Source organism: Paraburkholderia sp. RL17-381-BIF-C (assembly GCF_046026435.1).
Taxonomy (GTDB): domain Bacteria; phylum Pseudomonadota; class Gammaproteobacteria; order Burkholderiales; family Burkholderiaceae; genus Paraburkholderia.
Genome location: NZ_JARESX010000003.1, coordinates 1 through 230,686, shown reverse-complemented (window position 1 = coordinate 230,686; position 230,686 = coordinate 1). Strand labels below are relative to the sequence as shown.

Annotated in this window: 204 protein-coding genes and 6 pseudogenes (1 of these 210 cut by a window edge); 102 read left to right on the top strand and 108 right to left on the bottom strand. The window is 61.2% G+C overall.

The features are described from left to right. A protein-coding gene (locus P0D70_RS03985; protein WP_091807318.1) for a DoxX family protein crosses the window boundary here: on the top strand, positions 1-194 show its final stretch. It extends 265 nt beyond the left edge of the window; 194 of the gene's 459 nt are visible here — the last part of the coding sequence; the start codon falls outside the window, past its left edge; it ends in the stop codon at positions 192-194. Between the two features lie 63 nt (positions 195-257). Beyond that, positions 258-530: a hypothetical protein gene (locus P0D70_RS03980; RefSeq protein WP_408182811.1), complete on the top strand. Its 273-nt coding sequence runs from the start codon at positions 258-260 to the stop codon at positions 528-530. Positions 531-679: 149 nt separating this feature from the next. Here P0D70_RS03980 and P0D70_RS03975 read toward each other — a convergent pair whose 3' ends face one another. Together P0D70_RS03975 and P0D70_RS03970 are read right to left on the bottom strand one after the other, a co-directional pair. After that, a complete protein-coding gene (locus P0D70_RS03975; protein ID WP_408182809.1) occupies positions 680-2,167 on the bottom strand; it encodes an MFS transporter in 1,488 nt (495 codons plus the stop codon). Between the two features lie 170 nt (positions 2,168-2,337). Then, positions 2,338-3,639, bottom strand: coding sequence for an MFS transporter (locus P0D70_RS03970; protein ID WP_408182806.1), 1,302 nt, complete (start codon positions 3,637-3,639; stop codon positions 2,338-2,340). Between the two features lie 396 nt (positions 3,640-4,035). Here P0D70_RS03970 and P0D70_RS03965 point away from each other — a divergent pair, with 396 nt between their 5' ends. Then, positions 4,036-4,788: a response regulator transcription factor gene (locus P0D70_RS03965; RefSeq protein ID WP_408182804.1), complete on the top strand. Its 753-nt coding sequence runs from the start codon at positions 4,036-4,038 to the stop codon at positions 4,786-4,788. A 21-nt stretch (positions 4,789-4,809) separates the two neighbouring features. On the opposite strand, the gene P0D70_RS03960 is transcribed toward P0D70_RS03965, so the two are convergent. Continuing rightward, positions 4,810-5,715 (bottom strand): dihydrodipicolinate synthase family protein, encoded by a 906-nt coding sequence (locus P0D70_RS03960; RefSeq protein WP_408182801.1) that lies wholly within the window; start codon positions 5,713-5,715, stop codon positions 4,810-4,812. 347 nt (positions 5,716-6,062) lie between these two features. Here P0D70_RS03960 and P0D70_RS03955 point away from each other — a divergent pair, with 347 nt between their 5' ends. From P0D70_RS03955 to P0D70_RS03930, 6 genes and pseudogenes are all read left to right on the top strand, one after another. Then, positions 6,063-7,019 (top strand): 4-hydroxyproline epimerase, encoded by a 957-nt coding sequence (locus P0D70_RS03955; RefSeq protein ID WP_408182797.1) that lies wholly within the window; start codon positions 6,063-6,065, stop codon positions 7,017-7,019. Then, positions 7,016-8,146, top strand: coding sequence for an NAD(P)/FAD-dependent oxidoreductase (locus P0D70_RS03950; protein ID WP_408182792.1), 1,131 nt, complete (start codon positions 7,016-7,018; stop codon positions 8,144-8,146). The genes P0D70_RS03955 and P0D70_RS03950 overlap by 4 nt, the downstream gene beginning before the upstream one ends. Next, positions 8,136-8,414 (top strand): (2Fe-2S)-binding protein, encoded by a 279-nt coding sequence (locus P0D70_RS03945; protein WP_091807336.1) that lies wholly within the window; start codon positions 8,136-8,138, stop codon positions 8,412-8,414. Before P0D70_RS03950 ends, P0D70_RS03945 begins: the two co-directional genes overlap by 11 nt. An 82-nt stretch (positions 8,415-8,496) precedes the next feature. Continuing rightward, on the top strand, positions 8,497-9,783 hold the full coding sequence (locus tag P0D70_RS03940; protein ID WP_408182789.1) for an FAD-dependent oxidoreductase: 1,287 nt from the start codon (positions 8,497-8,499) through the stop codon (positions 9,781-9,783). Between the two features lie 154 nt (positions 9,784-9,937). Continuing rightward, positions 9,938-10,705 (top strand): AraC family transcriptional regulator, encoded by a 768-nt coding sequence (locus tag P0D70_RS03935; protein WP_091809195.1) that lies wholly within the window; start codon positions 9,938-9,940, stop codon positions 10,703-10,705. A gap of 10 nt (positions 10,706-10,715) precedes the next feature. Beyond that, a pseudogene (locus P0D70_RS03930) lies at positions 10,716-11,046 on the top strand (hypothetical protein). 108 nt (positions 11,047-11,154) lie between these two features. Here the strand turns inward: P0D70_RS03930 and P0D70_RS03925 are convergent. From P0D70_RS03925 to P0D70_RS03915, 3 genes are all read right to left on the bottom strand, one after another. Further along, complete coding sequence (locus P0D70_RS03925) at positions 11,155-11,415, bottom strand: hypothetical protein (RefSeq protein WP_091807340.1); 261 nt, start codon at positions 11,413-11,415, stop codon at positions 11,155-11,157. 156 nt (positions 11,416-11,571) lie between these two features. Then, on the bottom strand, positions 11,572-11,904 hold the full coding sequence (locus P0D70_RS03920; RefSeq protein WP_408182783.1) for a YdgH/BhsA/McbA family protein: 333 nt from the start codon (positions 11,902-11,904) through the stop codon (positions 11,572-11,574). Between the two features lie 191 nt (positions 11,905-12,095). After that, positions 12,096-13,979: a bifunctional sugar phosphate isomerase/epimerase/4-hydroxyphenylpyruvate dioxygenase family protein gene (locus tag P0D70_RS03915; protein ID WP_408182779.1), complete on the bottom strand. Its 1,884-nt coding sequence runs from the start codon at positions 13,977-13,979 to the stop codon at positions 12,096-12,098. A 320-nt stretch (positions 13,980-14,299) separates the two neighbouring features. Between P0D70_RS03915 and aroQ the strand changes: the two genes are divergently transcribed. From aroQ to P0D70_RS03900, 3 genes are read left to right on the top strand one after another with little or no spacing between them, the layout of a single operon-like run. Next, positions 14,300-14,755 carry a type II 3-dehydroquinate dehydratase gene (gene aroQ / locus P0D70_RS03910; RefSeq protein WP_408182777.1) on the top strand — a complete coding sequence of 152 codons (456 nt, stop codon included), beginning with the start codon at positions 14,300-14,302 and terminating at the stop codon, positions 14,753-14,755. Continuing rightward, positions 14,752-15,630, top strand: a complete 879-nt coding sequence (locus P0D70_RS03905; RefSeq protein ID WP_408182773.1) for a shikimate dehydrogenase — start codon at positions 14,752-14,754, stop codon at positions 15,628-15,630. Before aroQ ends, P0D70_RS03905 begins: the two co-directional genes overlap by 4 nt. A 45-nt stretch (positions 15,631-15,675) precedes the next feature. Further along, positions 15,676-17,052, top strand: coding sequence for an MFS transporter (locus P0D70_RS03900; protein ID WP_091807351.1), 1,377 nt, complete (start codon positions 15,676-15,678; stop codon positions 17,050-17,052). Between the two features lie 72 nt (positions 17,053-17,124). Here P0D70_RS03900 and P0D70_RS03895 read toward each other — a convergent pair whose 3' ends face one another. The 5 genes from P0D70_RS03895 to P0D70_RS03875 form a co-directional block, all read right to left on the bottom strand. Beyond that, positions 17,125-17,820: a TetR/AcrR family transcriptional regulator gene (locus P0D70_RS03895; protein WP_091807353.1), complete on the bottom strand. Its 696-nt coding sequence runs from the start codon at positions 17,818-17,820 to the stop codon at positions 17,125-17,127. 94 nt (positions 17,821-17,914) lie between these two features. Further along, a complete protein-coding gene (locus P0D70_RS03890; protein WP_408182769.1) occupies positions 17,915-19,195 on the bottom strand; it encodes an NAD(P)/FAD-dependent oxidoreductase in 1,281 nt (426 codons plus the stop codon). A gap of 142 nt (positions 19,196-19,337) precedes the next feature. Further along, on the bottom strand, positions 19,338-20,120 hold the full coding sequence (locus P0D70_RS03885; RefSeq protein WP_408182766.1) for an anti-sigma factor: 783 nt from the start codon (positions 20,118-20,120) through the stop codon (positions 19,338-19,340). Further along, positions 20,120-20,689, bottom strand: coding sequence for an RNA polymerase sigma factor (locus tag P0D70_RS03880; RefSeq protein WP_091807359.1), 570 nt, complete (start codon positions 20,687-20,689; stop codon positions 20,120-20,122). The genes P0D70_RS03885 and P0D70_RS03880 overlap by 1 nt, the downstream gene beginning before the upstream one ends. 436 nt (positions 20,690-21,125) lie before the next feature. Continuing rightward, the gene (locus tag P0D70_RS03875) at positions 21,126-22,058 is read right to left on the bottom strand and encodes a dihydrodipicolinate synthase family protein (RefSeq protein WP_408182763.1); all 933 of its coding nucleotides are present in this window, start codon (positions 22,056-22,058) and stop codon (positions 21,126-21,128) included. Between the two features lie 159 nt (positions 22,059-22,217). Here P0D70_RS03875 and P0D70_RS03870 point away from each other — a divergent pair, with 159 nt between their 5' ends. After that, positions 22,218-23,201, top strand: coding sequence for a LysR family transcriptional regulator (locus P0D70_RS03870; RefSeq protein ID WP_408182760.1), 984 nt, complete (start codon positions 22,218-22,220; stop codon positions 23,199-23,201). Between the two features lie 195 nt (positions 23,202-23,396). Beyond that, on the top strand, positions 23,397-26,477 hold the full coding sequence (locus tag P0D70_RS03865) for a transglycosylase domain-containing protein (RefSeq protein WP_408182758.1): 3,081 nt from the start codon (positions 23,397-23,399) through the stop codon (positions 26,475-26,477). Between the two features lie 30 nt (positions 26,478-26,507). Here P0D70_RS03865 and P0D70_RS03860 read toward each other — a convergent pair whose 3' ends face one another. The 6 genes from P0D70_RS03860 to P0D70_RS03835 all read right to left on the bottom strand — a co-directional run bounded on the left by P0D70_RS03860 (position 26,508) and on the right by P0D70_RS03835 (position 33,276). Continuing rightward, positions 26,508-27,746 (bottom strand): ROK family transcriptional regulator, encoded by a 1,239-nt coding sequence (locus P0D70_RS03860; RefSeq protein ID WP_408182756.1) that lies wholly within the window; start codon positions 27,744-27,746, stop codon positions 26,508-26,510. A gap of 30 nt (positions 27,747-27,776) precedes the next feature. Continuing rightward, on the bottom strand, positions 27,777-28,574 hold the full coding sequence (locus tag P0D70_RS03855) for an ATP-binding cassette domain-containing protein (RefSeq protein ID WP_091807369.1): 798 nt from the start codon (positions 28,572-28,574) through the stop codon (positions 27,777-27,779). Between the two features lie 84 nt (positions 28,575-28,658). Further along, positions 28,659-29,645: an ABC transporter permease gene (locus tag P0D70_RS03850; protein WP_091807372.1), complete on the bottom strand. Its 987-nt coding sequence runs from the start codon at positions 29,643-29,645 to the stop codon at positions 28,659-28,661. A gap of 97 nt (positions 29,646-29,742) precedes the next feature. Further along, a complete protein-coding gene (locus P0D70_RS03845; protein WP_408182753.1) occupies positions 29,743-30,747 on the bottom strand; it encodes a sugar ABC transporter substrate-binding protein in 1,005 nt (334 codons plus the stop codon). A gap of 468 nt (positions 30,748-31,215) precedes the next feature. Further along, complete coding sequence (locus tag P0D70_RS03840) at positions 31,216-31,980, bottom strand: flagellar brake protein (RefSeq protein WP_408182751.1); 765 nt, start codon at positions 31,978-31,980, stop codon at positions 31,216-31,218. Positions 31,981-32,244: 264 nt separating this feature from the next. Next, the gene (locus P0D70_RS03835; RefSeq protein WP_408182749.1) at positions 32,245-33,276 is read right to left on the bottom strand and encodes a LacI family DNA-binding transcriptional regulator; all 1,032 of its coding nucleotides are present in this window, start codon (positions 33,274-33,276) and stop codon (positions 32,245-32,247) included. Positions 33,277-33,468: 192 nt separating this feature from the next. Between P0D70_RS03835 and P0D70_RS03830 the strand changes: the two genes are divergently transcribed. From P0D70_RS03830 to P0D70_RS03810, 5 genes are all read left to right on the top strand, one after another. Beyond that, positions 33,469-34,623, top strand: coding sequence for an ABC transporter ATP-binding protein (locus tag P0D70_RS03830; RefSeq protein WP_091807380.1), 1,155 nt, complete (start codon positions 33,469-33,471; stop codon positions 34,621-34,623). An 11-nt stretch (positions 34,624-34,634) separates the two neighbouring features. Beyond that, positions 34,635-36,620, top strand: a complete 1,986-nt coding sequence (locus P0D70_RS03825; protein WP_091807383.1) for a beta-galactosidase — start codon at positions 34,635-34,637, stop codon at positions 36,618-36,620. Positions 36,621-36,708: 88 nt separating this feature from the next. Further along, on the top strand, positions 36,709-37,962 hold the full coding sequence (locus P0D70_RS03820; RefSeq protein WP_408182746.1) for an ABC transporter substrate-binding protein: 1,254 nt from the start codon (positions 36,709-36,711) through the stop codon (positions 37,960-37,962). A gap of 103 nt (positions 37,963-38,065) precedes the next feature. Next, positions 38,066-39,046 carry a carbohydrate ABC transporter permease gene (locus tag P0D70_RS03815; RefSeq protein ID WP_091807389.1) on the top strand — a complete coding sequence of 327 codons (981 nt, stop codon included), beginning with the start codon at positions 38,066-38,068 and terminating at the stop codon, positions 39,044-39,046. A 10-nt stretch (positions 39,047-39,056) separates the two neighbouring features. Further along, positions 39,057-39,908 (top strand): carbohydrate ABC transporter permease, encoded by an 852-nt coding sequence (locus tag P0D70_RS03810; RefSeq protein ID WP_091807391.1) that lies wholly within the window; start codon positions 39,057-39,059, stop codon positions 39,906-39,908. Between the two features lie 182 nt (positions 39,909-40,090). Here the strand turns inward: P0D70_RS03810 and P0D70_RS03805 are convergent, their stop codons facing one another. Then, positions 40,091-40,441, bottom strand: coding sequence for a DUF4148 domain-containing protein (locus tag P0D70_RS03805; protein WP_408182743.1), 351 nt, complete (start codon positions 40,439-40,441; stop codon positions 40,091-40,093). Positions 40,442-40,504: 63 nt separating this feature from the next. Continuing rightward, on the bottom strand, positions 40,505-40,654 hold the full coding sequence (locus tag P0D70_RS03800) for a hypothetical protein (RefSeq protein ID WP_408182741.1): 150 nt from the start codon (positions 40,652-40,654) through the stop codon (positions 40,505-40,507). A 506-nt stretch (positions 40,655-41,160) separates the two neighbouring features. Here P0D70_RS03800 and P0D70_RS03795 point away from each other — a divergent pair. The 3 genes from P0D70_RS03795 (at position 41,161) to P0D70_RS03785 (ending at position 44,035) form a co-directional block, all read left to right on the top strand. Beyond that, positions 41,161-42,405, top strand: coding sequence for a Crp/Fnr family transcriptional regulator (locus tag P0D70_RS03795; RefSeq protein ID WP_408182739.1), 1,245 nt, complete (start codon positions 41,161-41,163; stop codon positions 42,403-42,405). Between the two features lie 72 nt (positions 42,406-42,477). After that, positions 42,478-43,242, top strand: coding sequence for a flagellar motor protein (locus P0D70_RS03790; RefSeq protein ID WP_091807398.1), 765 nt, complete (start codon positions 42,478-42,480; stop codon positions 43,240-43,242). Between the two features lie 91 nt (positions 43,243-43,333). Beyond that, the gene (locus P0D70_RS03785; RefSeq protein ID WP_408182737.1) at positions 43,334-44,035 is read left to right on the top strand and encodes an OmpA family protein; all 702 of its coding nucleotides are present in this window, start codon (positions 43,334-43,336) and stop codon (positions 44,033-44,035) included. A 22-nt stretch (positions 44,036-44,057) separates the two neighbouring features. Here P0D70_RS03785 and P0D70_RS03780 read toward each other — a convergent pair whose 3' ends face one another. From P0D70_RS03780 to P0D70_RS03770, 3 genes are all read right to left on the bottom strand, one after another. After that, the gene (locus P0D70_RS03780) at positions 44,058-45,161 is read right to left on the bottom strand and encodes a linear amide C-N hydrolase (RefSeq protein WP_408182735.1); all 1,104 of its coding nucleotides are present in this window, start codon (positions 45,159-45,161) and stop codon (positions 44,058-44,060) included. Between the two features lie 194 nt (positions 45,162-45,355). Continuing rightward, positions 45,356-45,604: a DUF4148 domain-containing protein gene (locus tag P0D70_RS03775; RefSeq protein ID WP_408182733.1), complete on the bottom strand. Its 249-nt coding sequence runs from the start codon at positions 45,602-45,604 to the stop codon at positions 45,356-45,358. A 207-nt stretch (positions 45,605-45,811) separates the two neighbouring features. Beyond that, entirely contained in the window at positions 45,812-46,351 is a 540-nt protein-coding gene (locus P0D70_RS03770) for a thioredoxin family protein (RefSeq protein ID WP_091807406.1), read from the bottom strand. Positions 46,352-46,560: 209 nt separating this feature from the next. On the opposite strand from P0D70_RS03770, the gene P0D70_RS03765 reads away from it, so the two are divergent. From P0D70_RS03765 to P0D70_RS03750, 4 genes are read left to right on the top strand one after another with little or no spacing between them, the layout of a single operon-like run. After that, positions 46,561-46,932, top strand: coding sequence for a GFA family protein (locus tag P0D70_RS03765; RefSeq protein WP_091807408.1), 372 nt, complete (start codon positions 46,561-46,563; stop codon positions 46,930-46,932). After that, entirely contained in the window at positions 46,929-47,051 is a 123-nt protein-coding gene (locus P0D70_RS03760; protein ID WP_286162180.1) for a hypothetical protein, read from the top strand. The genes P0D70_RS03765 and P0D70_RS03760 overlap by 4 nt, the downstream gene beginning before the upstream one ends. A 7-nt stretch (positions 47,052-47,058) precedes the next feature. Further along, positions 47,059-47,799, top strand: coding sequence for a response regulator (locus P0D70_RS03755; RefSeq protein WP_091807411.1), 741 nt, complete (start codon positions 47,059-47,061; stop codon positions 47,797-47,799). After that, the gene (locus tag P0D70_RS03750) at positions 47,796-49,115 is read left to right on the top strand and encodes a sensor histidine kinase (RefSeq protein ID WP_408182729.1); all 1,320 of its coding nucleotides are present in this window, start codon (positions 47,796-47,798) and stop codon (positions 49,113-49,115) included. Before P0D70_RS03755 ends, P0D70_RS03750 begins: the two co-directional genes overlap by 4 nt. Before the next feature lie 41 nt (positions 49,116-49,156). On the opposite strand, the gene P0D70_RS03745 is transcribed toward P0D70_RS03750, so the two are convergent. Next, positions 49,157-50,830, bottom strand: coding sequence for an FAD-dependent oxidoreductase (locus tag P0D70_RS03745; protein WP_408182727.1), 1,674 nt, complete (start codon positions 50,828-50,830; stop codon positions 49,157-49,159). Positions 50,831-51,233: 403 nt separating this feature from the next. On the opposite strand from P0D70_RS03745, the gene P0D70_RS03740 reads away from it, so the two are divergent. From P0D70_RS03740 to P0D70_RS03730, 3 genes are all read left to right on the top strand, one after another. After that, positions 51,234-53,150, top strand: a complete 1,917-nt coding sequence (locus P0D70_RS03740; protein WP_408182725.1) for an SMP-30/gluconolactonase/LRE family protein — start codon at positions 51,234-51,236, stop codon at positions 53,148-53,150. A gap of 94 nt (positions 53,151-53,244) precedes the next feature. Then, positions 53,245-53,577 (top strand): DUF2322 family protein, encoded by a 333-nt coding sequence (locus P0D70_RS03735; RefSeq protein WP_408182723.1) that lies wholly within the window; start codon positions 53,245-53,247, stop codon positions 53,575-53,577. Positions 53,578-53,619: 42 nt separating this feature from the next. After that, positions 53,620-54,375, top strand: coding sequence for an IclR family transcriptional regulator (locus P0D70_RS03730; protein ID WP_408182721.1), 756 nt, complete (start codon positions 53,620-53,622; stop codon positions 54,373-54,375). A 147-nt stretch (positions 54,376-54,522) separates the two neighbouring features. On the opposite strand, the gene P0D70_RS03725 is transcribed toward P0D70_RS03730, so the two are convergent. Then, the gene (locus P0D70_RS03725; protein ID WP_091807425.1) at positions 54,523-55,089 is read right to left on the bottom strand and encodes a VOC family protein; all 567 of its coding nucleotides are present in this window, start codon (positions 55,087-55,089) and stop codon (positions 54,523-54,525) included. A gap of 145 nt (positions 55,090-55,234) precedes the next feature. Between P0D70_RS03725 and P0D70_RS03720 the strand changes: the two genes are divergently transcribed. The 3 genes from P0D70_RS03720 to P0D70_RS03710 all read left to right on the top strand — a co-directional run bounded on the left by P0D70_RS03720 (position 55,235) and on the right by P0D70_RS03710 (position 59,090). After that, the gene (locus tag P0D70_RS03720) at positions 55,235-56,086 is read left to right on the top strand and encodes a fumarylacetoacetate hydrolase family protein (RefSeq protein WP_408182718.1); all 852 of its coding nucleotides are present in this window, start codon (positions 55,235-55,237) and stop codon (positions 56,084-56,086) included. Between the two features lie 62 nt (positions 56,087-56,148). Continuing rightward, on the top strand, positions 56,149-57,678 hold the full coding sequence (gene mhpA, locus P0D70_RS03715; protein ID WP_408182716.1) for a bifunctional 3-(3-hydroxy-phenyl)propionate/3-hydroxycinnamic acid hydroxylase MhpA: 1,530 nt from the start codon (positions 56,149-56,151) through the stop codon (positions 57,676-57,678). Between the two features lie 65 nt (positions 57,679-57,743). Further along, on the top strand, positions 57,744-59,090 hold the full coding sequence (locus P0D70_RS03710; protein ID WP_408182714.1) for an MFS transporter: 1,347 nt from the start codon (positions 57,744-57,746) through the stop codon (positions 59,088-59,090). A gap of 79 nt (positions 59,091-59,169) precedes the next feature. On the opposite strand, the gene P0D70_RS03705 is transcribed toward P0D70_RS03710, so the two are convergent. The 3 genes from P0D70_RS03705 to P0D70_RS03695 form a co-directional block, all read right to left on the bottom strand. Then, a complete protein-coding gene (locus P0D70_RS03705; protein ID WP_408182712.1) occupies positions 59,170-60,726 on the bottom strand; it encodes a PepSY-associated TM helix domain-containing protein in 1,557 nt (518 codons plus the stop codon). Positions 60,727-60,800: 74 nt separating this feature from the next. Continuing rightward, entirely contained in the window at positions 60,801-63,215 is a 2,415-nt protein-coding gene (locus P0D70_RS03700; RefSeq protein WP_408182710.1) for a TonB-dependent receptor, read from the bottom strand. 82 nt (positions 63,216-63,297) lie between these two features. Next, positions 63,298-63,699, bottom strand: a complete 402-nt coding sequence (locus P0D70_RS03695) for a DUF2946 domain-containing protein (RefSeq protein ID WP_408182706.1) — start codon at positions 63,697-63,699, stop codon at positions 63,298-63,300. 207 nt (positions 63,700-63,906) lie between these two features. On the opposite strand from P0D70_RS03695, the gene P0D70_RS03690 reads away from it, so the two are divergent. Next, positions 63,907-66,051: a tetratricopeptide repeat protein gene (locus P0D70_RS03690; RefSeq protein ID WP_408182704.1), complete on the top strand. Its 2,145-nt coding sequence runs from the start codon at positions 63,907-63,909 to the stop codon at positions 66,049-66,051. Here P0D70_RS03690 and P0D70_RS03685 read toward each other — a convergent pair. Next, on the bottom strand, positions 66,044-67,000 hold the full coding sequence (locus P0D70_RS03685) for a LysR family transcriptional regulator (protein WP_408182702.1): 957 nt from the start codon (positions 66,998-67,000) through the stop codon (positions 66,044-66,046). The genes P0D70_RS03690 and P0D70_RS03685 overlap by 8 nt on opposite strands. 104 nt (positions 67,001-67,104) lie before the next feature. Between P0D70_RS03685 and P0D70_RS03680 the strand changes: the two genes are divergently transcribed. Genes P0D70_RS03680 through P0D70_RS03670 form a run of 3 tightly spaced genes read left to right on the top strand, consistent with a single transcriptional unit; the run spans position 67,105 to position 70,747 of the window. Further along, entirely contained in the window at positions 67,105-68,220 is a 1,116-nt protein-coding gene (locus tag P0D70_RS03680) for an aryl-sulfate sulfotransferase (protein WP_408182700.1), read from the top strand. A gap of 38 nt (positions 68,221-68,258) precedes the next feature. Continuing rightward, positions 68,259-69,587: a uracil-xanthine permease family protein gene (locus P0D70_RS03675; protein ID WP_408182698.1), complete on the top strand. Its 1,329-nt coding sequence runs from the start codon at positions 68,259-68,261 to the stop codon at positions 69,585-69,587. A gap of 53 nt (positions 69,588-69,640) precedes the next feature. Then, positions 69,641-70,747 carry a porin gene (locus P0D70_RS03670; RefSeq protein ID WP_408182696.1) on the top strand — a complete coding sequence of 369 codons (1,107 nt, stop codon included), beginning with the start codon at positions 69,641-69,643 and terminating at the stop codon, positions 70,745-70,747. Between the two features lie 11 nt (positions 70,748-70,758). Here the strand turns inward: P0D70_RS03670 and P0D70_RS03665 are convergent, their stop codons facing one another. From P0D70_RS03665 to benA, 4 genes are read right to left on the bottom strand one after another with little or no spacing between them, the layout of a single operon-like run. Continuing rightward, the gene (locus tag P0D70_RS03665; RefSeq protein WP_408182694.1) at positions 70,759-71,547 is read right to left on the bottom strand and encodes a 1,6-dihydroxycyclohexa-2,4-diene-1-carboxylate dehydrogenase; all 789 of its coding nucleotides are present in this window, start codon (positions 71,545-71,547) and stop codon (positions 70,759-70,761) included. 5 nt (positions 71,548-71,552) lie between these two features. Next, positions 71,553-72,572: a benzoate 1,2-dioxygenase electron transfer component BenC gene (benC, locus tag P0D70_RS03660; RefSeq protein WP_408182692.1), complete on the bottom strand. Its 1,020-nt coding sequence runs from the start codon at positions 72,570-72,572 to the stop codon at positions 71,553-71,555. 22 nt (positions 72,573-72,594) lie between these two features. Continuing rightward, positions 72,595-73,086, bottom strand: a complete 492-nt coding sequence (gene benB / locus P0D70_RS03655) for a benzoate 1,2-dioxygenase small subunit (RefSeq protein ID WP_408182689.1) — start codon at positions 73,084-73,086, stop codon at positions 72,595-72,597. Then, a complete protein-coding gene (benA, locus tag P0D70_RS03650; protein WP_408182687.1) occupies positions 73,083-74,474 on the bottom strand; it encodes a benzoate 1,2-dioxygenase large subunit in 1,392 nt (463 codons plus the stop codon). The genes benB and benA overlap by 4 nt, the downstream gene beginning before the upstream one ends. 185 nt (positions 74,475-74,659) lie before the next feature. On the opposite strand from benA, the gene P0D70_RS03645 reads away from it, so the two are divergent. Then, positions 74,660-75,577 carry a LysR family transcriptional regulator gene (locus tag P0D70_RS03645; protein ID WP_091809210.1) on the top strand — a complete coding sequence of 306 codons (918 nt, stop codon included), beginning with the start codon at positions 74,660-74,662 and terminating at the stop codon, positions 75,575-75,577. A gap of 21 nt (positions 75,578-75,598) precedes the next feature. Here the strand turns inward: P0D70_RS03645 and P0D70_RS03640 are convergent, their stop codons facing one another. From P0D70_RS03640 to P0D70_RS03620, 5 genes are all read right to left on the bottom strand, one after another. Then, positions 75,599-76,195 carry a putative pterin-binding protein gene (locus tag P0D70_RS03640; RefSeq protein ID WP_408182683.1) on the bottom strand — a complete coding sequence of 199 codons (597 nt, stop codon included), beginning with the start codon at positions 76,193-76,195 and terminating at the stop codon, positions 75,599-75,601. Between the two features lie 177 nt (positions 76,196-76,372). Then, positions 76,373-77,305, bottom strand: coding sequence for a PLP-dependent cysteine synthase family protein (locus P0D70_RS03635; RefSeq protein WP_408182680.1), 933 nt, complete (start codon positions 77,303-77,305; stop codon positions 76,373-76,375). After that, positions 77,302-78,528 (bottom strand): MFS transporter, encoded by a 1,227-nt coding sequence (locus P0D70_RS03630; protein WP_408182677.1) that lies wholly within the window; start codon positions 78,526-78,528, stop codon positions 77,302-77,304. The genes P0D70_RS03635 and P0D70_RS03630 overlap by 4 nt, the downstream gene beginning before the upstream one ends. Then, positions 78,525-79,331, bottom strand: coding sequence for an alanyl-tRNA editing protein (locus P0D70_RS03625; protein WP_408182675.1), 807 nt, complete (start codon positions 79,329-79,331; stop codon positions 78,525-78,527). The genes P0D70_RS03630 and P0D70_RS03625 overlap by 4 nt, the downstream gene beginning before the upstream one ends. Further along, complete coding sequence (locus tag P0D70_RS03620; RefSeq protein WP_408182673.1) at positions 79,328-80,140, bottom strand: serine O-acetyltransferase; 813 nt, start codon at positions 80,138-80,140, stop codon at positions 79,328-79,330. The genes P0D70_RS03625 and P0D70_RS03620 overlap by 4 nt, the downstream gene beginning before the upstream one ends. A gap of 234 nt (positions 80,141-80,374) precedes the next feature. Between P0D70_RS03620 and P0D70_RS03615 the strand changes: the two genes are divergently transcribed. Both P0D70_RS03615 and P0D70_RS03610 read left to right on the top strand, forming a co-directional pair. Further along, on the top strand, positions 80,375-80,923 hold the full coding sequence (locus P0D70_RS03615) for a carboxymuconolactone decarboxylase family protein (protein ID WP_408182670.1): 549 nt from the start codon (positions 80,375-80,377) through the stop codon (positions 80,921-80,923). Between the two features lie 136 nt (positions 80,924-81,059). Then, the gene (locus tag P0D70_RS03610; RefSeq protein ID WP_408182668.1) at positions 81,060-81,920 is read left to right on the top strand and encodes a helix-turn-helix domain-containing protein; all 861 of its coding nucleotides are present in this window, start codon (positions 81,060-81,062) and stop codon (positions 81,918-81,920) included. Between the two features lie 70 nt (positions 81,921-81,990). Here P0D70_RS03610 and P0D70_RS03605 read toward each other — a convergent pair whose 3' ends face one another. The 4 genes from P0D70_RS03605 to P0D70_RS03590 all read right to left on the bottom strand — a co-directional run bounded on the left by P0D70_RS03605 (position 81,991) and on the right by P0D70_RS03590 (position 87,269). Continuing rightward, positions 81,991-83,184, bottom strand: a complete 1,194-nt coding sequence (locus P0D70_RS03605) for a porin (protein ID WP_408182665.1) — start codon at positions 83,182-83,184, stop codon at positions 81,991-81,993. A 205-nt stretch (positions 83,185-83,389) separates the two neighbouring features. Next, complete coding sequence (locus tag P0D70_RS03600) at positions 83,390-84,760, bottom strand: c-type cytochrome (protein ID WP_408182662.1); 1,371 nt, start codon at positions 84,758-84,760, stop codon at positions 83,390-83,392. Next, entirely contained in the window at positions 84,757-86,535 is a 1,779-nt protein-coding gene (locus P0D70_RS03595; protein ID WP_408182660.1) for a GMC family oxidoreductase, read from the bottom strand. Before P0D70_RS03595 ends, P0D70_RS03600 begins: the two co-directional genes overlap by 4 nt. After that, positions 86,535-87,269, bottom strand: coding sequence for a gluconate 2-dehydrogenase subunit 3 family protein (locus tag P0D70_RS03590; RefSeq protein WP_408182658.1), 735 nt, complete (start codon positions 87,267-87,269; stop codon positions 86,535-86,537). The genes P0D70_RS03595 and P0D70_RS03590 overlap by 1 nt, the downstream gene beginning before the upstream one ends. A 432-nt stretch (positions 87,270-87,701) precedes the next feature. Here P0D70_RS03590 and P0D70_RS03585 point away from each other — a divergent pair, with 432 nt between their 5' ends. The 3 genes from P0D70_RS03585 to P0D70_RS03575 all read left to right on the top strand — a co-directional run bounded on the left by P0D70_RS03585 (position 87,702) and on the right by P0D70_RS03575 (position 92,347). Continuing rightward, on the top strand, positions 87,702-88,604 hold the full coding sequence (locus P0D70_RS03585) for a LysR family transcriptional regulator (RefSeq protein WP_408182655.1): 903 nt from the start codon (positions 87,702-87,704) through the stop codon (positions 88,602-88,604). 198 nt (positions 88,605-88,802) lie between these two features. Continuing rightward, positions 88,803-90,752 carry an aconitase family protein gene (locus P0D70_RS03580; RefSeq protein WP_408182653.1) on the top strand — a complete coding sequence of 650 codons (1,950 nt, stop codon included), beginning with the start codon at positions 88,803-88,805 and terminating at the stop codon, positions 90,750-90,752. A 125-nt stretch (positions 90,753-90,877) separates the two neighbouring features. Then, positions 90,878-92,347: an MFS transporter gene (locus P0D70_RS03575; protein ID WP_091807503.1), complete on the top strand. Its 1,470-nt coding sequence runs from the start codon at positions 90,878-90,880 to the stop codon at positions 92,345-92,347. A 49-nt stretch (positions 92,348-92,396) separates the two neighbouring features. Here the strand turns inward: P0D70_RS03575 and P0D70_RS03570 are convergent, their stop codons facing one another. After that, positions 92,397-93,977, bottom strand: coding sequence for an aldehyde dehydrogenase (NADP(+)) (locus tag P0D70_RS03570; protein ID WP_408182944.1), 1,581 nt, complete (start codon positions 93,975-93,977; stop codon positions 92,397-92,399). Between the two features lie 612 nt (positions 93,978-94,589). Between P0D70_RS03570 and P0D70_RS03565 the strand changes: the two genes are divergently transcribed. Continuing rightward, positions 94,590-94,949 (top strand): BON domain-containing protein, encoded by a 360-nt coding sequence (locus P0D70_RS03565; protein WP_408182650.1) that lies wholly within the window; start codon positions 94,590-94,592, stop codon positions 94,947-94,949. 157 nt (positions 94,950-95,106) lie between these two features. On the opposite strand, the gene P0D70_RS03560 is transcribed toward P0D70_RS03565, so the two are convergent. Both P0D70_RS03560 and P0D70_RS03555 read right to left on the bottom strand, forming a co-directional pair. Further along, positions 95,107-95,928 (bottom strand): alpha/beta fold hydrolase, encoded by an 822-nt coding sequence (locus P0D70_RS03560; protein WP_091807507.1) that lies wholly within the window; start codon positions 95,926-95,928, stop codon positions 95,107-95,109. A gap of 376 nt (positions 95,929-96,304) precedes the next feature. Continuing rightward, positions 96,305-97,441: an FAD binding domain-containing protein gene (locus P0D70_RS03555; RefSeq protein WP_408182646.1), complete on the bottom strand. Its 1,137-nt coding sequence runs from the start codon at positions 97,439-97,441 to the stop codon at positions 96,305-96,307. Between the two features lie 221 nt (positions 97,442-97,662). Here P0D70_RS03555 and P0D70_RS03550 point away from each other — a divergent pair, with 221 nt between their 5' ends. From P0D70_RS03550 to P0D70_RS03530, 5 genes are all read left to right on the top strand, one after another. Next, on the top strand, positions 97,663-97,929 hold the full coding sequence (locus P0D70_RS03550) for a hypothetical protein (RefSeq protein WP_091807509.1): 267 nt from the start codon (positions 97,663-97,665) through the stop codon (positions 97,927-97,929). Positions 97,930-98,081: 152 nt separating this feature from the next. After that, positions 98,082-98,771 (top strand): hydrolase, encoded by a 690-nt coding sequence (locus tag P0D70_RS03545; protein WP_408182643.1) that lies wholly within the window; start codon positions 98,082-98,084, stop codon positions 98,769-98,771. A gap of 131 nt (positions 98,772-98,902) precedes the next feature. After that, positions 98,903-99,493, top strand: a complete 591-nt coding sequence (locus tag P0D70_RS03540; RefSeq protein ID WP_408182641.1) for a YoaK family protein — start codon at positions 98,903-98,905, stop codon at positions 99,491-99,493. Positions 99,494-99,592: 99 nt separating this feature from the next. Continuing rightward, on the top strand, positions 99,593-99,817 hold the full coding sequence (locus P0D70_RS03535; RefSeq protein ID WP_091807512.1) for a hypothetical protein: 225 nt from the start codon (positions 99,593-99,595) through the stop codon (positions 99,815-99,817). Continuing rightward, positions 99,807-100,685: an alpha/beta fold hydrolase gene (locus tag P0D70_RS03530; protein WP_408182638.1), complete on the top strand. Its 879-nt coding sequence runs from the start codon at positions 99,807-99,809 to the stop codon at positions 100,683-100,685. The genes P0D70_RS03535 and P0D70_RS03530 overlap by 11 nt, the downstream gene beginning before the upstream one ends. Before the next feature lie 142 nt (positions 100,686-100,827). On the opposite strand, the gene P0D70_RS03525 is transcribed toward P0D70_RS03530, so the two are convergent. Continuing rightward, complete coding sequence (locus P0D70_RS03525) at positions 100,828-101,769, bottom strand: AEC family transporter (RefSeq protein ID WP_408182636.1); 942 nt, start codon at positions 101,767-101,769, stop codon at positions 100,828-100,830. 642 nt (positions 101,770-102,411) lie between these two features. Here P0D70_RS03525 and P0D70_RS03520 point away from each other — a divergent pair. The 3 genes from P0D70_RS03520 to P0D70_RS03510 all read left to right on the top strand — a co-directional run bounded on the left by P0D70_RS03520 (position 102,412) and on the right by P0D70_RS03510 (position 106,289). After that, entirely contained in the window at positions 102,412-103,107 is a 696-nt protein-coding gene (locus P0D70_RS03520) for a gluconate 2-dehydrogenase subunit 3 family protein (RefSeq protein ID WP_408182634.1), read from the top strand. 81 nt (positions 103,108-103,188) lie between these two features. After that, entirely contained in the window at positions 103,189-104,967 is a 1,779-nt protein-coding gene (locus P0D70_RS03515) for a GMC family oxidoreductase (RefSeq protein ID WP_408182632.1), read from the top strand. Beyond that, the gene (locus P0D70_RS03510; RefSeq protein ID WP_408182629.1) at positions 104,967-106,289 is read left to right on the top strand and encodes a c-type cytochrome; all 1,323 of its coding nucleotides are present in this window, start codon (positions 104,967-104,969) and stop codon (positions 106,287-106,289) included. Before P0D70_RS03515 ends, P0D70_RS03510 begins: the two co-directional genes overlap by 1 nt. A 161-nt stretch (positions 106,290-106,450) precedes the next feature. Here the strand turns inward: P0D70_RS03510 and P0D70_RS03505 are convergent. Both P0D70_RS03505 and dkgB read right to left on the bottom strand, forming a co-directional pair. Beyond that, positions 106,451-106,880: pseudogene (locus P0D70_RS03505) on the bottom strand (oxidoreductase); the annotation flags it as partial. Positions 106,881-106,940: 60 nt separating this feature from the next. Beyond that, positions 106,941-107,060: pseudogene (dkgB, locus tag P0D70_RS37090) on the bottom strand (2,5-didehydrogluconate reductase DkgB); the annotation flags it as partial. Positions 107,061-107,086: 26 nt separating this feature from the next. Between dkgB and P0D70_RS03500 the strand changes: the two are divergent. Next, positions 107,087-107,383 (top strand): annotated as a pseudogene (locus P0D70_RS03500) (LysR substrate-binding domain-containing protein); the annotation flags it as partial. Positions 107,384-107,433: 50 nt separating this feature from the next. Here P0D70_RS03500 and P0D70_RS03495 read toward each other — a convergent pair. Further along, the gene (locus tag P0D70_RS03495) at positions 107,434-109,809 is read right to left on the bottom strand and encodes a DNA polymerase II (RefSeq protein ID WP_408182627.1); all 2,376 of its coding nucleotides are present in this window, start codon (positions 109,807-109,809) and stop codon (positions 107,434-107,436) included. 239 nt (positions 109,810-110,048) lie between these two features. Here P0D70_RS03495 and P0D70_RS03490 point away from each other — a divergent pair, with 239 nt between their 5' ends. After that, the gene (locus tag P0D70_RS03490; protein ID WP_091807525.1) at positions 110,049-110,474 is read left to right on the top strand and encodes a PRC-barrel domain-containing protein; all 426 of its coding nucleotides are present in this window, start codon (positions 110,049-110,051) and stop codon (positions 110,472-110,474) included. A gap of 194 nt (positions 110,475-110,668) precedes the next feature. On the opposite strand, the gene P0D70_RS03485 is transcribed toward P0D70_RS03490, so the two are convergent. The 14 genes from P0D70_RS03485 to P0D70_RS03420 form a co-directional block, all read right to left on the bottom strand. Further along, complete coding sequence (locus P0D70_RS03485) at positions 110,669-111,679, bottom strand: DUF2891 domain-containing protein (protein WP_408182624.1); 1,011 nt, start codon at positions 111,677-111,679, stop codon at positions 110,669-110,671. A gap of 10 nt (positions 111,680-111,689) precedes the next feature. Next, positions 111,690-112,640, bottom strand: a complete 951-nt coding sequence (locus P0D70_RS03480; protein ID WP_408182942.1) for a DUF979 domain-containing protein — start codon at positions 112,638-112,640, stop codon at positions 111,690-111,692. Next, entirely contained in the window at positions 112,640-113,329 is a 690-nt protein-coding gene (locus P0D70_RS03475) for a DUF969 domain-containing protein (RefSeq protein ID WP_408182620.1), read from the bottom strand. The genes P0D70_RS03480 and P0D70_RS03475 overlap by 1 nt, the downstream gene beginning before the upstream one ends. Positions 113,330-113,682: 353 nt before the next feature. Further along, entirely contained in the window at positions 113,683-115,005 is a 1,323-nt protein-coding gene (locus P0D70_RS03470) for an NAD(P)/FAD-dependent oxidoreductase (protein WP_408182616.1), read from the bottom strand. Further along, a complete protein-coding gene (locus tag P0D70_RS03465; RefSeq protein WP_408182612.1) occupies positions 115,005-116,297 on the bottom strand; it encodes an NAD(P)/FAD-dependent oxidoreductase in 1,293 nt (430 codons plus the stop codon). The genes P0D70_RS03470 and P0D70_RS03465 overlap by 1 nt, the downstream gene beginning before the upstream one ends. Positions 116,298-116,368: 71 nt before the next feature. Beyond that, on the bottom strand, positions 116,369-117,937 hold the full coding sequence (locus tag P0D70_RS03460) for a DUF3138 family protein (RefSeq protein ID WP_091807537.1): 1,569 nt from the start codon (positions 117,935-117,937) through the stop codon (positions 116,369-116,371). Between the two features lie 38 nt (positions 117,938-117,975). Further along, positions 117,976-118,887 carry an ABC transporter permease subunit gene (locus P0D70_RS03455; RefSeq protein ID WP_408182608.1) on the bottom strand — a complete coding sequence of 304 codons (912 nt, stop codon included), beginning with the start codon at positions 118,885-118,887 and terminating at the stop codon, positions 117,976-117,978. Then, the gene (locus P0D70_RS03450) at positions 118,884-119,855 is read right to left on the bottom strand and encodes an ABC transporter permease subunit (RefSeq protein WP_408182607.1); all 972 of its coding nucleotides are present in this window, start codon (positions 119,853-119,855) and stop codon (positions 118,884-118,886) included. The genes P0D70_RS03455 and P0D70_RS03450 overlap by 4 nt, the downstream gene beginning before the upstream one ends. Beyond that, positions 119,852-121,015, bottom strand: coding sequence for an ABC transporter ATP-binding protein (locus tag P0D70_RS03445; protein WP_091807543.1), 1,164 nt, complete (start codon positions 121,013-121,015; stop codon positions 119,852-119,854). The genes P0D70_RS03450 and P0D70_RS03445 overlap by 4 nt, the downstream gene beginning before the upstream one ends. 210 nt (positions 121,016-121,225) lie before the next feature. After that, entirely contained in the window at positions 121,226-122,347 is a 1,122-nt protein-coding gene (locus P0D70_RS03440) for a polyamine ABC transporter substrate-binding protein (protein ID WP_091807545.1), read from the bottom strand. Between the two features lie 73 nt (positions 122,348-122,420). Next, positions 122,421-123,860, bottom strand: a complete 1,440-nt coding sequence (locus P0D70_RS03435; protein WP_408182604.1) for an aspartate aminotransferase family protein — start codon at positions 123,858-123,860, stop codon at positions 122,421-122,423. Positions 123,861-123,886: 26 nt separating this feature from the next. Next, positions 123,887-125,221, bottom strand: a complete 1,335-nt coding sequence (locus P0D70_RS03430) for a glutamine synthetase family protein (RefSeq protein ID WP_091807551.1) — start codon at positions 125,219-125,221, stop codon at positions 123,887-123,889. A 32-nt stretch (positions 125,222-125,253) separates the two neighbouring features. Beyond that, the gene (locus tag P0D70_RS03425) at positions 125,254-126,048 is read right to left on the bottom strand and encodes a gamma-glutamyl-gamma-aminobutyrate hydrolase family protein (RefSeq protein ID WP_091807553.1); all 795 of its coding nucleotides are present in this window, start codon (positions 126,046-126,048) and stop codon (positions 125,254-125,256) included. A gap of 304 nt (positions 126,049-126,352) precedes the next feature. Further along, positions 126,353-126,574: a hypothetical protein gene (locus tag P0D70_RS03420; RefSeq protein ID WP_171983793.1), complete on the bottom strand. Its 222-nt coding sequence runs from the start codon at positions 126,572-126,574 to the stop codon at positions 126,353-126,355. A 433-nt stretch (positions 126,575-127,007) separates the two neighbouring features. Here P0D70_RS03420 and P0D70_RS03415 point away from each other — a divergent pair, with 433 nt between their 5' ends. Further along, entirely contained in the window at positions 127,008-127,559 is a 552-nt protein-coding gene (locus tag P0D70_RS03415; RefSeq protein ID WP_091807554.1) for a cupin domain-containing protein, read from the top strand. A 102-nt stretch (positions 127,560-127,661) separates the two neighbouring features. After that, entirely contained in the window at positions 127,662-129,155 is a 1,494-nt protein-coding gene (locus P0D70_RS03410) for an aldehyde dehydrogenase (protein ID WP_408182598.1), read from the top strand. On the opposite strand, the gene P0D70_RS03405 is transcribed toward P0D70_RS03410, so the two are convergent. Then, positions 129,152-129,292: a hypothetical protein gene (locus P0D70_RS03405; protein WP_408182596.1), complete on the bottom strand. Its 141-nt coding sequence runs from the start codon at positions 129,290-129,292 to the stop codon at positions 129,152-129,154. The genes P0D70_RS03410 and P0D70_RS03405 overlap by 4 nt on opposite strands. Between P0D70_RS03405 and speB the strand changes: the two genes are divergently transcribed. Next, positions 129,291-130,259, top strand: a complete 969-nt coding sequence (gene speB, locus P0D70_RS03400; RefSeq protein WP_408182594.1) for an agmatinase — start codon at positions 129,291-129,293, stop codon at positions 130,257-130,259. The genes P0D70_RS03405 and speB overlap by 2 nt on opposite strands. A 37-nt stretch (positions 130,260-130,296) precedes the next feature. Here speB and P0D70_RS03395 read toward each other — a convergent pair whose 3' ends face one another. The 4 genes from P0D70_RS03395 to P0D70_RS03380 form a co-directional block, all read right to left on the bottom strand. Next, positions 130,297-131,493: an MFS transporter gene (locus P0D70_RS03395; RefSeq protein WP_408182592.1), complete on the bottom strand. Its 1,197-nt coding sequence runs from the start codon at positions 131,491-131,493 to the stop codon at positions 130,297-130,299. Further along, a complete protein-coding gene (locus tag P0D70_RS03390; protein WP_091807562.1) occupies positions 131,490-132,023 on the bottom strand; it encodes a MarR family winged helix-turn-helix transcriptional regulator in 534 nt (177 codons plus the stop codon). Before P0D70_RS03390 ends, P0D70_RS03395 begins: the two co-directional genes overlap by 4 nt. 110 nt (positions 132,024-132,133) lie before the next feature. Next, complete coding sequence (locus tag P0D70_RS03385; protein ID WP_091807564.1) at positions 132,134-133,153, bottom strand: VTT domain-containing protein; 1,020 nt, start codon at positions 133,151-133,153, stop codon at positions 132,134-132,136. A gap of 312 nt (positions 133,154-133,465) precedes the next feature. Further along, complete coding sequence (locus P0D70_RS03380; protein WP_408182588.1) at positions 133,466-133,882, bottom strand: cupin domain-containing protein; 417 nt, start codon at positions 133,880-133,882, stop codon at positions 133,466-133,468. A 180-nt stretch (positions 133,883-134,062) separates the two neighbouring features. Between P0D70_RS03380 and P0D70_RS03375 the strand changes: the two genes are divergently transcribed. Next, a complete protein-coding gene (locus P0D70_RS03375) occupies positions 134,063-134,668 on the top strand; it encodes a peroxidase-related enzyme (RefSeq protein ID WP_408182586.1) in 606 nt (201 codons plus the stop codon). A 126-nt stretch (positions 134,669-134,794) separates the two neighbouring features. Here P0D70_RS03375 and P0D70_RS03370 read toward each other — a convergent pair whose 3' ends face one another. Next, positions 134,795-136,048 (bottom strand): MFS transporter, encoded by a 1,254-nt coding sequence (locus P0D70_RS03370; protein WP_408182584.1) that lies wholly within the window; start codon positions 136,046-136,048, stop codon positions 134,795-134,797. A gap of 109 nt (positions 136,049-136,157) precedes the next feature. Beyond that, entirely contained in the window at positions 136,158-137,096 is a 939-nt protein-coding gene (locus P0D70_RS03365; protein WP_408182581.1) for a LysR substrate-binding domain-containing protein, read from the bottom strand. Positions 137,097-137,324: 228 nt separating this feature from the next. On the opposite strand from P0D70_RS03365, the gene P0D70_RS03360 reads away from it, so the two are divergent. After that, a complete protein-coding gene (locus tag P0D70_RS03360) occupies positions 137,325-138,053 on the top strand; it encodes a DUF899 family protein (protein ID WP_408182579.1) in 729 nt (242 codons plus the stop codon). 4 nt (positions 138,054-138,057) lie between these two features. Here P0D70_RS03360 and P0D70_RS03355 read toward each other — a convergent pair whose 3' ends face one another. Further along, entirely contained in the window at positions 138,058-139,008 is a 951-nt protein-coding gene (locus P0D70_RS03355; protein WP_091807580.1) for a LysR family transcriptional regulator, read from the bottom strand. A gap of 66 nt (positions 139,009-139,074) precedes the next feature. On the opposite strand from P0D70_RS03355, the gene P0D70_RS03350 reads away from it, so the two are divergent. The 5 genes from P0D70_RS03350 to P0D70_RS03330 all read left to right on the top strand — a co-directional run bounded on the left by P0D70_RS03350 (position 139,075) and on the right by P0D70_RS03330 (position 144,810). Continuing rightward, entirely contained in the window at positions 139,075-140,385 is a 1,311-nt protein-coding gene (locus tag P0D70_RS03350; protein WP_408182576.1) for a CaiB/BaiF CoA transferase family protein, read from the top strand. Then, entirely contained in the window at positions 140,378-141,517 is a 1,140-nt protein-coding gene (locus P0D70_RS03345; protein ID WP_177205162.1) for an acyl-CoA dehydrogenase family protein, read from the top strand. Before P0D70_RS03350 ends, P0D70_RS03345 begins: the two co-directional genes overlap by 8 nt. Positions 141,518-141,547: 30 nt before the next feature. Continuing rightward, positions 141,548-142,297 carry an electron transfer flavoprotein subunit beta/FixA family protein gene (locus P0D70_RS03340; RefSeq protein WP_408182573.1) on the top strand — a complete coding sequence of 250 codons (750 nt, stop codon included), beginning with the start codon at positions 141,548-141,550 and terminating at the stop codon, positions 142,295-142,297. 14 nt (positions 142,298-142,311) lie between these two features. After that, positions 142,312-143,244, top strand: coding sequence for an electron transfer flavoprotein subunit alpha/FixB family protein (locus tag P0D70_RS03335; protein WP_408182571.1), 933 nt, complete (start codon positions 142,312-142,314; stop codon positions 143,242-143,244). Between the two features lie 123 nt (positions 143,245-143,367). Next, complete coding sequence (locus P0D70_RS03330) at positions 143,368-144,810, top strand: purine-cytosine permease family protein (RefSeq protein ID WP_408182569.1); 1,443 nt, start codon at positions 143,368-143,370, stop codon at positions 144,808-144,810. 25 nt (positions 144,811-144,835) lie between these two features. Here the strand turns inward: P0D70_RS03330 and P0D70_RS03325 are convergent, their stop codons facing one another. Next, a complete protein-coding gene (locus tag P0D70_RS03325; protein WP_408182567.1) occupies positions 144,836-146,812 on the bottom strand; it encodes a putative bifunctional diguanylate cyclase/phosphodiesterase in 1,977 nt (658 codons plus the stop codon). Positions 146,813-146,999: 187 nt separating this feature from the next. Next, positions 147,000-147,383, bottom strand: coding sequence for a hypothetical protein (locus tag P0D70_RS03320; RefSeq protein WP_408182565.1), 384 nt, complete (start codon positions 147,381-147,383; stop codon positions 147,000-147,002). Between the two features lie 350 nt (positions 147,384-147,733). Between P0D70_RS03320 and P0D70_RS03315 the strand changes: the two genes are divergently transcribed. Next, positions 147,734-148,012, top strand: a complete 279-nt coding sequence (locus P0D70_RS03315) for an HU family DNA-binding protein (RefSeq protein ID WP_006049832.1) — start codon at positions 147,734-147,736, stop codon at positions 148,010-148,012. Between the two features lie 217 nt (positions 148,013-148,229). Here the strand turns inward: P0D70_RS03315 and P0D70_RS03310 are convergent, their stop codons facing one another. The 3 genes from P0D70_RS03310 to P0D70_RS03300 all read right to left on the bottom strand — a co-directional run bounded on the left by P0D70_RS03310 (position 148,230) and on the right by P0D70_RS03300 (position 151,156). After that, complete coding sequence (locus tag P0D70_RS03310; RefSeq protein WP_408182563.1) at positions 148,230-149,348, bottom strand: 3-deoxy-7-phosphoheptulonate synthase; 1,119 nt, start codon at positions 149,346-149,348, stop codon at positions 148,230-148,232. Positions 149,349-149,476: 128 nt separating this feature from the next. After that, a complete protein-coding gene (locus P0D70_RS03305) occupies positions 149,477-150,316 on the bottom strand; it encodes a DUF72 domain-containing protein (RefSeq protein ID WP_408182561.1) in 840 nt (279 codons plus the stop codon). 93 nt (positions 150,317-150,409) lie between these two features. After that, the gene (locus P0D70_RS03300; protein ID WP_408182559.1) at positions 150,410-151,156 is read right to left on the bottom strand and encodes a TetR/AcrR family transcriptional regulator; all 747 of its coding nucleotides are present in this window, start codon (positions 151,154-151,156) and stop codon (positions 150,410-150,412) included. A 294-nt stretch (positions 151,157-151,450) separates the two neighbouring features. Between P0D70_RS03300 and P0D70_RS03295 the strand changes: the two genes are divergently transcribed. The 4 genes from P0D70_RS03295 to P0D70_RS03280 all read left to right on the top strand — a co-directional run bounded on the left by P0D70_RS03295 (position 151,451) and on the right by P0D70_RS03280 (position 157,188). Then, entirely contained in the window at positions 151,451-152,632 is a 1,182-nt protein-coding gene (locus tag P0D70_RS03295; protein WP_091807598.1) for an isovaleryl-CoA dehydrogenase, read from the top strand. A 14-nt stretch (positions 152,633-152,646) separates the two neighbouring features. Then, positions 152,647-154,254 carry a carboxyl transferase domain-containing protein gene (locus P0D70_RS03290; protein WP_091807600.1) on the top strand — a complete coding sequence of 536 codons (1,608 nt, stop codon included), beginning with the start codon at positions 152,647-152,649 and terminating at the stop codon, positions 154,252-154,254. Between the two features lie 31 nt (positions 154,255-154,285). Next, positions 154,286-155,071, top strand: a complete 786-nt coding sequence (locus P0D70_RS03285) for an enoyl-CoA hydratase/isomerase family protein (RefSeq protein WP_408182556.1) — start codon at positions 154,286-154,288, stop codon at positions 155,069-155,071. An 80-nt stretch (positions 155,072-155,151) separates the two neighbouring features. Next, positions 155,152-157,188, top strand: a complete 2,037-nt coding sequence (locus P0D70_RS03280) for an acetyl/propionyl/methylcrotonyl-CoA carboxylase subunit alpha (RefSeq protein ID WP_408182554.1) — start codon at positions 155,152-155,154, stop codon at positions 157,186-157,188. Between the two features lie 18 nt (positions 157,189-157,206). Here the strand turns inward: P0D70_RS03280 and P0D70_RS03275 are convergent, their stop codons facing one another. From P0D70_RS03275 to adh, 4 genes and pseudogenes are all read right to left on the bottom strand, one after another. Next, complete coding sequence (locus P0D70_RS03275) at positions 157,207-157,998, bottom strand: phosphate/phosphite/phosphonate ABC transporter substrate-binding protein (protein ID WP_408182551.1); 792 nt, start codon at positions 157,996-157,998, stop codon at positions 157,207-157,209. A 25-nt stretch (positions 157,999-158,023) separates the two neighbouring features. Next, positions 158,024-158,302, bottom strand: a complete 279-nt coding sequence (locus P0D70_RS03270; RefSeq protein WP_091809223.1) for a DUF1488 family protein — start codon at positions 158,300-158,302, stop codon at positions 158,024-158,026. Positions 158,303-158,491: 189 nt separating this feature from the next. Next, complete coding sequence (locus P0D70_RS03265; protein WP_408182545.1) at positions 158,492-161,671, bottom strand: EAL domain-containing protein; 3,180 nt, start codon at positions 161,669-161,671, stop codon at positions 158,492-158,494. 332 nt (positions 161,672-162,003) lie between these two features. Further along, positions 162,004-163,523 (bottom strand): annotated as a pseudogene (gene adh / locus P0D70_RS03260) (aldehyde dehydrogenase). A gap of 426 nt (positions 163,524-163,949) precedes the next feature. On the opposite strand from adh, the gene P0D70_RS03255 reads away from it, so the two are divergent. Both P0D70_RS03255 and P0D70_RS03250 read left to right on the top strand, forming a co-directional pair. Then, positions 163,950-165,677, top strand: coding sequence for a methanol/ethanol family PQQ-dependent dehydrogenase (locus P0D70_RS03255; RefSeq protein ID WP_408182543.1), 1,728 nt, complete (start codon positions 163,950-163,952; stop codon positions 165,675-165,677). 90 nt (positions 165,678-165,767) lie between these two features. Continuing rightward, a complete protein-coding gene (locus tag P0D70_RS03250; protein WP_091807650.1) occupies positions 165,768-167,000 on the top strand; it encodes a c-type cytochrome in 1,233 nt (410 codons plus the stop codon). A 193-nt stretch (positions 167,001-167,193) separates the two neighbouring features. Here the strand turns inward: P0D70_RS03250 and pqqD are convergent, their stop codons facing one another. From pqqD to P0D70_RS03205, 9 genes are all read right to left on the bottom strand, one after another. Further along, complete coding sequence (pqqD, locus tag P0D70_RS03245) at positions 167,194-167,475, bottom strand: pyrroloquinoline quinone biosynthesis peptide chaperone PqqD (RefSeq protein ID WP_091807652.1); 282 nt, start codon at positions 167,473-167,475, stop codon at positions 167,194-167,196. A gap of 130 nt (positions 167,476-167,605) precedes the next feature. Further along, on the bottom strand, positions 167,606-167,680 hold the full coding sequence (gene pqqA / locus P0D70_RS03240) for a pyrroloquinoline quinone precursor peptide PqqA (RefSeq protein WP_007178434.1): 75 nt from the start codon (positions 167,678-167,680) through the stop codon (positions 167,606-167,608). Between the two features lie 263 nt (positions 167,681-167,943). Beyond that, entirely contained in the window at positions 167,944-169,917 is a 1,974-nt protein-coding gene (locus tag P0D70_RS03235) for a sigma-54-dependent Fis family transcriptional regulator (RefSeq protein WP_408182540.1), read from the bottom strand. A gap of 281 nt (positions 169,918-170,198) precedes the next feature. Then, positions 170,199-171,287 (bottom strand): fatty acid desaturase, encoded by a 1,089-nt coding sequence (locus tag P0D70_RS03230; protein WP_408182538.1) that lies wholly within the window; start codon positions 171,285-171,287, stop codon positions 170,199-170,201. Between the two features lie 150 nt (positions 171,288-171,437). After that, positions 171,438-172,226: a CDP-diacylglycerol diphosphatase gene (locus tag P0D70_RS03225; RefSeq protein ID WP_408182536.1), complete on the bottom strand. Its 789-nt coding sequence runs from the start codon at positions 172,224-172,226 to the stop codon at positions 171,438-171,440. Positions 172,227-172,275: 49 nt separating this feature from the next. Next, on the bottom strand, positions 172,276-173,730 hold the full coding sequence (gene iaaH / locus P0D70_RS03220; protein WP_408182533.1) for an indoleacetamide hydrolase: 1,455 nt from the start codon (positions 173,728-173,730) through the stop codon (positions 172,276-172,278). Positions 173,731-173,749: 19 nt separating this feature from the next. After that, a complete protein-coding gene (locus P0D70_RS03215) occupies positions 173,750-174,664 on the bottom strand; it encodes a ferritin-like domain-containing protein (protein ID WP_408182531.1) in 915 nt (304 codons plus the stop codon). 128 nt (positions 174,665-174,792) lie between these two features. Next, positions 174,793-175,008 (bottom strand): DUF6566 family protein, encoded by a 216-nt coding sequence (locus tag P0D70_RS03210; RefSeq protein WP_091807664.1) that lies wholly within the window; start codon positions 175,006-175,008, stop codon positions 174,793-174,795. Positions 175,009-175,363: 355 nt separating this feature from the next. Continuing rightward, complete coding sequence (locus P0D70_RS03205; RefSeq protein WP_091807666.1) at positions 175,364-176,023, bottom strand: NADPH-dependent FMN reductase; 660 nt, start codon at positions 176,021-176,023, stop codon at positions 175,364-175,366. 459 nt (positions 176,024-176,482) lie between these two features. Here P0D70_RS03205 and P0D70_RS03200 point away from each other — a divergent pair, with 459 nt between their 5' ends. The 3 genes from P0D70_RS03200 to P0D70_RS03190 all read left to right on the top strand — a co-directional run bounded on the left by P0D70_RS03200 (position 176,483) and on the right by P0D70_RS03190 (position 178,402). After that, positions 176,483-177,184, top strand: a complete 702-nt coding sequence (locus tag P0D70_RS03200) for a J domain-containing protein (RefSeq protein WP_408182527.1) — start codon at positions 176,483-176,485, stop codon at positions 177,182-177,184. A 270-nt stretch (positions 177,185-177,454) separates the two neighbouring features. Then, positions 177,455-177,655 carry a hypothetical protein gene (locus P0D70_RS03195; RefSeq protein ID WP_408182525.1) on the top strand — a complete coding sequence of 67 codons (201 nt, stop codon included), beginning with the start codon at positions 177,455-177,457 and terminating at the stop codon, positions 177,653-177,655. A 222-nt stretch (positions 177,656-177,877) separates the two neighbouring features. Further along, positions 177,878-178,402 (top strand): arsenate reductase ArsC, encoded by a 525-nt coding sequence (locus tag P0D70_RS03190; RefSeq protein WP_408182522.1) that lies wholly within the window; start codon positions 177,878-177,880, stop codon positions 178,400-178,402. Between the two features lie 193 nt (positions 178,403-178,595). Here the strand turns inward: P0D70_RS03190 and P0D70_RS03185 are convergent, their stop codons facing one another. Further along, positions 178,596-178,928, bottom strand: coding sequence for an H-NS histone family protein (locus tag P0D70_RS03185; protein WP_091807673.1), 333 nt, complete (start codon positions 178,926-178,928; stop codon positions 178,596-178,598). A gap of 174 nt (positions 178,929-179,102) precedes the next feature. Here P0D70_RS03185 and P0D70_RS03180 point away from each other — a divergent pair, with 174 nt between their 5' ends. Beyond that, entirely contained in the window at positions 179,103-179,381 is a 279-nt protein-coding gene (locus P0D70_RS03180) for a hypothetical protein (protein ID WP_408182519.1), read from the top strand. Between the two features lie 309 nt (positions 179,382-179,690). Next, complete coding sequence (locus P0D70_RS03175; protein ID WP_408182517.1) at positions 179,691-180,011, top strand: hypothetical protein; 321 nt, start codon at positions 179,691-179,693, stop codon at positions 180,009-180,011. A 114-nt stretch (positions 180,012-180,125) separates the two neighbouring features. Here the strand turns inward: P0D70_RS03175 and P0D70_RS03170 are convergent, their stop codons facing one another. Beyond that, complete coding sequence (locus P0D70_RS03170; RefSeq protein WP_408182515.1) at positions 180,126-180,398, bottom strand: hypothetical protein; 273 nt, start codon at positions 180,396-180,398, stop codon at positions 180,126-180,128. Between the two features lie 384 nt (positions 180,399-180,782). Between P0D70_RS03170 and P0D70_RS03165 the strand changes: the two genes are divergently transcribed. Both P0D70_RS03165 and P0D70_RS03160 read left to right on the top strand, forming a co-directional pair. Beyond that, on the top strand, positions 180,783-182,030 hold the full coding sequence (locus P0D70_RS03165) for an MFS transporter (protein ID WP_408182513.1): 1,248 nt from the start codon (positions 180,783-180,785) through the stop codon (positions 182,028-182,030). A gap of 76 nt (positions 182,031-182,106) precedes the next feature. Then, a complete protein-coding gene (locus P0D70_RS03160) occupies positions 182,107-182,817 on the top strand; it encodes a lysophospholipid acyltransferase family protein (RefSeq protein WP_408182939.1) in 711 nt (236 codons plus the stop codon). A gap of 210 nt (positions 182,818-183,027) precedes the next feature. On the opposite strand, the gene P0D70_RS03155 is transcribed toward P0D70_RS03160, so the two are convergent. Next, positions 183,028-183,312, bottom strand: coding sequence for a hypothetical protein (locus tag P0D70_RS03155; RefSeq protein WP_091807682.1), 285 nt, complete (start codon positions 183,310-183,312; stop codon positions 183,028-183,030). 356 nt (positions 183,313-183,668) lie between these two features. Between P0D70_RS03155 and P0D70_RS03150 the strand changes: the two genes are divergently transcribed. After that, positions 183,669-184,790 carry a branched-chain amino acid ABC transporter substrate-binding protein gene (locus P0D70_RS03150; protein ID WP_408182510.1) on the top strand — a complete coding sequence of 374 codons (1,122 nt, stop codon included), beginning with the start codon at positions 183,669-183,671 and terminating at the stop codon, positions 184,788-184,790. Between the two features lie 33 nt (positions 184,791-184,823). Then, a complete protein-coding gene (gene lhpH / locus P0D70_RS03145; RefSeq protein WP_091807687.1) occupies positions 184,824-185,831 on the top strand; it encodes a trans-3-hydroxy-L-proline dehydratase in 1,008 nt (335 codons plus the stop codon). Between the two features lie 32 nt (positions 185,832-185,863). On the opposite strand, the gene P0D70_RS03140 is transcribed toward lhpH, so the two are convergent. Both P0D70_RS03140 and P0D70_RS03135 read right to left on the bottom strand, forming a co-directional pair. After that, positions 185,864-186,073: a hypothetical protein gene (locus P0D70_RS03140; protein ID WP_091807690.1), complete on the bottom strand. Its 210-nt coding sequence runs from the start codon at positions 186,071-186,073 to the stop codon at positions 185,864-185,866. A gap of 516 nt (positions 186,074-186,589) precedes the next feature. After that, on the bottom strand, positions 186,590-187,675 hold the full coding sequence (locus P0D70_RS03135) for a hypothetical protein (protein ID WP_408182507.1): 1,086 nt from the start codon (positions 187,673-187,675) through the stop codon (positions 186,590-186,592). Positions 187,676-187,765: 90 nt separating this feature from the next. On the opposite strand from P0D70_RS03135, the gene P0D70_RS03130 reads away from it, so the two are divergent. Then, positions 187,766-188,041, top strand: a complete 276-nt coding sequence (locus P0D70_RS03130) for a hypothetical protein (RefSeq protein WP_408182504.1) — start codon at positions 187,766-187,768, stop codon at positions 188,039-188,041. A 256-nt stretch (positions 188,042-188,297) separates the two neighbouring features. Continuing rightward, positions 188,298-190,397, top strand: coding sequence for an SIR2 family protein (locus P0D70_RS03125; RefSeq protein ID WP_408182502.1), 2,100 nt, complete (start codon positions 188,298-188,300; stop codon positions 190,395-190,397). Positions 190,398-190,489: 92 nt separating this feature from the next. Here the strand turns inward: P0D70_RS03125 and P0D70_RS03120 are convergent, their stop codons facing one another. The 5 genes from P0D70_RS03120 to P0D70_RS03100 are packed head-to-tail and all read right to left on the bottom strand — an operon-like array spanning position 190,490 to position 196,276. Then, positions 190,490-191,380, bottom strand: a complete 891-nt coding sequence (locus P0D70_RS03120) for a TniQ family protein (RefSeq protein ID WP_408182500.1) — start codon at positions 191,378-191,380, stop codon at positions 190,490-190,492. A gap of 5 nt (positions 191,381-191,385) precedes the next feature. Then, positions 191,386-193,020, bottom strand: a complete 1,635-nt coding sequence (locus P0D70_RS03115; protein ID WP_408182497.1) for an AAA family ATPase — start codon at positions 193,018-193,020, stop codon at positions 191,386-191,388. Further along, positions 193,001-195,211, bottom strand: a complete 2,211-nt coding sequence (locus P0D70_RS03110; RefSeq protein WP_408182495.1) for a TnsB C-terminal domain-containing protein — start codon at positions 195,209-195,211, stop codon at positions 193,001-193,003. Before P0D70_RS03110 ends, P0D70_RS03115 begins: the two co-directional genes overlap by 20 nt. Then, positions 195,204-195,407 carry a hypothetical protein gene (locus P0D70_RS03105; protein ID WP_408182493.1) on the bottom strand — a complete coding sequence of 68 codons (204 nt, stop codon included), beginning with the start codon at positions 195,405-195,407 and terminating at the stop codon, positions 195,204-195,206. Before P0D70_RS03105 ends, P0D70_RS03110 begins: the two co-directional genes overlap by 8 nt. A 23-nt stretch (positions 195,408-195,430) precedes the next feature. After that, positions 195,431-196,276 (bottom strand): TnsA endonuclease N-terminal domain-containing protein, encoded by an 846-nt coding sequence (locus P0D70_RS03100; protein WP_408182491.1) that lies wholly within the window; start codon positions 196,274-196,276, stop codon positions 195,431-195,433. A gap of 466 nt (positions 196,277-196,742) precedes the next feature. On the opposite strand from P0D70_RS03100, the gene P0D70_RS03095 reads away from it, so the two are divergent. From P0D70_RS03095 to P0D70_RS03070, 6 genes are all read left to right on the top strand, one after another. Then, entirely contained in the window at positions 196,743-196,979 is a 237-nt protein-coding gene (locus P0D70_RS03095) for a DUF6471 domain-containing protein (protein WP_408182489.1), read from the top strand. Positions 196,980-197,680: 701 nt separating this feature from the next. Next, positions 197,681-198,289, top strand: coding sequence for an HAD domain-containing protein (locus tag P0D70_RS03090; RefSeq protein ID WP_408182487.1), 609 nt, complete (start codon positions 197,681-197,683; stop codon positions 198,287-198,289). Between the two features lie 352 nt (positions 198,290-198,641). Beyond that, positions 198,642-199,598 carry an HAD domain-containing protein gene (locus P0D70_RS03085; protein WP_408182485.1) on the top strand — a complete coding sequence of 319 codons (957 nt, stop codon included), beginning with the start codon at positions 198,642-198,644 and terminating at the stop codon, positions 199,596-199,598. Between the two features lie 3 nt (positions 199,599-199,601). Continuing rightward, a complete protein-coding gene (locus P0D70_RS03080; protein ID WP_408182483.1) occupies positions 199,602-199,898 on the top strand; it encodes a hypothetical protein in 297 nt (98 codons plus the stop codon). Between the two features lie 64 nt (positions 199,899-199,962). After that, positions 199,963-200,394: a DUF6088 family protein gene (locus P0D70_RS03075; RefSeq protein ID WP_408182481.1), complete on the top strand. Its 432-nt coding sequence runs from the start codon at positions 199,963-199,965 to the stop codon at positions 200,392-200,394. 275 nt (positions 200,395-200,669) lie between these two features. Continuing rightward, complete coding sequence (locus tag P0D70_RS03070) at positions 200,670-201,671, top strand: hypothetical protein (RefSeq protein WP_408182479.1); 1,002 nt, start codon at positions 200,670-200,672, stop codon at positions 201,669-201,671. Positions 201,672-202,068: 397 nt separating this feature from the next. Here the strand turns inward: P0D70_RS03070 and dcm are convergent, their stop codons facing one another. Continuing rightward, the gene (gene dcm, locus P0D70_RS03065) at positions 202,069-203,409 is read right to left on the bottom strand and encodes a DNA (cytosine-5-)-methyltransferase (protein ID WP_408182477.1); all 1,341 of its coding nucleotides are present in this window, start codon (positions 203,407-203,409) and stop codon (positions 202,069-202,071) included. A gap of 640 nt (positions 203,410-204,049) precedes the next feature. Between dcm and P0D70_RS03060 the strand changes: the two genes are divergently transcribed. After that, entirely contained in the window at positions 204,050-204,340 is a 291-nt protein-coding gene (locus P0D70_RS03060) for a helix-turn-helix domain-containing protein (protein WP_408182475.1), read from the top strand. An 847-nt stretch (positions 204,341-205,187) separates the two neighbouring features. On the opposite strand, the gene P0D70_RS03055 is transcribed toward P0D70_RS03060, so the two are convergent. Together P0D70_RS03055 and P0D70_RS03050 are read right to left on the bottom strand one after the other, a co-directional pair. Beyond that, the gene (locus P0D70_RS03055; protein WP_408182937.1) at positions 205,188-206,357 is read right to left on the bottom strand and encodes an IS91 family transposase; all 1,170 of its coding nucleotides are present in this window, start codon (positions 206,355-206,357) and stop codon (positions 205,188-205,190) included. Next, the gene (locus tag P0D70_RS03050) at positions 206,239-206,586 is read right to left on the bottom strand and encodes an H-NS family nucleoid-associated regulatory protein (protein WP_408182473.1); all 348 of its coding nucleotides are present in this window, start codon (positions 206,584-206,586) and stop codon (positions 206,239-206,241) included. The genes P0D70_RS03055 and P0D70_RS03050 overlap by 119 nt, the downstream gene beginning before the upstream one ends. A 171-nt stretch (positions 206,587-206,757) precedes the next feature. Between P0D70_RS03050 and P0D70_RS03045 the strand changes: the two genes are divergently transcribed. Continuing rightward, positions 206,758-207,516 (top strand): H-NS family nucleoid-associated regulatory protein, encoded by a 759-nt coding sequence (locus P0D70_RS03045; RefSeq protein WP_408182471.1) that lies wholly within the window; start codon positions 206,758-206,760, stop codon positions 207,514-207,516. A gap of 93 nt (positions 207,517-207,609) precedes the next feature. Here the strand turns inward: P0D70_RS03045 and P0D70_RS03040 are convergent, their stop codons facing one another. Next, positions 207,610-208,272, bottom strand: coding sequence for a hypothetical protein (locus tag P0D70_RS03040; RefSeq protein WP_408182467.1), 663 nt, complete (start codon positions 208,270-208,272; stop codon positions 207,610-207,612). A 1,785-nt stretch (positions 208,273-210,057) separates the two neighbouring features. Here P0D70_RS03040 and P0D70_RS03035 point away from each other — a divergent pair. Together P0D70_RS03035 and P0D70_RS03030 are read left to right on the top strand one after the other, a co-directional pair. Continuing rightward, positions 210,058-210,180 (top strand): annotated as a pseudogene (locus tag P0D70_RS03035) (MerR family DNA-binding transcriptional regulator); the annotation flags it as partial. Positions 210,181-210,183: 3 nt separating this feature from the next. Further along, positions 210,184-210,384 (top strand): recombinase family protein, encoded by a 201-nt coding sequence (locus P0D70_RS03030; protein ID WP_408182952.1) that lies wholly within the window; start codon positions 210,184-210,186, stop codon positions 210,382-210,384. A gap of 652 nt (positions 210,385-211,036) precedes the next feature. Here the strand turns inward: P0D70_RS03030 and P0D70_RS03025 are convergent. Continuing rightward, positions 211,037-212,005 carry a GlxA family transcriptional regulator gene (locus tag P0D70_RS03025; RefSeq protein WP_408182934.1) on the bottom strand — a complete coding sequence of 323 codons (969 nt, stop codon included), beginning with the start codon at positions 212,003-212,005 and terminating at the stop codon, positions 211,037-211,039. A gap of 431 nt (positions 212,006-212,436) precedes the next feature. On the opposite strand from P0D70_RS03025, the gene P0D70_RS03020 reads away from it, so the two are divergent. From P0D70_RS03020 to P0D70_RS03000, 5 genes are all read left to right on the top strand, one after another. Further along, positions 212,437-213,618 (top strand): efflux RND transporter periplasmic adaptor subunit, encoded by a 1,182-nt coding sequence (locus P0D70_RS03020; RefSeq protein ID WP_408182462.1) that lies wholly within the window; start codon positions 212,437-212,439, stop codon positions 213,616-213,618. 173 nt (positions 213,619-213,791) lie between these two features. Further along, positions 213,792-216,971: an efflux RND transporter permease subunit gene (locus P0D70_RS03015; RefSeq protein WP_408182457.1), complete on the top strand. Its 3,180-nt coding sequence runs from the start codon at positions 213,792-213,794 to the stop codon at positions 216,969-216,971. Positions 216,972-216,994: 23 nt separating this feature from the next. Then, on the top strand, positions 216,995-218,539 hold the full coding sequence (locus P0D70_RS03010; protein ID WP_408182452.1) for an efflux transporter outer membrane subunit: 1,545 nt from the start codon (positions 216,995-216,997) through the stop codon (positions 218,537-218,539). A 125-nt stretch (positions 218,540-218,664) separates the two neighbouring features. Next, complete coding sequence (locus P0D70_RS03005; RefSeq protein WP_408182449.1) at positions 218,665-219,675, top strand: LysR family transcriptional regulator; 1,011 nt, start codon at positions 218,665-218,667, stop codon at positions 219,673-219,675. 311 nt (positions 219,676-219,986) lie between these two features. Beyond that, positions 219,987-220,502, top strand: coding sequence for a GNAT family N-acetyltransferase (locus P0D70_RS03000; RefSeq protein ID WP_408182445.1), 516 nt, complete (start codon positions 219,987-219,989; stop codon positions 220,500-220,502). A 986-nt stretch (positions 220,503-221,488) separates the two neighbouring features. Here P0D70_RS03000 and cyoE read toward each other — a convergent pair. From cyoE to P0D70_RS02985, 3 genes are all read right to left on the bottom strand, one after another. Then, a complete protein-coding gene (gene cyoE, locus P0D70_RS02995; protein ID WP_408182441.1) occupies positions 221,489-222,367 on the bottom strand; it encodes a heme o synthase in 879 nt (292 codons plus the stop codon). A 66-nt stretch (positions 222,368-222,433) separates the two neighbouring features. Next, the gene (locus tag P0D70_RS02990; RefSeq protein WP_408182436.1) at positions 222,434-222,853 is read right to left on the bottom strand and encodes a CopD family protein; all 420 of its coding nucleotides are present in this window, start codon (positions 222,851-222,853) and stop codon (positions 222,434-222,436) included. A 2-nt stretch (positions 222,854-222,855) separates the two neighbouring features. Then, entirely contained in the window at positions 222,856-223,191 is a 336-nt protein-coding gene (locus P0D70_RS02985; protein ID WP_079491753.1) for a DUF3817 domain-containing protein, read from the bottom strand. Positions 223,192-223,390: 199 nt separating this feature from the next. Between P0D70_RS02985 and P0D70_RS02980 the strand changes: the two genes are divergently transcribed. From P0D70_RS02980 to P0D70_RS02955, 6 genes are all read left to right on the top strand, one after another. Continuing rightward, positions 223,391-224,350 carry a GlxA family transcriptional regulator gene (locus P0D70_RS02980; protein WP_408182931.1) on the top strand — a complete coding sequence of 320 codons (960 nt, stop codon included), beginning with the start codon at positions 223,391-223,393 and terminating at the stop codon, positions 224,348-224,350. A 456-nt stretch (positions 224,351-224,806) separates the two neighbouring features. After that, entirely contained in the window at positions 224,807-224,971 is a 165-nt protein-coding gene (locus P0D70_RS02975) for a hypothetical protein (protein ID WP_408182430.1), read from the top strand. A 44-nt stretch (positions 224,972-225,015) separates the two neighbouring features. Then, entirely contained in the window at positions 225,016-225,684 is a 669-nt protein-coding gene (locus P0D70_RS02970; protein WP_408182426.1) for an SCO family protein, read from the top strand. Between the two features lie 129 nt (positions 225,685-225,813). After that, positions 225,814-226,554 carry an SDR family NAD(P)-dependent oxidoreductase gene (locus P0D70_RS02965; RefSeq protein ID WP_408182420.1) on the top strand — a complete coding sequence of 247 codons (741 nt, stop codon included), beginning with the start codon at positions 225,814-225,816 and terminating at the stop codon, positions 226,552-226,554. A 681-nt stretch (positions 226,555-227,235) separates the two neighbouring features. Next, on the top strand, positions 227,236-227,811 hold the full coding sequence (locus P0D70_RS02960; protein ID WP_408182416.1) for a TetR/AcrR family transcriptional regulator: 576 nt from the start codon (positions 227,236-227,238) through the stop codon (positions 227,809-227,811). A gap of 6 nt (positions 227,812-227,817) precedes the next feature. After that, the gene (locus P0D70_RS02955; protein WP_408182411.1) at positions 227,818-228,828 is read left to right on the top strand and encodes an NAD-dependent epimerase/dehydratase family protein; all 1,011 of its coding nucleotides are present in this window, start codon (positions 227,818-227,820) and stop codon (positions 228,826-228,828) included. Between the two features lie 322 nt (positions 228,829-229,150). On the opposite strand, the gene P0D70_RS02950 is transcribed toward P0D70_RS02955, so the two are convergent. Together P0D70_RS02950 and P0D70_RS02945 are read right to left on the bottom strand one after the other, a co-directional pair. Further along, positions 229,151-229,249 carry an AraC family transcriptional regulator gene (locus tag P0D70_RS02950; protein ID WP_408182407.1) on the bottom strand — a complete coding sequence of 33 codons (99 nt, stop codon included), beginning with the start codon at positions 229,247-229,249 and terminating at the stop codon, positions 229,151-229,153. Positions 229,250-229,471: 222 nt separating this feature from the next. Beyond that, positions 229,472-230,686 (bottom strand): TonB-dependent siderophore receptor (locus P0D70_RS02945; protein WP_408182405.1); only part of this gene is annotated, 1,215 nt, incomplete at its 5' end.

The following is a 230,686-nucleotide window of genomic DNA, read 5'->3' as shown; positions in this document are numbered from 1 at the left end:
GCCACGATTTCTGGAATGTCACCGACGCCGCCTTGCAACGCGACATGGTGATCCATTTCTGGAAGAACATCGGTATTGCCGGTGGTTTCCTGCTGCTGTTCGTGACTGGCGCGGGCCGCATCAGCATCGACGGCGCGCGTCCCGGAGGCAATTCTCTCGGCGCTCGCTCGCCGCGCGGCGGGCTTGGTCTTTGAAGCAGCAGTAAGGTAGTCTGTGCGAGTCGCTTTCGATTCCAGCTGTAACCAAGGGAGCAAATAATGATTCAAAGTTTTGAGCAAACCATTGGCGGCAAGGCCACGCAATTGTGCGCGAGTCTCGGTGAAGGGCCCACGCCGCATCGAGTGATTATCAGTCTGGCCGATTCGGCGACAACCCTGGTGATTCTGGACGCATCCGGAATCATCAGCACGATCAAGGCCGAGATCGAGGAGCCGGAGAAACTGATCGCCGACGCCATTGCCAAAGCGCAAAACGAAGGCCTGATCGAGCGCGCAATCGACACCGGCACGATCCAGGAAGCGTCGCTTTAAGTCGGGCGGCGCGGCGTCGGCGGGCAGGGCGTCGCTGGCACTTGCCGCCGGCATCGCGCTAATCGCCAGTGTGAACCCAGACCAACCCCCGCCATGCACGCGCATGGCGGGGGTTATTTTTTGCGCGCCCAATACAGCGGGCGGAACGCTTAGTTCGATTCGCCGACCCGCTCGCGGCCGGCAACGCGAAGCGCGGAGTCCGACGACTGCGGCTGCGGACGCACGAAGCAGCTCAGCACGCCGCCGAGCACCAGCAGAGCGACTGAGACGGCGGTCGCCGCCTGCATACCCGAGACGATTTGCGTAGCAGCCGCGCCGCTCGCCAGTGCGCCGAAGGCCGCCACGCCGACCGCGCCGCCGGCTTGCCGCGCTGTGTTCAACACGGCGGAAGCCGTACCGGCGCGTTTCGCGTCGGTCGAGGCCAACACGGCGGTGGTCATTGCGGGAACCGCGAGGCCCATGCCCGACGGAATCAGCAGAAACGGCAGCAGCAAGCCAATGAGCGGCGTGCCGGCGTCGACGAAATGCAGCAGGCCGTAGCCGAGACCGGCGGTGATCGCGCCCGCGATCATCGGCGCCCGTATGCCGAAGCGGCCGACCACCCAGCCGCTTGCCACATTCGACAGCAGAAACCCGCCCGTCAATGGGAGAAAGGCCAGGCCGGCCTGCAACGGCGTATAGCCGCGCACGCGCTGCAAATACAGGCTCAGCACGAACACCATGCCGTAGTAGGTCAGGTTCACGCAGATGCCGAACAGCACCGCCACGCTGAAGGAGCGTTTGCGAAAGAGCGAGAGCGGCAGCATCGGCGCCGCGGCGCGCGACTCCACGGCGATGAAGGCGCCTGCGGCGACTAGCGCCAGCACGAAACCGCCGGCGACGAGCGGGTGACCGAGGCCGAGCGGCCGCCATTCGATCACAGCGGCGACGAAGGCGGTCAGCGCGACGACGGCCAGACACTGACCGCTCAGATCGACGCCGCGCGGCCTTGCGTGAGCCGTTGTGCCCGCCGCTAATTGCAGCCCCGGACGACGCACGGCGGTCTCGGGCCGCGGCACCCATAACAAGGTCGCGAGAAAACCGGCGGCGCAGATCGGCAGATTGACGAGAAAAATGCTGCGCCAGCCGAACGCCGCGATCAGCACGCCGCCGACCACCGGTCCCGCGGCGATCGAAATCGCCCCCGCGGCAGTCCACAGCCCGACCGCGCGAGCCCGGAGCTTGGGATCGTGTCCGTACGACTGATTGAGCAGCGCCAGCGAATTCGGCAGCATGGCGGCGGCGCCGACGCCTTGCAGCGCGCGCGCGGCGACCAGCAGGGCCGCGTCGAGCGCAAGGCCGCAGGCGAGCGACGCGAGTGCGAACAGCACGATCCCGGCGGCGTACAGGCGCCGCGCGCCGAAGCGGTCGCCGAGCGCGCCGGCGGACAGCATCAGCACGGCGAACGCGAGCGTATAGGCATCGACGACCCATTGGAGGCCTGCCACATTCGCATGCAGGTCCGCGCCGATTTTCGGCAGCGCGATGTTGACGATAGTGACGTCGAGTTGCGTGACGACGAAGCCGACGCTGACTGTCGCGAGGACACGGCCGAGGGCCGGCGAATGGGGGAGATGAGGGGAGTTCATGCGATACATCGTAGAGCCGATGCGGCGCATGATGTTTCGCGGCGGCGTGAACTGTGGATGTCGCCAGAAGCGCGTGACGCCGACCTCAATGCAAACAAAAACGGCGCGCCGTGTGGCGCGCCGTCATTGCGAAGCAGAAGCGGAGACCGGAAGCGGAAAACAGCAGCAAAAGCCGCCGATCAGCGCGTTTGCGGCGCGTCCTTGATGAACAGCGTGGTCAATGCTCCGAGAATGCAGATTGCGCCGACGTACATCGGTGCGGCCATCGGGTTCGACTTCATCATCAGCGACACGGCGATCGGCGTCAGGCCGCCGAAAATCGCGTAGGCCACGTTGTACGAGAACGAGATGCCCGAGAAGCGCACCACCGGCGGGAACGCCTTGACCATCACGAACGGGATCGCGCCGATCACGCCGACGAACAGGCCAGCCAGCGCGTACAGCGGCAGCAGCGCCGAGCTATCGAGCGCGAGCTGCTGGAACATCACGTAGTACGTCACGGCCAGCGCCAGGCCGCCGATGAAAATGGTGCGCCCCGCGCCAATGCGGCCGGCAATCGAGCCCGCCATCACGCAACCGATCGTCAGGCACAGCGTCGCCACGCAGTTCGCCAGCAACGCAGTGGCCGGCGCGATATGAAACTGCTTTTGCAGCAGCGTCGGCGTCATCAGAATCACCACGACGATCGCGGCCGACAGCATCCACGTGAGCAGCATCGAGACGATCACGGCGCGGCCGTGGTCGCGCAGCACGGCCTTGAGCGGAACTTCGGCGGCAATCGCCTTGCGTTGCTTGAGTTCGGCGAACACCGGCGTTTCATGCAGCCAGCGGCGCAGGTAGACCGAGAACATGCCGAACACGCCGCCCACCAGGAACGGAATACGCCACGCGTAAGCGGAGATTTCCGCCGGCGCGAAGTTGCGGTTCACCGCCGAGGCGATCAGCGAGCCGAGCAGAATGCCCGCCGTGAGGCCGGCCGTCAGCGTGCCGCACGCATAGCCGACGTGCCGCTGCGGCACGTGCTCCGACACGAATACCCATGCGCCCGGGACTTCGCCGCCGACCGCCGCGCCTTGCATTACGCGGAACAGAAGCAGCAGGACCGGCGCCAGCACGCCGATGCTGGTGTAAGTGGGCAGCAGACCCATCATCAGCGTCGGCACGGACATGAGCAGCACGCTCAGCGTGAACATGCGCTTGCGGCCGAACAGATCGCCGAAATGCGCCATGATGATGCCGCCGAGCGGCCGGGCCAGATAGCCCGCGGCGAAGATGCCGAAGGTTTGCACCTGGCGCAGCCAGTCCGGCATCGCCGCCGGGAAAAACAGCTGGCCGATCGCCGGCGCGAAGAATACGAAGATGATGAAGTCGTAGAACTCCAGAGCCCCGCCGAGGGCGGCGAGGCCGAGCGTCTTGTAATCGCTGCGCCCAAGAGGGCGTGGGGTGACAGCCTGCGCTCCACCCAGATTTGTCGCTTGCATTGCTTGTGTCTTTTCTTGAATTGGGAGCCACACGTAGCGCGTGGAAACACGGCGGTCGTCGGGCGAGAAGTGTGGCAGGCGCTGGGTAGAGCACGGGACACCGGCGCGCCGGCCCGGGTTGGGGCAAGCACGATGACGACTGGGGCCAGGCGGGGATTTTACAGGATGAAAGCGGATCGTTTCTGGAGGTGCTTAATTGGACTGAAAAAGTTCCGCAAAATGCGCTTTTTCGTAGCATTGACGATGGCGCCATCAGAATCGTCGCAACCGAGTATGGGAATACGCGCCAGTGGTGTCGGGGTCGGCGGATTCATATGCAAATTAGGACTGCTCCTATGGGATGGCGCGGGCGTGCCTCTGAGAATCGCGTCCGAGCTATCAGTTAAGAGTTATCCCATGCGCATTGCCATCCTTCAACGTGACCCGGTCATGCGTCAGTCGATCGAACGGGTCCTGACGTCCGCCGGTCACACCTGCACGGCTTTCGACGACGGCTTGAGCATGTCGAGAATGCTCGCGCGCTCCACCGTGGATCTGCTGGTGCTGGACTGGCAGGGACTGCGGCTCTCGGGCGGCGAGGTTCTACGGGCGGCGCGTGCGGTGGGCGGCGACCGTCTGCCGGTGATGTTCGCCTCGGCGGACATGGCGGAGGACCATGTCGTGCGCGCCTTCGTTGCCGGCGCGGACGACTATGTCGGGTTGCCGCTGCGCGCCGCCGAGTTTCGCGAGCGGGTTGCTGCGCTGCTGCGGCGAGCGTATCCGGACAGGTTCAGTGCCGCGAGTTTCGACGTGGGCCCGTACCATTTCGACACGCGCCGCCAGCTCGTCATGCTGCGCGGCCAGCCGGTCCAGCTATCCGGCACGCAGTACCGGCTGGCGTCGTTGTTCTTCTCCAATATCGGCCGCGTGCTGTCACGCGATCACATTTTCGCAATGGTATGGGGGCGCGAATTCCGCGAGTTCACCCGCACGATCGACAGTCACGTTTCGCGGCTGCGCCTGCTGCTCGAGATCGAGCCGCAAAACGAATTCCGGTTGCAACCGGTTTATAAAAGCGGCTACAGGCTGCTGCATCTGCGCCGCGGCGAATCAGTCGACGCAGACGCAGAGGCAGACGTCGACGCCGACACCGAGAAGCAGGCAGCCTGAGGCCGATCCGGTCAGATCAGATCAGATTTGCGGCAGCGTGGGCCGTGTTTCGATCGACTTGCGAATCAACGCTTCGACCGCTTTGCGTTCGTCGCCCACCAGCGGCAGGCGCGGCGGCCGCACCGGTTCGGTACCCAGTCCGACGATCGTTTCGGCGAGTTTGATGTTCTGCACCAGCTTTGCCGAGACGTCGAGTGCGAGCAGCGGTGCGAACCAGCGGTAGATCGCTCGCGCTTCCTCGAGGCGTCCCGCCTTCAACAACTTGTAGATCACCACCGTCTCACGCGGAAACGCACACACGAGACCGGCCACCCAGCCATGCGCGCCCATCAGGATGGCTTCCATGGCGAGATTGTCGACCCCGCACAGAATCGCGAAGCGGTCGCCGACCACGTTGATCAGGTCGGTCACGCGCCGCACGTCGCCGCATGACTCCTTGATCGCGACGATCTTCTTCTCGTCGGCGATTTCCGCGAACATGTCGGGCGTCATGTCGACGCCATAGGCGAGCGGATTGTTATAGATCATCAACGGCAGTTCGCTCGCGTCGGCGACGCTGCGGAAATGGTGCAGTGTCTCGCGGCGGTCCGACAGATAGCGCAGTCCCGGCAGCACCATGTAACCGGCCGCGCCATGGCGGCTGCCGGCTTCGGCCTGACGACAGGCGTCGAGCGTGCTGTTTTCGGCGATCGTCAACAGGACCGGCACACGGCCGCGCGAGGCCTCGACGGCGATGTCGAGCACTTGCAGCTTTTCATCCAGCGAGAGTGTCGACGCTTCACCCAGCGATCCGCACACAATGATGCCGTCCACTCCCGCGTCGATCTGCGCTTCGATATTCTTACCGGTCCATACGCGGTCTATGCTGAAATCCGCGTTGAATTTGGTGGTGACTGCGGGCAATACGCCTTCCCAGATATGCGCCACGACTGCTCTCCTGAGTGTGATGTGTTCCAGCGCAGTGTAAGCAGGGAAAATCCTGCCGTCTTGCGTGAATCGCGCGCGGCGAATGACGATTTCAGCATAACCGCTTTGCCTGAAGCGTCGCCGGGTCAAGGCGTATCCCTTATTTTGGGATAAGACGCGAAGTGAGTCGAAGTGCATGGCTGGCACGACGCCACCCGCGGCAGGCCGCTCTCCGTGCGCGTCCGGCAGACGCTGCCGGACCGCCATCTGTCGAGCGCGCGAGGTCGCCGCACGTTCAGTTGACTATGCCGAAATCGTCACAATCCGCGCTTAAGCACACCAAGACTCGGCTGTCCGCCGTTTCTACCATGACGATCATGAAAACCTTAAACATCATCGACTCGCACACCGGCGGTGAGCCGACCCGCCTCGTGGTGTCGGGCGGCCCGGATCTCGGCGGCGGTACGCTGGCGCAACGGCTCGAAGTATTCCGCACGCACTTCGACGACTGGCGCGCGGGCATCGTCACCGAGCCGCGCGGCTCGGATGTGGTGGTGGGCGCGCTGCTCTGCGAGCCCGACGATCCCACGTGCGCGGCCGGCGTGATCTTTTTCAACAACGTCGGCTACCTCGGCATGTGCGGGCACGGCACGATCGGGCTCGTCGTCTCGCTCGCGCACCTGGGACGGATCGGGCCGGGGCGCCATCGGATCGAGACGCCGGTCGGCGTTGTCGAAGCGACGCTCAACGAGGATGGCAGCGTCGCCGTACGCAACGTGCCGGCCTATCGCTATCGCGAGTCCGTCCAGGTGGAGGTGCCGGGCCACGGCGTGCTGACGGGCGACATCGGCTGGGGCGGCAACTGGTTCTTTCTCGTCGCCGATCATGGGCGCGCGTTGGAGGCTTCGCGTATCGGCGAATTGACGACGTTCAGCGGAGCGATTCGCGACGCGCTGATCGCACAGCGCATCTCCGGCGCGGAGGGTGCCTTGATCGACCACATCGAACTCTTTGGCCCCGGTTCGCGCGACGGTATCGACAGCCGCAGCTTCGTGCTCTGTCCCGGCAATGCATACGACCGCTCGCCATGCGGCACGGGCACCAGCGCCAAAGTGGCCTGTCTCGCCGCCGACGGCAAGCTGGCCGAAGGGGCCGTGTGGCGGCAGGAAAGCATTATCGGCAGCGTGTTCGAGGCGAGCTATCGCCATGCCGGCGACGCCGTCCACGTGATTCCCACCATTACCGGCCACGCCTACATTACGGCGGAAGCGCGCCTGTGCTTCGACGAGCGTGATCCCTTTGCGTGGGGCATCCGCACGGCATGACGGCAGACGTGTTGATCGTCGGGGCCGGCATTGTCGGCGCGGCTTGCGCGGCGGAACTGGCGGCGCTCGGCATGCGGGTCGACGTGTTCGACGCGCGGGGCATCGGCGGCGGAGCGACGGCGGCGGGCATGGGCCACATCGTCGTGATGAACGACTCGCCGGCGGAATTCGCGCTGAGTCGGTATTCACGAGACTTGTGGCTCGAACTCGCGCCGCAACTGCGCGCGCGCGACGCGTTCGCGCGCTGCGGCACGCTCTGGGTCGCAGCGGACGAAGAAGAGCAACATGCCGCCCGCGCGATGCATGCCGCGTTCGAGGCTCAAGGCATGACAGCGCAACTGCTCGACGCGGCCGCGTTGCGGGCTTGCGAGCCGGCACTGGCGGCGTCGATGGCGGGCGGTTTGCGCATTGAACACGACAGCATCGTGTATGCGCCGACCGTCGCCGAATGGCTGCTGACGCAATCGCCGGCCGCCACGAATATCCGCGTGCGCCTGGGTGCGGAGGTGACCTCGATCGGCGCGAGCGGCATCACGCTTGCCGACGGCGAACGTGTCGGCGCGGCGCACGTCGTCGTTGCCAATGGTCTGGGCGCGCAGCACCTCGTGCCGTCGCTGCCGCTGCAGCCGAAAAAGGGCCACCTGCTGATCACGGACCGTTATCCTGGCCTGATCCGGCATCAGCTGCTGGAACTCGGCTACATCAAGAGCGCGCATCACGCGGCGGGCACGTCGGTGGCGTTCAATGCGCAACCGCGGCCCACGGGGCAATTGCTGATCGGCTCGTCGCGCCAGTTCGACAGCACCGATCCCGCCGTCGACATGCCTGTGCTCGCGCAGATGCTGCAGCGCGCCGCGCACTACCTGCCGGTGCTGCCGACGCTCAACGGCATTCGCGCGTGGACCGGATTTCGCGCGGCCACGCCGGACGGCCTGCCGATGATCGGCGCGGCCGGCGATTTCGCGCCCGGCGTATGGCTTGCCGTCGGGCACGAGGGCCTCGGCGTGACGACCTCGCTCGCGAGCGCGAAGCTGCTTGCCGCGCAGATCGTGGCGAGCGTCGCGCCGATTGCGGTCGAGCCTTATCTACCTGAGCGTTTTGCCCGAAAGGTGGCCCATGACTCGTAGCAGCGACGCGGCAAGCATCCACTTGACGATCGACGGCCGGAGTATCGCTGTCGCGCCCGGCACGACCGTGGCCGCTGCGCTCGTGCTGGCGGGTATTCGCAGCACGCGGATCTCGGTGAGCGGCGAGCCTCGCGCCGCGCTGTGCGGCATGGGCGTGTGCCAGGAATGCCGTGTGACGATCGACGGGCGGGCGCATGTGCTGGCTTGCCAGGCCGTGTGCCGGCAGGACCAGGTCGTTCGTACCAACGTTGCGGTGAACATGCCTTGAAACAGCCATTCGACATCGAAGGCGGAGGGCGTTCTCTGGCGCAATCCCGTCTCGGCCGACTCGACGACGCGCCAGCCACACTATGAAACAACACTTCGAGATCGTCATTGTCGGCGCGGGTCCGGCCGGCTTGAACGCCGCGCACGCTGCCGCGCGCGCGGGAGCCACGGTCGCTCTGCTGGACGACAATCCACGCGCCGGCGGCCAGATCTGGCGGCAAGGTCCGGGCGATTCGCCGCAAGCGCCGTTGCGTCACCTCCTCGACGCGCTGAGCGGGCAAGGCAACCTCACGCATTGGCCGTCGTCTCGCGTGGTTGCGCCGCTGGATTCACGCGGGTTGTTGCTCGAATCCGCGCAACACGGCGGCGCGTGCATCACGTATGAGCGCCTGATCCTTGCGACCGGCGCGCGAGAACGGCTTTTGCCGTTCCCAGGCTGGACATTGCCGGGCGTGACCGGCGCGGGCGCGCTGCAGGCGCTCATCAAGGGCGGCATGCCGGTGCGTAGCGAGCGGATCGTGATTGCCGGCAGCGGTCCGTTGCTGATCGCCGCGCTCGCCACGGCGCGCGCGGCGGGGGCGCAGGTGGTGGCGGTGGTGGAGCAGGCGTCGGCGTTCGACGTCGCGCGTTTCGGCGTCTCCCTGCTGGCCGAGCCCGCCAAGTTGCGGCAAGCCGTCGGCATGACGCGCGGGTTCGCGGGCCTGAATTACTGGACCAGCAGTATCGTCGAAGCGGCGCATGGGGACGGCCGCGTCGAGCGTGTCACCATCGTGCGCGGGCCGGGGAGGCGGCGCGTCACCCTCGATTGCGACCGCATCGCGTGCGGCTATGGGCTCGTGCCGAACGTCACGCTGGCGCAAGCGCTCGGCTGCGCGATCGGCGAGGCGGGCGAGATTGTCGTCGACGGCGAACAGCGCACATCGGTGGAGAACGTGTTCGCGGCGGGCGAGTGTACCGGGGTCGGCGGCGCCGAGCTGGCCGGTGTGGAGGGCGAGATCGCCGGCCTCGCTGCAAGCGGCGCGGCAGCGGTCCACGCGGCGCTCGACACGCAGCGGGCGCGATGGCGCGGGTTCGGCCGACGCGTCGACGCGGCCTTCGCCCTGCGCGCCGCCGCACGCACGCCGCCCGCTGACGCCACGCTGCTGTGCCGCTGCGAGGACGTGAGCATCGGCGAAGTCCGCGAGTTTGCGAACTCGCGCGACGCCAAGCTGCATACCCGCTGCGGCATGGGCGCCTGTCAGGGAAGGATTTGCGGCGCGGCGGCGAGCCTGTATTTCGGTTGGGAGGCCGCGGCGCCGCGCCCGCCTTTCAGCCCGGCGCAAATCGGCACCTTGATGGCGGCGAATGTGGAGCCGCCGCCAACCGAATAAGCCGTTCGCCCACCGGCCGTGTGGACGCTGGCCGGCGGATATTGTTCGGCCGCGGCGCGGACCTATAATCGACCGCACGCGTCGACCGCCAGCCTGCAACGGCGGTCGTGCCCCCCAATGCCCCATCAACGCACGGACCAACGAGACCCGCATGATGAACACGCTGGCTCATCCGCTCGATACGGACGACGCAACGCTGTCCGGCATGCTGTCGCACTTCAGGCTGCTGGAGCCGGTGTTCGACGCGATGCCGGATGTCGTGTTCTTCGTCAAGGACGCCGAGGCGCGCTATGCGCTGGTGAACCGCACGCTCGCGTCCCGCTGTGGCTTCAAGGAAAAGGCGGCGCTGCTCGGCAAGACCGCCGAGGACGTGTTTCCGCGCCGCTTTGGGCGCATCTATACGGCGCAGGACAAGGCGATCATCAACGTCGGCAATCAGCTGATCGACCAACTGGAACTGCATCTGTATCCCGGCAGGCAGCCGGGCTGGTGCCTGACCTGCAAGCAGCCGCTGCGGGATGCGGCGGGCAAGGTGGTCGGCCTCGCCGGCATTTCCCGCGACCTGAAAGCGGACGAAAGCAGTCATCCGGCCTACAGCCGACTCGCCGCGGTGGTGCAGTCCATCCAGGCCAACTACGTTCAGCCTTTGAATCTGAAGCAGCTTGCGGCGATGGCCGATATGTCGGTCGCGCAACTGGAGCGCTATTTTCACAAGGTGTTTCATCTGACGCCGCGCCAGGTCTTGCTGAAGGCCCGGCTTGACGCCGCGACGGCGCTGCTGGTCTCGCACGACAAGGTCACCGACGTCGCCGCGCTGTGCGGCTACACCGACCACAGCGCGTTCACGAGACAATTCAAGGCGACCGTCGGCGTGACGCCGACCGAATACCGCATGCTGCTGCACGGCACTTCGCGGAGCTGAATCGCCGGACATGGCTCGTCGCAAGCATCACTACTATGTCTACGTCGTCGCGCTGGACGACAAGGTGTGGAACGAGGCGCGCTTTCGGCGCGCGAATCCGGACTACCGGTTCGACAAGCCTTGCGTCTATGTGGGAATGACGGGACTGGACCCGGGATCTGCGCTTTGACCGGCATAAGGCCGGCATTCAGGCCAATCGCTATGTGCGCGATTACGGGTTGCGGCTCGTGCCTGAGTTATATGAGGTGTTCAATCCCATGCCTTACCGCGGCGCACAGGATATGGAAGTGGAACTGGCGATTGGACTGCGCGAAGCGGGCTACGGGGTGTGGCAGGCGTGAGTTGCGCGATCCGGCCGTGGCGTTTGTCCGCGGGGCTCGTCACCGCTTCACCGCCTAAGGGGCTCAAGCCTGGGCGCGCGCCTTTGAATGCGGTTATCGCGGCGCGCGTTACTTCACACCGAGGCCACGCAGCACGGCGTTGCCTTCAGGCGTCAAACGGATATGCGAATTGCCGGCGTCGCTGGAAACCGTTTCAATCAGTCCGGCTTCGTGAAGCTGCGGAATCTCGGGTTTGGCGGACGCGTCGATCGGCGCGTGCAGCAACAGCAGCAACGTCGCCAGTTCGTGGTGGCTCAGCAGGCGGCGCAGGATGGTAGGCCGCTTTGCCGGCGCCGCGGCGTCGTTAGTGTTCGAATCGGGCTGGTTCATGGTGCGCACCTTGTGCGGGTTAGTGTCGACTGGATGATGCGGACGAAGTCTTAAACGATTCTTAAGACACCATTATCCTGTAACACCGTGACACGAAGATTGCACCGACCCAAGTTACCGTTTGTCACACTTACACGCGCTTTCGGCCGCAAACCCTTACGGGGCGCAGGTTTTGCCCGCTGTCTCGATCCACAGGTTGTTCACGTGGCGTTTGCCCGCGTAGAAACGGTAAGTCGTGGCGCCATTGTCGCTGCGTACCTTGACGATATTCGAATCGCCGAAGTCGAGCATCTGGCCTTGCGGAATCGCCGTGGATTTGAACGCGGCGTTGTGGCTGGAGGCCACTTGCGTCAGACACGAGACCACGTCGTTGACGGAGCGCTGCGTGGTGGTGTCCGCGACGGGCTCGCCGGCATCCGGATTCTTCTGGAAGTACGCACACGCGCTGAGAAGCAGGGGAATTGACAGGACTACGGCAAACTTCTTCATATCTCTCCTGGCGTTACATTCGGCTGACAGTACGTGCGACGCCCGCACATGGCACAGCCGCGCGGCATGGACCGCGAAATCAGGCGCCATTATATCGGTGCGGCGCGGCTCCCCAGTCGATGCCGCACGCGCCGTGCCCGGCTGGCCCCGCTGGACGGACCTTCCTGTGCCTGTCCAACCCGCCGGAAAGCCTATTTGCGGCGCTGCGCTTGCGCGGCAAGCCGCACGGCGGCATTGGCCGCGCCATAGCCGTCGTAACCGCCGCGCCGCTCGACGATTTCCATGAAGAAACGCTGGTCGAGCTGTTCCGTGTAAGCGTGGAAAAATTCGCCACCCCGCTCGTCGCGGTCGTACAGGATGTTATTGGCGCGCAGCGCCTCCAGCGTCTCGTCCGGCAAGGCGTAGCGAGCGGCGAGATCCTCGTAGTAATTGCGTGGAATGCGCAACACCGGCAAGCCGTCGGCGACGAACTCGGGCATCGCGCTGAAAATGTCGCCAGTGCTGAAAGCGACGTGGTTCAGGCCGGACCCGTGATACGTGTGCAGCGCCTCGGCTACCGCCGTGTGATGGTCCACGGAGGCATTCAGCACGATGCGCACCGAGCCGTCGCGGCTGCGCAGCGCGCGGCTGCGTACGAGACCGTAGGGATCGGGCACCAGCACGCCTGGTTCGGCGTCGAACCCCAAGGCGGTTCGCAGGAACAGCACCCACGTATCCAGCGAATTCGCCGGCACCGACAGGCAAACATGGTCGATACGGCTGAGCGGCCCGACTTCGGTCGGACCGTTGATGTCGGTGAGAACGAAATCGGCCTCGAACAGGGTGGGCTGATCCGGCGTTTCGTCGACGAAATAATTCAGGCTGCTGTCCGGCGCCTGCACGGCGGGCAGCACGCGTTCGTTCGGCCCGATCTGCCCGGAGAACGGCGCGTAGCCGAAGCCGGCGGCGCGCTCGAACGCCTGATGGGCGTCGTCCACGCGAAACGCCGACGCGCACAGCGACAAACCATGCTGCTGGAAAAACGCATTGGCGAACGAATCCGGCTCGGCGTTCAGCACGATCGAAGCCGCGCCGTGCTGGTAAAGCGTGACCTCTTTCGAACGATGCCGGCCGGCCTCGCGAAAGCGCAGTTTGCCGAGCCAGTCGACGAGTTGCGCGCGCGTGCCGTGGTCGACCGCGAATTCGAGAAACTGATAGCCGACGTGCGCGGGCGCCGCAGGCGAGCGGTACAGGTCGCCGACCGGCTGCTGCGTGGATTCGAGCAGCGCGCGGGTCTGTTCCTCGAGGAACAGCAGCGAACGATGGCCGTCCGCGGCCGTGATGGTGGTGGGCGCGGCGCGGAAGCCGTCGTTGAAGATTTCCAGTGAAAGCGGCCCGCTGTAGCCCGTTTTCACGACCTGCGCGGTGAAATTGGCGAGATCGAAATCGCCCTGGCCCGGGAAGCAGCGATAGTGGCGGCTCCATTCGAGCACGTCCATGGCGAGCTTCGGCGCGTCGGCGATCTGCACGAAGGCGATGCGTTCGCCCGGAATATCGGCGATACCGTCCACCGTGTCGTTCAACGAAAGCGTGTGAAAGCTGTCGAGCACGAGCCCGAGATTGGGATGATTGACGGCATTCACGAGTTTCCACGCGTGCCGGTACGTCTTGACGTGTTTGCCCCACGCGAGCGCTTCGTAGCCCGCGATCACACCGGCAGCCTCGGCGGCGCGGGCCAGGGCGCCGAGCTGGTCGGTCATCAGCGAATCGTCGCCGATGGTGTCGGGCGACACGTTGCTGCACACCAGAATGCGGTCCGTACCCAGTTCATGCATCACGTCGAACTTGCGCTTTGCGCGGTCGAGATTGCGCTCGAGGCGCTCCGGGCTGACACCGTCGAAATCGCGAAACGGCTGAAACAGCATGATCTTCAGCCCGAGATCTTCGGCGATGCGCCGCACGTCGGCGGGCGAACCGTCGAAATACAGCAAGTCGTTCTCGAAGATCTCGACGCCTTCGAAGCCCGCCGCCTGGATCGCGGTCAGCTTCTCGACAAGGGTTCCGCTGATCGACACGGTGGCAATCGAACGTTGCATGGACGGCTCCTGCAAAAACAATCAAACGGCTGTTGGATAAGGCGCGCAACGGCGTCTCGCGCGGCACTGGCAGGCGCCGGCGGCAGGCATGCTGCATTGCGCAAAATGGGCCAGTTCGTTACTTATGTCAGCAAGACACAGGTCACAATGGTCCACGCTAACCGAAGTTTCCGACAGTTTATACAAACTAACTAGATGGTACAAATTCGTAGAAACCCCGAATGACGACGGCGGCCAATGCGCGCACACTTCGGTCACGTTGCCAGAGCACCGCGGTCGCCGTGGTTGGCTTCAGGCCTCACTTTGCAGGAGTGGATCTCATGAGTTTTGCCTCCGTACTGGTCCTCAATGGACCGAATCTCAATCTGCTCGGCACGCGCGAGCCGACCTTCTACGGCTCGGAAACACTCGACGACGTCGCGAAACTCTGCCGCGATGCCGGCGAGCGGCTGGATCTGTCGATCGACTTCTGCCAGTCGAACGCCGAGCATCAACTGATCGACTGGCTGCACGCGTCGCGGACCAAGGTCGATGGCATCGTGATCAATCCGGCGGCTTACACGCATACCTCGGTTGCCATCGCCGACGCGCTTTCCGCGATCGAAAAGCCGGTGATCGAAGTGCATATTTCAAACGTGCATCGCCGCGAGGCGTTCCGGCACCACTCGTACGTGTCGGCGGTGGCGGAGGCGGTCATCATCGGTTGCGGCACGCAAGGCTATGTACTGGCGTTGGAGCGGATGGCCAGCATTCTTAAGCATAGGGCGGCGAAATGAACTCACAAGCGAACTCACAAGCAACACCTCATTCCTATCTGGTCGGTCTGATCGGATCGGGCATTGGCGGATCGCTGACGCCCGCGATGCACGAGGAAGAGGGCAGCAAGCTCGGCCTGCACTACGTGTACCGGCGTATCGACCTGGAAGCGTTGAAGCTCGACATCGCCGCCCTGCCTGATCTGCTCACGGCCGCCGAACGCATGGGCTTCAACGGCCTGAACATCACGTATCCGTGCAAGCAGGCCGTGATTCCCCTGCTCGACGAACTGTCCGACGACGCGCGCGCGCTCGGCGCGGTCAACACGGTCCTGTTCAAGGACGGCAAACGTATCGGTCACAACACGGACTGGTCCGGTTTCGCCCGCGCGTTCCAGCGCGGCTTGCCGGACGTGTCGCTGGAGCGCGTCGTGCAACTGGGCGCGGGCGGCGCCGGCGCGGCGGTCGCGCACGCCGCGCTGAACATGGGCGCGAAATCGCTCACGCTGTTCGATGTGGATGCTACGCGCGCCGCCTCGCTCGCTGAAGAATTGCAGACGCGTTTTCCTGCCGCCGCGGTCAGCGCCGGCAGTTCGCTCGCCGAGTCGCTCGCGGCCGCCAATGGCCTGATTCACGCCACCCCCACCGGCATGGCGAAATTGCCCGGCTTGCCGCTGCCGGTCGAATTGCTGCACCGCGATTTGTGGGTGGCGGACATCGTCTATTTTCCGATCCGCACCGCGCTGCTGGAGGCGGCCGAGGCAATCGGCTGCCGCACGCTGAGCGGTGGCGGCATGGCGGTGTATCAGGCGGTCGACGCCATGCGCATCTTCACTGGTCTCGAACCCGACGCCGAGCGGGTGTACAGCCATTTTCAATCGTTGTTGCAACGCTAAGCGGCAGCGCACCAACCGCTAACAAGCAGAGGAGACGATCACCACATGCAGCAACCCATTTCATCCACCCAGGCCGACGCCGCGACGCCGAAAGGCGCCGCGGTAAGCACCGCGCGCCGCTCGAAAGCCCGCTATCAGATTCTGGCGCTGCTCGCGGTCGGAACGATGATCAATTATCTCGACCGGACGGTGCTCGGCATCGCCGCGCCGCAGTTGACCAAAGAGCTCGGCATCAACGCCGCGCTCATGGGGCTGCTTTTCTCGGTGTTTTCGTGGAGCTATGTGGCCTCGCAGATTCCGGGCGGTCTGTTTCTCGACCGCTTCGGCAGCAAACTCACTTATTTTCTGTCGATGACCTTCTGGTCGCTGTGCACGCTCGCGCAAGGGCTGGTGCACGGCATCGGCGGGCTGTTCGCGTTCCGGCTCGGCCTCGGCGTCTCGGAAGCGCCGTGTTTCCCGACCAATAGCCGGGTGGTCGCCACGTGGTTCCCGCAGAGCGAACGCGCCATGGCGACGGGCACGTACACGGTCGGCGAATACATCGGCCTGGCTTTTTTCAGCCCGTTCCTGTTCATGCTGATGGGCGTTTTCGGCTGGCGCTCGCTGTTCTACGTGGTGGGCGGCGTCGGCCTCGTGTTCGGCGTGATCTGGTGGATGTTCTATCGTGAGCCGCGCGATCACCCGTCGGCGAATCAGGCGGAACTCGACTATATCGAAGCGGGCGGCGGTCTCACGAGCGCGAAGAAGAGCGGCGATGCATCGGACGCCACAGGTGCGGCGGCGAAGGCGAAGAGCGGCTTCGAATGGCGCACCATTGGACGGCTGCTCAAGCATCGTCAACTGGCCGGCATCTGTCTCGGCCAGTTCGCCGGTAACTCGACGCTGGTGTTCTTCCTGACCTGGTTCCCGACGTATCTCGCCACCGAACGCCACATGGCATGGCTGAAGATCGGCTTCTTCGCGATCATGCCATTCATTGCCGCTTCGATCGGTGTGATGTTCGGCGGCATTTTCTCCGACTGGCTGCTGCGCCGCGGCAAGTCGGCGAACGTGGCGCGCAAGCTGCCGATCATTGCCGGCCTGCTGCTCGCGTCGACCATCGTTCTCGCCAACTATGTCGAGAGCAACGTGGCGGTGATCGCGATTCTGTCGGTGGCGTTTTTTGCGCAGGGCATGGCGGCGCTGGGTTGGACGCTGGTGTCGGACATCGCGCCGGAAGGCCTGCTCGGCGTGACCGGCGGCATCTTCAACTTCGCCGCCAACCTGGCCGGCATCGTGACGCCGCTGGTGGTGGGTTTCATCGTCGCGGCGACGGGCTCGTTTGTCGGCGCGCTGGTGTTCATCGGCGCGATTGCGCTGGTCGGCGCGCTGTCGTATATCTTTATCGTCGGCGATATCAAGCGGATCGTGCTGGTGGATTGAGCGGTCCGGGACCCGACGAAAAAAACGGGACGTGGCGCGAGCTACGTCCCGTTTTTTACTTTGAGGCTCCCCTCAGTCGTCCTTGCGCACGAAACGCAGCACGGCGTCGACGATCATGGCGCGATGTCGCGCGCGCAAGCGCGGATGCGACGGATCGCGCCCGAACGCCGCGCCGAAGGTGTGGCGATTGCCGACGCGGTGAAAGCACAGCGAGCTGATCAGCAAATGCAGATCGATCGGATCGAGGTCGCTGCGGAATTGTCCGGTCGCGATACCGCGCTTGAGCAGATCTTCGATCGTATGAATCACGGTGACGTTGCGGCCTTTGAAGCTCTTGACCTGCTCGACGTACTTGGCGCCGTGAATATTTTCGATGGTGACGAGCCGCACGAAATCGCGCTGACGGTCGTGATAGTCGAACGTGAACTCGACTAGCGCGCGCATTCCCTCGATCGGGTCGAGTTCGCTGACGTGCAGATCCTGTTCGAGCGCGCGAATGTCTCCGTACACCTTTTCCAGCACCGCCTGGTACAACCCTTCCTTGCTGCCGAAGTAGTAGTACAGCATGCGCTTGGTGGTGTTCGTACGCTCCGCGATTGCGTCGACGCGCGCGCCCGTCAATCCCATCGCGGAGAACTCCTGGGTCGCGACCTCGAGGATGTTGCGCTTCGTCTGTTCGGGATCGTACTTGCGCCGGGTGTCGGTACGCGGACTGTCGGACGGGATGCCGTTGGTATCAGGCTCGGCAGCCTTGCTTCCCTTTTTCATTGTGTATTCGAGCGGCAGTGACGGCGCATTCTAGCATGGCCAAACTGGCGTCCGAGGCGGGTCCCGGGCATAAGCGGCCGTGTATTGGCCAACGTCAAACAGTGGGCCTGCGGCGCGCGGCGAGCGCGTCGCGCGTCTGCATCGCGGTGTAGGTGAGTTGCGCCGCCGCGAGACCCAACGCGCCATACGTCGGAGTCAAACCGAAAGACGCGAATGCCTCGGGCACCGGACGCTCGCCCGCAATGGCCGCCGCCAGCAGTTCGCCCGACACGGTGGTCGGCGCCATGCCGTGCCCGCCGAAGCCGACCGCATACCAGACGCCGTCGGTGCTGCGGCCGATTTGCGGCATCTTGTGCCGCGCATAGCTCATCAGGCCGCCCCATGCGTGTTCGATACGCACGTCGTGCAGTTGCGGATAAACCTTGAGCAGATCGCGCCGCAAGAGGCGCGCAATCACCTCGGGCGCGCGGTCACGCACCGAAATGCGGCCGCCCCACAGAATGCGCGTGTCGGGCAGCGGCCGGTAATAGTCGAAGGCGAAGCGGGTGTCGTAGACGGCGGCGCGGGTGTCGATCGCATCTTTCAGGCGTGCGCCGAGCGGCTCGGTGGCCATCACGTAGGTGGCGATCGGCAGCACCGCGCGTTCGACGCGCGGGTAGACGTGCCGCGCGTAGCCGCCGCCCGCCATCACGACGTGGCGTGCTTCCAGCGCGCCGTGCTGTGTGTGCACCACGAACCCGTCGCCATCTCGCTGCAGACGCACGACCGGCGAGTGCTCATGAATCTGTACGCCGCCATGGGCCGCGGCGCCGGCCACGCCGAGCACGTATTTGAGTGGATGAAAGTGGAACGCGTTGCGCTCGAACAGCCCGCCGTGATAACGGCGCGTCTTGAGTTGCGAAGCCAACTGTTCCGCCGTCACCGGTTCCCACTCGACGCCGAACGAATCGCGCATGAGGCGACGCTGCGACTCGAGCCGCGCCGGTTCGTCGAACCAGTTGGCGAGGATCACGCCGGCGTCGGTCGCGTCGCAGTCGATGCGATAGCGCGCGATGCGCTTTCTCATCAGATCGACGGCGTCGGTGGTCAGCGTGTACAGCTCGCGGGCGCGAGCCGCGCCAAGGGTTTTCAGCAGGTCGGCGCAATCGAGGCTGTAGCCGCCGAACACGAACCCGCCGTTGCGCCCGGAGGCGCCGAAACCGACCTGACGGGCTTCGAGCACGGTGACGTCGGCGACGCCCCGCTCGGCGAGTCCCAATGCCGTGGACAATCCCGCGAGACCGCCGCCGATGATGCAGACATGGGCGCTACGGCGCCCGGCCAGCGGCGCATAGGCGGACGAACGCGTGACAGTGGCTTCGTAAAAGCTTTGCATAGGGCTAGGGTAGCGGCAATCGCGCGCGTGCGTCCAGCCGTTGCGCGATCCGCTTGTCAAACGGTGGATACGAAAGGCCGGCACCCGCGTCGAGCGAATGCCGGCCTGGGCGGACCAGGCGTCGAGGTGAACGTGAGCGGCCTCAGGACACCGGCAGCAGCTTGCCGGTGAACACCACCGGACCGCTCGGCGCGTTGTGATCGGGCGAGCCGCCCGGCGCTTCGATCGAGACGGCCAGCGCCGCGTAACTCTCCGGCTTCTGCTGGCCGGCGGTGACCTTGCCGTTCGCGCTGTCCGGCAGCATGCCGAGCGAAACCGGATGGCCGCTCGCCGGAATGCCCCACAGTTCCATGGCCCGGCCCGCGGGCAGATCGACCTTGCCGAGCGGATGCACGGTCATGGTCGAATGCGCTTCGTCCCACGCGACCAGCATGACCGGATGCGCGTCCTTATTGTTCAGCACGGCCACATGCGACACGGCCGTTTCGGGTTGCTGAGCCACGGTCGGCGCCGTGACAGGCGCGTTGGCGGACGGCAACAGTGAGCGCACGGCGACCACCAGGGCGACGGCCGCGACACCCGTGACGCCGAGTGCCCAGCCGCGCCAGAACGCCAGGTTCTCGAACAGGCTGCGTGACGGCCGCGCCGGTATTTCCACCACGCTGCGCGGGCGTGCCGCTTCCCGCGCCGCCGTGAGGCCGAGACGCCGTTCGATGGCTTCCCACACGGCGGCCGGCGGCATGCGCGGCTCCGCGAGCTCGGCCATTGGCGAGATGCGGCGCTGCCATTCGTCGACGGCCTTGCGGATCGTCGTGTCGTGGTCCGCGTAGCGTTGAAAGCGGCGGCGCGCGCCACCACGCAGCGTGCCGAGCACATATTCGGCGGCCAGCAGATCGACTAGCTGAGGATAGCGATGGAGATTCATCACTCGCCTCCCAGGCAGGTCTTGAGCTTGGCGAGGCCGCGTCTGATCCATGACTTGATGGTGCCGAGCGGCACCGTCAGCACTTCGGCGATCTCGCTATGGCTCTGGTCGCGCAGGTAGGCGAGGGCAACTGCCTGACGCTGCGCCGGCTCCAGTTGCTGCATGCAGCCGGCCAGCAAACGTGCCTGCAGGCTGACCGCCGTCAGCGCTTCGGGATCCGGATCGCCGGTTGCCACGAGATCGTCCAACGCATCGCTCCATTCTGTTTCCTGCGAGTTGACCCGCCGCAGGTGATCGAGAGCACGATTACGGACGATTGCCGACATCCACGTCATCGGGGCGGACAGCGCGCGGCGATAGTCGCCGGCAAAGCGCCAGATATTGACGAAGCTGTCCTGCAAGACTTCTTCGGCCCACTCGTGCTTGCTCAATATACGGAGAGCAAGGCCAAACAGTTTCGGGGCGGCGAGATCATATAGCTCGCGCAATGCCGCGCCGTCCTGTTTGGCGACACGTTCGAGCAGCTCGGCGAGGGTTTCCGGCGTCAGTTCTCGAGGATTGGCGGTCATGGAGAAAGTTAGGGTGAGCTTGCGGGCCTATGTTACTCAATTTCTCCGTCGTCTTATATGCGGTTTTTTTCGTTGGGCGCGCATCCGTTGAGGCGAGGTTCGCGTATGTGGCTGCAGAGCCCGGCGTTGCGTGGGTTGCGTGCGTTCGTTCGCGCGATGACAGGATGGCGGGCGAAGAGGACACGGGGTGCGTGTGAGTGAGGGTAGGGTCGTTGCGCCAGTCGATGAACGGCGGGTAACGGAGCCACGCGATGCGGGACGGATAGCGCATGGCGGGTGGTTTGACAAAGCACGGGGGGCACGGCTCATCCCTGATGAGGTCGAGGGCGGTTGTCGATGGATTGGCAACCGCCTTCGACCGGAATGGGTTGGCCGGCTCAGGTCATGCTTGCTGGCGTCTGCATGTACTTTCGGTCGCGCTTTGACGCGCTTCTGCTTATCGGCCCCAGCGCAGCACCAGCGGATCGAGCCGTCGCGCGACCTTCAACAGTCCTTCGCGTGTGGCCGGATGCATTGGCGGTAACGGATGGCGTACCGCGTCGGAACGGATCACGCCGCCTTCCTTCATCAGCGCCTTGCACGACGCGAGGCCGCCCTGGCGGTTTTCGTAGTTGATCAGCGGCAGCCACTGCTGATAGTGGGCGGCGGCCGCCTCGGTGTCGCCGGCCGCATAGGCGTCGACGATCAGACGGATGCCGTCGGCGTAGCCGCCGCCCGTCATCGATCCGGTTGCGCCCGCATCCAGATCGGCCATCAGCGTGATCGCCTCTTCGCCGTCCCATGGACCCACGATTGCGTCGCCACCGAGCTCGATGAGTTCGCGCAGTTTGTTGGCCGCTTGCGGCACTTCGATCTTGAAGTACGACACGTGGTCGATCTCGCGCGCCATACGGGCGAGAAACGGCGCGGACAATGGCGTGCCGCTCACCGGCGCGTCCTGAATCATGATCGGAATCGAGATTGCGTCGGACACGGTCCGGTAGAACTCGTAGATGCCGCGCTCGCCGACGCGGATCGTCGCGCCGTGATACGGCGGCATGATCATGACCATCGCGGCGCCCGCGGCCTGTGCGCTGCGGCTGCGCTCGGCGCACTGGTGGGAACTGAAATGCGTGGTCGTGACGATCACCGGCACGCGGCCCGCGACGTGTTCGAGCGCCACGTGCATGAGTGTCGTGCGTTCGTCGTCGGATAGGGCGAACTGCTCGGAGAAGTTCGCCAGAATGCACAGCCCGTTCGAACCCGCGTCGATCATGAAATCGATGCAGCGTTTCTGGCCTTCGAGGTCGAGCCGGCCGGCGTCGTCGAAGATGGTCGGCACGACGGGGAACACGCCGCGCAAGGCGCTAGAAGTGGATGCCTGAGTCATGGTGATAAGCGTTGTCGCAAAGTGTGGGTCGATTCCATGCAGGATGGCTGTCGCCGACTATACGGAGCTGGACCCGGCAGGTATATTGAATTGTTTCCATCTTGTGATCGCTTTTGCGACTCACCTTCGCGACTCACCTTCGCGTTCGCTCGGTAAGCCATGAAAGACACCCTGAACCTCCTGCTCTCGAAACTGCGCATGAAGCAACTCCAATTGCTGATTGCGCTCGACGACCAGAAGTCGCTGCACAAAGCCGCCGGTGCGATGTCGCTGACGCAGTCGGCGGCCAGCAAGGCCTTGCAGGAACTGGAGTCGATGCTCGACGCGCCGCTCTTCGAGCGGTCGAAAAGCGGCATGATCCCGAACCAGCTCGGCCATTGCGTGATCCGCTACGCGCGCCTCGTGACGACGGATCTCACCGCGCTCTGCCAGGACGTCGCCGAGATACGTTCCGGGCGCGGCGGGCGTCTCGCGATCGGCGCGATCATGGGCGCGATTCCGGAGTGCGTCGTGCCGGCGCTGAATCAACTGCATGCCGGGCAGCCGAACCTTTCCGTCGAAGTGGTGGAAGACACGAGCGCGCGCATGCTGCAGCAACTCGACGACGGCCGGCTCGATCTGGTAATCGGTCGCGCGGCGGTGGCGGCCGATCCATCGAAGTATCACTATCGTCCGCTAGGCGACGAGCCGCTCTCGGTGGTGGTGGGCTACGGTCATCCGTCGTTGCCGAGGAAAGAGGTGAAACTGCGCGATCTGGCCGGCCATCGCTGGGTGATGTATCCGTCGCATATGCCGCTGCACGCGCTGCTCGAACGTGAGATGGATCTGGCCGGTCTGGACATGCCGGACAACCCGGTGTCGACGGCTTCGACTTTCGTCACGGTCGCTCTGCTGCAAAGCAGTCACGATCTGGTTTCGCTCTTGCCTACCGCGATCGCAGATATGTTCGTGCGGAAAAGGATGCTGCGCCTCGTTCCGGTGAAACTCAAATCGCCGTCGCAGACTTTTGGCGTTGTCACGCGCAAGGGTGGGGAGCTGTCGCCGCCAGCGGAACAGTTCGTCGAATTGTTGAGTGCGCAGGCGGCGAAGCCGACGCCAAAACGGTTGCCGGAGCACACGGCACGAAAGCAAAAAAGCGCCTGAAGCGGCGCTTTTTCGACACGCGAAAGACTTTCAATATCTCACGGCGATGGCCACTGCGCCATGCGTCGCAAAAGGGTGTTGTAGCCGCGACACTCTCGGGTAAATCCGTACCGATCGCGGCTTCATGTTCCGCGCTACACTCCTTCGAAGGTGCGCCAGGTCAGAAGAGCATGGCGCCCGCTCGGGGAGAGCAGCATGAATCGGCCACTGGTTCGGTTACCGTTTCGCGCAACAGGCACGGCGTCTGTGCGGAAGTGGTTCAAATGGGCGCTGGCGGCGGCGTTACTGCTCCTGCTGGCACTGGCGGCGCGCTTTTGCCAGGTCGAGATCGAAACCTCGCGATTGCAGGCGCGCTATCTCTCCGAACTGACTCGCGACGTGGGTTTCTCCGTCGCCGACGGTCCCAGTCACTCCATCCGTTTTCCTCAAGCCGACAAAGGTCCCTACGACAGCCGTCTAGGCTATGCACTGCTGCCGTCGATCCAGCAGCGCCTGCTGCAACGTGGATTCGAAGTGAGTGCTCAGGCGCGCGATTCCGAGCGGATGCTGTCGCTGGCGGATAACGGCCTCTTTCTTCCATACGAAGAAAAGGATCGGGCAGGCTTGCAACTCTTCGATGGCACGGGCGCGCCGCTCTTCTCCGCGCAGTTCCCGGGCCGCGTGTATGACAACTTCGACGCGATTCCGCCGCTCGTCGTGAATTCGCTGCTTTTTATCGAAGACCGTTATCTGCTCGATCCGGATCAGCCGAACCGCAATCCGGCAATCGACTGGGGCCGCTTCAGCCGTGCCCTGGCCGATCAGGGCGTGCGCTTGTTCAACCACCATCAGTCGCAGCCCGGCGGCAGCACGCTCGCCACGCAGATCGAAAAATTCCGCCACTCGGCAGACGGGCGCACGGCGAGCCCGCCGGAGAAATTGCGGCAGATCGCGTCGGCCTCGGTGCGCGCCTATCTGAACGGCCCGCAAACCATGCCGGCGCGCCGGCAGATCGTGGTCCACTATCTCAACTCGGTGCCGCTCGCCGCGCAACCGGGCATAGGCGAAATCAACGGCATTGGCGACGGACTCGCCGCCTGGTACGGGCGCGATTTCAACGACATCAATCGCATTCTGAAAGCGCCTTCGACTGAACAGAATCTGCCGGAGCAAGGCGTGGCGTTTCGCCAGGTGCTCTCGCTGATGATCGCGCAACGCGCGCCGTCGTATTTCCTGCATCACGGCTACAAAGAACTCGAACGGCTGACCGACAGTTATCTGCGGCTGCTCGCGAACGGCGGCATCGTGTCGATCCCGTTGCGCGATGCCGCGCTGTCCGCCGTGGTGGATTTGCACCGCATGCCCGCGAGAACGGCGAGCACGGAGTCCTTCGTGTCGCGCAAGGCGGTCACGTCCATGCGCTCGCATCTGCTAGCCGCGCTCGGCATTCCGAGTTTTTACGAACTCGACCGCCTCGATCTGCAGGCGAAAGGCACGCTCAACAACGCAGTGCAGCAAGCCGTGAGCGAACGCCTCGCCGCTGCCGCTACGCGCGACGGTGCGAAGGCCGCGGGTCTCGTCGGCTTCGAAATGCTGCGCGCGTCGGATGATCCTTCGAAGATCGCTTATAGCTTCACGCTGTTCGAGCGGCGCGACGGCGCTAACCTCGTGCGCGTGCAAACCGATAGCGTCAACCAGCCGTTCGATATCAATTCCGGCGCTCGGCTCAATCTCGGTTCGACGGCGAAACTGCGTACCGTGGTGACGTATTTGCAGATCGTCTCCGACCTGCACAAGCGTTATGCACCGCTGAGCACAGCGGAGCTGAAAGCCGTCAAGTACGATCCGAACGATCAGCTCACGCGCTGGTCGCTCGATTATCTTGCGCACACATCGGACCGCTCGCTGCAAGCCATGCTCGACGCTGCCGTGGAGCGCAAGTACTCGGCCAGTCCTGGCGAAACCTTCTATACGGGCGGCGGCGCGCAGACCTTCAACAATTTCGAATCCGACGACAACAGCCGCATCCTGACCGTGCATCGCGCATTCCAGCATTCGGTGAATCTGGTTTTCGTGCGATTGATGCGCGACATCGTTCATTACGAAATGGTGCAGACCACCGGGCCGTCGTCGCAATGGCTGGGTGATCCGCAGATCCGCAAGATGTATCTGACGCGCTTCGCCGATCAGGAAAGCCGCGTGTACATGAATCGTTTCTATACGAAGTACCACGGCAAGACGCGCGACCAGGCGTTGGCGCTGCTGCTGCTCGGCGTGCGCAAATCGCCGCCCAAAGTGGCGACGGTGTTACGCAGCGTCGCGCCCGACGAGTCGAATGCATGGTTCAACGCGCAGATGCGCGCGGCGCTGAAAAACACGCCCGCCGCCTCCGTGCTCGACGACGAGGATCTGGGGAATCTGTATGCCAAATACGCGATTGACCGCTTCAATCTGAACGACCGCGGCTACATCTCCAGCGTGCATCCGCTCGAACTGTGGGCGCTCAACTATCTGCGCGAGCATCCCGACGCCACGCTCGACCAGATTCAGAGCGCGAGCCGCGACGTGCGTCTGTCGACGTATTCATGGCTCTTCAAGACGCGCTATCACGCCACGCAAGACCGCCGCATCAAGCGGATGGTCGAACTGCGCGCGTACGATGCCATCGGCAAATCGTGGCAGGCGCTCGGTTATCCGTTCGCGACGCTCACACCTTCGTATGCGGCTGCAATCGGCGCGTCGGGCGACCGGCCCGCCGCGCTCGCGCAACTGATCGGCGTGATTGCCAACAATGGCAACAAGGTGCCGACCGAAAGCCTCACGCAACTCGACTTCGCAAAAGACACGCCGTACGAAACGCATTTCCAGCGCGCGGCGGTGGCGCCGCAACAGCAGTTGTCGCCGGAAATCGCCGGCGTGGTGAAAGTGCTGTTGCGTGATGTGGTGACGGGCGGCACCGCGAAACGTCTTGCGCAAGGCATGACATTCCCCGATGGCCAGACCCTGGAGGTGTACGGCAAGACCGGCACCGGCGATCAGCGCTTCAATGTGTTCGCCAAAGGCGCTCGTCTGATCGAGTCGCGCAAGGTGAACCGCAGCGCGACCTTCGTGTTCGCGATGGGCGACCGCTTCTACGGCACCTTGACCGCGTGGGTGCATGAACCGTATGCCGCGCATTACGAGTTCACGAGTGCGCTGTCGGTGCAGTTGCTGAAGTCGATGGCGCCGGTGTTGCAGCCGTTGCTGGACAACCCGCCGGCAAAGACGGCGTCTGTGAGGAAGGTGGCGGCGCAATGAGCACGAGTGAAAAGCGCCGGTGCTGATGAATCACGCCGGCGTCTGATAAACCGTCTCCGCTGCCGGTTTGAGGAATAACTCATGCACCGGCGCGAAATGCGCATAGAGCGGCAGAATCGCGCCGCCCATTGCGCGCGCATCGGCTCCGATTGCGCCTTCCAGCAATTGCGGCCGCACCATGCCTTCCCATTCGAAGCGGTCGAGCACGCGCTCGGTGCGTCGAATTATTTCCCGCACCAGTTGCCGGTCGAGTTCGCCATCGATCACGATCGCTTCGAGGTCGAGCAACGCGGCGGCATTGGTCAGCGCGTTGGCGATTGCCGGGCACGCGCTGTCGAGCCATTGTTCGGTGTGCCGCCACATTTCCGGCGACAACGCGCGATGATCGTGCGCGGCCGCGGCCGGTGCGCCCGCATCGTTCAAGAGCTTTTCGAGCACGAAGCCCGAGGCCGCGTGCAGCAACTGGCGCGCGGGTTTGCGCGGGCCGCCTTCGCGCAACGGAATCGAGCCGACCGCGCCCGCGTTATCGTGCGGGCCGCCGTGCAAACGGCCGTCGATCACGAGGCCTCCGCCGATAAACGTGCCGACGAACAGATACAGAAAGTTGTGGATGCCGCGGCCCTGGCCCATCACGAGTTCGGCGGCGCAGGCAGCCGTGGTGTCTTTGGCGAACTCGACGGGCAGGCCCGTCATGGTGGCGATGCGCGAGCGCAGATCGATCTCGTGCCACGCCTCCAGCGCGTCCGGCGGCGCGCCTAAAAAATCGCGCCAGCCGCCGAGCCACAAGGGCGCCGCGACGCCTACGCCGACCACCTGGCTGGCCTTCGCGCCGAGCGTCTGGTTCACGCGCGCCAGCTTGCTTTCGAGCGCGGGAAACAGCGTGCGCGGATCGGGGTACGCGTATTCGAAGACATCGCGATGCACGACATGACCGGCGAAATCCATGGCCAGCACGTCGAGACTGCGGCGTCCCACCTTGATGCCGATGGTGTACGCGCCTTGCGCACGCAACGCGATCGGCACCGACGGCTGGCCGATCCTGCCGCGCACCCGCGCCTGTTTTTCGAGCAGGCCGTCGTCGATGAGGCGCTCGACGATCATCGACACCGTCTGCATGGAAAGACGCGTGAGGCGGCTCACGTCGGCTTTCGGCAGCGGCCCATGCAAGCGGATCGCCTGCAGGACGATGCGCTCGTTGAATTGCCGCATGCCGACCTGATTCGAGCCGACCGTGCGTTTGAGAGGCGAGCGGGTGCCGGTGGTGTCCATGGTGGGAGCCCGCTCAGCAGGGTGCGTAGATCATGCAATCGCCTTGACGTCGGCTTCCTTTGCGCCCGTCATGATTGCCACAGCCTCCGACATATGAATGTCCTTGCGGTTCACGAGCGCCGCGCGCCGGCCGAGTCGCTGGATATGGATACGGTCCGCGATCTCGAACACGTGTGGCATGTTGTGGCTGATGAGGATCACGGGCAAGCCGCGATCGCGCACGCGGCGGATCAGTTCCAGCACCATGTTGCCTTCCTTCACGCCGAGGGCGGCGGTGGGTTCGTCGAGAATCACCACGTGCCGCGCGAACGCCGCGCTGCGCGCCACGGCCACGCCCTGGCGCTGTCCACCCGAGAGCGTTTCGACCGCCTGACGCATCGAGCGGATGCCGATCTGCAGGTCTTTCATATGCGCGGTCGCTTCATCCAGCATGCGGCGCTTGTCGATCATCTTGAAGATGGAGCCGCGCCAGCCGGGTTTGAGCAGTTCGCGGGCGAGAAACAGGTTTTCGGCGATGCTCATGGCCGGCGCCACCGCGAGTTCCTGATATACCGTTTCGATGCCTTGCGCGCGGGCATCTAGCGGGCTGCGGAATTTGACCGGTTTGCCGTCGAGCAGAATCTCGCCTTCGTCCGGCACGGTTGCGCCGGAAAGAGCCTTGATCAACGACGATTTGCCGGCGCCGTTATCGCCGATCACGGCCATGATCTCGCCGGGCAGCACTTCGAAATCGCAACCGTCGAGCGCGGTCACGTTGCCATAGCGTTTGATGAGGCCGCGCGCCTGCAAAACGGGCATTGCGGTTGAAGCGGAAGTGTTTGTCGACATGACGGGCTCCATGTACGTAGTGCGGTCGGCCTGACTCAGCGCTTCAGCGCTTACTTCGGCCCCATGCACGTAGTGCGATTGCGTTCAACCGCGACGATGGGAAAGTTTGTCCGCGGCTACGGCGAGAATCACCAGCATGCCGGTGATCAACACCTGGTAGACCGAAGAAACACCGATCAACGTCAAACCATTGCGGAACACGCCGACAATCAGCGCGCCGAGCAGCGTGCCGACAATCGAGCCGCGTCCGCCGAACAGACTCGTGCCCCCAAGCACGACCGCGGTAATACTGTCCAGATTCTCGGTTTGTCCCGCCTGCGGATCGCCCACGCCGGTGCGCGACACGGACAGCAATGCGGCAATGCCGTAGATCGCGCCGGCCAGCGAATACACGGTCAGCAGGATCTTCTGCGACGACAGGCCCATCAGGCGCGCGGCCTCGGGGTTGTTGCCGAGCGCATAGAGGTGCCGCCCGGGCACCGTATCGCGCAACACGAACCAGGTGGCCAGATACATCAGCAGGGTGAGCACGGTGCCGTACGTGACATCCGCGGGGCCGAGCTTGAACGTATTGCCGAAGAACATGATCGCGTCCGGCAGGTTCGACACGCTCTCGGCGTTCGAATAGATCTGCGTGAGCGCAAAAGCGATATTCAGCGTGCCCAGCGTGACGATGAAAGCGGGCAGTTTGATGCGCGTGATCAGCACGCCGTTGAGCGCGCCGAACAGCGTGCTCGCACCGATCCCGCACAGAATAGCGAGGACCGGCGGCACGCCCAGCGTGACCGCGAATTTGGTCATGATGATCGAGCCGAACGCCATCACCATGCCGCACGAAAGATCGATGCCGCCGGTCAGCACGATCAGCGTCTGGCCGATGGCGATGACCGCGACCACCATGGTTTGCTGCAGGATCAGCGAGAGGTTCTGGAACGACAGGAAGCGGCTGCTCTGCGAGATGAAGAAGCCGCAAGCCAGTACCAGTGCGATGAGTGGCCCGACCTCGGCAAGCGATGGCATGCGCTCGGCGAACGAGCGGGAATGGCCGGCGGGCGCGGATGGAGTCGACATGATGGATAACCTCGATGCATGAGCGTGGCGCGTCGGCCACGCGGCAATTCCGATGGCGGCCCGCCGAAGCGGGCCGCTCTGTTCAATGCAATGCGCGTTACTTGTTGCCCCAACAGTTGTCGAGGCCGAACCTGGTGTCCTTGCTGTCGATGCCGGACATCGGTTTGTCGGTGATCAGCGTCACGCCGGTGTCCTGATAGCCGGAGACCTTCTTGCCGGTCTTCGCGTATTCGACGCCGGCCGTCACGCCGAGCGAAGCCATCTTGAGCGGATATTGCTGCGAGGTCGCGGCGATGGCGCCCGCCTTGACGTTGCGCACGCCTTCACAGCCTCCGTCGATCGAGACGATCATCACGTCTTTATCCTTGCCCGCCGCCTTGAGCGCGCGGTAGGCGCCCGCTGCGGCCGGTTCGTTGATCGTGTAGACCACGTTGATGTCGGGCGATTTCTGCAGGCAGTTTTCCATCGCCGTCTGGCCCTTGGCCTGATCGCCGCGCGTGTCCTGGCTGCAGACCACCGACGGATCGCCCGGCTTCACGCCGAAGCCTTCCAGGAAGCCGTTATGCCGCAGCACGCCGACCGAGACGCCGGGCGCGAGATCGAGCGTGGCGATCTTCGCGGGCTTGCCGTTCAGCGCCGCTTTCGCGTATTTGCCGATCAGCACGCCGGCCTTGAAGTTGTCGGTGGCGAAGAGGGCGTCCGTGGCGTCTTGCGGATCGGTCGGCGTGTCGAGCGCGACCACCATCACGCCGGCGGCGCGCGCTTTCTTGATGCTCGGCACGATCGCCTTGGTGTCGCTCGGCGTGATCAGAATCGCTTTCGCGCCGGCCGTCATCATGTTTTCGATGGCGGTGACCTGGCTCGCGTTGTCGCCGTCGAACTTGCCCGCGGCCGTGATGAGCTTCGCACCGTCTTTCGAGGCGGCCGCTTCGGCGCCCTGTTTCATCTTCACGAAGAACGGGTTGGTGTCGGTCTTGGTGATCAGGCCGACGACAGGCTGGTCGGCCGCCTGGCTCGCGCTCGCACACCATACCGCCGATGCCGCGACGCACATCGACACGATTTTCCTGGCGACAGGAAGCCTGCGGGAATTCAGATTCATGGGACGCTCCTCCGGTTCTTGGCAACGACGTTGTGGACTGCTGGCGGCTGCCCGCGCGAACGCTGCGCGCTGACAACCTGGGTTTGCGGCTCGATGCGAGCGAGGTGGGTTGAAAAAACCTGGGCCGGCTCGATTCGGACCACCTAAATCACTTTGGTTGATTTAGTACAGCAGGCGCGCCGACTCTCGTCAAGGAAACGATCAACACGGGTGGTGACGGGGGAAAACCTGCCGGAAGGCTGCGAGCCATGCTCAGCGGGGCTTGCATCGTTTGATGCGATGCAAGATCGAGCCGCCGGGCTTGGGGAAAGTCCTGGCTCGCGTGAAAGCTAATTGAAGGCTGAATGAGATTTTAGCGATCGCAAATCACGTTGCGTCGCGAGGAAAATTCAGCGGTTTCCGAGATGCGCGGCTCGCGTGGCGGCGATTGAATGATCGCCTCCAACGCGAGGTCCGCGGCGCATGCGCTTATCGACGCGGCGCGAGCGTTTGCCGCCTGGTTTCCAGTTGCGTGACGACGCGTTGCAAGGTCCGCTCGGCCGGCCCCGGCGTCGCGACGAACTTGCAGCCGATCACAAAGCGCCGGTCGCCCTTCGCCGTGCTCACCTGGCGCGGCGCGACGATTTCCAGATCGAGTCGCAGCGTGCCGAAGCTGCCGAGTTGCAACGCGACGTCGCGCAGAACCGTGCCGCTTTCGAGCGAACCGAAGCGTTCATCAGCCGTCTTTAATGCGATGCCGCCTAGCGACAGGTCCTGCAATTCCAGCCGGAACGAATCACCGTCCGCATACCGGCCGCTTGCGATGTACGGGTCGAGCACGGGCGTTTGCACGCGGAAGAATTCGCGGCGTTGAACGTAGTAGAGCGACGACGGGAATGGCGCTTCGAACGCCGGCAGTCCGTCGAATACGACAGGCGTGGCGTCGACGGTGGTGAACTCGGTGCGAATGCCGCCGGGCAGGCTGCGGAACGTCAGTTGCCGTGCGGCGGGCAGCGCAGTGTTGTCGTCGGCCACGCTGCCGGTATCGAAAACAAAACGCGCATTGCGCGAGTCGACGTCGAGGATTTGCGTGACGATTTGCCGGCCGCCGAATTCGACCGTGACGAAGTCCTGTCCGGCCGCGAGGTTGCGCAGACAAACGGCGATTTGCAAGGGGTGGCGCTGCGCGAAATTCGAGTCGATGTCGTGGGCGTGGTCCGCGACTTCAGCGTCCTGCAAGAGATCGGCAATCATTTGGAATTTCCATGCGTGTGATGGCCTTGGCCTGGCCAGTTGGGGAGCGCGGGCGGCCTCTCGGTCGCGGCGGCGCTCGGCCTTTGCCTGCTTGTTTGCAGGGACCGTGCCAACTGCATGGAAGAGTGGGCGCAACGCGGCGCGCATGGTGTCGAAGCGCTTGCCGTGGGCGTTTGCGGACGTTCGCGGGTGCCGCGTCGGGGCGCCGGTGGTGCGCGTAGGGAGGTTTCGCTACGTAACGTCCGAGATGCTGTTACGGCCACATCACCGCGAACGCGGCACGCCGGTGGATGCGCGCACAACGAGTTCGGGCGGCGAGGAAATCCGCATCGGCACGCTGGTGGCGTCGCGTCCCGCCTGTCCATACGACGACTCGATCAGTTCGCGCAACAGCGAGACCGCAAGTTCGGCGACTTCGGCCGTCGGCACGGCAACCGTCGTCAGCGCGGGGCGCGACTCGCGCGCGAGCTGGATGTCGGTAATGCCGATCACGGAAAGGTCCGCCGGCACGTTCAGGCCGAGGTCGGCGGCGGCGTGCATCGCGCCGAGCGCGGGCAGGTCGTTGGTCACGAAGATCGCGGTGAGCTTCGGATCGCTTTCGAGCAGTGCGCGTGCTGCGGCATAGCCGCCCTGGATCGTATCGGCCGCGTGTTTCACGCGGCTTTTCGGCGCGCCACCCGCGCGCATCGCGTCGACGAAACCTTCGTAACGCGCCGCGTGAATGCCCGAGGCCTTACTGCCGACAATCGCGCCAATTCGCCGATGACCAAGCTCCAGCAAATGCGTACCGGCCAGTTCGCCCGCGCGCCGGAAATCGACCGCGACACACGGCAAACCCGGCGGCTCGTCAGGCCGCTCCCACATGCACAGAACCACGGGTGTGCCGCGTGATTCGGTCGTATGAAGATCGGCAAAGTCGAGGTTCGCATTCGTTACGAGCACGCCCTCTGAGAGCGTGCCGGCGATCTGGTCGAGATATGCGCGGCCGGTCAGCGGATCTTCGTTCGTATTGCAGATGATCACGAAGTGGCCGCTCGTGCGCGCCGCGCGTTCGACGGCGAGCGCGAACTCCGGATAGAACGGGTTGGCGATGCTCGACACCATCAGCGCGAGCGTCGGCGCGCGACCTTCGGCGAGTGCGCGCGCGGCGAGATGCGGGCGGTAGCCGAGCGCGTCGACCGCGTCGAGTACGCGTTGCCGGGTGGTCGCGCCAACCCGGCCGCGATTGCGCAGCACGTTCGATACCGTGGCAGGTGTGACGCCGGCATGGCGGGCGACTTCGCTGAGTGTGGGCATGGGGCTTTCAATATTTGGGATGGATGCCCGACATTTGCATCGCGGCCAAAGGCGCGGCACCATCTCTCGCACAGACAAAACGATATCGGAGACAGGCAAGGCCCAACGATCGCCAGCGATCGCTTTTTTTGGCCAAGCTGATTAAGCGCTTAATCTCCGACTTCGAGCCGATTAAACCACGGAGTCGATGCAATGGCGAGTATTTCGTTAAGAGGCGTGCAGAAGGCGTATGGCGACGGCGCGCCGGTAATCCGCGACGTCGATCTCGAGATTGGCGAGAACGAGTTTTGCGTGTTTCTCGGCCCTTCCGGCTGCGGCAAATCCACCTTGCTGCGCATGATCGCGGGCCTCGAGGATCTCACCGACGGCGACCTCTCGATTGGCGGCCGACTCGTGAACGACGTGCCGGCCGCGCAACGCGGCGTGGCGATGGTGTTTCAGAGTTACGCGCTGTTTCCGCACATGACCGTGTTCGAGAACATGGCGTTCGGCCTCAAGTTATCCAAAACCCCCAAGGACGAGATTGACCGCAAGGTGCGGGAAGCCGCGCGCATCCTGCAACTGGAGGCGTTGCTCGAGCGTAAGCCGAAGGCGTTGTCCGGCGGTCAGCGCCAGCGTGTGGCGATTGGCCGTGCGATCGTGCGCGAGCCAGGTGTGTTCCTGTTCGACGAACCGCTCTCCAATCTCGATGCCACGTTGCGCGGACAGACCCGCATCGAGATCGCGCGGTTGCATAAACAGTTCGCCAAGGCCAGCGTGGTCTACGTGACGCACGACCAGATCGAAGCGATGACGCTCGCCGACAAGATCGTGCTGCTGCATGCCGGCAAGGATACCGAGCGCTACGGCAGCATCGCGCAGGTCGGCGCGCCGCTGGAGTTGTATCACCGTCCGAAGAGCCGTTTCGTCGCGGGTTTCATCGGCTCGCCGCGCATGAATTTTCTGCCGGGCAAGGTGGCCGCGATCGATGCGCAAGGCGTGAGCGTCACGCTCGATCACACGGGTGAAAGCGTGCGCGTGCCGGTGAATGGCACTGGCTTGCAAGTCTCGCAAGCCGTCACGCTCGGCGTGCGTCCTGAGCACCTGGAGTTTGTCGACGCCTCGTCCGTTTCGCCGGACGACGCCGTGCTGACTCGCACGGTCTCGCTCGTCGAACAGCTCGGCGAACACAGCTATGTCCACCTCGATCAGCCCGGCGGCGCCGCGCTGATCGCCAAAGCGCCCGGCGATACGCGCCTCGCGCCCGGCGAGCGCGCCAACCTGCGCGTGCCTCGCCCCGCTTGCCATTTGTTTACCGAAGACGGCTTTGCCGCCGCTTCGCTCGAATCCGTCGAACACTACGCATAAAGGACATTCGCATGCGCCTTGGAGTCTGTTATTACCCGGAACACTGGCCGGAGTCGATGTGGGAAGACGACGCCCGCCGGATGAAAGCCCTCGGCATCGAACAGGTGCGGATCGCCGAGTTTGCCTGGAGCCGGATCGAGCCTACGCCCGGCGAATACGATTGGGGCTGGCTCGACCGTTCGATCGACGTGCTCGGCGCGGCCGGCCTGCAGGTGGTGATGTGCACGCCGACGGCGACACCGCCCAAGTGGTTGATCGACCGCCATCCCGACATTCTGCCGATCGGCGCGGACGGCCGCCCGCGTGCGTTCGGCTCGCGACGCCATTACGACTTCTCGTCGCCGTCGTATTTCGCCGCCTCGCAGCGGATTTGCACGGCAGTGGCCGAGCGCTACGGCAAGCATCCGGCTGTCGCCTACTGGCAGACCGACAATGAATTCGGCTGCCATCACACGGTGGTCAGTTATTCGCCGGCCGCCGTGGGGCGCTTTCGCGAGTGGCTCAAAGCCCGCTATCAAACTGTCGACGCATTGAACCGTGCGTGGGGCACGGTGTTCTGGAGCATGGAGTACCGCAGCTTCGACGAGATCGACGCGCCGGTGGCGACCGTGACGGAAGCGCATCCTTCGCATCGCCTCGATTACCGGCGTTTCGCCTCCGACGAGGTGGCGCGCTACAACCGCATGCAGGTCGAGATCATCCGCGCGCATTCGCCGGGGCGTCCGGTCGCGCACAACTTCATGCAGCTCTTCACCGAGTTCGATCACTATAAGGTCGCCGCGGATCTCGACATCGCGACGTGGGACAGCTATCCGCTCGGCGCGCTCGAAGAGCAATGGTTCGCGCCGGAGGTGAAGGCGCGCTGGTTGCGCAGTGGGCATCCCGACTTCGCGTCGTTCAATCACGACGTCTATCGTGGCATGTCGAAGCTGCCGTTCTGGGTGATGGAGCAGCAGCCGGGTCCGGTCAACTGGGCGCTGTGGAATCCGGCGCCGCTGCCGGGCATGGTGCGGCTCTGGAGTTGGGAGGCGTTCGCGCACGGCGCGGGCTGCGTGTCGTACTTCCGTTGGCGTCAGGCGCCGTTCGCGCAGGAGCAGATGCATGCAGGACTGAACACGCCCGATAACCGGCTCGACGTGGGCGGCAACGAGGCGGCGCAGGTCGCCGGCGAGATTCACGCGGTGCTCGGCGCGAATGCCGACGCCAACGCCGCAATCCGCTCGAAAGTCGCGCTCGTATACGACTATGAAGCGAAGTGGCTGTTCGAGATTCATCCGCAGGGTGCGGACTTTCACTATCCGCGCTTCGCCTTCGAGTATTACTCGGCGCTGCGTGCGCTCGGGCTCGACGTGGATATCGTGCCGGCCGACGCCCCGCTGGATGGCTACAGCCTGATCGTCGTGCCGCCGCTGCCGGTGGTGCCGGCCGATTTCGCGCAGCGTCTGGCAAGCTCCGGCGCTCAGGTCGTGCTCGGTCCGCGCACCGGGTCGAAGACGGGCGACCTGCAGATTCCCGCGAACCTGCCGCCCGGCGCGCTGGCTTCGGTGCTGCCGCTGCGCGTATGGCGCGTCGAATCGATGCGGCCGAACGTGACGGAAACGGTGCGACTCGCCGATAACGCGGGTACGAATGGAGACGACGGTTTCGCACGCCACTGGCGCGATTTCATCGACAGCGACGCAGCGGATTCGCTCGACGTGCGCGCGCGTTTCGCGGACGGCCACCCCGCCTATGTGCGAAGCGGCGCGTTTCACTACCTCGCGAGTCTGTTCGATGATTCGCTCACGGTGCGCCTGTTCGATAGGATCGCGCGGGAGGCGGGCCTTGCAACGACGCCGCTCGGCGACAGCGTGCGGGTGAGCCGCCGCGGCGCGCTGACTTACGTGTTCAATTACGGCGACGAACCGCATACGCTCGACGGCGTGGCCGGAGACGCGTTCGTGATCGGTTCGCACACGATCGAACCGCAGGGTGTGGCAGTCTATCGAACGCAATGACGATCCGACTGCACTGAGGCAGTGGCCTACGAAATTCCATGCAGTACCGACAACGACGCAAAATCAAGGAATAAAGGAGACAGGCAGCATGAAACTGAAACCACGCAAGATTCTGTTGGCACTCGCGCTGGCCGCTGCGGCTGCGGGGACGTCCGTCGTCACTAGCGCACAGGCGGGCACGCTCACCGCCAACATCGCGTTCAAGGGCGCGAGCCAGCGCGCGGTGTGGCAGTCGGTTATCGACGAGTTCAAGAAAGCGCATCCCGGTATCGACGTGAAGGTGTCCTTCGTCGATGAAGAGGCGTACAAGGTGCAATTGCCCGGCTGGCTCACGACCGTCGCGCCCGATATCGTCAACTGGCATGACGGCGAACGTATGGCCTATTACGCGCAGCGCGGCCTGTTCGAAGATCTGAGCGGTGACTGGGCGAAGAACGGCTGGAACGACATGTATGCGTCGACCAAGGAAGCGTCGTCGTATAAAGGCAAGCAGTACGCCGCGCCGACCGTGTACTACTCGTGGGGCATGTTCTATCGCAAGGATCTCTTTCAAAAGGCCGGTATTAGCGGCGAGCCGAAAACCTGGGATCAGTTTCTCGAAGACTGCAAGAAGCTGAAGGCCGCCGGCATCACGCCGATCGCCGTGGCGGGCCGCGACTCATGGACGCTGGCCGGCTGGTTCGACTATCTCGACCTGCGTTTGAACGGCAATGCGTTTCATCAGAAGTTGATGGCGGGCGAAATCCCCTACACCGATCCGCGCGTGAAGAAGGTCTACACGACCTGGAAGCAACTGATCGACGCGGGCTACTTCATCGACAACGCGCTCTCCTACGATCTCGATTCGGTGCAGCCGTTCCTGTTCCAGGGCAAGGCCGCGATGATGCTGATGGGCACGTTCATCACTGCGGGTTTCCCGCCTAACGTGAAACCGGAGATGGGCTACTTCCAGTTCCCGATCATCGACGCGAAGGTGCCGACCGCCGAAGACGGTCCGGTCGAGTCGCTGCATATTCCGTCGAAGGCGAAGAACAAGGCCGACGCCCACACCTTCCTTGCGTTCGTCGAGACACCGGAAATCGGCGCGAAGCTGGCAACCGGGCTCGGTTCGCTGTCGGCGAACAGCAAGTCGCCGGAGCCGGAAGATCCGATCTCGAAGATCGGCTTCCAGATTCTTGCGAACACCAAGGGCGGCATTGCGCAGTTTTATGATCGCGACATGACCAAGGAAATGGCCGACGAGGGGATGAAGGGGATGCAGCAGTTCATTTCCGATCCTGCGAAGATCGACGACGTGCTTGCGCAACTTGAGCAGACGCGCAAGCGGATCTACAAGAAGTGAGCGGTGGCGGCCGCGAGGCCGCCTTTCGTTGCATCTGGTCGACAGCTTTGCATGGGACCAGAGTAAAGCGCTAACTCTGGTCGACAAGAATGTTGGATGGAGAATGATCGTGTCGCATTCCGTTACCCGCCACACTGTCGGCGGTCCCGCTGAACCCGGCGGTCCGGGTTTGCCCACGCCGGGCGGCGCGTTGCGCGGCAAAGCCGCCACCGCGCGGCGGCGCCGTCCGTCGCCCACCGCGCGTCGGCAGCGGCGTGCCGCCTTTCTGTTCCTCGCGCCGGCTTGCGTGATGGTGGCCATCTACGTGGTGTGGCCGATCCTGTCGACCATCCGCCTGAGCTTTTTCAACTGGGATGGGATGAGCGAGCCGTCGTTCGTCGGCCTCGCGAACTACGTGGAGTTATTCCATGCGCAGACCTTTTACACGGCGCTCAAGAACAACGTCATCTGGCTGCTGCTGTTCCTGCTCGCCCCGCCGATGGGACTGGCCGTTGCGTTGTACCTGAATCAGGCGGTCGCCGGCATCCGTATCGTGAAGTCGCTTTTCTTCGCGCCGTTCGTGCTGTCGGGCGTGGTGGTCGGTTTGATCTTCTCGTGGTTTTACGATCCGACCTTCGGCCTGCTCGCGGTGATTCTCGGCCATGGCGTGCCCGTGCTCGGCGACCCGCGTTACGCGACTTTCGGGATCGTGTTCGCGGCACTGTGGCCGCAAACCGCCTATTGCATGATTCTTTATCTCACCGGCCTGACTTCGCTGAACGCCGAACAGATCGAAGCCGCGCGCATGGAAGGGGCACGCGGCTGGTCGATGCTGTGGCACGTGATCCTGCCGCAACTGCGGCCGACCACCTTCATGGCGATCGTCGTGACCATCATCGGCGCACTGCGTAGTTTCGATCTGATCTCGGTGATGACGGGCGGCGGCCCATTCGAAAGTTCGACCGTGCTGGCGTATTACATGTACGACCAGGCGATCAAGTACTACCGCATCGGCTATTCGGCGGCGGTGGCGGTCGTGCTGTTCGCCATCATGCTGGTGTACATCGTTTATCACTTGCGGCGGATGCTGCGCGCCGAGCAATAAGGAGCCGACCATGTTTCCGATTCCCATCGACAAATGGAAGCCGGCCACTCGCCGCATGTACAAACTGACGTTGCCTGTCGCTCTGCTGATCTGGCTGCTGCCGATGATCGCGGTGCTGGTCACATCGGTGCGCTCCTCGGAGGAACTGAGCGAGGGCAACTACTGGGGATGGCCGAAGCACTTCGCGATGTTCGATAACTACCGCGAGGCGCTGACCACGTCGCCGATGTTGCACTACTTCTGGAACAGTGTGCTGATTACGGTGCCCGCCGTGGTTGGGTCGATTGCACTTGCCGCGATGGCCGGATTCGCGCTGGCGATCTACCGGTTCCGCGGCAATTCGACCTTGTTCGCCACGTTCGTGGCGGGGAATTTCGTGCCGGTGCAGGTGCTGATGATTCCGGTGCGGGATTTGTCCTTGCAACTCGGCCTGTTCAATACAGTCAGCGCACTGATTCTGTTTCACGTGTCGTTTCAGACTGGATTTTGCGCGCTGTTTCTGCGCAACTTCATCAAGCAGTTGCCGTTCGAACTGGTCGAGGCGGCGCGCATCGAAGGCGCGAATGAGTGGACCGTGTTCTTCAAGATCGTGCTGCCTTTGATCCGACCGGCGCTCGCGGCACTGGCCATTCTCGTGTTCACGTTCGTCTGGAACGACTACTTCTGGGCACTGTGTCTGACGCAAGGCGACGACGCCGCGCCGATCACCGTGGGCGTGGCCGCATTGAAAGGGCAGTGGACCACGGCATGGAATCTTGTTTCGGCGGGATCGATTCTCGCGGCGTTGCCTTCTGTGGCAATGTTCTTTGCAATGCAGAAGCATTTCGTGGCCGGCTTGACGTTCGGCGCCACGAAGGGATGAAGCGGTAACAGGTGGTGCAGGAAAGGTTGCCTGCGGCGTGGGTCCGCTGTGCCAGCCTGTCCTTCACCACCGGGCAATTGCATTCGCATTGCCGTCGATGAGAAGCAGCGCATCCATGACAAGAAAAAAAGCAGGAATCCTGTATGTAGGTGAAGTTCAGCAGGATTCCCGATGCGCGTCATTCAGCTTCCGAAGAAAACATTGCAGAAACTGACCGGACCGACGCAGCTCGAATCGGTCGACATAGCTTTGCGCATGCCTGACGAAGCGGTGCCATTCTGAGCAACGCCACCGTACGACGGTTGGGTGGTCTGGGAAGCGTCTTGCGCCGCGACCTTTGCTTCGGCTGCCTGGATCGAGGCAGGATAGTCAGCGTCGTTCGCGACCGACGGGTTGTAGCCAGCCTGTTCGAGGCGCACCAGGTCGGCACGCACTTCGGCGCGCGTGACGGGCGCATTCGATTGCGCGAAGCTCAGAACGGGAGCGGTCAATGCGCCGGCGGCGAGAGCGAGACAAACAAGAGCTTTTTTCATGATAAAGATTCCTTTTTGACGGTGATGAATTGACGGCAACGATTGCCGGAAAATAGTGGGTACTTAGCTGCCGAAGTACGGGGTGCAGAAACTTGCGGGACCGACACACTGCTGCGTGCTAGTGTGAACGTGCTCTTTCGCCGAGGCCTGAGTCACGACACCTGCCGAAGCGAGGACGATCAGCGAGAGAATCATTGCGAGTTTGCCTTTCATTTTGGATGCCTAAATAGAGTGAAATTGGAAATACCTTTCGGTTCGAGTGAAGCTACGTCTTTGCCTGACTACCAACATGTCCTACTTGCAACTGGAGCACCGCTTACGTGGTTGTTTCGTGAGTCGCGTAGCAGTGTTCGTTGCTGTCTACGTAAGGGCAAACACATCGGGTTTCCTCTTATTCCAAATTTTTTTCGCGTTTATGCATCAAGTGTGATTCTTACATTTGCCTGAACGTCGACACATAGCAAGTCCAGCGCTTTTTCGCCGCCAGGCATGCCTTGGAGTGTGCGACGCGGCCATCCCCGGAAAAAAGCTTACATCGCGCAAAGCCTTGTCCAGAAAGGCTGCCAAACGTTTGCGCAATAAGGTCTGACGATTACGTTTATTAAAGCTTTGCGTTTTGCATGTCGATATCCAGTCAAATAATCTGGACCATCGGCCACGTGCACGCCCTCGGCAGGGCGCGCGCTGACCGAGGAATTAGCTCTTCGGGGGAATGAATCTTGAATCACCAACGATCGCCATGGTCGCGTACAGCGGCTCCGGGCGAAGTCATCTATTCCGAAGGCTTCGCGGGCGACGCTGTCGTCTACGTCATTGCAGATGGCAAAGTCGAAATCTCCACTCAGTGCGACGAGAAGAAAGTGATTCTCGCCACGCTGGGTAAAGGCGAGTTCTTCGGCGAGGCGGCCTTGTTGCCGCCCGAACCACGAGCGCACACCGCTAAAGCACTGAGCTTCTGTCAATTGACCGTCGTTGCGGCGGATGTGGTGGAGGAGGAACTCGCGCGCGTGTCACCGTTGCTGCGCCATATCGTCCGCACGCTGATCCGGCGGGTCAAGAAGAAGGACGATGTTCTCGCCACGAATACGCATGCCGACTTCCTGCCGGGCGTGGTCTCTTACGCGCACGTTCTCTCCCTGATGGCGGGAAGCGAAAACGCCGACCGCTTCGACGGGCGCCTGCGCCGCGCGCAAGGCGAGGAATTTTCGGTGCCGTTGCCCGAAGTGATCAAGAAGTGTCATGCGATTGCCGGCCATTCGCGTCCGCATGTCATGGCCATGCTCAAACGGATGGAGAAACTCAATCTCGTTTCGCTCGAACCCGGCCGGTCCGATCGCGTGAGCAACACGTCGGCGCGCTATTCGGCGCAGGACGGCGCGACGAGCCGACAACTGGTCACGTTCGATCCGGCGCGAATCATCGAGCGTGCGCAGCAGGTAGCGGACCACGATCTCGATCTTTCCATCAGCAGCGAGTTGGAGTTGATCGAACTGGACGACCTGGAGGCCTTGATCGGCGTCGAGAAGAAGGTGATTCTCAACAAACTGTCGAACGCGGAAATCGCCGAAGACATCTTCGCGTTTCGCAAGTCCAAGGTCTTGAACTACGTCGAGGAAAAGGGCATCAGCTATTTTTCGCGCCGCAATACGCGCGCTCTGAGCGATCTGAAGTCACTCGACGATCTGGAGTTCGTCGACCAGCGGACGTTGTTCGAGGCGGTGAGCGCGTTCGATACCTATGACCTCGCGAAACTGCTTTCCGCGTTGACGGGCCAGCCTGTCGCGGAGCGCCTGCTCTCGGTGATGACCGAAGCGAGAAAGAAAGAGGTCTCGTGGGTCATGCGTCGGGAGATCAAGATCGATCCGCTGGAAATTGCGGAAATCGAAGACCGTTTCCTCGACACCGTGCGAGCGATCAAATCGCCGGTCGCCACTGGCGCGCCGCTTTCTAATCTGGATGTCTGACGCGCGGCACACCGGCGGCGTGCATTGTTTACTGAAGGGTTTGATGGCTCGGGTGGCCATTCGAGAGGACGTATGGATCTTTTGACGCTATTTGGCGCCCTGGTCGGCGTGACGGCGATCGTCGCGGGCTTCTCGCTCGAGGGTGGCCACTTTACCTCGCTGTTCCAGTTGGAGGCGTTTGTCATCGTCCTTGGTGGCACGTTCGGCGCGGTGATGATTCAGAACACGTGGGCGCGGTTTTACGACGGCATGAAGCAACTGCGCCTTGCTTTCGTGAAGGCAAGACAGGTGGATCGCGAGAGTCTGGCCGTCCTGCTGGAGTGGGGCGATCAGGCCAAGCTCAACGGCATGCTCGTGTTCGAATCGATCGGGGCGGGCGGCATCAATCCGTTTGCGCAACGAGGCTTGGAGTTGCTGGCAAACGGCGTATCGACAGCGGTGCTCGAAGACGCCCTGCAACGGGAACTGGTTGCTTATGAACGCAATCACATGGCGGCTGCGCGGATCTGGCAACAGGCGGGCGGCTACGCGCCGACGTTCGGCATTCTGGGCGCCGTACTCGGTCTGATTCAGGTGACCGGCCATATGCTCGAACCCGCGCAACTCGGGCAAGGTATCGCGATGGCTTTCGTCGCGACGCTATACGGCCTGGCTTTGGCGAATCTGGTCTTTCTGCCGTTGTACGGGAAGATCAGGGCGCAGGTGGATAGCGAATTGCGCTTCAGGCGTTTATATCTCGACGGCTTGCTCGCGATCTCGCGCAAGGAGTCGCCTCACACAATCGAAACGCGGCTTGCGGGCGACGTGCGGGAAAGATCGGCCGAGTTGCTGGGCTAACCGGTTCGGACCGCGCCGGCTGCTGGATGCTCGCTGCCGGCGAGCGGCGCGGCGCGAATCACACGTCATTTGAAACGCAGACTTTTCGGTTATGAACATCTCCTCGGGTAACAAGCGCCTCGCTGCGGACAAAACCGGCTATGACGCCGCCGACGAAGGCGAGGAGCAGTCCGGGCGCTGGCTGATTTCCTACGCCGACCTCATCACCACCCTCATGGTGTTGTTCCTTGCGCTCTACGTGCTTCAGCTGGCAAAAACGCGGGAGCTGGAAATCAAGGCGCTGGAGCACCACGCAGTGGCAGAGGCGCCGGCCGCCGGCAACGTCCAACCGTCCCAGAACGCGGCACCTGCGCCGGATGTCTCGAAGAAGCGCTTGCTCGCTCTACTGGAGCCGCTTCAGGACAACCGTCAGATTACGATTTCAAATGCCGCTCAAGGCGTTGAGATTGCCATCAACGCAAAGATTCTGTTCAACTCGGGCGACGCGCGCCTATTGCCCGAGTCATTCGACGTGTTGAACCAGATTGCTCAGGTGTTGCGTGACCGGTCGAAGAACAACATTCTGGTGGAAGGGCACACGGATAGTGTGCCTATCTCGACGGCGAAGTACGAATCCAATTGGGAGCTGTCTTCCGCGCGGGCAGGCGCGGTGGTGCGCTTCTTCGCGGACAGAGGCATCGAAGCGCACAGAATGGCCGCTATTGGCCGCGCCGACAATTTCCCCCTGATTATCGGCGACGACGCGGCCGCACGCGCCGCGAACCGGCGCGTGACCATTCTCGTCGAGTACTGAGCGGCTTTTCCATTCGCGCTAGTCACGGCGCCTTCGCCGCCATGAACTTGAACGAAGGCGTCGGCACGAACGAACCCGATACGTCGCCCGACATCACCTGGCCGCCGTCGATGGTCAGCTTCATCACGGGCGCGCCGGGTTTCAGATTCAACTTGTTAAGCGGCACCCAGAACGTATCGGGCCGCGTCGACGAATCGAAGTAATACACGAGATTCTTCTGGTCGGACACGGTGCGCCAGATCGTCGATGAAATATTCGGCTGACCCGGCGTAGTAATCCCCAGCGGCACACTCACGGCGCGCATCACGCTCATCACGCCGGCCGCGGCCTGAAACGCATACGACTGTTGAGGCACGCCGGCAATATAGTTGGGATCGAGGTGCTTCGGAATGGCATCCATCAGAAACGATGCACGCACGAAGCGATCCGCCGCGCGATTCGTGCCCGGCAAGAAGGTGAGGCCGCCAACGCCTCGCCAATAGGTGTCGAGGGCGAGCTGTTCGCTATAGATAGGCGAATTGGTCATGATCTTGAATGCCTTGCCGTGATGGATCACGAGCTTGCCGTCGAGATATTCGAGAATCGCCGAATCGCCCTGCGAATCCGAGAGCGCGAGGTGCAACGTCAACGGTTTGCCGTTGGGCAAGGGCGGTGCAATGATCTGAAACGGTTCGCGGCCGAGCGCATCGACTGCCTCGGCCACCGTGGCGAAATTATCGAGTGCATACTGCGCCCAGAGACTGATCGACATGGGCGGGCGCGACGCGTCAGGTTTGCCATAATCGGTTTCGGTCAAATAGAGCACGTTGGTCACGAGGCCGCGTTCGTTCATGCCGTCGACGCTGCCGATTTCATAGCCGGATACGACCACGCTGCCGTATTTCGACGTCCAGTGCGGCGTGCGCGGCCCCGCTGCGCCGTCGCGCTCGATCCCGGCGGGAAAAACCCAGAGGTTCGAGCGCATGTCTTCGGACCAATCCATCGAGCGCCCGGTTATCACCGTGCCGTCGTCACCCACATAGAGCGCGCGCGTGCAGCCGTTGGCGAGCGACGAGGCGAACAGGGCAAGCGCAGCGAGGACCGAACCGGCCACGGCATAACGGAGCTTGCGAAGCACACCACACATGACGATCTCCTTGAAACGGGCCCATGGGTATCCATTTCGAATCGGCGGGGCTTGCCGCCAAGGAGAGAATAACGGATTCGTCGAGCGATGCTCAACCTGCGGCCAGCACGTTTAGCGCACGGGCGGATCACACGGCACGTGCGTCACGAGGCGCGCTTTCAGAATAGCTCGTGACGTCCATTCGAGGCACCTGCTCAACCGCCCGCATAGAGTGTCCGATTCAGGTTGGCAAGCTGACCGTCGTTCTCCGCCTGCACGAGTTCCTGGCGAACCTGTGCCCGCGTTTTCTGCGCGCTGGCGGCTGCGTTTGCGGACCATTGCGGCTGCCGCGCCGACGCGGTCTGTGAAGCGTTCACATCGCCGGGAGCCGGCAGCTCCGCGGCGTGAGCAAGACTTCCGAGCACGCTGGCAGCTAAAGTTAAAGCGATCATAGAAACTTTCATATCGTTCTCCTTGAACGGTTGGATAAGAGACGCCCGCAGGTCAGAAGCAAGGGCAGAGGTCAGTACTTGCCGGATTGCGATCGCTTCTGTGAGGCGGCGTTGATGTATTTAACCGTGCGCGCGTATCTGGCATGTGTCGGAAAAACCGCGAATTGCAAGCTTGTGTATCGCCCGAATTCGCGGATACATTTCGACATGAAATCGTGGCTATTCCTTTTGCGCGAGCAATGCCTGAATCTTCGCTTCAGTCTGCGCATAGGCGCCTTCGCCGAAATGGGTGTAGACGATCTGCCCTTTTTTGTCGATCAGATAGAAGGCCGGCCAATACTGGTTCTCGTAGGCGTTCCAGGTCGCGTAACGATTGTCCTGGGCGACCGGATAAGTAATGCCGAAGCGCTTGAGCGCCGACATGACGTTGTCGGTGTCGCGCTCGAACGGATACTCGGGCGTATGCACGCCGATGACCGTCAGCCCCTGGTCTTTGTACTTCTGATGCCAGCTCTTCACATAGGGCAGCGTATTCACGCAGTTGACGCAGGTATAGGTCCAGAAATCGACCAGCACCACCTTGCCGCGCAGTTGCTGCAGCGTCAGCGGACCGCTGTTGAGCCAATTCGAAATACCGGTGAATTCGGGCGCGGGCGCATGGTTTTCGAACGGGTCCGCGGCGAGGGCAATGCTGGCCGCGGTTGCGGCGGCAATCACCGTGACGGCGGCGAGGGTTTTGATCTTGGGTCGGCAGAGCATGTCAGAGTCCTTTCAGGAAGAGGCAAGGAACGGCAATTCGCGCTTCAGCCGCGAATGACCGTATTGGAGCGTGCGCAGGTATCTGGCTTGTGTCGTCCAATCCGCGCGAGTGCAATGTTGTGTATCCGGCCGCCGTCCAGATACACTGCGACACAAATCGCCGTGCGCGCCAGGCTATAAAGCAGGCATTGCCAATCACGGAGAGCATCATGAGCGCCGACTTGCTGCATGGGTCCTGCCACTGCGGGGCCGTCAGATTCGAAGTGCGAACCCCGATCGTCCCCGCCGGGCGCTGCAACTGCAGCCTCTGCCGCCGCAAGGGCGCATTGATGACGCCGCTGTTTCCGGCGAGCCAGTTGAAGATTCTGAGCGGCGAAGACGCGCTGACGCTCTATCAATTCAACACGCGGGTGGCCCGGCATTTTTTCTGCAAGCACTGCGGTATTTATCCGTTTCATCAGACGCGCAAAGACCCGCTGCAGTGGCGCGTCAACATCGGTTGCCTGGAAGGCGTCGATCCGTATAGTCTGGAAGCAGCGGTTGCGGACGGCGCCAGCCTGTCCGTGCTGGAGGACGCATGAAACGCCTGCTCGCCATCCTCGTATTCGTATCCGGCGGTCTTGCCGCCGAACTGGCGCATCCGGTGCACTGTTCGCTGGTGGGTGCGAGCCGGACGCAGGTAAAACGCCAACGGAGATGATCCATTGATGGAAACGATCGACCACGTGCTGATCGTCGACGACGACCGCGGCATCCGCGAACTGCTCGCCGGCTACCTCGAGAAGAACGGCATGCGCGTCTCGCTCGCGGCGAACGGACGCCAGATGCGCGCGGTGCTGGAGCAAGGCGCGCCGGATCTGATCGTGCTCGATCTGATGTTGCCCGGCGAGGACGGTCTCGTGCTGTGCCGCGAGCTGCGGGCGGGCAAATTCCGTGCGGTGCCAGTGTTGATGCTGACTGCCCGAAACGAGGAAGCCGATCGCATTGTGGGTCTGGAGATGGGCGCCGACGACTATCTGCCCAAGCCGTTCGCCGTGCGTGAGCTGCTCGCCCGCATTCGCGCCGTGCTGCGCCGCGCGCGCATGCTGCCGCCCGGCATGCAGGTGACGGAGTCCGCGCCGATGCTGGCCTTCGGCGACTGGCGGCTCGACACCACCGCGCGCCATCTGCTCGACGCCGAAGGCACCATGGTGGCGTTGAGCGGCGCCGAATACCGCTTGCTGCGCGTGTTTCTCGATCATCCGCAACGCGTGCTGACGCGTGATCAACTGCTCAATCTCACGCAAGGACGCCAGGCCGATCAGTTCGACCGTTCGATCGATCTGATGGTGAGCCGTTTGCGCCAGCGCCTGCGCGACGTCGCGCGCGAGCCGCGTTACATCAAGACGCTGCGCAGCGAGGGCTATGTGTTTTCCGCGGCGGTGACGGCACTCGAGGACCCCCAATGAGCCGTTGGTCATGGTTGCGCTGGCCGCGCACGCTGTTCGCGCGGCTCGCGCTGATTCTTTTCGTCGGCCTCGCGCTCGCGCAGACGCTGTCGTTCTGGCTCACGCTGACCGAACGCGACCAGACCATGACCAACGTGATGATGGGCTACATCGAGCGCGAAGTGAGCAGTTCGGTGGCGCTGCTCGATCATTTGCCGCCCAATGAGCGCGCGCAGTGGCTGCCGCGGCTCGCGCGCCGCAGCTACGAGTTCATCCTCGGGCCGGGCGTGCCCGGCGGACCGGTCGATGCGCGTCTGTCCGCGCGGGTGGCGCAATCCATCGCGGACGGCATCGGCACCCGCTATCCGCTGACCGTGAATGCAGTGCCCGGTGACAACGAGCGCCTGCAGGTTCATCTGCGACTGAGCGACGGCTCGCCGCTAACGATCGATATGCGCCCCATGTCGGGCGCGCCGCTGTCGCGCTGGCTGCTGCTTGTGCTCGCGCTGCAGCTCGCGGTGCTGGTTGCGTGCTGCTGGCTGGCGGTGCGGCTCGCGACGCGCCCGTTGCATCAGTTGGCGGTTGCCGCGGATGCGCTCGGCCCCGACCTGAAGGCGGCGCGCCTGCCGGAGGACGGACCGTCGGAAGTGTCGCGCGCCGCGCGCGCATTCAACGCGATGCAGGACCGCATCGCTACCTACATGACCGAACGCATGCAGATTCTGGCGGCCATTTCGCACGATCTGCAAACGCCGATCACGCGGATGCGCTTGCGCGTCGATGTCATGGACGACGACGAGCAGGGCGCGAAGCTGCGCCAGGATCTGCATGAGATGGAAAGCCTGGTGAAGGAAGGCGTGACCTACGCGCGCACGCTGCACGGCGCGACTGAAGTGCCATGCCGCGTCGATCCCGACGCGCTTCTCGACAGCCTCGTTTGCGACTACGTGGACGCCGGCCAGGCGGTCAGCCTGGAGGGACGGCTCGGCGTTTCGCTAATGACGCGTCCGCAGGCATTGCGCCGCATACTCGGCAACCTGGTGGACAACGCGCTGAAATTCGGCGGCACGGCCGAGATCACCGCGAGCACCTTGCCCGGCGGGCAGACGCTGATTACCGTGCTCGACCGTGGCCCCGGCATACCGGCGGAGTCGCTGGAGGCGGTGTTCGAGCCGTTCTACCGGCTCGAAGCCTCGCGTAATCGCGACACGGGCGGCACGGGCCTGGGCCTTGCCATCGCACGGCAACTTGCCATGGCGATGGATGCGACGCTCACGCTGCACAATCGGCCCGGCGGCGGTCTGGAAGCGCGTTTGACGTTGCGGAACGTGCGTTAGACAGGTTCTCGTTCGAGCGTCGCCGCGTCGTCAGCCCGCCCTCAGCGATCGAGCGCCAGATATTGATGCAGCGACTGGATCGCCGCAGCGCCTTCCCCAACCGCGGCTGCCACACGCTTGACCGAGCCGCTGCGAACGTCACCCACCGCGAAGATGCCTGGCCGGCTCGTCTCCAGATAATGCGGAGGACGCTCGGAAGGCCACTGGTGGAGCGCATCGGGGCCCGTCAGCACGAAGCCGTGTTTGTCGAGCGCGACGCAATCGCCGAGCCAGGCGGTACTGGGTTGCGCACCGAGAAACAGGAACACGTGACGGATCGGTTTTTCCTCGAGGTATCCCTGAGTGTCCCATTTGATCGACTCGAGCTGTGCTGCGCCGTTCAGTTCGACAATCTGCGTGCGCGAATGAACGGTGATGTTGGCGGTCGCTTCGATCCGTCTGATCAGATAGTTCGACATGCTCGCCTGGAGTCCGTCGCCGCGAATCGCGATATGAACGTGCCGCGCGAATCCCGATAGAAACACGGCGGCCTGGCCGGCCGAATTGCCGCCGCCGACGATAACCAGTTCTTCGTTATTGCAGAACGCGGCTTCCATGAACGTCGCGCTGTAGTAGATTCCGCGGCCTTCGAATTGTTCGAGGCGCGGCAGCAGCGGTTTCCGATAGCGTGCGCCGGTTGCGATGACGACCGCGCTGGCATACACGTGCTCGTCGTAATTGAGGCGCAGGTGAAAGGGCGGCGCGCCTTCGCATTCAATGCCGAGCGCCTCGATCGGCACGCCAACTTCGGCGCCGAATTTCCGGCATTGAGACAGGCCGCGGCCGGCCAGGGCCTGGCCCGAAATTCCGGTCGGGAATCCGAAGTAATTTTCAATCTTCGAGCTGGTGCCGGCCTGGCCGCCCGGCGCCTTCGTGTCGAGCACCGCCACCCTCAATCCTTCGGAGGCCGCGTAGACCGCAGCCGCGAGACCGGCCGGCCCCGCGCCGACCACGACCACGTCGAACCGCTCGCCGTTCAGCCGGTCGGGACTCAGGCCGATCGCGTCGGCCACTGCGCGGTTGGTCGGCTGCTTGAGCACGGCGCCTTGCTGCGTGATGATCACCGGTATGTCGGCTTCGGTCGCGTCATAGCGTTCGAGCAGCGCGCCGGCTTCTTCGTGTTCGACGATATCGAAGTAGGCGAAAGGCTGAGCGTTGCGGCTCAAGAAATGCCGCAGAGCGAGCGTGCCCCACGACGCCGAGCTGCCGATGACCAGAAGCCCCCCATGCTGATCCTGAATGAACGCGACACGCCGCAGGATATAGGCGCGCATGATCGTTTCGCTCAGTTGCGCCTCCGCGACGACGAGCGCGCGCAGTGATTCCTCGTCGATCACGATCACCTCGCAATCGCTGGTGGCGCGTGCGGTCGAGACCGCGCCGCGGCCCGCGAGCGTGCCGACTTCGCCGGTGAAGCTGCCGGGGCCGTGCTCGCCAAGAACATGGCGCTTTTCTCCGGCGCCGCGCGTGACTTCGATCGTTCCGGAGACGATGGTGAACATGGGGATGTGCCGGTCGCCTTCCGAGAACAGCATGTCGCCCGCTTTCAGGCGGCGCCGTTCACCATAGCGCTCCAGCACCGCAAACTGACCTTCATCGAGCCGTGGAAAAATCTGATGATGACGGCTGCCGCCTGCCACCAGGTCTTCGAGTCTGCTTGACGATTTATGACCCATTGCATGTTCCGAATAGAGGACGCGTAGTGCGACCGTACGTGAGCTTGCCGCCAGATATCGCACCGGCGCAAGCATTCTGCATTACCGGAAACGAAGGCGGACCGCAATATCCGCAGAGATTGTGCGCCTGAGTCCGGTGCTCGGTAAAGTGCGGAAAAGAGGGGTATCTTGCTCGCGGCGCGCATCGGCAGAACGATCACCGTGATGATGCTGCTCACACTCTTCACGTTGTCAAGCCGTGTCGCGACGACGAAAAAAATCCTCCGCGAATTTCTTTTCTTTATTTATATCCGCGTTGCATTGATTGTCCCGTCACCTCAGGTATATATCTTCACATCAATTAGCTTCTGTCATATCTGTCGAGGTAGATTGTCCTCGAATGTTCCTCCGGAGAGCATCACCTATGGTCAAGCACCGAATCCGTGCTGCCTTCCTATGCGCGGTAATCGCGATGTTTGCGCAGACATGTCGGGCGCAGTACACCACCGACTGGTTGGCGAACACATTCGGCACGCTCGCCGCGCACGTGGGCAACACAGCGCGCTCGATGTGGGTCGCGCCTGAAGGCGTGATCTACACGGCTTCACTGTGGGACGAAAACGCGGGCGGCGTCGCGATCTACCGCAACGCTCAGAGCATCGGCTCGATCGGAACGCATGCCGACTTTCAGGGCAGCGCCATTACCGGCAATGCCACGTCGATCTTCGCAGCATTGCAGTACAACAGGTCGTTCGGCAGCGGATCGGTGGGACGCTACAACCGGGCTACGCAAACGCGCGACCTCGTCATTCCCGTCAGCGTGTGGACCGGCATACCGCATGCGGATGTCATCACCGGCCTCGCGACGGCGGGCTCGCTGCTGTATGCGAGCGACTTCTTCGGCAGTCGCGTGCGGGTCTTCACGACCGACGGCGTCTGGCAGCAGGACATCAAGATAGCGAGTCCCGGCGCACTGGCGCTGGATAGCGCCGGCAATCTCTGGGTCGCGCAGCAGAGCGCGGGCACGATCGTCCAATTCAGTCCGGCTGGCGCGTTGCTGAATACGATTCAGATGCCCGCTGCGTCGCGGCCGTCCGCGCTCTATTTCGATGCGGCGTCCGGGCAACTCATGGTCGGCGACCAGGGGCCGGACATGAACATCAAGCGCTATACGATCGCGGGCACGCCGACGCTCGCCGGCACGTTCGGCATTCAGGGCGGTTATCTCGACACCACCAGCGGTATCAAAGGCCAGGTGGGCGACAAGCGTTTCACACGCGTGGTCGGCATCGGCAGGGACGCCGCCGGCAACCTCTATGTGCTGAACAACCCGTGGGGCGGCGGCTGGGACCTCGGGCGCAACGGCGCCACCGACCTGCACGCGTACGACTCCGCCGGCAATCTCGAATGGAAGCTGCAGTCCCTCAACTTCGAGTCGATCGCGGCGCCCGATCCGTCGACGGACGGCGCCTACTTCTACAGCGGCATGCACATTTACACGGGCACGGCGGGCGGCACGTTCGTCGCGAACACGGTCGATCCGTTCACGTATCCGTCCGACCCGCGCCTGAACATGAACGACACGCAGCGCGGCCAACACTTCGGCCAACTGGTCACGGTAGGCGGCAACCGGATTCTGGTGGCGTCCGGACAGAACCCCGGCATCTTCAACTTTTTCCATTTCAACCCGGCGAGCGGCTATATCGCGATACCGGACGTGTCGATTCCGGGCACGGCGTTCAATACGGACCGTCAGGTCACGGGCGGGTTTTGCATCGACAGCAGGGGCGACGTGTGGGCCGGTCTCGACCGCACGAATCACATTTATCACTATCCGCTGAGCGGTTTCGACGGTAACGGAAAACCTTCGTGGGGTCCGGCGGTCACTATCTCGATTCCGCAGAGCATCCGGCCGCTCACGCGCATCATTTACCTCGCGGAGAGCGACACCATGATCCTTGCGCAAGGTATAGCCGGAAGCTGGGACTGGACGGCCATGCAATCGAGGATCGAGGTGTATCACGGCTGGAGCGCGGGCAACACCACGCGGCCCGATCCGGTGATCAATCTGACCAGCGCCAATCCCAAGTCGATCACGGCGGCGGGCAATTATCTGTTCGTCGGCTACGTGCATACCGTGCCCAATATCGACGCCTTCAATCTCACTACCGGCCAACTCGTCACCACGCTGGTCAATTCGAGTCCCGCAACCGTGGATGTCGGCAACGACGTCGATTCGATGTACGGCCTGCGCGCGTATCTCAGAGCCGCGGGCGAGTACGTGATCACGAAGGACAACTACAACGGTTCCAGCATCGTGGTGTATCGCTGGACGCCCTGACGGCCGTGCGCCTGTGCCCACTGTGATTGAACGACACCCTATCGGATAAGATACGGCCCGCGCCGCATTTTTCCGAATAGAAGGAGTGTTTTCAATGATCCAACCGAGCAACGTATTCAAGGACAACCTCGCGCAGATGCCCGGCATCGAGGGCATCGCGCGCATCGACCTGGTCGACGGCAAGGGTGCCGTGGTGGCCAGCATCGAGAACAAGCCCGGCAAGCAGGGCTCGCTCGCGGTGTACAACTATTTGCAGCAGACGTTCGGCACGCTCGATGCCAAGGCGGCCGAACACGGCCTCGTGGTGTTCGCCGAGCACACCGCCGACGCGCGCAATCGTCCGGGCGCGCACCCGAACGTCGACATCCTGCTCGCTATCGCGGCGGGCGGTGAAGCGCTGCGTATCGACGTCGTCGCGGCAGGCTGAAGGCTATAATTTCGCCACCTCACCCGGAAAGCCCTCTCTTCGATGTCGAGCATCGCCAAGCTTCTCTCCATACTCGAACTCTTTTCCGAAGGGCGGCCCTTTCTCTCCGCGGAAGAGGTGGCTGCCGAGCTCGACTGCTCGATTCCCACCGCCTATCGCTATGTGCGTGAACTGGTCGAGTCGGGCATGCTGGTGCGCTTCTCCGGGGGCGAATATGGACTCGGTCCGCGCATCATCAAGCTCGACTACAACCTGCGCATGTCCGATCCGTTGCTGAAGGTGGGGCAACCCATCATGCGCGAACTGAGCGAGCATTCGGGCTTCGACGTGGTGATGTCGCGCTGGTACGGCGACGAACTGGTGGATACGCACCGCGAGAGCCTCGATTCGAAGCTCGATCTGCGCTATGGGCGCGGGCGTCCCCGGCCGTTGTTTCTCGGCGCCGCGCCGAAGGCCATTCTCTCGACCTTCCCGAAGGCGAAGCTCGCGCTGCTATTCGAGCGGCACGCCGCCGACATCGCAACCAGCGGGCTGGGCCCGAGTTTCGAAGACTTTCGTTCCGCCTTGCACAAGATTCGCCGGGCAGGTTTCTATCTGTCGAAGGGCGAACTCGAAGCAGGCGTCTCGGCTATCGCCGCGCCGCTTTTCACCGACGATCAGGGCGAAGCCGTCGGCTCGCTCGCGCTGATCGTGCCCACGCCGCGGCTCGAATTCGTCAACCTGGACCGGCTTGTCGAATTGATTCGCGAAGCCGCCGCCCGCACGTCGCAGCGCACGCGCGCGGTGATTTCCGGCTGAGCGCGTTGCCGGCGATGTGTCGGTCTCTACGCCGGCAGCGCCACGCTGCCGTGCCGACTCATGCCGCGCCACGCCGGCACTCCGCCACGCACCGCCACGCCGGCTGATCCATCGCCACGTCGCTTCACGCAACGGCATCGCCACGCATCAGGCGATGCCCATTCGCTTTGCCATCTCTGCTTCCCACTCCGCGCGCGGGCGAAAGCCCGGCAACCCGCGCGCATGCCGTTCCACCGATGCCATCAGTTGCGCATCGGGCAGTGAGAAATCCACGGCCACGCGCATCGGCTGATCCACGTACCACGGCGTGTCGATAAACAACTCCAGCCGGTTTCCCTCCGGATCGCGCGCATAGAACGAGATCGCGTTGCCGTGCGTCACCGGCGTGATCTCCTTCGCGTCTTCTTCGATAAAACGCCGGTAGAAGCGCTTTAGCGACGCCAGGCTGTCCGCCTCGAATGAAATCTGGTTGATCGGATTGAACGCTAGGTGCTCGGGCCTGCCGCTCGCCAGCACGATCTGATGATGGACGGCCGGATCCCGGCTCAGGAATACCAGCCGTACGTCGCCACGCGGCGTCGACAGACTGCCGCGGTCGGTCACGGTGAACTCCAGCACGCGTGTGTAGAAGTCTTCGACCCGCGCCATGTCGCTCACGTAAAAGCCCATGTGGCTGAGCGACAGGCCGGGGCGCCTGGTCTTGGTCGAAGTCATGTCTTCCTCCTTGGTAGTGATAAACCCTGATAAAAAGTATCTTGTAGATCGCGTTTTTATCAGTGTATTCTCAAATAACGATAAAAACATCAAAACAAAAGCCAAATTTTTCGAAGCGATCGTTTCTTTTTATCCACGGAGCAACATGAAACTCGTCAGCTTTTCCACCCATGAAGGACCGTCCTTCGGCATCGTCCGGGATCAATCGGTGATCGATCTCGGCAAGCGCCTGAACGGACGCTTTGCAGATCTCAAGGCCCTGATCGCCGCCGATGCGTTCGACGAAGCCCGCCGCCTCGCGACAAGCGGCGCGAGCGACTATCCGTTGAGCGAGGTGACGCTCCTGCCGGTCATCCCGAACCCCGGGCAGATTTTCTGTGTGGGCCTCAACTATGCGGAGCACGTGAAAGAGACCAACCGTGAGACGACCGAGAACCCGGTGATCTTCATGCGCGTGCCGGCCTCGCAGGTCGGCGCCGGCCAGCCGATGCTGCGGCCGCCCGAGTCGACGCAGTTCGACTACGAAGGCGAGATTGCCGTGATCGTCGGCAAAGGCGGGCGGCGCATTGCCGAGCAGAACGCGTGGGAGCACATAGCGGGCTACGCCTGCTACAACGACGGATCGATCCGCGACTGGCAGCGCCACACCGGGCAGTGGGGGCCGGGCAAGAACTTCTACCGCACCGGCGCATTCGGTCCGTGGATGGTGACGAGCGACGAGATCGAACCCAATGCCACGATGACCCTGAGCACGCGCCTGAACGGACAGGAAGTGCAACGCGCCACGACCGACATGCTGATTCACGGCATCGCCAGACAGATCGCCTATCTGTCGACCTTCACGCCACTCGCACCCGGCGACGTGATCGTGACCGGCACGCCGGGCGGCGTGGGCGCGAAGCGCAATCCGCCGCTCTTCATGAAAGCGGGCGACGTGGTGGAGGTCGAAGTGGACCGCGTCGGCATTCTGTCCAACCCGATCGCCGACGAGGCCTGAGCGCGTTCGGCCGGCGCGCTGGCGGGTTCGCCGCGCCGGCCCATCATTGAAGGCGGAAATCCATGTCACAGCCAATCCCCAACCCCGACGCCTGCGAATACGACGTCGCCGTGATCGGCCTGGGCCCGAGCGGCGCCACGCTCGCCAACCTGCTCGCGCTCGACGGTTTGCGCGTGCTGGTGCTCGAGCGGGACCAGGACATTTTCGCGCTGCCGCGAGCCGTGCACTTCGACGCGGAATGCATGCGTGTATTCCAGACGATCGGTCTCACCGATACCTTGCTGCCGAACCTGTTCGTCGGACCCGGCATGAAGTTCGTCGACGCGGCCGGCCGCTTGCTGATCGACTGGCAGCGGCCTACCGGCGTAGGTCCGCTCGGCTGGTGCGCGAGCTACAAGTTCCATCAGCCCGATCTCGAACGCGCTCTGCGTGCGCAGCTCGCGAAACAGCCGACCATCGACGTGCGCCTGCGGCACGAAGCCTTCGCGCTTGATCAGACCGCCCACGGCGTTGCGCTTCGCTTCGAAGACACCCGCACGGGCAAGCTCGGACGAGCCACCGCGCGCTACGTGGTGGGCTGCGATGGCGCGCGCTCCATCGTCCGGCGCTTCATGGGCACCGAACTCGACGATCTCAAATCGCACGAGCGCTGGGTCGTCGTGGATGTGTTGCTCGACAAGCCGCGTCCCGACCTCGGCGACTACTCGATCCAGTATTGCGACCCCACGCGGCCGAGCACCTATACGCGCGGGCCGAACAATCGTCGCAGGTGGGAGCTGATGGTCATGCCAGGCGACGACACGTCGAAGCTTTCATCGCCCGAGTGGCTGTGGGACAAGCTCGCTCGCTGGGTGACGCCGGCCGATGCCACCCTCGAACGTTCAGCGGTGTACACGTTTCACTCGGTGGTGGCGAAGGGCTGGCGCAACCAGCGTCTGCTGCTCGCCGGCGACGCTGCGCATCAGACGCCGCCGTTCATGGGGCAGGGCATGGCGGCCGGCATCCGCGACGCGAGCAACCTTGCGTGGAAACTCGCCGCGGTGATTCATGGCGAAGCGGACGACACGCTGCTCGACACCTACGAATCGGAACGCTCGCCGCATGTGCGCGAGTTCATCGAGACCGCCGTGCAACTCGGCGCGGTAATCCAGACCACGCCTTCGCACCCTGCCGATCCCGATGCCGCTGCCGGCGAAACGAGCCGGGCGATCCGCGCTTTCGTGACTCCGCAGCCGCTGCTGGGCGAGGGCGCGCATCTCGGCCCCGCTCAGCCGCAGGCAGGCAGCATCGCCGCGCAGCCGCGACTGTCCGATGGACGCCTGCTCGATGACGCCATCGGCTACCGCTTTGCGCTCGTGGCGTTACCGAAAATCCTGCATGACCAGCCCGGCCTCGCCGAACTCGCGGCGCTCACGGACATGGCGCTTGTCGCCGATGGCTCCGCGGCGCTCGGCGCGTGGCTCGCTGAGATCGGCGCGAGCGCCGTGCTCATCCGGCCGGATCGCTACATACACGGCGTGGCCCATGACGATGCATCGTTGCAGGCATTGCTGTCGCACGCGTTCGCGGCTTTGCCGACCGAACACGCTTGAAGGTGTTGCCGGCAGTCACATACGTACTGGCCAGTAGAAGCCAGACACTCATATCGGAGGAGTCAATGGAAGCAACCCAACACGAAGTCAGGGCGGCGCAGCGCGCCGCGTCTCGCGGCATTTCCCGCGCGCAGTGGAAGATGATCCTCATCGCGAGTCTCGGCGGCTCGCTGGAGTTTTACGATTTCATCGTCTACGGATTTTTCGCGCATTACATCGCCGCACAGTTCTTTCCCAACGCGTCGTCGGTGATCAGTTTGCTGTTCTCGTTTTCCGTTCTTGCGATCGGCTATGTGATCCGTCCGCTCGGCGGTATCGTCCTGAGCAGTTGGGGCGATCGCTATGGGCGCCGGCCGGTGTTCCTCGTCTCCATCGTCGTCGTGACGGCGGCCACAATTTGCCTGGGGCTGCTGCCCAACTATCAGAGCTGGGGTGTCACGGCGTCGATCCTGCTCATCATGCTGCGCATGTTGCAAGGCTTTTGCGTGGGCGGCGAGATGCCCGGCGCCATCACGTATGCCGTGGAGGCCGCGCCCGAGCGCGCCGGTCTGGCCGCGGGGATCATCATCTGCGCGGTCAACGTGGGTGTGTTGCTGGCGACGCTGGTGAACCTCGCCGTGCAGACGTTTCTCTCCAGCGCCGACGCCGCCGCATACGGCTGGCGCATCGCGTTTCTGTTCGGCGGTGTGTGCGGGATCGTGTCGTACTGGATGCGGCGCAATCTCGACGAGTCGCCCGAATTCGAGCAGATGCAAGGCGCCGTCGCGAAGCAGCCGTTTCGTGAGACGCTGCGCAATCACAGCAGAGCCGTGCTCGCCGGCGTCATGTCGATTGCGGTGATGGCTGGCGTCAATGGCATTCTGTATGGGCACATGCCGGCGTTTCTGGTTCAGCAGCTGCACTATGCGCCGCGCACGGCGGCCATCGCGCAGAACGCGTACCTCGTGGTCAGTTCGTTTGGGCTGCTGTTCGCGGGCTGGCTGGGCGACAGAGTTCCGCGCCGGCATCTGCTGCGCCTGTCCGCGCTGTTGCTGATCGTGCTGAGCTATCCGTTCTATGTCGCGCTCAGCACTCATACGGTCGACCCCGTCGTGCTTTTCGTGCTGGCAGCGCTGGTGTTTTCGCTGGCAAGCGGTACGTGGGCGTCGGTCCTCGCCGATCACTTTCCGGTGCAGATCCGTTTCAGCGGCATTGCGCTGTCGTATAACGTTGCGGTAGTGGCGTTCAGCGGATTTGCGCCGTTGCTCGCGACAGTTCTGATCCGCGAGACCGGGTCGCTTGCGGCGCCCGCGTATTACGTGATCGGCGCCTCGGTGGTCACGTTGCTGGCGTCAGAGCGGCTGCAACAACACCGCCGGCACGATTGCGACCCCGCACAGCGCGGGCACGATGTCGGGACTGTGCAACGGTAATGCCCTCAACCGGAAGCTCGGCTCGCTGTGCCGTCGGTGTTCGGCGCGGACTCGCCAGTGATGTATCACGGGCGCTGGCTCATTGTCCCGCCCGCCCTGTCTGGCCGGCGGGGACGTGTCGCGCAGCACGGCCGAATATTGTGCGATCCGCGAGCCATACGGCGAGCAGCGTGGCGCCCATCAACGGGAAGACGACGCCGAGCAGAACGAGCCCGGTTTTCCAGCCGCGCATGGGCGGTGCGGCCCGTTCGCGCGAGGGCGCGCCGAGCGAGCGTTGCGGCCGGCGCTTCCACCACATCACGCACCCGGTAACGGCCATCGCCGCGAGTCCGAGAGAAATGACGGCGCACAGCAGTTGATTGGCGAGACCGAAATAACGGCCCATATGCAGCGACGTGCCGTACGAGACCGCCTTCGACACCGCGCCGTAATCGCTATAGCGAATGTCCTTCAGGATCGCACCGCTGTATTGGTCGATGTACAGCGTGCGCTCGGCTTTCGGGTCGCCCGGAAAGTACGAGATGGTGTAGACGCCGGTCGCGGCGGGCGGCAGCACGATGTTGTAGCCCTCCGTCAAACCGAGCGATGCGGCGAGCGCGATCACGCGTCCAAGCGGCAGCGGATGCGCCGGGCGAGCATCGGCGGAGACGGAATTGGGCACCGGCGTGTTGCCGACGGCCCAGGGCGTGAGCGGCAGAGGCAGGTCGTCCATTACCATGCCGGGCATCGAGTCCATGTCGGCTGCGGCTCCGTGGTGGCCCGTGTGGCCGGTATGTTCGGCATGTTCGTCATGTGTCGCGTTCTGCGTACGCGTATCCGCTTTGGCGGCTTGCAGGCCGACCGCGCCGGGCAGTGTCGAATGCAACGCGAGGCCACCCCAGGAGCCCGGCGGCGCGCCGAGATTCGCCGCGCTCGCGAGCGCCTTGAACTGCTTGCCCCAAGAACCCGTCCAGGGCAGCCCCGTCAATACGAACGCCAGTGCGCCGAGCGCGAGCCAGATGCCCATCACGGCGTGAACGTTCTTCCACAGCGCGCGACCTTTCAAAGCGAAACGCGGCAACAGCGCTTGGCGAGCCGTGGTTTTCTCACGCGGCCACCACAGTGCGATGCCGGTGCCGATCATCACGAGCGTCCAGCATGCGGCGAGTTCCATGAGCAGTTCGCCGGGTTTGCCGAGCAGCAGCTTGCGGTGAAGCATGCGGTCCACTTGCATGAAGCGCTGTTCGACGCTCAACGTGCCCAGCACCACGCCGGTGTAGGGGTTCACATAGACGCTCTGTTTATCGCCGTCCGCGAGACGGAAGACGAATTCCGCGCTGCGCCGCGGGTCGCTCGCGACGACGGCGCTCACCGCGGCCGCGCTCGGCGGCATGGCCGAACGCGCGTGGGCAAGCAGCGCTTCCGCGGGCAGCCTGGGCACGGCCTGCGGTGCGACGACCAGACGCTCCGGATAAAGCAACGGTTCGATTTGTGGCTTGAAGCAATACAGCGTGCCGGTGATCGCGAGCACGACCAGAAACGGCATCACGAAGAGGCCTGCATAAAAGTGCCAGCGCCAGAGCGTGCGGTAGCCCGGGTTGGCCGCGCCGGCCGCCGGCGTGACACGTGGCCGCTCTGTGGTGATGGTGGTGGACATGAAATCCTCCTGGAGCAAAAAATGAATCGATCGGTTCGAACCGCACACCTTGGCGTGCGGCGGGTCCAGCGCGCTCACATGCGCAACTTCGCTTCCACGTAGAAGGTGCGGCCGGGATACGGGTGATAGACGAAGTAGCGGGCGTCGAACAGGTTGTCGACGCCGATGCCGACTTCACTCAGCTTCGTCGGCTTGTAGGTGAATTTCGCATCGGCCACCGTGTACGAACTGGTGCCGCCGAACACGTCCGGATTCGTGTCGGTATTGGTGAGCGTGTTGTACTGACGCCCCGAATAGCGCGCGGCAAGTGTGAATGCCGCACGTTCGTCGAAGTGATACGTCGCGGCGAGATCCACGCGCCATAGCGGAATCCGGTAGAAATACTTGCCGACCGTGGCGGGGTTCTGCGCGTTGGCGAGAATCTTCGACTGCGTGTACGCCACGCTCGCCAGCAGGTCGAGGCCGCGCATCAGCACGTCCTCACCCGAATAGCTCGTTTCCACGCCACGTGAACGGACCTTGCCGATGTTCTGGAAGTTGGTGACGTTGGGAATCACGGTCGTATCGGTCTGGCTGAAGATCGTGTTCTTCACGTCGTCCTGAAACAGCGAGAGGCGGAACACGCCGTTCCAGTGCGCCCATTCGGCGGTCAGTTCTTTGGAGAGATCGTCTTCGGGCTGCAGATTCGGATTGTTATTGACGATCGTGGAGCCGTTGATTTTTCCCTGGAACAGTTCGCTCACTGTCGGAAAGCGGTACGCGCGGCCAATGGACGCACGCAAGGTCAGGTCGTCGGTGACGTCGAACGACAAGGAGGCTTTCGGCGAGAAGTGATGCTGGCTCACGTCGCTGTAGGCGAGCGTAGTGCCGGCCAGCGACTGCGACCCGCCATAGGCCTGCCAGTCTTCGTGACGCACGCCGTAGACGAGCTTCCAGCGCGGCAGAAAGCGCCATGCGTCCTGCACGTAGAGCGCCTGGGTTTGGGTCTTGCCGGCGAACGCATTGGCGAACGACGTAGCCGCGCCGTCGCGCCAGTTCAACGTGTTGTAGCTCTCGTTGTCGAGAAAGTAGTTGTCGTAGTGGTAGCCGAAGCTCAGCGCGTGATTCGCGAGCCCCGCCTGATTCGTCGCGGGCGTATAGGTGCTGCGCAGATCGAGCGTTTTCCAGCCGGTGCCGTCGCCGAAGATCACGGTGCCGGGACCGTTGCCCGGCGCGCCGGAATTCGCGGTGCGCGCCACGCTGTTGCCGATGTCGTAGTACGAAGCGATTGCCTCGCCATTCCAGCCCGTGGCATTGCGCGTTTTCAGCGACACGCCGTACAGCCAGTTCTCGCTATGACCAAGACTCGGAGCCAGTGCGGACGCGGGAATCGTGTATTCATAGCCGTCGATCGCGACTTTGCCGCTGTAGACCGGATTGCCGTTCGCATCGCGCAGAAAGGTCGATGTCTGGCTGTTATAGGTCTGATGCCAGTAGCCGAGCGTGAAGCCGCCTTGCAGCGTCGGCGTGAAGTCGTACTGCATCTTCAGCTTGAACTGGTCCTGCACCGTGTGTTCGATGCCTTCGCCGTTCACGCCGAGCACCGCTGTCGGCGTATTGGTCTGGTTGTTGTAGAAGTACGCGCCGGTGACGGGCGTGTCGCCGGCTTTGGCGGGCGTGCTGGATTTCGCCAGCGTGGCGAATTGCAGCGGCTGGCTGGTGTTTTCCAGGTGATTCACACCCAGCAGATACGAGAACTTGCCGACGCGGTCGCCGATCGTCGCGCTTGCTTCGCTGCCGTTGAAATTCTGATTCACGCCGAACAGGCTGAAGTGCTGGGTGAAGCCTTTGACGTCGGCGGTCGCTTCGAACTGTTTCGGCATGCGTGTGCTGATCAGCACGGTCGCGCCGAGTGAATTGCCCGGATAGAGCGCGGAAAATGGCCCGTAGATCACGTCGACCTGCTGGATCTCGTCGGGAAACACCATCGACCAGCGCGGTGGGAACGAATAACTGCTGCCGAGCAGATTGCTGAGCAGCAGACCGTCCGCGTAGACGAGACCACGCGCGCTTTGCGTGTTGCTGGTGCCGCGCACGGCGATGATCGAATTCAGATCGCCGATAAAACGCTTGCGCACGGCGAGGTTCGGCATGTACTTCAGCACGTCTTCCGTATTGACGACGTTCCAGTTGCCGAACTGCTCGGGGGTGACCGTTTCGACCGAGGCCGGCAGGTTGGGATCGACGGCGCGCGGCGAGGCGAGCGCATTCGCACTGACGCTGACCGCGGGCAGCGTGGTTTCGGCGCTCGCGCTTTGCGCATGAGCAGACGAGGCGAGCAGAGCCGGCACGACCGCTGGAACGATAGCGGGCAAACAGGCTGGGAACAGCGACTGGGGCAGCAATTGAAGCGAGAAGCCAGGCAAAAAGCCACGCGAAAAGCGCGGTGGAATGCCGCGCGCGCCGCGGCGGGCGCAAGAGGGCAGCCTTCGCAGGACGAAGTTGAACATGAACGTTTCCTTGATGCATGGAACAGGCGATCGCGCGCCCCCTCGACGGGTGCGGCGAATGCGCGATCAGGACTGGCAGCGATCAGGAAACGGCGGGCGGAGCTCTGGGACGGCCGGACGGAAATGCGCCGAGCGGCGTGAAGCGGGTGGAGAGGCTCGGCGGCGCGGTGCCGGCAAGCGCGAGCGCGGGCGGCGGCGCGACGACGGCGACCGCCGGCATGGCGACATGGTGTTGGAGCAGATGACAGTAGCCGCACGCGCCGAACGCGTCGTCATGGCTCAAATGGACCGGCGCCGGAGCGGCCTGGGTCGCCGCGCTCGCCATGCTGAAATCGCGTGGCTGGAGCGTTGAACAGAGCGCGGCGATGGGTTCGTGCGCGCGGCTGGACACCAGCATCTGACTCACGAGCGGCGCGAACACGACGAGGCACATGGCGAACAGGCCAAGCCAGGCAGTCATGCGGTTGCGGGAGCGTAGAGTCATGGTGATGGGCGTAAAGACGCGGGCGATTCTAACATCGCCGCGCCCGCTTTTATCGCGTGATCCAGGTGTGATCCTGGATATAGCGAGGGATTAAAAGCCCGAAAGCCGTTCATTTCGCCGCGTTACAGGTGTGCCGATTCCCTTAAGCTGCGTGGTACATCTCCCGCTTTTCCGGCCGGATCGCCGCCGATCCCGGTGACACGACTCATGACCGACACGCAGTTCGCTTCCCCGCTCGACGACCTCAACCGGCAGGCCGTCGCGCTGTTCTCGGCCGCACGATTCGCCGAGGCTTTGTCGATGGTGACGCCGCTGCTCGAAGCGGATGCCGTGCCGGACGACGCGCGGGCCGACGCATGGAACATTGCCGGCGCGTGTTCGTTTGCCTTGCAGCGCCCCGCGGATGCGGAAAACCAGTGGCGCCGCTGTCTGCGCATCAAACCCGGTTATGCCGAGGTGTACGGCACACTCGGCATGCTGCTCAAGTCGCAAGGCCGTTTGTCCGCGGCCAAGGCGATGTACCGCAGACTGGTCGCGTTGCGGCCAGGCCACGCCGACGCCCACAATCATCTCGGCGCGGTGCTCCATGGCCTCGGCTACAGGGATGAGGCGGAGGCATCCTATCGCGAGGCGCTGGCGCTTCGTCCCGACTACGCCGAAGCGCACTATAACCGCGGCATTGTGTTGCACGAACTGGGCCGCCTTCGCGAAGCGGAAGCGGCGTTTCGCCACGCGCTGTCGGGACTGCCGGATCACGCCGAACTCCACAACAACCTCGGCAGCGTGCTGATGGAACTGGGCCGTCTCGCCGAAGCGGACGATGCCTACCGCGAAGCGCTGAGAATCCGGCCGCACTATCCGGAAGCGCTCAACAACCTCGGCGGCGTGCTGAAGGCCACGTTCCGTCTCGCCGAAGCCGAACTGGCTTTTCGCCTTGCACTTGCCATTCGTGCGGATTATGCGCAAGCCCACCTGAATCTCGGCACGGTGTTCGCTGATCTCGAACGCTTGCCCGAAGCCTCGGCCGCTTACCGCGAAGCCATCGCTCAACGCCCCGACTACGCCGAAGCGCACTACAACCTCGGCGCGGCGTTGGCGAGGCAGGAGCAGCTGTTCGAGGCCGAAACGGCTTATCGCGAGGCGATTCGCCTGCGGCCCGATCTCGCTCATGCGCACAACAACCTGGGTTGCGTGCTTCGCCGGCTCGATCGTCTGCCGGCGGCTGTCGAGGCATTCGAGCGAGCGCTCAGCGTGGGTCCGCAGCTGGCGGAGGCGCACTACAACCTCGGCGCGGCGTTGGCCCAGCTCACGCGACTGCCCGAGGCCGAAAACGCGTATCGCCGCGCGCTCGCTATACGTGCCGATTACGGCGATGCGCGGTTCGGCCTGGCTGTCCTGCTGCTCGGCATGGGCCGCTTCGAAGAGGGATGGCGTCTGTACGAGAGCCGCTACGCGCAGCCGGCCTTCGTTCATCACGCGAGCGCGTCGATGCTGGGCTGCCCGCAGTGGCAAGGCGGCCCGCTCGCGGGCAAGTCCTTGCTGGTGTGGCAGGAAGACGGCCTCGGCGACATGATCCAGTTCAGCCGCTATTTCGCTTTGCTGAAAGCACAGGGCGCCTCGCATATCGCCTTTGCCTGCGCGCCGGCGCTGCACCGGCTGATGGCCTGCGTCGATGGTGTGGATGCGGTGTTCGATCACGACACCGCACACGCGCGCGCGAACGCTTACGATTGCTGGACCAGTCTGCTGAGCGCGCCGCTGCATCTGCGCACGAGCGTGGCTACCATTCCGCGCGCCGTGCGTCTCACGGTCGAGCCGTCGCTGGTCGAACGGTGGCGGCCGATGCTGGATGCGCTGCCGCCCGGCCGCAGGATCGGCCTGGTGTGGAAGGGCAATCCGAACCATCATAACGACACGAATCGGTCGATCCCGTCGCTCGCCATGCTGGCGCCGCTCTGGAGCGTGCCGGGCGTGAGCTTCGTGAGTCTGCAAAAAGGCCGGGGCGAAGACGAGGCGAAGAATCCTCCCGCCGGTCAGCCGCTCGTCGACCTCGGATCGCTAGTGACCGATTTCGCCGACAGCGCCGCGATCATCGCGCAACTCGATCTGTTGATCGGCGTGGACACCTCCACCGTGCATCTGGCCGCGTCGCTCGGTAAACCGTGCTGGGTGATGTTGCCGGAAAAGGATATCGACTGGCGCTGGATGCACGAGCGCAGCGATTCCCCGTGGTATCCGCACACGCTGCGCCTGTTCCGGCGCGCGCCGGGCGAGGACTGGTCGATGCCGGTCGAGCGCGTGCGTCAAGCGTGCGCGGAACGATTCGCTACCGTGGGCCGCGCGCTCACGTGACGCGCGCACCACGCTTGCGAGCCGGTTGCGTTGCCGTGTGAAAGCGGTCCTCGATCGTCTCGATGGCCTGGCCGAGAAACTGCAGGAACATGCTCATCGCGACCGTGGTGGTCAGATCCGAGCGCTGATACAGGCAGCTGGACGATTGTGCGCCCGCATCGGCAAGAGGTGTCCACGCCAGCTTACGCTGCGCGACATCTTCGGCGACGTTCTCCGCGATCAGAAAACCGATGCCGACGCCGTCCGCCACGAGCCGGCGCACCATGGATACCGAGCTGGTTTCCACCAGCGGACGCGCCTTGCGCCGTTCGCGGTGATCGATCTGATCCACCATGGCGCGCAACTCGGTGTCCGGCGTCATCAGGATGAGCGGGTAGTCGAGGCACTCGCGCAGGCGTGGGCGTTTCTGCAGTTTCGTGAGCGGATGCCCCGGTGGCGTGACGAGACCAAGATGTTGCGTGAACGCGCGCACTTCCACCACACCGGGCGGCGGTTTGCGGCGCAGGCCGTAGCCGATGTCCGCTTCGCCGGTTTCCACCCACTTCAGGATGCTTTCGCCGTTGCCCGAGCGCACGCTATAGGTCACGCCCGGATAGCGCTTCATCGCCGCCTGGATCGCATCGGGCACCAGTTGTTCGGCCGACGAGGGCGACACCGCGAGATTCACATGCCCGCGACGCAGCGAGCGCAGATCTTCGACTTGCGTCATGGCGTTGTCGAAATCGCGCTGGCCGCGCCGCACTGCGGCAATGATGATCTCCCCCGCCGTGGTGAGCTGCATGCCGCGCGGCAAGCGGTCGAAGAGCGGTGAGCCGACCTGTTCCTCCAGATTCAGAGTCTGCTGGTGCACTGCGGCAGCCGTCAGGTGCAGCGCTTCGGCCGCCTTGCGAATCGAACCTCGCCTGACCACCTCGTCGAAACAGCGGAATGTCTGTGATATTGGACGCATGCATGTACCGTATAGTTTTTTCGTACGGCCTGTAAAGAACAATCAGATTTTCCTGACGGCTCGAATAGCCTAGATTTTGCTCCATCATCTTAACGGAGCGAAACGTGACTACCACAGTCGATCAAATCACCCAGCGACGCCGCGGCGTCGGTCTCATCGCTCACGACCCGAAACTGTCTGCCGGCGGCTATACGCTGATCGCGCCGCAGACGGCGGGCGGGCGCGTGTATCTCATCGATATCGGCGGCGAGGTCGTGCATGAGTGGCGAATGCCGGTGCGCCCCGGCCGTCATGCGGTGATTCTCCCGAACGGCAATCTCGGCTACAACGGCAGCCATGCGGATTCGGAAGACCGCTACGCACCGTGGTCGATGTGGCATGGGGGCGATTTCTATGAAGTCACGCCACAAGGCGAAGTGGTCTGGCGCTACCAGGACCCCGCACATCACCACGACGCGCAGTGGCTGCCGAACGGCAATCTGCTGTATGCCGCGTGCGCGCCGGTGCCGGCAGCTTTTGCGGAGCGCGTGCCTGGCGGCACGGCGCATGGACCCGAAGAGGTGATGTACGGCGACGTGATCCGCGAAGTGAATCGCGCCGGTGAACTGGTGTGGGAGTGGAAGGCCTGGGAGCATCTGAATCCCAAGGACTTCCCGATTGCGCCGGGCTTCGGCCGCTATCACTGGCCGCTCGTGAACGGGCTCGGCGTGAACGCCAGGGGCGAAGTGCTGATGAGTTTGCGTACCACGTCAGGCATTATCGCCGTGGATCGCGAGGCTGGCGGCGTAACGACGCATATCCCGCCGAGCGTGGTCTCGCATCAGCACGCTCCGGTGGCGCTCGCCAACGGCAACGTTCTCACCTTCGACAATGGTAACTTCCGCACCGGCGCGCACGTGGCGTTCTCACGCGTGCTGGAGATCGATCCGTCGAGCCGCGAAGTGGTGTGGTCGTATGCCGACGACATGGTGAACATGTTCTACAGCGCGTTCATGGGCAACGCTCAACGCCTCGCGAACGGCAACACGCATATCACCGAGTCGGCCACCGGGCGTCTGTTCGAAGTGACGCCGGCAGGCGAAGTGGTGTGGGAATACGTGATTCCGTGGTTCGGCGAGTATCCGGACGAAGCGGCGCGTAAAACCGGTCCGGGCCAGTTGAACAGCGTGTTCCAGACTTTCCGCTACAGCCGCGAGCAATTGCCGTGGCTGCGCGCATGACTGCCGCGCTTCATTGCGCTTCGAACTCCGAGGGTAACGTGAATCCAGAACCCGCCATTCATAGCGTCGACGCGCGCTTGCCCGCGTGGCAACTCGTGCTGTTCGGCCTGCAGCATGTGCTGTCCATGGCCGCCTCGCCGGTCACCGCGGTTTTTCTCGTGTCGCGCATGGTGTCGCTGCCATTGGACATGACGGTGCATCTTATCGGCGCGACCTTTTTCGTATGCGGCGTGGGCACGCTGCTGCAGTCGCTCGGCGCCGGGCCGATCGGTGCGCGGCTGCCCTTCGTGATGGTGCCAGGCGGCGCGCCCGCCATGCTGTTCGCCGTTATCGCGACGCAAACGGATTTGCGTACGGCGGCAGGCGCCGCGATTCTCACCAGTCTGTTCTACTGGATCGTGCTGCCGGTATTCGCGCGCTGCCTGCGGTTTTTTCCACGCGTGGTGGTGGGCACGATGCTATTGCTCGTGTCGGTGAGCCTCATCAAGATCTACGCCGGCATCATTGTCGGACAGCCGGGTACGCCGGCTTTCGCGCGGCCTCAGTCGCTCGGCCTTGCGCTGGTCACGATCGTGGCCACGCTCGCGGTGGCGCGTCTGTTCAAGGGCACCGTGGGCAGGCTCGCGGTGCTGCTGGGCCTCGCCGTCGGCACATTCGCAGGCTGGGCGACGGGGCAGATGGCCGCGGGCGGACTCTGGAGCGGCCCGCTCGTCACGCTGCCGACGCTGCTGCCATTTGGCATGCCGCGTTTCGACGTGCTGGCCGCGCTGCCCATGCTGATCTTCAGCGTGATCTCGATGGCCGAGGCGACGGGGCAGACGGTAGCCGTCGGCGAAATCACGGGCAGGAAGATCGACATGCGGCGCGACGTGCCGCGCACGATTCGCGGCGATGCGCTCGCGTCATTGATCGGCTCGCTGCTGGGCACGTCGCTCATCATCACCAGCGCGGAGAATATCGGCGTCGTGCAGACCACGGGCGTGCGCTCGCGCTTCGTCACCGCAACGGCGGGCGGCATGCTGATGCTGATCGCCCTGTTCGCGCCGCTCGGGCGTTTCGCCTACGCGATTCCGGCGCCGGTGGTCGGCGGCACCGCGCTGATCGTCTTCGCGATGATCGGTGTGATGGGCATCAATCTGCTCGGCAAGGTCGACCTGCATGAGCGAGGCAATCAGTACACGCTGGCGGCGGCGCTCGTCGTGGGGCTGATACCGGTGCTGGTGCCGAACGTCTACGCGTCGTTCCCCGGACCGTTGCAGATCGTGCTGGGCAACGGCATGGCGGCGGGCACGCTCACGGCCATCGTTGTCAATCTGGTGTTCGGCGCGTGGCGCCTCGCACCGGCGGAGAACATCCAGACCACCTGATGTCGGGCTTCCGGGCCCTCGCAGTTTTCCTTCCAACGCTTCACCCACACGCCATGAAAAACAAAATCGCTTTCCACGCGACGCTCGTCGCGGGCTCGGTCGCGCTCGTCGTTTCCTCGACGGCCTACGCGCAGAGCAGTGTCACGCTGTACGGCAGTCTCGATGCAGGCCTGGGTTACGTGAGCAATCTGCACGGCTCGCCGGCTTATATCGCGGAGCAGGGCACCTTGCAGGCCGACCGCTTCGGCTTTCAGGGCGTCGAGGATATCGGCGCGGGCCGCTCGGTGGTGTTCAGGCTCGAAAGTGGTTTCGTCACGACGACGGGCGCGTCCGCGAGCAGCAGCACGTTCTTCAACCGCCAGGCGTACGTGGGCCTGGCCGATCCGATGTTCGGCACAGTGACCCTCGGCCGCCAGACAGACTGGAATTTCGACTGGCTCGGGTCGGTCTCGACAGCGCAGGTGCTCGGCGACTTCTCCGCGTTTCACCCCGGCAATCTGGATGGACTCGGCAGCACCTTGCCCGTGCAGTTGTCGAGCACGGTGAAATGGAAGAGCGCGAGCTATCGCGGCCTGACGCTCGGCGCGCTGTATGGATTTCCGGGCGCGACGGCCAGCAATACCAACGGACGGACTATCAGCTTCGGCGCTAACTATAGCAATGGTCCGCTCAAGCTGGTGGCCGTGTATTCCGAGTATCGCGACCGCTTGCTGCCGCTCTCGAACGGACTCGGCCTGACCTCGTTCGAAGGGCAGACGCTTACGCCCGGCGCAACCTTCAACGCGAAACAGGTGGGTGACATGGGCATTGGCGGGTCGTACCGTTTCGAGCGGGTGACGCTGCACGCGCTCGCCACCGATGTGCGGATCGCCTCGAACGGCGGCAGTGAACACTTTCGCAGCATCGACGGCGGCGCCAATCTGCGTTTGACGCCCGCTGAGGAAGTCGCGGCCGGCGCATGGACCGCTACGCTCGACGGGCGTCGCTGGACGCAGTTCACGGTGGCCAACGTGTATTCGCTGTCGAAAACCACGCAGCTCTACGCGGATCTGATGTTCGAGACCGCGAGCGGCGGCGCGGTGGCCAATACGCTCGGCATTGGCGCCGCGTCAGGCGGACGGCAGACGGTGTTCCTCAGTGGAATCCATCACCTGTTCTGAGCCAGCCCGTATCAACCAAGGTCGCCGCCGCCAACTGGCAACACGGTGCCGGTGATATACGACGCCTCGTCCGAGGCGAGAAACAGAATCGCGCCGACCTGTTCGTCGATCGTGCCGTAACGGTGCATCAAACTCGACGCGATGGTCTGATCGACAATGCCCTGATACCAGCGCGCCTCCTGCTCGCTCTGCGGCGCCGTATTGCGCGGCACCTGGCGTGGCGGCGCCTCGGTGCCGCCGGTGGCGACGGCGTTCACGCGGATGCCGTCGTCCGCATGTTCAAACGCGAGACTGGCGGTTAACGCGTTCACGCCACCCTTTGATGCCGCATACGGCACGCGGTAGATACTGCGCGTCGCGATCGACGACACGTTCACGATCGCCCCCCGCCGCTGCGCGATCATGGCGGGCAGCACCGCGCGGCAACTCCATAAAGTGGGGAAGAGCGAGCGGCGCACTTCGGCTTCGATCTGCGCTTCGTCATACTCTTCGTATGGTTTGGCCCAGATCGTGCCGCCCACGTTGTTGACCAGCACGTCGATCTTGCCGAAGGCGTCGAGCGCCGCTTGCATCAGCTTGCACGCACCGGCGTAAGTCTCCAGATCCGCGATCACGGCGAGCGTGGGACTGCCGAGGGCGGCGATCTCTGCCTCCACCTCGTGCACGAGTTCCGCGCGGTCGGCGAGCACGACGATAGCGCCTTCGGCGGCGGCGCGCAGAGCCACGCCCCGGCCGATGCCTTGCGCCGCGCCGGTGACGATCACGACTTTTTCATTGAAGCGTTGGTTGGACGAAGTCATGGTCATCACGCGAGATTGCTTGCCGAGAATTTCTCGTAGAAGAAATGCGCCGGCGTGATGCCGCTGGCGCGTAGCCACGTCTGCACGGCCTCGACCATTGCGACCGGGCCGCACAGATAGACGTCGACATCGCCGTCGTTCAGCCACGCGGGGTCCACATGCTCCGTCACATAACCTTTGCGAGCGTGATCGCTGGCGGCGTCGGCCACACACGTGCGGTATTCGAATTGCCCGATCGCGCGTTGTGCTGCATCGAGCTGCTCGGTGCCTACCAGGTCCCTGTCATGCGTGACGCCATAGACCATGCGAACCGGTTGCGTACTGCCGCGTGCGCCAAGCACATGCAGCATCGAGAGAAACGGCGCAATGCCGGTGCCGCCGGCGAGAAACAGCACGGGACGCACCGGCTCGCGCAGATAGAAGCTGCCATAGGGACCGGAAAAGGTAATGCGCTGTCCCGCTTGTGCTTCCTCGCACAGATAGCGGCTCATGCGGCCATCCGGTACGTTGCGCACCACGAAAGCGGCCTGCGTAGCGCCGGGAGCGGAACTGAACGAGTACGAGCGGAAGGTGTCGCTGCCCGGAATGTCGACGTTCACATATTGACCGGGCAGAAAGCCCAATTGCTCCGGCTGGTCTACGTCGATTGAAAAATGGATGGTCGAGTCGGTGAGTTTGTCGATCGCCGCCAGTTTGCCCGCATGCTTCGACACGCCGGTCTTGCACGCGGCCGACGAAGCCGGCACCCGAATCACGCAGTCCGAGCGCGGCCGCGTCTGACAGGCGAGCACGTAGCCTTGAGCGGCTTCGTCCGCGGTGAGCGCATCTTCGATATAGCTCGACGCGGGCAGATCGTACTGGCCGGATTCGCAGAAGCCTCGGCACGTGCCGCATGCGCCGTCGCGGCAGTCCAGCGGAATGTTGACCTTCTGGCGATACGCCGCGTCCGACAACGTTTCGTTGTCGCGGCAGGTGATGAAGCGGGTCACGCCGTCTTCGAATTGAAGTGCAATGCTGTGTTCCATGTGCTGCTCCCGAACCACCTGTTCAGATGTGGTAAATGTCGATAACCTGATTGATGTAGTCGTTCTTCAGTACGACATACTTGTTCAGGATCCGCGGCTCATCGCCCGAAAAGTCGATCACGTAGCGCGACATGCCGAAGTAGCTGTAATTCGTCTTGTAGCGGTGGCTCAGCGTGTGCCAGTTGAAGCGCACGGTGCACACGCCGTCCTGCTCGCTCTCCAGTTCCACGTTGCTGAGGTTGTGGCTGGTGCGCGTGTCCGGCATCGTCGCGCTCGATCGCTCGGTCTTGATGCGGAACACACGGTCTTCGAGTCCCTGGCGATTGGGGTAATAGATCAGCGAGATTTCGGTTTGCGGATCGGTGACGAGTTTGTCCTCGTCGTCCCATGAAGGCATCCAGAACACCGCATCGGGGTGGTAGCACTGGAGCCAGTCGTCCCATTGCTCGTCGTCGAGCAGGCGCGCTTCGCGGTAGAGAAACGCTTCGAGGTCGGTGATGACGATCGGCTTCATGCGTCGACTCCTTCGGCGGACCGGGCTGGCGCCGTTGCCGGCTTCAACGCCTGTTTCATCGTCTCGACCCAATAGCGATGCTGCACGGTGTAGAGTCCCTCGTCCTCGGTTTTAACGCCGCTCATCAACGGCTTGAGGCCGATGCGGCTCGCCGCTTCGTCCGGACCTTCGATCCAGTGTTGCGCGCCACGGCACATGTCGTTCCATTCGAGCGCGCTGCCGGCATAGCCTTGCTGACAGGCGCGAAATTCTTCGAGATCGTCGGGCGTGGCCATGCCGCTCACATTGAAGAAGTCTTCGTATTGCCGGATGCGGCGGGCACGCGCTTCGGCCGATTCGCCTTTGGGCGCGATGCAGTAGATCGTCACTTCGGTCTTGTCGACGGAGAGGGGGCGCAGCAGGCGGATCTGCGAACCGAACTGGTCCATCAGATACACGTTCGGATAGAGGCACAGGTTGCGTGAATTCTGGATCATCCAGTCGGCGGTCTCGCTGCCGCAGCGCGCGGCAAAAGCGTCACGCTGGCTGAAATTCGGACGGTCTTCCGGATTGGCCCAACGCGACCACAGCAACATGTGCCCGTGTTCGAACGCATAGAAGCCGCCGCCTTGCCGGCCCCAGTTGCCCGCGTCCATCGCGCGGACCTGATCGACCCGTGCGTTTTCTTCCTTACGGTGGTTGGTCGTCGCCGCATAGTTCCAGTGAACCGCCGAGACGTGATAGCCGTCGGCGCCGTTTTCGGTTTGCAGTTTCCAGTTACCTTCATACGTATAGGTCGATGCGCCGCGCAGCACTTCGAGCCCGTCTTCCGACTGATCGACGATCATGTCGATGATGCGCGCCGCCTCGCCGAGAAACGCTTCCAGCGGCAGCACGTCGGCATTCAGGCTGCCGAACAGAAAGCCACGATAGCTCTGGAAGCGCGCGATCTTCTTCAGGTCGTGCGAGCCTTCCTTGTTGAAGCAGTCGGGATAACCGGCATCTTCCGGATCTTTGACCTTCAGAAGCTTGCCGCTATTGTTGAAAGTCCAGCCATGGAACGGGCAGGTGTAGGTGGCTTTGTTACCGCGCTTGTGGCGGCACAGCATCGCGCCGCGATGCGTGCACGCATTGATGAAGGCATTCAACTCACCTTGCCGGTTGCGCGCGATCACGACCGGCTGGCGTCCCATGTGGGTCGTGTAGTAGTCGTTGTTGTTCGGGATCTGGCTTTCGTGCGCCAGATAGATCCAGTTGCCCTCGAAGATGTGCCGCATTTCGAGTTCGAACAGGGCCGGGTCCGTGAAGGCGCTGCGATGCAGGCGATAGTCGCCGCGCTCCGCGTCTTCGACCAGAAAGTCGTCGATGCCGGTAAGGCGCGGCGCGCGATCGGGGTAAATCGGAATCATGGTTGTCTCCTGACAGAAGTCCGCTTGTCGAACGGCGCCGCGAAACGCTGTCGCTGCCGTCATGCAATGCAATGCCTGAAAGGTATAATCTGCGTGGGATTCAGGGGTAAGTGCAGGATAGTTGGCGTGCGTTTAATGCGTCCAACACCGTTTTAGTATCGGGTTCATATCTAAAAGGTATGGTCATGGAATTGCGCCATTTACGCTATTTCGTTGCGGTTGCCGAGGAGCGCAATTTCACCCGCGCTGCCGAACGTCTGCACATTGCGCAGCCACCGCTCAGCCGGCAGATCCAGCAACTGGAGGAGTCGCTTGGCGTGCTGCTGTTCGAGCGCGGCTCACGTCCGCTCAATCTCAGCGACACCGGGCGCTTCTTTTATTCGCATGCGGTGCAGTTGCTCGCGCAAACCGCCGAACTGGAATCGATGACAAAGCGTGTGGGCAAGATCGAGCGCAGCCTGTCGGTGGGTTTCGTCGGTTCGACGTTGTACGGCATGCTGCCGAAAATCATCCGCCGCTTTCGTGACGAAAACAGCGCGGTGGAGTTGAGCCTCCACGAACTGTCCACCATGGACCAGATCAAGGCGCTCAAAGAAGGGCGTATCGATGTCGGCTTCGGCCGTATTCGTCACGAGGATCCGAGCGTGCGCCGGGTCGTGCTGCGCGAGGAGCGCATGATCGTGGCGCTGCCGGTGGGTCATCCGCTCACGGCGTCGAAGCCCGAGTTGTCGCTGCACGACCTGCTCGGCGAGACGCTGATCATTTTCCCGAAGGCGCCGCGCCCGAGCTTTGCGGATCAGGTGCTCGCGGCGTTCCATGACCGCTCGCTCAAACCGCATCGGCTGTACGAAACGCGTGAATTGCAGATTGCGCTCGGCCTCGTGGCCGCCGGGGAAGGCGTCGCGATCGTGCCGAGCAGCGTGTACGGCCTGAAGCGCGATGACGTGAGCTACATGAATCTGGACGACCCGAACCTCGTTTCGCCCATCATCATGAGTACGCGCATGCTCGACGAATCGGAAGACATCAGCGCGATGCTGAAGCTGATCTACGCGCTGTATGTCGAAGAGCAGATGGAGTTTTTGCCGCCGGGCAAGCGCTGAGTCGCGGACAGCGGCGTGCCGTTACGCCGCTGCGACCTGCAGGTGATAGAGCCCCCAGGGTGACAGCTCGAAGCGGTCCTTGAGCGGTTTGTTCGAGAACTCGGGAATGTTGTCCGCGTCATAGGTTGCCCAGAGCGGGCCGACGCCGCCAAGCGGCAGCGGCTTGCCATCCATTTGGGTCGCCACGATGAATTGGTAGGCGCGCACCTTGTCGAGTGTCGTCGCCACTGCGTAGCCATCTACCGCGTGCATGACGATTTGCGTGTTGCCAGCGCTCGGGGCGCCGACATGCTCCAGCACGTGCGTGAGCAATGGGCCGCTCAAGGTGTGCTGGCGGGAATCGTATTCCGTGGTGGGCTTGATCGCCACGGCCGGCATGCTGGCGATCAATGCTGAATCGACGCCATAGGCTTCGGAAAACTTCACCTGATGCTTGGCGAGCAACTGGTCGAACGCGGGATCGAGCGCGCCGCGATTGTGACGCCTGATCGCGCCGCTGATCGTGAGAATGACGGGCGATGCCGCGCAGGCTTGCTTGCGGGCAGGCTGGCCGCCGAATGCGGGCGCGGCAGCCGCGCTCAGTAGAGCCGCGCTGCTTAGAAACTGGCGCTTGTTCATTTGCGTGGTCTCCGGACAATGAGTGGGGCGACGTGAGGGCGCAGATCGTCGCGGTCTCTATTGTCAGGCAGATTGCGGCGTAGGGTGTTACGAATACAAACACCTTCCCCACGCGCGGGCGTTGTCGCACCAGGGACCCGTCAGCATCGAGTCGGCTCGATACCTCAAACCGGGAACCTAGCGGACGTACCATAGGCCGTGGTCGTAAAAGACAGACAGGATCTTGTGATCGGCGGTGGCGTCTCGCGCCAGACTGCTCGCTACGGTCAGGCATGCGGCAGCCGTGTTGCCCGCAAGAAAGCCGGACGTGCGTGCAAAGGATTTGCGTGTGTTCAAGACCTCGTCGTGCGAGACGGTCCTGATCTCACTGATCAGATCCCAATCGAGAAAGGGCGGCACGACGCCTACCGACATTCCCTCGAGTTTGTGATCCGAAAATATGCCGTTCCGCGAGTCGCATCCTTTCGGCTCCACCAGGACGACAGTGACGGAATACCCCGCCAGTGTCAGTGCTTTGGCAATTCCGATGAGGCTGGCACCCGTGCCGGCGCACGACACAAAGGTCAGTCTTTCTACCAGAGGCCACGCTTTAAGTTGCGCTGCGATCTCGGGCCCGGTCTCGAATTCGTGGGCGGCGACACTGGCAGGGTTGCGAAATTGGTCGGTATAGAAGTAGCTGCGCTCATTTTCTGCCTCGTGCTCTAAATGCCATTGCACTACCTCACGCGGTGTCGCACCACGTTCGAGCATGTCGAGTCCGATAAGCCGGGCGCCGTACAGTTCGAGACAGCGGCGTTTGACAGCACTGAAGCCCAGCCCAACTGCAAGTTCGACAGGCACGCCATACGCCTGACATGCGAGCGTGAGTCCGAAGCCAAAGTTGCCACCGGTTTTTTCAATCACGGTGGTTTGTCCCGGAACAATGTCGCCGGTTTCGACTGCGCTGCGAACAATATAGCGAGCCGCACGCACTTTGTGGCTGCCGCCGGGATTGTCGCATTCGAACTTGAGAAGAAGTCCGGGTTGAATCTCGCGAAGCGGTGTGACCCGAACGTCGTTGCTGATGGCAATGTCGGCGGTAGCGCGCGTATGAACCAGGTTGACCGTCATGACGGAAGCGCCTCCACATTCCGCGCCGGGGCTTCTCGCATGCACACCCACGTAAAGGCGCCGGCAATCGCGCAAAGAGCGAGGCAGAGCAGGTTTGTGTTTCGCCAGCCGATCAATGTTTGCAGTACGGCTGGGAGAAAAGCGCCAGCGGTTGCGCAGATTGCGATGATGGAATCGTTGATGCCCTGCATCCGGTGTCGGTTGCGGTCAGTCACAGTGCAGGCCAACAGTGCGCCGCCGCCGACGTAGCCGAAATTCCATCCCACGCCGAGTAAGATCAGCCCCGCGACCATCGCCCAAAGACTTACGGCCCAGATACCCAGCGCCGCCGCACATGCCAACAATAGGTAGCCGGCGAGAAGACAGTTACGGTGGCCGACCCGGACCAGGATCGCACCGGTCACGAAAGATGGTGCGAACATTGCGATAACGTGACCCTGAATGGCAAGCGAACTGGCATCGAACGAGACGCACATCGATTCCATGAGAAGCGACGCCTGAACCATCAGCAGATTCATAATCAGGTAGCTCGACGCAGAGGCGACTATCGCGGGTGCAATGCGGGATGTGGCGACATTGGGTGAGTCAACCGATTGAATAGCGGTTGGGGGAGAGTCAATTGGACGCCAGAACACGACTAACGCAATGGTGATGAGCCCCAGCAGAACAAAAGACGCATAGCAGAGAGAGAACGTTGCAAAACCTCCGACATCCTTCAGTCCGATCGACAGAAGAGGGCCACTAATCGCGGCAACGAGGCCACCGGCTACCACTAGCGATACGGCCTTCGGGCGCATGGGTTGTGCAAGCCCGTCAACGGCGGCAAAGCGATAGAAGTTCGCGAAAGCGACATAGATGCCGAGCATTCCGTGCGCGGCGATCAGTTGCAAAAAGCCGTGCCGCGTGGTCGCGTCATAGCCGATAACGCCTGCTGCAATCAGAAACATTGCGCCGAGCAGAAACGCTTTTTTTCGACCATGGCGACGCATGAAACTTGCGGCCGGATAAGTAAAGACAGCGACCGCCGCGAACTGGACGCCATATGGGACCGTAGCCCAAGCGTGATTGGGCGCGAGCATGTCGCCTGCCAGCGCGGCTATGGTGACGGACACCACTGCCGCCGTGAGGTTAATGGCCTGGCACAGCGCGAGAAGATAAGTCATGCCGGGCAGCTTGCCTTGGTTGGCTTGGCTCAACCGCGACGTGGCGTCAATGTCCTTCATGACAGAATTCCCGCCAGAGTGTTGTGACACCTTCCGTCATGGAACGAAGCGGTGTCGAAGCGCGCATTGTCGAATTGGCATGAAAGGCGTTCCTTCCCGGATCCCATGCTCTTGCGACGAACACGGATACGCCCTATGGGCGCTGTGCTGCCGATGTGCGTGCCGCCGCAGGGCATGACATTGTCTTCACATTGCCAATAACGCGCGTCGACATGGTTCGGATGCGCATAGGTGTGAACTGCGCTGCCGCGAGCGACAAAGTCGTTGGCGATGTGTTCGATAGCAAGCACTTCCTCCGGCGTAAAACGGTTGTTGACGGCGAAATCGAAGCGCGCTCCGTCAGGCCGGATATGGCATCCCAGCGTCCATGCAACGGCATCGGGTCTAATCCTGCCGACGCCCAGATACACCAGATGCGACGCCGTGTGGCTCAAGGATAGTCGAGCCCTGCGCAGCGTATCGATGCTGACCTGTATTTCGTCGCCCTTCGTCAGCGTCGCGAGATGGTGGACGTCCTCGGCATGAATCACATGCTCGACGACACCTCCTGTCTGGATGTCCGGAAAGTCGGGAATGTTGGCGCGTTGTCCGTACATCTTGCGCGCGTGAATGAACCGGATTGCATTGCCATCCAGCAGCGTTAGCGTACCGATATCCGACTCCTGACCGCCTCCTTCGGGATAGGCGACCGTGGCGTCCAATTCGACATAGTCATTGCCGATCTTTGAAACGATTGCTTTAACTCGAAATAAAGAGTTATCCGAATAGTAGAGCTTGTTGGTGCACCTTGCGATTGAAATCATGAGTGGATTGACCTCGATTCTTGCGATCCGGTGACGCGAGCCGTGGCAGTGCCACCCCGAACGATTTGCGTCTCGGACCGAAGCGTAACAATGGAATTCGATTCGATGTCTTGTGTGACACAGCAATGCGTGCCGATGAATACGTCGTTGCCGATCTGAATGTTGCCGAAGACGCGCGCGAATGCTCCGATCTGCACGCGATCGCCGAGCGTTGGGTGACGCCTGGACGACGGATTGTTTGCGATACCCGCGGCGCCTAACGTGACGCCGCCTAGCAAATAGCAATCGTCTCCGATAACGCAGGTCTCGCCGATGACCGAACCCCAGCCATGATCGAGAACGAAACGCCGGCCGATTTGACATCCCGGATGTATTTCTGCGCCGGACAGGAGCTTGCCGCGAGCCGAGACGAGTGATGCATAGGCTTCCAGTTCATGGCGCGGGAATGCGCTGACATCGGCCATAGTCATCAGCGCATGCGCGAGACGGTAATGCAGAATCGCTTTGTATGACGTAGACCCCATGAGAGCGGTCGTTGCCGACCCGCGCTGGGCCGGATCTTTCGAGAGAAGGGCGTTGAGGTCTTCATCTGCGGACACGCATGCCTGCGCAAAACAGTGGTGGGAGAAGACTGCTGCGGTCAGTGCCGGCGGAGCGCACTCCATCAGGGCGGCTCGCAGGAGATCTGCAACCGGGAGATAAAAGCAAGGAGTCTGGTTGACGGGCAGTACTACACCGTCGCCGCTCGAATTTAGAAGAAAGGCTGGCGGTGACTCATATGCCGTGGAGTTATTTGAAATGTCTCTCATGATTTTATAATCTGTATAGGAATACATATGGATTAGTGTGCCGCAAAATCTACCTGTCATGGTGAGCGAAATTTCCCAAATTCCAGAGATCCACTAACTATGACCGCATAGGCTCACCAAACCACCCCACCATTTCTATTACATACGAGGTAATTGGCGAGTCTCGACCACACGCCTAATCTTCGGTTGTCGCGCGGTTCATCCCGAGCCGCTTGCTCCAATCGAGGACATATCATGTCGACGTTTCAGATTCACACCATCGACTCCGCGCCGGAACACTCCAGGCCCGTATTGCGGCAACTTCAGGAGACTTTCGGCTTCATTCCCAACATCGCGGGGGCGATGGCGGAATCGCCCGTGCTGATCGGCGCCTTCATCAACCTGTTCCAGAGAGTCCACGCAGGCACTTTCACGGAAGCGCAGATCCAGACGCTGCTGTTGACCAACGCCGTGACCAACGCATGTGCGTGGGCGGTGGCGTTTCACACCGCATTGGCGCTGCAGGAGGGGCTCGCCGCCGCCGACGTCGATGCGATTCGCAAAGGCTGCGCGCCCGCGGACGGTCAGCATGCCGCGCTTTCAGCACTGACGAAAACCGCGATCGAGAAGCGCGGACATCTCGACGGGCACGACATCAGCGCTTTCTTCGAAGCCGGCTTCCGTCGCGATCAGGTGTTCGAAGTGCTCGCGGTCGCGGCGGCGTCGACGATCACGAACTACGTGGGCAGCATCACGCAGCCACCGCTGGAAGCGCAATTCCAGATTCACGCCTGGCAGGCTTGAGCGCGCGAGCGACGTAATGTGCCGCGCCAGCGAGTATGCTGACCGGCGAGCCACGCTCGAGTGGCGGGGGCGGCGCGTCATGAAGCGGGACGCTCCCCGCTCGCTCAAGTGTCTGAATCGACTTGCGAGCGAGAGAATGACGAATCCTGCGAATCCATTGAAGAAAGCGGCGCCGAACGATCTCGGCGTGCTGTTGCGTCACTGGCGAGACGTGCGCGGCATCAGCCAGCTCGACCTGTCGTTCAGGGCCGGCGTCTCGCAACGTCATATCAGCTTTATTGAAAGCGGACGCAGTGTGCCGAGCCGTCAGATGCTGATGGATATCGCGCAAACCCTCGACATACCGCTTCGCGACCGCAATACGCTGCTGTTGGCGGCGGGCTATGCGCCGATGTATGCGGACAGCGCGTGGAACGCCCAGGAAATGCAGAGCGTCACGAAGGCGCTCGGCCGCATGTTGCATCAGCATGAGCCGTTTCCGGCGATGGTCATGGACCGCTATTGGAACGTGCTGATGACCAACGACGCGGCGCCGCGCTTTTTCAATTGCTTCATCGATATGGCGGCGCGCAAAGGGCCGCGCAATATGCTGCATCTGATTTTCGATCCGCACGGCATGCGCCCGTTCGTGGCGGACTGGCAAATCGTGGCGGACAGCCTGATCCAACGGGTCTACCGGGAGTCGGTGGGGCGTGTGATCGACGAACGGACGCGGGAGTTGCTGGACGAACTGCGTGCCTATCCGGCCGTGCAAACCAGCTTCGGGCGAGGCCATCCGCCGGCGGCGGATGCTTCGACGGCGGCCATGCCTGTCATACCGATCGGCTTCGTCAGGGACGGCCACGTCCTGAAGTACTTCTCGATCGTCGCGAGCGTGGGCACGCCACAGACAATCGCGGCGCAGGAACTACGCCTCGAATGCATGTTCCCCGCCGATGAAGAAACGGAAGCGCGTCATCTGGAGATGTTCGACGCGGCGCCACAGGCGCCGCGCTAACCCCGTCCGCAAGGGGTTGGCGCAACCGCTGCTGAAAGCTGGCGGCGCTTCCCAGCGCCGCACCCGAGCATCAGAACCTGTGCCGCAAGCCGATACTGACAATCGCCTGGGATTGCGCTGACGACGAGTGGCCGTTGCCCTTGTCGCTGACCGACGCGGTGGCCGCGACCGGATTGCCGAGCGCATCCAGCGTGCCGCCCGACGCGTGCTGATAGCCGCCCATCAGATAGGCCGTCGAACGCTTTGAGAGCGCGTATTGCGCACCGAGCGTCACGTTGTGATATTGCGCACGCTCATCCACGCCGTCCACTTCACCACCGCGCGTGTAGCTGTAGCCCGCGAACAGTTGCACGGCCGGACGGATCGTACATTGTCCGAATACGCCCGCGACATTGAACGTGGCATGTCCCTTGAATAGCGAGTCGGCGCCGGAGCGGTATTGCACGTTGCTGTAATTCACACCAACAATCGCCGGGCCGAAGTCGTAGGTTGCGCCCGTCGCGATGATCTGCTGCGATTGCGCGCTGGCGTAGCCCTCATTGATCGATGAATTGAACAGGCCGTCGTCCGTGCCGCTCCACTTGCCGTGGGTCGTGTCCAGCGGACCGCTCTTGCTGTTGTCGGAGCGCTCGTAGCCGACGCCCACATGCAGCGGTCCGTTGCCGTAAGCCGCGCCCACGCTCCAGGTGTTCTGCTGCTTAAGACTGCCGGGCTGGCCGCCGAAACCGTACAGCGCGCCGAATGTGAAGCCCGAATAGTTCGCGCTCGTGTACTTGATTGAGTTGTTCACGCGTGCGGTCTGATCGAGATCGTCGATGTCGCCCGGATGCGCGCCGTAGCCGCCGACCATCGCCACCGGTGCGACAGGCGCGACGAAATCGTTCAGCGAAGTGTACTGACGGCCCAGCGTGATCGTGCCGTATTGCCGGCTGCCGATGCCCACATAGGCCTGACGGCCGAACAAACCACCGTTCTGCCCGGTCTTGCCGTTCGTGATGTCGAAGCCGTCCTCGAGCTGAAATAGCGCGTTCCAACCGCCGCCGAGGTCCTCCTGCCCCTTGATGCCCCAGCGGCTGCCGGACAGGTTGCCGCTCGTCAGGGCGACGTTCGAGTGGCCGCTATAGTTGCCGGTGGTGCCGGTGCGCTCGTTACTGCGGTACGAGATGCCCGCATCGACGATGCCGTACAGCACGACAGAACTCTGCGCGCACGCAATGCCGGCAAAAGACATCAAGAGGGGTGCGGCAATCCATTGCTTTTTCATCGTTGTTTTCAGTCCTGGTTGGAACGTCTATCTCAAGTCGCCTGAATGGCGATCTCTCTTTTTTCCGCGCACGGCAGAACCCGCTCCTGACCAACGGAGCGGACTGCGTGAAGCGGGGGAAGGGGTAGCAGGAGCGGATACTCACCACCGCGCGCCCCAGGTGGTGCGTCCCGATGCGGGACGCGCCACGCGAGGCAGCCTGTGGTCAGTGGCTCAACGCAGCGCCGGGCGGCAACTCGGGGGCGTGCACAGTCACTGTCTTGCGGACTTTGGCGACGTCCGTCGCGCTGACCGTCTGGCCGGTGTTGCCCCAACTGTTGCGCACGAAGTTGGTCACGTCGGCGACTTCCTGATCGTTCAAGCGCCAGCCGAACGCGGGCATGGTGAACGAGGAGGGCGCAGTCTTCGTGCCTTCGAGCGTACTGCCGGTGAGCAGCACATGAATCAGCGACGTCGCGTCCTTGCCCTGCACGACCGGATTGCCGCTCAGCGCCGGAAACACGCGGTTGTAGCCGCGACCATCGCTGCGATGGCAAGCGGTGCAGTTGTCGCGATAGACGGCAGCGCCCGGCGCGGTGGCGTCGCCCGAGCGCAGCGCGCGCGCGGCCTTGTCGTCGTACACGTACGGCGTTTCCTTCGGATCGCTCGACGGCAGCGTCTTCAGATAACGCGCCATTGCCGTGAGATCGGCGTCGTTCATGTGCTGCATGCTGTGCTGCACGACATCCGTCATGCCGCCGAAAGCCGCGCTGTGCTGCGTGCGTCCGGTCTTCAGGAATTGCACGAGATCGGCTTCGCTCCACGCGCCGATGCCGGTGCGCGGATTGCCGCGCAGACTCGACGGAATCCAGCCGTCGATCATCGCGCCGCCCGCGAGGAACGCCGGACCGTCGAGGTCGCTCAACGCGCGTTCCTGCATCGTCGCCGCGCGCGGTGTATGACAGGCGCCGCAATGGCCGAGACCTTGCACGAGATAGGCGCCGCGTGCGATGACCGGATCGGCGTAGTGCGTCGCGTCGAATGAAACCGGCTCGGGCGCGAACAGATGGCGCCAGATGCCGAGCGGCCAGCGCATCGACAGCGGCCAGACGATATCGACCGGACGGTTCTTCTGGTTGACCGGCGCGACGCCTTGGGTGAAGTACGCGTACAGCGCGTGCATGTCGTCTTCGCTCAGGCGCGCATACGAAGGGTACGGCATGGCCGGATACAACGTATCGCCGTTCGGTTTCACGCCGGCGCGCACCGCGCGGTCGAACTGCGCGAACGTCCACGCACCGATGCCGCTGTTGCGGTCCGGTGTGATATTGGTCGAGTAGATCGCGCCGATCGGCGTGTCGAACTTCAGGCCGCCGGCAAATGGCTTGCCCGCGCTCGCCGAGTGACACGCAATGCAATCGCCGGCACGCGCGAGGTACTCGCCATGGACAATCAACGTCGCGTCGCTCGGGTTCTGAGGCGCTGCCGCGTGCGCGGCGAACGTCGTCGCGCTCAACGCGGCGGCTGCGAACCAGGACGCCGCGCTCACGCGCCGGATTGCCTGCGTGAGGCGTTTGAAATTGTTTTTCTTCGTCATACGCTCACCAGCGGCCCGGGGTTCTTCAGATACTGCGTGCGGATGGCGCGCGCCGACCAGTAAGCGAGCGCCGCGGCAAGACCGGTCGGGTTATAGCCGATACCTTGCGGGAAAGCAGACGCGCCCATCACGAACACGTTATGCACGTCCCAGCTTTGCAGATAGCGGTTCAGTACGCTCGTCTTCGGATCGGTGCCCATCACCGCGCCGCCCACCAGGTGAGTGGTCTGATAGCGGCGCGAGTCGAAGTGCGCGCCGAATTCGCGCGTGTAGACGTTGATCGATTTCGGACCCATTTGCTGCGCGATCTTCTGCATCTGGCCGGTCACGTAGCGGGCCATTTTGATGTCGTTGTCCTTCCAGTCGAAGGTCATGCGCAACAGCGGCTGGCCGTACGAATCGCGGTAGGTCGGATCGAGATCGAGGAACACGTCGCGGTACGACATGTTGGTGCCGTGCGCGTCCATTGAAATGGTGTGCGCGTAGTGGTCCTTCACCGACTTCTTCCAGTCGACGCCCCAGTTGGGCGTGCCCGCTGGCGTCGCGATGCCGCTGATCGGCTTGGTGCCCGCCTGGTTCACCCACAGCGGCGAACCGCCGACAAAACCGAGCGGGCCGTGATCGAAATTGTCGGCGTTGAAGTCGTCGACCGCAATGCCGTTGCCACCCGCGCCGATGAACGGATTGGTGAAGGTGTCCTTGTCGAAGAACGCGGTGATGGTCGAGAGGTTCTGATAGGCGAAGTTGCGGCCGACCACGCCTTCGCCCGAGATCGGGTCATACGGCTTGCCGATGCCGGACAGCAGAAGCAGATGCACGTTGTGATACTGGAACGCCGCGACGATCACCAGATCGGCCGGCTGAAACACTTCGTTGCCCGCCGGATCGACATACGTCACGCCTTTGGCGCGCTTTTTCGTGTCGTCGAGGTCGACCCGCAGCACGTGGCAGCGCGAGCGCAACTCGAAGTTCGGCGACTGCTTCAGCGCGGGCAGGATATTCAGGTTCGGCGACGCCTTCGAATACATGTAGCAGGCGTAGCCGCTGCAGAATCCGCAGAAATTGCACGGACCCATCTGCACGCCGTACGGGTTCGTGTAGGGCCCCGACGTATTCGCCGAAGGCAAACGATACGGATTCAACCCGAGTTCGCGCGCGGCCTTGCCGAAGCGTTCGGCGGAATAGGTGTTCAGTTGCGCGGCGAGCGGAAAGTTGTCGCTGCGTGGTGCTTCGTAAATGTTGCCGTCGCCGACCACTTTGCCGTTGACCTTGTACGCCTGGCCTGAGGTGCCGAACACTTTTTCGGCGAAGTCGAAATGCGGTTCGAGTTCTTCATAGCTGACGCCGTAATCCTGAATCGTCATGCCTTCGGGAATGAAGCGCTTGCCATAGCGTTCTTCGTAGTGACTCTTCAGACGCAGTTCTTCCGGCGTGATGCGGAAATGCACGCCCGACCAGTGCAGCCCCGCGCCGCCCACGCCTTCTCCCGGCAGAAACGCCGCGAGTTGCCGGTACGGCAGCGCCGTATCGCCGACGTTATGACGGATCGACACGGTGGTCTTCGAGAGGTCGAGGAACAGCTTTTTGCGGACGTTGTAGGTCAGTTCGTCGATCGTGTTCGGATACGCGCCGTCCGGGTAGGTGTCGCGATACTCGCCGCGTTCGAGCGCGAGCACGTTCAGTCCCGCTTCGGTGAGTTCCTTCGCGAGAATCGCGCCGGTCCAGCCGAAGCCGACGATCACCGCGTCGACATGAGGTTTGGTTTGAGTAGACATCAGCTGCGCTTTCCTTCGATCGACACCGGGCCATACGGATAGGCCGCGCCGTTCTGATTGACGAAGTCCATGAAATCGGCGCGCGCGCCGGGGAAGCCGATCATCTTCCAGCCGGCCATGTCGCGATTGCCGCCGTGGATCGGATCGCAGAAGTAGCCTTCGCGCGTGTTCTGCAGGAGTTGGCCGAAGAAAGTGGCGGCCGGCACGTCGGCGAGATCGATCTTGCCTTTCTCGAGCGCGGCGAGCACGGTGTCGCGCGTGGCGGCGTCGAGGGCGTCAAAGGGATGCGCGTAGGTCTTCGCGCAATACGCATTGACCGCCGCAATACCGAGCCGGTAGAGATCGCGCGGCACGAGCTTCAACTGGTAGCCGAGTTCCGGCACGCCTTGCGCGAACGGACCCTGCATGTACCAGAGCGCGCCATGCGCGTACGGCGTATCCATCTGCCGGTCGATGAATTCGGGCACGCCGGCTTCGACGGCGCCGGGGCCTTCGCTATCCGCCGGAATCAGACGGTCGACCGCAGCGTGAATGAACGCCCATTCCTTCGCATCGAAGAAATGCGGCTTGTAGTCGGGGCCGGATGTGGGGTTTGCGGACGCGTTGGCGCTCGAACCGGTCGCGGCGTTGGTCGCGGACGGCTTGACGTCGCAGCCGGCGAGCGTGCCGGCCGGAACGAGGGCAATAGCCGTGCGCAAAAAGCCGCGGCGCGAGCTGAGAGGGGATGAAGGCATGTTGTTGTAGTCACCAGATCGGAGCGCGCCATTGCGCCCCCGGGCAGTCATCGGAATGCCGGCGGTATCTTAAATGGAACCGGTTCCAAAGTCTTTTAACTTTTTTACAATAAGTTGTTTCATGAAGTGATGAAATGCGTGGTTCTTATAAAAATTCCTTTTGAATCAAAGGTATTTTTTGGCGTAAGCCACGGCGGTGGCGAGTGCGGAGCGTGGGTTTCGCGACTCGGTTGCGGCGCGTGCGCAACAGGCGGCGAATGGACGACCGGGAGCGTCTGCTTCGAGGAAGAAGCCGCAGGCGCGGCTCGTGGACGCTGCCGGTGCGCGCATTCGTCTGCGTTACACTTGCCCATCTTGTTTGCCGCGTCCCTTCATCCTGATGCCGGGTTCGCTATTGCGTTCTTCGACCGCGCGGGACATGAAGGAACAACAATGGAAAACCTTCTCAAGAAGCTCGATCTGACTTCGTTGCGCCTGTTCGTCGCTGTCTGCCAGGAGCGTAATATCGCGCGCGCGGCGGAGCGGGAGTTCATTGCGTCGTCGGCCGTGAGCCGGCGCATCGCCGAGATCGAAGCGGTGATCGGCTTGCCCGTGATCCAGCGTCAGTCGCGCGGCATTGCCGTGACGCCGGTCGGCGAGACCGTGTTGCGTTACGCGCTGGCGATCATCGGCAATATCGAACAGATGAGCGCGGAACTGTCGCGCTTTTCGTCGGGCGCAAAGGGGCGCGTGAGGTTGGTGGCGAATCTGTCCTCGATCGTGCAGTTCCTGCCGGAAGACGTGGCCGCGTTCGAACGCGCGTTTCCCGAAGTGTCGATCGAACTGGAAGAGGAGAACAGCACCGACGTGCTGCGCATAGTCGGTGAGCATGGAGCGGACTTCGGAATCTGCAATCCGGTGGCCGGCAGCGAAGCGTTCGAGCAGGTGCCGTACCGGCAAGACCGGCTGGCGGTGCTGGTGCCGGGCGGCCATCGGCTTGCCGGCGCGCTGCGCGTGAGGTTCGACGAACTGCTCGACGACAGTTTCGTCGGCCTGCGCAGCGAGAGCGCGCTGACGCAACTGCTCACGCAGCAGGCGGCCGGTGCGGGGCGGCAACTCGACGTGAAGATCCGCGTGAGCAGCCTCGACGCGCTGTGCCGGATGGTGCACGCCGGGCTCGGCATCGCGATCGTGCCCGAGCAGGTTGGGCTGCTCTATGTGAATGCGCTCGACGTGCGCCTGCTCTCGCTGAGCGATGAGTGGGCAGTGCGGCGCCTCATCATGATCTTCAAGGCGCGCGACCAGTTGAGCGCGAGCGCGGCGGCGCTGGTCGGGTTCCTCGGCAAGGGCGTTTGATCGCTGCGGCGGCCGCGAATCGGCGGAGGCATGTCTTTGCCGATATGTCCTCTACGAACGATGCGTCGAAGCCTGGCTCATGCCGGGAATGATCGCGCCAGCCAACGCCGATCATCACCAAACGAGAGGTCTGCGTTGCCGCACCGGCACTTCGGCATTGCCCGCGCGCGCCGTATAGTGAGCGCAAGGAGAATGCTCATGCGCGATACGATTCGTCTGGACGGCCGCGTGCTGTACCTGTCTCAAGACCCCGCGGTGATCGATGCCCAACTCGCCGGCGAAAATTTCACGCGCGCCACGGCGGGCCCGTTGCGCGACAACGTTTCCACCGACGAGATCACGCCAGTCACCGTCATGCTCACGTATGACGAACGCCTCGGCCAATATCCGTACGTCGGTTTCAAAGCCGGCGAGCGCATGCCGATCGGCCGCAATGCGGTAAAGAACGGTGGCTTTCAGGTGACGGTGGCGGGCAAGCGCTACGGCAAGGGTTCGTCGCGCGAATCGAGTCCGTTGGCTGAACTCTCGGCCGGTATCCGGCTGATTGTCGCGGAGAGTTTCGAGCGCATCTATCAGCAGAATTGCGACAACATCGGCATTCTCACCACGACCGATTTCTCCGTGCTCGATCGCTTGAGCGCGGGAGAAGCGGTGCCCATCGACGAGTTTCTCAAAGGCCGCGACGCGCTCACGCAGCAGATCATTCGCAGCGGCGGCCTGCTCGCGTACAGCAAGTTCGCCGAGTGGCCCGCGCCGCGCGCAGCCGATGACGCGGAGATTGCGCAGCCAACGGAGCCGAAGACGCTGGTCGAGAAGATCATCGAACGGCATCTGCATCCGGGCAGCTTAGGGGCGCAGCGCGGTGACGGCGTCTTCATTGCGGCGGACTGGCGCTTCAGTCACGATTACTTCACCGGCATGTGCGCGCACCTCATGCACCGCGCGTTCGGCAAGCCGGCGCCGCTGCATGCGCCGGATCACATCATCGCGTTCCAGGATCATCTGGTGCTCGCTTCGCAGAGCATTCCGCACGTGCGTGACGGTTTGCTGCCGGGCGTCGCCAATCTGATGGAAGGCCATACGTCGTTCTCGCGTGATTATCCGGTTCGCTCGCACGGCGCGCTCGATGGCATGCCGGGCTCCGAAGGTATCTGTCATGCGCTGATGGCCGAGCAATACGCATTGCCGGGGCAAGTGGCGTGCGGCACCGATTCGCATACGCCGCATTCGGGCGCGCTCGGCTGCCTCGCATTCGGTGCGGGCGCAACGGAAATCGCCAATAGCTGGGTGACGGGTTACGTGCGCTGCAAAGTGCCGGAGACGTTGCGCATCGAAATCAGCGGGCAATTGCGCGACGGCGTGACCGCGAAAGACGTGGTGCTGCATCTTTTGCAAATGGACGCGATCCGCTCGGGTGGCGCGATCGGTCTGGTGTTCGAATACGGCGGCGCGGCCGTGCGCGCCATGTCGATCGACGAGCGCGCGACCTTGACCAACATGGTCGCGGAACTGGGCGGCTTCACCGGTATCGTCGAGCCGGACGAACGCACGGTGGCGTTTCTGAAAGAGCGGCGCGGCGTGAATTTCAGCCTTGAAAGCTGGATGAAAAGCGATGCGGGCGCGATCTATCGCGACACGATTCAGATCGATGCAAGCGCGATCGAGCCCATGCTCGCGCGTCCGGGCGATCCCGGCAACGGGGTGCCGGCGCCGCAACTGGAACAGGACGTCGCTATCGATATCGCTTACGGTGGCTCATGCACCGCAGGCAAGCGCGAGGATTTCGACTTCTATCACGAGGTGTTGCGCTGGGGCGTCGAGCAGGGCCTCCGTGTACCTGAGGGCACGCGTCTATTTCTGCAGTTCGGCACCATGGCGGTGCGCGCGTATTGCGAGGAACAGGGCTATTTGCCGGTCTTCGAGCGCGCGGGTGTGACGCTCGTCATGCCGGGCTGCGGGTCGTGCGCGAATTGCGGGCCGGGCCAATCGGCCGAGGCGAACGAGGTGACGATCAGCGCGATCAACCGCAATTTCCCGGGCCGTTCGGGGCCGGGCAATGTGTGGCTCGCGAGTCCGTATACGGTGGCGGCGAGCGCGTTGGCCGGAAAAATCACCACCTTCGAGCAATTGAAGCGCGTGCACGGCTAGAATGCTGGCCGGACCTCGGGTCCGGCATCTTCATCGCGCGTATGACGCACGAAAGTACGAGAGGCCGGCAAGAGACCGACCCGGTGAGCTATAGACTTTTGCGGTCGACAGAGGAGACAAACAACATGGCATCCCCAGATCATGCCGGTTCCGTCGCGAAGAGCGGCGGCGCGGCGTATTCCGATATCGCGGCGACCCGTGCGGCTGCAGCCGCGGCGACGCCGCTCGACGCCGGCAGCATTTCCGCGCGCCTCGACCGGCTGCCCGCCACACGTTCCGTCTGGAAGCTCGTGGTGCTGCTAAGCCTCGGCTTCTTCTTCGAACTCTACGATCTGTTGTACTCGGGTTATGTCGCGCCGGGTCTCGTCAAAAGCGGCCTGCTGAGCGCGACCACGCATGGCCTGTTCGGCACGACCGGCGTTGCGAGTTTCATTGCCGCGCTGTTCAGCGGCCTCTTTATCGGCACGATCGCCTGTGGCTTTCTGGCGGATCGCTTCGGACGCCGCGCGGTGTTCACCTATTCGCTGCTCTGGTACACGGCGGCCAATGTCGTGATGGCGTTTCAGGAAACGGCTACCGGGCTGAACTTCTGGCGCTTCGTGGCGGGCGTCGGCATCGGCGTCGAACTGGTGACGATCGGCACGTACATTTCCGAACTGGTGCCCAAGCAGATTCGCGGCCGCGCATTCGCGTGCGAGCAGGCAGTCGGTTTTACGGCGGTGCCGGTGGTGGCGTTTCTCTCGTATCTGCTGGTGCCGCGCACGCTGCTCGGCCTCGACGGCTGGCGCTGGGTCGTGCTGATTGGCGCACATGGCGCACTGTTCGTGTGGTGGATTCGCCGCGCGTTGCCGGAAAGCCCGCGTTGGCTCGCACAACAAGGACGTCTTGCCGAAGCCGATCGCGTGATGAGCGAGCTCGAAGCGAAAGTGCGCCGCGAATACGGTCGTGAGTTGCCGCCGCCCGCAGCGTCGGTGCCGGTGGCGCCGCGCGGCAGCTTCCGCGATATGTGGGTGCCGCCGTATCGCAGCCGCACGCTGATGATGACGATCTTCAATATCTTTCAGACGGTGGGCTTTTACGGCTTTGCGAATTGGGTGCCGACGTTGCTGATCAAGCAGGGCATTACGATTACCACGAGCCTGATGTATTCGAGTGTGATCGCGCTGGCTGCGCCGCTTGGGCCGGTCATTGGGCTCTTCATTGGCGACCGCTTCGAGCGCAAGACAGTGATCGTGGTGATGGCGGGTGTGAATATCGTCTGCGGGCTGTGGTTCAGTCAGGCCTCCGGCGCGGTGCTGCTGGTGACGTTAGGAGTTTGTCTGACGCTCGCGGGCAACATCATTTCGTATAGCTATCACGCGTATCAGACCGAGCTTTTTCCGACCAGCATTCGGGCAAGGGCGGTGGGCTTCGTTTATTCGTGGAGCCGGTTTTCGGCTATTTTCACGGCGTTTCTGATCGCGGCGGTGTTGAAGGAGTTTGGCACCACGGGCGTGTTTGTGTTCATCGCCGGGGCGATGCTGATCGTAATGCTGGCGATTGGATTGATCGGGCCGCGCACGAAGGGGCTCGAGCTGGAGAAGATCTCGAAGTAGCGAGCCGCCCGTCTGATGCGGGCGTTTCGTTTTTTTGGTGAATTGAACGCTAACGCCGCTCCAATTCGCCATCGCGCACGCGCCATAGAGACAACGGATTGCTGTCCTGTAGCGCAGGCGGTAGCAATTCCGGCGGTAGATTTTCGTAGCAGATCGGCCGCAAGAAGCGATCGATCGCGGTTGCTCCGACGGACGTAAACCGACTGTCGGAGGTCGCCGGATACGGTCCGCCGTGTACCGTCGCATAACCAATCTCGACCGTATTCGAGAATTTGTTCACGAGGATACGGTTTGTCTTGCTTTCGAGCACTGGGATCAGGTGTCGGGCTAAGTCGAGATCGGTTGATTCCATATGCAAGGCCATGGTCAGTTGGCCGCGCAGACTGGTTGTAAGTTCGATCAACTCGTTCTCGCTCTCGCAGCGGATGAGGACGGCCGCTGGGCCGAACATCTCGCCGGCAAGCTGGGGCGCGGCGAGTACTTCAGCGGCGTCAACCTCGAAAATTTCGGACTGCCCTTCTAAACGGCCTTTGGGCGCAGTTCCTTTCGCGATGCTGAGACTCGACCTACCTTCTCGACTACGTTTCGCTTCACGGTTGAAATTGTCGTAGATTCCGGGGCTGAGCATCGGTTCCGCTCGTACCGCCGACAATGCTTCCGCCAGTGCCACACGCAAGTCCTCGAAGCCCTCGCCATCAATCGCGACGATCATGCCTGGCTTCAGACACATCTGGCCAACACCGGCTGTCATGCGTTCTACGAAGTGCGCAGCAATGTCTGGCGCGCGGGTCCGCAATGCCGCTGGCAGAACGAAGTTGGGATTCACACTTGTCATTTCAGCGAAGACGGGAATCGGCACCGCACGCGCCGCACCTCGGCGAACGAGTGCCATGCCGCCGCCTTCCGAGCCGGTGAAGCCAACGGCGCGAATGGCCGGATGATCCACAAGTGCTTCGCCTACCGCATTGCCGTGTCCGATCAGCAGTGAGAACACGCCTTCGTGCAGCTTGCATTCCTCGACGGCAGCCTGTATCGCCTTGCCGACCAGTTCCGATGTGCCGAGGTGCGAGCCGTGTGCTTTCACAACGACGGTGCAGCCCGCCGCGAGCGCAGAGGCCGTGTCGCCTCCCGCCACCGAATAGAGGATCGGAAAATTGCTCGCACCGAATACGGCGACGGGGCCGATTGGTATTTTCTGCATGCGTAAATCGGCTTTAGGCACCGGTCGACGCGCGGGATCGGCGGAATCGATCGTCGCGTGACGCCAGCGTCCGTGGCTTACCACGTCGGCGAACATTTTCATCTGCGCAGCCGTGCGCGCCGTCTCGCCCTTGATACGCTCAACGGTTAAACCCGTTTCACTTGCTGCACGTTCGTACAGTACATCGCCGAGTGCAAGCAGATTGTCGGCCGCGCGTATCAGGAACGCGCCGCGAGTTTCGGGTGAAGTGTGCCGATATGACTCGAAGGCCTGCAACGCGAGCGTGCAGGCGTCATCTACATCCTTCAGTGTCGCGACGCCGAAGGAGGGTTCAATCTCGGTGCCGAGGCGTGGGTCGAAAGCCTTGATAGTGTCCGCCGTTCCAAAGCGCGATGCGCGGCCGATCGACATTTCACCTGCAACTTTCATCATGAGGTTCTCCAGGTTCTTCAAGCAAACGTGTTATCCGGATATGGCGAATGCATGCGTAGACTGCGATCTGTCGCCTGTGGCAGACGCGCTGTCCGAGAATGGCCAGATCGATGCCCCCGCTGCAATGGCTGCCGGTTCAAAGCGTGTCTTCAAAGGGCCGCAAAAGGAAAAATGCGGCCGTTCCCGGAGGATAGTTAATCGAAGCTCTCCCTCGGCGCATGTCGGTATCGTCACCATGCTAGGTCCGCGTGTTTGGCTCGTCCTTAAGCCTGATTAAAACGTCCTTAATTCGAGTTATGGGTATCAGTGTCGCAAGCGGCCAGCGATACTTGTAGATATGTTTTCGTGGCGATTCGCGATGAAACATCACAGGTTCCATTCATACGGATTCGATAGTTGTCTTGAACTTCAGAATGCGTGACCCCTATCAGGTCGAAACTCATGTGCCGCTTACCCAACCAGTTCGGTTAACGAGTTTTAACAACGTTTCACTGACCCGCTGGAAGCGGAGCTGATTAAGATGAAATCGTTGCATGGGGAGCGAACTCGCCCACGCTGACATGGCCTTTTCGGCCGATCTCAATTCACTCCAATCAACAGGAAAACATCATGCGAATTTCCGCACTCGTCGTGGCTTGCGCTGCCGTCGTCGCGCTCGTCTCAACCGCTGCCATTGCCCAATCGAATGATGACGCCGTGGCATCCCACGCCGGTGCAGGAATGACAAAGGCGTCGATCCGTTTGCAGAACCGACAATTGTCGAAGGCTGTTCGTCACGCGCTGTATTCGACCAAAGGGTTGAACGCCAGCAACATTGCGGTGCTCGTCAAAAACGGAACCGTTTCTCTGGTGGGTACGGTGCCCGATGCAGCACAGATTCAGGTGGCGGGCAATGTTGCCAAACGTGTTCCGCATGTGGCGGCCGTCGACAACCGTGTGATCGTTGAGGAAGAAGGCGGTGGCCAGTAAATGGTGGGCCGCGGGAAACCAGAAGAAAATCGAACCCGTCCTGCATTGGGAAGCAGGATCGCGCGTTTGCGGGCCCCGGCTGCGCTAAACAGCCAGGGCCCGCGCATCGACAAGGAGCGCTGCGTTTAACGATGCAAGCGCAACACTCGAATGCGCGTTAGCTCTGCAGGAACTCCAGCAGATCGGCGTTCACTTTATCCGCCTCGGTTGTGCACATGCCATGGGGCGCACCTGGATAGACCTTCAGTGTGGCATTTTTCACGATCTTCGCTGACAGGCGACCCGCCTGGTCGATCGGGACGATCTGATCGTCGTCGCCGTGAAGGACCAGCGTCGGCACGTCGATCTTCTTCAGATCTGCCGTGTAGTCGACCTCCGAGAACTGCTTGATACATTCGTACTGGCCTTGGACCGAGCCGAGCATACCTTCGCGCCAGAACTCGTCGATCGTGCCCTGCGAGATTTTCGCGTTGGGCCGATTGAAACCGAAGAACGGCACAGCGAGATCTTTGTAGAACTGCGAGCGGTTGCTCGCGACACTCGCACGAATGCCGTCGAATACCGACATTGGCAGGCCGTTCGGATTGCTTTCGGTCTTGACCATGATCGGCGGCACTGCGCCGATCAGCACGACCTTGGCCACACGCGAGGTGCCATGGCGGCCGATGTAATGTGCAATCTCGCCGCCGCCAGTCGAATGGCCAACGAGCATGGCGCCCTTCAGGTCGAGCGCGTTGATCACCGCAGCCAGATCGTCTGCGTAGGTGTCCATGTCGTTGCCGTGGGACGGCTGATCGGAGCGGCCATGGCCGCGGCGGTCGTGGGCGATGACCCGGTAGCCTTTCTGCACCAGGAACAGCATTTGTGGATCCCACGCGTCGGCATCGAGCGGCCAGCCGTGCGAGAAGACGACCGGCTTGCCGCTGCCCCAATCCTTGAAGAAGATGCGTGTACCATCTTTAGTCGTTACCGTATTCATCGTATGGCGCTCTCCATGTTGTGGGTGGGATGAATTGCCCGCATGTGCATTTCCGCTGGCGGATGCAGCGGCCATCGCGACGGTCGGTGCGGCCATGGCGGCGATCGCCGCGCCGGCTGCGCCCGCGCTCGCTACAAGCACCTGCCTTCGATTCGCCGATGCAATTCCCGATTGATTAGCCATTTTTCTCCAGTCTTGTGTTGTTGGTGGATGTGTCGTAGTGGTAACGCATGACGAGACATCTCAGGCTCCGATAGTACGGATTCGGTAGTTTGTTTGAACTTCATAATCCTTAATTCTTATTAACTCGAAATGCATGTGGCGGTCACGCGGCCACTTCGGCTAACGAGTTTCAATGACGTTCTGCTGATCGCGATCAGGTTGACGGATAGCCAAGTCCGAACGACTGCGCCAACCGTGGGCCCTTCAGAAGCAACGGGGCGACGGCACCGCGCCGCATGGCGGCCCAACGGTCGAGTACCTGCACGACGTCCTTGCCAGATATGGTTGCCAGCGCTTCGGCGAGGCTCACGGCGTCGTCGGCGGACTTGGAGGTGCCCGAGCCAGTGTGAGGTCGTAGCGTGCAGGCTGCGTCGCCCACTAGAGCGATACGCCCTTTGGCGAACGAGGGGCTCAGGGCGTCGGAGATGGCTTGCAGGAATGGCGCGTGCGTCGCGGCCACCAGTTGCGATAACGCGCGAGGCAGCCCATCGAGCGCCGCCCGATGCAGATAGGCAAGCGACTGTTCCGACAGCTCGCCAGGCGGGACTGATGCGTGGTGCCGATGACCGTCGCGTCCGGTCAGGAACGCGCCGATTGATGACTCGTCGGGTTCGTTTCTGTACCAGAGCCAATTGAACCGGCGCATGCCTGTGTCGAGCGAGCCATTCAGCGCGGGAATGAGGAATGTCATGAATAGTTCGGCATCTGAACGGTAGAGCGTCATGTTCTCGATCAGATCGGCCACCTCCACGCGGTTGAAAGCGTTTTCACTCACCACCCCGCGCCACGCGATGTAACCTGCGTACGACGAGGCGTTACCGGGAAACAGCGCGGAACGAAGCCGCGAGCCGGTGCCGTCCGCGGCGATCAAAATGTCTGCGCGAACCGGCGCCGCGCCGTCGTCGAAACGGATTTCGACGCCGTCCGCGTCTTCGGCAACACTCGCTACACTGCGCCCGTGGTGAAGCGAAGCGGGGGGCAACATGCTGCACAGCGACCGGTAGACGGCGTCCCACGATGAAAATGGGAGCAGCTCGGGATCGTCGCGCGTCACATTGCCGTCGATATCGATCCAGCGCCGTCGGTGCGTCGGCACCGCAAGCATCGCGCGGGTTCGATGGCCGTGCTGTTCGAGAAACCGCAGCATCTGCCGCAGCACCACGACTCCACCACCACGACCCCGCAGCGGTCCTGCAGAGCGCTCGTAGACGTGCACGTCGTGGCCCGTGCATGTCAGCGTCAATGCGCATGCGAGCCCTGCGATTGAACCACCCGCGATTGCAATTTTCATGCTGTTGGCGATGCCATGTCGATCCTCCATACGTCTATTTGCCGGCGCAGACTGTCGCCGCCCAAAGGCATGTCACGCAGATCGGCCAGCGTGACTACGCTTCCCGCTATCAACTGTTCAGGCGTTCGAGTGATTCACCCACCTGTCACAGGCAGCATGCACCTGGTGGCGGGAAGAGTTGACATGGTCGTTCCTTTTGCGAGCGATTGAACATGGTGCGAATGGGTGACAGTACCGAGCAGCGTATCGCCGACGGCAAAGAAAATCCTGATGCCGCGCTGAATTTTTGTGAAACCGGAGAGATTCTGTCCGGTTTCCTGACTGAACTCATTGCACCAGGCCTCAACCGCGGACGCAGAACAGGCATGGTGCGGACCGGATGTTCTGGCGATCGGATCAACTGCAAGCGGGTGCGCGGCGCCTTGACGGTCGAGCAGAAGCTTGTCGAATTCGTGGCGACTGTATTCTGTGTCCCGATCGGTCGCTGATATCTTCCCGTGCGTTCTATTAAGAACTATTAAGGGCTCTGCCAAGGACTGGGTGAAAAGCTCTGGATAGACTGGGCTTCAGTCTTCCTCGCACTTCTCGCGAGTGCGGCCTGTCTTCTCATGTTCACTCAACTTCTAGGACGTACAACGCCATGGCAAATCCGAAACTGGAAGTCCTCACGCCTGCAAACTCGCAGATCATCTTCATCGACCAACAGCCGCAAATGGCTTTTGGGGTCCAGTCTATCGACCGTCAGGTACTTAAGAACAACGTAGTAGGACTTGCGAAGGCAGCGCGGGTGTTTAACATTCCCACCACTATTACGACGGTGGAATCCGAAAGTTTTTCTGGCTATACGTACCCGGAATTGCTGGACGTATTTCCGGAGCACAAAGTGCTCGAACGCTCGTCCATGAATTCGTGGGACGACCAGAAGGTTCGTGACTCGCTTGCTGCGAATGGCCGAAAAAAGGTAGTGGTGGCAGGTTTGTGGACCGAGGTTTGCAACAACACGTTTGCGCTGTGCGCCATGGCCGAAGGTGACTACGAAATCTATATGGTCGCCGACGCGTCGGGCGGCACCTCGAAGGACGCGCATGACTATGCAATGCAGCGAATGATCCAGGCCGGCGTGGTTCCGATGACCTGGCAACAGGTACTGCTCGAGTGGCAGCGCGACTGGGCGCACAAAGAGACTTACAACGAAGTCATGGCGATTGCCAAAGAGCATTCGGGCGCGTACGGGATGGGCGTGGACTATGCCTACACCATGGTGCACAAGGCTGCCCAGCGCGCGGCGGGGACGCACGAGGTTCTGGCGCCGGTGCCGGCAAGGAAATAATAAGTCGCGGCGAGCGCCCGCTTTACACGAATAGCCCCGTGCGTGAAAAGCGGCGCGCCCCCTATCAGGATCGCCATGACTTTCAATACGTCCGCGCCGGAGCCGGCCTTCCGCTTTCCGGGGAATCGTTCATGAATAAACACGAAGACACGATTCTTGCGCTGATAGCGGGCTACGTTGACACCGTCGGGTTCGTTGCGTTGTTCGGACTCTTCACCGCGCATGTCACGGGCAACTTCGTACTGATCGGCGCGGAGTTCGCAGGCGGGGGGCAAGGTGTGCTGCTGAAGCTGCTGGCGTTTCCGTCTTTTATAGTCGGCATTGCGCTGAGCAGCGTTATTTTCAAGTTTCTGGAGCGCAATCATCCGGCGGATGCTGCGAGCGCTTTGTACCTGTTTCAGGCAATGCTGCTCGTTTCATTCCTTGTGACAGGCTTGATCGCGACGCCAATCAAGGCATCGAATGCATCAATGGTGCTGGTGTGCGGCGTACTGGGAACCATGGCGATGGGCGTGCAGAACGCGCGTGGCAGGTTGCTGATGGTCACGGGGCTGCCGAACACGGTGATGACCGGAAACGTGACGCAGATCGTGCTCGACGTGATCGAGCTGATACACCGGCGGGCGCCGCGGGCGGGCATGGGCAGCAGGTTCGAGGGTGCCTCCAATCGACGTTGGCGGCGATGTGCGGCTTTGCTGTCGGCGCGGTTGGCGGCGCATTGACCTACGTCGAATTTTCCTTTCTCGCGATTACATTCCCAGTGGCCATTTTGTTATTTCTTGCCTGGAAGAGAAGGGCGATGCCGAAGGCAAGCGGTTAGCTTGTCGCGAACCGGCCATCTGGTCACCGATATCGATCAGGCGGTGAAGGGCGGCATGAGCCGCGCGATCTTCAATAAAAATTCGCAACTGCGTCGAACGCGTGGACGCGATGCTTTTTTTGCGTATATGACTGGCTGCCGGTCAATTACGAAGCCGCGCCCGGTCGATGACCCGGGCGCCTACCTTGTCTTTCATCACTTTCGGGAAACGAAAAATGGCAACTGAAGCGACGGCAGTCACTCACCACACGCTGCGTGCGAACGGCATCCGGCAGCATTTCCTCGATGCCGGTAGCGGCCCGGTTGTCGTGCTCCTGCACGGTTTCCCCGAGACGAGCTTTGCGTGGCGTCATCAGATTCCCGTGCTGGCCCAGCACTATCGGGTCATCGCGCCGGACCTGCGGGGCTATGGCGAAACCGACAAACCCGGTTCCGGCTACGACAAGCGGAACATGGCGATGGACATCATTAGTCTGCTCGACGAACTGGGGATCGGCAAGGTCGCGCTCGTCGGGCACGATCGCGGCGCGCGCGTGGCCACTCGGCTGACGAAGGATCATCCTGAACGGGTCGATCGGCTCGTCGTGATGGATAACGTGCCGACGCGGGTGGTCGCACAAAACATGAATCCACAAACAGCGCGTGCGTACTGGTTTTTTCTGTTCCATCTGGTCGCGGACCTTCCGGAAACGCTGATCGCGGGGAAGGAAGACGCGTGGCTGCATCACTTTTTCGCCGACTGGTGCTACAACCCGCACACGATCGAAGGCGCGGACTTCGATACGTACGTGAAAGCGTACAAGCGGCCGGGCGCGGTGCGAGGCGCAATGTCGGACTATCGCGCGAATTCCGAGGACGTCGCTCAGGATCTGGTCGACGCGGACGTGAAAATTGCGTGCCCGACTATGGCGCTGTGGGGTGAAGACTTCTATGCGGTGGGCGGCATGTTCGACATGAAGGCTGTCTGGGAAGGCATGGCAAACAACCTCCGTGCCGAACCGATCTCGCATTGCGGGCATTTGCCCCAGGAGGAACAGCCGGAACGGGTCAACGAATTGCTGGTGGATTTCCTGCGGGGCTGGAATGGGAATTGATTGGCCGTCGGACGCTCCGCGGCTACGAGCCGCACGATAGCTGAAGTGCCCGGCCGCGGGGCGTAATCCGCGGCCGGTTGACCGGCAGAAGCATGATGCATGGCCAAACCCGACCGCATGCGCAAAACACTCGCGGCACGAGTCAAAGATAGCCGAGCAGGAAGATTGTTGCGGTCAGGGTGAAAATCGACAAGACGCTCGAGGCGACCAGCGTCGTGCCCGATGGCGTGTCCTGTACGCCGTACGACAAGCCGAACAGAATGCCGAACGAACCACATGGAATCGCCGAGAGCAAAATGGCTTGACCGGCAATCGGCTTCGGCAGCGCGAACACCACGACCAGCAAATAGGCGATCAGCGGTTGGATCACGTTGCTGAGCGCCACGCCGACCCATACTTCCTTATCCAGCCGGAAAGGTTGTGACGCCAGTATCAACCCGGTCGAAAACAACGCCAGGCCCGCTGTCGTGCTGCCGATGATATTGAGTGACTGCACCATGAGCCCCGGCAACTGCCAACCCGCAAGCGAAACCAGCACACCGAGAAGCGGTGCGATCACGATCGGCTTGACGAATGTCGTGATCAACGCCTTTGCCAGCAGATTCGAGTGCGCGCCGTCGTTCTCGCGAGTCTTTGCACGTTCGAGCAGGATCAACCCGGCTGGCGACATCACAACCGAGGCGGTCGTGATCGCAAGCGCGACGGTCAAGTCGCTTGCTTCACCGTAGACGCTATGCAAAAGCGGAAGGCCGACCGCGGCAAAGTTCGGCATACCAATAGTGACCGCGCGGACGGCCGCATTCGCCGGCGCCACCTTGAAAAGAAAACGCGACAACGCAAGCGACGCGACGTACGGCACCAGCATTACCGCTATCAGCAGGAGGATCAGCACGAGGTGGCTGTCGAGGCTGGTGCGCTGCATCTTGGCTGTGTACAGGAACAGCGCGAACGGCAGCGCGTAGTCGACCAGCATGGTATTGATCGAAGATAACGGCATGCTGCCCCGAGCGAGCTTGCCCGCCAGATAGCCTGTCGCCATAGAAAAGAAGAACGGCACTAGCGCGTAAGCTATCTCGTGAATCATCTGTCGTTGCCCGTGTGATGGCGTCCACGTCGGGCGCCGTTGAATGTCGTAATCGACGGAGGCCACCTCTATTGCGGCAACGAAGTCTATTGATCGGCGCGCATTAAGTCTTTAGGAAAACATGAAGCGTTATTAACGGTGCCGGATGTACGAGATCGATTCAAGCGAACGCGTGATACAGATTTTTTTTAGCTGTACGTTAAGTTTCTTTCACGCACGCCATTTGCCGGCTTTTTGGGGCTCTGTCCTTCCTCGGCGACCACACGCCCCCAGATGTATGACGGTCGCGCGACAGCCGGTTCGATCGATTGCATCGAAAACCTGCAGGACTTCGAAGGATAGGTTTGTGGCGGACAGACGAATCTATCGAGGTTCCAAGCCCAAGAGTTGGCCGGGGAAGATCAGCGTTGACCTTCGGCGTCACGTGGCGCTTCAGACGAGGTGGCGTAATTTTTAATAACTATTCAGTCCGGCCTAATTTCATTAGCAGAATCGCTGGGTAGGATGACTTGCAACTAGCGTCCAGCGCAATATGTTCGCGCCGATTGGATAGAGGACGTGGCTTGCTCGGCCGTATGATCACAATACTGGATTTCAGAATGTCCGCTATGGCCATCCCGCAATCCATATCGGAGCGTTTGTATGAAACGGGTTGGAATTTCTCCAGGGCGCCGCGCGTTTCTGCGTAGTGTCGCGAGCGCGGGACCGGCCGCCGTGGCGATCGGCGCCGGCGTGGCCGGCGTTGCGGCGAGTTCGACAGCAGGCAACACACCGAACTGGACGCCCAGCTACTTTACGCCCGACGAATGGAGCGTGCTTGTCGCGCTGGTCGATCGCCTGATCCCTGCGGACAGCGAAGGGCCAGGTGCGATTGAGGCGGGCGTGCCGGAATTCATCGACAGCCAGATGAACACGCCCTACGGCTATGGCGCCCTTTGGTACATGCACGGGCCCTTCGTTGCAGGGCCCGCGACGCTTGGCTATCAGCTTGAATTCAGCCCCCGGGCGCTGTACCGAAGTGCGTTGGCCGGACTGGACGAACAGGTGCGCAAGCGGTTTTCGAAACGCTTCGATGAGATCGACGCCAGTACGCGCGACAGCGTGATTGGCGAACTGGAATCGGGCAAGCTGGGTATCGGCGACGTGCCCGCAGTGGACTTCTTTGCGCAACTGTTGCAGAACACGCGCGAAGGCTATTTCTGCGATCCGAAGCACGGAGGCAATCGCGATATGGCGGCGTGGAAGATGATCAATTTCCCTGGGGCAAGGGCCGACTATATCGACTGGGTCGAACAGTATGGGAAGCGCTACCCGCTTGCGCCGGTATCCAGCGCCTGAGCGCCTCATCTTCCATGTCGATCAGTACCATTGCAGGCGCTAGGTGCGCGGGAATCAACGCGTTCCCACCAGGATAATTCAATGACAGACCAAACGATGAAAGGCGTCGACGTGGTGATCGTCGGCTTTGGCTGGGCCGGCGCCATCATGGCGAAGGAGTTGACCGAAGCCGGCTTGCAGGTGCTCGCGCTGGAACGTGGGCAATACCGCGATACGTATCCGGACGGTGCGTATCCGACCACGCTGGACGAACTGACCTATCTGCAGCGTTTCAAGCTGTTTCAGAATATGGCGCGAAGTACGTTCACCTTCCGTCACAACATGAACGACACGGCGTTGCCGTATCGGCAGATAGGCGCATTCAAACCGGGTGAAGGGGTTGGCGGCGCGGGTCTCCATTGGGCAGGCCAGCACTGGCGGATTTATCCGGAGGAGCTCAGGCTGCGCTCGCACTACGTTGAGCGTTACGGTGCAAAGTTCATTCCGAAGAACATGACGCTGCAGGATTTTGGTGTGTCTTATGAAGAGCTGGAACCGCATTTCGACTTCGCCGAAAAAGTATTCGGCACGTCGGGGCAGGCGTACCGAGTGAACGGCCAGGTTGTGGGAGATGGCAATCCGTTCGAAGCAGACCGCTCGGGTGCTTTTCCGCTGCCCGCGCAGAAAGTACCCTATGGTCCCCATATTTTCATGAAAGCGGCGCGCGAATTGGGTTTCCATCCATTTCGCGCGCCGTCGGCCACGGTGTCGGCAGCCTACACGAATCCGTATGGTTGCCAGATGGGACCGTGCAACTTCTGCGGGTATTGTTCGGGCTACGCGTGCTACAACTATTCGAAAGCGTCGCCCAATGTGAATATCCTACCAGCATTGCGCGGTTTGCCGAACTTCGAACTCCGGCCCAATTGCACGGTGTTGCGAATTACGCTCGACAGGACGCGCAAGGTCGCCACCGGTGTCGAGTATGTCGATGCCGCAGGTAAAGTTGTCGCACAACCCGCCAGGATTGTCATAGCGAGCACCTTCGCCTATAACAACGCACATCTTTTCATGCTGTCGGGAATCGGCCAGCAATACGACCCGGTGAGCGGTGAGGGTACTGTCGGCAAGAACGTGTCGTATCAGATGCTTTCGAATATCCAGGTTTTTTTCGAACCGGGGACGAATAGCAATCCATTTATCGGCGCCGGCGGCAACAGCGTCGCGTTCGACGATTTCAACGCAGATAACTTCGACCATGGCCCCCACGGCTTTGTCGGCGGTGCGGCGCTGTGGTGCAACCCGGCGGGAGCCAAGCCGATTTCGGGCATAGCGGTGCCGGCGGGAACCCCTAAATGGGGGAGCACGTGGAAGAAAGCAGTCAAAGATAACTACGTGAACACGGTGTCGATCGACTCGAACGGCACCAACATGGTCTATCGCGATTGTTATCTCGATCTCGATCCGACATATCAGAACAAATACGGGCAACCGCTGTTGCGTTTTACGTTCGACTGGAAAGACAACGACATTCGCATGACCCGTTTCGTGACCGACAAGCTGGTCCAGGTCGCAAAGGCAATGGGGCCGAAGGACTATACGGTCACGCAAAAGAACTTCGGCGATCACTTCGACGTGCGGCCGTATCAGACCACGCATTGGGCCGGCGGCCTGATCATGGGCGAGCATCCGAAGACGAGTGCGTTGAACCGCTATCTGCAAAGCTGGGACGTGCATAACGTCTTTGCGATCGGCTCCAACGTGTTTCCGGTGGGCCTCGGCTATAACCCCACGGGCGCGGTCGCCGCGCTGGCCTACTGGTCGGCGAAAGCGATCAGGACGCAGTACCTGAAAGACCCGCGGCCACTGGTGGATGCGTGATGAAATATATCGATAGCCTGCGCTGCGGCGCGATGGTGGCCATCTGCATGCTGGTGCTTCCCTGGGGCGCAGACGCCGCGCCGGCTGCGGACGCGGCGCAGGTCGAGCGCGGCGCATACCTCGCGCGTGCAGGCGACTGCATTGCCTGTCACACGGCGAAGAACGGCAAGCCATTCGCAGGTGGCTATCCGCTCGGCACACCGCTCGGCAAGGTGTACTCGACGAATATCACTCCGGACAAGACAAGCGGCATCGGCGCCTGGACCTACGACGACTTCGCGACGTTGATGCGCCGCGGAAGAACGAAGAGCGGGTATGCGGTTTATCCGGCCATGCCGTATCCATCGTATGCGCATATCGACGATGCGGACATGCATGCGCTCTATGCCTACTTCATGTACGGCGTAGCGCCCGTCAGGCAGGCAAACCGCGATAACGACATTCCATGGCCATTGTCGATGCGCTGGCCGCTGACGGTTTGGGGCTGGGTCTTCGGACCCGGACCGAAACCGTACGTTGCACCGGCGGGCACACCGGTGGAAGTCGCGCGTGGCGCCTATCTGGTGCAGGGCCTCGGACATTGTGGAAGCTGTCATACACCGCGAGGCGTCGGGCTTCAGGAGTTGTCGCTAGGCGACGATACCGATCCGGTCTACCTCGCGGGCGGGGCATCGATAGACGGCTGGATTGCACCGTCGCTGCGCAACGAACATGGAGACGGTCTTGCGGCCATGTCGACTGAGGACATCGTGGCGTTTCTGAAAAGCGGGCGCAACGCACATATCGCCTCATTCGGCGCGATGAACGACGTGGTCGTGAATTCGATGCAGCATCTGAACGAAGCCGACCTGAAGGGCATTGCGGCTTATCTGAAGTCGCTGTCGCCGCACAAGGACGCGGCGCAGCCGTATCGCTACGACGCAACGGTTGCGACCGCGCTTTATCACGGACAGGTGCCCAGTGCCGGCGCGCAGATCTATCTCGACCGTTGCGCCGGTTGTCATCGCTCTGACGGCACGGGGAACGGCAAGGCATTCCCGGCGCTGGCGGGCAATCCGATATTGCAGACCGACGATCCGACGTCGGCGATTCACATCGTTCTGTCGGGCGGCTCGATGCCGGCGACACGCACTGCGCCCTCGGCCATCACGATGGGTCCGTATGCAGCCATTCTGAGCGATCGACAGATAGCGGACGTAGTGACTTTCGTGCAAACCAGTTGGGGCAACCGGGGCGGCACAGCGACCGAGCGCCAGGTGGGCAAAGTGCGCAAGTCGTTGGTGAAGGTGGCTCCGACGGTGTCGGTGGCTGACACGCCGTAAGTCTCATGGCGCCTTCAGCGCAGATTCGATCAGTAGTTTTCAGCCGTAATTCAGGACGTTTTTCTGATCTTTCCGGTAGGCCGGCTGCGAATGGACGAGGGCAAAGCGTCGATGATCGTGACGAGTCCGCCTGGCCACGCTGCTTCGAAGGTGGCGAGCGCTTCGTCGTCGGCAATCGCGCGCGGCGCGGACGCCTGCACGAATCTGGGTGTGCTGCCGTCGTCGCCGGCAATGAACACGTTCACGCCCTCGGCCTGGATCGGCGACGACGACACGGGCTGCCGGCCGCCGAGCAGGCTCGTGTGGCTCAGCCGTCCAACGTGCCAGAGCTGCGGGAAGATGCGGCTGCACGGCGGCGTGCACGGCGTGGGTCACCTTGCGCCATCCGGCGACCTGCGCGGGCGTGTGAATGCCGGGCGTCCATGCGTAGCCCTTGCCGAGTGGCGAAATATAGGTGCCTTCGCTGACGATGAGGCCCGCGCCCGCGCGTTGCGCATAATAGGCGGCCATCAGGTCGTTGGCTTCGTCGCCGGGTTGGCTGGCGCGCGAGCGCGTCATGGGCGGCATCACGATGCGGTTCGGCAGCGTCATGCTGCGCAGGTATTCGACCAGCTTGCGGCTCTGCAAATACGGGCTCAACTCGATCTGATTGGTCGCGATCGCGTCCTTGCCGACCGCGGCGATCGCCTGCTTCGTCAGTTCGATATTGAAGTTCGAGATACCGATCTGCCGCGTCAGGCCTTTTGCTTGCACGTCGGCAAGCGCTGTCATGAACGTCTCGAGCGGCACCTCGTTATCCGGGGCACATCGAGCCCACGGTGAGTTCGTCGAGCGGCGAGACGCTGAGACAACTCGCGCTCGAAGGCAACGGGATCGTCTGCCTGTCGGATTTCATGACCACGCAGGACCGTGAAGCCGGGCGGCTCATGCAAGTCCTTACGCGCCACACGCAAGACGTGCGGCAGCCGATTCAAGCCGTCTATTACCGGAATACGGCGATTTCATCACGGATCGCGTCGTTCGTCGATTATCTGGTCGAGGCGCTCGGCAGTGGAACGCGGGCGCGCAGGCCGGCTGCGTGGGCGGGTCAGTAATGAGCGCCTGAGACGCAATCATCGCCGATTCGCCCGATGCTGGCACTGCCTTAAAACAACGCCCTTTGCCCTGACATCAAGGTGGTGAAATCATCACGCAGCAGCGGCAGGATCGCGTCGGCTACAGGCTGCAATTGCCGCGTCAGATAGTGTTCGTAATCGATGGCCGAGCGCAGCGTTTCCAACGGCTCGGGGCCGGCCACCGTCATCACATAGCTGATCCAGCCGCCGTTCTGGTATTGCAGCGGACGCCCTTGCCGCTGATTGAACTCGTCCGCCACCCGCGCCGCCCGCACATGCGGCGGCACATTGCGCTCATATTCGCCGAGCGGCCGGCGCACGCGCTTGCGATACACGAGCTGATCGTCGAGCTTGCCTTCGAGCGTGTCGCGCACATAGTCGCGCACGTAATCCTGATACGGCTGCTGTGTGAAGATGCGGCGGTAGAGTTCCTGCTGAAACTGTTGCGCGAGCGGCGTCCAGTCCGTGCGGACCGTTTCGAGCCCTTTATAGACGATGTCCTCGCTGCCGTCCGGCAACACCGTGAGGCCTGCGTAGCGCTTCTTGCTGCCTTCCTCGGCACCGCGAATGGTCGGCATGAAGAAGCGCCGGTAATGCCGCTCGAATTGCAATTCGAGCGCACTGTCGAGTCCGAAGCGCTGCTGCAGATTCTGCCGCCACCATGCATTGATATGCTCGACTAGCGCGCGGCCGATGCGGCTTGCGTCTTCCTCGCTGTGTGCGTGCTTGAGCCAGACGAAGGTCGAATCCGTGTCGCCGTAAATGACCTCGTAGCCTTCGCCTTGAATCAGTTCGCGCGTGGCATGCATGATTTCGTGGCCGCGCATGGTGATCGACGAGGCGAGACGCGGATCGAAGAAGCGGCAGCCGGTCGATCCCAGTACGCCGTAAAAGGCGTTCATGATGATCTTCAATGCCTGCGAAAGCGGCTTGTTGTTCTCGCGTTTGGCGGTTTCCCGGCCTTGCCAGACCTGCCCAACGATCGACGGCAAGCAATGGCGCGTGCGTGAGAAGCGCGCGCCGAGAAAGCCGGGCACGGATTGATCGTCGGCGGGATTCAGCATGCCTTCCACCAGACCGACCGGGTCGATCAGAAACGTGCGGATAATCGACGGATACAGGCTCTTATAGTCCAGCACCAGCACGGAGTCGTAAAGGCCGGGGCGCGAATCCATCACGAAGCCACCGGGGCTCGCGGCTCCGGCCACGTCGCCGAGATTGGGCGCGACATAGCCTTGCCGATGCATGCGCGGCATGTACAGATGCGTGAACGCCGCCACCGATCCGCCGCTGCGATCCGCCGGCAGACCGGTGACGCTCGCGCGCTCCAGCAGGAACGGCAGCAAGTCCGTCTTCGCGAAGATGCGTGTGACGAGCTCGCAGTCCTTGAGGTTGTACTGAGCGAGCGCGGGTTTGTCCTCGTCGAAGCGGCGCTGGATTTCATCCATGCGCTGATACGGATTGTCGATCGACTTGCCTTCGCCGAGCACGGAACGCGCGACATGTTCGAGACTGAACGAAGGGAAACTCCACGTCGCGGAGCGCAGCGCCTCGATGCCGTCGATAATCAGCCGCCCCGCGGCGCCGGCGAAGAAGTGGTTCTGTTTGAGTCCGTGCTCGCGCCATTCCATGACTGCACCACCGCGGCCGAGCCGCAGCGGTATGCGATATTGTTCGGCGTGCTGCTGCAGCACACGCAGGTCGAACTGCACCAGATTCCATCCGATGATCGCATCGGGATCATGCCGTTCCAGCCATGCATTCAGTTTTTCCAGCAACTGTGCGCGGGTTTCGCAGTATTCGAGGTCGAAGTCGAGCGTGCTCGCGTCGCCATTGGACGGCCCCAGCATATACACCTGGCGCTGTCCGCAACCTTCCAGCGCGATCGAATACAACTCGGCGTGGGCGCTGGTTTCGATGTCGAGCGAAACCAGTTTCAGGGGCGGGCGATAACCGGTGGCCGGCTTGAGTTCGCTGTTCAGAAGCGGGCCGTGATGGTCGCTGCTCCGCGCCTCGCCGCCAAACCACACCGGCGCGGTGATGAAGCGCTCCATCATGTAGCGCTCCGGCGGGAATATGTCGGCTTCGTAGACGTCGACGCCGCCTTGCTTCAGGCGTTTCTCGAACCCCGTCAGTTGCCGATACTGCGGACAGTAAAGTCCCATGACCGGCCGATGCTGAAAGTCGCGGAGATCGAGCGGACGCAGATCGAGTGGCGCCTCGCGGCGCAGGATCGTTTCTGCTCGCTCGCGGTGCTCAACGGGAATGAACGCAACCGAAGGTTGAGGACGCAAACGGATGTGACGGGGCCCGCTGTCCGTTGCCAGCCAGAATTCGACTTCCGTGCCGGCGGGCGTATCCCGCCAATGTCGGGTCAAAATGAAACCCTGTTCAAGCTCAGTCAAACTTCCACCTCTAAAGCAGGCGTGATCGCCTTGCACGATTTTACCGCCATGCGCTTCGAGCCGTTGCGTCATTCCCGAGCGTTGCCGAATAGGCTCGACCTGCCGCCTGATGTTGGCCGTGTGTGGCCTTCCGCCACGCTGGATGCAGCCGCGCGGCGCAATCTGTATGATCGTGCTGCAGCGATTCCTTCTGGCACAGCGCATGTGCCAGTCAAGTCTTTAAATACGGAGTGAACGATATGACTTTGGGTAAACTTGTTGTTGTGGTCGCAGTAGCTGCAACCAGTCTGAGTGCGCACGCGCAAGTCGCCGGCACGCAGCCGCTGAGCATCACCGTCGAGCAGTCGAATGCGCTGCTGAGCGGCTGGAGTGTGAAGAAGAGCATTCTCGGAAAAACGGTGTACAACGACCAGAACGAGAAGATCGGTACGGTTCGTGATCTGGTGGTGGCGCCAGATGGCTCGCTGTCCGCTGCGATCGTCTCCGCCGGCGGGTTCCTCGGCGTGGCGTCGCACGACGTTGCGGTGCCCATCGCGGCGCTCGATATCCGTCAGGGCAATTTCTATCTGGCCGGTGCCACCAAAGACGCGTTGAAGGCAACTCCCGCGTTCCAGTACAACAAGGTTCAAGCGCCGCCGAAGCCGAAAAAGCTGACGGGCCAGTAATGCAGAAAGCCGGCGTGTTCGCCGGCTGAGCCGCAAGAAGCGGCTCGCGTGTACTCGATCATGAAAAAGCGGCGCTCGCAGCGCGAAACGGTTGATGAGAGAAACCGTTTCGCGCATGCAGCGCCGCTTTCGTTTTTTCAGCGGACGAGGCCGCTAGTGGCAATTGGATTCGAGGCCTTGAATCAGGCCTTAATTCAAGCCCCCAACGCGAGCGTCGCGAACGTGCCGAGCCAATGCTCGCCCATATAGTCGCCGGCCACGTGCGGTAATGCGCTTTGCAGGTGGCGCTCGGCGGCATCGAACAGGACCGTACGGCGAATATCGCCTGTGGGCAGTGCGCGCGCCAGCGAGCGTTGGCACCATGCGCGGCTCAGATTCAGTCCGTCGAGGTGAGCGATCTTGCCGTCGCTGCGATCCGTCACGGTGACGGGCTCGAACAGTGTGGCGGGCTTTTTCACGCCGAGGTTCGGCAGAAAGCGGCCGAACCAGTCGACGAATTGCGCGGGCGGCAACACGCGGCGCATGAGCTCCGCTTCCATGAGCGAAGGCGAGAGGAATTCGTCGCCAGCGGGCTCCCATGCCTGACATGCTACGTCGTCGACAAACCAGCGTTCCGCGGTATTCACGACCAGTGCTTCCAGCGATTCACGCGACGTTTGCCGCGCGAAATCCAGCGTCAACGCCAATGCGAAGGCCATGTTGAAGTGCGTGCCCACGCGCAGCGGATAGGTCGCTTTCGGCAAAAACTCCTCGAAGCGTTCGACAAACACCCTGGTAAGCGGCGCAAAAGTTTTCGACCAGCGCGCGGCCTCCGAGAGCTTTAGCGATTCGAGTTGCCCGCTGAGCGCGAGCAACCATGCCCAACCATAAGGCCGCTCGAAACCACGGTTGTGCGGCAGATCGAGATAGGCAATTTCACCGGCCACGTTCTCCGCGGTGAAATGCTTGTCGACCACCGCGACAATGTGCGCCGCTTCCGGCAGATCGGGAAAGCGTTCAAGCAGATGCAGAATCAACCAGTAGCCGTGCACGCACGAATGCCAGTCGTAGCTGCCGTAAAAAATCGGATGCAGCGCGCGCGGACCTTGCACGTCCTGCGGTCCGGCGAGGGAGTGCGTCAGCTTGTTCGGGTATTCGCGCGTGAGGTGGGCGAGTGCGAGATTGGCGAATTTCGATGCGAATTCGCGAGTGAGTTGGGTAGTCATTGGCGCCTCCTCAAAAGCGGAATACGAACAGATATAACAGTATGGTGTTGACGATCAACAATAGCAAAGCGGTCGGCCACTGCGCCTTGATCACGCCGTTCTGATCTTTCAGCTCCAGCAGCGCTGCCGGCACGATATTGAAGTTGGCCGCCATTGGGGTCATCAAAGTGCCGCAAAAGCCGCACAGCATGCCGATCGCACCCAGAATGGCGGGGTTGCCGTGGAATTGATGCACGATCAGTGGCAAGCCGATACCTGCCGTCATGACGGGAAACGCGGCGAATGCGTTGCCCATGATCATCGTGAAAATCGCCATGCCGAACGTGTAAGCCGCCACCACCGCGAAGGCGGAGTCGAGCGGAATCCACGTTTTCACCAGATCCGACACCACGTGGCCCACGCCCGCGACGGCGAACAGCGCGCCGAGGGCCGCCAGCATCTGCGGCAGAATGGCGGCCCAGCCGACGGTATCCATGGTGTGCCGCGCGTCTTTCAAAGCGTGCACCGGCGAGTCGCGCAACATGAAGAGCGCCGCGCCGAACGCAACCAGCGTGCCCAATACGAGCGAAATCAACGTGACGTTCTTCGCTTCGACGAACGGCGCGTGTTTCAGCGTCAAGGTGCCGAGCAACGTGATGAACGGAATCAGCAGCGCCGGAATGAACAGCTTGTTGCCGAAGCGTTGCGCATTCGCTTCGCGGCGCGCGGCGGCGGCTTCGGTACTGTTGTCCGTCTTGCCTTTGCCGAGCTTGCCGGAGCCGGCGATCACGGCGAGTGCGATGGCGAGGCAGCCTGTTACGAAGTGCGGCAGTTCTCCGCCGAACATGAACGTGAGCGCGTAGATTCCCCAGAACAGAAAATTGGCAATGCGGCGTGGATTCGAACGGTCTTGCAGATTGAAGAGGGCGAACGCGGCGAACATCAAACCGGCCAGCACGTAGAGCGATTCGAGTTTGATCATCATCGCGCGATACCTCGGCCGTACGCGGTCATCTTATGCGAGAGATTACTGTCCAGCAGGATCAGGCGCACGACATGAATCACGAGTGCCGCCACGGCCGTGGGAATCGCCCAAACTGACACTTGCAGCGGTTCGACCGAGATGCCGTTCTGTTCGAGGAAGCCCTTGATCAGCAGGATGGACTGGATCGCAATGAAAATGTCTTCGCCGAAAAACACGGCGATGTTGTCCACCGCCGATGCATTCGCGCGGATTTGCTGGCGTACCGCATCAGGTAAGTCGCCGTAGCGGTTCGCGGCGGCGGCCTCGGCCATCGGCGCGATGAGCGGACGCACCATCTGCGCGTGCCCACCCAGGGACGTCAGACCGAGTGCGGCGGTGATCTGGCGGATCACGAAGTACAGCATCAGCACGCGGCCGGTGGTGGCGGCGTGCAGACGTGAAATCAGGTGTTTGGCCTGCTCTTTCAGACCGTTGCGCTCCAATAGTGCGATGACCGGCAGCGTCAGCCAGATCAGACCCATATAGCGGTTATCCGCGAATGCCTTACCGAATGCGCTGACGATCTCGACCGGCTGCAAGCCGCCGGCGACGCCCGTGGCGATCCCCGCGATCGTCACGACCAATAGCGCATTGAAGCGCAATGCGAAGCCGAGTACGACGATCGGCACGCCGATTAAAACCCACATGCTGTTCTCCTTGCTGCTTCGCTGGTGTGTCGTTGTTGTGTGCTGCTGGAGGCGTTGCCTGGTGCTGGCGAGGGCGGTTGCACGTAAGCGCTGACAGGTTGCGCCGGGTTGCAATGGCTCGCAGGCGAAGAAATCTAACACGATAATTTATCGATAAATAGTCGACGAATTGCGTAATTCGGGTAAACGCCTGGAGGAGGGTGGGTGTTCGGGCATAGGGAGCGAGAGAGGCGGATCTGGCGTCACGCGCCGCGAACGTGGCGCGCCATGGGTACCGAAAGCGCGAATACCGCAGAGACGGCTAAGACGGCACAGCGGCGCTTGCGCTGTGCCGTTTCAAGAAGTGACGACGACTAGAACAGCTCGAGAATCCGGTGATACATCATCCCGAGTTCGAGCGCAGGCCCGCGCAACGCCGGGCCGCCTGGAAAGCGCGCATGGCGCAACTGCGCGAACAGATCGAAGGCAGCGGTCTCACCCGCCATTGCCTGGGCCACCACGCGCCCGGCAATGCCGGTCAACGCGACGCCGTGCCCGGAAAACCCCTGCACGTAAAAGTAATTCGGATCGATCGAGCCGAAATCGGGCGCGCGATTTCGCGTCACATCGACAAAACCGCCCCACGCATAGTCGATTCTGACATCGGCGAGTTGCGGGAACACGGCGATCATGCGTTGGCGAATCTCTTCACCGAGTTGCACGGGCGACGCTCCGGTCGAACTCGCCCGTCCGCCGAACAGCACGCGATGGTCCGCCGACAAACGGAAATAGTCGAGAAAGAAGTTGTTGTCGCAAATCGCCTCGTGTCCTTTGATCAATGCATCCGCGCGCTCCTTGCCGAGCGATTCGGTGGCGACGATATACGACGCGATCGGTGCGATGCGCGCGGCGATCGGCGCAGGCAGCACATTGCCGAGCGTGGCGTTGCCGCATGCCGCGACGAAGCGGCAGCGCACTTCGCCGCGAGCGGTGCGCACGACCGGACGCGCACCACGCACGACCTCGATGACCGGCGAATGCGCGAACAATTGCGCGCCTTCGCGGCGCGCCGCATCGGCGAGACCGAGACAGTACTTGAGCGGATGCAGATGACCGGAGAACGGATCGTACACACCGGCCAGATAGCGTCGCGACGCGACCCGCGAACGGACTTCGTCGGTATCGAGCCACGAGAGTTTCGTATAACCCCAGCGTTGCGAAGCCGACTCCATCCACGAACGCAGATCGGGCACGCGTTTCGGTTTGGTTGCGACAGTCAGATAGCCGGACGTGAAATCGCAGTCGATGCCGTAGCGCTCGATGCGCTCGCGCACGAGCGCCACGCCTTCCACCGACATCGCCCACGCGGCGCGCACGCCTTCCAGACCGAGTTGGCGCTCCATGATCTCGTCTTTCGCGAAACCCACCAGCGTCTGCCCGCCGTTGCGGCCCGACGCGCCCCAGCCGGGACGGTGAGCATCGAGCACGACCACCGACAGGCCACGGGCGCGACACTCCAGCGCTACCGATAAACCGGAGAAGCCCGCGCCGATCACGCACACGTCGGCTTCGAGCGTGCCGTCGAGCGTGGGGTCGTCGGTCAGCGGGCGGGTGGCGCTCGCTTCGTAATAGGAGTTGGCGATCAGCGCGTCGGCGCGCAGGTCGAGTGTGTTGAAGCCGGGCGTCGGGGCATTCATCAAAGCAGGTCCTTCATTCGATACCAGGCCATGGCGAGTACGAGGGCAGGGGTGCGCAGTGTAGCGCCGCCAGGAAAGTCGCGGTGACGAATCTTGCCGAACAGATCGAAGCGCGACGCCTGACCGTCGATCGCTTCGGCGATCAGCTTACCCGCGAGGCCGGTAGTATTCACGCCGTGCCCCGAGAAGCCCTGCGCGAAATAGAGGGTGGGCGAAAGCCGGCCGAAATGCGGCGCGCGATTCATGGTGATGTCGACGAAACCACCCCACGCATAGTCGATTTTGACATCGTCGAGTTGCGGGAAGGTTTTGAGCATATCGCGGCGCATCGCTTCGCCGAGGTTACGCGGCGCGAACGTCGAATAGCTCACCTTGCCGCCCCACAGCAAGCGGTTATCGGGCGCGGGCCGGAAGTAGTCGAGTACGAAGCGGCTGTCGCATACGGCGGCTTTGGCGGGCATCAGCGCTTCGGCGCGATCGGGGTCGAGCGGTTCGGTGGCGATCACGTAAGTGCCGACCGGCATGATCTTGTTGGCCACCTCCGGCGCGAGCTTGCCGAGATAGGTATTGCAGGCAAGCACGACGAAGCGCGCCCGCACTTCGCCGCGCTCGGTTTGCGCGACATGTCGGCCGTTTTCTTCACGCAAGGCCGTGACGCAACTGTCTTCGTAAATCTGCACGCCGGCCTCGCGTGCCGCGCGCGCCAGACCCAACGTGTAATTCAAAGGATGCAGATGGCCGCTATCCGCGTCGAACAGGCCGCCGAGGTAGCGTTGCGACTGAACATAGTTGCCCACGCCGTCGGCGTCGACATAACTGAAGCGTTCGTAGCCGAAGCGCCGCTGCGCTTCGTCGCGCCATTTCTGCAACGCATCGGTGTCGCGCGGTTTATTGGCGGCGGTCAGATAGCCAATGGTCAGATCGCAATCGATTCGATGCTTCGCGACCCGTTCCTTGACGATGTCGAGGGTTTCGATCCCCATGTCCCAAACGCGCTTCACGTCGTCCGCGGGCATGTACTTCGCGAACGTATCGATATCGCACGCAAAGCCGCCGATCAACTGGCCACCATTGCGGCCGCTCGCCGCCCATCCGACTTTCGATGCTTCGAGCACCGCGACCGAATGGCCGCGCTCGGCGAGATTCAACGCAGTGGAGATGCCGGTGAGGCCGGCGCCGATCACGCAAACATCGACGTTGATCGTTTCTTCGAGTGCGGGATGGCGGGTGGTGTCGTTGGCAGTGGCAGCGTAATACGAGGCGACGTGAGGCTGGTTCGAGAATCGGAGCATAGGCAGAGCATGCGCAAAGTGCCTGTGCGCGTGGCCTTTCCTGCAGCAAGGCCACGCGCCGGCAGGTCGGATTAGAACGAGTAGATGAACTGTGTCGCGAGCAGGTCGTTGGACTTGCCATACGAACCGTCGTTCTTCAGGAACACCTGTTTGTTGGCCCAGTCGTGGCGGTATTCCACCTTGACCGTGATCTGCTGGGTCGGATAGAACAGCAGGTCGAGCGAAACATCCTGGCGGGTCGCGCCCTTGCATTCGAAGCCAAGGCCGCCGTTCGCTTGCGAATTGGCGAGACAGTCTGCGCCGATACCGAAGCCGTTCGCCGTGTCCATGCCGTTGCCGTTCAACGCGATGCCACCGCCGCCGCCGCCGTTCTTGCTGTCGACCAGCAGGTCATAGCGCACGGTCGCGCCCATGCGGCCCACCACCGGCAGATTGAACTTGCGGTGTGCGAGCAGCGAGAGGCCATACCATTGTGCCTGGCCGCCGTTGTACGCGGCGTTCTGCTGCTGACCGTAGTCGATCTCGGCGTTGTACTGCACGTCGGCGAGCGTGTAGGTCAGGTCGGCTTCGGTGAAGAAGAACGTGCCGCCCGAACTCGGCGCCTGGCCGCCTACGCCGTAGTGGACCGCGCCGGTATCGTCGATCGAGCTAGGCAAGGTCTGACGCCCGATATTGAAGGACCCGCCGATATCCAGCGCGCTCGACCATGTGTAGTCGGTACGTGCGGTGAAAGTCGGGATCTTGTTGCTGGTCGTGATCGGATCGCCCAGCGCGTTGGTGCCGATCTGCGTCGTCGCGCCATACGTGCGGTACTGCTCGTTGCCGAGGAAGAACTTCCATGCCCAGTTGCCGGCCGTGTAGTTCGCGCCGATCCCGACGTAGCTGCCCGGATCCGAGAAGTCGTACAGCAGGTTGTGCGTGAGTGTGAGCATCTGATTCGACTGCTGCACTTCATAGCCGCCGAAGCTCGGAATCAAACCGGCCACGAGTGTCGTGCTCGCCGTCAGCGGTACGTTGACCACTGCGGTATTCAGGATGTTGTTGCCGATATCGCCGTGCGAGTTCTGCAGCAGCGTAATGCCGTTGCCGCGATTCGGCATCAACGTGATTTCCGCCGACGGCGCCATCGGGCCGACACCGAAGGTCTTCTTGATGTCGAGGTATAGATCGCCGAACGTGCTGTTGAAGTAGTTGTAGCTGCTTTCGTGGTTGGCGAACAGGAACGCCGAACTGCTCTGCGCACGGTTATAGATATAGGTCGGGTCGATATAGCCCGTCACCGACAGACCGGCGATCGGCCCGGTCTGCGCGGCGTCTTCGAGCGAATCGACCTTCAACTGCTGGTTGGCGATCTGTTGCTTCATCGCCGTCACGTCGTCGTTGGTGAGCGTCGCCTGAGCCTTGCCGTAATCCGGCGACGAGATATCCACCGGCGCGGCCACCACCGCCGGAGCAGGGGCCGCGGTCGCCGCCGTGGCTGCCTTCGGTTTGGTAGCGACTTCAGCGCGCAACTGTTTGACCTCCTTTTGCAGTGCATTCAGTTGGGCCTGCAGCGCCTTGATCTGGTCGCTGGTGGCATCCGCCATGGCAATGCCAGGCAGACTCCCCGCCACCAACAGACAGATGAGTTTCTTTCTCATTCAAATTCTCCTTATTGGTCGTACTGCAAAATCACTGCTTATGCACGTGCCGTATCGAGCGAATTCCGTACGGCGGCTTGTTGTGGAGCGGAGGGCAAGGGATCGGCGGCTTCGGCGAGGGCGAAAGCCATTTGCATGTCGCGGTTGCGTTTGCGCTCGCGCAACTGCATCCAGCGGTTCACGGCAATCACGCCGATTGTCACGGTGGTGATAAAGATCGTGGCGAGCGCATTCATTTCCGGATTCAGGCCGAGACGCACACGCGAGAACACGACGAGCGGCAGCGTGGTCGAGCCGGGACCAGACAGGAACGCGGAGAGCACGAGGTCGTCGAAAGAAAGCGTGAACGACAGCAGCCAGCCCGACATCAGCGCCTGCGAGATGAGCGGCAGGGTAATCAGGAAGAACACCTTGAAAGGCGTGGCGCCGAGGTCGAGCGCGGCTTCTTCGAGCGACTTGTTGAACTCTTTCACACGCGATTGCACGATGATCGCCACATACGACACGCACAGCATGACGTGGCCGATCCAGATCGTGAAGAGCCCGCGGCCCTTCGGCCAACCGAGCATCTGTTCGAGCGCGACGAACAGCAACAGCAGCGAGATACCCTGAATCACTTCCGGAATCACGAGCGGCGCGTTGATCATGCCGGCGAACAGCGTGAAGCCGCGAAAGCGTCCGAAGCGCGCGAGCACGAAACCGGCCCATGTGCCGATCACAACGGAGGCGCACGCGGTCAACAGACCGATCTTCAGCGAAAGCCATGCGGCATTCAGCAGTTCGCCGTCGTGCAACAGCGCGCCGTACCATTTGAGCGAGAAGCCGGACCACACCGTGACGAGCTTCGATTCGTTAAACGAATACACCACCAGGCTGATGATCGGAATGTAAAGAAACAGAAATCCGAAAGTCAGTACGCTATTGGACAGCGTCTTATTAGGCTTGATCATTTCGCGCCCTCCAGTTCCTTGACCTGGTAGTACTGGAACACGGCCATCGGCACGAGCAGCAGTAGAACCATGGCGACCGTGACGGCGGATGCCATCGGCCAGTCCATATCGTTGAAGAATTCATCCCACATCACGCGGCCGATCATCAGCGTGTCGGCGCCGCCGAGCAGTTCCGGAATCACGTATTCGCCGACCGCCGGAATGAACACCAGCAGACTGCCGGCGATAATGCCGTTCTTCGACAGCGGCAAGGTGATGCGCGTGAAGGCCGTCCATGGCTTGCAACCGAGGTCGTAGGCCGCTTCGAGCAGCGTCAGATCCATCTTCACAAGGTGCGCATACAGCGGCATCACCATGAAGGGCAGGTACGAATAGACCATGCCGATATAGACGCCAATATCCGTGTGGTAGAGGCGCAACGGCGAATGAATCATGCCGATCGCCATTAGCGTGTGATTGAGCAGGCCGTCGTCTTTCAGAATGCCGATCCATGCGTAGACGCGAATCAGGAACGAGGTCCAGAAAGGCAGCATCACGCCCATCATCAGCAGGTTGCGCTTGGTCGGTTCAGAGCGGGCGATGTAGTACGCAATCGGATAGCCGATCAGCAGGCAGAAGAAGGTCGAGACCGCGGCCATCTTCAGCGAGCTGATATACGTGGCGACATACAGATCGTCTTGCAGCAGGAACGCGTAGTGACTGAGCTGCATGGCGAAATGCACCATGCCGTCCTTGACCGTCACGAGATCCGTGTAAGGCGGAATGCCCAGACGCAGATCGGCGAAACTGATCTTCAGCACCAGCACGAACGGCAACGCGAAGAACACCGTGAGCCAGAGGAACGGCACGCCGATCACGGTCGTGCGGCCCGACGGCACCAGCGTCGACAGGCGTTTTTTCAGCGAGCCGAGCAAACGGCTGCCGGACGGCGCGCCGAGCGCCGCGGGAGAGGTAGTGGGATTGCTCATTGCGTCAGCACCACGCCGCTAGCCGGCGACCAGTAGACGAACACGTCGTCGTTATAGGAGGGCGCACCTTCGGCCATCAGATGCGAGCTGGAGAGATTCGACACGACGGTCTTGCCGCTCGGCAGACGCACGTGATACAGCGAATAGCTGCCCATGTACGCGACGTCCGAGACCACGCCGCGCGCCCAGTTGTGCGGAGTGGACGGTTTGTCGAGCGAGACCTTGATGCGTTCCGGACGCACGGAGATTCCGACCGGCATGCCGAGCGGCCCGGTAATGCCGTGGCTCACATAAATGCGCGATTCGAGGTCTTCGCTTTCCACAAAGATGTGGTCCGGTTCATCCGCGACCACGGTGCCTTCGAACAGGTTGGTCGAGCCGATGAATTCGGCGGAGAAGCGGCTATTCGGAAACTCGTAGACCTGGCTCGGCGAGCCGATCTGCACGATGCGGCCTTCGCTCATCACGGCAAGGCGTCCGGCCATGGTCATCGCTTCTTCCTGATCGTGCGTGACCATCACGCAGGTCACGTCGACCTTTTCGATAATGTTCACGAGTTCGAGCTGGGTCTTCTGGCGGATCTTTTTATCGAGCGCCGACATCGGCTCGTCGAGCAGCAGCAGCTTGGGGCGCTTCACGAGCGAACGGGCGAGCGCCACACGCTGCTGCTGGCCGCCTGACAGTTGATGCGGCTTGCGTTGCGCGTACTTGCTCATCTGCACGAGATTGAGCGCATCGGCCACGCGTTCCCTGATTTCGTTTTTCGGCGTGCCTTCCTGCTTCAGACCGAAGGCGATGTTCGCCTCGACGCTCATGTGCGGGAAGAGGGCGTACGACTGGAACATCATGTTGACCGGCCGCTTGTACGGCGGCATCGCGGCGAGATCTTCGCCGTCGACGAAAATGCGCCCGGACGTGACCGTCTCGAGCCCCGCGAGCATGCGCAGGAGCGTGGACTTGCCGCAGCCGGAGCTGCCGAGCAGCGCGAACAACTCGTTCTTGGCGATGCTCAGGTTGACATTGTCGACAGCGGTGCTGTCGCCGAATTTCTTCACGACATTTTCGATGCGAACGAATTCGTCCGATTTCGATTTTGCCGTCGCTGCGGGGCGGGCCATCTGGGTGGCGCCGGCGGCGCTATTTAAGGTCGTCGAGTTCATGATGTAACCATTCCTTGCGGATCGCGGGCGCAAGTGTCTCCATACGAGGCGCGGGAAGCGTCTCGCAACGTGCGCTGCGATCGGAAAACATGGGACTGCGCGCAGGTGGGACACTAAAAGCGCGCAGGCTGACTACGGTTACTGCTATTCATACGCTCAGGGTTCGAGCGATCCCTGAGCGCGGGATCTATGCTTGATATCGTCGCCTGATTAGTGGCCGGTTTTGAGCTGTGCCCAAAGACGGTTTTCAAGGCGCAGAATGTCGGTCGGCATCGGCTTCATCAGCGTCATCTTGCTCAACACTTCATCGCCCGGATAAACGGTCTTGTCCTGTGCGACAGCCGGCGTCACGAACTGGCGCGCGGCCTTGTTCGCGGTCGGGTAGAACACTTCATTCGTGATCGCGGCGTTGACCTTCGGGTCCGAGATGTAGTTGATCCATTTCAACGCGGCTTCAGGATGCGGCGCGTCTTTCGGGATCACCATCACGTCGAACCACAGCAGACCGCCTTCCTTCACGTTCGAGAACTTGATCTGGTACGAACGCTTGGCTTCTTCGGTACGGCGGCTGGCGATGCCGACGTCGCCAGACCAGCCCAGCACCACGCACACGTCGTTGTTGGCGAGGTCGTTGATGTAGCCCGACGAGTTGAATTGGGTGATATACGGGCGAATCTTCTTCAGCACTTCGAATGCGGCCTGATAGTCGGCGGGATTCGTGCTGTTCGGATCCTTGTGCATGTATTGCAGCGTGGCGGCGAAGACATCGACGGCCTGGTCGAGAATCGACACACCGCAGCCTTTCAGCTTGGAAATATTGGCCGGATCGAACACGAGGGCCCAGCTATCCACCGGCGCATTGGCGCCGAGCGCTTTCTGCACGGCCTGCACGTTGTAACCGATGCCGTCCGTACCGTATGCCCAAGGCACGCCGTACTGGTTGCCCGGGTCCGCGTCGGCAATCATCTTCATCAGCACGGGGTCGAGATTGGCGAGGTTCGGCAACTTCGACTTGTCGAGCTTCTGGTACACGCCGGCCTGAATCTGCTTGGCCATGTAGTTCGACGTCGGCACCACGATGTCGTAGCCGGAACTGCCCGCGAGCAGCTTGGCCTGCAGGGTGTCGTCGCTATCGTAGTTGTCGTATTTGACCTTGATGCCGTCCTGCTTCTCGAAGTTCGGAATCGTGTCCTTCGCGATGTAGTCCGACCAGTTATACACATTCAGTTCCGTGTCGGCCGCAAGGGCCGGCGTCACCGACAGCGCCGCAAAACCGGTGAAGGCGAGAAGCGCGGCCCCCGCGACCGCATGACGAAGATGACTAACGCTCATGGTTTTTTCCCTTGATGTGAAGAACCGGCATGAGCGTGATGTGTGGGTGTGCCCATGCCGGAACGGACTGCCGTTACGAAATGCCGAGTTGTTGTGCCGTTGCGTCGATGGCTTTTTTGGCCTTCGAGACGATTTCGTCGATTTCGAGCTTGTTGATGACCAGCGGTGGCGACAGCAGCATGCGGTCGCCGGTGGCGCGCATGATCAGATTGCCGTTGAAGCAGAAGTCGCGGCAGATCGTGCCGACATCACCGCCATTGGCGAAACGCTTGCGTGCTTTCGGGTCTTCTGCGAGTTGCAGGCCGGCCACGAGACCCGCACCGGAAATTTCGCCGATGATCGGATGGTTGGCGAACGTGTCGCGCAGCTTCTGCTGAAAGTACGGGCCGGTGTCGGTCTTGACGCGCTCGACGATCTTCTCGTCGCGCAGCAGCTTGAGGTTCGCGACCGCGACGGCGGCGGCGACCGGATGACCCGAGTACGTGAGACCATGGTTGAAGTCGCCGTTTTCGATGATCGCCTTCGCAACGCGGTCATGCAGGCCGACCGCGCCCATCGGCACGTAGCCGCTCGTTAAGCCCTTTGCCATCGTGATCAGATCCGGCTCGAAGCCGAAGTGCTGATGTGCGAACCACTCGCCGGTGCGGCCGAAACCGCCGATCACTTCATCGGCGACGAGCAGAATGTCGTACTTGCGGCAGATGCGCTGGATTTCCGGCCAATACGTCGATGCCGGGAAGATCACGCCGCCCGCTCCCTGGAAAGGCTCACCAATGAAAGCGGCTACATTGTCCGCGCCGATTTCGAGAATCTTCGCTTCCAGTTGCTGCGCGCGAGCCAGTGCGAATTCTTCCGTCGTCAGGTTGCCTTCTGCTTCGCCGAAGAAGTACGGCTGGTCGATATGCACGATGTTCTCGACTTTCGAGGGCATCTGTTCGTGCATATAGCCCATGCCGCCGAGCGTGCCGCCCGCGATCGTCGACCCGTGATAACCGTTCTTGCGCGAGATGACGAATTTCTTCGAATGCTTGCCTTGCGTCGCCCAGTAGTGGTGGACGATACGCAGCACCGTGTCGTTGCCTTCCGAACCGCTGTTGCAGTAGAAGAAGTGATTGAACGGTTCCGGCGCGAGCTCCGCGAGCAGGGCCGACAGTTCGATCACCGGCGGGTGCGTCGTCTTGAAGAAGGTGTTGTAGAAGGGCAACTCCAGCATCTGCTTGTACGCGGCGTCAGCCAGTTCCTTGCGGCCATAACCGACGTTCACGCACCACAGCCCGGCCATGCCGTCGATCACCTTGTTGCCGTCCGAGTCCCACAAGTACACGCCTTGCGCTTTGACGATCACGCGGCTGCCGGTGCGATTGAGCGCACCCATATCCGAAAACGGGTGAATGTGGTGCGCGGCGTCGAGCGCGCGATATTCTGCGGTGGTGCGTTGCTGTTGCGCGGCTTGTGCGTTCGCGGCAGGGTGCGCCGGTTGCACGTAAGCGACTTCTTCTGTTCTGTAGCTCATACTGCCTCCAATTTTTTGCGTTTGCCTTAAACGTGCAGCAGCAAATGCCGGCGTTCCCACGAACTGATCACGCGGAAGAACGCTTCGTATTCGGTTTCTTTCAGGGCGAGGTACGCTTTGACGAATTTTTCGCCGAGTACTTCGGCGATCGGTTCGCAGGCGCCCATCAAAGTCAGACCCTCTTCGAGATTGCGCGGCAGCTGGTACGGCAATTCATAACCGTCGCTGAGCAGCGGCTCGGTGGCTTCGAGGTTCTGCGTCATGCCGAGATAGCCGGCCGCGAGCGTCGCTGCAATCGCGAGATAGGGGTTGCAGTCCACGCCCGGAATGCGGTTTTCGATGCGGCGCGCGGCCGGCCCCGAATGCGGAATCCGGAAACCCACTGTGCGATTGTCGTAGCCCCATGCCACGTTGATCGGCGCCGCCATGAAGCGCGACAGACGACGATACGAGTTGATATACGGCGCGAAAATCGGCATCAACGCGGGCGTGTACTTCTGCAAACCGGCGATATAGCTCGTGAACAGCGAGGTCGGCTTGCCGTCCGCACCGGTGAAGAGATTGTGGCCGGTCTCTTCGTCGACGAGACTTTGATGCATGTGCATTGCCGAGCCCGGTTCGCCTTCCATCGGCTTGGCCATGAACGTCGCGTACATCTTGTGGCGCAGTGCGGCTTCTCGCACCGTGCGCTTGAACAGGAATACGCTGTCGGCGAGCTTGAGCGGATCGCCGTGCATGAAGTTGATTTCCATCTGCGCGGCGCCGACTTCGTGAATCAGCGTGTCGACTTCCAGTTCCTGCACCTCGCAGTACTCGTAGATGTCTTCGAAAAGCGGATCGAATTCGTTGACCGCTTCGATCGAATACGCCTGACGGCCGGTTTCCGGGCGCCCGGTACGGCCGATAGGCGGTTGCAGCGGCAGGTCCGGATCCTTGTTCATGTCGACCAGGTAGAACTCCAGCTCGGGCGCGATGACCGGCTTCCAGCCTTTGGCTTTGTAGAGTTCGAGCACGCGGCGCAGTACGCGGCGCGGCGAGATCGCGACCGGCGTGCCGTCGAAGTGAACGCAATCGTGAATCACCTGGGCAGTCGGATCGACGGCCCACGGAATCATGCGGATGGTGCTGGGGTCGGGCACGCAAACCATGTCCGGATCGGTGACGCCGGTAAGCGTGCCGTCTTCCGGATAGTCCCCTGTGACGGTCTGGATCATCACCGCCTGCGGCAAGCGCATGGACTCGCCGGACTCGAACTTGCTGCGCGGAATGATCTTGCCGCGCGCGATCCCGGCCATATCCGGAATGATCGCTTCGATTTCGGTGACACGGTTCTTCTTCAGAAATTCGTCGATGTCATGCATGATTATTCTCTCTGTTTTGGTGCGCGACCGGCTCAGGCGTGCGTGGCAGCGGCGGATGCCGCGCCATAGCCGGCCTTGGTGCGCATTCGATCGCGGCAGGCGTCGCCGAACGCCCGAAAGATCGCGGTGGAAAGCGCGTCGGTGGCATGCTTCCACTCCGGGTGCCACTGCACACCCAGCGCGAAGGCACGCGCATCTTTCACGCTTACCGCTTCAATCAGGCCGTCCGGCGCGGTGGCTTCGGCCATGAGGCCCACGCCCAGCCGCTCGACGCCCTGACCGTGCAATGAATTCACACGCGCTTCATTCGTGCCGCCCGCGAGACGCTGCAACAAGCCGCCCTGCGTCAGCGTGATCGAATGCGACGGTGCGTATTGCACGTCGAGGTCGTCTTCCTTGTTCTCGCGATGGTCGTTCAGGCCGTCCACCGCGTGAACGCTTTGATGCAACGTCCCGCCAAAAACCACGTTCATTTCCTGGAAGCCCCGGCATACGGCCAGTACCGGCACACCAGCTTCGATCGCCGCACGCATGAGCGGCAACGTCGTCGCATCGCGTGCTGCGTCGTGCAGCGTGCCCGGCGTGCTGGGCCGGCCGCCGTAGCGGTGCGGTTCGACATTCGAATAGCTGCCGGTAAACAGCAGACCGTCGACGGTCGCCAGCACGTCCGCGGCGGACTGACGCTCGCCGAGCGCCGGTAGCAGCATGGCCAGCGCCTGTGAACCGTCCACGATCGCGGCGATATATTTCTCGCCGACCACGTGCGACGGGTGGACTCCCATCATCGTTCTGTCGGCGCTGATGCCGACGAGGGGTTTGTTTCGCATAACGAATAGACGTGTGTGTTCCCCGCGGGACGCGGCATGAACAACGTTAAACACTGCGCGGCACGATTCCGCAGCCGTGCGCCGAGCGCGAGGCCACCGGATGGTGCAGGCGGTCGTCGTCAATGGAAACGCGCCGCGCGTGGTTATCAGATGGGCTGTTCGATTCGATCCGCTGCGGTGCGCAACTGAGCCGTTGAGCATGAACCGCGCGGGCGGCAGACGGCACCGCACATGCAGGAACGCACGGCTCGACGGAGCGCGCTCACGCAAACGGATGAATCGAACAGCGAAAAGGAGAGAGGCGCTACGGCAGCAGCGAGGCGACTTCGTCCGTGCGAACGGCAATGAAGGCGCGCGCGGAGATGGAGTTGTGACGTCGAACTGAACGGCGGGACAGGATCGTGAAGACGGACAGAAAGCGGCGGAACGCAAGGCTGCCGTTGCTGCCGTCGGCGATGGCGCCGTCAGCGCGAGGACAACTCGCCTGACTACGATTCCATCTCACCAAAGGGCCTCGGACTCTCACGATTACACTCGACTAGCGACGTTGAAAGTATTGAACGGCCTGCTCGAAATCCGCACGGGGCGTTTAAAGAAACAGGACGCTGGGATGATCGCCTCGAACCGATGCGAACCGGGTTCGCTGCGCCGCAAAAACACACTTTGGTGCTTCCGGACGCCGGTATGACGATCGCCTGTGAATCAGCATATACGAGCCAATAAAGCCGTCAAATGCTTTTTGATAAAACATTTATCAGGGCTTTCCCGAGGGTCCGGCTAGAATCCCGCCGTGTGGGAACGTTCGTTGCGAGAAACACATTTCGGAATCCTTTCAGGGTTTTCCCCAGCGGCGCAACGATTAAAGTGATTAGAATATTCAACACTCGCAGGGCCACTTCGTTGCCCGAGTCATGTCGTCACTCAGTGCCCGATCGTCTTCCATGTCAGAGAACCTAGCGATGTCCATAGAAGTAGCCACCCGTCTGCAATACATCCGCAAGAAGCACGGCTTGTCACAGCGTGAACTGGCGAAACGGGCGGGAGTGACGAACGGCACCATCTCGCTGATCGAACAGAATCGCGTGAGCCCGTCGGTCGGCTCGTTGAAGAAACTGCTCGAATGCATTCCCATGAGCCTCGCCGAATTCTTCACCTTCGAAGTCGAGGTGGAGCGTTCGGTCGTGTCGCGCCGGGCGGATATGCCGAACCTCGGCAATGAGTCGATCGAGTTCTATCTTGCGGGGTCGAGCGTGAAAGACCGCAACATGGGGATTTTGCGCGAGGTCTACCAGCCGCTGTCGGACACCGGTCCGGAAATGCTGGAGCATGAGGGGCACGAGGGCGGGGTGGTGGTCAGCGGTCAGATCGAACTGACGGTGGACGGCATCACATGGCTGCTCGACCCCGGTGACAGCTACTACTTCGAAAGCCGCCTTCCGCACCGTTTTCGCAATCCCAGCGCGGAGCATCTCTGCGAGATCGTGTCGGCCAATTCGCCGCCCACCTTCTGAAGACTCCGCGCCAACGCGCCTCGACACAACTCAGCGCCGCAGTTCAGTGCCGCATGAAGTCGATGCAGCTTTGCGTCGAGCGCATAACATTGAGGCATCCTGATGGACAAGAAATCTCTCGCTTTCTGGCAAGACAAAGCCGCTACGCTGGCTATTGAGGGCCGGGCGTTTATCGACGGCGAATACCGTGACGCCGACGGCGGTCGCACGTTCGATTGCCTGAGCCCGATCGACGGCAAGCTGCTCGCCAAAGTCGCCGACAGTGGCGCGGCAGACGTCGACGCCGCCGTTGCAGCCGCGCGCCGTGCCTTCGATTCCGGTGTGTGGTCGGGCCTCAACCCGCGTCAGCGCAAAGCGGTTCTGTTGCGCTGGGCCGCGTCGATCCGCGAGCACATGGACGAGCTCGCGCTGCTCGAAACGCTCGACGCCGGCAAGCCGATCGCCGACACCACCAGCGTGGACGTGCCGGGCGCGGCATATTGCGTCGAGTGGTTTGCCGAAGCCATCGACAAGGTCGGCGGCGAAGTCGCGCCGGCCGATCATCATCTGGTTGGACTCGTCACGCGCGAGCCGATCGGCGTGGTGGCGGCAGTGGTGCCGTGGAATTTCCCGATCCTGATGGCGTCGTGGAAATTCGGCCCGGCTCTGGCCGCGGGCAATAGCGTCGTGCTCAAGCCTTCGGAGAAGTCGCCGCTCACCGCGATCCGCCTCGCGCAGCTCGCACTGGAGGCCGGCATTCCCGCCGGCGTGTTCAACGTCGTGCCGGGCGCGGGCGAGCCAGGCAAGCTGCTGGCGCTGCATCAGGACGTGGACTGCCTCGCGTTTACCGGCTCGACCAACGTCGGCAAGCTGATCATGCAGTACGCCGGCCAGTCGAACCTGAAACGCGTGTGGCTCGAACTCGGCGGCAAGTCGCCGAACATCGTGATGCCGGATTGCCCCGATATGGACCGCGCGGCGAACGCGGCGGCCGGTGCGATCTTCTACAACATGGGTGAAATGTGCACGGCGGGTTCGCGCCTGCTCGTTCACCGCGACATCAAAGATGCGTTTCTCGACAAGTTGATCGCCGCGGCGCGCAGCTATACGCCGGGCAACCCGCTCGACCCGAACACGTCGATGGGCGCGATCGTCGACAAGGTGCAGCTCGAACGTGTGCTCGGCTATATCGAGGCTGGGCGTTCAGAAGCAAAGCTGCTGCTGGGCGGCGCGCGCGTGAAAGAAGAAACGGGCGGTTTCTATATCGAGCCGACCATCTTCGAGATTCCGGCTTCAGGTGCGAAGGTTGCGCGCGAGGAGATCTTCGGGCCGGTGCTGTCGGTGATCACGTTCGATACCGTTGAAGAGGCGATCAGGATCGCTAACGACAGCGAGTACGGTCTCGCCGCCGCTGTCTGGACCTCGAACCTGACCACCGCGCACGAAGTGTCGCGCAAGCTCCGCGCCGGCACGGTATGGGTCAATTGCTACGACGAAGGCGGGGACATGAACTTCCCGTTCGGCGGCTACAAGCAATCCGGCAACGGCCGCGACAAGTCGCTGCACGCGCTGGAAAAATACACCGAGCTGAAGTCCACGCTGGTGCGGCTGCGCTAAAGGATTCGCGAAGCCAGCGCGGCGGCGTGCATGAGGCGCGCCGTCGCGTTCCCAATGAATCCGATGCCGGCGTTGCGCGTGCCACCCAGGAACTTCACGCGCAACGCTGGACTGTCTACAGGTATCAGGTCATCCATGACTGAACTCGTCTATGGCGACGGCGCGATCCGCCGCGCGTCGCTTTATGGCTCGTCGATCGAAAACACCTATGCGGGCGTGCTGTCGTTCATGCGCCGCAAGTACACGCGTGAACTCGACGGTGTCGACGTGGTTGTTTCCGGCGTGCCGCTCGATCTGGCCACTACGTTCCGTTCGGGCGCGCGTCTTGGCCCCGCCGCGGTGCGCGCGGCCAGTGTGCAGTTGTCGGAGTTGCATCCGTACCCGTGGGGGTTCAATCCGTTCGACGACCTCGCCGTGACCGACTATGGCGATTGCTGGTTCGACGCGCACAATCCGCTCACCATCAAGGCGTCCATCGTCGAGCATGCGCGCACGATTCTGCGCTCGGACGCGAAGATGCTGACGCTCGGCGGCGATCACTACATCACCTATCCCTTGTTGATCGCGCACGCGGAAAAGTACGGCAAGCCGCTTTCGCTGATTCATTTCGACGCCCATTGCGATACCTGGGCCGATGACAGTCCCGACAGCCTGAACCACGGCTCGATGTTCTACAAAGCGGTGAAAGACGGTCTGATCGATCCGAAGACTTCGGTGCAGATCGGCATTCGCACATGGAACGACGATTTTATGGGCATCAATATTCTCGACGCCGCCTGGGTGCACGAGCATGGCACGCGGGCAGCGGTGGAGCGGATCACGTCGATTGTGGGTGAGCGTCCCGCTTATTTGACTTTCGATATCGATTGTCTCGATCCGGCTTTCGCACCGGGCACGGGCACACCCGTGGCGGGTGGTTTGTCGTCGGCGCAGGGGCTGGCGATCGTGCGCGCGTTGGGCGCGTTGAATCTGGTCGGCGCGGATGTCGTGGAAGTCGCGCCCGCATACGACCACGGCGAGATCACGGCGATTGCCGCCGCGCACATTGCGTGCGATCTGTTGTGCCTGTGGCGTCAGCGCAAGGTTGCGCATCGCGAAGCTTAGGCGCGCTCAGCTTCCGTTTCTATCGGCGCGAACCGGCTCAGCCCACCGACGACGTGCGCTCGGGCTGGCGCCGGCCTTCGCGCAATCCGAGCGTATAGATCACCAGTGCGCCGCTCATGAGCGCCAGTTGCCACATCAACATGTCGCTGCCACGCGCTTTCATGGCGAAGCCCGCGGCAAGCGGGCCAACGATCGAACTCGCCGTAAAGGTGAGCGACACCAGCCGCATGTTGCGCGTGAGCGCGGCCTTGTCGCTGCAAGCCGCCGCGTACATGCCGAGTGTGATGAACGAACTGTTCATGCCGCCGAGCAACAGTGCGCTCGCGCCCGCGAGCCACGAGGCGGGCGCGTTCAACGCGAATCCGCAGATGGCCAGCGTGCTGAGCGCGGCGCAGACGATTACCGTGGCGGCGAGCCCCGCGCGATCGGCCAGCCAGCCGACCGGAAATTGCAGCGCCATGCCGCCCACGCCGAACAGCGTGAGTAACGTGGCGGTTTGCGTGGCGCTGAGGCCGTGCGCGTCGGCGAATAGGGGGAAGAGGCCGTACAGCGCGCCGTCGCCGATACCGCCCGCCGCGACGACCACCATGCCGAGGCTCACGAGCGGGCCGATCGGCAAGCGCCGTTCATCGCTTGTTTTACGCACGGGCCGCGCGGTGTTCAGAGCGGGCCGCTTCTCATCCGATGCGGTCAACCACAGCGGCAGCGCCGCGGCGAACGTGAAGGCGGCACCGGCCGCGAACGTCATGCGCCCATCGACATCGCACCACACCGCAAGCGCGGGGCCGATAACGCCCGCCGTGGCGATCAGCGCTTCATGCACGCCCACCACGCGGCCGCTCGATTGAGCGGGGACCAGACTGTAGAGCCAGGTCTCGTTGGCGATCCAGCGCAAGCCGATGCCCAGTCCCGTGAGCAGTCCGGGAATTAGCCAAAGCGGCCACGACAAAGCGCCCATGGCCGTGAATGCCACGAGCGTGGCCAGCAGGCCCAGCGACACCGTGCTTTTTGCGCCAATGCGCGCCACCAGCCACGGCGCGATCAGCAAGCCGGCCAGCATGCCGGTCCATTGCGCGGCGGAAAAGAGACCGGCGCGCGGCGCATCCAGCCCGCGGTGGGCGAGCCACACTGGCAACACCATGAAGCCGATGCCGAACTGGCCGACCTGCGCCAGGGCCGATACCGCGGTCAATGCCGCGATGGCCGGCCAGCGCACCGGTGCGGCGGCTTTCATGAATGGCCCCGCTCTGGCATAGGCAGGCCCTGTTCGCGGCATTCGACCGGACAGCCGGCTTTCAGGCATGGGCCGTCGTCGCAGAGGCGGCACAACTGCATGGCGTGCGCCGGATCGCGCGTCTCGTGCCACAAGATCTTGATCAGCAGGCTTTCCAGCACTTCGCGCTCGCTGCCGTCGAGCCGTCCGACAACGCGTTGCAGCATCCTGTCGCGCGCCGTTTGCAGACGTTTGGCTTCGCGTTTGCCGGCCACGGTCAAGGCCAGTGCAACAGCGCGTTTGTCCGAGCCCGTTCTTTTCTCGACGAGACCCGCCTCGACCAGTCCCGCCACGGCGCGCACGGCGGCCGGATGCGACAGGTCGACTGCTTCGCGCAGCACTTCAATGGATGAATCAGGGTATTGGCCGACCGCGTTGAGCATGGCGCGAGCGGTGGGGCCGGCGAGCGCCTCCACGGCGGGCTGCGCGTTCATTTCGTCGGTGATCAGCAGGGCTAGCACGCCCAGCAGATTTTCTGTGCGCTGCGTCATGGCAACACCTCAATGTGTGCAACGTGCATATATGCATGGTGCACACATTGGGTGTGAAGCGCAAGCGGTTTTTCGACAGACGCGCGCCGCGAGCTTCGCAGTATGGGCTCTTATTTCGCCAGCCGCGCCCGCACCGTGTATTCGCCTTCCTCGCCTTCGTCTTCCAGCATGTGAGCCTTTGCCGTATGGAAGTCGGGCGGCAACGGCTCCACGGGATAACCGCGTTTCTCCCACGCGTCGAGTCCGCCCTTGAGCGCGCGGATATGGTGAATATTCTTGCGATGCAACTGGTTGACGATCCGCTTTGCCGTTGCTTCGTTCGGACACACGCAGTAGACGACGATCGGCCGCTTCAGCAACTCGGGATCGATCGGTTCGGGTGAATCGAGATCCAGCGGCCGCGCGCCGGCGATCCGGTGCGATTCCTTTTCGCGCACGCTGCGTGGACGCGCGTCGAAAATCAGCGGGGGCTCGTTCGACTTCATCAACTCGTCGAGTTGATCCGGCGAAATGCGCGTATGCGCGAGCCATCGACGAAACTGCCAGCGGCGCACCCAGCGATACAGCAGCACCGCCACGAAGATCACTGCGAACGCGTCGAAAATCGTGCCGCCGTTATGGCGTACGAGGAGCATCAGTTGCACGATCTGGTCATGCAGGGCGCCGCCGCCGATCACCCACACGCCGGACCACAGTACGGCACCGACAAAATCCCACAGCAGAAACACGCCGACGTTGATGGCTGTCGTGCCGAGCAGCGGCGCGGAAATCAGGCCGAGTCCGGGCAGGAACTTCGCGATGGTGAGGATCGGCGCGCCGTAGCGCTCATAGGTGTTGCGCGCGACACGGACCGTGGTGTCGAGCGAGAGGGAGAAGCGCACCAGAGAATTCAGCAGGCGGCGGCCATAAGCCCGGCCGGTGAAGAACCAGAGCGAGTCGGCAATCAGCGTGGCGCCGACCGCGGCGCATACGACGCTCGCATATGAGGTTTGCCCCATGGCGGCCATGGTTCCACCGAGGATCAGCATCGGCGCGGCCGGAATCGGCACGCCGAGTTGCGTGACGAGCACGCTCATGAACACGGCCCACACGCCCAGCGAGGGTGGAATAGCAACCGGAAAATGCCACACAACCGCGCTCCTCAGAATGCGATGAAGGGATTCGAAATGTCCGCGCCCGGGTGGCGCGTTGCGAGCAGGCAGCGCATGTTCCGTTCCCGTACGACAGCGGACGCCGTGCCGTGCCGGCAGACGGACGCCATAGTACAAGAAAGGTATGAAAGGCGGATTTAAGCACAAGTGGCAAAAGGGCGCTCTGAAGGTGGCCAATTGCCTTTGGGTGTCACGCGGAATGACGGGGCCAAAGATAAGCGTGGCCGGCTGCGGTGGCGAGCGCCGGCCGGTTATAAGCGGTACGGGGCTCGCCGCGCGTCGCGCGGCGGTTCAAGCGTCCGTGGCCGGATCGTATGGCACGACCCGTTCGTGCTCGTCCGCATGGTTGCGCGCCACGATCGCTCGCGCTGCGGTATTGGCGTCCAGATTGAACGGCTGATGCGGCACGCCGGGTGGAATGAAGAGGAAATCGCCCGCTTCGGTGATGACGGACTCGCGTAGGCCAGGCCTATAACGCGTTTCGATCTTGCCTTCGAGCATGTAAATCGCGGTTTCGTAGTCGGCGTGGAAGTGGGGCTCGGCGTGGCCGCCGGGCGGCACCACGACCATATACATCGACAAACCCGTGGTGCCCGCGGTGCCTGCCGAGATGCCGACAAAGTAAGGCAGCCGCTGAGTCGTCGTCATTTCCCGGTCGGGGCGCACCTTGACGACGGGCGCTCGCGCGTCGCGCAAAACGTCTGACATGGTCGACTCCTGTTGAAATCCGGCCGCGCGGGGTCGTCGCGGCGTGTCTCGAGTTCCCTTGACTGCAAAGTCTAGACGATATGGGCGTCGATATCGGACCGTGTCGAGCGCGGAGGTGCTGCGGCGGCGCGGCTTGCTAGAATCGTCGTCATACCCATACAGATACGACGGAGACATCGCATGACAAATCCCCGACCGATCAGCCGCTACCCCGTGCCGGAACCGGACGCATGGCCGGACGACATTCGCGCTCGCATTCTCGAAGTGCAGGAGAAAGCCGGTTTCGTGCCGAACGTCTTTCTGACGCTCGCGCACCGTCCGGACGAGTTCCGCGCGTTCTTCGCCTATCACGACGCGCTCATGCTGAAAGAGGGTGGCCTCAGCAAAGGCGAGCGCGAAATGATCGTGGTCGCCACCAGCGCGATCAACGAGTGCCTGTATTGCGTGGTCGCGCACGGTGCGATTCTGCGCATCTACGAGAAGGCGCCGTTGGTGGCGGATCAGGTCGCTGTGAATCATCGCAAGGCGGATATCACGCCGCGGCAGAAGGCGATGCTCGATTTCGCGGTCAAGGTGTGTAGCGAGTCGGGCACGGTCGGCGACGCCGATTTTCAAACGCTGCGCGAGCATGGCTTTGCCGACGAAGACATTTGGGATATCGCCGCGATTACGGCGTTTTTCGGTTTGTCGAATCGTATGGCCAACGTTATTTCCATGCGTCCGAACGACGAGTTCTATCTGATGGGGCGTGTGCCGAAAGCTGCTGCGGATACGCCGCGAAAATAGCGGGGGCGCCTGCTGGCAGCTTTTTTTTTGCTATGTTTCTCGCCGGGTCGATGCGAGTGCATGGGAGGCTGCGCTTGTAGCCTCCGCCCGCAAGTGCCGCAAGGCCCCCAGCGCCCACACCCACGTTCACACCGCCGCCGGCTCGACCAGCAGCGTAGGCGTGCTCTCGGTGGTGTCGTCGATCGGGAAGTGCAGCATCGCGGCAACGAGGCCGGCTATCACGGTCGCTTCCCACAGCAGCGAATACGAGCCGGTGAGATCGAACACCAGACCGCCCAGCCACGCGCCGAGAAACGAGCCGATCTGATGGCTCAGAAAGCAGAACCCGAACAGGCTGCCGAGGTGGCGCGTGCCGAACACTTTGGCGACGAGCCCGCTCGTGAGCGGTACGGTGCCGAGCCAGGTCAGCCCCATCACGGCCGCGAAGATCACGACCGAGGCCGGGCTCTTTGGCAACAGAAAGAACGCGCCAATCGTCGCGCTGCGAATCAGGTACAGCCAGCCGAGCACGACGTGCTGCCGGAAACGCCCGCCCAGCCAGCCGCAGACCCAGCTGCCCGCCATATTGAACAGGCCGATCAGCGCGAGCGCAGTGGCGCCGAGTCCGACCGGCATATGACACAGCGTCAGATATTCGGGCAGATGCGTGGCGATGAATGCAAGCTGGAAACCACACGTGAAGAAGCCGAGCGTCAGCAGCCGGTAGCCGCGATGCCGGGCCGCCTGGGCGAGCACTTTACGAAGCGGCTCAAGCGGCGCTTCCTTAACCGGCGTGCCGAGCCGCGCGCGCCGGTCGAGCATCATGCCCAGCGGCGCAATCAACAGCATCAGGAAAGCCAGCACGAAAAGCGACGTGGCGATGCCCGAACTCAGCCGGATATTCTGCACGAGCGGCACCATCAGCACCTGACCCGCGGAACCGCCGGCGCTGACCAGACCCATCGCCATGCTGCGTTTTTCAGGCGAGGCGATGCGGCCGACCGCGGGCAACACTACGCCGAAGGTCGTGCAACTCACGCCGATGCCCACCAGCAATCCCATACCGACGATCAGCATGGCGCCGCCGGGCGCGACGGCCGCGAGACCGAGGCCGGCCGCGAACGTCGTCGCGCCGAACGCGACCACTGGCGCTGAACCGTAACGGTCCGCGGCCGCGCCCGCGAACGGCTGGGCGAAACCCCACACCAGATTGTGCAGCGCGATCGCGAACGCGATCAGCGTGACAGGCAAGCCGCGGTCGAACGAGAACGGCCCGATGAAGAGACCAAAGGTCTGCCGGATACCCATCGCGGCGCTCAGAATGAGCGCACCGGCAAGGATCACGAGCGTCGTCTGGTTGAATGCGGGGATGAAGCGTTTGCTGCCGTTGGTAGTCGACATGGTTCTGATCTCCTTTGACACCATGGTCGCAGCGAGCATCAGAAGCGGCAAAAGAAAAGATTTCGACGACAGGTGAGCGTGGCTCACCTGTGCGAATCACGCAGGTGGTTTAGTTGGCGGCGCTGCGCACCGCGTGGGCGGTTGCGTCGGCGTCCGTCGCCAGGTGCTCGGACTCGCTCACCAGCCAGCGCTTGAAGTCGAAAAGCTCCGGCCGACGATCCGCGTTTTCCGCGCTCACCAGCCAGTAGGCCGTGGTCGAGGCGATGGTCGCCGGACTCGCCTCCACCAGCACGCCGCTGACCAGATCGGAATCCACCAGCGGCTTTCTGCCGAGCGCGACGCCGAGGCCCATGGCGGCGGCTTCGAACGCGAGCTGGATCGTGTCGACATGCAAGCCGCCGGTCGTGTCGATGCCTTCCGTGCCGGTCGCATCCAGCCACACCTGCCAGTCTTCGCTCGCGGCGTTGACGTGAACGAGCGTCGCGCGTCGCAGGTCGGCGTGGCCGTTCTCGTCGCGCAGCGTTTCCAGATACGCGGGGCTGCACACGGGCACGAAGCGCTCGCCGAACAGGCGCGTCCAGGCGGTGCCTGCAACCGGCGCGCGGCTCAAGCGGATCGCGAAGTCGAAACCGTCGACGGGAAAACCGACCTGACGATGCGACGTGTCGACGCTCACGTTCACATTCGGCCAGCGCGCGCGAAAGCCGGCGAGGCGCGGCAACAACCAGCGCGACGCGAAGGTCGGCGCGCAACTCAGCGCGATCGGGCGGTCGGCGCGGTGGTTCGGCAGGCGCTGCGTGCCGATGGCGATCAGCGAAAACGCCTCGGAGACGTAGGACAAATAGTCCGCGCCGGCTGCCGTGAGCGAAATGCCGCGCGGCTCGCGCGCGAACAGTTCGACGCCGAGCGCCTGTTCCAGTCCGACAATGCCGTGGCTCACGGCGCTCGGCGTCACATTCAGTTCCGCGGCGGCGAGTTTGAAACTCTGATGCCTGCCGGCCGCTTCGAAAAAACGAAGCGCCGGCAGCGGTGGCAGACGAAGCGGCATATTGCATCCCCATGAACGGCGCGCCTGTTGCGCGTGCGGTTTCGCTCAAGGATACCTTGCCGCGCGCTTTCGGTTGCCGCGCTTGGGGCGTGAGCATCGCCAGAAAATTTTTGCCGATACTGTCGATTTGCCGCCGCGCGGTTCGTCGTGGCTATATAGAGGACGGGAACGCGTCCGCCATCGCGGCGCTCACGCCCTTTATCCTTGTTCCGTAAGAGGAGATGGCTGATGAGCGACGCACACGCATCCACCCAGACCCTGAAGCCGGCCCGGCTGCTGGCCGACGCGCCGAGCCGGTTTCCCGGCGAGAGCGCCGAATATCGTCGCGCGCGCAACGACCTGCTCGCCGAGGAAATCGAATTGCGCCGGCATATCGAGCGCGTCGCCGCACAGCGCCGCGCGCTGCCGCCCGGCGGCGTCGTGCCCGAGGATTATTTGTTCATGGGCGAAGCGGGGCCGGTAACGCTATCGGAGATATTCGGCACGCATGACACGCTCGTCACCTACAACTGGATGTTCGGCCCGCAGCGTGCCCGGCCGTGTCCAATGTGCACGTCGCTCCTGAGCGCATACGACGGCGAAATGCCCGATATCCTGCAGCGCGTGGCGTTCGCCGTGATTGCCCGCTCGCCGATCGAGAAACTGGTTGCGTTCAAGAAGGAGCGTGGCTGGCGGCATCTGCGGCTCTATTCGTCGGGCGGCAACATGTTCAATCGCGATTACGCAGCGGAAGATCCGGCCGGCGACGATAATCCCGCGTTCAATGTTTTCTCGCGTTCAGGCGGCACCGTGCGGCACTTCTGGGCCGAGGAGATGGGCCCCTCGACGGCGGACCCCGGCCAGGATCCACGCGGCGCACCCGACGTGATGCCGGTCTGGACCGTGCTCGACATGACGCCAGGCGGTCGCGGCACGGATTGGTATCCGAAGCTCGAATACGGCGCTGCGGCGGTTTAGGCCGCTATTCGGCCTGACCAGAGAGAATTGGCCGGGTCTTTCGGCGATGGCCCGCGCGCGCGGCCATCGCTTCGCGCACGGCGTCGCGGATGCACTGCGCTACTAGCTCCGAGGCTCGGGTGCGCGTCGCCCGCTTCGAGCGCGCGATCACGAGCGGCTGGCGGATGGTTTCCTCGCGGATCGGCCGCTCGGCGACCGCTGTGCTGACCGCAGCCGCCGGGCTCTGCGTGATCAGCAGCGATACCCCCAGGCCGTTGGCCACCATGCTCCGCACCAGTTCGATCGACGTCGCGCGATAACGGACTTCCGGCGTCAGCCCAAATTGCCAGAACGGCGCCATCAAAAACTCACGGCTGTGCGGCAGATCGATCAGAATCAACGGCTCTTTGGCAAGCTCGGAGAGCGAAATACCGCCGCGCGCTTTGGCGAGCTTCGAGTCGGCGGGTACGAGACCGTATGGACGCAACGATGCCAGCGGCTCGAGTTCGAGTTCGGCGGGCAAGCCTACGTCGTAGGTCAGCGCCAGTTCGATATGGCTGCTGTTCAGCCATTCCTCCAGTTCCACCAGATTGCCTTCCACGAAGCGCACCGTCAGGTTCGGAAAACGTGTTTGCGCAATGCGCAGCAACACCGGCAAATACACCGGCGCCAGCGTGCTGAACACGCCGATATGGACTTCTCCCGACGCCGCGTCGCCGCTGTCGTCGAGTTCGAAGGCGTTGGCGGCGGCGAGCAGTTGACGCGCTTCCGCAAGCTTGCGCACGCCGAAGCGCGTCAACGTCATCTTCGAACCAGCGTCGCGCGCGAACAGGGTTTCTTCGAATAGCGCTTCCAGTTCGCGGATCGCAACGGAGATGGACGGCTGCGAAACGTTGAGCTGACGTGCCGCCGCCGTCGTGCTGCCGGTTTGCGCCGCAGCCGCGAAATAACGCAATAGCCGCAGTGAGATACGCATTAGGAATTCCTATAGCAGCTAATTTATTCCAATATTTTACTTGATAGGTCTGGGTGACGAGAATCGGTGCATCGTCTTCAACAGGAGTTCGCCGTGACGTTGCCTGAGTTACCCGTTTTGCCGCTCACCGGCGTGCGTATCGTCGATTTCTCGCGTGTGCTCGCCGGGCCGTTCTGCACGGCTTTGCTGGGCGATCTGGGCGCGGATGTCATCAAGGTCGAGCCGCCGGGCGGCGACGACTACCGCGCGGTGGGTCCCTTTGCGGATGGCGAGAGCGGCTTGTTCGCCGCGATGAATCGCAACAAGCGCAGCATCGTGATCGATCTGAAAACCGCCGAGGGCCGCGAGCTGGCGCAAACGCTGAGCGCCGGCGCCGACGTGGTGGTCGAAAATTTCCGGCCGGGCGTGGCGGACAAGCTGGGCATCGGCTACGCGCAACTTGCCGCGCGCAACCCGGCGCTCGTCTATGCGAGCGTGTCGGGCTTCGGCCAAACCGGTCCCGAATCGCATCGCCCTGCTTACGACATTATTTTGCAGGCCATGTGCGGCCTGATGGACGCCACCGGCTCTCCCGACGGCTCGCCGACTCTGATCGGCGAATCGGTTTCGGATGTGGTGAGCGGGTTGTTCGCCTCGTGGGGTGTGCTTGCCGCGCTGTTATCGCGCGAGAAGACCGGTAAAGGCACGCACGTCGACGTCTCGATGTTCGACGCGACGCTGAGCCTGAGCGCAACGCTGGTGGCCCGCTTTGCCGCCACCGGGATCGCGCCGCGGCGCGTCGGGAATCGTCACCCGTCGTCGGCGCCGTTCGGTGCTTTCCGCGCGCAAGACGGTTTCTATGTGGTTGCGGTGCTCAACAACAAGCTGTTCGATACCTTCGCTCACGCAATCGGCGAGCCGCAACTTTCGGGTGACCCGCGCTATGCGAGCGATGCGTCGCGCTGCGAGCACGAAGCGGAGTTGCGCGCGTGTGTCGAAGCGTGGTCGTCACAACGATCGGTCGCGGAAGTGAACCGGATTCTCGGCGCCGCCGGTATTCCGGTCGCGCCGATCCGCAACGTGCAGCAGGCGCTCGAAAGCGAACAGGCGGCCTTCCGTGGCTTGCTTACCGAGGTGCCTCGCGCCAATGGTCTTGCCGGCCCTACGCTGCGTCTGCCTTCACAGCCCGTCAAATTTTCGGCGTACGGCGGCAATCGTGTCACCGCCGCGCCGCGATTGGGCCAGCACACCGCGGAAATACTGCATACGTTCGGCCTCGACGCAGCGCGAATCGCCGAGCTGCGTAGGCAAGGTGTGTTCGGTCGCAACGGCGATGCCGCCAACAGCGCGCAATTCGCGCGTTCCGATGAACTCGCCAAGGAGAGCGACCGTGCTTAAACGAATGGGCGTCGAACAGAACGATCTGGAGATCGCCGACGCGATCGAACGCTTTGCGCAAAGCGAACTCGCGCCGCGCGCAGCCGAAGTAGACCGCGACGAAATTCCCACCACGCGTTATGTCGCGCAACTCGCCGAACTCGGTGTGATGGGTATGAACCTGCCCGAGCGGTGGGGCGGCATTGGCGCATCGCCGGTGGCGATCATTCTGTCGCTGGTCGAAATCGCGAAGGCGTGTGCGTCGACGTCGTCGATGATCGGTGCGCACTATCTCGCGACCGACTCGATTCTGATCGGTGGAGACGACAGTCTGCGTGACCGCTATTTGCCCGAAGCCGCCGTGGGCACGAAGCTCGGCGCGTTTGCGCTGACCGAACCGCGCGCCGGTTCGAATCCCGCCGACATGGCGACTCGCGCGACGCGCGAGGGCGACGGCTACCGGATTCGCGGCGTGAAGCATTTCATCTCGAACGCTCAGGCGGCGGACTTCATCGTCGTCTATGCGAAGACGGATCCGGACGCGGGCGCGCGCGGCATCAGCGCGTTCGTGGTCGACCGGTATAGCGCGGGCGTGGACGTGGCGCCGGCCGAAAAGCTGATGGGCATTCGCGGCGCGCCGGCGCACGAGATCGCTTTCGACTGTTTCGTGCCGGCCGCGAATCGGCTCGGCGCCGAAGGTACGGGCTTTCGCACGGCGATGAAAGTGCTCGACAACAGCCGGCTCGATGTCGCCGCAACGAGCCTGGGGATTGCCGAGGCCGCGCTCGCGAGCGCGGTGGAGTGGGCCAGGCAGCGTCAGGTGGGCGGAGAGCCGCTGTCGCGCAAGCAAGGTTTGCAATGGATGTTCGCGGACATGAAGACCCGGCTCGAGGCGGCCTGGCTCCTGACCTTGCAGGCGGCCGTGCGGCGCGCGGCGGGCGAGCCGTTCACCGATTACGCGTCGATGGCGAAGCTGTATGCATCGGAGACGGTCGGCTTCGTCACGGATACCGCCTTGCAGATTCACGGCGGTTACGGATTCACCCGCGAGATGCCGCTCGAACGGCTGGTGCGCGACGCGAGAATTCTGCGGATCTACGAGGGATCGTCGGAGATTCAGCGCACCGTGATTGCGCGGATGGTGCTGGCCTGATCGATGGAGCAGTTGCGAGAGGAGAGCGATATGAAGGTGCTGGTGGCTGTGAAGAGGGTGGTCGATTACAACGTGAAGGTTCGGGTCAAGTCGGACGGCACGGGCGTCGACATCGCGAACGTGAAGATGTCGATGAATCCGTTCGATGAGATCGCGGTTGAAGAAGCGGTGCGGTTGAAGGAAGCAGGCGTGGTTAGCGAGGTAGTGGCGGTTTCTTGCGGTATCGCGCAAACGCAGGAAACGCTGCGTACGGCGCTGGCAATCGGCGCGGATCGTGCTGTGCTGATCGAGTCGTCCGAGGAGTTACAACCCTTGGCGGTGGCCAAGCTGCTGAAGGCGCTGGTCGAGAAGGAGCAACCTTCGCTGCTTATCCTCGGTAAGCAGGCTATCGACGACGATTCGAACCAGACCGGCCAGATGCTGGCTGCGCTGGCCGGATTGCCGCAAGCGACATTTGCCTCGAAGGTTGTCGTCGCCGATGGCAAGGCGACGGTTTCGCGTGAAATAGACGGAGGCGCTGAAACGCTGTCTTTAAAGCTGCCCGCAGTCATCACGACCGACCTGCGCCTGAACGAGCCGCGCTATGTGACGCTGCCGAACATCATGAAGGCGAAGAAGAAGCCGCTGGAAACGATCAAGCCGGAAGACCTGGGTGTCGACGTCACGCCGCGCCTGAAGACGCTGAAGGTTGTCGAGCCGCCGAAGCGCTCCGCCGGTGTGAAGGTGCCGGATGTGAAGACGCTGGTCGAGAAGCTGAAGACCGAAGCCAAGGTGCTGTGAGGGAGACAGAGCAAATGACAAATCTGGTAATTGCAGAACACGACAACGCGTCGATCAAGGCCGCGACGCTGAACACGATCGCAGCGGCGCAGAAGATTGGTGGTGATATTCACGTGCTGGTCGCGGGCCACAACGCGCAGGCCGCAGCGGATGCGGCAGCGAAGATTGCAGGTGTTTCGAAGGTCCTGCTCGCCGACGCGCCGCAACTCGAAGCGGGTCTGGCAGAAAACGTCGAAGCAACGGTGCTGAACATCGCGAAGGACTACACGCACATCCTCGCTCCGGCAACGGCATACGGCAAGAACATCGCGCCGCGTATCGCCGCGAAGCTCGATGTCGCGCAGATCAGCGACATCACGGCAGTGGACAGCGCTGACACGTTCGAGCGCCCGATCTACGCAGGCAACGCGATCGCGACGGTTCAGTCTCAAGACCCGATCAAGGTCATCACAGTTCGTTCGACCGGTTTCGACGCTGTGGCAGCGGAAGGCGGCAGCGCAACGGTCGAGAAGATCGAAGCGGCAGCAGACAGCGGCATTTCACAGTTCGTGAGCCGTGAAGTGACGAAGCTGGACCGTCCGGAACTGACGTCGGCGAAGATCATCGTTTCGGGCGGCCGCGGTTTGGGCAACGGCGAGAACTACACCAAGGTTCTCGAACCGCTGGCAGACAAACTTCAAGCCGCCCTCGGCGCATCGCGCGCAGCAGTGGATGCGGGCTTCGTACCGAACGACTACCAGGTGGGACAAACCGGCAAGATCGTCGCGCCGCAACTGTATGTCGCGGTCAGCATCTCGGGAGCGATCCAGCACTTGGCCGGCATGAAAGACAGCAAAGTGATCGTCGCGATCAACAAGGACGAAGAAGCGCCGATTTTCAGCGTCGCCGATTACGGTCTCGTAAGCGATCTATTCGAAGCAGTGCCGCAATTCACGGCTGCGCTCTAGCGCGCCCCTCCGCGCTGCGCAGTCTGGCGAATCGAATAACAACAACAGACAGCCATCGATCGTCACTCAAACCGCTTTCCCATTGCTGCTGCAAGGCAGCTTAGCGAATGTCAGGAGATACACATGGCAACTTCCATTCCGCGTGCAGCGACGCCTTCGCTGATCGAGCGGCGCTCCATCGACTATATCCCCGAAGCGGAGCGCCACGGCAGTCTCGTTAGTCAGTTCACGCTGTGGTTCGGTGCGAACCTGCAGGTTACGGCGGTCGTGACCGGCGCGCTCGCGGTGGTGCTCGGCGGCGACGTCTTCTGGTCGTTGATCGGCTTGCTCGTCGGACAGATGATCGGCGGCACGGTCATGGCGTTGCATGGCGCGCAGGGTCCGCAACTCGGTTTGCCGCAGATGATTTCGAGCCGCGTGCAGTTCGGCGTCTATGGCGCGATCATTCCGCTCACGCTGGTGTGCGTGATGTACGTGGGCTTTTCCGCGGGCGGTACCGTGCTTGCCGGGCAGGCGATCGGGCAGTTGCTGCATGTCGAGAACACCATGGCGATCGTCATCTTCGCCGGGTTGATCGCCTTGCTGACCGCACTCGGCTATCGCACCATTCACGCGATGGGCCGTATGTCGAGCATCGTCGGCGTGCTGGCGTTTCTTTATCTGTTCGCCAGTCTGCTGCATGGGCACGATATCGGCGTGCTGTTGAACAACCGGCACTTTACGCTCGGCTCGTTTCTGCTCGCCGTGTCGTTGTCGGCTTCATGGCAGATCGCATACGGTCCATACGTTGCCGATTATTCGCGCTATCTGCCGCGTGCCACTTCGGCACTGAAGACGTTCTGGGCGGTCGGCCTCGGTTCCGTGATCGGCGCGCAGGTCTCGATGGTGTTCGGTGTTTTCGCCGCGGCGCTGGCGGGTAATCGTTTCGCGGGGCACGAGGTGTCGTTCATCGTCGGACTGGGCGCGAGCGGCATGCTCGCAGCCGTGCTGTACTTCACGATCGCATTGGGTAAGCTCACGATCACCACGCTCAATGCCTATGGCAGTGTGATGTCGGTGGCGACCATCATGACCGGCTTCGGCGGCCAACGGTCGATTTCGAGCCGCACGCGCCTTGTCTTCATTTTCCTGATGGTGGGTGCATCGACGGGGCTTGCGCTGGCGGGACATCACGCGTTTCTGAAGGAATTCACTGCATTTCTGCTCTTTCTACTCGCCTTCTTCACGCCGTGGAGCGCCATCAATCTGGTCGACTACTATTTCGTGACCCGGGAGCGCTACGACGTGCCGGCGCTGTTCGATCCGCACGGCCGCTATGGCCGCTGGAATATGACGGGCATCGCGGTGTACGCATTCGGTGTTCTGATCCAGATGCCGTTCATCGCGACGAGTTTCTATACCGGCGGCTTGGTGGAAGCGCTGGGCGGGGTCGATATTTCGTGGATCGTCGGATTGGCCGCGCCTGCATTGCTGTACTACTTCGCAGCACGAGCCAAAAGGGCTGACATTCCCGAGCAGATGATTCTGCCGCATGAACTTGGCGGCGTGGACGGCGTGCGGCAATAGAGCAGGGCGCCGAGACGCGCGGGCTCTATTGCTCCAGCATTTGCACGGCATGGTCGTGCCCACGCGGCGCCTGCAAATACGCGGCAATGGCGCTCGCCCGCATCGGCCGGCTGAACAGATAACCCTGCACCGCGCGAGCGCCGAGTGCTTTGACGACCTCGACTTGCGACACCGTCTCGAGTCCCTCCACGACGCATTCGAGGCCGAGGTTCCTGCACAGGTCGAGCACCGACTTGACGATCTTTTTCGATGCGCTGTTGGAATCCACGTCCGTCATGAAACTGCGGTCGATCTTGATCGTATCGAAGGGCAGGCGATGCACGTAGCTAAGACTTGAATAGCCGGTGCCGAAATCGTCGAGCGATACCCGGCAGCCGGCTTTCTTGATCATGGTGAGCGAACAACGGGCCTGTTCGAAATCACGCGTCACCGCGGTTTCGGTGATTTCGAACGACACGCGATGCGGCGGCACACCGCTTGCCATGACGATATCGATCAGACGGCGGGCGCGTGCCGAGGTGCAGATATCGATCGCCGACAGATTGAACGACAGGTAGAGCTCCGACGGCCAGCGCGCCACTTCGTCGAGTGCTTTGTGCAGCAGCACTTCCGTGATGCGTAGAATCAGTTCGGTACGCTCGGCAATCCGAATGAATTCTTCCGGTCTGACGGCGCCGAGCCGTGCGTTATGCCAGCGGCCGAGCGCTTCCATGCCGATGGTGCGTTGCGTGAGCACGTCGTAGATCGGCTGAAACTCCAGGAACAGTTCCGACTCGAGATCCGCATGGCGAAGCTCCTGGGTGACGAGGCTCGAGCGGCGGATCCGCGTTTCATGTTCGGTCGAGAAAATGACCGGGGTGCCGCGCTGGCTTTCCTTGCCCGCGTATAGCGCCGCGTCGGCGCGTTCGAACACTTGCGCGACCGTCGTGCCGGCTTCGGGGAACGCGGCCCAGCCGATGGTGCCCGACAGTTCGGCAACGTTGCCGGCGATCCGGTAGGGCTGACTGAGCGCCCCGCAAATACGCTCGCCCAATTCGACGAGCGTCGCGTTCGCCAGTTTGTGCTGTGCGAGCACGCCGAACTCATCGCCGCCGAGGCGCGCGAAGAAAATGCCGGGCTCGGCGAGCGACAACAGGCGTGCGCCGACTTCCTGCAGGACGAGATCGCCGCTGGCGTGGCCGTAGATGTCGTTGACCTGTTTGAAGCCGTCAAGATCGATCAGGCCGACATTGAATCCGCCGCCGCTGCCGAGCGCGTGCTCGGACAACGCGCGCAGCGAGGCGAAGAAACTGCGCCGGTTGGGCAGGTCGGTCAGGCTGTCGATGCTCGCGAGCCAGAAGTTGTCGTCGCTCAGGCGCTGCGTTTTCTGCTGGCTCGCCTGCAACTCGCGCTGTGCATGCACCACATCGGCGAATGTCCGGCAATACAGTTGAATGATAAAGACGAGCGCGACACCCACCAGTGTCATATCGACAGCCATCGCGATGAAAACGGGATAGCCGGTAAAAACCAGAAAAGTGGAGAAGCTTAGGATGACGATCGACAGCAGCAACATGGCCGCCGCGCGCAGGTGCATCAGGCAGAACACGCAGCCGACTACCGTGGTCGCCATGTAAAACGCGACTTGCGTCTGTTCGTAGGCGGTGCCGTAGGGAAACAGGAGCAACGACCAGCTGCTGAACGCAACGGCGAAGAGGCCGGCCAGCCAGGTGAGCTTGCGCAGTTCGGACACCGCTCTGTCGTCGGTCAGAACGCGGTGCCGGAGTTGCCACCATCGTATGCATCGGACGACGCAGATGGCGCACAGCGCCGCCGGAAAGTAGATCGCCAACCACGCAGGCGCGCAACTTATATGCGTAATGGCGACCGTCGTCGTGTTGACCAGGAGAATGAAGTAGAGAAGCGGGACCTGGTGGCCAAATGCGTCGAGCTGCGAGCGCACGAGTTCGGGGTCGCGTTTAGCGACCGACAGCGCATCCCTGAATTGGGTTAGCAGAACCATTCCCGTCCTTTTTTAAACGTTTGCGCTGCACTCGCAGCTTGGTATATCGGCAGGACAGGTGGGATCTTAAGGACACCTTGAACGAAATCGAATCCCGGTGCGAACGAGCGGTAAGTTCGACCGTAAAACGCTGCGCGATCCGTCATTTATGCCGAATCGAAGGTGGCGCAAATGACAGGTTCGCGTATCAAAGTGCAGGACACGAAAGTACACGCTGAGGCTCCAGGGTTGTGCCCGGTTGGCCGTTTTGAGCCTGCGTGCCTTGCGGCGGGGTGGAGACGAGACGTACGGCATTCACGCCGGCATTTGCCAGCACATATTTTTCGGGGCTGTTTTCAGGTTGCCAATAAGCCCGGAAAGTGCCGCCATCGCCGAAAACCAGCAGCTTGCCGTGGACGGTTCCGGCATGGCTCACCAGGTCGACGGGTTCGCCGTCACGCACCTGAAAGCTCTGCGGCGACCCGGAATGTGCCGCGCCGACCAGGGTGGCGCAGGCTTTGTCGCCGGCTGCGAAGGCTGCGCACGAGGTCACAGCGAGGAGCGCACATGTTGCAATATGGCGAAATTTCATTTTTTTATTCCTCCCGGATTCTTGATTGCGGACCTCTCGTCCTGACAATTTTAGAAACTCTCTAATCCACCATAACATAGTAAAAAAGGCCGCCGGCCAAGGTTCGCGCAGCGCTAAATCACTGAAATTGCAACGGATTGTGATAGCGGGAGAATACGCATGGAGCGCGATAAATGCCTAAGCGCGCGATTCTTATGGCACTTTGCAGGAAAAAATCGTCAAATTCCCTGTGGGCGGGTGATACAAGCCTTACACCCAAGGTTTGCGCGAACCGGCGCCTATGCGTTAGTGTGTCGGTCCCGGCGCGACAGACGTGGCGCCGGTTCCATGATTACCATACGGGAAGTGCTATGAACAAACAGGAACTGATTGATGCAGTCGCCGCAGCGACGGGCGAAAGCAAAGCGGCCACCGGCCAAACCATCGACGCGATCGTCGAAGCGGTGACCAAGGCCGTGGTGGGTGGCGATACGGTGCAACTGGTCGGTTTCGGTTCTTTCTCGACTGGCGCCCGCGCAGCACGCGTCGGCCGCAATCCGTCGACCGGTGCGGAGATCCAGATCGCGGCTGCCAAGACGGTGAAGTTCACCGCTGGCAAGGCGTTCAAGGAAGCCGTCAACGCGTCGTAATGCAACGCGCTTCACGCCGGAGCATCCACGCGCGCTGCCGTGGCGCGCGGCGGGCGATGCATCGGGTGTGAGGAATCACGCGCTGCCCAACCCCGGTCAGATGGATCAACCGGCGGATGGTGCGGCGCGTGTGTTTTTGAGCCGACCCCCAACGGGACTTTCCGCAGGGGTGTTCGACGCAGGGCGTGCTCGAAGCAGCGCCTGCGCCCCGGCGCACTCAGCCCGCGCGGCGTTTGCGGGTGGCCTCGGCGAGCGTCTCGAGCGCCGGCTCGGTCTGCGCCCAACTGACGCAGGCATCCGTAATGGATACGCCGCGACGCAACGGCACACCGGGCTTCAGATCCTGGCGGCCTTCTTCCAGATGACTTTCCAGCATGACGCCGATAATGCGGCGCTCGCGCTGCGACAATTGCTGCGCGATATCCTGCACGACCTCCAGCTGACGCAAATGCGATTTGCCCGAGTTCGCATGCGAACAGTCGATCATGACCTGCTCGCGCAACCCCGCTGATTTGAGCGCCACGCAGGTGGCTTCCACCGACGCGCTGTCGTAGTTCGGCCCTTTCTTGCCGCCGCGCAGGATCACGTGCGCGTCGTCGTTGCCGCGCGTTTCGAAGATCGCGGCCATGCCCATTTTCGTCATGCCCATGAATGCGTGGCTCGCGCGCGCGGCGACGATCGCGTCCGCGGCGACCTGTACGCCGCCGTCCGTGCCATTCTTGAAGCCGATCGGGCAACTCAGTCCGGAAGCCAGTTGACGATGGCTCTGGCTCTCCGTCGTGCGCGCGCCGATCGCGCCCCAGGCGATGAGATCGGCGATGTATTGCGGGCTGAGCAGGTCGAGAAATTCGGTGGCCGTGGACAAGCCGAGGCCGTTGATGTCGAGCAGCAGTTGCCGTGCAAGACGCAGACCTTCATTGATGCGGAAACTGCCGTCGAGCCGCGGGTCGTTGATATAGCCTTTCCAGCCGACGGTAGTACGCGGCTTCTCGAAGTAGACCCGCATCACGATCAGGAGATCGTTCTTGTAGGTGTCGGCGGCGGCCTTCAGCTTGCGCGCGTATTCGATCGCCTGGTCGTGGTCGTGAATCGAACACGGTCCGACGATCATCACGAGCCGGTCGTCACGGCCATGCAGAATGTCGGCGATTTCCGCGCGGGTCTTCTCGACCAGCGTCTGCACCGAAGGCGGCGTAGGCAATTCGTCCTGCAACAGGGCAGGGGAAATCAACGGACGTACCGCGCCGATCCGAACGTCGTCGATGCGCGTGGTGTCCTGGGTGGCGTCGGCCGAGCCGACTTCCTGATCGTGCAAAGGATTGTCGATGGCGCTCAAAATGTTCTCCCGGACCTTGATGGTGAGGCGGCCTCGCGGCCTGACTGCGTGAGTGTGGGTGCGTCGATGCTGGCTGTCTTCGCTGCCGGGATTATGACACTCGCGTGCTGCGGCCGGGACGGCACGCGTCAAAGGCGTTTGATCAAGGCCATGGCGGCGGCCGGATTGCGCTCCTTGAAGCCGCTGATCACGTAGAGATAGACATCGCGTGCGCCTGTTTTTGCGGGTGCTTCCGCTGAGGTTTCCAGATCGTCCGGTGTCGCGCCCGCTGCCAGTTGCCGCGCGCGTTCCGCCCATGCTTCCAACGCTTTGGTCGAATAACCGTTGGCCTGTTTGTCCGTCGTGCCCATGATGCGCGCGTAGACGAAGGGCGCGGTGATGTCGGCGATCTGCGGGTATTCGCTGTCGCCAGCGAGGACGATGGCGACTTTGTGTTTGCGTGCGAGCGCGACGAATTCCGGCGTCTTGAAGGTGTCGTTGCGCACTTCGATCGCATGCCTGAGCTTCTGGCCTTCGATGCTGGCGGGCAGCAACTTCAGAAAGGCTTCGAAGTCTTCGTTGTCGAATTTTTTGGTAGGTGCGAATTGCCAGTTGATCGGGCCGAGTTTCTGTTTGAGCAGCAGCACACCGCTGCCGAAAAAGCGTTCGATGGTTTCACCCGCGTCCGCGAGGACTTTTCGGTTGGTCGCGTAACGCGGCGCCTTCAGTGAAAAGACGAAATCGTCCGGCGTTTCCTGATACCACTTCTCATAGCTCGCCGGTTTCTGCAAACCGTAAAACGTGCCGTTGATTTCAATCGATGTGAGATTCCTGCTCGCGTATTCGAGTTCGCGGCTTTGCGTGAGGTCGTCGGGGTAGAAGGTGCCGCGCCAGGGCGCATAGGTCCAGCCGCCTATACCGATGCGGATGTTCGTCGTTTTGGTGGCCTTCGCGGTTTTTGTGGTTTTTACGGCGGGTTCTTTCGGCACTTGGGCTCTCCATCTGGCTTCGCAGGGGAAGCAGTAGATTAGCCGCTTTTTCGCCAAATAACGCGTAAGTCCGGAGAACCGGAAGCGCGCCTGCTATTCGCCGCTTCGCGACGCGTCTGCCGCTTGACGCGCGGCCTCTTCGAACCGCCGGTTCGCTTCCGCCACTTCCGCCCTGAACTGCCGCAACGCGTTCACCGCCAGGTCGGGCGGCGTGAGCGCGGCCCACAACACGTCGATGAGCCGGTCCGCGGTCGCATCGATATCGATGTGCCGGTTCGCGAGCGTGGCGTCCCACAGCACGTGCTCCATTGGGCCGAACACCATCGAGCGCAGCAAGCGCAAGGGCATGTCGGCGCGAATCTGGCCGCTCTCCTGGCCTTGCGCGAGCACGCGCATCAACGGTGCGGTATAGCGGCGCTGCAACTCGGTGAGCGCCTCGCTCAATTCATGGTGGCGGGCCCGTCCTTCGGACAACACCAGCGCGCACAGATCGGTGCCGTTTACGAGCATCAACCGCAAGTGCGTGCGAACAATGAACGCGAACTGCTGGCGCACATTGCCGTCGCGCGGCAAGCCGGATTCGATCGCTTCGATGATCTCGTCGTACCAGTCGCCGATCACCCGGGCGCACAACTCGCGTTTGCCGCGGAAATAGCTGAACACGGTCGCCTCGGAAATGCCCAGGCGCTGCGCGATCTCGGCCGTTGTCGCGCGCTCGTAGCCCTTTTCGGAGAACACGTCGCGCCCCGCCTGAAGGATCTCCTTCACGCGTTGCTGCGACTTGCGCCCGGCCGGCTGGCGGCGCGAGGCGGGTAACTCGGCCTTCGTGGCAACCGTCATATGAGTCCAGTTCAGATTTGTTGGTCGAATTCGGCGGGAAAGCCTGCCGATTGACCCCGTGACGCCGATGCTAACACGCCATTTCAGCCTTGTAGAGGGTTCGGCCAGTTTCTGAGTGATACTCAAAAATATCTATTGACGCTTACGTAAATCTGGCGTGAAATGCGGCTTGAACGTTGCGCTTCGTGCGGGACGATAAAGGCGGGTCCACCGGTCCGCCACCGTCCGCTGAGCCGCATCCGGACCAGCCGCCGCCCCAAGGCCGGCCGCCAACGAACTCCTGGAGACACAGCAATGAGCAACCTGCCCGGTTTGCAATTCCCGCTCGGCGAAGAAATCGAAATGCTGCGCGACAGCATCGCGGGATTCGCTGCCAAAGAAATCGCCCCGCGTGCCGCGGAAATCGATCGCACGGATCAGTTTCCCATGGACCTGTGGCGCAAGTTCGGCGATCTTGGCGTGCTCGGCATGACGGTCTCGGAGGAGTACGGCGGCGCGAACATGGGCTACACGGCGCATATGATCGCCATGGAGGAGATCTCGCGCGCTTCGGCTTCGGTCGGTCTCTCGTACGGCGCGCATTCGAATCTGTGCGTCAACCAGATTCATCGCAACGGCACAGAAGCGCAGAAGCAGAAGTACTTGCCCAAGCTCGTGTCGGGCGAACACATCGGCGCGCTTGCCATGAGCGAGCCGAACGCGGGGTCGGACGTCGTCAGCATGAAGCTGCGCGCCGAGAAGAAGGGCGATCACTACGTGCTCAACGGCACGAAAATGTGGATCACCAACGGCCCGGATTGCGACACGCTGGTCGTCTACGCCAAAACCGATCCCGAAGCGAATTCGCGCGGTATCACCGCGTTTATCGTCGAGAAGGGCATGAAGGGTTTCTCGGTGGCGCAGAAACTCGACAAGCTCGGCATGCGCGGCTCGCATACCGGCGAACTGGTGTTCCAGGACGTGGAAGTGCCGGAGGAAAACATTCTCGGCCAGCTAAACGGCGGCGCTAAGGTGCTGATGAGCGGCCTCGACTACGAACGCGCCGTGCTCGCGGGCGGCCCGACGGGCATCATGGTCGCGGTCATGGACGCGGTCGTGCCGTACATTCACGACCGCAAGCAGTTCGGTCAGCCGATCGGCGAATTCCAGCTCATTCAAGGCAAGGTGGCCGATCTCTACACCACGTTGCAGGCATGTCGAGCCTATCTTTACGCAGTGGGCCGCCAGCTCGATACGCTCGGCAAGGAACATGTGCGCCAGGTGCGCAAAGACTGCGCGGGCGTGATCCTCTATACCGCGGAAAAAGCCACGTGGATGGCGGGCGAGGCGATCCAGATTCTCGGCGGCAACGGCTATATCAACGAGTATCCGGTCGGCCGTTTGTGGCGCGACGCGAAGCTCTATGAAATCGGCGCGGGCACGAGCGAAATCCGCCGCATGCTGATCGGCCGCGAACTGTTTGCCGAGACGGTCTGAAGGAGACGCCCGCCATGCCGATCATCGAATCAAAGCTGAATCCGCGCTCGGACGACTTCCGCGCCAATGCGGCAGCGCTCGAAGCGCTGGTCGCCGACCTTCGCGCGAAAGTCGAAAAACTCGCGCTGGGCGGTGGTCAGGCGGCGCGCGACAAACACACGGGCCGCGGCAAACTGCTGCCGCGCGATCGCATCGCGCAACTGCTCGATCCCGGCACGCCGTTTCTCGAGTTCTCGCAACTCGCGGCTTACGGCATGTATCACAACGATGCGCCCGGCGCGGGCGTCATCACCGGGATTGGCCGGATTGCGGGGCAGGAGTGCGTGATCGTCTGCAACGATGCGACGGTCAAGGGTGGCACCTACTATCCCGTCACCGTCAAAAAGCACGTGCGGGCGCAGGAAATCGCCGCTGAAAATCATTTGCCCTGTGTGTATCTGGTCGACTCGGGCGGCGCGAATCTGCCGAACCAGGACGACGTGTTTCCGGACCGCGATCATTTCGGCCGCATCTTTTACAACCAGGCGAATCTGTCCGCCGCGGGCATTCCGCAGATCGCCGTCGTGATGGGGTCTTGTACCGCGGGCGGTGCGTATGTGCCGGCCATGAGCGACGAGTCGATCATCGTCAAGAATCAGGGGACGATTTTTCTGGGCGGTCCGCCGCTCGTGAAAGCGGCCACCGGCGAAGTGGTCAGCGCGGAAGATCTCGGCGGCGGCGATGTGCATACGCGTCTGTCGGGCGTGGTCGATCATCTCGCGCAAAACGACGCGCATGCGCTCGGGATTGCGCGCAGTATCGTCGGCAATCTGAATCGCAGCAAGCAGGTGCCGGTTGCGTTGCAGGAGCCGAAGCCGCCGCGCTACGACGTAAAGAGCATGTACGGCGTGATTCCCGTGGATACGCGCAAGCCATTCGACATTCGCGAGGTGATCGCGCGTATCGTCGACGACTCCGCGTTCGACGAATTCAAGGCACGCTACGGCACCACGCTCGTGTGCGGTTTCGCGCATATCTGGGGACATCCGGTCGGCATCATCGCGAATAACGGCATTCTGTTTTCGGAGTCCGCGCTCAAGGGTGCGCACTTCATCGAGTTGTGCTGCCAGCGCAAGATTCCGCTGGTGTTCCTGCAGAACATCACCGGCTTCATGGTGGGCCGCAAATACGAAAACGAAGGCATTGCGCGCAACGGCGCGAAGATGGTGACGGCGGTGGCCACGGCCAAGGTGCCGAAGTTCACGGTGATCATCGGCGGATCGTTCGGTGCGGGCAATTACGGCATGTGCGGCCGCGCGTATTCGCCGCGCTTTCTGTGGATGTGGCCGAACGCGCGCATCTCGGTGATGGGCGGCGAGCAGGCGGCGTCGGTACTGGCCACGGTGAAGCGCGACGGCATTGAAGGCAAGGGCGGTGCGTGGAGCGCGGAAGAAGAAGAAGCGTTCAAGCAGCCGATCCGCGATCAATACGAACATCAGGGCCACCCGTACTATGCCAGCGCGCGCCTGTGGGACGACGGCGTGATCGATCCGGCGCAAACGCGCGACGTGCTCGGTCTCGGTCTGTCGGCCGCAATGAACGCGCCGATCGAAGACACGCGTTTCGGCGTGTTCAGAATGTGACGATGCGCGAGAAAGCGCGGGAGCTGCGACGATGCAATACGAAACACTGACGGTCGAATTCGCCGGACAGATCGCCACGGTCACATTGAATCGGCCGGACGTGCGCAACGCGTTCAACGAAACGATGATCGCCGAAGTGACCTCGGCCTTCACGGCGCTCAACGATCGCGACGACGTGCGCGCGGTGGTGCTCGCCGCGAACGGCAAGGCGTTCTGCGCGGGCGCCGATCTGAACTGGATGAAGAAGATGGCCGGTTACTCGGACGACGAGAACCGTGCCGATGCAATGCTGCTGGCAAACATGCTGTCGTCGATCTATCGCTGCAACAAGCCGGTGATCGCGCGCGTGAACGGCGACGCGTACGCGGGCGGCATGGGTTTGATCTCGGCGTGCGACATCGTGGTGGCCGTTGAAAACGCGCGCTTTTGCCTTTCGGAAGCGCGCCTCGGTCTGATTCCGGCCACCATCGCGCCGTACGTGATTCGTGCGCTGGGCGAGCAGGCGTCGCGCCGCTATTTCACCACCGCCGAGCAGTTCGATTGCGCAACGGCGTTGCGCCTCGGACTGGTCAGTGAAGCCGTCAGCGTGGAGCAACTCGACGCCACCGTGCGGCAGATTGCCGAGACGCTCTGCGCCAACGGTCCGCAGGCGGTACGCGCGTGCAAGCAACTCGTGCAGGATATCGCGGGCCACGAGTTGAACGACGCGATGATCGAAGACACGGCGGCGCGCATCGCGCGCACGCGTGCCGGCGCCGAAGGGCGCGAGGGCGTGGCGTCGTTCCTCGAAAAACGCCCGCCCGCCTGGCGTAACTAACGCATCCATTCCAGGGCGCGCGCAGCGCCTTGACCAGAACAACAGCCCCGATAAAACGGCACACTTCATCGAGACACTTCATGTTCAACAAGATCCTGATTGCCAACCGGGGCGAGATTGCGTGCCGCGTCGCCGCGACCTGCAAGCGGCTCGGCATTGCGAGCGTGGCCGTCTATTCCGATGCGGACGCCAACGCGAAGCACGTGGCCGCCTGTGACGAGGCCGTGCATATCGGCGGTTCGACGGCGGCGGAAAGCTATCTGCGCGTCGAACGCATCATCGAAGCCGCGCGCGCCACCGGCGCGCAGGCGGTGCATCCGGGCTACGGCTTCCTGTCGGAGAACGAAGCTTTCGCTCATGCGTGCGAGGCCGCCGGCATCGTTTTCATCGGACCGCCGGTCGAGGCGATTGCGGCGATGGGCTCGAAAGCCGCCGCGAAGGCGCTGATGCACGCGGCCGCCGTGCCGCTCGTGCCGGGCTATCACGGCGACGATCAGGATCCGCAACTGCTGCACCGCGAGGCCGATGCGATCGGTTATCCGGTGCTGCTCAAAGCTAGCGCCGGTGGCGGCGGCAAGGGCATGCGCGTGGTCGAGCGCAGCGAGGATTTCGCGGCGGCGCTGGCTTCGTGCAAGCGGGAAGCGGCGAGCAGCTTCGGCAATGATCGCGTGCTGATCGAAAAGTATCTGACGCGGCCGCGCCATGTGGAAGTGCAGGTGTTCGCGGACAGTCACGGCGGCGCTGTCTATCTGTTCGACCGCGATTGCTCTGTGCAGCGGCGTCACCAGAAAGTGCTGGAAGAAGCGCCAGCGCCCGGCTTGCCCGCTGAAATCAAGCGCGAAATGGGCGAGGCCGCGGTGGCCGCCGCGCGCGCGGTGAATTACGTCGGTGCGGGCACGGTCGAATTCATCATGACCAGCACGGGCGAATTCTATTTCATGGAAATGAATACGCGCCTGCAGGTCGAGCATCCGGTCACGGAAATGGTCACCGGTCAGGACCTCGTGGCATGGCAACTGCGCGTCGCCGCCGGCGAACCGCTGCCGCTCACGCAGGAACAGTTGAAGATCGACGGTCACGCCATCGAAGCGCGTATCTACGCAGAGCACCCGGCGCGTGGTTTCCTGCCGTCCACAGGCACGCTCAAGCATTTGCGCATGCCGGAAGGCGTGGAGTTCGCGATCGATGCGGCAGGTCTTGGCGAGCCGGGACGCAAGGCGCCGGTGCGTATCGACAGCGGCGTGCGTGAGGGCGACACCATCACGCCGTTCTACGATCCGATGATTGCGAAGCTGATCGTGCACGGCGCCACGCGTGAAGAGGCGCTCGCGCGTCTGAGCCGCGCGCTGCATGCGTGCGAGGTGGTCGGCCCGCACACCAACATCGAGTTCCTGCAAAGCATCGTGGCTAGCGAGCCGTTTGCAACCGGCGATCTCGATACGGGCTTGATCGAGCGTCATCACGACGCCTTGTTCGCGCCGCGCAAGAAGCCATACAAGGAAGCGCTGGCGCTCGCTTGCGCAGCGCTGCTCACGCGCGAGGGCGGCACGGCGCACGGCGCGTCGCCGTGGGATGCGTTGTCGCACTGGCGGCTGAATGGCGGCTATACGCAGACGCTCGGCTGGCGCGACATGGACAGCAGCGGCGATCACGCAAGCCTGTTCACGGTCGCGTTCGCGCGCGACGGCAGCACGCAAACGCTCGAACACGACGGCGTGCGCGAGGACTTCAGCTGGTCGAACGGCAGCGGCCCGCATGAATTCCGCGCGACGATCGGGGATGCGCGGGCAACGGGCCGCGTATTCGTCGACGGCGATACGTTCCATGTGTTTTGCCTCGGCGAAGCGCTCGCGTTCGAATGGCAAAACCTGCTCGCACACGCTGCGGACGCCGAAGGCGGCGAAGGCCGTCTGACCGCGCCGATGCCGGGCAAGGTGATCGCGGTGCTGGTGGAACCGGGCACGGTGGTGGAGAAGGGCACGCCGCTGATCGTGATGGAAGCGATGAAGATGGAGCACACCATCGGTGCGCCGGCTGCCGGTACGGTTTCGGAGGTGCTGTATTCAGTCGGCGATCAGGTTGCCGACGGCGCGCAGCTTCTGGTGCTGGATGTGTAGCAGCAGTAAGGGCGCAACTCAGGCGAGGCGCGTATAGCCGACGGCGCGCGCCTCGCTTTCAAGCTGTTCGATGCGGTCGTAATCCGAGCGCGGCAACACGGAAAACCCCTGCAAACGCAGGCGTTTCGCACGCTCGGGCTGGATCACGAGTACCTCGTTCAACGCTTCGCGCAATGCTTCCACGGTAGCCGTGGGTACCGTGTCGGAAGCGATCAAAGGCAGGCCCGGCGAGGGCGCTGTCGTGCCGATCCGGCGCACCTGACGGGCCAGTTCCGGCATTTCGTCGCAGACGAAAGCGAAGGTCACGCAATCGATCGCCGCGACATCCGCGTGATTTTCGGCCACCGCGCGCAACGAGCCGAGATGCGAGCCGGTTCGCAATACCGCGCTGAAAAATAGACCAGCGCGCGCGAGCGGCGCCACGGCGTGGCGAAACACGTTCATGCCGCTATTCGAATCGTCCTGGTTGTACGCCGCACGCGCGCCGCGACACGCCGCTAATGTATCGAACGGCGCATCCGCGCGCGTCACCAGCACGCTTGAATAATGCGCGCCCTCGCAACCCGGCGCGTCAAAGCGCGGCGTCGCGATCAGTTGTACCTGGTCCTGCAAGCCATGCATGAACGGATAGCCGCAGGTTTGCGAGATCAGCAGATTGGGGCGCCGCCAGAAGCCGTGCAATTCTTCGTCCGGTTCGACGATGCGGCACGCCGGCTTGACCATGCGCAGCACGTCGGCGAGCCACTCGCGCCACTCGAAGTCGAGCGCGGGTGTGACGTTATACATTGGCAGGGCGGCGATCCAGGTCATGACGCTATTCTGGCATGCCTGCTATTTAATGTCTGACCATTCGGAATTCGTCGAGGCCGAGACGCACCGGCTCCGACGGTCTGAACGCCCATTTCTGCGCGGCGACCGAAAGGATTTCCAGTTGCGCATCCTCGAATGCGACGAGCAGGTCCTGCTTGCGCTTGCTCGCCGCGCCGCAATAGGTCACGAGTGCTTCGGCGCTGACCTCGAAGATCTGCGCGCGATCATCGCAGCACACCCGGAACGCGACCGTCGCGCATTCCGTCACACAGGGCCTGAACCCTTCATCCACATAGACTGACATGGCCATCTCCCGCCGCACGCCCGAGTCATCAGGATGACAAGTCGTAAGCTCGCGGTATGTGGGAAAACCGGCATTTGCCGTGAAATGGCCGCGACTTTATCCGCTCCGGCGAGCGGCGGCTTCGCCGGTGACCCTCAAGCGCCCGAGTTACTGCGGGAACACCCGTACGAGCGCGACAGGACGCGCCGCTCACGCCACCATGTGCGCATGGGTCCAGGACCACAAATCGGCCGGCGACAACGACTTCGAAAACAGAAAGCCCTGCAGTTCGTCACAACCGATCGTACGAAGAATGCGCGCCTGATGCTCGCTCTCGACACCCTCGGCGACCACCCGCAGACCCAATTCATGGCCGAGTTCGATGATCGTGCGGACGATGGCAAGGTCCGCGCGGGCATCGAGCATGTCGAGCACGAACGCGCGATCGATCTTGAGCCGATCGAGCGGAAAGCGGTTCAGATAGCTGAGGCTCGAATAGCCGATGCCGAAATCGTCGAGCGCGAGTTTGACTCCGAGCGCGCGGATCGCGTTGATCATGGCGAGATAGTTTTCCGCGTTGTCCATCAACACGGTCTCGGTGATCTCGAGTTCTAGCCGCGACGGCTCGACGCCATGCCGCGCGAGACTGTCCGCGAGCGTGCCTATCAGGTCCGAATCGCGCAACTGGATGGCCGACAGGTTGATCGACACGCGTAGCGGCATCAGGCCTTGCGCGTCCCACTCGGCGATCTGCCGGCAGGCTTCGTCGATCACCCACGCGCCGATCGGAATGATGAGCCGCGTGTCTTCCGCGACCGGAATGAATTGCGCGGGCGACACGATGCCGATTTGCGGACTGTTCCAACGCAGCAGCCCTTCGACTGCTAGCAGTTCGCCCGTGTGCGCATCGACGCACGGCTGGTACTCGAGCCGGAACTCGTGCATCGCAATGGCGGTGCGCAGGCAGGCTTCGAGCGTCAGCCGGTAGCGCGTGCGTTCGGCAATGTCGGGCGCGAAGAACTTCACGAGATTGCGCCCCGCACCCTTCGCCTGGTACATCGCGGCGTCGGCGTTCTGCATCAGCGTCTCGATGTCCTCGCCGTCCTCGGGGAACAGCGCCACGCCGACACTGCACGACACCTGCAGCGTAACGCCGCCGACCTCGTGCGGCTGGCGCACGAGCGGCAGCAGACGATCCTCGATCGTACGCGTCACGTCCGCCGCGTTGCTGACGCCGTTCAGGATCACGGTGAACTCGTCGCCGCCGAGCCGGCTCACCGTGTCGTTGCTGCGCACGGCTTGCAACAGGCGTCGCGAGACCGAGCGCAGCAGACTGTCGCCAATGTGATGACCCAGTGAATCGTTAATGTTCTTGAAGCGGTCGAGATCGATGAACAACACCGCGACGCGCTGCCCCGTGCGCCGCGCGTTGCCGAGCACCACGCCGAGGCGTTTCACGAACAGCTCGCGGTTCGGCAACTCCGTCAGCACGTCGTGCTCGGCGAGGAACTGGATGCGCGCCTCGCTCTTCTTGCGGTCGGTGATATCGATCAGCGTGCAGATGTAGTGCGACAGGTTCGCGCGCCGGTCGCGCACCGCGCTCACCATCAGCCACGCCGGATAGTCACTGCCCGCGCGCCGGCGCACGTGTGCTTCACCGTGCCATGCGCTCAGGCGGTCGACGGAATCGATCACGCCCGGGAGAATGTCGTCATGCTCCTGCGAGGCGAAGAGGAAAGCGGGCTCCTTGCCTGTCACGTCGTCGGCGCGATATCCCGTTGCTCGATAGAACGACGCGTTGGCGGTCACGAGCCGCCGTTGCGCATCGAGAATCAGGATCGCTTCGGAAGACGCCTCGAACACCTTGCCCCACAATTCCAGGCGCTGCTCCATCAGCTTGATCTGGTTGATCGGTGTGAAGGCGGTCAGCACGGCGTCGCGCCCCTGGAAGTCGAGGCGCCGCGCCGACAGCATGGCCCATGTGGACTCTTTGGCGGCTTTCCAGTGCACCTCGAATTCGTCGACCGCCTCGCGGTCGGAGAGCTGCTGGAAAAAACGCGCGCGCACCTCCGAGTCGAGGCCGACGGCCCACGGGTCGACCGTACAGCCGTTCAGCCAGTAAAGCGCGGGCTTGTTAGCGTGCAACACCTCGTGCCCCGGGATCGACGTGACGACCATCGGCACCGGGGTCGCCTCGACGAGCGCGTACTGGGCGGCCGACGCGCGTGCGGTCGCCGCGAGTTCCTTCTGCACGTCGCGCTCGCGATCGAGTTGCGCGAGCATGTCGTTGAAACCGCGCACCAGTTGGCCGATTTCGTCCTGGCTATGCCAGCGGGCGCGCAGCGAATGGTCGCCCGTGCGTCGCACCGTGTCCATCACGCGCGCGAGCTGGCGCAGTGGCCGCGAAATCTGCTGGGCGACGAAATACACCATGCTCAGGATCGCGCACAGCAGAAATAGCGCTGTGCCGAGATGCAGCCACATGCGCTCAAAGAGGCCGCGCACGCGCTCGTGCAGCAGTCGTTCGAGCTGATTGCCGGTCGCGCTCCACGCGTCGCTCACGCTCATCACCACGCGCTGCTGGGCGGCATCGAGCGCGGCGAGGGTGGCGTCATCCGAGCCGGCATCGACGGCGGCGCCGGCCACACGCCGATACGCGTCGATCGCGGCGAGCATGCGCGTGAGGGGCGGGCCGATCGTCGTGGTCAGCGTGCCGTTCGTGGCCGCGGCCTCCGCATAGTCAGAACGCAGTCCCTGCAATACCGCATCGAGCTGGCCTTCCAGTACGAGGTAGCGGGTCCGCATCTCGTCGTGGCTCATCCGTGCAGCGTGAAGACGCGCGCCGGCGTCGTGCAGGTGGCGGCCCATCCGGTTGACGTCGCCGAGCAGCTCCGGATAGCGCAGGATCGACAGCGACATCGAGTAGTAGCTGTCGAGGTCTGGGTCCAGAATCAGGTTCGACTGGTTGCCGACGCGTGTGACCAGCTCGCGTGTCGCTTCGAGGCCGACGTCCACTGTCGCGGCGCCCGCATGCGGCGCGGCGCTGGCCGTCAGCGCCGCGAGCACACGCGCATTGAGTTCCGCGCTTTGCATGTTCGCGCCATAGCGGCGCTCCGCGTCGGCAAGCCCGTCCGCCGTGCGTTTCAACTGGGCCGCCGTTCGCGGCTGCCCGGCCCCCGCGAGCGCGAAGTCGATGAGCGCGTCGTGTACGGCCGCGACGTAGGCGTTGCCGACCAGCTCCTTGTCGGAGAAGTCGATCGCGATGTATTTCTCGTGGATCAGAATGCCGCTGATGTACAGCACCGCGCTCAGGTCGAGCAGATAGATCAGCAGCAGCTTGCGGCCGACGCGAAGGCGCGCGAGAAACCGGAAGAACAGATTGCGTTTCATAGGCGCTGCCGCTCGACCGCGAAGCTTTCACCGCGTGCGCCATAAGCCAGACGTTTCACTGCGTTTCTCCATGCGGGGAGCGCCGGACCCGGGTCAGGTCCGAAGGCGGAAAAACCCCCTGATCATGGTATCGACCGGTTGGAGAACTTCTTTAGTCTTCGCTTAAAACTCACCATTACGGTGCCGGAAACGCTGCATCACGGTGCGGATTTCGAGTTCCGGCGGCACTTGCTCACCGGATTGCTGCATGAGTGGAAGTTAAGCCGGGCAGGTCGAGGCTTACGCTAGCCAGGTTTCTGGAGCGGCTCCACGCCACTCCAGATCTTCGTGCGTTAGAAGAAGCCCAACGGCTTGTCGCTATAGCTCACGAGCAGGTTCTTCGTTTGCTGATAGTGGTCGAGCATCATCTTGTGCGTTTCGCGGCCAATGCCGGACTGCTTGTAGCCGCCAAACGCCGCATGCGCCGGATAGGCGTGGTAGCAGTTGGTCCACACGCGGCCCGCCTGAATCTGCCTGCCGAAGCGGTAGGCACGTGTGCCGTCGCGCGTCCACACGCCGGCGCCGAGGCCGTAGAGCGAGTCGTTGGCAATTTCGAGCGCCTCTTCTTCGTTCCTGAACGTCGTGACCGAGACTACCGGTCCGAAAATCTCTTCCTGGAAGATGCGCATCTTGTTGTGGCCGCGGAACACGGTCGGCTTGACGTAATAGCCTTTGCTCAATTCGCCGCCAAGCGCATGCGCTCACCGCCGATCAGGCATTCGGCGCCCTCCTGTTTGCCCAGGTCGACATACGAAAGAATCTTCTCCAACTGTTCCTGCGAGGCCTGCGCACCGATCATCGTTCTGGTGTCGAGCGGATGCCCTTGCGTGATGGCGGCGACGCGTTTCAGCGCGCGTTCCATGAAGCGGTCGTAAATCTTTTCTTCGATCAATACGCGTGACGGACACGTGCACACTTCACCCTGATTCAACGCGAACATCGCGAAGCCTTCGAGAGCCTTGTCGAAAAACCCGTCGTCACGATCGATCACGTCGGCGAAGAAAATGTTCGGGCTTTTGCCGCCAAGTTCGAGCGTGACGGGAATGATGTTCTGGCTCGCGTACTGCATGATGAGGCGGCCGGTCGAAGTCTCTCCGGTAAACGCAATCTTGGCGATGCGCTTGCTCGATGCCAGCGGCTTGCCGGCTTCGAGGCCGAAACCGTTGACCACATTCAGCACACCCGGCGGCAGCAAGTCCTGAATCAGTTCGACCAGCACGAGAATCGATGCGGGTGTCTGCTCGGCAGGCTTGAGCACGATGCAGTTTCCCGCTGCGAGTGCCGGCGCAACTTTCCACACGGCCATCAGGATCGGGAAATTCCACGGAATGATCTGACCGACCACACCCAGTGGCTCATGAAAATGATAGGCCACGGTATCCGCGTCGATCTCGGAGAGCGTCCCTTCCTGTGCGCGAATGCAACCGGCGAAATAGCGGAAATGATCGATCGCGAGCGGGATGTCGGCGGCGAGCGTTTCGCGGATTGGTTTGCCGTTGTCGATCGATTCGGCGAATGCGATGCGCGAGAGGTTCTGCTCCATGCGGTCCGCAATACGGTTCAGGATGTTCGCGCGCAAGGCGGGCGACGTATCGGCCCAGGCTTTGCGGGCGCGGTGAGCCGCATCCAGAGCGAGTTCGATATCTTCTTCCGTCGAACGGGGAATCGACGTAAAGGGTTCGCCGGTGATCGGCGACACGTTGTCGAAGTACTCGCCACGCACCGGAGGAACCCACTCGCCGCCGATGAAATTGGCGTATTGCCGCGCATACGGAAATTCGACATCGAGAAACTGCATATCTGCGTGATTCATGCCTGACTCCTCCAAATGATTGTCTGAATGCCGACGGAGAAAGCGCGCTTTGGCGTGACGTGTGCGCATCACTGCGGCTCTTCATCGTGCGGAGCATTCAGCGAGAAGCGTGCCATTGGACCTGAGTGTGCGGCATGCATAGCGACGAGCGCGGTTCATTCACGCGCGCTTTGCTTCATCGGTCGGGCAACTGTCATTTTTAGCAACACATGTGCGTTCGAATGTGCCACGCCGCAACACTGCCGGCACGCATGGAGAGCCGCTCTTTCACGCGATTGCGGCGCGCTTTCATCGACCATCGCGGCCCGAGGCGCACTTGCCGTCAATGGCACGCGACTTGCCTTGAATGGCCCGCAGCCAGTCTGCGTTCACTAGACGATGGCGCCGCCGCACGGCCTCGCGTCGACAACTCAACAGGAGACAAGGATGAAAGCACGTTTAGCTTCGGCGACGCGGCCCACGGCGCTTGCAATGAGCGTGGCGACCGCCGTCAGTCTGTTATTCGGATCGGCGATGGCCGCCGGCGACTACCCGGCCGTCACCTATGAGCGATTGACCGCTGCGCAGAGCGATCCCGGCTGGCTCACGTACTACCGCACCTATAACGGCCAGGCGCACTCGCCGCTCAAACAGATCGACACTGCGAACGTGAAGAACCTCAAACAGGTCTGGAGCTACAAGTTTCCGGCGGACCTGCAGCAGGGATTCGAAGCCACGCCGATCGTCAACGGACGCTTTCTCTTCGTGACCACGCCGAAGGACAACGTCTATGCATTCGACGCGGTAACCGGCAAGCAATTGTGGAAGTTCGAACCGAAGCTCGGTGCGGAGTCGTTCAAGACGGCATGTTGCGACGTGATCAATCGTGGCGTGGCCCTGTATGGCAAGAACGTCTACGTCGCGATGCTGAGCGGTGACGTGGTCGCACTCGACGCGCAGACTGGCGCGGTTGCGTGGCGCAAGCAGATGTTCGAGCCGGGGCTCGGCTATGCATTCTCGCTGGCGCCGCTCGCGCTCGACGGCGCATTGGTGGTGGGCAGCGCCGGCGGCGAATACGGCGCGCGCGGCTTTATCGCAGCGTTGAATCCGGACGACGGCAATGTGCTGTGGAAGCGCTTTACGGTGCCCGCGGCTGGCGAGAAGGGTGGAGATACGTGGCCGAACGGCATGCAGGAACATGGCGGCGCGCCGGCCTGGCTGACGGGCACTTACGACGCCGCATCGAAAACGCTTTACTGGGGCGTGGGCAACCCAGGCCCGTGGCTGGCCGATCTGCGTCCGGGCGACAACCTTTACTCCGATTCGCTCCTCGCACTCGATCCGAAGAACGGCAATCTCAAATGGCATTATCAGTACACCAAACATGACACATGGGACTACGACGGCGTGAATACGCCGGTGCTGGCGACGATCAAGTATCAGGACAAGGAGTACGACGCGATCATTCACGCGGACCGCAATGGTTTCTTCCATGCGATCGACCGCGGTACAGGCAAGCTGATCTATGCGAAGCCGTTCGTGACGGCGACTTCGGTAACGGGCTATACGGCGGATGGCGCGCCGATTCAGGACGCGTCGAAGTACCCGAAGGCCGGCACGACGATCGAAACCTGCCCGAGCTTCCTCGGCGGCAAGAACTGGTGGTCGGTTTCGTACGATCCGGACAAGCACATTGCAGTCGTCCCGGCTTTGCACGCATGCATGTCGCTGTCGGGCAAATCGGTGAACTACATGGAAGGCTTGCCGTACCTCGGCGAAGGCTTCGAAATCAAACCGGAACCCGGCAGCAAGGGTTATGGCGAGCTGCAGGCGATCAATGTCGACACGGGCAAGAAAATCTGGAGCCACTGGAGCAAGATGCCGTGGAACGGCGGCGTGGCGACCACGGCCGGTGGTCTTGCGTTTAGCGGCTCGCTCGACGGCCACCTGTACGCATTCGATGTGACGACCGGCAAGGTGTTGTGGCAGAGCCCGAAGCTGGCAAGCGGAATCGTCGCTCAACCTTCGGTGTTCGAGGCCGACGGCAAGGAGTATGTCGCCATTCTCGCGGGCTACGGGGGCGCGAATCCGATCTGGGGCGGCCCGATGGCGAAGGCGGCGGAGAAGGTTCCACGCGGCGGCACGTTGTATGTGTTCGCGCTCAACCACGGCTGATGTCCACATGGCTGTCACGACAAGCCGGCCGCGTCCGCATGGACACAGTCGCCCGGTCGTGACGGTCAGGCCTTTTCTGGAAACAGGATCATGAAGACTCGACTCAATAGGTTCGCCGTTGCCGGTGTCTTGCTGGCGACCGGCGCACTGGCACCGGGACTCGCCAGCGCAGGTGTGCGCGTGTGCACGTTTCCCGGCAGTCCTTCGACCGCGCTCGACGAAGCGGTCGCGCGTGAAGCGTTTCGCACGGCCGGGATCGCGCTGTCGCTTTCTCCCGGAGGTTTCGACAGTGGCGACGACGACGGCGTCTCGCTGAAGGAACTGAACGCGGCACTGGCGAGAAAATGCGATGTGATAGCCGGCTTTCCGCGTTCGACAGTGGCGGATGGTTCCGGCAGCAAACTGACCTTCTCGCGCGGTTATCTGCGCTCCGGCTACGTCAGCATCACCACGCGAGAATCGTCCACGCCCGCCGGCGGAGCCGAGGTGGTTGCGGCAACCTATGCGAGCCCCGCGCAACTGATTGCCGTGCAGCAGCCGAACGTGAAACTCGACCTGGAGAACACAGCGGAGCTGACGGTTGACGCCGTGGCGAGCGGGCATGCGCAGCGAGCGATCGTCTGGTATCCGGCGGTGGTGGCTTACACGATCAAACATCCTGAGCGGCACTTCCGGATTGTCAATGCCGCCTCGCAGTATGCCGACTGGCAGTTGGTGTTCGCGTTCGGGAAGAACGGCGCGGGGTTACAGCCGCGAATCGACGCGGCGCTCGAAAAGATGGCATCGGACGGCCGGCTCGCGGCATTGTCTCGCCACTGGACTCTCCCCGAAGCGGCTCAGGCGAGCAGTTCTGCCGCGCCGGCGTTTGCCTATCGCGATGGCCCGGGCCGTGGCGGCGCGGTATGGCGTATGACTTTGGCATCCGGGCAGGGTTCGCAGCAAGGTCGGTTTCTCAAGGTCGATGCGAGTGCAGCCGCCGATGCGCCGGCTTTCGACCGCACGCAGGTCGCGCACGGCAAGACGCTTTACTCGAGTTCGTGTGCGAAATGCCACGGTCCGGATCTGCAGGGACTCAATGCACCCGCATTGCGCGGGCCGGCTTTTGCACCGGCTGCCAATGCGAAGCTGACTATCGGCGGGGTGTACGGATACATGGCGAACAATATGCCGGCCGACCGCCCAGGCAAGATGAAACCGCAGGATTATGCGGACATCATGGCCTTCCTGCTGTATTCGAATGGCTATAGCGCGAGCAGCACCAAACTCACCGACGATAGCGCCAAGGCATCGACCACGCCGCTCAACGCGCGCACATCGCAATAGGCCCGGTATCTTTCTTCACTGAGTTTCTTCACTGCGTCGGCCGCCATGCAACGACGACGGCCCGGCAGTCTTCCCGTCATTCACGGGGAGCGCTGGGCCGCCTTCCTTGTAACCGTCACTTTATCCATTACCCCTGACGCATGACGTGTCCCTGCTGCGAACAGGCAGCGGAGCGTCGATCAGCGCAGCCGTGTCAGTCCAGCCAGCCGCGTTGCCGCGCATGGTCGATGAAACGGTACACGTCGGCAGCGAGGTCGGACGCTCTGAACAGATCTTCCAGTTCACCGATAATGTCGTCCAGTTCGCGTGTCCCGTCGCAGCGCACGAGAATTTCCCCCGCGCTCGGATTGAGATTCACGGTGCCATCTGGAGAGAGCAGCACGTAGGTATCCCGAACGCCTTCCCATTGCAGGCGGAACTTCGTGCGCAAACAGGGCCGAAGGCTGGCGTAATGGTCGTGGTGCGGGGCATTCATACGGGTTACGCCTTTAAGATCTCTTCGAGCATCAGCCCGAGCCGGCAATCCTGGTCTTCATGGGCCATGTTCCGTGCGCCGTCACGCTCGCTCACATAAAGCGAGCGGCGTGCGGCGTTTTATCGTTGCTTTACCGATTGGCGATATACATCGTGATTTCAAAACCGAAACGCAGATCGGAATAGGCGGGGGTGGTCCATTGCATGACTGTCTCCTTGAATAAAACATGTGATTGAAGAACCGCATAGGTGAAGCGGCCGTGTCGATTAACGCAAAGTCTGTGCCGGGAGAATAGAGCCAAGTTGGAAGCTGTGAAGGATGCGCCGAATGATTAGCATGTCGAATGGACAAAAAAATAATCGATGTGTGCTGTGACGTCGCGTGTTCCGCGCTCGGACCGGGCGCGGAACACCTGTTCATTTCAGTTACAGCACTGTTGCAAATTGGAGCAGTTGTGACACCTACGAGTCAGGCCGCGTTTTCCGAGTCGCTCAAACCCTGCAACGGCAGCTTTCTATAAATCGTGTTGCGCGAGATGCCGAGCGCGCGAGCGGCCGCCGACACATTGCCGCCATGTTGTGCCACGGCTTGGGCAATGACGCTGGTGGCGACGTCTTCAAGACGTCCGCTTGGCAGCGGTAAGGCCTCTGTGCTGGCTGTGCCCGGCGCGGTAGCCGTGCGCAAGCCGTCGAAGAAATCGTCTGGCAAATGCTCGCGGCGAATCTCGCCGTCCGCATCGACCATGGCCGCCGCCGTGCGCAGAAGATTGCCCAACTGCCTGAAATTGCCCGGCCATGCGCATTGCTCGAACAGCGCCATCACGTCCGAGGCAACGCTCAGGCGCTGCCCTTCGCTGCTCTCGGCAGACGCGCATTGCAGCATCTTCTGGATGACAGCGGACAGATCCGTGCGCTCGCGCAGCGGCGGGAGTTTGACCACCATGCCGTTCAGGCGGTAGTACAAATCCTCGCGAAACCGGTTCTGCGCAATCATCTCACGCAGGTCGCGGTGGGTCGCGCAGATCACGGCGATATCGACCGGTATCGACTTCGACGAGCCAAGCGGATTGACAAGCCGTTCCTGCAGCACGCGCAGCAAGCGCACCTGCAACGGATAAGGCATGTCGCCGATTTCGTCGAGGAACAGCGTGCCGCCATTGGCTTGCAGCAGTTTGCCGACGGCGCCTTTGCGCCGCGCACCTGTGAACGCGCCTTCCTCGTAGCCGAACAACTCGGATTCGATCAGCGTTTCCGGTATCGACGCGCAGTTGACCGCGACGAACGCGCCGGAGCGTCGCGGCGAGTCGTTGTGAATCGCCTGCGCGAGCAGTTCCTTGCCGGTTCCGGTCTCACCGGTGATCAGGATCGGTATGTCCTTGCCGATCACCTTGCGGATTTTGCCGATGACTGCCGTGATCTGCGGGTCGCCCGTGTCGAGGTAGCTGAGTTTCGACAACGCACCCGCGGCTGGCGCCGCCGCTTCCGCGCGCTGGGCCGTGCGCGTCTCGCGGGTTTCCTGCGGCAGCGAGCTCGCCTCGGTGCGAGTGTCGCGGCGGAATTCGACGTGCGCGCAGACCACCGCGCCAGTGTGCAGGTTCAGCGATAAATGCCGGTCCCGGCTGACTCGCCGGTGATCGAGTAGTTGCGCGCTCGTGAGACCGAATAACGACGACAGCGTATGCGCGCGCAAGCCCGCGAGCGGCATGCCCAACTGGAATTGCGCGCTGCGATTGGCGGACAGGAAACGGCCGTCGCAGGTGAATGCGGCGATGCCTTCCATCAAGGTGCCGAGAAATTCAGGGCGGCCGTGAAAGGCGATTTGCAAGGTTTCGCGAAAGGTGCTCGTAAACAGATGATTCTCGATCATCTGCACGGACATTTTCGCCAGCGCCATGGTGTGCTGGTGATAGCTGCGATAGTCGCCGGTGACATCGAGCACGCCGATCAGATCGCCGTATGGATCGAGGATCGGCACACTGGAGCAGGTGAGAAAGCGATTGGCCGCCAGATAGTGCTGCTCGCCGTGGATGGCGGTTGGGCATCGCTCGGCGAGCGCCGTGCCGATTGCGTTCGTGCCTTGGCGGTCCTCGGCCCAGTTGGCGCCCGGGCGCAGCGCGACTTTCTCGGCGCGCCGCAGAAAGTCGTCGTCGCCGATCGAATGAAGAATCAGGCCTTCGGCGTCGGTCAGCACGATCATGCTCTGCGTGTTGACGATCTGCTCATGCAGCGTTTCCATCACCGGCGTGGCATGTGCGCAGAGCACACGGCTTTGTTCCAGCTTCAACGAAAGCTCGGCCGCGGGCAGGACGTCGTAGTCCGGCCGCATCAGCGCGCTCAAGCCGAAAGTTTCGGAGCGTTCGTGGGATTTCTGAATCGACGGTGTGAGCCAGCCGGGCTCATGGGCCGTCATTGGCGCTACAGCGTGATAGACCTCATCGCGCATTGTCTCCTCCTGCTGGTCAGCCCCGTTCGTTTTGCCGGGGTCGTGCGGGTACTTCAACAAGCAAGTCATATGCCAGTGAAGTGTTTCGCGGAGTCGGCGGTTGTTCCTGCCATCGCCTTGATGGGGCCGCTGAATTGAGCGTCAACGGAACACGTCGTCTGGATACCCGCGGTCAGTGTGTATGTTCGTGCCGAAACCCGTAGCGGGTTTGATCTGACTCAAACCATGTCCTCGGGGAAGCGATCCGGGCGACTCAATACATTGAGCCGCACTTGCGGCGCTTATAGGGACCGGTGTGTGGCCTGGCGCTTAGCCGTAGCGTGTGCGTGAGTTTCATGGCGTTCCGCGAGGCGGGCAACGGACATGAAATTTTCCCGCAATCGAGCCGAGGAAGGGGTGAAAGCAGGCGGATTGCCATGGACGGGGAGAGACGTGACATCGTGAACGGGATGAGCGATCGGAGCGAATGCATAACGTCTGAACCATTCACCATACCCGCGCACCAGAAAGCCTCCCGAGCGATCGATGTATTGCTGGCGGGACGTTTCATACACTTTCCGAAGCGCAAACCAGGGCACTTGGGGAAGGTCATGGTGTACTGCGTGATAGTTATTGTTCAGAAACAGCAGACGCCAGAACCACGCCGCTTCGTTGACGACGGTGCGATGCTCGTGCGCGTGCGCCGTACGATGTTCCTGGAACGAGCGGACCGAACCCAGCGACAGCGATCCATATCCCACACCGACAATAAAGACCCACGCCGGGACCGCGCAAACATGTTGCAGCCAGGCGGTGAGCGCGGCGAGTGCGGCGAAGTGCGCAAGCCACACCGGCACATCGCGCCATTCACCACGTCTGATCTGACGGAGCGCATCGACACCGGTCGCGGCGATGGCGAACGCGGGCCCGACCAGCAGGCGGCCGATAAACGTATTACGGAAGGTCAGCAGCGCGCGAATCGCCCAACCCGCGCGTCGCCACGCGATAGCGCTGACGAAGTAACTCTCGGGATCGCGCTCGGGATGCGTGAGATGCGGATCGTCGTGATGTCGAAGATGCGAATCGCGGTAAATGCCATACGGAAAGCACACGGCGAGCGGCGCGAAACCGAGCAGCGCGTTGACGAACGGCGAACGCGTGGGGTGGCCGTGCAGCAGTTCATGCTGCAATGACATGTACCACGTGCCGAGCACAGCCAGCAGGAGCGTAGTAAGCGGTAAGCCGAGGTCGCGCGCATGTGTCGCCACGCTGAACCATCCGCCATAGATCGTCACGATCAGCGCCCAGGTCGGCCATTGCGTGCGCCATGTCCAGCTTGTCGCGAGGCGGGCGAGTGTGTTGCGTTGCGTGTCGTCGAGGTAAATCGCCATGAAAGGGATCGGTCGGAATGCAGGTTCAGACCGATCCTACGGACCCCCGAGCATTGCCAGAACCAATTTGTTCAGCAATGCATCTGCTAAAACGTGCATAGCGGCGCCAGCTTGCGCGCGGCGGGCCGCCTGGCCTCGTTGGTCAGGCGCTTACCGGGCGTCCGCCACGCGGCACGCGTGATCGAGCAGGCCTTCGGCCGAGCCGTTGCCGTTCTCCACGTCGATCCCGCTGTTCACGACCAGCCAGCCGTCTTTTTCCGCGGAAGGCCCCGCACCCGTCACGAGGATGGTTTGCGTGGCCATCGTCCCGGCCCCCTGATTGTCCCGCGCGACGATGTGAAACGGATTGTCAGCGTGCGTGAGCGCGCTCACGCGCATGATGCGGTAACGGTTGCCGTCGAGCGTATCCCAATGCCATTCGTCAGGCGCATCTTTCGCGTGCCGCGCGAGCGCTTCACTGATATCGCCGCGCATGCAATCGATATGAATATGCAGCTGGTTTTGCGAGCGGCGGTATTGCGAGTTGATCTCGAGGCCGAGTTGATTGTCCGGCAGATCACGCTTGACCGACTTCTCGACGTAGGTCCGCGCGTTCCAGGCGTCGGCCCAGTAGTCCTGCGCGTGCGGCGCGAGCACGAGTGGGCTTTCAATGCCGGTGATGCGGTCGGTTGGAATCAATAGATATTGCGACCGTCCGACAATATCCTTCAGGATAGCGTAGCGTTTGTCCAGGTCGACTGCCGTGCATTGGCCCGGCGTGCCGGTGGCCTGTTGCGACGGCACACAGCGCAGGTCGACAATTTTCCACAGCGCATTCGAGTCGATTGTGGCGAGGCGCGCGCATGCGCTTGCAGCCAGCGCGACGGCTAACGTGGCCACGATTCGCGCACCGTAGCGAAAGCGGGCCCGTCTGCGGTGGGCGGGCGTTGGTGTTTTCATCGGCGGTAGAGTCAAATTTTTTAGAGTTGTCGCGGAGGTTGTTTCGGTATCAGAGCAACGGCGCCGGCAGCGAGCCGAGGATCTGCTCGAAGGCGACGCCGATAGCAAGAAGGCGCCGGTCCTCACCGAGTGGCCCATCCAGTTCCAGTCCAACCGGCAGGCCGCCCGCCGTCATGCCCGCCGGCAGCGAAAGTCCCGGAATGCCCGAGGTGCTGGCCGGATCGGTGTTGCGCAGGAACGCGTCCATTGTGTCGATCGGCGGCGATCCGTCTATGGATACCGTCGACGAGCCGTTCACGTCGTCGATCGGCACAGCGGCGAGGCGCGTGGTCGGAAACAGCAGCGCGTCGAGGCGTTCATCGGCGAAGGTCGCGGCAACGTATTGCTGCAAGCGCGGCCGCCAGTCATTCAGCGCCGCGTCGTAGTGCTCGCCGAGGACATCGGCGAGTACGCCGTCGTAGATCGCGCGCACGTCCGGGCTCGCGATGCGGGCCGCCATGTCGACGACGGTTCTGACCGGCGCATCATTGGCGACGAGCCAGGCGAGCACGTCGTCGCGCGCCTCATGGATCGCAATCGGGCCGCCCACCATGCCATTCAGACCGTTCAACTCGCTCATTGCCACGGGCACGAACACCACGCCCGCCGCTTCGAGCCTCTTCAACGCGGCACGCGCGACGTCCTCCACCTGCCGCTCGAGCCCTTCCCACAGCGGCGCGGGCAAGCCGATGCGCAAGCCGTTCAGCGCGATGACCGGCAACGCGCCGGCGCCGGTGATCACGCCGTCGAGCAGCGCGATATCGGCGACGGTGCGCGCCATCGGCCCCACCGTGTCGCGCGTATGGCTGATCGGCACCACGGCGTCTGGATCGTGATAGCGCCGCTCGGCGCCGCCGTTGCCGACCGACGGACGAAACCCCACGGTGCCCGTCAACGCGGCGGGGATGCGGGTCGAACCGCCCGTGTCGGTGCCGAGGCCCGCCGGCGCAATACGCGCGGCAATCGCCGCCGCCGTGCCGCCGGACGAGCCGCCCGGAATCAGCGTGGGATCGTAGGGATTGCGCACCGGCCCGGCGTGCGAGGCGAGGTTCGTGCTCGTAATGCCGAATGCCAGTTCGTGCATATTGGCTTTGCCTAGTATGATCGCGCCCGCGTCGATGAGCCGCTGCACCGAGGGCGCATTGGACTTCGGCACGAAGCCCGCGAGCGCCGGGGTGCCCGCCGAGGTTTGCAAGCCGGCGGTGTTGATGTTGTCCTTCACGACAATGGCGAGGCCTGCGAGCGGCAAGCGCGCCTTGTCGGCCGCGGGCAGTGCGTCGATACGCCGCGCGGCGGCGAGCGCTCCGTCGAGCTCGAGCGTGGTGAGCGCATTGAGGCTCGAGAGCGCCGCCGCACGCGCGAGCAGGGTGGCCACATAGTCGGCGGCTTTCAGGCGGCCGGACTGGATCGCGGCAACGGCTTGCGTGGCGCTCAGCGCGAGTTGTTCATCAACGGTCCATGTCATGGCCGGTGTCTCCTTCGTCTTATGTCGGTGTCCGGCGCGAGGGTTTCATGAAGCGCAGCGCGAGATGCGCGAGCGTCGGCACCAGCTTGGGACGCAACAGTCTTGCATCGTAGCCGCTCATGCGCCGGTCGTTTTCCGCGAGGCACAACGCGAACAGGTCGCGCGCGTTCATGGCTTCGCCGATCACGCCGCTGCTCGCGGGAAGAAAATTCGAATCGTGCGCCATGCCTTCAGCGTCGATACCTTTCGCGATCGCCACACGCTGCCAGACCAGCACCACCCAGATCGCGGCTACGCGCAACGCGTGCCACGGTCTGCGCCACAGCGGCATGGTGCGGCGATGCCACGCCACCCAGTTGATGAAAAACAGGATGTGGCGCGCCTCTTCCTGAATCACGGGCTCGAAAGTCTCGACCAGCGCCTCGGGGAAAAAGCCTGACTGCTGCGCCGAGCGGAACAGCCCGAACGCAAAGAAACTGTCGGTGCACTCGCTATAGCCCGTGCGCATCCATTCCCACTCGGCGTCGCGCGGGACGGGATAGGGTGGCTCGGGTGCGATCTCGATTCCGTAGGCGGCAATCAGCTTCGAGAGCACGTGCTTGTGACGTGCTTCTTCGTCGCCGTCCATGGTGATCGCTTCGCGCAGCAGGGGATCGCTCAATTGCGCGGCATAGGTATGCACGGCGATCGACGCGCGGCCTTCGGTCTGCACCGCGATGTCCCAGATCGGCAGCGCGCACAGCCGTTCGAGCGCATCCGGCGGCAACGCCGGCCAGTCGATCACGGCCGGCTTATAGGGGTTGTGGGTTTCAAGCAGCATGCGGCAAAACATCTGCTTGTGCGCCTCGGAACCGATCTTCACGCGGGCGGGGCCGTGGAAGGTCCAATGGCGCAGGGTGCGGTCTTCGGCAACATCTGTCAGTGTGTCGGACATGGCAGGCGTACAGAGGGCGAACTCGATGTGTCGCCTATTCTGGCACAACCCTTCAAATTCCGACGTCGAGCGGCGCACGCCTCGCGGCGCCGCTCCCGACGCGCATGATGCGCTTGAAGCGAGAGGCGTTACTGGTGGTTATCGATCCACATGCGTCCCCAGCGGAATGCGTAGGCAAGAGCGTGCTCTTCGTCGAAGAAGTAATCGAGCGCGTCGAATGAATACGCCTGAGCGTGGCTCGCGGAAGTTTTCTCGATGGTCAGGTTGGCGGCGAACAGGCCATTGGGAAGCTGTTGTGCGGCCGGTGCAACTTCATAACCCTTGTAGCGAATATGTGCGTTCATGATTTTTGACAGTCAGTGTCCCCGCGTGCGTTGCGAGAAGGCCGGCTCGTCGGACGCAACCCGTAGCGTCACGCGGCCGGTAAATCAGCGGGCAGGTCAAGCGTAGGCCGCGCTGCGCAGCGGGTGAACCAATCAATCGTCGTTAGCAAATCAGCAGGCAGGTTAGGAGTAGCCCCGATCGGATCATATGCGCTGTGTTCGAGCACACTATCCGGCGTTGTGGATCGCGGGTCTGTTATGTGCCGCACGGTTTGCACGAACGACGACGACCGCCGTGGCCGCCCGGGCGGATCCACGGCGTCGTGAGACGGTAGGCAGAGAAGGGAACTAAACCGAGGGAGTTAAACCGAGGGAATCAAACCGCGTGCAGCAGGCGTGCGGACGGCGTGTCCTTGAGCGCGCTGCCGATCGGCGCGGCGTCCGGCGTGCGATGGGCGTTGAACGCCAGCGCGAATTGCGCGGCTTGCTGGCCGACCGTGGCGAGCTGATCGACGACCTTCGCGTCGGAACAGGTGTCGACGGTATCGAAGCGCGTTTCCAGCGTGTTGATGCCGGCGCCGAACGGCGTGGGCCAGCCGCGCAACGCGTGAACGATCGAGCGCAACGACGTCAGCACCGAGCCGGCGGCTTGCCAGCCGTAAGCCGTGACGATACAGCCGACCGCGCGGCCGTCCAGATACGGGCGTTCGTCGGCGCGCAGTTCTTCCAGCGTGTCGAGCGCGTTCTTGACGAGACCGGATACGCCGCCGTGATAGCCGGGCGTGGCGATGATCAGCGCGTCCGCGTGGCGCACGGCCTCGATCAGTTCGAGCTGTTCGTCCGTGCGGTGGGGCTGTTCCGGAGCATAGTGAGGCAGGCTATGCAGGAAGGTGCCGCCGAACAGGCGGGTGTTCGCGCCGGCGGCTTGCGCGCCGCGCAACGCGAAGCCGAGTGCGCGCTCGGTCGACGAAGCGGCGCGCGTCGTGCCGCCAATGCCGACGACGAGCGGCCGGCGAGAATGATCGAAACTGGTCAACGAAATGCTCCTTCGGTAGCGGCTCACGATGCGCCGGCGCGGGGCTGCGCGCAGCGGACCGGGGCGAACCGGACTTTGAAGTGTCATCTTAATGAGCGCGGGGCGCGGCACGAAGCGACTTTTTGTTCTAACGATATAACCGCGCGGCGTGTTGGCGCAGTGGCGGTGCGCCCGCCGCCGGCACGGCGGGGCCATGTAACACGCCCTGCAATGCACTTGAGGCCGCGCCGGATAAGCATATGGCGAAGCATTGGTTGGGCGCGCGACAACGGGCGGCTATGATCGAATCGTCTCCTCCATGACATCTCCTTGACATGGGATTCGGCCTCGCCACGCCAGTGGCGGGGCCTTTTTTTATCCTGCGAGCGAGCAGCGCCCGCGCGGACCGCTTCACGATAAAGCCGTTTTTTGCATGCTACGATGGTCCGCGAAGCGAATCACCGCGAGGTCGAGCAAGCAATGGCAACCCTTTATGACACCCTCGGCGTGCCCACGCACGCCACAGACGAAGAAATCAAGCGGGCCTACCGGAAGGCCGCGATGAAGTGGCATCCCGACCGAAATGGCGGCGCCGAGGAAGTTGCGCGCGCCACCTTCCAGGAAATCAAGGACGCGTATGCGATCCTCTCCGACGCCGCGCAGCGCAAGGTGTACGACTCGGTCTACGCCGAGCAGATGCGCGGCTGGGAAGCGCAACGCGCTCGCCAGCAGCAGGCCCGCGCCGAGCGCGAAGCGGCGGCGCGGGCCGCTGAAGAGGCCGCGTATGCGGAGATGGTCTCGCTAGCGATGCGTTTCGCCGATGATGGCCACAACCGCGATGTGCTGTTCGGCGTGCTGCTCGGGCGTCGCTGCGAGGCGCGGCGAGCCGCGCAGATCGCGGATAGCGTGTCGGCGCTGCAGATCTCGCGCCGTGAAGCTGCGAAGGCAAAAGCGAACGCGGCGGCCGATGGGGTCAATGCGCCCGAGGCTGCCGATACTGCCGATACTGCCGATGTATCAGCGCAGCCCGAAACCACGTCTGCGAAACAGGACGGCGCGACGCAAGCCGCGCAGGCCAACCGCACCGCTCCTGACAAGCGTGCGGAACCCGCAGCCGAAGCTCATCCGGCGGGTGTCTTCGAAGGCTTGTGGTTTCAGTTTCTCAATGGATTGCGGTTTTAACCTGTCGCGTTTCGGGCCGAGTTTCGGGCCGAAACAGGAGCCCTCGAATCGCAGCCATGTGAGGAATAGCGCCTTGGCCGCTAGACCATAGAGGTAGACCGAATTGATATAGAGAGCGGGCTTTAGCGCCCGAATTTGCGCTTCTAGAATCAAAGACATGGCCGTGGAGTGCGAGGTCCGATCACGGCAAGTAAGAGCGATGCCTGCTCATTGCCATGCGAACCGCTTCGCTCGATTTCCACGCAGTCGATCCCCAGAGGCACGACGGCCATGTTCACTTTCATCGTAGTCGTTGCGGTGGCGGCGTTTATTCCCTACGTCGCGGCACCCGGTATTGCCAATGGCGTGAAGGCGATCAGCACGCCCCCCGCGGCGATGTTATTCGATACTCCGCCCGCAGCGGCGGCCGGCGGAAGCGATGCGGCCAACCGGATCGTGTCCGGTCAGCGCGAGACCGACGCTTCCGTCTGAAGCGCGCGCGTTTCGGTCGCTCTCGAATGAAGGCTCAATGAAAGCTTTGTGCGTGCGCTGGTACACTTCGGGCCGGCGCAACGCACGGTGTCCGTGAATGAAACTCCCCTGGTACAAATTCTCGTGGCGCAACAAATTTGATCATCGTAGTGTCACGAGGGCGCAAGACTGAGCCGGCAGAATTGCAGATAGAACCAAAAAAATACAGGGTACGGGGTAAGCGTGACCAGAAAATATAAGGTGCTGTTTCTCTGTCGCGAGAATTCGGCACGCAGCATCATCGCCGAAGCTCTATTGAGAGAGCTGGCGGGACACCGGTTCGACGCTTTCAGCGCGGGGCCGGAGCCGGCCGCCCGGGTTCATCCATTCGCGGTCGCGCAATTGCGGCCAGGCATCTCGGATCTCGGCGTTCTCAGCCCGAAAAGCTGGCTCGAATTCACTGGGGAATGGGCGCCGCGCATGGACCTCGTCATCGCGCTGGACGAATCCGTCGACGCACGCCATGCGCCCGCGTTTCCGGGTGCACCACCGTCGTGCATCTGGAATTTCGCCGATCCGCTCGCCGTGGAAATCTCCGAGTCCGAACGCGTGCGCCTGTTCGACAAGGTGTTCTGGCAAATCGTGCGGCAGGTCAGTGGGTTTATCGAACTGCCGGAATACACAACGCCGCCATCGGCCACGGTCAACGCGGCATCGATTTGCGCGCCCATCGTTTCGGCGCACGGCGCCACCACTTGCGACGCGTAATCGCTAACCGGTGCCGCTGCGGACACGGCTGCGCTCAAAGCAAAACGTCACGCAAGGCCACCGCACGGATTGCGCGGAAGTCAGCGGGTCGCCACCGACTGCATGCGGTTAGCGCGCGAAGCCAGGTCTTTCATGGCGTTATGCCGCTCGATCATTAGCATGAGCCCGCACGGTGCGGTGGCTCAGCGGTGGTTCAGCGATTGTTCGAGCGCGCGAGCGGACTGCCTGCGAACGGATCGTTTTGCCAGTCCACACGTTTTTTCGGCTGCGGCGCGGGCGCCGGCGCCGGCGCGGCCGACAACTCGAAGTGATCGATAGACTGCCCCGCGCTGATGGCCTGTTTCAGCCACTGGGGCATCTCGCCCTGGCCGTCCCAGCTATCTCCGGTCGCGCTACGGTAGCGTTCGCCCTTTTTCGCTGCCGGCTCGGACGCCAGTACTGCAGCAAGGTCTTCTGGTTTGATACCAAACTCTTCCATGCGGTGGCGGAGATACGCAATCATGCTATCTCGCTTCCTTTCGTCCATAAGATATTCGTCCTTCTAAAGCGTCCAGCGTTCTGTCAATTACAGATTGCAAGGGGAAACCGCGACAGCATCGAGCCCATATAGATGGGGACGGCCCGCGGTGTGGTTATCGATTGAAGGAAATCCAAAGGCAGCGTCTGAAAAAACGTCGTTCCCTATATCGCGGCGCAGCATATGGCCGAACCCGCCGCCTATCAAACCAGGTTATCAGTCAATGGATATTCGAGCAGCTCCGCTGCGCGGCAGATAAGGCTGGATAAGCCTCATGCCCACAAGGGAGGAAACGTTATTGACGATGCATTGATTGCGGATGACCGGTTTCATCTCCACGCTCCGTCTCTCGCCGGTGCCTCGCGCGGGGCCGATTATTTACGTTATGCCAGCATCATAACGCACTGTGTGGCCAAAGCACGTGCAGGGTCGATTGATTTTGTTTCAAAAGCACGCTTTTGAACTTGCCCGCCGCGTTGGACCACGCCGGGTGTTCCGCGATTGAATTCCTGAGTGGCCGAGCTATAAAGAAACAGCGGAGCCAAAATCCGCACTTCCAGCCTGCGACGACTGATTCCGGCCAGTAGCGGGAACGCGTCCGACCTCGGTTGCAGGTCTGGCAAGGTGTTACCCGTTTAGTTCGATGACTCGCCGCAGCAGTTCGCATCGACATCGACTCGTCCGCCAGCCCTATCGGGCCGCCGGGCGTCTTTTCACGGACCGATTGTCTGGAGGACGAGAACTGCTGCGCCGGATTCAAGGAGTCTGGACATGAAACTACGATTATTGATGGCGGCGGCCAGCGCCATGCTCGTTCTCGCGCCGCAAACGGCGAGCGCGCAGGAGATGCAAAGCCCGCAGGCCGCCGGACTGTCGAGCAGCGCGCTGATGCAACGGAACGCGAACGAATCGGCGCAGGCGACGACCGATATGTCTTTCGGCGAACCGGCAGGGGGCATGAATGCCGGCGCCCAACCGGTGCAGAACGTGTCCTATGGAGGCGTGGCAGCGGGGCAATCGGAGGCGGGAAGCCGGCAAAGCCAGCGATGCGCTTCTTCCGGGCCGCAATGCAGTGTCTATTTTGGTCAATGACAGATTCATCTTTGAGTTCATCTTTGGGAATGCGGTGTGCATTGCAGGCATCGCATTCCCGTCACTTCCCTGTCGCTTACCATTGCGCTGTGCTTGTTGCTTAAGCGAGCGCTCTTATGCGAGCGACATGCCGTGTAGCGAATGATCGGCGCGTTCGCGTAGACGTCCCATCATCGCATCGAGATCATGGCCCTGCACCGTGGCGCGTTCGGCGAAACCACGGAATTCATCCAGCAGTGCGCGCCACGACGCATGCCAGCGCGTTTCCCTGATGCACGTTCCCGCTGAATTGGCGATGCGCAACACGCCGTTGTCCGGATAAAAGGTGACGGTGACCGGCATGCCGTCGATCACGCAAGTGGCGGTGCAGGGGCGGGTGCTAACCATGGGCGTTGTCCTCGTTGTGATAAGCGGTTGAAAGCGCGTTAAACGCTGACGTGGCCTTCAGCAAACGCTGTGCCCAAACGTGCCCATTTGAATTCGCCAGAAATCGAAGCGTCATGCTCGCGCGGGTTGCAGGCGCAAGCGCCGCACGAATAACCCCACGCGTGACCGCAATTTTCCGGAGTCGTCAGCGGGCGATTTAATACGATGTTATGGTGTATTCCATTCGGGTTTTCACCCGCTAATCTTCCAGACTGCACTCGCATCGCTGCCGGCAAGCAGGCCAATATGGCCTGCTTTTTTCATCGTGCCTGCGCTTTGCGAATGGATTAGCGCGGTGTGGCCGCTCCAATCCCATCTGTTGTTTAGAGACTCGCTAACAATACTATGTTGATCGAAGATACTCTCCCGTCCAGCAGTGCCTCGCTGGACGACGGCGCCCCGTCGTCCCTGCGATCGTGGCTTGCCGTGCTCGCCGTCGCGGTCGGCGCTTTTGCTTTCGTCACGACGGAATTTCTACCGGTCGGACTGTTGCCGCGGGTCGCCGCGGAACTCGGCGTACTGCCCGGCACGGCCGGCCTGATGGTCACCGTGCCCGGCGTCATCGCGGCCATCTCAGCACCTGGCTTGATGCTGGTGGCGGGGCGCATGGATCGGCGGCGGGTATTTCTTTTACTGACAGCTTTGCTGCTCGCTTCGAATCTGATTTCGGCGTTTGCGCCGAATTTTCTCGTCATGCTGCTCGGGCGCGCGCTGCTCGGCGCTGCATTGGGCGGTTTCTGGACGCTGGCCACGGCGGCGTCGGTGCGGCTCGTGAAGCCGAGAGATTCGGCGCGAGCCATGGCGACGATCCTCACCGGCGTCACCTGCGCAACCGTGATCGGCGTGCCGCTCGGCACGTTCATCGCGAGCTTTGCGTCGTGGCGCGAATCGTTCATGGCAACCGGCGTGCTGGTCGCTATCGCGCTCGTCGCGCAGTTCTTCTTCGTGCCGTCTTTGCCTTCGGAGGCCGCGTTGCGCCTGCGCGACCTGGTGGCGCTGCTGCGCCGGCCGCATCCGCGCCGAAGCATGTTGATGGTGGCACTCGTATTCGGTGCGCACTTTTCGTCGTACACGTACATCACGCCTTTCCTGCTGCACAACGCGAATCTGGACATGTCGACGATCACGTGGCTGCTGCTCGGCTTCGGCATGATCGGTTTCTTCTCGAACTTCGCCGTTTCGTCGACGGTGACGCGCAACCTGAAAGTGTCGCTAGCCGTGATGGTTTCGCTGCTGCTGTTCGCGCTGGTATCGCTGCCACTGCTTCAGCATTCGACGATCGGCGTCGTGGCGCTGGTGCTCGCGTGGGGCATTTCGTTCGGCGCGTTGCCGCTTTGCTTCAGCATCTGGATTCAGCGCGCTACGCCCGACTCGCCCGAAGCAGGTTCGGCATTGTTCGTGAGCATCATTCAGGTTGCGATCGCGCTCGGGTCGCTGGTGGGCGGCGTGGTGGTGGACCATGTGGGTATTTCCGCCGACTTCATGCTGGGCAGCGGTCTCGCGTTACTGGGGCTCGCCGCGCTCGCGAGCTTCGGCCGCAGTAAGCAGACTGTCGTGGCTGAGGCGTTGGCTTGCCCCGCGTGCACGGACTAATGATCGGCGGCTCGGCACAGTCTCAATGCGTTACGGTGATATTCTTGCGCCGCTTACCCACCCGATCCAGGTCCTGATGCGCTCTACTATCACCAAATGGCTGTTTATTATTTACCTGCTCGGTAGCGGGACGCTGTATTCCATTGTCATTCTGCTGCTGTTTCCCTTCGTTGGGCGGGCTGGACGATACTGGCTCGCGAAACAGTGGTGCCGTGCGCTGGTTTTCGTCATGCGCTGGCTGCCCGGCGTGTCATGTTCGATCGAGGGGCTCGAACATCTTCCCGACGGCCCCGCGATCATTCTGTGCCGTCATGAATCGACTTGGGAAACGCTCGCGTTTCTCGCGCTGATTCCACGCCGCATCAGTTTCGTGTTCAAGGAAGACCTGCTGCGTATCCCGTTCTTTGGCTGGGTGCTGCGCGGTCTCGACATGGTCAGCCTGAACCGCGGCTCGGCCCGGCAGGCTCACCAGGCTGTGACGAAGGAAAGCGCGGAGAGGCTGGCTAAGGGCGATGTCGTCGTCATTTTCCCGGAAGGGACGCGGGTGCTTCACGATGCCCCGTTGAGAATGACTTCGGGCGGCGTTCGACTGGCGTGTGCGACCGGCGTGCCTGCAGTTCCTGTGGTGTTGAACGCGGGTAAGGTCTGGCCGACGAAAGGCTGGCCTGACCGACGCGGGCATATTCGCGTGGTTATCGGGCCAGCGCTCTCGCCTCAGGAGATGACGCAGCAAGAGTTGAGTCATGCCGTTCATGACTGGATGAAAAACGAACTGGAGCGGCTCTGACGATTCTCGGCGCTGACTTGCGGTCGTGATCGTTGGCCTGCAGTTTCGGCGTTGACTCTCAGCCCAGACTCTCAGTCGAGACTCTCAGCCGAGACTCTCAGCCGAGACTCTCAGCCCAGACTCTCAACCCGGCCGCGCCCCAGATCGTCTGGACACTCAGCACCGGACGCGCAAGCCCGCCACGTCCGGCACCAGTGTCGCCGTGAATCGTTACTGCCCGGTCTTGGTCGACTGGGCGCCGTCGTCCGGCGACATGCCGGGCATGGTGGAGGCGCCGGTGTCGGCATGCTTTGTCATGTCGCCGGGAACCCGGTTCCAGGGGCTCGAGATGGGCTCGCTGTGGTATGTCATGCCTGATGTGGCGGCGCCGTGAGAGCCGCCGCTGCCGTTTCCGCCATTGCCATTGCCTCCAGCCTGAGCAACCATAGCGGCGCACGCACAGAGCGATGCGACACCAACCCGCGCCAGCAGGACTTTGAGCGTTAACTTTTCCATAATATTTCTCCAGCGATTCCGGCGCATGCTTCAGCACGCCCCGAAGCTTCATCTACCGCTAAAGACTGACTGATTGCGCAGCGGCGAAGCGCAAACAGCTGCTCGGGTCTGAATGACGCGGAAGTACGCCGCGTTCAGCCGCAAGCCACTGGTCAACCATGGGTCAGCGCCGGAATTAACAGAGCGGCGCTGGAGCCGGATATCCACCGGCTTGGCTGATATACGCGCGATAGTCGTGGCTGGATTCGAAAATTACTCGCGACGTGGTCCGAAAGTGGCCGCCGTTCTGGGCGTTAGATTGAATTGGCGCCGAATTGAGCATATGGTGATTGCTCCCCAGTCCAATCGGAGTTCGTATGCGACGTCTTGCAATGACTGCGGCCGCATTGATGGCCGCTGGTTTCACCCTGTCCGCGACGGCCCAGGTCGTCGTCACCATCGGTCATTCGGCTCCGCTCACGGGCCCGCAAGCGCCGAACGGCAAGGACAACGAGAACGGCGCGCGGCTCGCCATCGACGAACTGAACAAGGCAGGAGTAAGCGTCGCCGGGCAGAAGGTCACCTTCAAGCTGGATTCGCAGGACGACCAGGCCGACCCGAAAATCGGCGTGCAGGTTGCGCAGAAACTGGTAGACAGCGGCGTCGTCGCTGTCGTTGGACCGTACAACTCGGGCGTGGCGATTCCGGCCTCGCGCGTCTACAACGCCGGAAACGTGCCGATGCTGCCCGTTGCATCCAACCCGGCGCTGACCAAGCAGGGCTTCAAGAACATCTTCCGTATCGGCGCGAGCGACGAACAACTCGGCGGCACGATGGGGCAATTCGCCGCGAAGACGTTGAAGGCCAAAACGGCCGCCGTGATCGACGACCGCACGGCCTACGGTCAAGGCGTGGCGGAGCAGTTCACGAAGGTTGCCAAGGCGAACGGCATTCAGATCGTGGACCAGGAATTCACCAGTTCGTCGGCCACCGACTTCCTCGGCATTCTGACGAACATCAAGTCCAAAAATCCTGACGTGATCTTCTTTGGCGGATACGCGGCGCAAGGCGCGCCGATGGCCAAACAGATGCGCCAGCGCGGGCTCAGGGCGAAGCTGCTGGGCGGCGACGGAATCTGCTCGGCCGACATGGGCAAGGTTGCCGGCGACGCGGCGTCGATCGTCTACTGTGCCCAAGGCGGCATTGCGCTGGAGAAAACACCGGCCGGTCGCGAGTTCCTGCAAAAGTACAAGGCCGCGTACAACATCGATACCCAGGTCTACGCCGTGAGCTACTACGACGGCGTGAAGTTGCTCGCCGACGCCATGGTGAAGGCCGGCACGACCACGGACAAGGCGAAGCTGACCGCGCAACTCGCGAAGGAGAACTATAAGGGCGTAGCGGGCACCTATTCATTCGACGAGTTCGGCGACCTGAAGGGCGCGCCGACCACCGTGTACACGATCAAGAACGGCTTGCCGGTTCCGTACGGTCAGTAACGGCAAGCGACCCAGCCACTTCACGAAGCAAACATGAAAATTTCACGCACGATCCAGACTGTCGAAGTCCACACCGGCGGAGAGGCATTCCGCATTGTCACCAGCGGTTTGCCGCGTCTGCCTGGCGACACGATCGTCAAGCGGCGCGCGTGGCTGAAGGAAAACGCCGACGATATCCGCCGGGCTCTGATGTTCGAGCCGCGTGGGCATGCCGACATGTACGGCGGATATCTGACGGAACCGGTCAGCCCCGGCGCTGATTTCGGCATCATCTTCCTTCATAACGAGGGGTATAGCGACCATTGCGGCCACGGCGTCATTGCGCTGTCGACGGCGGCGGTCGAACTGGGTTGGGTGCAGCGTCAGATACCCGAAACGCGCATCGGCATCGATGCGCCGTGCGGCTTCATCGAAGCCTTTGTGAAGTGGGACGGCGAGCACGCGGGCAACGTTCGCTTCGTCAACGTGCCGTCGTTTATCTGGAAGCAGGACGTGACCGTAGAGACGCCGTCGTTCGGTTCGGTGACCGGCGATATCGCATTCGGCGGCGCGTTCTACTTTTATACCGACGGAGCGCCGCATGGTCTCGAAGTGCGGGAATCGTCGGTGGAAGAACTCGTGCGCTTCGGCGCCGAAGTCAAGGAGGCGGCAAACAGGGCGTTTCCCGTCGAGCACCCGCATATTCCGGAGATCAATCACATCTACGGCACCATCATTGCGAATGCGCCGCGGCACGCGGAGTCGACGCAAGCCAACTGTTGCGTGTTTGCGGACCGTGAGGTGGACCGTTCACCAACCGGTTCCGGGACCGGAGGACGGGTCGCGCAGCTTTATTTGCGCGGCAAGTTGGGCAAGGACGACACGCTGGTGAACGAGTCCATTATCGGCACGGTGTTCAAAGGGCGTGTTCTGAGCGAGACGACCGTGGGTGATTTCAAGGCCGTGATTCCGGAGGTGGAAGGTAATGCTTTTGTCTGCGGCCTGGCAACCTGGCTACTGGATGAGCGTGATCCGCTCACCTATGGGTTCCTTGTTCGATAGGTCAAGCATCAGGCGGCAGCGGCGGCGACCGCTCAATGGGCTGTTTCGATAACGCTCCAGATTCGTTCGTCGGAATCACCGGCGAATTGTCTGGCGATAATGGCCCGGCATTTGTCGCAGCGGTAGTGCTCGAGAACGAGCGCGCCGTTGCGCTCCGCCACGCCAATCAGGGTGAGGTTTTCCTGCCGTTGAACATCGACGGGCCGGCCGTCGATATCGGAGCATCCATCGCAGACTTTCATGGCGCCTCCTGACGTTCGCATCCATCGTTCAAAAGAAGCCCGCGCGAAGCGGGCGAAGACTGATGCACCCGCTGAGGAGACGACGCGGGCCAAGTCAGTATCCGGCGCGATCGGACGGTTGTGCAAGTGCAAAAAAATAAACTAAAAAGGGGGCGACCACACAGGGTGGACCGTTGCCCGCGCGCGATTTTCGCGTGATTCACCTTGCCGCCGACACTGCCTGGTCGGGCAGACCGGCACTTGCGCACCTACTCGCGCAGTCTGCCCGCTCTGCGAAAACGGTGCTGGTTGCTCGTAAATAAAACCTGTCCTGACTGGACGAGCTATCTTTATGATTCTAAAAGGTTTGTAAAAAACACCCGCGAGCTCGCGAGCAAATGCATCTGGCCTGATTCGTCGCAATGCTGTCCGCAGATTAGTAAATCAAATCTGGCCCGAGCGTATCGGCACCATCGCTAGGCGCCCCACCGGCGTTGGCCGCGGTGAGTGTAGCCGTTCAAATCGGCCCGGTTTTCATCACTCGGAGGGGCGCTTGATGTCATTGTCTTCTGGTTTACTAGGATGTAGAGATGCCGCCGCCTTTTCATCGGGTCCAGGGCTTTTTCTAAGCTTTCGAATGATTCTCTCGACTTCGTTCCAACGGCCAGATACGCAGTTGTTCCGATAGAATGAGCTGACTTTCGCCGTCGTGCCATGGCTCGCATTGACAGCCATCCAACCGCTGCCTGAACCCAGCTTCACGAGGATGGCGCTCACAAGTGTACGTATCTGTTCGTCGGTCCTCTGTCGCAGGTGTGGGGAAAAGAGGTGTTTGATACTGTGCCATTCCCACTCTGACAGTGCCCAGCCATTCGGACCTTTTTCAATGTCGGCTTTTATCAAACGTGCCTTTGGCGCGACGCTTCCGGCTTTCGGTCTATGACAGAATTGATCCGGCTGTATCCCAGCCCACTCAAAGGGGCGTTCCATCGGCTGGAATAACCTGATGCTCAGGCTAGAAACCGCCAAGGTGCTATCGGAGAGCACGCCTCGCAAGTGCAGGTGCGCCTGCACTTTCGGCATAGTCACATGGACTAGTCCTCGAGCCGCGCTACTGTAAACGGAATTCCACGCATCTCTCGCGGAAGGAAAGCAGTAAAGCCAGCCAAGATTTGCCAGAGCCGAATCGGACGGGACCCTGTGAGTCCTCGCATACCGTGGAAGTAGTCGCACAGTCACGGTCTCAGCCTCGGGGACCGGCGCAAGCAGCAATTCCAGCGCCGACGGCCGATAAAGGTATTCAAATAATGTCGCGTTTGGTTGAAAAAGCCCCTTGCTAACAAGTATTGCCGGCACCAGGAACCGAAGCCCGTTGTAACTGAAACCATAGACCGTGTGTCCGCCCGCCAGGTCAGCGTCCAGTCCAGCCAGCTGCAAATATTCGCTAGCGTCCGTAACTTCCCATTCATGGAGTCTTGTTACCGCAGACGCTTTCGTCCGACGCGCAAGCGGAAGCTGGTGCTGCCAGATGGATTGCATATCCATCCACTCAACCACGCCTTTTTCTGACACGAGCCTGCCATGCAGACGGCCGTGAATCCGTTCAACTGACTGCAACCACATATTTTCTCTCCAAGGACTTGTTGGAGCGTGTAGCGAGTGGCAGAACGTAGGGGACGATTCTGAATTTTTCAGAAGATCGAATCTGAAAAAATGAGAACAGTAATCACGCGTATGCGAGAGGGCGCGTCGGCAACGGTCATTCTTATAGAGCAAGCACGACCTGCCCGTGAGGCGTTGGACGCGATGATTGATGAGCGCAAAAGGGCGAAGCGTGGCCGCCACTCGAAGATCGAGCCGCATTCGCCGATTGTCGCGCTGGTAATTCTGCCGCATGTCGTTGGCTCGCTGGCAGATGTTCATGCCGTCGCGATGCGCGGATGGTCCCGGACTATGATTGGATACGCACTGAGATTGATGAGCGGCTAGCCGACATGCTGCTCGATCCGCTCCCGGATATCCTCACCAATGACTGAGAGTTTGAGCTATGCCACCTTAAATGTGGCAGGGCGATGCGCGGTCGCAAGACCACCTCCGCAGAGCAGCCGGTGGCAAGCGTCTTTGGGAGAGCAGAGCTGGCGGCGCTCGACGGCGACGCAAAGAAGGAGACGCCAAAGGGCGAACACCTGATCGTGACGTGCACTAAGCTAGAATTGCCGAATTCGTCAAAAGGCTTGGTGCGACAGTGAGCGATTCAGATATTCGGTTTCATGGTGTTGATGTTCTCCTTGATCGTCTGATCCACGCTCAGCGAGAGGTTGTGTTCTTCTTCGGATCCGCTCTTACAATTCCCGAAGCCGAGGATGCACCTGGGGTTCCCAACGTCGCGGGCGTGGTCACCCTTGTGGAGGAGGCATTAAGTGACTCCCCCGGGGCGCTCGGGCCAGCGCATGTGTCGAAAGACCCCAGCGAAGCTTATCGAAACGCTTTCGCTGAACTACAGGGGCGTCGCGGACAGGACGCAGCCAATGCCGTCATTCGACGAGCTGTACTCCAGGCACGTAAGCCGCTTCCGTCGGGTAAGCCGGACGCCGCCGTTTCAAACTCGTACGGTCCACAGGCTTCAGGTGCATTGGACGACGATACCAAAGGGTGGCACCTCCGTCCGTCTGTAGTCGCACTCGGGCAACTGCTCGCTAAGCGCCCTGGGCACATCGGACGGACAGTGTTGACCACGAACTTCGATCCGCTTATCCAGGTCGCTGTCCGAGCTGCGGGGGAGACGTATTTTCGTACTGTGCTAACGGTAGATGGGACGATTGGCCAATCGCAGGGTCCCGGCGTTGAGGTCGTCCATTTGCATGGATATTGGCATGGCTCCGATACGCTCCATGTGCCAGCGCAAATCGGGCAGGCCAGGCCTCAGTTAAAGCGCTCGCTGGAGAAGCTACTACAGAACCGGACGTTGGTAGTAATGGGCTGTGGGGGATGGGACGACATTTTCATGTCAAGTCTGGCAGACTTGGTGACTGATCCTGGGCTGAATCCAGACGTCCTTTGGGCATTCTACGAATCGGACCCTTCCAAAATTTCAGAAAAGTATAACCACGTCCTGGCCAAGCTTGCCGCTGCGGTCGCGCGCTCACGCGTGCAGTTCTACGCCGGCGTTGACCTTCATACGTTCTTCCCTCGCTTGTGGGATCGACTAAAGGGTTCGTCTGACGCAGAGGACCAACAACGCGTTAATGACCTAATGGAGCGACTTCAGGATCTTGATCCCGAACTACGACGGAAAGTAGTGGAGCAAACAGATCCCTCGCTCGTTCAGCGGGTCGACGAGCTCAAGGCTCAACAAAGCGTACTTGAGAAGCAATTGCTAGACGCACAAGTCTCGTCGCGGGAGCAGGTCAACGAGCTTGAGGCAAAGGCGGCGCGCCTCGGATCTGACCTGGAGGAAGCACAATCTTCGCTAACGTCGACGCACCTTGCTTTGATGAGCGCCGCAGTGAAAGACTTGTCGTGGTTGACCGCAATTCGGACTCGCATGATGCCGAAGCAACCGGGACGCGTGCCGTTCCATCACTCGAAGGAAGTCGCGATGCGCGGCTACAAAGCGTCTGCGGGCGGGCAGCGTGTCGTCCCGGTATTGAAAGAGGTTACGTGGTCACGGGTGCCCGATACCGAGAACGGGTTGCATCGTGGTTATAAAGCAGCGATTGTATTTAAAGGTGAGGATTTCGTGCCAGGCGTCGTTGTCGCGCACCGTCGTCGCAGCGAATTTGGGGTTCCGTCTGACGGCGGGCATCTCTATTGGCAACTACCGACTATCTATTTTGGCGACTACTTGGAACTGGCATCGAGCGATAACGAGCCAGAGGCACAACTGAGCTGGCGTGGATATGAGTTCCAGTTGAAGAATCCAGAGGGGCACGTCTCCGAATGGGTTCTCTTCACATACCCTTTCAACGATGCTCTACTCGAGAATATCAGGGTTGAGTCGATTAAAAAGGGCATGGCCTTGCTCGATACCGGAAAGGCTGTCGAAGCAGTCGAACCCCTTCGAAAAGCGTGGGTATTTTCTGATCGGATGCTTGGTATGCAAGCAGAAGCGACGCTTAAGATAAAGGCGCTGTGGGACCGTGCCATAGACGAAGCTGCGCTGTCGAAGCTGCGGTTTCGCGCCGGCGACATGCTGAGAGTAATATCCGGTCCGCACGCCGGAGTTACGGGAACTGTTGAGAAACTGAAGCTGCGGCATGTCCATGCTTACGTCATCACGCCAGCAAACGGGGGCGAGTCGATTCAGGCCTCCGATGCGCAGGTCGAAAAGACCACCACTGACTAGGAACGCACCGCCTAGAGATGGCACTTCTGCCTCGATATGGCTGTGTTCCTGGTCTAGGGCGGAATCGTCGCCGATCCGCTGTACAACGCGGTTCACGACTGAGCCGCATGGTCCAGCAGAAATGATCTGAGCAGAATGAGGCGCAATTGCAACTGCATGGCGGGCCGTCGGCCGCGAAGCAGCTCTACGGGCCAAGCGTCTGACGAGCACGTCAAGAGAGGTAACCCCAGCTCTTCCAGAAGACGTGACCCAAAGTAGTGCTCAAAATCAATCGCCAGCTGGTTGACCGATTTCGCGCGTGCGCCGTATTCGTATCCACGGCTTGTTGCCGCATTCTGGCAAGATTGCAGACAATAGTCCCACGCGTTGATCTCGCACCTTAACGCGGCCTTCACCTCTGATGCCAGGTCTCGCAAGGTCGGTTCGCTGGCCGGCCAGCGGCGTCTGTCAAAATCCAGCTCGTGAGGCAACCGATTGTGTTCTTGAGTGATCTGTGCCAGCAGAGGCACGTGCGAAATTAACAATGGTGATCCATGGATAGGACACACCAGCACACCTGGCAATGTGTGAATTCGGTGCCAGTAGTCTTCCCCCCAAGTCGTCCTGTCGTGCCGTTGACAAACCTCGCACGACCGGCGAAAGGATAGGGCGCTAATGTGGGAGGGGAAGGTGGATCGAAGACGCAGGCTGCTTCCAGGTGCATCCGAATCCAATATCTGTGCTTCGAGGATGTCTCGGCGCGTCGAGTCAAGAACTATGGACACGTAGGGAAAAACGGTGTGCTGCCAGAGCACCTCGTGTGCAGACATGCCCGTAAGGCGTGCGATGGCAGCAATCAAGCTGGGGTAAATGAACGATGGAACACTATCCCCGCCTTCTGAAAGAACGGCGATCAGCGCACGCGGTGTCACCGCCAAATGATGACAAGCCCGGATGAAGAGGCTACCCAGCAGTTCATCCGGGTAGGGCTGCGGGAAGTACATCGTAGCTAGACGAGGTCGAGGATATCGTCGAGGCGACGAGCTGCGCCGATGGTTTTCAGATGACTGAAGACAGTGCCGCCGTCGCGCTTCGCTGAGCGAATCGCATTGCGATAATCATCAGGAGCCAGTTGGACGAGTTCTTCGGGCGTTTCCTGTGCCTTTTTTCGAGCCGCCTTCGGAGGCTTTGCCAGCTTGAGAGCAGCAGACGCGCCTTCGACGACGCCAGTGACCTTGCCCTCATTCTCGACTTTTTGCGCCATCGAAACTGCTCGGGCTTCATCAATGCCAGCTTCGACAAGAACCCCACTCACGCGCGGAACGAACGCGGCGTGACCAGGTTTGATTTCAGCGCCGCGTTGTCGCACGCCCTCATACGAATTGAGCGCATCATCGAGCAATGAAGAGAAATGGAGCGGCGCGATGTCTTCGAACTGGTTCAACGCGTCCATGTCATCCTCGCGGATGGCGTCAAGCATCGGGGCGACGCGCACGAGCTCGCTGTTCATTACCTCAGCGAGGGTATTGACGGAAAAGGTTTCTGTGCCGTCAAGCATCGCGCGCCATTGAGCACAGGCGAAAAGCTTGATAGCAATGTCGGGAATGCCTTGGGAGCAATCGAACATGTAGTTTGCCAGATACTGATTAAGCTCAACCGGATGCTGTATCCATTGGAACGGCCATAGCGACGCGAGGAAGTCCTCCCATTCGCCGGGCTTCTCAAGGTCGCCGCTTTGTTTCAGGGCAGTCCACACCGGGAAACCGGCTGCCGAGCTTCGACGTCCACTGCTAAAGTCAATGCCAAGCACTTTGACGGCTTTATTGGTTCCAACAAACACAATTGGAACCTTGAGTTCGTTAGAAGCCGTGACGAGCGCGGCCATCAAAGTCGTTTTGTTCCGACCTGCGTTCTTCAGGTTGTGAATTTCGTCCACTACCAGCACGCCGACAAAATGGTTGTGCATTACGCGCGCCGCATGGTTCAACAGGGTTTCGCCTGTGCCAGGACGTTTGAGATACAAGTCATAGTAATCGACGTCCGGCACTAACTGATCCAGCTTGCGGATAATGGAAGCGGCCAGCCCCTTCACCGAAATGCCGTCATGGGGGCATTCGATATGAATGTACGGGATCTGCGTTATCCCGAATTTTGGATGATAGATGCCTTGAGGATACTGGGAAAAGATTCGTCGAATGGTCGTTGTCTTGCCGATTCCGGACCACCCGATCACTGCCGCAGACAGCTGCGCCTCCTGCGGCCGCGAAAAGTCACTCAGGAAGGCTCGTCCTTGTTGCTTTGCTTCATAGAGCTGCTGATACACATGAACGTGTTCAGCCGACCGCGGTGCGCGGTCAACATATCCGTTCCGGATAAACGTGTCAAACGCTCGGGCAAGCTGAATATGGCGCTCAAGAGGACTCAGGAATCTGGACAACTGCGAGACCATATGAAGCCGGTCGCTCGTGGGCCAATCGCGCTGCTCCATCGAGAACTGTGGCAGGTCGAACAGATTTTCCATCAGCTCCTCATCGGTCGGCGCGCGAGGCAGCGCGCAGATGAGCGGGTTGTCGCGAAAGTGGGGTATGCGTTGCTCGACATATCGGGCTTCAACCAGATACGGGTTATTTATTGACGCGTTCATTAGTCTTCTCCATAGCTTTTCGCCGAAGAATCTCGGCAACGGACACTTTCGCAGGTGCTACCGGTTCAGTTTGCATGCTCCCAGTTTCTGACAGGCCAGCAGTATTTCGATTGGTGTTGTCGTCATTGCTGGCACGCGAGACCAGAGGGATGACGTTGTTGGGCGCACTCGCAGGCGTTGCTGCCGGCATGACAACTTCGTTCTGGCGCCGCAGTGTTTTCTCCGCCTGACGTGCCGCGGCTGTGTCTGCTCGCCGGGTGGAACGTGCGGCACCCGCAGTTGCCACTTTGGCAGCCTTGACAGCGGGCTCAGCAATTTGGCGGATGTGCCGCGCCAGATTCACCCTTTCCTGAAGTTTGTTTTGTCCTTGCGACTTATCGAGCCTACGTTTTTCAGTAAAAATGAACTTTACTTCGGCGAACGAGTAGCCAGCGTACTGTTTGCTGTCGCCCTTCAGTTGACAGCTAAAGCTGTCGCCATGCGAACCGTAGACGATGATGGAATCAACGAGCCGGGCATCGTAAGAGTAGCTAACCTTAAAGTTTCCGTTCACTCCCGCAGATATCATCCATTGTTTGACAGCGTTGTCGTCACTCTTGTAGAGCAGTTCTTCAACCTGGATGCCTTCCTGGGTGACGGTTCCCTGACTACGGGGAAGCAGCTGTTTTTGCAGATATTCATACGGATATCGCGAAACGGACCCGGTGTTATTGGCAATATCTTCATTCCACAGGGCCCGAGGAATGGCGGGCGTACCGGCAAGGATATGTTCCGGAGAGAGAGGGTAGCCTTCCATAACGGTTCGATTGTGTCTAACTATCGATTGAAGGATGTTGGATATGAATTCATCAAGCGTTAGCGCGGCGTCGAGGGGGTACTGAACCGCTCGTCGCTTCTTGGAGTTAAAAGGTGGATCGTATCCAGGCATTTCATCTTTTATGGATTGATGCGTCAGCTTGAATCCGCACTCAACTAATCCCTTCCGGATCGGCAAGAGGCTTTGAGTGTTTGAGATGGTTGACTCCATGCCATCGCAGATGCGATCGCTATTTTTTGATGCCATCTCGCCACGGTCACCTACAAACCTTGCTGGAAATACGCCGTCTGCTGGCCAATCGGCCGGGTCATACTCCACGCCGTATTTTGCGCAGAGCGCTCTTTTGTCGGTTGCAATGCTGAGGATGGCCAGCATGGCACCAGTCCAGGACGCGTTCTCCAATCCTACATAGAAGCCAGTGCATAGACGGCTCTTGCGGTCATAGATGAGATATAGCGTAGGTTTGCCGATAATGCTCGCCCGATTCGCCATTGCCACGAGAAAGACATCAGCGATTGTGGCGTCTATTTCGTAGATGTGACCGACGCCGTAGACTCCTTCCTGCGATGTCCCGAAGAACGCGTCGTGTTCGCGTTCAAACTCCTTGTCGCCCTTTTTGCCACGTAGCGTTTCCTCAATGGTGAAGTGCTTTTTCAGCACGCCACGCAGTTGGTGGATGGAGGGTCTTTCTCCCTCTGGCTTGAGAAGAGATTTTCCGTTACCGTCGACGAATGAATAGTGCTTTTCACAAAGTTCGGCATAGACGCCGGTGAGCGTTCTGAGCGCCTTTTTTATAAATTTCTTCTGGATGATTTGCTTGCAAAACTTAACGTCGTCTGCACTCATCTGAAAGATTGCGTATCTCTCATCGTCGGGACGTCGCCCCTTGCCACTGGTTCCAATTGCGTTTCTCTTTTCACTGGTTGTGTAGCCCGGTGTGAGAACGATTTTGCTTTGGCCTTGTGACCACCACAGATTCAGGTAGCGATAGACTGTTGTCTTTGATATCCCCAGCTCATTAGCCCTTTTCCGGACGAGTCGACTCCTTTCCGCTTCATGGAAAATTCGTGTGTTCTCAGAGTCGTCGTCGTTATACAGCAATGGCCTGATCACTTCGTAGGCCGCTTTTGCGCGATCCTGCGATCTTTTAGGATAAAAGGCGAAATCGGGAAGCGTTCGTCTGCTTTCCGTATTGTCGGCGGTCTGGTGTTGACGCAGCACGCCAAAGTCTCGTTCGACTGGCCATTGATGTGCTTGCGAGATGTTGATTACCCATCCGTACTCGGGCCCCTTCGTAGGCTTGAGTACCCGGTACTGACAGCCGTCGGCTGCTTCGAAGACGTCATTCTTGTACAGCATGGCAGATTCAGGCATTCAGATTCGTGGAACTGATGGATTCCAGCAGGAACGCCTGGAATTGTGAGAGTGACATCGCGTGGGAGTCGGACAGCGGGGCTGCCAGATTTTCCGACAGCCGCGCACCTGCGTAAGGTGTAAGGACGGGACGGAAGCTACGCAGAAGCTCCACGACGCGCGGCTTCAGATAAGCAAGATTGGAAAGGGTTGCCATTTTAGAAATCCTGGTGTTTGCGTTTATAGCGAAGCGACACGCGGCAGGTTTGCATCGGGTGTGCAAACGAAGCTGTTAAGCGGCGCCGACTTCAAGTCGGGATTGCCGATGTCGCCTTTCAGGATGTGCTCCCACATCAGCATCCCGGCGACACGGAGCCCATCACCCGGTGCCATTTGATGGCGGAACTCGAACGAAGAGCAAAATTTGTTCAGGGGCATGGCATGTGTGCCGGCTGACAGTTCGCGCGCCATCTGGGTGACCTTGTCTTGAAAGAAACCGGGGTAACGCTCGATTTCTCCTTCCTTCAGGCTCGTGGAGCGCATCCATTCGATGTTCTTTACCTTTTCCATCGGCAGTTCTGAATGAAAAACCAGGTGGTGGGGCACGCCGCGGCCCGCAAAATACTCGCGGGTGATCTGCAACTTCGCGATGGAGTTTTCGTTTTCGGCCTCCTCCGAGCGTTTGCAGTCAAAAGCGACAATGCGCATGTCATCTGCACGTTCATCAACCCCGAGAAAATCAACGGTCATTACGGTTGGAACGTGCGTCCCGGGGTAGTGCGGATGCCGGATTCGTAGCGCCTCCGCAATCTGCAGCGTGACCTCACGTTCAAGCGGATAGCACTCGTAGACCTGCGTGAACTTTCTTGAGTGTTCGAGCAACAGAAAGGTGTGCCATTCGACGTCCGAAAGCATGTGAATCGACCGTCCAAACGCTTGACTGAAGGAGCGATGGAGGGTCCCAATGGAAGCTACGTCGTGAGCTCCGAGCCAGGGCTTGTAAGCAGCCCCGTCTCCCGAACCATCTCCTCGCCGTTGCTTCTTCGCAATGACTGCTTCCGTCCAAACCTGAATGCCTTTTCCCATGACTGCCTCCCGAATGTGTTCGAGCGATGTCTGCTCTGAGCACATATAGCGAGCGCGCCCGTTTCGCAGCGGGGCGAAAATTTCAGATTTTTCAGATGGCCTGCGAATGGGCTCGTCTGCATCCGCCTTCGGCGCTAGATGAGATCAGCCAGCCGCCAGAGAACTACGCGGGCCGCAGCGGCGAGCGCGTTATCTGCCACTGCGTCGTTGTCGTCGTCGAACACGACTAAACAGACGCGATACGCGCAGTGCCAATGCTTGTGGCGACACTGGACGCCTGTGAGCCATGGCAACTCCTGAAAAATTCTTCGGCATACAGCGAAGCGTCGCCGCGGCGCAGAAAGTTGGCGAGGTGTAAGCTGAAATTTTAGGCTCAAATATGGTAACTAAGTCCCGAATATGGGATTATAGAACTGCAAGTCCGATAGGCAAGGAATAATCCGCCTTTTAATTGGGGTTCGGGCGGATGACCGACTGGTATCTGCAGGCAAGGCGCGTACTGCGTGCTGAGCTGGTTCGCAAAGACATTGGATACAAACAACTTGCAGCGTTGCTCGAGGGCATTGGCGTGCCCGAGACAGAGCGATCCATTGCGAACAAACTGTCCCGCGGAAGCTTTAGCTTTGCGTTTTACCTTCAGTGCATGAAGGCTCTGGGGCGCACCAGCGTCCAGATTGACCTAACCGATATCGATTCGCCCTAACGCCAGCGCACGGCCAGCGTCCCATTTTGCTTCTCGGCGACGTCTCCAAAGTCGCGAGCGAACAGCCGTCGTACGGGTCGTTCCACAAGTTCATCCTGAACCGCCGAGATACCCCGTCCTCCAGGGCGGGGAGGACGTCAAAGATCTGCCGCACTTGTTACCTGCTGCCAAGCGGCAATGCGATGCGTACGCGTGGCGGGAAGATGCCGCTGCATCCACGCCGTTACTTCGATCCCTAATATTCCTTCAGGCCTGCTTTGGGGGCGAGGGCGTTGCTCAACGTCCCCCGAGGACAAACTGCCATATTTCACGGCGCAGCAGTCCGTCGAAGCAAACTAACAAATTAGAAATATAAACTTCATTTTCGAGATAAAAATCCCGTATATGAGATAAATTGTTGGTGTCAGGTCAAGCGTGTCAAGCCGGGGTGGGCAGGATTCGATGCCAATCTCGACAGATATGAATACGTGACTTCGAAAGTGATTGACGGAGCTGCCGATGACAACGCCTGAAGAGCAAACTCGTGCGGTACTCGATAGCGTGCCTTCTTGCTGGCGCTCGCTGGTGACGACGAGATCGCCGTTGCCCCCTTTTTCGCAAGGTCGCCATCGGCCTGCTATGCCACTGCCCGACAGAGATGGTCATATCAGTCTCGTCCTCAGTTGTGCCTTCGATAGGGTACGAGCCGAACGGGAGTTGCGATGAATGAAGACTCCACTAGCTTGCCCATTCGAAGGCTCGGAGATAAACGCGGCAGGAAACCTATTACTGCCGATTCAGCTGTCCTTTACACAGACCTGGACCATACGCTCCATCGTACCGATGCATATCGAACTAGGCATGGTCTTGTCAGCGGCTCGCCGGACACGCCGTTTTTTGAATACGCGCCTGTGCTCGAGCGCCACCTTGCTGGATACCCAGACGTCGTCATTGCGCTAAGCACGGCGTGGGTACAAGAATTGGGCTTTGATGAGACATGTGCAAAGTTTTCAACTGCCTCGTTACGTGAGCGTATTGTCGATTCGACATACGATCCGCACGATGAGTTGACGCTGGTATGGTCCTGGGTACCGCGAGGGGTGCAGATTTTGCGCCACGTACAGCGCTGCGGGGTAAAAAGATGGCTTGCACTTGATGACGATAGCGCTGGATTTGAAGGGCACGAGGCAAGATTGATTCACTGCCAGCGCGAAGTCGGTCTTGGCGACGCTGACGTACAGGCATTGTTGGCCCGCCGACTTGAGTCGATGTTTGGTTCACCGGCTTCAGCTTCCACCACGGGCGCATCAAGGAAGGGGCGCCTGACGTGAGGCGGAAAGGACGGCGACTGCGGGACTCGGTGGGTGGCGAGACCGAGCGAGTAGTTGCGTATGCGCTAGCCGGAGTTGCAAAGGAATTGGCGCGTCTGTTGAGACGACGTCTGACGTGGCGCCGGAGAGCACTGACGCGGCGTGGTGAGACCGGATTGTCGAAACGACTGGTCTTTCGCCTTCTGTGCCGCGCGTTTCATAACGCGATGCTCAGCCCCCGTGGTGACTTGGCGCGCACGTCAAAGCAACGCAGCGCATTGGTCTACGTGCTCGCGGCCGTTGACCTGCCTTCAACCTTACGTGTGGCAGGCATACCAACAGAACTGCGCCGCGCACGCAAGCGGAGGAGAAGATGATAAAGCCTGTCGAACAGTCGCAACAGTTGCTCGCTGACGCGCCAGCCCTCTACTTGAACTACGGGGGCGTGCTAAACGCCGGTCATGGCCTGTTGGACGACAACAGCGTTGTAACCTTGGATTCAGGACGACCGCTTTTTGAGTACGCCCCATATCTTGTCGATGCTCTTGCGCCATGGCCGCAGGTACAAATTATCGTTACCACCTCTTGGCTGCGGACACTTGGTCCTGACAGGACCATAGCGCTGTTGCCGGACGAATTGCGTCGCAGAGTTGTCGGTACAACGCTCGGCACACCGCCGCGTTTCGGTGAGATCCTCGACGGAACTTTTAAAGCCATGACACCAATTCGACACGCACAGAAGTATGGCTTAACCACGTGGTTGGCGCTCGACGACGAGGCATGGGGTGTACCTCCCGGGTTCGAACAGCATTTTTTGCATACAAACTCAGAAACGGGTCTTGGCGCCCAGGACGCGCGCAAACAGCTACGAGCGTGGCTCGAGATCTCGTGCAGGCCGTGTGCGGACATTGTTGAGAAACACCGCATGGAGCGCAATAGATGGGGAGACAAGGAAAAAGGCGACAGCAGTCGAATCGCTATCAGTCGTGGCTATTTGCAGGATGCGCGGAGCGAAGAATTGTCGTCTTCGACACGCCTCAGTTGCGCGTGGGAGGCGATGTACTTTTGCTGTTGCGAATTCGCTGCCGGAAGAGGTCGTGGTGTAGATGGACTTGAACATCCGGATGCTAACGTCGTCGGACAACTACTGCAGGTACTCTCGCTGTCGGCAGGCGAGAGCGCACTCGTCGAGGCCCTTTTCCGGTGGTCCTCGTGCCGACACATGCTTTTCACCGAGCCTTGCTCCCCAGAAGATGCTTGCAGCGTTGCCGAGCAGGTTCACATCCAAACCGTGGCACTGCTGGCCATTGCGCAACCAGGGACGAGGTGAATCATGAGCGTAACCGAACTGTTGCAATTGCTTCGCGAAGCAGACCCTGATGCCAAGGTGATGCTTGTGCCACACGGCTATTCGGCCGCGGACTCACAAGAGGTCCGCGGCGTACTTCCAGCGAGCGACAGGTGGACGCACGAGCAAGGCATAGACAAAGGGCGGCCATATGAATTTTTGTACCCTGGCGAGCCTCACCTAGACCCGCGGAATAGCTGTGAACAGATTACCTACGAAAATGTCGTCATCGTCTTGCTTGCAGCAGACGAAGGCATCCTGGGCTCTACGCGCGTCCGCTAACCAATTGCTGACGACAGCTGAAAAGCGTGCACTGCCGCTATCGATATGATCTCGAGAATTCGCGATGAAGCTTGAAGAGCGCGTCGTCCGTTCAATTGCTGCGCGAAAGAGCGTTGTAGTTTTCCGGTCCGAGCTGACGGGTCTCGGGAGTCCTGCTCATCTAAGCCGCATTTTGGCGAGACTTCTCGGCAATGGGACGTTAGTGCGAGTCAGCCCGGGCATCTTCGCCAAGACCCGCGTTAATCGATTTACGGGCCGACTTGCGCCGGCCGCTACGTTCGAGGAAATTGCTGCAGAAATCTTTCGTAAGTTAAAAATTGATATCACTCATGGCAAGCTCGCCCGCGAGTACAACGCAGGAAAAACCACCCAAGTGCCAATGCTAGCAGTAGTAGATACGGGCCGTCGGCGTATTACCCGCCGAATTTCTTTGGGAAGCAGGTTTATCACCTACGAGCGCAGCGGAACGCACCAGCGTGAGGAGCGGCAACGGTGAAAGTACGAGACATCCTGTGCCGCTTGCAAAGCGCCGACCTGGACGCCGTTGTGCTCTATTTGCCCGCGTGGCTGATACCACCGACGCAGAGGAAATCAACGAAGTTGCGATTGTGCGTGAGGCTTGGACATGCGAGCGCCACCGCGCGACTGACGGCAGCACTTCCGATGCCCATCATACATCTGGCCACGGCTTGTCGCTCGGCTGGGCCCAATCGACCGACGAGCAGTGGACTGAGCGGGTAGTCATCTTGTCTCCCGTGCCAGGAGTTTCGTATGAGTGACAGCGGCTGGGACATTGCCATGCGCCGTATTGACGCCGAGTTCGATGTGCCCCAATTTGTCGCGTCATCGCTTGTGCGCAAAATCGCCGCAAATAATTTCCAGCTACCGGTGGCAGACCGTGCCACGTTTGCGCAGTTGCCAGACGGGGTGATCGCTCGCATCGTTCAGATTGTTCGAGAGGCTTACCTGGAGGCGGGGGAGGATGTTGGCGGCGAGGTTTTGCGCGCACATCTGTGGCAGCAAGCCCTTGCTGCGCGGCGCGAAATGATCGCAAGCGGAGAACTGGTGACACCGACTGAATTCAGAATGCGCATTGGTGTGAGCGAGAAGCGACTCGCGAAGTGGGTCGCAGAAGGGAGTGTCTTCGCCGTCGATGTCGAAGAAGGTGAGTACTTCCCCGCGCTACTGGCCGACCCGAAGTTGGACCGCGTACGGTTGCAGGTGATATGCCGAATCGTTGCACCTGCTCCTCCGAACTTGCGACTTGGTTTTTTGACCTCACGGCGAGGAAGCCTTGGTGACCGCAGCCCGGTCGACATGCTCGACGGCGACGATGATTTCAAACGTCTGCAACATGCGGCGGAAGCATGGGCGGCCGAGTGGTCGCGTACCGCAGTTAAAGTCTTCGATGGTCTACACGAGACGGAGCCGCGCGATGCGGAGCCGTTGTACATAGCGATTGCCGAAATCGACCCTCGGCGGCCGTTGTGGGAACGGGCGTCCGAGGCGTTGCATGCAAGTGGATACGAATGGCCGCTGGGACCCTATCCCTCACCACGGACCTTCACAGTATTCGTCGAACGCCATACTACGGGTAGCCCAGAGCGCACTCCTGAGGCATGCATTCAGGTATCAGTGATGGATGACTTTTTTCAGGTGCGAATATGGCATTGCGTTGAAACGGTTCACAAATCTCAGGCGACTTTGGCTGCAAGGAGCCGCACCGTGGTGGATGCCGTCAAGACGGTTATCGCACACTTCTGCAAACGGTAGTTCGTCACCGACGTCAGCTATCGGACGTTTGTCTTTGGAATCGGGGCGGCTACAGCACCAAAGTCAATTGCGCACCTGCATACGATGCACGGATTCCCGTGCAAGGTGGTAATCACGCTATCGAGCTACCTGCAAGGAAAAGCCCAGACTCCCGAATGACCGCCCGGCGCAGCGTCCATGCTGCGTAAAGAAGCGTGGTGCGCGAGCATTGGCTCGCCACCCAAATGGATCGCCGCGCCGGAGTGCGGAAGATACTTCTGATCGCAGCTGCCGCACCCTACGGCAGCTGCGACCGTTCGCCAGGAAAAGACGACCCGCGCGCGGAGGTTTCTTGCGACTTCGAGCTAACGGTTGGTCAGTATCCGAAGCGAAACGCAAATCGGAGTGGAGGTCGGACCTATAGCTTTCTCGAAGCGACGTGCGCGTGGAAGAGTGCCTCTCCAATCCTTGTAACCAGACCAACTGCCAGCGCGTTGCCCATCAACATAGCTCGTGTGACGTCGCCGACACCGGCTTCGGCGGTGAAGCCACGAGGGAATCCATTCAGCTCCTCGAGTTCCTCTGGGGTCAGACGTCGAAGCCTTCCTGACGGGTCCTCTATCACGTGTTTCGTTCGCGACGGAGTAGTCCCTCCTTCCGATGTAATGACGGTCCGTGCGGCTCGGTCCACCCGGTCGGGAAACGCCATGGAGCCTTCTGCATACTCATAGTCGAATCCGGCCTTCGTTCGCGGCACTCTCTTCGCGGACTTGCACGCAACCCAACGAGAGACCGCCTCATTGGGAACATAAAAGGAGGTCGGTACAGCGCCCGTCTTGCGCACAACATCGCCAAGCGTCACCGATTGCGTGTAGCCGGTGAACTCGGTGTAATCATCAAGGCCAGTTGCGGTTGCACGAGCTGTCCAGACCTCACCATCAAGCATGACTCCAGCGTTTTCGAAGCGACTCTTGCCGGTTGATAGCGGCGTATAGAAAAGCTGTTCGGCGAACGGTTCGTTGCGAACTCGCAGGGCTGGGGCCGCAGCGGAGAATGGGTTTTTCAACATCCCTGGGAAGGCGCGTGTCAGAACCGACCCGTCGAACCAGGATGAGGACGGAGCTCGAACCGCGCGTCTCATGTTCTGAAAGATTTCGGTGCTCTCGTGGTAAGCGAGCATAAACGTTCGTCGCCGCCGCTGCGGAAAGCCATAGTCGGCCGCGTTGATGACACGCCATTCCACGGCGTAGCCCAGTCGGTAAAGCGTCGACTGAACCATCGCAAAGTCCCGGCCACGGCACGCTGCAGGCGAAGAGATAAGTCTGTCTACATTTTCCAGAATCACGTATTTGACGGGCTTGCCGTCTGCGAGACGTTGTTTGAGCAATTCAGCGATTGACCACCAGAGGACGCCCTTCTTGCCGGCAATGCCATGGGATTGCGCCAGTGGTTTCGCGACAGAGTAGTCCTGGCAGGGGAACCCCCCAACGACGACATCGGGCACCGCGTTTCGGATCGCCGCACGACCGGCTTCCGACGCCAACACCTGCGCAATGTCTTCATTAAGATGAACGTCGCCGGTCCATCGGGCACGGTAGACGTTGCTGGCATGTTGGACTTTGCGGGCAGGTTCGAACTGATTGCTGAGCGTTACCCGAAAAGGGCTGCCGTGGACGCGATCAAGCCCCAGCCTGAAGCCGCCAACGCCGGCGAAGAGTTCAATTGTATTGAGTTGAAAAGAGAAATCGACTGGCGACACCGTGTTTCCTGAAAGAGAAGGAGGTGGCCAGTCAAGTCACACGCGTTTATATTTCGGCGCCTCTAAAATTTTCGGTCGATAGGCGTGCAGTTAGTCAGGTATCCGGTTGCCGCGGTGCTGCGGTTCCTGAAAGTTTCCTGTCATCAGGATTTCGATATTTGGGCGAGGGATTTGCTACCGCCACGCCGAGGGTGGGCGCATTGCGGCGTAGCATTACGTATTTAGGAATTGGACGGGCTTATTGAAAACAGCAGCGCTATAAGGGAGGCTTCTCAGGAGTCAAACTTCGCGGAAATTTTCGCCTGCATTAACGTCGGAGAATGTCAATAGCCGAGGGCGGATATGGCTGTCCGCACCCGGCAAAGCGGGAGTATCCGGCGTGAGATCTGCAGATCGCATGCAGCATGCAGAAGACTTGAAGAAGCGCGTGGTGATGAATTATTCGCCGCAGCCAGCTAAAGTAGCCTGCAACTTGAAAAGTCATCGAGCGTTAGGAATGAACGCGCGTCAGCTAATCAAACGGTTTGACTGCAGGCGACGCGATGGGTGGATTCGGACAATGCTCAGCTCGTGCGGGACTGAATGAGCAAGTTTTTTCAATAGTTATGGTTATTCATAACGTCGCCTGGAAATGTATGAGATGTCATTCACGACACAAATCAAATCGCTGCTCGCACGGCGCGCGGTATCGACGACGGAGCTGGGGGAGCTTGTGGGCATGACGCGTTCGAATTTGTCCGCAACCTTGGCCGGTAAGCACGACACCCGCGGCTCAACACTGGAAGCACTGGCTACAGGGTTGGACGCTGAATGGTTGCTTGTCCCCAAAGAGCATCTGATGATGGTCCGGCGGGTGCTGGAGGGGAAGGGCGTTGGTCCTGATTTTGAAGCAAAGAGTGCAGCAGAGCTATTCCTGGAAAGTCTGCGGTGAGCGCCGGGGATCTATCTCGCTATCTGGAGGAGCATGCACGCTATGCTTCGCCGTATGTGCCATATCTCAATTAGGTTAAACACTCGCTACGCCGCTGTCGTCCATTGCCAGACTATGCTGGAAAAACGCAAAACTGCACCTTGGATGTGGTCATCCCCGCAGGCGCTTAGACGGCTGGTAATCAATCAAGCTTCCGTCGCGTTTGATTGCCAAATACCCTGTTGGAAGCGTGGCGGCAACGCAGTACAGCCGTGAATCGGTATTCCATTAGCGATTGCACGTTCGGTTTCTTGTCATGCAGGTAGCTCGGCCATGCCGTTTTGTGAAGAGCGTCGAACGCAGCAAGAAACTGCTCGCTTCACGTGTACTTGACAATCAGCGTTCCTGCGGCGCAAACGTATAGGACAAAAACCGACCATTCCGTGCTAAAAAATGAGTGGGGAGCTAGGCCCATCTAGATGGCCACAGGGCCGTTGCCGACCAACATCAGGCAGAGGGTTTTTTGGTTGCCGATCGCGGCTACGAATCTGTGAGCAGGACCCGATGAGGTCTGGCCGCGATCGGTAACTAAAAAACCGTTTGTGCTGAACCGCTCCGCAGGCGGTCGCCTCTATGGGCATTTAATGACCGCCGGGGTCATCCATTGCGTACCAGCCGCGTTGGTCGGGCACGGACGACGATGAAGCGAAGTGGACGAGTGCGTAAGGATGGTACGAGCGTTGGGTTGGCGAGGTTAGGGGTGCCGGTGGTGGCGCGTTCCCCTGCGGCAGGGACTCGATGACGCTAGGCCGGGCGCGTTGCCATTCGGAATGGATGGGAACGTGACCGGTCGTGGTGCGAACGCGGATCAGTGAACATGGTGAACGGGTGGCGGCGCACGCGGCAGTGCGCCGGGCAGGACGGTTTCGATGCAGACCATGTGACCCCTGCCGCAGACGGGGCAATTGCGCAGGGACTTGCCGGTGAGTCGCTGGTAACGGTCGCGGTAGTCTTCCATCGGGTCAGGTATTTCGTCCGTGGGAGCTACGACGCCGAGCAGCCGGCGGCAGGTGGCGAGCCTGGCGGTGCAGTGGCGATTGGCCAGCAGGCCGTAACTGCGAATGTGTTGGAGGCCGTTGGGCAGCACATGGAGCAGGAAGTGGCGGATGAATTCGTCGGCTTCAAGCGTCATGGTTTGCGTTGCGCCGGGATGTCTATAGTCTTTCCACCGGAAGGTAACGTGGCCGTCGTCGAAGTTGACCAGCCGGTTGTTCGAGATGGCGACGCGGTGGGTGTAGCGGCCCAGATAGTCGAGTACGTGTCCGGCGTCGCCGAAGGGAGGCTTCGCATAGACCACCCACTCGGCCTGTGCGGCCGGCGCGAGAAAGGCGGCGAACGCCTGCGCGTCGGCGAGCGGTTCAAGCTGGCCGTAGAAATGCAGTGCGCCGGTGTCGAAGGCAGGGCGCAGCTGTTCGAGAAACAGACGCCGGAACAAGCGCGAGAGTACTCGTACGGGCAGGAAGAAGCCGGGGCGACAGGCGATCCAGTGTTCGCCGTCCGGGGCAATGCCGCCGCCCGGTACCACGCAGTGCACGTGCGGATGGTGTTGCAGGTTCTGCCCCCAGGTATGCCAGACCGTGATGAATCCGATCCCAGCGCCCAGGTGCTTCGGATCGGCGGCGATCGTGCGCAGGGTTTCGGCGCTGGTGCGGAACAGCAAGTCGTAGAGAATGCGTTTGTTCTGGTACGCGAGTGCTGCGATGGGCTCGGGCAGTGTGAAGATCACGTGGAAATCCTCGACCCCGGGCAGCAGCTCGGCCTGCCGGTGTTCGAGCCATTGCGCGCGCGCGAGCGACTGGCACTTCGGGCAGGCGCGATGTCGGCACGAGTTGTAGGTGATGCGCTGGTGACCGCAGGCGTCACACTGTTCGACATGGCCGCCGAGGGCGGCGGTGCGGCACAGCTCGATCGCGCTCATCGCACGCCGCTGCGCACGACTGAGCCCGTCGGCGTGGCTGTGCCGGTTCCGGCGTGCGATTGACAGCGAAATGCTCGACAGACTGGCCTGCGCTAACTGCTAGCTGAAGCCACTGCGGCAATTCTCCTTCGCCTGTCCATATGTCACCTGTCGCACTCCGATAGCGCGCCGATTTCTGTTGTAGCTGATCGGCAGCAATCGCGGCCGCAACGTCGTCAACCTCGATATCAAACTCCGCCATCCGGCGCCGCAGATAGTCGACGATGCTGTCGCGTTTTCTCTCATCCATCGTGCAAGATTCCTAAAATGACATGCGCCTAATTGGCGCATTCAAGCGATTGCAAAGCCCGTGCCCAGAATATCACCGCAACAATCTGGCGCAAATAGTTGAACCAAAATAGCTTGCTGCAGCAGTGATATGGCATAGTGCGGCCATTGCTGACAAGAATGGAGAAGACTCGTGGCCACACTGCAAAACCTGCAAGCAAGAATCGCAAAACTCCAGGCGCAAGCGGAGTCGATTGTTAAAAAGGATTCGACTGCCGTCATCGCGAAAATCCACGACCTGATGGAAAAACACGGGCTCACGACTGCAGATATCAACGCACACATTAGTGGTGGCAAGAAGCGTGGTCGTAAGCTGGGTGTAAAAGCTGCCGCCAAGTCGGCGGCGCCCGCTGCAACGTATCGTGACCCAAAGACCGGTGCTACCTGGTCGGGGCGGGGCCGCGCTCCCGGCTGGATTGCAAATGCCAAGAACCGCTCGAAGTACTTGGTCGAGGGCAATGGGATTGGGGTACCTGCTGCCAAGAAGGCTGTCAAGGCTGGAAATTATGTGCGCGGTGTCCAGCCGGCTCTATACGTTGACCCCAAGACGGGCGCAACATGGAGCGGGCGTGGTCGTGCGCCGGCATGGATTGCTGGTGCCAAAGACCGGAGCAAGTTTCTGATCACAGGGGCAACTGGAGCCACGGCGGAATCGAAGACTACTGTTGCGAAGAAGGCGGCAGCGAAGAAGGTTGCTACCAAAAAGGCTGTTGCCAAGAAAAGCGTAGGCGAAAAAATCGCGGCAGCAACGAAGAAGGTTGCAGCGAAAAAAATTGCAGTGACGAAACCCGCGGCAAAGAAGGTTGTCGCCAAAAAGGTGTCTGCCAGCGCGCCTGCAGTCACTGTCATTCCTGAGGCGGCATCCGAAACCACTAGTGCATCTGCGGTTTGAACGGCTTTGGCTTCAGTGGTCAAAAAACTGCCCGCTGCGATCGCCAGCGGGCAGTAGATTTGAGCCTAGGTGTCTAAGGTTGCGACTGCCGTATTAAGCTGCGTATTCTGGATTGTATGGACTGAAGGGGAGCAACTGGAGTTCTCGTTCCTCGTGCGGCTGAACCGTGCCGTCTGCTTTCAGGGTGACAGGCATTGGTACCAACGCAGGAGCGTCGCTGCAGCCAAAGATGGGTCGCCCGATGGCAACAGCGCGAGCTGACTGATACTCGTCGAACTCGTACTTCTCCGCGGCCGTGTCGATGGCCTCGACCGTAGCAAGGAATTTTTCATTCCAGCGGTAGGCGGCAGCCACCGTGCTTTGCTGAGTCGCAAAAACCACTAGAGCCTTCTCGACGCCGAATAGCAGCGGGGCCAATGCTGCAGTTGGTACGGCAATGGGGCCGTCACCAAGCATCGCCAGCGCTCGTGTCGTCTGTTCGAGGTGGTTGACCTCGCAATAGGGAATGACCCAGTCGGTCAATTGGGCTTTCCAATTCAGGCCGTTCGCATCCGGAATCGCAACGACAAGGCAAAGCGATTCATTGTTGAAGTCCATGAACTGCTGACCTAGCTCTCTTACGTTGAACATAGAACACAGCAATCGGTTTTGTTTAACTGCGTACTGAAGCAGAGGCTCGACCGCAGCAGGCGTGTGGCCCGGAAGCGCAAGCATATCAGCAAGATTCTGTGAGGAATACAGAGCGTCAAAGTCCATGAATAGGTCCTGTTATGTGAGTATGAACAACGCCACGAGTCGTTTCGACTGAAGGACTACACGACAAGTCGTTTAGGCAATTGATTTAAATGTGAGGGAATCCGCGTTGTTTCGAAGGTGAGAGACCGACTTCACCATGAGAAAACCACTGAACCGTCGGTATGCATCCTTCCGTAGACTGTTCGGGCGACTCCGGCATACCTGGATGTTTTTGAGGTCGAATCGCAGCCGGTCGCGCGTCCAGTGAGCGATTCGTAAAACTGGGTGGCTTCGTACAGCTGGTTCATCGTGCCAAGGAGCTGGGCGTTCCAGCGGTAGCGGGCGATTCCGACGCAACTCGGCAAAATGTAGGCGACCAGGAGGTGCTCCTTAACGCGCGTCAACATGCTCTCGAGCTTAGCGAAGTCAACTGCGATTGGTCCGTTTCCCAAGGAAAACATTGTCTGTACTGGGCCGCCCCGGTCATCGGTAGGTTGAAGGGAATCACCCAGTCTTGAAGCTGATCACCCCAAGCGATCGTCGCTCCGGCAGTGACTGCGGTAGCAAGCACTACGTCTTCATCAACCAGGAGGCCTGGTATGCGGGAGAAAGGCTCACTTGAAGCGCTGAAGAATCCAATGTCGCTGTGTTCTGCGATCGCGTCGAGCAAGTAGAAGAGCGCGTCGGTCTGTACGAGCCTGACGGAAGCTGTGCCTGAGTTTTGGAGCGTTGCCTGAACGACGTCTGCCATGTTCATGTCCGGTTGGAGAGGTTGACCACGAGACGTTTAGTAAAAAATTTTATATTTCGCTAAGACTGAATTTTTTCTCGGGAGCCGCCCTGTTACCGACGCTTCGCGTTGACGACGATGGGCGCTCTCGTACCATCACGTGAAGATGGCGATCTTCGGAACTTGTGGCAGAGGTTGACCATGCTGCAAAGACGACGCATGTTTCGCTACTGAAAAGCTCCATATGCGCTCCGGCTGGCTGGGTCGATTTTTTGACGTGCAGACGTCTCGACTACCTGACGCGCCTGTCAAATCCAAAACCGCGCAGTAGCTGCATCGACAGGACCATCCAAAGTCGACGCCTGCCATGCCCAGAAAGAGGCTTTCCTGAAGGAGTACGCAAACGTATTTTCGCAAAAATTGAGTCATTGCTCGCGCGTGCGTATACGCGTGCGCGCGAAAAAACCTTTTTCTTTTTTAAAGAAAGAGTCTTCTTATAAAGAAAAGAAGGATCGCGCGCGAGGTCGTTGCTGTAGGTATAGTCAACGGTGCAAATTTCTCGCTGCCGAATTTTTTAGAGAAAGGGAGCGACGTAAAAAAACGGGGAAAGACACGGACGCGCCTGAGGGCGCGACTATGGCAGGGATGCTGCGCAGCCTCCACGTAACGTGTCTCACTTGAAAAATTTTGAGAACTGCGTTGTTTTCCGCAGACGCGAACGATCGCTGGCGATGCCGATGCCAACTTTCCCGAGCTCGCGCCGAGCTTCCTGCCGCTCCTCGATTACGAGGCAGGTCTTGATATGTCCGGCGACGGCGGAGCTCTCGATGAGCCGGAAAATCCCTCGGCCCCTTCGCTGCTTCGCAGCACAGGTCCATGGGGATATCTCGCACTCAGTAAGCCCGAGCGCATTTCTCGAAGATTTTGCTGGCGACGTGTTCGGTTGGTCGAAATCGGCGTGCAACGGAGATGCGACTCCGTCAGTGGCTTTCTAGCAGTCAATGTCGAAGTTGCACAAATCTGATCATCGTATTTAAAAGCAGGGCGCTACAGACGGTATCTAACGGAGATACCGGATGCGACTCTTATCGATCGGAGAAACGGCAAGATTGCTGGAAGGAGCCGTGGGTACGTTGCGACGCTGGCACCGTCAGGGGCGACTCACGCCACACGCACGCACCGTGGGCGGCCATCGGCGATACGTGGACGATAGCATCTGCGCCATGTCCGGCGGCGCGTCGTCGTCCGTAGGCAAGACCTGCTATACCCGAGTCTCCTCGCACGACCAGGCAAGGCAGATCGACACACAGGCCGCCAGGCTGCAAAAACATTGTGAAGACGCTGGTTTCGCTGATATCGAGGTTATCACTGACTCGGGCAGTGGGCTGATCAATCCGGCCTGAACGTCGACCATCGGTGCGGTGAAATACGCATCGCGACGGGGCTGGAGTGTGCATGCTGCCGCAGCGGGCGTAATCGCCCGCCGCGGGCAGAAGTTGACTGAACGTCTGCCACGCGCGGACACGGCTATCCGTGTGCCGGTGCGAGGCGGCCATGGCGCCCTCCAGCTACCTGCAAGGAAAAGCGGAGAATCGCGTGTGGCGGCCCGGCGCGGCGTTCATGCAGCGTACAGAGGCGTGGTGCGCGAGCGCTGGCTCGCCACCCGGGGCGGTTCACCGCACCGGAGTGCGAAAGGCACCTTTGGTGACGGCGCTTGCGTCGCACCCCTCAGCAGAGGCGACCGTTTGCCCTGCGTAGACAATCTGCATGAGCAGATTTGTGCACCCTCAAACTAACGGCTGATCGAATGAGAGTACCCGACATCTTTCCGGTCTCGTCGGTGGCCCATAGCATGAGCCACGTTTTACGTTCACCGGGAAAGATTTAAGAAAGCCAGATGCAGAATATTTGCCGTGCCACTTCTCTAGTTCAAATACCGCCTGGTTCAGCGATCGGTGAAGTATGCGGGCACGATGCGTGTGGAGTTGCACACGTCGGACATAAGCGATGTAACGTAACGCAGCAAGTCGTCCGCACACTCAACGGATTTTCATGCTATGACCGTGCAGCGATAGTATCAGATGCCATCTGGCGTACTCGCAGTGGCGGAAAGCCGACAACTCGCAGAAATGCTCGTCTCATTCGTTCGGGATGAGCGAATCCGACCGCGTACGCGATGGCGTCAATGGGCTCCTTGCTTTGTTCTACTTGACGTCGTGCCTCTTCTACTCGCAGTCTCTCAACAAGCTTTGCTGGAGTGTCGCTGGTTTCTGCCCTGAAGGCGCGTCCAAAGTGGCGAGGACTCAAATGTGCAACTGCCGCGAGCTCGGCAGTGGAAAGGGTATTGTCAAGATGGTCTCGTATATAGGTAAGGACATCCTGAATCCGTTTTGAGTCGGAATGGACATCTGCAACGTTCGAAAATTGCGATTGATTGCCCAATCTCCGATGAGACACGATGAGCATTTGAGCTGTGGACTGCGACACGCTTGCGCCTAAGTCTTCTTCAACCATGGCGAGCGCCATATCGATCCCAGTAGTGATTCCAGCAGATGTCCAAATCTGCCCATCTTCCGTAAAAATTCGATCGCCAGTCACTTTCACCTTCGGAAACTGCCGTTGTAACTGGGCGGCATATTTCCAATGTGTGGTCGCCTTACGACCGTCGAGCATTCCGGCTGCGGCTAGTACGAACGCACCGGTACACACGCTTCCAACGCGCCGAACACCCATGGACGTTGCATCACGGATGTAATCTGTTACCGCCCGGGGTGGTGAGTTGCTTGTGTTTGCCGAAAGCGCTCCTCCCATTACGAGAAGGGTGTCGTAGCCATATCTCTGAATCTTTGTAGTAGAGACTTGAAGTCCCGTCGAGCTACGTATCAGTCCTCCGTCGATCGAAACGATATGACATCGGTAACTTTCTTTGTTGGAAAGCTTGGCGGCTTCGTCAAACACCGTAAGCGGACCTGCGAGGTCCTGCATCTGGAAGCCCGAATAGACCAACAGTGCGATGTTCCGCAGCCCCGCGTTCGAGGGGACAGCGCCAAAGGCCGTACCCTTCGCAATAGCAGGCGAGGCGCTGCCCACCGAGTTAGTTGACGTCATTTAACAATACTCCTCTCATGGGAAAAGGATGCATCAAAACGACGCAGGGAAAAAGGACGCAGATGCCTCAAAACCGGTCTTTAGCTGAACGGACGTAGATGCTGCAGCGCATCTAGACGATGACGAAATACGAGGGAACTTCGTCCTATGCTCACAACGGGGGCTTGAGGAAAATATGGCGTCAAAGGAGGTTTCCGGATTCTTTCGCTCGCGTGCTTCGTTCTAGGGAAGTGCAGGCGGTTGGCCTGACTGGCTAGCTGTCGGATCTGAATAGGCTATGTGGGCAGGGATCGACTCTGGAGGCCAACGTCGCAGTCAAACAGAATTGCTATCTATAAGAGTCTTTCATGTCTGCTTCTTCAAATCCTCGTCCAAAGCTTGCGATTGCCACGCTTGTGGTTGTCGCGATTGCAGGACTAGGCGCATTCAGTGCGATCCGGGTTAGTGCACGTGATTCGACGCCGTCCGTTGCGCCCGCGGCCACAGAGGTTGATGTCGCCACGGTGCTTCAAAAGGAAGTCAAAGATTCCCAGACTTACTCAGGGCGACTCGCGGCTGTAGACAAGGTGGAAGTTCGGCCACTTGTGTCAGGCACAATCGTGTCGGTCAATCTGAAAGACGGTCAGATGGTAAAAAAGGGGGACATCTTATTCATCATCGACCCCCGCCCGTATCAGTCAGAGGTGGACAGGGCTGTAGGGCAAGTTGCGGCTGCGCGTGCTCGTGTGACCTATACGGCCAATGACTGGCAGCGCGCACAACGTCTGATTGCAGACAACGCTATCGCCAAACGCGACTATGACGAAAAGCAGAATGCTGCAAACGAAGCAGCCGCCAATCTCAAAACCGCACAAGCCGCGCTGGAGGCAGCAGAAATTAATCTCGGATACACCAAAATATCCGCACCGATTTCGGGCCGGGTTTCTCGCGCAGAAATCACGCTAGGCAATGTCGTCAGTGCCGGTGCAGGCAGCGCACCGCTGACGACGATCGTGTCGGTATCGCCCATCTATGCCGAATTCGACGCTGATGAGCAGACGTACCTGCAATACATTCGTCGAGTCAGGAACGAAGGCCGTGTGCCCGTCGACCTCGGACTGGCTGACGAGGAAGGATACTCTCGCACGGGTGTCATTCAGTCCGTTGACAATCGGGTTGATACCAATTCTGGAACGATTCGAGTCCGTGCGCGATTTGACAACAGTGATGGCAGCTTGATTCCAGGACTTTACGCTCGTGTCAAGGTCATTAGCGGCGATGCTTATTCCGCCCTGTTGATCAGCGATACCGCGATTGGAACTGATCAGGATAAGAGATACGTCTACGTTGTCGGCAGCGATAATCAAATTGCTTATCGCGAGATCAAGGTGGGCGATGCACACGGAAATCTCCGGATTGTGAAGTCCGGGGTTCAACCGGGAGACCGGATTGTAGTCAGTGGCACGCAGCGCGTCAGACCGGGTGCGAAAGTCAGTCCGCATATCGTTCCGATGATCGACACCGAAGCGACGGGAACGCCTTCAGCCTGAGATCGCGCTTCGTCGATTAGGCAAAGACTTCCGCGGTATCCAGCAGCTAAATTTGCCGTCATTACGGAGCTTCGCAGTGGCTTTTTCTCGCGCCATTTCTTTCGATGTCTTCATTCATGTCCTCGCCAATCGTGTTGCTGCGGGGATGAGCGGTTCGCCAAGTTAAGAGTCACATGAATATCTCGAAATTTTTCATCGACAGGCCAATATTTGCGTGCGTGCTGTCGGTCGTAATCCTCCTCGCAGGCACCATCGCGTTATTCAAGCTCCCGATCTCAGAGTATCCGAGCGTGGTTCCGCCTTCGGTGATCGTTCATGCTCAGTATCCGGGCGCGAATCCGAAAGTAATCGCGGAGGCGGTTGCATCGCCGATCGAAGAGCAAATCAATGGCGTCGAGAACATGCTGTACATGCAATCTCAGGCCAACTCTGACGGCAACCTGACGTTGACGGTTACCTTCGCTCTTGGCACAAATCCAGACCTCGCAACGGAACTCGTGCAGAACCGCGTGAATCAGGCTCTCCCGAGATTGCCGGACGACGTTCAGAAGTTGGGTGTAACGACGATCAAAAGTTCCCCGACGGTGACGATGTTCATGCACCTGATATCGCCAGATGGTCGGTACGACAACACTTATCTTCGCAATTACGCACTTATCAACATACGAGACAGGCTTGAGCGCATAAAGGGTGTGGGAGAGGTGCAACTTTGGGGTGGCGGCGACTATTCCATGCGCGTTTGGTTGGACCCTCAAAAGGTAGCTGAGCGAGATCTCACAGCAACTGAAGTCGTGAGCGCCATTCGGGAACAGAATGTACAGGTCGCTGCAGGCGTGGTCGGTGGTTCACCTGCTGTTCCCGGAACGCTTCTCCAGCTTTCAGTCAATGCACGTGGACGTCTAAAGACGGAGCAGGAGTTCGGCGCAATCATCGTTAAGTCATCTGCCACGGGTGCCGTCACGCATTTGCGCGACATCGCGAAGATAGAGCTTGGGGCCTCGGAGTATGGCTTACGTTCACTGCTGGACAACAAGCCCGCGATTGCTTTGTCGATCAACGAAGCGCCGGGTGCAAATTCGTTGCAGATTTCGGACGATGTTCGCGCGGCGATGAAAGAGCTGAGCGCAGATTTTCCGTCCGGACTTGAGTACAGAATCGTGTATGACCCGACCCGTTTCGTACGTTCGAGTATCGAAGCGGTGATTCACACATTGCTTGAGGCGATTACCTTAGTCGTGATTGTCGTGATCGTCTTTTTGCAGACGTGGCGTGCATCCATCATTCCGTTGTTGGCGGTTCCGGTTTCGATCGTGGGCACATTTTCTCTCCTGCTCGCATTTGGCTTTTCGATTAACGCGCTTTCATTGTTTGGGATGGTGTTGGCGGTCGGGATCGTCGTCGACGATGCAATTGTCGTTGTGGAGAATGTCGAGCGAAATATTGCGAGAGGGCTCAGTGCTCGCGATGCGACATACACTGCGATGCAGGAAGTGAGTGGACCTATTATCGCCATCGCCCTTACCCTCGTTGCGGTGTTTGTTCCGCTCGCATTCATGAGCGGCCTGACGGGGCAGTTTTACAAGCAGTTTGCGATGACGATTGCTATCTCGACGGTTATCTCTGCATTCAACTCGTTGACCCTTTCGCCTGCGTTGTCGGCACTCCTGCTGCGTAGTCATGACGCGAAGAAAGATGGCTTGACTCGTGTCATAGATAAGCTTTTTGGGGGATTTTTTCAACGCTTCAACACTTTGTTCAACGTTGGCTCGGAGAAATATAGTCGCGGCGTCGCGGGATCCCTGAAGCGCAAAGGAACAATGCTTGTGATCTACGGCGTTTTGCTAGGACTAACCGTCGTCATCACGCAAATCGTGCCGGGTGGGTTTGTTCCCGCACAGGACAAAGAGTATCTCATCTCCTTTGCCAAGTTGCCTAACGGCGCGTCACTTGATCGCACTGAAGAGGTGCTCAAGCAAATGGGCGAAATGGTGATGAAAGAACCTGGCGCGGCGCACGCCGTGGCGTTCCCAGGACTGTCTGTGAATGGATTTACAAACATTCCGAGCGCTGGCATCGTCTTTATCCCGCTAAAACCGTTCGACGAACGTAAGGGACACTCTGCGGCGGATATTGCAGCCTCACTCAACAAGAAATTTTCCTCGATCAAAGATGCATTCACGGCTGTCTTCCCACCCCCGCCGGTCCTGGGACTGGGAACGCTGGGAGGGTTCAAGATGCAACTTGAGGACCGCGGCGCTCTTGGCTACGAAGTACTTAACAAAGCCACGATGGATTTCGTAAAAAAAGCGTCGGCGACGCCGCAGCTCGGACCGACGTTTTCGAACTATGAGATTAATGTGCCGCAGTTGAACGTCGACCTCGACCGCGAGCGTGCGAAACAGCTCGGAGTTGCCGTGACCGATGTCTTCAACACTATGCAAACATATCTTGGATCCCTGTATGTGAACGATTTCAACAGGTTCGGCAGGGTGTATCAAGTCCGCGTACAGGCAGACCCACAATACCGGCGCAACGCTGACGATATCTTGCAGCTTAAGACGCGTAGCAGTAGTGGCGAGATGATCCCGCTTTCTTCGCTTATCACTGTCACCCCGACCTACGGTCCAGATATGGTCGTGCGTTACAACGGTTACACCGCGGCTGATATCAATGGTGGCCCAGCCCATGGTTACTCTTCAGATGAAGCAAAGGAAGCTGCTGAGAAAATCGCTGCCGAAGTTTTGCCCAAGGGAGTGAAATTTGAGTGGACTGACTTGACTTACCAGCAGGTACTGGCTGGAAACTCGGGGATGTGGATCTTCCCAATTAGCGTCTTGCTTGTGTTTTTGGTTTTGGCTGCGTTGTACGAAAGCCTTTCTCTGCCGCTCGCGGTCATTTTGATTGTGCCGATGAGCATTCTCAGTGCGTTGGCGGGAGTGTGGCTAACGCATGGCGACAACAATGTCTTTACGCAGATTGGGTTGATGGTGCTCGTTGCGCTCGCATCTAAGAACGCGATCCTCATCGTGGAGTTCGCTCGTGAACTGGAGCATGACGGCCGAACAGCAGTGCAGGCCGCAATCGAGGCTAGTAGGCTGAGACTACGACCGATCTTGATGACGTCTATCGCGTTCATCATGGGTGTCGTTCCACTTGCTTTGTCAACCGGCGCTGGTTCCGAAATGCGGCAGGCGATGGGAATCGCCGTTTTCTTCGGGATGCTTGGGGTGACCCTGTTTGGTCTGATGCTAACGCCTGTCTTCTACGTGGTGCTGCGAATCTTGGCCGGCGGGAAGATTCACGTCGCGCAGAAAGACATCTCACACGAGATCGCACATTTGTCGGATCTCTAATGATTACAATGTTTAAGAATAGTATGTTCAGCCCATCGATGTTCAGACGAGGTTCTCATCACGCGGTAGTCAGCGTTATCGCCGTGGCTGTTCTGTCCGCATGTTCGAGCGCACCGACGTACATGCGACCGGACGCGTCGGTACCAGATGCCTTCAAGGAACTGCCTCTACCGTCCGGGAAGACGGGTTCTCCAGTAGACGGAGCTAGTACAGAAGCTTGGAAAACTGCGAAGCCTGCCGAGGACTCCTTTCGTGGCGAGTGGTGGCGTGTATTCAGCGACCCTACTCTCGACGCGCTGGAGAAACAGGCGGCGGACGCAAATCAGGACTTGAAGGCCGCTGCTGCGCGCGTGCAGCAGGCACGGGCGCTGGTGCAGTCGACGCGTTCCTCGTGGTTTCCGTCTATCGGGACAGGATTCGGGCCAACGCGACAACATCTGTCGCCTGCTTCCCAGTTCTTGCCCGACAACACGGAGGTTCCAGACCAGACATTGTGGCGCGCGCAGGTCTCAGCGTCGTACGAGGCCGATCTTTTCGGGCGAGTTAGTGACAACGTGAGCGCGTCTCGTTCCGATGAAGCACAAAGCGAAGCACTGTTCCGGTCCGTACAACTGGCTCTGCAGGCTGATGTGGCAGAGAACTACTTTCAGCTTCGCGAATTCGATACGCAGCTTGGGCTCTACCGTAAGACGGTGGCATTGCGCGAGGACGCGCTGAAACTCGTTGAAAGCCGCTTCAATGCAGGGGAGGTAAGTGACCTCGATGTATCGAGGGCGCGAAGCGAGTTGGCGACAGCGCGTGCCGATGCTGTCGGCGTCGCTCGCCAGCGGGCAGCCTCTGAGCATAGCCTTGCAATTCTGCTCGGCAAGCCGCCGGCTGACTTCGCGTTTCCGGAGACCCCGCTTGCGCCAGTCCAGGCGCGTATTCCAGCAGGCCTTCCTTCCTCGCTGTTGGAGCGCCGCCCGGACATTGCCGCGGCAGAGCGTGCTATGGCGTCAGCGAACGCTCGGGTGGGCTTGGCAAAGTCAGCGTTTTTTCCTCAATTGGACATCACTGGAGCATTTGGTTACGAGTCTGCCACGTTGGGCGATTTATTCCAGTGGTCCACCCGAGCCTTCTTGTTGGGGCCTTTTGCAGGGACTGTGTTGACGTTGCCGATTTTCGATGGTGGACGTCGGAGCGCGAATCTTGCCAAGGCACGCGCGAAGTTCGACGAGGACGTCGCCCAGTATCGTCAGCAGGTTCTCGTTGCATTCAAAGAGGTCGAAGACAGTCTGTCCAATCTTCGATTACTTGACGATCAGATCCGCGAACAGGGGTTTGCGATGTCCGCATCCGAACGTGCGGAGCACCTGTCGACAACGCAGTATAAAGAAGGGCAAGTCAGCTACCTAGATGTAATTGACTCTCAGCGGCAGGTGTTGCAATCGCAGCTGCGATCTAGTCATTTGGCCGGTGAACAAGCTGTCTCCACTGTTGCTTTGATTCGTGCGCTGGGAGGAGGCTGGGATGAACCGAAGACGCCAGTTGGAAGCGAATGGGGAAGTCAGCAAACCGTCGAACGTTGATTTGTCACTCCGAGTCGAGAGGGTTATAGAGCGCCTCTCGACTCCGACTGCCTTCAGCTTAATGGAGCGTCAGGCCGCGACTTCAAAGGAGCTGCCCAGCGTATCCTGTAAAAAAGGGGAATACCGTGGACCGGATACATGCGATGCAGGTCTTTACTCGCATCGTCGACGCGAACAGTTTTTCGCGAGCGGCCGACACGCTCAACTTGCCGCGCGCTTCAGTCACGAACATCATTCAAAATCTCGAAGCACATCTAAAAGTAAGACTACTTCAACGAACCACGCGTAGACTGAGCCTAACGCTAGACGGCGCTGCCTACTACGAGCGCTGTGTGCGGATACTTGCCGAAGTGGAGGAGGCAGAGAGCGCGTTCTTGACCAGTAGTAAGGTCCCTCGTGGGCGGCTACGAATTGACATGCCTGGCGCGCTCGGACGACTTCTCGTGATGCCCGAGCTATTCGACTTTCAGGCGAGGTACCCGGCAATGGAGCTCGCGCTTGGCTTCAATGACAGACGCGTGGATCTCATCCAGGAAGGGGTCGACTGCGCGATACGGGTGGGCGCTCTTGAGGACTCGAGTCTTGTCGCCCGGCGTATCGGCCTGGTTCAGTGCGTCACCGCCGTCGCTCCCCGATACCTCGCTTCGCACGGTGCCCCGCAGACAGTCGATGCTCTGCAAGAGCATACAGCAGTGAAGTACTTTACCAACCAGTCTGGACGTGTCGTAGACCTGGATTTTGTCGTTGGAGCACAAGCGGTCCAGGTCAAGATGCGGGGGATGGTCGCAGTCAACGACGCGGAAGCTTACCTGAGCTGTGGAGTTAAGGGCCTTGGAATCATCCAGGTACCGCTCTTCATGGCCGAATCGCACTTGGAGGCTGGCGAACTCATCGAAGTGTTGCCGGAATTCAAACCTTTGCCGCAACCAATCTCAGCGGTCTATCCGCACAAACTCCATTTGTCGCCGAAGGTCCGAGTGTTTGTCGATTGGATAGCGGAACTTTTCGCGCGTTGTAACATATGCAAGGACGAGCAGGCAGTGCAACAACAGTCTATTGAGATTGCCCCCGGGAAATCGGAACCTACTTGCCATCGTACGTTAACCCAAGCAAAGCTGGAGCGCCTGTATGCGTAAGCCGAAACATGATCCTGCGTACTCGAGACGAAATTGCCTTCTTACGGAGACTGTCCATAAAGCCGTGACTGACAATGTAGCACTTGAGCAGTTCTCGGTGTTAGACGAGCTACCGCCAACGATTCCAGAATGGCGGCCGTTTATCAGGTGCGAGATGCCAGATGAATGATGCAACAGCCGTCGGCACATGTGGTCAGGGCCGGCCTTTCTTTTGCGAACACAGTCAACTAATTGCATTGGAATGAGCGGTCAAAATGTGATTGAGACCGACAATGCAGTGTGGTCGGTAGTTACTCCGGACAACGTCACCCTTGAACCAGATTATGGATATACGTAAAGCGTCATTATCTGACGCGCAAGCCATCAGTATCGTGGCCGCTCGTACGTTTGCGCTGGCCTGCCCAGCGGGAACGCCGGATATAGAATTGCAAAAGTACATCGATGAAAACCTCATGCCTTCTTCCTTCAGGAGCGCCTTGTCGGATGGGAATTTCGATATTCGCGTATTGGACGAAATGGGGACCGTTATCGGATTTAGCGTGGTCACTCTTGCTCCCGAAGCATTGAACTTGCCTTTGGCAGATGGTGTCCCAGAATTGACGCGGTGTTACGTACTACCGACCTACCATGGAACCGGGGCTGCACAACGTTTACTCTCAGCCAGCCTTGCCGAACTGCATACTCGTGTCCGGCTCACGGTGAACGATCAAAACACAAGGGCAATACGTTTTTACTCGCGGAATGGATTTTCAACTGTCGGCGAAACATCATTCAAGTGTGGTGACGACATTCACCGAGACCTGGTGATGATCCGAATGCCAATCTGATTGGTCAGCTAATCGGCCGATGCCGGTTGTACACCAGTATCCGTGCGTATGCGAGTCTTTTCATAATTGCCTACCTTGGCAATCGTAGCGGCGTGAGTTGCGCGATAACGTCCGACCGTATAAGAGGCTGGGAATTCGTTGACGTAATTGAGGCATGTTGATTTGCACCGAATCCTGATTCTCCCCAGAATCTGGATCAGCGTTGCGAACTCCTCCAGCGTCGCTTCGCCAAGGTTCAGATCGACTCCGTTGGCCATGCGCACGCCCAAGGCGAGTGTCAGCCGCTGAGGCTTCGCAGCCGGTTGCGAGGCAGGAGTGACAACTGGAACGAATGCGGGCGCCATTACTGCAGGCACAGCGGACGGGGTTACGTCGATAACGTCACCATCGGATTGCGTGCCCGGCGCAGACATCGCCGGATGGGTGCGCTGTGCCTGATTGAAGGCACAGCCGCCGGATCAGTGCATCCCTTGCCCTTCGTCATACTCGTGTCGGCCGCCACGCTTCTGGCCGACCACTAGCCGGCTATGCAGATCCTGGTTCTCAATCATGTCTCTGGTGCTGGGTGTTTACGTGAACACTTAGCTTCTGCGAGTAACGAGCCCGACGCTTGGGCGTCGACACCTTATCGCTTACGATGAATCGAAGCATCGAATCATCGGGAAACTGATGTTGCCGACCTATTGGTGATCTTGCGGAAATAGTGCTTCTTGTCGTCGATCGCGGCTAAACGCACCGAGTGGGGATTATGTCGGCAACGTGTCGCTGAAAGATGACCGCTGATCCGATAGCATGTATAGGAAACTATGCTGTCTGGATTTGTTCAATTGCGCAAATTGAGCCCAAAGCGGCATTGCAATATTTGCGATCTCGACATGTTCAGCATCGCACAGTTGGATTGTAGGCGTGGTGCGTAGTTTGATGGTTCCTCATTGCTCTTGGAGAAGGAGACCGTCGTTGCTCATTTCAAGCAACGAGGCAGCGCCTTATAGCATACCTATGTGTGACGGACTAAATCGGTCAATCGACATCGCGATGCTTAAGATCGTGACGACTGCAATCGAGGCAAAAAATAACTGTCGGGCCCAGCGGATATCGTCTTGCGCTTTCAATCCACGCAACGCAATCCAGAACCAGATGATACCGCTTGCCTGCGCTGCGAAAAGATAAATGACCCCGGCATACCCGAGCGGAACAAGTAGCGTCGCCGCACAGGTAAAGGCGAGTATGTAGCCGATGATGTGGCGTTTTGCGGCGAGTGTTCCCTTGACTATCGGATAGACTGGAATCGCGGCGGCGCGATAGTCTGACGAACGGAAGATTGCGATGGCGTACGAGTGAGGCATCTGCCAGATGCAAAACATTATCAATAAGATGAGCGCCGCCATGTCAAATCTACCGCTTGCCGCACAGTAGCCAACTACCGGCGGCATCGCACCCGATACGCTGCCAACCATCGTCCCGTGAATGGACTTGCGCTTAAATAGAAGTGTGTATACACCTGCATAAACGATGTAGCCAACGAGTAAGAGCAACACCGCCACGAGGCATTTGGTGCCTTGATAGAGAAGGATGAATCCCGCTAGGGCGAGAAGCCCCGCAAACAACAGCGCGGCGTGAGTGGGGATCTCGCCGCTGACCATGGGCCGAGTGCGGGTCCTGGCCATCAATGCATCAATGTCTCGGTCGACGACGTTGTTGACTGCGCATCCAGAACCGATGACAAGAGCGACGCTCAACAAGACGAGCACGAATTGAAGCCAATCAATAGTGCTCCGCAACGCCAAGAAATAGCCGCCACTGAGCGAAACCATATTTCCGAGAACAATTCCGGGCTTGGTCAGTTTTAGATACGAGCGATACATTGGATCGTAGTAGTGAGGCGAAAGTTGGAAACTTTCGGAAGCGCAATGTCGCGAAGCGCATATCCCTCAGAAGGGCTTGGCGACGGCCAGTATCGCAATGATGACTGCGCAAGTTACCGCCACCGGCAGCGACGCATGCAGTGGTCTGATCGAGGCGCCTTGACAGATGCGACGCAGTCTCCCGGACTGCATACCGTGCACGGCGGAGAGAATGACAACGAAAACCAGTTTGACGCTCAGCCACGGTGCGTTGAACCAGTGGCCTGCGCCTCCAATCCCTAATCCCAAGGCCCAGACGAGGAGCATGGCGGGCGTGGTGATGATGTGATCCCAACGCCGGATGTCTGCAGCAAGCGTTCGAATGCCGGGAGAGTCGGTCGTGACCATATGGAGGAAGACTCCAACGGACACGACTCCACCGAAAAAGATTAGTACTGACGCTACGTGCAATGCTTTCAGCCACGGATAGTAAATTGCGACGTTCATGATTATTTGCCGTTTCTTATTGAAGCCATCTTGCGGGACAGAAGGGTGCGATTGAAAAATGCGCCGAAAGGTATGAAGGCGCAAATAATGACGCGAGCTATCTCGCGTATACGCCAGCCACCGCCGGTCACTGTCTGAACCGTGAACCACAGATAAGCGCAAAAGGCCAATCCGTGGACTGGTCCCATAAACCGCACGCCTGTTGGCCACCCGTACAGATGTTTAAGAGGGACAGCGATAACGAGCAGGAACAGAAGAGTCGTGCCCTCAACGAGAGAGGCGAACTCAAGACGACGAAGTTGCGCCAGTTCGATGTCTCGGTAGTTGTCGCGAGTCATGTCTTTGCTTGTCGATTCGTGAGAGTGACTAATGAGGCAGTGATGCACCAAGCGGCTGCCGGTTGTGCGAGCATGAGATTTCCCTTTTAGGCGCGACCTTTATACCCTTGCGATAACGAACTTGTAAGTGGCAGAATTGACGAAATGTGATAGGTTCCTGCCAATGGCTAAAATGTCGCATTCAAGCAGGGGAACAATGGTGCAAACAGTGGCGGTTCTCGCGTTACATGGGGTTGTTCCTTTCGACCTGGGCATTGCATGCGATATCTTCTCGCGAGTGCGGACGGTCGATGGCGACGAAGCTTACCGCGTCCTTGTTTGCGGCGAGTCGTCCCGCGTTCGCGCTGGGCACTTCGACATCCATGCGCCTTGGCGGCTGGAACCAATGATGGACGCGGATATTCTGATCGTCCCTGGTGTCGAAGACATCAACCTGGTCGTTTCGTCGGCCGTGAAGAAGGCATTGCGACTTGCAAGCGACCGAGGGGCGCTGGTTGCGTCCATATGCACCGGTGCATTCGTACTTGCGTCGACGGGGTTACTTGACGGCAAACGCGCGACAACCCACTGGACCGTGGTAGATGAGTTTGCAGATCGGTTTCCTGCAGTTACCGTAGATCCTGATGTGCTGTTTGTTGATGAGGGTAACGTGGTTACGTCAGCAGGTTCTTCTGCAGGGTTGGACATGTGCTTTCACCTGATTGGCCGGCAGCACGGACAGGCGGTAGCCTCATATGCTGCGCGGCTTGCGGTGGCGCCTCTTTTTCGTGACGGCGGACAGGCGCAGTTTATTCAGCAGACCGCTTCACTTACATCCAGCAGCCTCGCTCCATTGCTGGAATGGATGCTATCGAATTTGGACCAACCGATCGACGTCACCTCGCTGGCGAAGCGCGCGTCAATGACGCCGCGGACGTTCGCTAGACGATTTCGGGACCAAACTGGAACTACGCCCATCCAGTGGTTACTCAAATCAAGAGTCCGTCGCGCTCAAGAATTGCTAGAGACAACGTCAGCTTCGGTCGATCAAGTCGCCGTTGCTGTGGGATTCGATTCGCAAGTTACGTTCAGAGCTCGTTTCCGGAGCGTTGTTGGTCTGACGCCCAGCTCATACAGACGACGTTTCAGTACTGCATCACCCTCGACGCAAGCAGAATAACTGTACATCGATATCAAGTGCGTTCTTGGTAGGCAGTCGCAAGCCGGCCTTCAGCTCTCTGGCTCGATGCCCCTTGTGGTGTTGAGCGCGACTTCACCACGCTCGAGCGCGAAAGTACCTCGCAGAGCGCAGAAGCAAGCCGTCGCTTACTCGCGTTGGGTTTGGCAAAAAACGAGGGAAATATGACGTGGCGAATCGTGCTGAAGCCCCATAAGATTCCCTGCAACGTACAAGACGCTTCGAGCCGCACACCGAAGGGAATATTTGCCATCAATCGAAGGTTCGCTCCCTCGCACGGAAGCAGGGTTGACGCAGCGGTGGATGCTGTACGTTCTCGATGAGACCGTTTTGTCTCAATCTAGCTTCTGGGCAGGCGGCCGGCGGGATTGAGATAACGCACTTAGTATTTTGGAGCCTTCCGGCGTCAAAGGCATTGCGGTAGGTCAGGTGCACTTCATGGAACGTATGAAAGAACTTACGCGAGATCGCGCTTATTCAACGGATCTGCAGGCGAGGATGCGTCGACAGGCGCTGAAGTTGGGAAGCATCGTTATCGCCATTCTGACCTTGTCTTTATTGGTGCCGCTCTTTGTCAAGATTGCAGTTAGATATTTTTTCTAAGACGTCCCATACCACAAGATGCACAGTGTTAGATTCACGCTTCTATGACGACCAACAATAGACTTGGCAAGACAATACGCGCCCGAATTTTGTCCGGTATTGAAGAATGTGGCATCAAGATTCGTATTTTATGTGCGGTCATAGTGGTGCTCGGGACCTGCGCATTAGCCGGCTGTCAACGCGAGGAGTCGTGGCGTCTCACTACTGTGGACAATCAGATGCCCTCACTCGACTTCACGCTGACTCGCGCTAAAGACGGCAAAGCCGTCACTAGCAAGGACTATCGTGGGCAGATCGTCGTTCTGGAGTTCGGTTACACGTTTTGCCCCGACGTCTGTCCCACGACGTTATCCAACCTGACTTCTGCGCTAGCCCAGATCGGCGACAAAGCGAAGGCTGTCCGCGTGCTTTTTGTGACGGTGGATCCAGATCGCGATACCCTTAATTCGCTCAATCGTTATGGGGCGGCCTTCTCTCCTCAAATTGACGGATTACGCGGAACAGCGAGTCAACTTGAATACCTTGCGCATAGGTATCGAGTAGCATATTCGGTATCACCATCGAAGGATCCGAGAGAGTACAAGGTAATGCACAGTTCAATCATTTTCATCTTTGATCGAACTGGCAGAATTAAGTTGCTGTCGACAAATCCCGATAACGTGGGTGATTTGGCACACGATCTTGAACAACTTGTTGAAGAACAGAAAGGTTGAGGTATCCGCCATCGTCGAAGTGCCGCTTTTTGGTGACGGATTGTGAGCAAGTATGCCGCTGAAGCAATTTGAACAATGTGTTGGTGTCGTTCCATGTCGGACCAGACATAAATTAACGGGAACTTTCAGATGGAAGGCTTGAAGGGCAAGCGCGCTCTGATTACAGGTGCTGCACGCGGTATTGGCGCGGGAATTGCGATGACGCTCGCGGATCGGGGCGCTGATGTAGTTATCACCTACGAGCGGGCGGTGGATCGAGCCGCGGATTTGGTCGATGCTATCCGAAAGAAGGGTCGGCGAGCTTACGCCATCCAGGCAGATAGCGCCGATGCCGCCGCCGTCAAGCGGTCCGTCGACGAGGCGTCGGCTCAGTTGGGCGGGCTTGACATTCTGGTGAATAACGCGGGCGTACTCTTTTCGAACCCGCTGGAAGAGATGGACGTTGATGTGATCGATAAGATTATCGCGGTCAACGTTCGTTCCGTGGTGCTCGCATCTAAGGCTGCTCTCGCGCATCTGAGCGAAGGCGGTCGAATCATCTCCATCGGATCTTGCCTTGCGGAGCGCGTAGCGATTCCGGAAGTAACCGTGTATTCCATGTCAAAGTCCGCGCTGCTTTCGTTCACGCGAGGCTTGGCACGGGAACTCGGTCCGCGAAACATTACGGTGAACCTGGTGCATCCGGGCCCGACCGATACTGATATGAACCCTGCCGATGGACCGACCGCCGACTTCTTGCGGTCGCAGATGGCACTCGGCCGTTTTGGTCAAGTCGAAGACGTGGCCGCAGCCGTTGCCTTTTTAGCAGGGCCGAGCGGACGACACATCACCGGCACTGGGCTAGTGGTCGATGGTGGAATCAATGCGTAAGAAAGCTAGTCGGCGATCGGCGACGATGGCCGACAAAGATTGTCTGCCACGCAGGCTGCGAGGCGATCTTTAACTAAAGGAGTTGCTGGCCAGTTGGTGAAAGGCAAACCCCGATCGGGCGTCCATCGAGATTCACGAAGTTTTGCTACTTAAGATGGCCCACTCCTCCTCACAGCCCAGCTTTCCTAAGTTGCCGCGCACGGTTCTACGCCGTGCCTTTTTTTCAGATGGCGCCTTTCGAAAGGGCTACTAAATCGTCTTTCGACTGAGGCTGGGAGTCGTTGACTTTTGCTGTCGAAGTGCAGAATTGGGCGGTGAACGCGGTGAACGCGGTGAACGCGGTGAACGCGGTGAACGCGGTGAAGTGTCGAGGCCAAAGAGGGGAGGGCGCAAATAATAGCGTACGGTTGGCGACCATTCAGGGTTTGTAGGCTGGAACGGGGCGCAGCCCATCGGTTCGCTTATGGTGTCACCGGCGGCGAGCTGATCGCGCGCAAATAACCCGGCGCATCGTCCTTTCGGGCGACGCGGCCCGCTGCGTGGCCTTCGGATACGCGTCCATCCGTCCGACCCAAGAGCTCCCAGAACGGATTCATAAACCGCCATCTCCAATTCTGTGAACATAGTCGTTCGCCTATTGCATTGCTATATAAATCGCTATATCGGTGCTATATTGGCGGCATGGATACACCTACCGCCCTGCTTGCGGCGGCGCTGAAGGTTCTTGAAGAGGAAGGCGAGGCGCAGTTTTCGACGCGCGCCGTCTGCGCCCTGGCGGGCGTTACCGCACCAACGCTTTACCACCACTACGGCAGCGCCGACGGGCTGCTGAGTGCCGCAATGGAGGAGGCGTTCACGCAGTTTCTGAAAAGCAAAGGGGCAGCCGCGCAATCATCCGATCCCGTTGCCGTCCTACGTGATGGCTGGGATGATTACGTGCGCTTTGCGGCGGCACGGCCCAGGCTCTATGCAGCGATGTTGGGACGTGTTCTCCAGGGCGCGCAGATACCGGCTGCCCATCAAGCATTCGCAGTCCTTATTGAGCGCATTTCGGCCATCGCCGCTCAAGGGTCGCTTGCGCTCGCTGTGGAAGTCGCGGCAGATGTGATGTGGGCGTCGGCTAACGCTGCTTCTCTGCTCTACGTCACAGCGCAATTGCGCCATGCGGCGGCACCCACGTCGGACGTTCTTGTGGACATCCGCGAGAACGCCATGCGCTCAATTCTGACAGCAGACGCGATGGATACGAAAGGTTGATCGACCATGAAAATTCTCGTTACTGGGGGCTCCGGCCTTCTCGGCAGTCGCTTGCTCCCCACCCTCGCAGGGGCGGGCCATCAGGTCTTTGCGCTAGCGCGCTCGGCGTCGTCCCGTGAAAGGGTGCGGGAACTGGGCGCGCAGCCTGTTGATGGCGATCTGGAAAACAACGCTCCGCTGGTACTGCCCGCGCTTGATGCCATAGTTCATGCGGCAGCCATGTTTCGCTTCTCCGGACCGCGCGCGCCGTTCTTTCACGCAAACGTCGATGGCACCGCCAGATTGCTGGCAGCGGCAAAGCAGGTAGGGGTTGCTAATTTCGTTCATATCAGTGCGGCTGGCGTCATTATGGACGAGTTAGGCACGCCCACTAGGAATGCCGATGAGAGTGCGCCGACATTTGTGGACCACTTTTCGGCATATCTGGCAAGCAAGGCACAGGCTGAACGAATCGTGCTCGCGGCCACGGAGCCGGGTTTTCGCACCATTGCATTGCGCCCACCAATAATCTGGGGGCCTGGTGATCCGTTCAGTCGCGAACTTCCCCGTGCGATCAAGACAGGACAGTTTGCTTTCATCGGCCATGGCGACTATGCGTTCTCCACTTGCCACGTGGATAACGTCGTCGAAGCGGTCCAGTGTGCGCTAACACGCGGTGAGGGAGGTCGGGCCTTTTTCATCACCGATCAGGAGACGCAGACGTTCCGTGAGTTCATATATTTGATTGCACGCGTGCAGGGCCTTTCCGTCAATGGATTGCGTTCACTGCCTTATTGGCTGGCATCAGCCGCAGGGCGGTTGATGGATGCCGTCTGGGCCATCCTGCGGAAAAACAGCGACCCGCCCCTGTCGCGTTCAATGGTGCGCATGATCGGGCGGGAATTCAGTGTGAATGATGGCGCAGCACGCCGCGAGCTAGGATATGTCGGAATGATCTCGCGGGACGATGGATTGCGAAGCTATGGCTCGCGCAGCCTCCGGGAACGCAACCGTGAAAGACCCTCGGCTTGCTCTTGAGGAATATGATCCAGTTTCACGCCGTCATTTTTGGGCGAATTGCAGGCTATCGATGCTCGGATTCGAATGGCACTGACGGAGCGATGTTTGCTCAAGCCCGACTGTCCATTCGAGACACGCTTCTATTCCGTCTGCCGAAGGCGGTTCGTCTTCGGTGCAGTGCAGAGAAAGCCTCGTGACCGTTAGCGACGTGTGGCCGCGATCGTCGCGGGTCAAGCTCAGACGCGGGCCTGCCGTCGACGCTGGATCGGATTATAGAGCAGATCCATGCGCGGTTTCGTTTTAGCGCGCGCCGTTGCCCGATAGTCCGGCTGGACGGCGCTCACGGTTGAAGCGATTCGTCTCGCGGTGAGTACCCAAATCTACGCTTATATGCCGTGCTGAAATGGCTGGCATTTGTGAACCCAGAAGAATAGGCCACGCTCGCTACGGACTGCCGTTTGCAGCGTACAGAGGTGTGGTGCGCGAGCGCTGGCTCGCTACGCGGGGCGGTTCACCGCGCCGGAGTGCGAAAGGCACCCCAGGTAGCGGCGTTCGCGCCACACCTCTCAGCAGGGGCGACCGTTTCCCCTGCGAAGACAGTCTGCATGAGCGGATTTGTGCACGTTCAAACTAGCGGTTATATCAATCATATGCAGATTCCTCAGATGCGAGCTTTGAGCGTCAGATAGAGAGAGCGTGCTTGGACGGGCATTACAACCGGGAAGGAGAAATATTCGTAAGCCGTATAGACATGACGATTTGCCAGATTGACGGCCGACAGCCCAATCGAGTAGCGACCGAAGCTGTATTCGGCTTGTGCGTCAAACAATGCGTACCCGGGTACGGCGACGGTATTGGGCAGCGTGACCTCGCGGGCGCTGAAAGCTGTAATGCCGGCGCCGATCGACAGCCCGCTGGCGGGGCCGCTGAGTACCCGGTAGCGTAGCGCGATGCGTCCGCTGTGCTTCGGCACGCGCGCGAGCGTGTCGCCAACCGGAATGGCATTGTCTTCTGTCACTGTGGCGCGTGTATAGGCGTAGTTCATCAGCATGGAGAAGGCCGACGCGGGCTCCCACACCAGATCGGTCTCGAAACCTCGAGCGCGCTGCTGGCTGGTCTGGATCGAATAGAGCGGATTGTTCGGGTCGGGCGTTGCCACGTTGTCGCGCGTCTGCTGGAAGAGGGCCAACGTGCCGGACAGGCCGATGTTGGTCAGCGCCAGCTTCAGGCCGGCTTCGACGTTGCGGGAGGTCTCCGGCTTCGGCGATCCGAGGCCTACATAACCGAATGCGGCGCGAAAGGCGGTGGCATACGCCGCATATATCGCGACGCCCGGCGTGAGGTCGAAGCTCGCACCGATGCGCGGCGAGACATGGTGGAAGGTGTCGTCGGTACCCTGTTCCGCTTCGCGGAAATTGAGCTGCGTGAAGCGCAGCGAACCGGTCAGATGCAGCCGCCCGTAGGTCGCCTGATCCTGCACGTAGGCGGCGATCGTCTCGTAGCGGTCCGTTTGAGTCAACGTGAGTGGCGCAAGCGCGCCGAACGCGAGGTTATAAGCGGGCTGTGCGAGGTCCTGCGTACCGACCGGCACGCCGGTGAAACCCATGCCGGAGAAGAAATCGGTGTGATCGTAGTCGATGCCCGCGAGCAGCTCGTGGCGACCGCCCAGCGCGTTGACCTTTGCGAGCACGTTGGCGTCGAAGGTGGCCTCGTTGGTGTTCGTCTGCATGGTCAGCGGCAGGATCGGGTACGTGGTCGGGTCGGGCGGATAGGCAGCGGGATAAACGAAGCTGCCATATTCGGGAAGGCTGCTGTGGTAATAGCGCCCACTCACCGTCAGCCGAAGGTTGTCGTTGAAGTCGTGCTGGAGCTGAAC

Excerpts from the sequence above, each read along its gene's own strand:
- P0D70_RS03980 (WP_408182811.1), top strand. The coding sequence starts at position 258 with ATGATTCAAAGTTTTGAGCAAACCATTGGCGGCAAGGCCACGCAATTG.
- P0D70_RS03975 (WP_408182809.1), bottom strand. The coding sequence starts at position 2,167 with ATGTATCGCATGAACTCCCCTCATCTCCCCCATTCGCCGGCCCTCGGC.
- P0D70_RS03970 (WP_408182806.1), bottom strand. The coding sequence starts at position 3,639 with ATGCAAGCGACAAATCTGGGTGGAGCGCAGGCTGTCACCCCACGCCCT.
- P0D70_RS03965 (WP_408182804.1), top strand. The coding sequence starts at position 4,036 with ATGCGCATTGCCATCCTTCAACGTGACCCGGTCATGCGTCAGTCGATC.
- P0D70_RS03955 (WP_408182797.1), top strand. The coding sequence starts at position 6,063 with ATGACGATCATGAAAACCTTAAACATCATCGACTCGCACACCGGCGGT.
- P0D70_RS03950 (WP_408182792.1), top strand. The coding sequence starts at position 7,016 with ATGACGGCAGACGTGTTGATCGTCGGGGCCGGCATTGTCGGCGCGGCT.
- P0D70_RS03945 (WP_091807336.1), top strand. The coding sequence starts at position 8,136 with ATGACTCGTAGCAGCGACGCGGCAAGCATCCACTTGACGATCGACGGC.
- P0D70_RS03940 (WP_408182789.1), top strand. The coding sequence starts at position 8,497 with ATGAAACAACACTTCGAGATCGTCATTGTCGGCGCGGGTCCGGCCGGC.
- P0D70_RS03935 (WP_091809195.1), top strand. The coding sequence starts at position 9,938 with ATGAACACGCTGGCTCATCCGCTCGATACGGACGACGCAACGCTGTCC.
- P0D70_RS03925 (WP_091807340.1), bottom strand. The coding sequence starts at position 11,415 with ATGAACCAGCCCGATTCGAACACTAACGACGCCGCGGCGCCGGCAAAG.
- P0D70_RS03920 (WP_408182783.1), bottom strand. The coding sequence starts at position 11,904 with ATGAAGAAGTTTGCCGTAGTCCTGTCAATTCCCCTGCTTCTCAGCGCG.
- P0D70_RS03915 (WP_408182779.1), bottom strand. The coding sequence starts at position 13,979 with ATGCAACGTTCGATTGCCACCGTGTCGATCAGCGGAACCCTTGTCGAG.
- aroQ (WP_408182777.1), top strand. The coding sequence starts at position 14,300 with ATGAGTTTTGCCTCCGTACTGGTCCTCAATGGACCGAATCTCAATCTG.
- P0D70_RS03905 (WP_408182773.1), top strand. The coding sequence starts at position 14,752 with ATGAACTCACAAGCGAACTCACAAGCAACACCTCATTCCTATCTGGTC.
- P0D70_RS03900 (WP_091807351.1), top strand. The coding sequence starts at position 15,676 with ATGCAGCAACCCATTTCATCCACCCAGGCCGACGCCGCGACGCCGAAA.
- P0D70_RS03895 (WP_091807353.1), bottom strand. The coding sequence starts at position 17,820 with ATGAAAAAGGGAAGCAAGGCTGCCGAGCCTGATACCAACGGCATCCCG.
- P0D70_RS03890 (WP_408182769.1), bottom strand. The coding sequence starts at position 19,195 with ATGCAAAGCTTTTACGAAGCCACTGTCACGCGTTCGTCCGCCTATGCG.
- P0D70_RS03885 (WP_408182766.1), bottom strand. The coding sequence starts at position 20,120 with ATGAATCTCCATCGCTATCCTCAGCTAGTCGATCTGCTGGCCGCCGAA.
- P0D70_RS03880 (WP_091807359.1), bottom strand. The coding sequence starts at position 20,689 with ATGACCGCCAATCCTCGAGAACTGACGCCGGAAACCCTCGCCGAGCTG.
- P0D70_RS03875 (WP_408182763.1), bottom strand. The coding sequence starts at position 22,058 with ATGACTCAGGCATCCACTTCTAGCGCCTTGCGCGGCGTGTTCCCCGTC.
- P0D70_RS03870 (WP_408182760.1), top strand. The coding sequence starts at position 22,218 with ATGAAAGACACCCTGAACCTCCTGCTCTCGAAACTGCGCATGAAGCAA.
- P0D70_RS03865 (WP_408182758.1), top strand. The coding sequence starts at position 23,397 with ATGAATCGGCCACTGGTTCGGTTACCGTTTCGCGCAACAGGCACGGCG.
- P0D70_RS03860 (WP_408182756.1), bottom strand. The coding sequence starts at position 27,746 with ATGGACACCACCGGCACCCGCTCGCCTCTCAAACGCACGGTCGGCTCG.
- P0D70_RS03855 (WP_091807369.1), bottom strand. The coding sequence starts at position 28,574 with ATGTCGACAAACACTTCCGCTTCAACCGCAATGCCCGTTTTGCAGGCG.
- P0D70_RS03850 (WP_091807372.1), bottom strand. The coding sequence starts at position 29,645 with ATGTCGACTCCATCCGCGCCCGCCGGCCATTCCCGCTCGTTCGCCGAG.
- P0D70_RS03845 (WP_408182753.1), bottom strand. The coding sequence starts at position 30,747 with ATGAATCTGAATTCCCGCAGGCTTCCTGTCGCCAGGAAAATCGTGTCG.
- P0D70_RS03840 (WP_408182751.1), bottom strand. The coding sequence starts at position 31,980 with ATGATTGCCGATCTCTTGCAGGACGCTGAAGTCGCGGACCACGCCCAC.
- P0D70_RS03835 (WP_408182749.1), bottom strand. The coding sequence starts at position 33,276 with ATGCCCACACTCAGCGAAGTCGCCCGCCATGCCGGCGTCACACCTGCC.
- P0D70_RS03830 (WP_091807380.1), top strand. The coding sequence starts at position 33,469 with ATGGCGAGTATTTCGTTAAGAGGCGTGCAGAAGGCGTATGGCGACGGC.
- P0D70_RS03825 (WP_091807383.1), top strand. The coding sequence starts at position 34,635 with ATGCGCCTTGGAGTCTGTTATTACCCGGAACACTGGCCGGAGTCGATG.
- P0D70_RS03820 (WP_408182746.1), top strand. The coding sequence starts at position 36,709 with ATGAAACTGAAACCACGCAAGATTCTGTTGGCACTCGCGCTGGCCGCT.
- P0D70_RS03815 (WP_091807389.1), top strand. The coding sequence starts at position 38,066 with ATGATCGTGTCGCATTCCGTTACCCGCCACACTGTCGGCGGTCCCGCT.
- P0D70_RS03810 (WP_091807391.1), top strand. The coding sequence starts at position 39,057 with ATGTTTCCGATTCCCATCGACAAATGGAAGCCGGCCACTCGCCGCATG.
- P0D70_RS03805 (WP_408182743.1), bottom strand. The coding sequence starts at position 40,441 with ATGAAAAAAGCTCTTGTTTGTCTCGCTCTCGCCGCCGGCGCATTGACC.
- P0D70_RS03800 (WP_408182741.1), bottom strand. The coding sequence starts at position 40,654 with ATGAAAGGCAAACTCGCAATGATTCTCTCGCTGATCGTCCTCGCTTCG.
- P0D70_RS03790 (WP_091807398.1), top strand. The coding sequence starts at position 42,478 with ATGGATCTTTTGACGCTATTTGGCGCCCTGGTCGGCGTGACGGCGATC.
- P0D70_RS03785 (WP_408182737.1), top strand. The coding sequence starts at position 43,334 with ATGAACATCTCCTCGGGTAACAAGCGCCTCGCTGCGGACAAAACCGGC.
- P0D70_RS03780 (WP_408182735.1), bottom strand. The coding sequence starts at position 45,161 with ATGTGTGGTGTGCTTCGCAAGCTCCGTTATGCCGTGGCCGGTTCGGTC.
- P0D70_RS03775 (WP_408182733.1), bottom strand. The coding sequence starts at position 45,604 with ATGAAAGTTTCTATGATCGCTTTAACTTTAGCTGCCAGCGTGCTCGGA.
- P0D70_RS03770 (WP_091807406.1), bottom strand. The coding sequence starts at position 46,351 with ATGCTCTGCCGACCCAAGATCAAAACCCTCGCCGCCGTCACGGTGATT.
- P0D70_RS03765 (WP_091807408.1), top strand. The coding sequence starts at position 46,561 with ATGAGCGCCGACTTGCTGCATGGGTCCTGCCACTGCGGGGCCGTCAGA.
- P0D70_RS03760 (WP_286162180.1), top strand. The coding sequence starts at position 46,929 with ATGAAACGCCTGCTCGCCATCCTCGTATTCGTATCCGGCGGTCTTGCC.
- P0D70_RS03755 (WP_091807411.1), top strand. The coding sequence starts at position 47,059 with ATGGAAACGATCGACCACGTGCTGATCGTCGACGACGACCGCGGCATC.
- P0D70_RS03750 (WP_408182729.1), top strand. The coding sequence starts at position 47,796 with ATGAGCCGTTGGTCATGGTTGCGCTGGCCGCGCACGCTGTTCGCGCGG.
- P0D70_RS03745 (WP_408182727.1), bottom strand. The coding sequence starts at position 50,830 with ATGGGTCATAAATCGTCAAGCAGACTCGAAGACCTGGTGGCAGGCGGC.
- P0D70_RS03740 (WP_408182725.1), top strand. The coding sequence starts at position 51,234 with ATGGTCAAGCACCGAATCCGTGCTGCCTTCCTATGCGCGGTAATCGCG.
- P0D70_RS03735 (WP_408182723.1), top strand. The coding sequence starts at position 53,245 with ATGATCCAACCGAGCAACGTATTCAAGGACAACCTCGCGCAGATGCCC.
- P0D70_RS03730 (WP_408182721.1), top strand. The coding sequence starts at position 53,620 with ATGTCGAGCATCGCCAAGCTTCTCTCCATACTCGAACTCTTTTCCGAA.
- P0D70_RS03725 (WP_091807425.1), bottom strand. The coding sequence starts at position 55,089 with ATGACTTCGACCAAGACCAGGCGCCCCGGCCTGTCGCTCAGCCACATG.
- P0D70_RS03720 (WP_408182718.1), top strand. The coding sequence starts at position 55,235 with ATGAAACTCGTCAGCTTTTCCACCCATGAAGGACCGTCCTTCGGCATC.
- mhpA (WP_408182716.1), top strand. The coding sequence starts at position 56,149 with ATGTCACAGCCAATCCCCAACCCCGACGCCTGCGAATACGACGTCGCC.
- P0D70_RS03710 (WP_408182714.1), top strand. The coding sequence starts at position 57,744 with ATGGAAGCAACCCAACACGAAGTCAGGGCGGCGCAGCGCGCCGCGTCT.
- P0D70_RS03705 (WP_408182712.1), bottom strand. The coding sequence starts at position 60,726 with ATGTCCACCACCATCACCACAGAGCGGCCACGTGTCACGCCGGCGGCC.
- P0D70_RS03700 (WP_408182710.1), bottom strand. The coding sequence starts at position 63,215 with ATGTTCAACTTCGTCCTGCGAAGGCTGCCCTCTTGCGCCCGCCGCGGC.
- P0D70_RS03695 (WP_408182706.1), bottom strand. The coding sequence starts at position 63,699 with ATGACTCTACGCTCCCGCAACCGCATGACTGCCTGGCTTGGCCTGTTC.
- P0D70_RS03690 (WP_408182704.1), top strand. The coding sequence starts at position 63,907 with ATGACCGACACGCAGTTCGCTTCCCCGCTCGACGACCTCAACCGGCAG.
- P0D70_RS03685 (WP_408182702.1), bottom strand. The coding sequence starts at position 67,000 with ATGCGTCCAATATCACAGACATTCCGCTGTTTCGACGAGGTGGTCAGG.
- P0D70_RS03670 (WP_408182696.1), top strand. The coding sequence starts at position 69,641 with ATGAAAAACAAAATCGCTTTCCACGCGACGCTCGTCGCGGGCTCGGTC.
- P0D70_RS03665 (WP_408182694.1), bottom strand. The coding sequence starts at position 71,547 with ATGACTTCGTCCAACCAACGCTTCAATGAAAAAGTCGTGATCGTCACC.
- benC (WP_408182692.1), bottom strand. The coding sequence starts at position 72,572 with ATGGAACACAGCATTGCACTTCAATTCGAAGACGGCGTGACCCGCTTC.
- benB (WP_408182689.1), bottom strand. The coding sequence starts at position 73,086 with ATGAAGCCGATCGTCATCACCGACCTCGAAGCGTTTCTCTACCGCGAA.
- benA (WP_408182687.1), bottom strand. The coding sequence starts at position 74,474 with ATGATTCCGATTTACCCCGATCGCGCGCCGCGCCTTACCGGCATCGAC.
- P0D70_RS03645 (WP_091809210.1), top strand. The coding sequence starts at position 74,660 with ATGGAATTGCGCCATTTACGCTATTTCGTTGCGGTTGCCGAGGAGCGC.
- P0D70_RS03640 (WP_408182683.1), bottom strand. The coding sequence starts at position 76,195 with ATGAACAAGCGCCAGTTTCTAAGCAGCGCGGCTCTACTGAGCGCGGCT.
- P0D70_RS03635 (WP_408182680.1), bottom strand. The coding sequence starts at position 77,305 with ATGACGGTCAACCTGGTTCATACGCGCGCTACCGCCGACATTGCCATC.
- P0D70_RS03630 (WP_408182677.1), bottom strand. The coding sequence starts at position 78,528 with ATGAAGGACATTGACGCCACGTCGCGGTTGAGCCAAGCCAACCAAGGC.
- P0D70_RS03625 (WP_408182675.1), bottom strand. The coding sequence starts at position 79,331 with ATGATTTCAATCGCAAGGTGCACCAACAAGCTCTACTATTCGGATAAC.
- P0D70_RS03620 (WP_408182673.1), bottom strand. The coding sequence starts at position 80,140 with ATGAGAGACATTTCAAATAACTCCACGGCATATGAGTCACCGCCAGCC.
- P0D70_RS03615 (WP_408182670.1), top strand. The coding sequence starts at position 80,375 with ATGTCGACGTTTCAGATTCACACCATCGACTCCGCGCCGGAACACTCC.
- P0D70_RS03610 (WP_408182668.1), top strand. The coding sequence starts at position 81,060 with ATGACGAATCCTGCGAATCCATTGAAGAAAGCGGCGCCGAACGATCTC.
- P0D70_RS03605 (WP_408182665.1), bottom strand. The coding sequence starts at position 83,184 with ATGAAAAAGCAATGGATTGCCGCACCCCTCTTGATGTCTTTTGCCGGC.
- P0D70_RS03600 (WP_408182662.1), bottom strand. The coding sequence starts at position 84,760 with ATGACGAAGAAAAACAATTTCAAACGCCTCACGCAGGCAATCCGGCGC.
- P0D70_RS03595 (WP_408182660.1), bottom strand. The coding sequence starts at position 86,535 with ATGTCTACTCAAACCAAACCTCATGTCGACGCGGTGATCGTCGGCTTC.
- P0D70_RS03590 (WP_408182658.1), bottom strand. The coding sequence starts at position 87,269 with ATGCCTTCATCCCCTCTCAGCTCGCGCCGCGGCTTTTTGCGCACGGCT.
- P0D70_RS03585 (WP_408182655.1), top strand. The coding sequence starts at position 87,702 with ATGGAAAACCTTCTCAAGAAGCTCGATCTGACTTCGTTGCGCCTGTTC.
- P0D70_RS03580 (WP_408182653.1), top strand. The coding sequence starts at position 88,803 with ATGCGCGATACGATTCGTCTGGACGGCCGCGTGCTGTACCTGTCTCAA.
- P0D70_RS03575 (WP_091807503.1), top strand. The coding sequence starts at position 90,878 with ATGGCATCCCCAGATCATGCCGGTTCCGTCGCGAAGAGCGGCGGCGCG.
- P0D70_RS03570 (WP_408182944.1), bottom strand. The coding sequence starts at position 93,977 with ATGAAAGTTGCAGGTGAAATGTCGATCGGCCGCGCATCGCGCTTTGGA.
- P0D70_RS03565 (WP_408182650.1), top strand. The coding sequence starts at position 94,590 with ATGCGAATTTCCGCACTCGTCGTGGCTTGCGCTGCCGTCGTCGCGCTC.
- P0D70_RS03560 (WP_091807507.1), bottom strand. The coding sequence starts at position 95,928 with ATGAATACGGTAACGACTAAAGATGGTACACGCATCTTCTTCAAGGAT.
- P0D70_RS03555 (WP_408182646.1), bottom strand. The coding sequence starts at position 97,441 with ATGAAAATTGCAATCGCGGGTGGTTCAATCGCAGGGCTCGCATGCGCA.
- P0D70_RS03550 (WP_091807509.1), top strand. The coding sequence starts at position 97,663 with ATGGGTGACAGTACCGAGCAGCGTATCGCCGACGGCAAAGAAAATCCT.
- P0D70_RS03545 (WP_408182643.1), top strand. The coding sequence starts at position 98,082 with ATGGCAAATCCGAAACTGGAAGTCCTCACGCCTGCAAACTCGCAGATC.
- P0D70_RS03540 (WP_408182641.1), top strand. The coding sequence starts at position 98,903 with ATGAATAAACACGAAGACACGATTCTTGCGCTGATAGCGGGCTACGTT.
- P0D70_RS03530 (WP_408182638.1), top strand. The coding sequence starts at position 99,807 with ATGGCAACTGAAGCGACGGCAGTCACTCACCACACGCTGCGTGCGAAC.
- P0D70_RS03525 (WP_408182636.1), bottom strand. The coding sequence starts at position 101,769 with ATGATTCACGAGATAGCTTACGCGCTAGTGCCGTTCTTCTTTTCTATG.
- P0D70_RS03520 (WP_408182634.1), top strand. The coding sequence starts at position 102,412 with ATGAAACGGGTTGGAATTTCTCCAGGGCGCCGCGCGTTTCTGCGTAGT.
- P0D70_RS03515 (WP_408182632.1), top strand. The coding sequence starts at position 103,189 with ATGACAGACCAAACGATGAAAGGCGTCGACGTGGTGATCGTCGGCTTT.
- P0D70_RS03510 (WP_408182629.1), top strand. The coding sequence starts at position 104,967 with ATGAAATATATCGATAGCCTGCGCTGCGGCGCGATGGTGGCCATCTGC.
- P0D70_RS03490 (WP_091807525.1), top strand. The coding sequence starts at position 110,049 with ATGACTTTGGGTAAACTTGTTGTTGTGGTCGCAGTAGCTGCAACCAGT.
- P0D70_RS03485 (WP_408182624.1), bottom strand. The coding sequence starts at position 111,679 with ATGACTACCCAACTCACTCGCGAATTCGCATCGAAATTCGCCAATCTC.
- P0D70_RS03480 (WP_408182942.1), bottom strand. The coding sequence starts at position 112,640 with ATGATCAAACTCGAATCGCTCTACGTGCTGGCCGGTTTGATGTTCGCC.
- P0D70_RS03475 (WP_408182620.1), bottom strand. The coding sequence starts at position 113,329 with ATGTGGGTTTTAATCGGCGTGCCGATCGTCGTACTCGGCTTCGCATTG.
- P0D70_RS03470 (WP_408182616.1), bottom strand. The coding sequence starts at position 115,005 with ATGAATGCCCCGACGCCCGGCTTCAACACACTCGACCTGCGCGCCGAC.
- P0D70_RS03465 (WP_408182612.1), bottom strand. The coding sequence starts at position 116,297 with ATGCTCCGATTCTCGAACCAGCCTCACGTCGCCTCGTATTACGCTGCC.
- P0D70_RS03460 (WP_091807537.1), bottom strand. The coding sequence starts at position 117,937 with ATGAGAAAGAAACTCATCTGTCTGTTGGTGGCGGGGAGTCTGCCTGGC.
- P0D70_RS03455 (WP_408182608.1), bottom strand. The coding sequence starts at position 118,887 with ATGATCAAGCCTAATAAGACGCTGTCCAATAGCGTACTGACTTTCGGA.
- P0D70_RS03450 (WP_408182607.1), bottom strand. The coding sequence starts at position 119,855 with ATGAGCAATCCCACTACCTCTCCCGCGGCGCTCGGCGCGCCGTCCGGC.
- P0D70_RS03445 (WP_091807543.1), bottom strand. The coding sequence starts at position 121,015 with ATGAACTCGACGACCTTAAATAGCGCCGCCGGCGCCACCCAGATGGCC.
- P0D70_RS03440 (WP_091807545.1), bottom strand. The coding sequence starts at position 122,347 with ATGAGCGTTAGTCATCTTCGTCATGCGGTCGCGGGGGCCGCGCTTCTC.
- P0D70_RS03435 (WP_408182604.1), bottom strand. The coding sequence starts at position 123,860 with ATGAGCTACAGAACAGAAGAAGTCGCTTACGTGCAACCGGCGCACCCT.
- P0D70_RS03430 (WP_091807551.1), bottom strand. The coding sequence starts at position 125,221 with ATGCATGACATCGACGAATTTCTGAAGAAGAACCGTGTCACCGAAATC.
- P0D70_RS03425 (WP_091807553.1), bottom strand. The coding sequence starts at position 126,048 with ATGCGAAACAAACCCCTCGTCGGCATCAGCGCCGACAGAACGATGATG.
- P0D70_RS03415 (WP_091807554.1), top strand. The coding sequence starts at position 127,008 with ATGTCCATAGAAGTAGCCACCCGTCTGCAATACATCCGCAAGAAGCAC.
- P0D70_RS03410 (WP_408182598.1), top strand. The coding sequence starts at position 127,662 with ATGGACAAGAAATCTCTCGCTTTCTGGCAAGACAAAGCCGCTACGCTG.
- speB (WP_408182594.1), top strand. The coding sequence starts at position 129,291 with ATGACTGAACTCGTCTATGGCGACGGCGCGATCCGCCGCGCGTCGCTT.
- P0D70_RS03405 (WP_408182596.1), bottom strand. The coding sequence starts at position 129,292 with ATGGATGACCTGATACCTGTAGACAGTCCAGCGTTGCGCGTGAAGTTC.
- P0D70_RS03395 (WP_408182592.1), bottom strand. The coding sequence starts at position 131,493 with ATGAAAGCCGCCGCACCGGTGCGCTGGCCGGCCATCGCGGCATTGACC.
- P0D70_RS03390 (WP_091807562.1), bottom strand. The coding sequence starts at position 132,023 with ATGACGCAGCGCACAGAAAATCTGCTGGGCGTGCTAGCCCTGCTGATC.
- P0D70_RS03380 (WP_408182588.1), bottom strand. The coding sequence starts at position 133,882 with ATGTCAGACGTTTTGCGCGACGCGCGAGCGCCCGTCGTCAAGGTGCGC.
- P0D70_RS03375 (WP_408182586.1), top strand. The coding sequence starts at position 134,063 with ATGACAAATCCCCGACCGATCAGCCGCTACCCCGTGCCGGAACCGGAC.
- P0D70_RS03370 (WP_408182584.1), bottom strand. The coding sequence starts at position 136,048 with ATGTCGACTACCAACGGCAGCAAACGCTTCATCCCCGCATTCAACCAG.
- P0D70_RS03365 (WP_408182581.1), bottom strand. The coding sequence starts at position 137,096 with ATGCCGCTTCGTCTGCCACCGCTGCCGGCGCTTCGTTTTTTCGAAGCG.
- P0D70_RS03360 (WP_408182579.1), top strand. The coding sequence starts at position 137,325 with ATGAGCGACGCACACGCATCCACCCAGACCCTGAAGCCGGCCCGGCTG.
- P0D70_RS03355 (WP_091807580.1), bottom strand. The coding sequence starts at position 139,008 with ATGCGTATCTCACTGCGGCTATTGCGTTATTTCGCGGCTGCGGCGCAA.
- P0D70_RS03340 (WP_408182573.1), top strand. The coding sequence starts at position 141,548 with ATGAAGGTGCTGGTGGCTGTGAAGAGGGTGGTCGATTACAACGTGAAG.
- P0D70_RS03335 (WP_408182571.1), top strand. The coding sequence starts at position 142,312 with ATGACAAATCTGGTAATTGCAGAACACGACAACGCGTCGATCAAGGCC.
- P0D70_RS03330 (WP_408182569.1), top strand. The coding sequence starts at position 143,368 with ATGGCAACTTCCATTCCGCGTGCAGCGACGCCTTCGCTGATCGAGCGG.
- P0D70_RS03325 (WP_408182567.1), bottom strand. The coding sequence starts at position 146,812 with ATGGTTCTGCTAACCCAATTCAGGGATGCGCTGTCGGTCGCTAAACGC.
- P0D70_RS03320 (WP_408182565.1), bottom strand. The coding sequence starts at position 147,383 with ATGAAATTTCGCCATATTGCAACATGTGCGCTCCTCGCTGTGACCTCG.
- P0D70_RS03315 (WP_006049832.1), top strand. The coding sequence starts at position 147,734 with ATGAACAAACAGGAACTGATTGATGCAGTCGCCGCAGCGACGGGCGAA.
- P0D70_RS03300 (WP_408182559.1), bottom strand. The coding sequence starts at position 151,156 with ATGACGGTTGCCACGAAGGCCGAGTTACCCGCCTCGCGCCGCCAGCCG.
- P0D70_RS03295 (WP_091807598.1), top strand. The coding sequence starts at position 151,451 with ATGAGCAACCTGCCCGGTTTGCAATTCCCGCTCGGCGAAGAAATCGAA.
- P0D70_RS03290 (WP_091807600.1), top strand. The coding sequence starts at position 152,647 with ATGCCGATCATCGAATCAAAGCTGAATCCGCGCTCGGACGACTTCCGC.
- P0D70_RS03285 (WP_408182556.1), top strand. The coding sequence starts at position 154,286 with ATGCAATACGAAACACTGACGGTCGAATTCGCCGGACAGATCGCCACG.
- P0D70_RS03280 (WP_408182554.1), top strand. The coding sequence starts at position 155,152 with ATGTTCAACAAGATCCTGATTGCCAACCGGGGCGAGATTGCGTGCCGC.
- P0D70_RS03275 (WP_408182551.1), bottom strand. The coding sequence starts at position 157,998 with ATGACCTGGATCGCCGCCCTGCCAATGTATAACGTCACACCCGCGCTC.
- P0D70_RS03270 (WP_091809223.1), bottom strand. The coding sequence starts at position 158,302 with ATGTCAGTCTATGTGGATGAAGGGTTCAGGCCCTGTGTGACGGAATGC.
- P0D70_RS03265 (WP_408182545.1), bottom strand. The coding sequence starts at position 161,671 with ATGAAACGCAATCTGTTCTTCCGGTTTCTCGCGCGCCTTCGCGTCGGC.
- P0D70_RS03255 (WP_408182543.1), top strand. The coding sequence starts at position 163,950 with ATGAAAGCACGTTTAGCTTCGGCGACGCGGCCCACGGCGCTTGCAATG.
- P0D70_RS03250 (WP_091807650.1), top strand. The coding sequence starts at position 165,768 with ATGAAGACTCGACTCAATAGGTTCGCCGTTGCCGGTGTCTTGCTGGCG.
- pqqD (WP_091807652.1), bottom strand. The coding sequence starts at position 167,475 with ATGAATGCCCCGCACCACGACCATTACGCCAGCCTTCGGCCCTGTTTG.
- P0D70_RS03235 (WP_408182540.1), bottom strand. The coding sequence starts at position 169,917 with ATGCGCGATGAGGTCTATCACGCTGTAGCGCCAATGACGGCCCATGAG.
- P0D70_RS03230 (WP_408182538.1), bottom strand. The coding sequence starts at position 171,287 with ATGGCGATTTACCTCGACGACACGCAACGCAACACACTCGCCCGCCTC.
- P0D70_RS03225 (WP_408182536.1), bottom strand. The coding sequence starts at position 172,226 with ATGAAAACACCAACGCCCGCCCACCGCAGACGGGCCCGCTTTCGCTAC.
- iaaH (WP_408182533.1), bottom strand. The coding sequence starts at position 173,730 with ATGACATGGACCGTTGATGAACAACTCGCGCTGAGCGCCACGCAAGCC.
- P0D70_RS03215 (WP_408182531.1), bottom strand. The coding sequence starts at position 174,664 with ATGTCCGACACACTGACAGATGTTGCCGAAGACCGCACCCTGCGCCAT.
- P0D70_RS03210 (WP_091807664.1), bottom strand. The coding sequence starts at position 175,008 with ATGAACGCACATATTCGCTACAAGGGTTATGAAGTTGCACCGGCCGCA.
- P0D70_RS03200 (WP_408182527.1), top strand. The coding sequence starts at position 176,483 with ATGGCAACCCTTTATGACACCCTCGGCGTGCCCACGCACGCCACAGAC.
- P0D70_RS03195 (WP_408182525.1), top strand. The coding sequence starts at position 177,455 with ATGTTCACTTTCATCGTAGTCGTTGCGGTGGCGGCGTTTATTCCCTAC.
- P0D70_RS03185 (WP_091807673.1), bottom strand. The coding sequence starts at position 178,928 with ATGGACGAAAGGAAGCGAGATAGCATGATTGCGTATCTCCGCCACCGC.
- P0D70_RS03180 (WP_408182519.1), top strand. The coding sequence starts at position 179,103 with ATGGCCGAACCCGCCGCCTATCAAACCAGGTTATCAGTCAATGGATAT.
- P0D70_RS03175 (WP_408182517.1), top strand. The coding sequence starts at position 179,691 with ATGAAACTACGATTATTGATGGCGGCGGCCAGCGCCATGCTCGTTCTC.
- P0D70_RS03170 (WP_408182515.1), bottom strand. The coding sequence starts at position 180,398 with ATGGTTAGCACCCGCCCCTGCACCGCCACTTGCGTGATCGACGGCATG.
- P0D70_RS03165 (WP_408182513.1), top strand. The coding sequence starts at position 180,783 with ATGTTGATCGAAGATACTCTCCCGTCCAGCAGTGCCTCGCTGGACGAC.
- P0D70_RS03160 (WP_408182939.1), top strand. The coding sequence starts at position 182,107 with ATGCGCTCTACTATCACCAAATGGCTGTTTATTATTTACCTGCTCGGT.
- P0D70_RS03155 (WP_091807682.1), bottom strand. The coding sequence starts at position 183,312 with ATGGAAAAGTTAACGCTCAAAGTCCTGCTGGCGCGGGTTGGTGTCGCA.
- P0D70_RS03150 (WP_408182510.1), top strand. The coding sequence starts at position 183,669 with ATGCGACGTCTTGCAATGACTGCGGCCGCATTGATGGCCGCTGGTTTC.
- lhpH (WP_091807687.1), top strand. The coding sequence starts at position 184,824 with ATGAAAATTTCACGCACGATCCAGACTGTCGAAGTCCACACCGGCGGA.
- P0D70_RS03140 (WP_091807690.1), bottom strand. The coding sequence starts at position 186,073 with ATGAAAGTCTGCGATGGATGCTCCGATATCGACGGCCGGCCCGTCGAT.
- P0D70_RS03135 (WP_408182507.1), bottom strand. The coding sequence starts at position 187,675 with ATGTGGTTGCAGTCAGTTGAACGGATTCACGGCCGTCTGCATGGCAGG.
- P0D70_RS03130 (WP_408182504.1), top strand. The coding sequence starts at position 187,766 with ATGAGAACAGTAATCACGCGTATGCGAGAGGGCGCGTCGGCAACGGTC.
- P0D70_RS03120 (WP_408182500.1), bottom strand. The coding sequence starts at position 191,380 with ATGTACTTCCCGCAGCCCTACCCGGATGAACTGCTGGGTAGCCTCTTC.
- P0D70_RS03115 (WP_408182497.1), bottom strand. The coding sequence starts at position 193,020 with ATGAACGCGTCAATAAATAACCCGTATCTGGTTGAAGCCCGATATGTC.
- P0D70_RS03110 (WP_408182495.1), bottom strand. The coding sequence starts at position 195,211 with ATGCCTGAATCTGCCATGCTGTACAAGAATGACGTCTTCGAAGCAGCC.
- P0D70_RS03105 (WP_408182493.1), bottom strand. The coding sequence starts at position 195,407 with ATGGCAACCCTTTCCAATCTTGCTTATCTGAAGCCGCGCGTCGTGGAG.
- P0D70_RS03100 (WP_408182491.1), bottom strand. The coding sequence starts at position 196,276 with ATGGGAAAAGGCATTCAGGTTTGGACGGAAGCAGTCATTGCGAAGAAG.
- P0D70_RS03095 (WP_408182489.1), top strand. The coding sequence starts at position 196,743 with ATGACCGACTGGTATCTGCAGGCAAGGCGCGTACTGCGTGCTGAGCTG.
- P0D70_RS03090 (WP_408182487.1), top strand. The coding sequence starts at position 197,681 with ATGAATGAAGACTCCACTAGCTTGCCCATTCGAAGGCTCGGAGATAAA.
- P0D70_RS03085 (WP_408182485.1), top strand. The coding sequence starts at position 198,642 with ATGATAAAGCCTGTCGAACAGTCGCAACAGTTGCTCGCTGACGCGCCA.
- P0D70_RS03080 (WP_408182483.1), top strand. The coding sequence starts at position 199,602 with ATGAGCGTAACCGAACTGTTGCAATTGCTTCGCGAAGCAGACCCTGAT.
- P0D70_RS03075 (WP_408182481.1), top strand. The coding sequence starts at position 199,963 with ATGAAGCTTGAAGAGCGCGTCGTCCGTTCAATTGCTGCGCGAAAGAGC.
- P0D70_RS03070 (WP_408182479.1), top strand. The coding sequence starts at position 200,670 with ATGAGTGACAGCGGCTGGGACATTGCCATGCGCCGTATTGACGCCGAG.
- P0D70_RS03060 (WP_408182475.1), top strand. The coding sequence starts at position 204,050 with ATGTCATTCACGACACAAATCAAATCGCTGCTCGCACGGCGCGCGGTA.
- P0D70_RS03050 (WP_408182473.1), bottom strand. The coding sequence starts at position 206,586 with ATGGATGAGAGAAAACGCGACAGCATCGTCGACTATCTGCGGCGCCGG.
- P0D70_RS03040 (WP_408182467.1), bottom strand. The coding sequence starts at position 208,272 with ATGGACTTTGACGCTCTGTATTCCTCACAGAATCTTGCTGATATGCTT.
- P0D70_RS03020 (WP_408182462.1), top strand. The coding sequence starts at position 212,437 with ATGTCTGCTTCTTCAAATCCTCGTCCAAAGCTTGCGATTGCCACGCTT.
- P0D70_RS03015 (WP_408182457.1), top strand. The coding sequence starts at position 213,792 with ATGAATATCTCGAAATTTTTCATCGACAGGCCAATATTTGCGTGCGTG.
- P0D70_RS03010 (WP_408182452.1), top strand. The coding sequence starts at position 216,995 with ATGTTCAGCCCATCGATGTTCAGACGAGGTTCTCATCACGCGGTAGTC.
- cyoE (WP_408182441.1), bottom strand. The coding sequence starts at position 222,367 with ATGTATCGCTCGTATCTAAAACTGACCAAGCCCGGAATTGTTCTCGGA.
- P0D70_RS02990 (WP_408182436.1), bottom strand. The coding sequence starts at position 222,853 with ATGAACGTCGCAATTTACTATCCGTGGCTGAAAGCATTGCACGTAGCG.
- P0D70_RS02985 (WP_079491753.1), bottom strand. The coding sequence starts at position 223,191 with ATGACTCGCGACAACTACCGAGACATCGAACTGGCGCAACTTCGTCGT.
- P0D70_RS02975 (WP_408182430.1), top strand. The coding sequence starts at position 224,807 with ATGGAACGTATGAAAGAACTTACGCGAGATCGCGCTTATTCAACGGAT.
- P0D70_RS02970 (WP_408182426.1), top strand. The coding sequence starts at position 225,016 with ATGACGACCAACAATAGACTTGGCAAGACAATACGCGCCCGAATTTTG.
- P0D70_RS02965 (WP_408182420.1), top strand. The coding sequence starts at position 225,814 with ATGGAAGGCTTGAAGGGCAAGCGCGCTCTGATTACAGGTGCTGCACGC.
- P0D70_RS02960 (WP_408182416.1), top strand. The coding sequence starts at position 227,236 with ATGGATACACCTACCGCCCTGCTTGCGGCGGCGCTGAAGGTTCTTGAA.
- P0D70_RS02955 (WP_408182411.1), top strand. The coding sequence starts at position 227,818 with ATGAAAATTCTCGTTACTGGGGGCTCCGGCCTTCTCGGCAGTCGCTTG.